Consider the following 230,686-nt stretch of genomic DNA (forward strand, 5'->3'; position numbering starts at 1 on the left):
GGCAGCGTCTGTCTGTATCAGGGCGAAGAACTGGGGTTGAGTGAGGCCCAGCTGCGTCATGACCAGCTGGTGGACCCCGCCGGCATCACCTTCTGGCCACGCTACAAGGGGCGCGATGGCTGTCGGACCCCCATGCCGTGGCAGGCCGGTGAGTCACATGCTGGCTTCTCTCGCGTATCCCCCTGGTTGCCGGTCCCCGACGCCCATCATGCCTTGGCCGTCGACCATCAGGACAACGATCCGGCATCGCTGTTGAATGCCAGCCGAGACCTGCTTGCCTTCCGCCGCCGACACCCCGCCCTGATCCGAGGGGATATCCACTACCACTCGCTGCATGAGGAAGTCATCTGCTTCACGCGTCACTCAGGCGGCAAGTCGTTGCTGATCGCGCTCAACTTCTCTGCACAGGCCCTGACTCTGGAGACCGCCTGGCGAGCGGAAGCCCTCGAGGATGCCCCCGGCATGATCAATGGTCACTGGCAGGCAGGTCGCCTGACGCTGCCGCCCCACGGCGTTGCCATCGCGCGCTGTGTTGGCGAGGCGCACTGAATCTCCCTCTTGCCGATCACGCGACTCACACGGAGGTCACGATGACCCTGTCTCAACTCGATCCTGGCGCACGTCTCGACTGGTGGCGTGGTGCCACGATCTATCAGATATATCCCCGCAGTTTCATGGATGCCAACGGCGACGGCATCGGCGATCTGGCCGGCATCATCGAGCGCCTGCCCCATGTGGCCAGTCTCGGCGTGGATGCCATCTGGCTGTCGCCCTTCTTTACCTCGCCGATGAAGGATTTCGGCTATGACGTCGCGGACTATCGGGATGTCGACCCGATGTTCGGCCACCTGGACGATTTCAAGCGGCTGGTCTCGCAAGCCCATCAGCTGGGAGTGCGCGTGATCATCGACCAGGTGCTGTCTCACAGCTCCGATCAACACGTCTGGTTCCAGCAAAGCCGCAAGGACCGTCACAACGCCAAGGCCGACTGGTATGTCTGGGCTGACCCGCTCCCCGATGGCAATCCCCCCAACAACTGGATGGCGGCCTTCAGCGGTCGCGCCTGGACCTTCGATGCCAAGCGCCGCCAGTACTATCTGCACAACTTCCTGGCCAGTCAGCCGGATCTGAATTTCCATCATCCCGAGGTGCGCCAGGCGCAGCTGGACAACCTGCGTTTCTGGCTGGATCTGGGGGTGGATGGCTTCCGGTTCGACGTCGTCAATTACTACTTCCATGACCGCGCCCTGACCGACAACCCCGCAATGCCGCGCGAAGGCGTCAACCCGGGCAACCCGCAGAGTTATCAGCGGATGCAGCACAATATCGAGCAACCGGAGAATCTGGCGTATCTGGAGCGCATCCGCGACCTGCTCGATGAGTACCCGGGCGCCACCAGCGTCGGCGAGATCGCCGGCAATGACCCTCTCCCGACCATGGCCGCCTATACCGCCGGCCAACACCGCCTGCACATGGCCTACACCTTTGACCTGCTCAACAGTGATGGCGATGCCCGCGCGCTGTACGACGTGCTGACGCGCTTTGCCGAGCAGGGGGAAGACACCTGGCCTTGCTGGGCGCTGTCCAATCATGACGTGGAACGCAGTGCGACCAGCTGGGGAGAGTCGCGTGCCCTGCTCGCCCTGACGGTGCTGTGTTCGCTGCGTGGCAGCCTGTGCCTCTATCAGGGGGAAGAACTGGGACTCACAGAAGCGGAGCTGGCCTTCGAGGATCTGCAGGACCCCTTCGGCATCAACCTGTGGCCCGAGATCAAGGGCCGCGATGGCTGCCGCACGCCGATGGTCTGGGATGACAGCCCGGACGGTGGGTTCAGTCGTCGCGCGACGAAGTCCGGAGTCGAGGCTGAGGCCACACCCTGGCTACCGGTCTCCCCACGACAGTTGCCATTGTCGGTGGCGCAGCAGGAAAGGCGTGATGACAGCTTCCTGTCACGAGCGCGTCGCCTGCTGCGCTATCGCGGTACAAGCCAGGTGCTGCGCGAGGGCGATCAGACCCTGATTGCGCCCGAGCGGCTGCCTGACGACGTCTTCGCCAGCGTGCGTCAGCAAGGCGCGCAACGCCTGCTGTGTCTGGCTCACCTCGGGGCAGGCGACACGTCGAGCGTGATCGACCCGAGCCAACTCGCGCCAGACATCACCACCTGGACCGCCATCGAGATCGCCGGTGTCACGGCGACACACACCTCTCACCACCCCCTGTCGCTGATGCCAGGCAGCGCCATGTGGCTCGCCCTCAACTGACGCCTGGCGGATTCGATGATTCACGGGATGCTCGATGGATGACGGTCATCCCGGACGCCGCAACAACAATCACAATGATGGAGTCGCACGCCATGCCTTCTGTTATCAGCACCCCACGCCACCGGATGCTCACGACCCTCAAGGGTAGCGCCGGTGCCCTGCTGTTGAGCGGGGCCTCATTGACGGCACCACTCGCACTGGCCACCGAGGTCACGATTGCCTGTGGCCCCGGTGGAGATTCCGACATGTGCCCGGAGCTCGCCCAGCAATGGGCCGAGCAGTCCGGCAATCGCGTCAATGTGATCTCCACTCCCAACGACACCACCGAGAAGCTCTCGCTGTATCAGCAGCTGCTCAGCAGCGGCTCCAGCGACATCGATGTGCTGATCGTCGACATGGCGTGGCCGGGGCTGCTGGACGATCACCTGGTCGATCTTTCCCGCTACCTGCCCGACGACGCCACCGAGGGCTTCTTCCCCGCGCTGATCGACAACGGCACCGTGGAGGGCCGTCTGGTAGCCATGCCCTGGTACACCGACGCAGGCGTGCTCTATTACCGCAAGGACCTGCTGGAGAAATACGACCAGCAAGTGCCGGAGACCTGGCAGCAACTCACCGAGACGGCGCGTACGATCCAGGCGGCCGAACGCGACGCCGGCAATGCCGATTTCTGGGGATACAGCTTCCAGGGACGCGCCTATGAGGGGCTGACCTGCAACGCACTCGAGTGGGTCGCGAGTCAGGGCGGCGGCACCCTGGTGGATGATGCCGGTGAGGTCACCATCGACAACTCGCACGCCGCGCAGGCACTCGACCTTGCCGCCTCCTGGATCGGCAGCATCGCCCCGGAAGGCGCGCTGAATCATACCGAGGAGGAGTCACGCGGGCTGTTCCAGTCGGGCAATGCGCTGTTCCTGCGCAACTGGCCCTATGTCTGGAAGCTCAGCCAGGCCGAGGGCAGTCCGGTGGCCGGCAAGGTCGGCATGGCGCCCCTCCCCCATGGCTCACAGGGCGAATCCCGCGCGACCCTGGGCGGCTGGAATCTTGCAGTATCACGCTACTCGGAGCACCCGCAGGCCGCAGCGGAGCTGGTCGCCTATATCACCGCTGCCCCGCAGCAGAAGGCCCATGCCATGAAGATGGGACGCAACCCCACCATCGAACACCTCTATCAGGATGACGAGGTGCTGGCGAGCAATCCCTCGATGGGTGAGCTCTATGAAGCGCTCCGGACCGGCGTCGCGCGTCCGGCCTCGGTGACGGGTGACGCCTACGCTCGCGTCTCCAATGCCTTCTTCAACCGCACCCACCGTGTGCTTTCCGGCGAGGAGACGGGCACCCAGGCGGTGGAAGCGCTAGGCAAGGAGCTTGAGCGCATCGGCCGCCGGGGCTGGTAACACCACCGTCCCCCGCTCCGCCCAGACAACCCACTCTGACCGCACGCGGGAAGGCCTCTCTCATCCAGGCGAGGCCTTTCACGCCTGCCGGCTTCCCTGTGACTAGCGCCGCATCGACGACAAGGAACGTGCAATGACGCCTACCCAACTTCATCGCCATGCCGCACACGACTGGTGGCGTGGTGCAACGCTCTATCAGATCTATCCGCGTAGCTTCATGGACGCCAATGGCGACGGTGTCGGCGATATCGCCGGCATCATCCAACGCCTGGACTACCTCGCGACCTTGGGGGTGGACGCGATCTGGATCTCCCCCATCTTCACCTCGCCCATGCAGGACTTCGGGTATGACGTCTCGGACTACCGTGACATCGATCCCCTGTTCGGCACTCTGGAGGATTTCACGCGCCTCATCGCCCGCGCACATGAGCTCGGACTGGCCGTCATCATTGATCAGGTGCTGTCACACAGCTCCGATCAGCATGTGTGGTTCCGGGAAAGTCGCCAGTCCCGGGACAATGCCAAGGCTGACTGGTACGTCTGGGCTGACCCACGTCCGGATGGCAGCGCGCCCAACAACTGGCTAGCCGCCTTTGGTGGGCCGGCCTGGACCTTCGATTCGCGGCGCTGCCAGTACTATCTGCACAACTTCCTCGCCAGCCAGCCGGACCTCAACTTCCATCATCCCGAGGTGCGTCAGGCACAGCTCGGCAATCTGCGCTTCTGGCTGGAACTGGGCGTCGACGGATTCCGCTTCGACACCGCCAACTTCTACTTTCATGATCGGGCGCTCACAGACAACCCCCCGTCATCGGACGACTATCGTAGCCGCGGGCATCCCCGCAGCTATCAGCTGCTGAAGCACAATGCGGATCAGCCGGAGAATCTCGACTATCTGGAAGAGATTCGTGCCCTGCTGGACGAATACCCGGGCGCCACCAGTGTCGGCGAGGTCGGGGGCAGCGACCCGCTCCCCGCCATGGCAGCCTACACCGCGGGTCAGCACCGCCTGCACATGGCCTACACCTTCGACCTGCTCAACAGCACGGGAGATGCTATGGCATTGCACGCCGTTCTGGCACGCTTTGCCGACCATGGCGATGACGCCTGGCCGTGCTGGGCGCTGTCCAATCATGATGTTCCTCGCAGCGCCAGTCGCTGGGGTAGTGACCGTGCCCTGCTGGCACTGACGGTCCTCTGCTCATTGCGTGGCAGCCTCTGTCTCTATCAGGGCGAAGAGCTTGGATTCGAGGAAGCGGAGTTGAGCTACGCCGAACTGCAGGACCCCTTCGGAATCGCGCTCTGGCCCGAGGTAAAGGGACGCGATGGATGTCGCACGCCCATGGTGTGGGAGCCCCATTGCAACGGTGGCTTCTGCGCCGACTCCCTGTCGCCCTGGCTCCCCGTCCATGTTCCACATCAGTCACAGGCGGTCTCGTTGCAACAAGAGGCGCCCGAGAGTCTGCTGAATCACGTTCGCCAACTGCTGAGACTGCGTGGCGAAAACACGCTGCTCAAGACGGGGCAACAGACGCTCATCTCCCCGTCCGTGTTGCCGAAGGGTGTCTTTGGTGTGATACGTCACGACCGTCATCAGCGGATGATGTGCCTGGCCAACCTGGGACGCCAATCAGGCCACAAATCAGGCCACGACAACTCTCCCGTCATGCTCGATCTGACAGCCCTGCTGGGCTCGCGAACGCTGCATGGCCAGTGTCATGACCCGATAGAGATCGTCTCATTGCCCGGTATGGCCACGCCTATCCGTGAGGCAGGCCAATTGAGACTGTCGCCGGGGATGGCAGCCTGGCTGGTCGTGCCAGCCGATGCGTCGAGAGACCAGGATGGGTAAAGAAAAGGGCCAGCAAGGGGCGCTTGCGACCGACCACCTGCCCGGGGCATTGTCCCGGGCAGGTGGCGTGGAAAGGCAGCTCAGTCTGGTCGCACCGCCTCCATCACTTTCTGGGCATTTCTGGTACGTGGCGATATGCTATCTCTGCACTTAATCGTTCAAGCTTTTCATCTTCAGGAACCCGACGCCTGTGTCATCGCCTCGCCGTATCACTCTCAAGGAGCTAGCCGCAGAACTGGGCGTCTCCACCGCCAGTGTCTCCAACGCCTTCAACCGCCCCGACCAGCTCTCGCCTGCATTGCGCGAACGGATTCTCGAGGAGGCCAGACGGCTGGGCTATCGTGGTCCGGACGCCAAGGCGCGAAGCCTGCGTACGGGGCGCTCACGGATCATCGCCGTGGTACTCGCAGAGACATTGACCTACAGCCTCAAGGATGCCGTCGCCAGCGAGCTGTTGTCGGGCATCGCCGAAGTGCTGGACGCCCACGGCCATACCCTGCTGCTGCTCTCGGGTCGCCAGGATGCCTCTCAGGTGCCGGGGTCTTCCAGCATTGCCGATGGCTTCATCGTCTACGGGCTGATGGCCAGCATGGCGCTGGTGGAAGAACTCCAGAGCGCGGGTCACAAGCCCATCGTGGCGGTCGACTTCGATCTGGGCGACCACCCCGCCATCCACGTGGATGATGAGCCCGCCTGCTACGCCATCGCGCAACATGCCCTGAAGACACCCGCCAGTCGCATCGGCATCGTCAACCTGCGCCTGACCGAAACAGCCTGCAACGGCCGCATCACCGAGGCCCACGCGCTGCTCCCGGCGGGTCGAACCATCACCCGCTCGCGACTGGCGGGTTTTCATCGTGCGCTGGCTGAGCGGGATATCTCCCCCGATTCTGTGACGATGTGGAACATCGAGGAAAACACCTACGAGATCTGCGCGCCGGTGCTGGCAGAGATTCTGGATCTTCCGCCCAGTGAACGGCCAGACCTCCTGCTATGCATGTCCGACCGTATCGCGTTGACCGCCGTGACCTTGGCGGAACAACGTGGCATCCGGATTCCCGAAGACCTGCGTATCACCGGCTTTGATGGTATCGAGGAAGGGCAATATCGCTCACCTCGCCTGACCACGGTCCAGCAGGACAGTACCGAGAAAGGCCGCCTTGCCGCGCGAATGATTCTGGGGCTGGAACCCGCCTCGCCTCGCCTGCTCACGACTCGACTGATCCAGGGTGAAACCTGTCCGTGAAGAGACCTCGCGGAGAGTGACGCTATGGGGCGTGGCAGGTATCATCCCCAGCCCGTTCATCGCAGCCGAGGGAGGTTCCCATGCCGATCCTGCACAGCATCATTCACCGTATCGACAAGGGCAACAGCGAGACGCCGGCCCAGCTGGTGCCTGCCGCCACGACCCTGGCGGCATCCGATGCACTGGAGGATCTGGTGTCCGGGCTCAATGATGCCTACCACGGCAAGGCCAAGAACTGGGGCCGTTTCAATGAAGACGCGCCTGCTGCCTTCCCCACGGAACTGGCGGCCTTCCTCGCAGGTGATAGCGATTTCGCGAGCCTGACCCAGACGCTTGCCAGTCGTCTCATGCCGTTGATCGATGACAACCTCCCGACAGGCGGCCATCTGCTGGTGGTGGATCACCAACAGGGCGAGACGCGTCATCTGTTCATGGCGTTGCTGCATCATCGTGATGGCTTCGCGATCGACGAGACCCTTGCGGTGACGCCTGCCCGCCAGCTCAATCTGACCCAGATGTCTTTGGCCGCGCGACTGGATATCAGTCAGTGGCAAGGCAGTTCGACCTCTCACCCCTATCTGTCCTGGGCGCGTGATCGCGGACGCACCAAGCTCGCCGAGGCCTTCGCCGAAACGCTGGGCGCACAGGAGCAGCGGGATGCCGGTCAGGAAACCCGCACCCTGCTCAAGGCGTTCAGCGACTATGTCGAGAAGGAAGACATGGCCGAGGAAGCCAGCCGGCAGAAGACCGACACCTTGGTCGATTACGCCACCGATCAGGCCAAGCTCGGCGAGCCGATCACGCTGGATCAGTTGTCTGAGCTGATCGATGAAGAGCACCCGCAGGCCTTCTACGACCACATTCGCAACAGCGACTATGGGCTGTCACCGGAAATCCCGCCGGACAAGAAGACGCTCAACCAGTTCAAGCGTTTCACCGGGCGCGCCGCGGGCGTCTCGATCAGCTTTGACTCGCACCTGCTGGGTGACTCAGTGGAATACGATGAGGCCAGCGATCGTCTGATCATCAAACAGGTCCCGACGGGCCTGCGTGATCAGCTCAAGCAGCGCTAAGCCTCTGATCAGACAACATCGCCTGATGCATATCCGTCAGACACACGAAGGCCAGGCATCTGCCTGGCCTTCGTGTGTCTGACAAGAAACCGTGTGCCCCGGCCTTTACAGCCCTTCGAGAATCTCATTCATCTGGGCACGCACACTCTGCAAGCCATTGCCGGAGAGATACCAAAGCCCCGGGGATAGCGCGATAACACCAATGTCCGCCCCGCCAGCATCGGCCAGCGCGGACTTAAGCGCGTCAGCATCCATCGGGGTCTGGCCAATGGCAGCACTGCGATCAACCACATACAGAGCATCCGGCGCCATCTCGGCAATATTCGCTGGCGTCAGCGGGTAGAAAGTACGCACACCACGGCTGACCGGCTCCACGGAGTCAGGCAGCGCCGGCTGATCGATCTGCAGCAGCTCAGTGACAATCGACTCCTGGCGCAGAACATAACGACCGTCGTTATGGGTCACGACCAACGCGTCAAGATCTTCCGCCAGCCCTTCACGCGCCGTCGCGATATCCGACTCGAGCGCTGCCAGCTTCTCACGTGCCTTTTCCTCGACATGATACGGGGACGCCAAGCTCAGTACCTTGCCGCTCAGTGCTTCGAAGTAGTTGCCTTCTTCGAGAGTGACATCTCGCGTCTCCGCTACAGCCTTGAGCGCCTCAAGTGATCCAGATTGACGACCGGTGACCAGAATCAGGTCCGGCTCCAATCCCGCGATCGCCTCGACATCAGGCTCCTTGAGCCCGCCGATATCTGCCCGACCTTTGACCAGGTGTGACACATAGGCGGGCGCAGACTGATGTGGTACTCCGACGAGGTGCTCGGCTAATCCCAGCTCATCCAGCGTATCGGCGGCGCCCCAGTCCAAACTCACGACGGAAGGGCCATGCTCTCCCCCGGCGACTTCGTGTGCCTGAGCACTAAAAGGTAAAGCAGCCAACAACAGAGTAGAGACAGACAGGGTGAGCCCAGCGACGTTCATCGACATTCTCTTTTATTGAATAATAATTAATATCATTTGTATTTGCGATACTAGCACGACTGCTTCCCCAAAATCATGCAACTGTGCGTTGCACAACCCGCAATTTACGAGCAACCCCATGCCACTACCGAGAGTTGCGAAAAACGCAACTCTGACAGCAGAGAAACACACCTGAGCTAAAAAATACGAATGTTTATCATTTGTTTTCGTAAATACGAAAAAAAGATCGACATTGAAGCGATAGCGCCTGTCGCATTCCCTACCCGAAGTCGACGTCAACAGAGCGCTCAGTGGCCCACAACCCTAAAAAACCTCGTGGCTCAATAACGACATAATCGCGACCTCAAGGATCCAGGAACATGACAGTCCCCGCACTCCCCTTTGCTCGATCGGCCTTGGCTATCGGTATCGCCGCCGCTTGCCTACCTGCTGGCGTACAGGCTGACGAATCCAGCCAGTTGGAACCTGTGGTGGTGACAGCTTCCGGCTACGAACAGGTGATCTCGGATGCCCCTGCCAGTATCTCGGTCATTACCGGCGAGCAGCTCAACAAGCAGTCGTACACGGATATCACTGATGCCATGGATAATGTGCCTGGCGTCTATGTTACGGGGGGCGGGAATTCTCAGGACATCAGTATTCGAGGGATGGACAATAGCTACACGCTTTACATGATCGATGGCCGCCCGCTCTCGGCTGGCCGCTCCGTCAATACCAATGGCAATGATGAAGGCAAGCAGATTGGCCTCCCCCCGATCTCGATGATCGAGCGAGTGGAAGTGATTCGCGGACCGATGTCATCGCTGTACGGCTCACAAGCCATGGGCGGCGTCATCAACATCATCACCAAGAAGGTGGCGGATGATTGGTCGGGGTCTGTCACGACGGAATATACCCACTCGCTCAACGACATCAGCAACGACGGGCAGCAGCTGAGTTTCTATACCAGCGGGCCGCTCATCGAAGGCCTGCTCGGGCTCAAGGTTCACGGCAACTGGACCGGTTATGAAGAAAGCGATTACCAGGGCAGTGATGACAATGCCGAAAGCACGCCTGACAGCGACATTCGTCAAGGGGGGGCCGAATTCACGCTGACGCCGGATGAGGACAATGCGTTCACGCTCGGCTATACCGCGTCCAAGCAGGAATATACCCACAATGCCGGCGTGAGCATTGCGGATGATTCCGAAACCAGTCGCTATCGCTATGACAAGGACGTCTACACCCTCGGCCACAAGGGGAGTTACGGCAGCTTCCTCACGGACACCTATCTACAGCACGACATCTCGGAGAACGTGCTGGATTCCGATGACGAAAAGCGTGAAGAAGTCACCACGTTCAACAACCAGACCACATACTTCTGGGGCGATCATATGCTGACCTTCGGCGGTCAGTACAAATTCGAGCAGCTGACGGATGAGACCAATGGCTTGCTGGCCTCAAATGTCCCGGGGGCTGTTGATAACGTCGATCGCTGGATTGCCGCACTATTCGTCGAGATGGAGTGGAGTCTGACCGAGGACCTCAACGTCACCACCGGCTTGCGCTACGACGATGACGAGCTGTTTGGCGGACATCTCTCGCCACGCGTCTATGCCAATTATCACCTTGATCCACAATGGACGCTCAAGGGCGGGGTCTCCACGGGCTACAGCCAACCGAGTCTATCCGCTGCAACAGAGGGCTTCGGTCGTCGAACTGGCCAGGGCAGTGCCATCATCATCGGCAACGAGGAGCTGGATCCGGAAACCAGCACCAACTACGAGCTGGGCACCGTCTTCCAGAACCAGTCTGGCACGCTCAGCGCCGGCGCCACCCTGTTCTACACCCAGTTCAAGGACAAGATCTCAGAAGACCGCCTCTGCCAGGGTCCGGATGAAGGTTTCTCCGATCCCGCCTTCCGCGAGTGCAGCTATGCCGGCACTGACTACTATTTCGTCAGCACCTACCGCAACATCGACGAAGCTGTCATGCAGGGCATCGAGCTGTCACTGGACTATGCCATCACGCCAAGCGTGAACCTTAGCTCCAGCTACACCTACACCGACTCCGAGCAGAAAAGTGGTGAATTCAAGGGCGAGCCCTTGAACAAGATCCCGGAACATATGCTCAACGTGGCGCTGGACTGGCAAGCCACTCACGACCTCAACCTGTGGGCACAGGGGAACTACCGTGGCGAAACCAGTGATTACCTGTCACGTACCAGCATGAGCGAAGGCACGCCGAGCTATACCTTCTTCGATGTGGGTGTCGTCTATGCCTTGAACGAGAGCGCTCGCGTCAAGGCTGGCCTCTACAACATCGCTGACAAGGAAGTCACCAATGACACCTACGGCGTGGTGCTGGATGGCCGCCGGTTGAACCTTGGGCTGACCATGGACTTCTGACCCTCGACCAGATCCACTCATGCTTGCGCATCAAGGGGAGCCGAGGCTCCCCTTGATGCATTGCAGCTCATGGTTTCAAAACAAGACGTCAGTCATGGAGGCCGGTGTCTTCATCAGCAGCTTCCATCAGATCCACGAGACTCGCTGCCACTTTCCTCCAGCAACCACTCGCGAAAGGCTTGCACCTTGGCAAGCGTTGCCCCCCAGGCCGATGAATCACGTAATAGGCCAAGGAAGACGCGCATATCACCTCATCGAAAAGTCTCACCAGACGCCTTCAAGCAATTACATCGTGAGCCATTAACACACGAGCCAGTGCAATACCCTGCTTATCAATTGCAACCTGCAGCTCCGAAGCGGAGTTATTCACCGATGAACCATGACGTATTGCGAGTGGGTTACCTGGCAGTCGTTCTCAAGGATTGCTCGAACCTGTCCAGGAAGAGGTCGGCTTCCGAGCGCTCGATGCACAGTGGCGGGCGAATCTTCAAGGTACTGCCGGACTTGCCGGCCCCGCCGATCAACACGCCATTGCGCTTGAGGTCGTTGATCAACGCCGTGGTGCGCTGGGCGTCCGGCGCTCCGTCACGCGTCGGGTCACAGAGATCCAATCCCAGGAACAGCCCGGCGCCTCGTACATCGCTCACCTCCTCGAAACGTGCCTGAATATCTTGGAGCTGTCGCTTGAAGTACTCGCCTTGACGTGTGGCATTGGCCATCAGGTCTTGCTCGTCGATCACGTCCAGCACCGCCGTGCCCGCCGCCACGGCCACCGGTGAGCCGCCGAAGGTATTGAAGTAGCCCACATCGGCGTTCAGCACCGCCAGCAACTCCTCACGTGCCGCCAGCCCCGACATCGGGAAGCCATTGCCCATCGGTTTGCCCATGGTCACCACATCCGGCGTCACGCCGTGGCGCGAGAAGCCCCACATCCCCTGCCCCGTGCGCCCGAAGCCGGGCTGGACCTCATCGGAGATGAACAGCCCGCCCCGGGCCTGCAGGAGTTCGACCGCGGGCTTCAGGAAACCGGCGGGGTCGGCATAGATGCCATCGCTCGAGAAGATGGAGTCGACCAGCAGCGCCGCGCATCCATGGCCACGGGCCTCCAGCTGCTCGATGCCGAACCGCACCTGCTCGGCGAACCAGGCGGCCGGGTCTGCCTGCTCACTCATCCGGGAGATCGGCAGGATATGTACGTGATCCGGCGGCGTTCCCTGCTTGTAGGAGGATGGTGAGACTTCCGTCACGGCGGCCGTGTTGCCGTGGTAGGCCGCCTCGGTGACGATGATCCCCTGCCGGCCCGTCCAGCCACGCGCCAGCCTCAGCGCCATGTCATTGCTTTCACTGCCGGTACACATCATCACCAGTCGATTGAGCGTGCGCGGCAGCGTGTCCAGCAGGCGCTCGGCATAGCGATGGATGCCTTCGTGCAGATAGCGGTTGTGCACGTTGAGGGTCCCCATCTGTTCGGCGACCGCCTGGACCACGCGAGGATGGCAGTGGCCGATGGACGGCACATTGTTGTAGACGTCCAGGTAGCGCTTGCCTTGATCATCGAACAACCAGACCCGCTCCCCTCGTACGATGTGCAGCGGCTCCTCATAGAAGAGCATGGACGTCGGCCCTACCGTTTCCAGCCGCTTGCGCACCAGTGCGCCGATTCGCGCATCTGCCTTGTCGATGTGCGCCATGCTGAAGGCGTTCTGATCCAGAATCCCGCGTACCTTTTCCATCACGCCATCCTCACCTTGTCATTGATTGTCCGATCTGTACCTGTCCGAACAGTACTCGTCCGATCAACATCCGCCTGATCGTCGTGTTCTTGCATGCCCGGTGTCTGCACGCCCGGTGTCTGCACGCCCAGCGTCTGCACGACACCTTGCTGGCCCTCTCGTGACTGGCCCCCTCGTTGCTGAACATAGCGCCGCGCCATGATGGCCGTATCCCGGCTGAAACCATCACTCAGTGTCTTGCCTTCCTTGCTTTCCTGATGCGTGGCCAGCCAGGCACACAGCAGAATGCGACGCAGCATGATGAAGGTATCCAGCATTGCCTCATCTGCCGCCGAGAATTCGGCCACCGAGCGGTACCCCTTGATCCAGGCGTCTCTCAGCTGCGGGACGCACGGATCCATCTCGTGGAAGCTGATCGCCGCAGCGAAGTCATAGGCATACCAGCAGAAGCCGCAGTCATCGAAGTCGATGATCGCCATGCTGTCCCGTGATACCAGCAGGTTGGTCAAGCGCAGGTCGGCATGGACCAGACCGAAATGCTCTGGTGCCGTGCCATAAAGCGCGATTTCCGACTTGAGATAGGGGATGGCAGCATTGATGGCCTGGGCCTCTTCCACCGTCATGCGCGGCGCATTTCGCCAATCGCCCCACAGCCCACGGGGCGAGATCATGCTCTCCAGGTCCCAACGCTTGCGCACGAAGCCCTCCGGGGGCTGCCAGCGACGGCTGTGTTCGTGCAGCGTGGCATTCATCGCGCCCAGGCGTTCAAACCACTGCGGCAAGTCATCGCCGATATCCGGCTCACTGCCGACCACATGCTCGAAGGCCACCACGTGCAGGGATTGCCCGCCGGCGGAGATGCTCAACACAGGGCTGCCTGTCGTGGTCATGACCGGGGCCGGCGTATTGATCCGTGCCGTCGTGCGCAGGTCATCGATCCAGGCCAGCTCGGACTCTATCTCCTCCCGGCAGTGATAGTCCGGGCGGTGGACCCGAATGATGATCCTGCGTCCCGCCTCGTCATCCTCGGCCAGAAAGGTCGCGTTCTCTGACATGGTCAGCAGCGAGATCCGCGAGGTTTCCGCCATGTGCCATTTTTCCAGGCAAGTGACCAACTCGTGTCTTGTTTGATTTATCAGAGTTTCCGTATACATCTCACCACCTCGCTGACATGGGAAGACCGGGGATCTTGCGGTCTCGGTGTCACACTTCGTCTGCGGTCAGAAGCCAGTGGCCAATCTCACGACCCACGATCTGGCTCACGGCATGACTCTGTGCGCGAAAGTTGCATGACTCAGACTAACGACAGCGTGAGGTGATGCGTTATCAGCATCCGGCAAAGCTGAAAACACCAACAAGAACAATGAGTTGATTGATCAATGCACGAAGATGTATCACGAACGGACGACAGTGATGCCACCTGGCAGCACGGGATTTTCGAGCATGCACCAGGCAAGTGCACACGGGAGGCATGGGACGTCAATGAACAGGCGCATAACCTGACCGACTGGTCGCAACACTACGATCAGTACGGTCAGGGCGCCTTCTACGGACGTATCGATGAACTCCATCTGCCGGGAATGCAGGTATTCAAGGAATACACCAGCCAGGCATTGGACCAGCAATGTCATGTCTGGCCGGATTCGCTGTGGATCGGTATTCCCGCCGAGCGACAGCCCTGCCGGATCAATGGCTACGCGCTTGAGGCAGGCGATATCATGTGTCAGCCGGGCGGGCATGATTTCGCGCTGACCACGCCGGACGCTTTCGCGATCCACTGTCTCGTGCTGCGGCGTGACTGGCTGCTCAGGGTGGTGGGGGAATCGGCGCTGACACTGCTGGAGAGTGACCCGCAACACACGATGCGCCTCGGGGTATCGCAGAAGACTCGCCGCGCGGTCACCTTCCTGATGGAAAGACTGCTCAAGCGGCAGCGTCAGGGGTTCGAAGTTCAGGTGCATCAGGGCATCCTGTCACTGGCCGTGACCGCCATCCTCGAGGAAAGGATACCCCTCACCGACCGCTATCCCAGCTACCACCACCGACGGCAGGTCGTAGAGCGGGTGCGAGAGCATATGAACGGCGCAGCGCCTGTCCCGATCAGCATCGACATGCTCTGCGGCATCGCTCACGTCAGCCAGCGAACGCTGCACAACAGTTTCACCAGCATTCTCGGTATCAGCCCGATGCAGTTCATCCGCCTGAATCGCCTCAACCAGGTGCGGCGACGGCTGTGTGAACCTCAGGCAACGAGTACGATAGGACAGATCGCCAGCGACTGGGGCTTCTATCATCTGGGCCAGTTCGCGCAGGACTATCGCCGCCTGTTTGGCGAGAGCCCCTCGCACACCCTGTCGCGCCATCGACGCAAGAGGTAGGCAGCAACGGGCGATCGCAGCAGAAGACAGCAGCACAAGGTAGCCGAAGAAGGAGGCTGCAAAAGGTGACAGACGCGGGTGGCACAGGGAGACGTGCCCTGCCCATCCCCCAACACCTGCCCATATCAGGGACAGGTTTCCTCGGGGAGGAAAATGCATGACGGATCAGTTGTCACATGAACAGAATCATTTGCTAGCGGGATTGTCCGCCGAGACGACCCAACGCCTGGCAGCGCATCTGGAGCCGATCCATCTGTCGCTTGGCCAGGTGCTGTATACCGCGGGGAGTGCCTTGAGCCACGTGTACTTCCCGATTGATGCCATCGTGTCACTGCTTTACGTGACCAAAAATGGCGCATCCGCCGAGATCGCGGTCGTCGGCAACGAAGGCCTGGTGGGAATTGCGGTGTTCATGGGCGGCGAAAGCACCACCAGCCGTGCCATCGTGCAAAGCGCTGGCAAGGCGCTAAGACTGCCGGTGCATCACCTGAAGGCGGAATTCAACCGACATGGAGAAATGCTCCACCTCCTGCTGCGCTACACGCAATCCCTCATCACCCAGATGTCCCAGACAGCCGTCTGCAACCGACACCATTCAATCGATCAACAGCTGTGTCGCTGGTTATTGCTGTCACTGGACCGCCTGCCAGGCGATCAGCTGGACATGACACAGGAATTGATCGCCAACATGCTCGGGGTGCGCCGTGAGGGGGTCACGGAAGCCGCAGGAAAACTGCACAGGCAAGGTGTCATCGAATACCACCGAGGGCATATCACGGTACTCGACCGCCCCAGGCTGGAGCAGCTCTGCTGCGAGTGCTACGCGGTGGTAAAGAAGGAAAGTGATCGTCTGATGCCCTATTCCATGACACTGCCGATGACAGACACTTCAGGAGACGACACCCCTTCCCTGTGAGCACTGCGCTCTCATGCGACGGCTGGCCGGGACCGGAATCGAGACCGGAACCGGGCCCGGGGTTGTGTGCGCTAGCGAACCGACGAAAGCACAAGGCTATCGCATACTGTCTGGTGATGGATTTCCGCGCGCCCTACCGGGACTCGCGCATCGACCAGGACAGCGCTCGTGACCCTTTTCTCAGGCAGGATATTCCGCGCTTATCCCCCGACATCCCCCTGGCATGACACTGCTCCGGTGCGAGGCGAGCTGTTCAGCATCGAGCGTCTTGAACAGCACGCCTCAAGCCTTGCGCTGGCACAGAACGTGACGGAAACCCCCTCTCGCGTCCTGCCACTGTCGAGACGCCTTGAAGACAACGCCAAGGTACTGTTGAAAGCGTATCGCGCCAGTGCAAAGGAAGTCGCGGAAGACCGCGATATCGTCCCTGCCGCCACCTGGCTACTCGACAATTATCATCTGATCGAGGCGCAGGTACGTGAGATCCGCGATGATCTGCCACCCGGCTATTATCGCCAGCTGCCCAAGCTGGCCGAGGGCCCTTTCACGGGATACCCCCGTGTCTTCGGGATTGCCTGGGCCTTTGTGGTCCACACTGACAGCCATCTCGATCTCGACACGCTTCATGGCTTCATCCAGGCCTACCAGCGTATTCAACCCCTGACGATCGGTGAGCTATGGGCGGTGGCCATCACGCTGCGCATCGTACTGATCGAGAACCTTCGCCGGCTTGCCGAGCAGATCGTCAATGAACAGACGGCACGCAATGACGCCGACACCCTGGCAAGTCAGTGGCTGATTCCCGAAAGCCAGCATCACACCCTGGACCCCACCACCCTGCCTCAGGGCAAGACACCGCTGACGGCACCTTTCGTCGCCCAGCTGGCCAAGCGCTTGCGCGGTATCGATACGCGCACTCATCCCATGATGAGCTGGCTGGAGCGTCGAGTCCGTCTGCAGGGCTCCTCCATCGATGAGCTGGTACAACGGGCTCAGCAGCGTCAGGGCGCCGCCAACGTCACCGTCCGCAATATCATTACCAGCATGCACTTCGTCTCGAGCATTGACTGGGCCGATGTCTTTGAAAGCCTCAGCCTGGTCAATGCTCGCCTCATGGACGCTCCGCGTTTCTCCACGCTCGATTTCCCGACCCGCAACAGCTATCGAAGTGCCATCGAGCAATTGGCACGTGGCTCTGAGCACAGTGAGCTTCACATCACCCAATGCGCGCTGGTGGCGGCTCGCGAGGCGGCAAGTGCCACCGAGGATGTCAATGAGTCAGCGCGACGAGGTGACCCGGGGTATGTGCTGATCGCGGCGGGACGCAAGGCATTTGAAGACACCCTCGGATATCAACGTACAGGGCGCCAACACCTTCGCCACTGGTGCATCGCAGGAGGCATCAGTGGCTATGTCGGCCTGATCATCCTGACCACCACGGCGCTGCTGTGGATGGCCTTGCAGGGCATCGCGTCACTGTCCTCGGAGGCATTCAGCGCTGGATGGATGTGGCTGCTCGGCCTGCTCGGGCTGCTGCCTGCCACTGAGCTTGCGACCTTGCTGGTCAGTCGTCTCATCATCTTCTGTGTCGGACCGCAGCCATTGCCAAGTCTCGACCTGTCCGAGGACGTACCACCTGACTTGCGCACCCTGATCGCCGTGCCGACCCTGCTGACCCGCGAGGCTGATCTTCAGGAGCAGATAGAGCGCCTGGAAGTGCACTATCTGGCCAGCGGTGGAGGCTCGATCTTCTATGCCCTGTTGACCGATGGCGTGGATGCGGCGCATGACGTCATGCCAGAAGACACTCGACTGCTATCGTTCGCCAACGCGGCCATTGCGGACCTGAATCTGCGCCATGGCGACAATGAGGGATTTCCCCGCTTCCTCGTCTTGCATCGTCGCCGGGTCTTCAATGACAGCGAACACTGCTGGATGGGGTGGGAGCGCAAGCGCGGCAAGCTACATGAGCTCAATCGCCTGCTGCGCGGTGCAGACGACACCACCTTCCTGCCCACTGAACGCATACCGGCCGGGGTACGCTATGTGATCACGCTGGATGCGGACACTCGCCTCCCTCGCGGGGCCGCAAGCAAGCTGATCGCCAAGATGGCGCATCCTCTGAATCATCCCCGGTTCGACAAGCACCGCCAATGCATCGTGGAGGGGTATGGCATCCTTCAGCCCCGTGTCACGCCGTCCCTGCCGATGGGCAGGCAGGGCTCCCTCTTCCAGCGCCTGTTCTCGGCACCCGGCGGGGTAGACCCCTATGCGGCCGCCACCTCGGATCTTTATCAGGATCTGTTGGGCGAGGGGTCCTTCGCCGGCAAGGGTATCTATCAGATCGATGCGTTCGAGGCAGCCCTCAAGGGGCGCGTCCCGGACAACCGCGTGCTCAGCCATGATCTGTTCGAAGGGGTCTTCGCGCGCGCCGGTCTTGCGTCAGACATCGAGGTCATCGAGGACTTCCCGTGCCGCTATGAGGTCTCGGCCAAGCGCACCCACCGCTGGACCCGTGGTGACTGGCAGCTGCTGCCATGGATCGTGTCACGCAAGATGCCATGGACCGGACGACTGAAGCTCATGGACAACCTGCGGCGCTCACTGCTGGCGCCGCTACTGCTGTCGTTTCTGGTCGTCAGTTGGGGATTGCCTCTCTCCGCCGCTCTGCTGGGCACGCTGTGTGTGATGATCGTGATTGCCGCCCCGCCGCTGATCCCTCTCGTGCTGTCGCTTGTGCCAATGCGCTCCGGCATCAATCTGCGGCACTATTTCCAGCAATGGGGCAATGACCTGACGCTTGCCGCCTCCCAGACACTGCTGTGGATTGCCTTCCTGCCAGACCAGGCCTGGCGAATGCTGGATGCCATCGGGCGTACCTTGCTGCGTCTGACGATCACTCGCCGCCACCTTCTCGAGTGGACCACCGCAGCTCAGACTTCCGGGCAGCCGCGACTGTCACTGGGTGGCGCTTATCGCAGCATGGCGCCGGGGACATTGCTTGCGCTGTGCGCCGCTGCCGGTGTGCTCAGCCAGTCCCCACAGACCTGGCCGGTGGTGGTGATGTTCGCCGCCTTGTGGCTCGCCGCCCCGGCGATAGCGCAATGGGTCAGCGGCTCAAGAAGTCTTGCCCCGCAGGCCGCCTTGTCCTTTGAGGAAAACCGCGAGCTACGCTTGATCGCTCGCCGGACCTGGCGCTTCTTTGAGACCTTCGTCACCGCGCGCGACAACTGGCTTCCGCCGGACAATTTCCAGGAAACGCCTCAGCCCGTCATCGCGCACCGCACCTCGCCTACCAACATGGGCCTGTACCTCATCTCCATTCTGGCCGCCCGGGATTTCGGCTGGCTGGGTGCCAACAAGAGTGCGGAACGCCTGGACACCTCGTTGAAGGTGATGCAGTCGCTGGCAAAGCATCGCGGACACCTCTTCAACTGGTATGACACTCGAGATCTCAGGCCGCTGGACCCGAAATATGTCTCATCGGTCGATAGCGGCAATCTGGCCGGACATCTGCTGGTCGTCGCCAATGCCTGCGACGTCTGGGCGAAGACCTTGCCATCGGAGAATCTTCACCAGGGCATCATGGACCACTTGAGTCTGGTACATGAATGCCTCGCGCAGGCCCCCTCGGCCCATGCTCAGCAGATGACGCGCCTGCGCCCCGGCATCGCCGCGATGGAAGCCCACTTGCAGGCGACCTCCTCCGAAGGATTCATGGAACAGCTGCCCGCCTTGCATCCTCTTGCGGATCACGCCACCCACCTGGCTCATGAGGTGCTGCGACACGTCCACGCCCCCTGGGCCGAGGACCTGCTGTACTGGATCGGTGCCATGCGCACCTCGATTGCCGAACATTGCCATGATGCAAGAATGATCCACCATCCCGACCCTCGTGAACGCCTGATGGCACGTTTCCACGAGATTGCCTCCACTGCCAGACACATGGCGCTGGAGATGGATTTCACGTTCCTGCTCGCACCGGAACGTCAGTTGCTGTCAATCGGATACTCGGTAGAGGGCAACATCCTCGACAGCAGCTGCTATGACCTGCTCGCGTCTGAAGCCCGCCTCGCCAGTCTGTTCGTGATCGCCAAGGGGGATGCCCCGACACGTCACTGGTTCCGCCTCGGGCGCACGGCCACTCCGCTGGAAAATGGCTCGGCGCTGATCTCCTGGTCGGGTTCGATGTTCGAATATCTGATGCCGTCGCTGGTGATGCGCGCGCCGGCAGGCAGCCTTCTGGAACAGAGCAACCGTCTGGCCGTCGCCAGACAGGTCGCCTATGCCAGCGCATTGAAGGTGCCATGGGGGATTTCCGAATCGGCGTACAACGTACGCGATGGCCACTTCACCTATCAGTACACCAACTTCGGCGTCCCGGGCCTGGGGCTGAAACGGGGGCTGTCCGCCAATCTGGTCATCGCGCCCTATGCCACTGCCCTCGCCGCGATGGTGGACCCTGTCGGGGCATACCGGAACTTCCTGTCGCTGCAGGAAATGGGCGCCCAGGGACGACACGGGTTCTATGAGGCGCTCGATTTCACTCTCACCCACGTCTCCGCAGGCGAGCGCTTCGCGATCATTCGCAGTTACATGGCCCACCATCAAGGCATGACGATCGTCGCCATTGCCAACGCGCTTCACGACGGGAACATGCGCGAACGCTTCCATCGAGAACCGATCATCCAGGCCTGCGAATTGCTGCTGCAGGAGCGTGTCCCGCGCGACATGTCGATCACCCACCCTCGCGCCGAGGAGGTCGCGTCGGCCCCGAACGAGACGCTGGGTGAAAGCCGTGCCATCCGCCATGTCACACAGCGTCTGGTGGGCGCGCATCTCACCCACCTCCTGTCCAATGGGCGCTATTGCATCATGCTGACGGCCAGCGGAGCGGGCTATAGCCGCTGGCAGCATATCGCCATCAGTCGCTGGCTGGAGGATGCCACCTGCGATCATCTGGGCAGTTTCGTCTTCCTGCGTGACCGCAAGACGAAAGCCCTCTGGACGGCCAGTGACTCCCTGCCGAGCGAGACAAATGAGGAGGCGCTCGCCCCGGCAGATCACGAAGCCACCTTTGCCGAGGATTACGTTCGCTATACCCATCGCCAGGACAACCTGACCACGCATCTGGATATCCTCGTCTCTGGCGAGGACGACAGCGAAGTCCGGCGCATCTCGCTCATCAACAGCGGGCGAACGGCCCGCGAGATTGACGTGACCTCCTATGCGGAGCTGGTCCTGACGGCGCCCGCGACCGAGAATGCCCATCCGGCGTTTGCCAAGTTGTTCGTGGTTACCGAGTACCTGGAAGAATACGCGGCGCTGGTCGCGACACGTCGCCGCCGCAGTCCGGATGATGATGAAATCTGGGCGGCGCACTTCGCGGTCGTGGAAGGCGAGACCCTCAGCGACCTCCAGTACGAGACGGACCGGGCGCATTTCATCGGCAGGGGTCGCACGGTACGCACAGCGACCGCTCTGCAGGCCGAGCACCCCCTGACCAACACCACGGGCACCGTGCTGGACCCGGTATTCTCCCTGCGACATTGTCTGAAGGTCCCGCCGGGCAAGATCACCCGGATCGCGTTCTGGACGGTGGTCGCGGACACCCGTGAGGCCTTGCTGGATCTCGTCGACAAGCACCATGACCGCAGTGCCTATGAACGAGCCAAGACACTGGCCTGGACCCAGGCTCAGGTTCAGCTCCATCACCTGGGCATCACGCCGGAAGAAGCGACGGACTTCCAGCGCCTGACCGCGCCGATCCTGTATGCCGACGCGCGCTTCAGGGCCTCACGAGACACCATGGCCCGCGGAGCAGGGCCACAATCCGCACTCTGGCCATTGGCCATTTCCGGAGACCTGCCAATCGTGCTGGTGCGCATCGATGCCATCGACGACATGGCACAGGTGCGTCAGCTGCTGCGCGCTCATGAGTACTGGCGAATGAAGCGTCTCGGGGTCGATCTGGTGATCGTCAATGAGCGTGCCTCTTCCTACGTCCAGGATCTCCAGCAAGCGATCGAGGCGGCCGTCAACAGTAGCCAGACACGCCCGCGCATCCATGAAGGGCACGATCAAGGCTCCGTCATCGTCCTGCGTGCGGACCTGATGAACCTTGCCTCCCGCCTGTTGCTGCAGTCCGTGGCCAGAGTGATGCTGCTGGCTCAGCGTGGGCCGCTCGCCGATCAACTGGCCTTGATACCGCCGTTACAGCTCCCCGCGCCCATCCCGGCATCCCCCGAGGTGGCCACGCCTCCCACCGCGCAGCACACCGCCACCCGACAGGACGAGTCCGCGGCGCTTGAGTACTTCAATGGCCTGGGCGGCTTCGACAAGCACGGCAAGGAATACGTGACGATTATGGAGCAGGGATGCACCACACCCGCTCCGTGGCTCAACGTCATCGCCAATGAAGGCTTCGGTTTTCAGGTATCGGCAGAAGGGGCGGGCTACACATGGGCGGACAACAGCCGCGAGAATCCCCTCACGCCCTGGTCCAATGACCCCGTGATGAATCCTTGCGGTGATGCCATCTATCTACGCGATGAAGACAGCCTGGCGGTGTGGACGGCAACGGCCTCGCCGATCAACGACAACGGACGTTACGTCGCTCGCCACGGGTTTGGTCATAGCCGCTTCGAACACGAAGCACAGGGTATTGCCGTGGACCTGATACATTTCGTCCCGCTGAACGACCCCCTCCGCATCTCGCGCATGACCCTGGAGAACCGCTCTGATCGGCCGCGCAGACTCTCTGTCACCGCCTATGCCGAATGGGCACTGGGACTCACCCGCGGCACATCCGCTCCCTTCGTCGTCTCGTGCAAGGATGATGACACTGGCGCACTGCTGACCAGCAATCCCTGGAGCATGAACTTTGCCGGGCGCATCGCCTTCGCTGATCTCTGTGGCCTGCAGACGTCATTCACGACAGACCGCTGCGAGTTCCTGGGGCATGGGGGGCACCACGCCGCTCCCGCCGCTCTCACCGGGAACACTCCCCTGTCCGGTGCCATCGGGGCTGGCTGGGATCCCTGTGCGGCACTCCAGTGCCTGATCGAACTGGCCCCCGGAGAAAGTGTCGAGATCGTCTCCTTGCTGGGGCAGTGTCATTCACGTGAAGACGCCAGGCACCTCATACATCAGTATCGACAGGCTGATCTCGATGCCGAGCTCGCCGCCGTCACCGCGTATTGGCAGGATCGACTGGAGGCCGTGCAGGTCTCCACCCCGGATCGCGCCATGGACATCATGCTCAACGGCTGGTTGCTCTATCAGACCCTGGCCTGCCGGATCATGGCTCGCTCTGCCTTCTATCAGGCCAGTGGCGCCTATGGGTTCCGTGATCAGCTGCAGGATGGCATGGCGCTGTCCTTCGCCAGTCCAGACACCACACGCCATCACCTGCTGCGGGCCGCATCACGCCAGTTCGTGCAGGGTGATGTGCAGCACTGGTGGTTGCCGCATTCAGGTCAGGGCGTCCGCACCCGCATATCCGACGACCGCGTCTGGCTGGCGCATGCCTGCGCCCAGTATGTCCTGACATCAGGGGATATCGAGGTGCTGGATGAGTCCGTCAATTTCCTGGAAGGCCCCCTGCTGGGCAGTGATGAACACGACGCCTTCTTCCAGCCCATGATCGCGGATACGGCGGCGACGCTGTATGAACACTGTGCGCGTGGCCTTGATCAATGCCTGACACTGACGGGGGAGCACGGCCTGCCATTGATCGGCGGCGGGGACTGGAACGATGGCATGAATCGAGTGGGAGAAGCCGGCAAGGGAGAAAGCGTCTGGCTGGGATGGTTACTGATTCGCACCCTGGACCTCTTCGCCCCTCATGCGGAACGCCGTGAGGGGGAAGCGAGTCGAGCGGCACGCTGGCGTGCCCATGCCGTCTCGGTGCGTGAGGCCATCGAACAGCATGCCTGGGACGGAGCATGGTACCGGCGCGCGACCTACGACGACGGAAGCTGGCTTGGCACTCGGGAGAGTGAGGAGTGTCGTATCGACTCGATAGCCCAGTCCTGGGCAGTCCTGTCCGGGGCCGCTGACCCACGCCATGCCCTGCAGGCCATGCAATCACTGGATGAAGAGCTGATTCGCCACGACCCCGGGTTGGCACTGCTGTTCTGGCCGCCCTTCGATCATCCCGAGCGAGATCCGGGATACATCAGCGGATACCCCCCTGGACTGCGGGAAAACGGCAGCCAGTACAGCCACGCCTCGATGTGGGCCATTCTGGCCTATGCACAGCTGGGACAGGGCGATAACGCCGTTCGGTTGTTCTCGCTGCTCAACCCCATCAATCATGCGCTGTCTCGACAGGACACGGCACGCTACAAGGTAGAACCCTACGTCGTGGCTGCCGATGTGTATTCCATCGCCCCCCATGAGGGTCGTGGCGGCTGGACCTGGTATACGGGTTCCGCTGGCTGGATGTATCGGGCGGGACTGGAAGGCATCCTGGGCATCCGTCGCGAAGGGGACGTACTGATCATTGCCCCGAACCTGCCTGCCAGCTGGCCGGGATTCACGGCCACCATCAGCATGCTATCGACTCATTACACCGTGGAAATCAAGCACTCCACTCTGGAAGACCTCACCCTGACAGAGGCACACCTCAATGGGGACACCACCCTGTGTGAAGCAGGCGAAGTCCACTTGCCGCTGGATGGCGGACATCACCACCTGAAGCTGATGATACCGGCCCGCCCTTCCCCCGACATGCTAAAGGAACCAGTGTCATGAGCCTTCATCACCTCGAATCGATGCACATCTCCCGGGAGGGACACCATGAAGTACTTTCTTGATTTCCTGTTATCGGGCGGCACTGTCTATCAGAACCTCATGAAGTATGTTCCCGAAGGCAGCCCCCCCTACTCACACTGGTTCCCCATCGCGAGCACGCAGGATATCCCTCACGATGGCGCGACCCTTCGACTGCCCATCTCGCTTCTGCTTGAGGGAGAACTCAAGCAAGTCATCATTGAAGGTGCCATGAAGAAAAGCATAAGGAGTTACGTCGATGCCGAAAGTGGGGTCTGCGAAGTGAGCTGCCACGTCAGCGTCGACCGATTGCTGCACAAGGATGGCCGTGAAATCGCCGCACTCTCGAAAGACTTCGGCACCATTCCCCTGTCGGCGACAAGCTGAGCCTCACCTTGTGTGCGGGTGCAATCCGGCCATCTCGAAATCTGCTTGAGCGGGATGACGCCCAGCATCCACTGGATCGCGCCGTGACATGGTATCCGTCACGGATCATGACAGGCGTCTTCCGCCTGGCGACTTCCCCCTGATGGGTGATGTACAGTTCACGGTGTGCTGACCGGCATGCTCCGGAAGGAGCGCGACAAGGAAGTGAAGGAGCTGTCAGCGGTCAAGCGAGAATCAGCGCTCGGTCTAGCATTGAGGTACGCCAGCAGCAGCAATCTATGGCGTGGCGGCCCCGAAGGCAGGTGACGGCATGCGGGGGCCACAATCGTGCTATCGCGAGATCACAACGCCTGAGTGACACGACATTGGGGGAAGGTCGAGCAACCCAGAAACTGCTGGCCCTGCTTCGGGCCTGACTTGACCACGCGAACCACCATCGCACTGCCGCATTTCGGGCACTGACGTGTCGCCGGGGACTCATTGCGCTGCTTGAGATGCTTCACATGAGCGCGATGCGTCGCCAAGGTCGGTGCCAGTCGCCCCGTCAACAATGCCTCGTGCATGGCCTCGACCTGTGCCTCGCTGAAGACGGGCGTCGCGAAAGAGCGGATATACGACACGAAGCCAGTGCCACGCGTCACATTGGGCGGCATCTCGGTCTTCAGGACCGCGCTACCCACGAAGATGATCACCGAATGCAGGTACTCGGAAGGCACGCTGAGCGTCGCCTCCAGCGCCTTGAGGTGCTTGTAGTTCTGGCGCAACGGGTTCTGGAAACTGAAGGAACGGCGATGGAGCTTCTGTGTCCAACGCGCCTGCTTCTCGCTGCCGAAGATCCAGCCCTTCATGTTCTTGGTTTCCAGCACGAAACACCCATACGGCGAGAGCAGGACATGGTCGATCTGAGTGGTGCCGTTCGCAGTCTTGAGGGTGACATTATGCAGCGTTCGGTAGCCTTGTTTGCCGAGGGGACGTGTCATCCAACGCACCCGCCACTCGCCGATGCGACCTTTCATGCGGGGAGACTTGAGGTAACGGCTGACACAGGACGCCAGCACGAGGCATAGCAGTACACTCATCACCGGCGCGATGTTCGAAGGGACAACCACTGTCATGACTCCTGGTGCAGCCTGTACGGAAAGGAATCAAGCGAGGTGATTCGTCCAACCGGAGTACTGAGTCTTGATAAGGGAAAGGCAAGGCTGCACCGCGCCCGATGGCTGAGCGCGGTGCAGCAAGCTGCAGGATTCTAACTATCTGGCGAACGCCAAGCTACTGTTCTCTATCGGTTTATCTCTGAAGAAGAGCACTGCGGGACCTTATGCGCCGACAAGAGAAGCAGGTTGGCCGCGAGTCATTCACCTGAATCACTCCATTTCCAATGTGACCTTGTCGGTATCGAACGCCAATCGCCCGGCGATCGCCAGCATCTCTTCGATGGGCTGGTCGTAACTCCAGGCGATATCCGGAAAATCGGGCAAGGAGTAATAGGTGCTGTCGCCCTTGAAGGGACAATGGGTGACGGTGTGAGAGACCGAGAGCTTCGCCATCGCCACATCAGCGCGCGGCAGGTAGAGCCTCGGTGGATAGCCCTTCTCGCGCAATTCCAGCGCGTTGCCAGTGTCAGCGATCACCGTCTCACCGACCAGGATTCGCACCCGCGAGGATAGCGGGTGCAGCGTGATACGCGGTTCGAGGTGATCGGCCATGAACACTCCTTTTCGGGTTGGAAGATGAAGGTGCTTGATGGCGCGTCATGATAAGTTGGCCCGTAGCTTTTATGCGATGGTATGCATAGCTTGCATACACCGATGTCTACGAGCCGACTTTTTGTACAGAACCTAGGTTCGAATGTACTTGCAAGTACATTGATGAACTGAGCACGAAATAAGACTAGCAAACTGCTGCTATTACATTTCCCCACGTCCAGAAATTGGTTATTTTAAGTACTATATTGCCTATCAACCCCCAAAAAATTATTTCAAGTTAATTCAAGCGAATAGTATAAACCTAGAGACATACTATCATCACCCACTACATGTCGAATAAAAGTATAATCCCTATTAGGTCCCACAAAAATAATATCAACCATCTAAAAAACAACGCACCCTATGGGCTTATCAATATATTGAAAGGCAACTTATAGGGATTGAACTCTTCCTCTTATCTTTTCATATTTCTCACTCCATCTCAGATGAAAGAGAAAGTATGGATCCAATATATTTAATTCAGAAGACGCATTCCAATCAATAATTGGCAAACTAGGCATTGATGTATTGGCTAGTACCTGCATATGCTCGAGCGTGCGAGTAATTTGTGCTTTTTGGGGTTTTTTATTACTCAAGCAAATCAGATCAATACGCTTTTGTAAATTATCAGTCCCACTACTCCAAGTTAGCGTACCTGCCGGAGGTGATAGAGATATTGCTGCCAAAACAATTTCATAATTATCAGCAAGCTTTAACTCATGTACAGAGTACTGTGTCCTAGATTTTCCTCGTTCATCTGGACCTTGATCAAGTATTTTAAGTATTTCGCTGCGATCTATTGACTCATGAGTATTCAAAAGGATCACGCGAATATCTTCTAACGAAAAAACTTTATTCGTATGAGTTTGTAAGGGTTCATTAATTTCAGCAAATTCAGCAGCATTAAGGCAAATCATTTGCATTAACTGCGGGGAACCTGCTGCTTCGATTGCAAATGCTCTTAAAGAAGCTTCATTAATAGATACATGAAGTTTATCAAAGCCTAGTCGACCAATTTTAACTAAGTCTTTTTCGCTCCAGTATTTAAACTTAACCGTGTGAATGCGACCTGTCAGATCTGGAAGAGCTGATATTGGCTTATTACTATGATGTGGAACTTCCGCCAAACATATTTTGACACCAGCTTCTGCTGCTGTCTTTAATTGCGCAGCAATACGTGGCTGAATCTCATATGGGATCACATGAAAATCATCCAAGAAAAGCACTTTATCGTCTGAGCTAAGGAGTTCTAAACATTTATTGAACGGACTAGTATTGAAAGATGATGTTTCTTCGAACTGTTGTGCGCGTTCTTTTTTAAAACCAGTAGTATACTCCGATGATACTACAGCGCCATTAAGCTTTCCTTTCAAGGTATCGCCTTCTTCATAATTTCTAGAATTACTATACGTAAAACTAGTAGTCACCGGTTGCCGCAACTTACTTGAAACTATCGACCACAAGTCAGTTTCTTTGCTTATCTGAGAGCCAGAAACCAACACTAAATTATTCTCACCGACACACTTTTCTATAGCACGAGTTTTACCGCTTTTAGATGGACCAACCACTTGGACTATGATACCAGACTGAGATAGCACACTATTAATTTTAACTTCTGGATCCACTTCAAATCCAGATCTTTCATTTACAAATTTCCGATGAACATAGCTATACAAAGGGAATGCACCAGGCACAAACACGGTAGATCTATTCAACACTTGACTATTGGAATTACTCACTTATCACCTCTCGGCTTTATATAAATAATGATCGACTTACACAACACCCACTTTGAAAGTCAAATGCAGAGGCAACTTAGAATGCATGCTTATCACCTTCGCTCTAGTACAATCGGCTTAAAAGCAACTGTAGCAACACTTCTCCCAAGACAACTTTTATCATATAAGCATTCTCGAGTCTATAGCATATTTAATTAGGCAACAATGCCTACATTGAATTTACACAGGAAAACTCTATTAATTCCCTAGTTCTAGATACCATTCTACTATAGGCTTCAAGATTTAGTAGCACTAAAGCGTTCAGGTTAAGTCGAATACCAGATCCTAGATACCGCACAAAACACTATAATCCAAGTCCTGTAGCCTTGGAGTAGTTGTATCACTCCACCTCCAACGTGACCTTCTCTCCATCAAACGCCAGCCGCCCGGCGATCGCCTGCATCTCCTCAATGGGCTGGTCGTAACTCCAGGCGATATCAGGAAGGTCTGGTAGCGAGTAATAGGTACTGTCGCCCTTGAAGGGGCAATGGGTGACGGTGTGAGAGACCGAGAGCTTCGCCATCGCCACATCGGCGCGCGGCAGGTAGAGCCTCGGCGGATAGCCCTTCTCGCGCAATTCCAGCGCGTTGCCGGTGTCGGCGATCACTGTTTCACCGACCAGGATTCGCACCCGCGAGGATAGCGGGTGCAGCGTGATACGCGGTTCGGGGTGATCGGCCATGAACACTCCTTTTCGGGTTGGCAGATGAAAGCAGCAGATAGAAGCGGCAGATGAAGGTGCTTGGAGGCGCGTCATGCAGGGGGCAGCCCATCATGCCCCTCCGTCCCTGGCGAGCCGGAAGCCAGAAAACGCCCAGCGCGCCTCGGGCGGGAAGAAGTTGCGATAGGTCGCGCGGATGTGGTCTGCCGGCGTGGCACAGCAGCCTCCGCGCAGCACCATCTGACCGGACATGAACTTGCCGTTGTACTCTCCCAGGCTGCCCGGCAGCTTGCGAAAGCCCGGATACGGACGATAGGCGCTCCCCGTCCACTCCCAGACATCGCCGAACATCTGACCTGGCGTACCGTCGGCTTTCGCGGCCGCGACTGGCTGCAGATGATCCTGATCGACGAAATTGCCCGAGAGAGGGACATCCTGAGCGACTGTCTCCCACTCGGCTTCAGTCGGCAGACGCGCGCCCGCCCATTGGGCGTAGGCGTCGGCCTCGAAAAAGCTGACATGGCAGACCGGCGCGCTCAGATCCACCGGTACCAGGCCGCCCAGGGTGTAGTGATGCCAGATGCCGTCGCGCTCGACCCAGTAAAGCGGTGCCCGCCAACCTTCCGCCTTGACCGTCGCCCAGCCATCCGCCAGCCAGTGCTCGGGAGTGGCGTAGCCGCCGTCCTGCATGAAGGCGAGAAACTCGCCATTCGTCACCGGGCGATCGGCCATCTGGAACGCCTCGACGAACTGACGGTGGCGGCCCATCTCGTTGTCGTAGGCGAAGCCGCCTCTAGAGGCATCATGGCCGATCTCGCGAATCCCGGCAGGATAGGCAATCCAGCCCAGCGGCGGCACCTCCTGCTCCGGTGTCGGTGCCAAGCCAGGCGCCAGATCATCCCGATAGGCCGGGCACAGCGGGTTCTGCGCCAGGATGTGCTTGATGTCCATCAACAGCAGCTCCTGATGCTGCTGCTCATGCGGTAGACCCAGCTCCAGACGGCGCAGAATCTCCGGCAGATGTTCCTCAGGCGGATTCTCCAGCAAGGCCTGCATGGCCTTATCGACGTGTGCGCGATAGCAATAGACATCGTCGACGGTCGGGCGCGAGATTGCGCCACGCTCGGCGCGCGGGAACGGCACGCCATGGGTCTCGTAGTAGGAGTTGAAGAGGTGATCGTAGGCGGGATCGAGCGTCTGATAGCCGGGCTGAAACGGCTTCAGGATGAAGGCCTCGAAAAACCAGCTGACATGGGCGATGTGCCACTTGGGCGGGCTGACATCCGCCATGCTCTGCACCATGTAGTCTTCCTTGTGCAGCGGCGCACAGATCGCCTCGGTGGCAGCTCGCACTCGCTGGTAAGTACGTAGCCACGTCTTCGCCTGCTCGAGGTCGTGAGTGTCGCTTGAGGGTTGCGGTGCATATGACATCGAGACGTCCTTTGGGGTGTTACAGATCCATTGCCGAGATACTGATGTCGGGAGGTCGTGACCGACTTTCAAGGGGCTGCCCCGTGCAGAGAGTTGCCCTGCACGCGGGCCAGGCGCGACATGCCCCTTCAGGCACACCTGCCTTCACTCGTATTTCTTCTGCCAGCTCTTCACGGCGATGCGCTCCTTGAGTAGCTCCAACATGTCGATCAGCACCTGTTCGGTGATCTGCTCCGTCCTCGGGTCAGTGCGCGCCCAGGCATCGAAACCACTTTCTGCCAGATGCCCCACCAGCGCCGAGAACTCCTTGGAACGCAGGTCGACCAGCGCCTCATCAACAAGGTGACAGGCCAGATCCGACAGCGAGCTTTCCAGCCCTTTCGTCAGCTGGGTGCCCATGGGCAGGCGCGAGACACGCCGGAGCTCCGGGCTCTCGGCAAGAGTGCGACTGACCAGCCCCCGTACATAGCGCAGGGTATCGTCGCGGTTCTGGGTATAGATATCCCCGGCCATGGTCTCGAGTCGCAGACTGATCTCTTGGATCAAGGCCTGCTTGCGCGGTTCCACGACACGCTCGATCACCGACGATGAGAGGTCATCGCTGTCGCGCAACTGCTGCTGCACGTTATCGAGCATGCGTAGGGAGATACGGTCCGTCAGCTCCTCCAGCAGGATGTCGAGATACTTGGCCGCCACTCCGTAGAGGTACCAGCGGCGAACATCGATCATGCCGAGGCGTTGCAGACGGAACAGCAGCGAGATCACACGCAACACACGCAACAGACGGAAGCCGCTCAGCGGGATACACCCCAGCACGTCATACCAGTGCATGAAGGGATAGAAGAACCAGCGGTGGTAGCGCCGCTCCGCGATAGCCACTGCCCACCCCGCCAGCACATCCAGCAGGAAGACGGCGACGAACGCCAGGTCGATGGAGAGGAAGTTGGCATGGATGTTCTGCTCGTAGGCCGCATGCAAGCCGGGCGCTACAGCCTCGAAGGCCGTGTTCAGCGGGGGAATCAGGAAGAGGCTATCGAACAGCAGCAATGCCAGATTGGCGATCACGAGCACGATGATGAAAAGATCCCACCACAGATGTATCCGCTCTCTCGCGGATGAGGTCGTGCGAGTGGCTGGCATGACAACTCCTGACGTATTTTCGTCCTGGGGTTTCGAGCACGACACCTTGAATGCGGTGCTCCTGGAGTACGGCGCGCCTGATAGCGGGTCCACTGAGAGCAGCGGCCTGGGCCGGGCCAGCAACCAGGGCCGGCGAGAGGCGACTCACGATGCAGCGCCTATGTGATCAGGATACTGATGGAGTCCCGTGGTGACCACGTGAGGCTTAAGGAAACAGGCGATCCACTCCTCTTGCCACTCTTCTTGCCACTTTTCGTCCCACTTTCTCCGAAAGATGGCGTCCTGCGCTGAGCAGAATGTGTGTCCAGGACTCGCGGTCAATGGCGAGAGATATGCGATGACAAGGCATGCTCCTCGCGTCGGAACGCTCTATCATCGCAAGCACACTTCGTTGCCAATGGCCTTGCGGAATGATCACCTTCAAACAACTCGATGCAATTTACTGGGTGAGCGAACTCGGGGGCTTTGAAGCGGCCGCCAACAAGCTCCATACGACGCAGTCTGCAATATCCAAGCGGATTCAAGAGCTGGAAGAAACCTTTGGTGTGCCGCTATTTGATCGCAGCCGACGCTCGGCCCGCCTGACGGACAAGGGACTCGAGGTGCTGGCACTGGGCAAGGACCTGCTGGAACGCCGCGATCATCTCGTCGAGCGCATCAGTGACGAGTCCGTCATCCAGAGTCAGTTTCGGATCGGCGTGACCGAATTGACCGGCATCACCTGGCTGCCACAGTTGATCGCGCGGATTCGAGAGCGCTTTCCCCGCCTCAAGATCGAGCCCTCGATCGAGCTCAGCAGTGAGCTTTACAGCAAGCTGGAACACGACCAACTGGACATGATCATCGTGCCCGATGTGTTTTCAGACGCGCGCTTCATCTCTCAGCCACTGAAAAGCGTGGAAAACGTCTGGATGGCAGCGCATGGCACTGTGCCGGAGGGCCGTACGCTGACGCTCCAGGAGCTGACCGAACTCACGGTGCTGTCTCAAGGAAGTCACTCGGGCACGGGGTTGATCTGCGAGCGGTGGTTGTTGCAACACGGGGCGCGAATGCGAAATACGCTGGTCAGCAATTACCTGCTGGCGCAGGTCGGCCTGACCCTGTCAGGAGCGGGTATCAGTTACCTCCCCCGTCACTGCATGCAATTTCTGGTCGACCGCAAGATGCTGCAGATCTTGCCCACCACCGAAAGCCTCCCGCTGGTGCAATACAGTGCATTCTATCGCGCCGACCGTCAGGCCGGATTGACGGCAACCATCGCGGAACTGGCTGAAAGTACCTGCAATTTCAATCAACTGTATTTCGATCGCCTGCCGACGACAGAATAACGAGGGGTCGGTGTCCATGTCTGCCTGAGCACAACCGCTGCGGCATTCCTTCCGATACAGAAAGCCCCCGACACGAGGTGTCGGGGGCCTGGATGACAGTGAAGCCAGCCGCGTGAGAGCCAAGGACACACGGATTGTCAGGAGACTGATGCTGTCAGGGCGATGAACTGGCCATCACATGCCTCAATCCACACTCACTGCCGGTGTGGATGATGTGGGCGGTGTGGCAGGCGTCGTGGTGGGAGAAGCGACCTTTTCCGTCGAGAGCAGGTTTTCACTCTTGGCCACCAGCAATGCACCCACCACATCACCGGAAACATTGAGTGTGGTGTGCCCCATATCCACGATGCGATAAATGCCGGCGATCAGCCCGACCAGCTCGAACGGCAGATTCATCAATTGCAGGATCAGGGTGCCCATGACGATCCCGCCGCCGGGAATGCCCGGAGCTGCCATCGACAGGATGGTGCCGATGAAGATCACGTTGACCATCTGCGAGAAACTCAGCGAAAGGTCATAGAAGTCTGCCGCGAACACGACCAGCACGGACAGATACGCAGCGGCCCCCATCAGGTTGATCGTCGCGCCCAGCGGCAGCATGAACGAGCACAGCCATTCCGGCACACCGAGATCACGATGGGTGACCTTCATCGTCACAGGCAATGTGGCATTGCTGCTGGTGGTCGACAGCGTCATGAGCCAGATAGGCACCATCTTGCGTATCAAGCGCGGATAGGAAATTCGCGTGAACAGGACCAGCAGAATGGAGACCACTGCCCATATCACCAGCAGAGCGGCATAGTCCGCGAGGATGAACTTGCCGATCTGTCCAAAGATATCAATGCCGTAGTTGGCGACGGCATACGCCATCAGGGCAAAGATACCGATAGGCGACGTCGCCATGACCATGTCCAGAATACGAAATGACACCGCAGCCCCCTCATCGAACAAGGCACGCAGTCGGGCGACACTCTCTCCCAGCATGACCATGGCCACCCCGACCAGAATGGTGAAGACGATCAATTGGATCACGTTGCCACTGGCCATCGCTGCCACGGGGTTGCTGGGAATCATCTGCAACAGGAATTGACCGATGTCCAGGCCGCTCGAGACCGCCTCCACCGGGGCACTCATCTGGACATCAAGCCCTTTGCCCGGCTGGATGATGGAGGCGACGACCAGTCCGATGATGCCCGCGATGAGGGTCATGCCGACATACACCAGCAATGTCTTGCCGCCTACACGCTTCAGCTGCTGCACGTCCCCCATGTTGGCGATACCACCCGCCACGGAGAAGAAGATGATCGGCACGATGAGCATCTTGATGGCATTGATGAACGCGTCGCCCAGTGGCTTGATCGCCATTGAGAAATCCTGAAACAGCAAGCCACAGCTGATACCCAGCATGAAGCCGATGAAAATACGCACGGGTAACCCCCGTGAACCTCGCAAGGTAAGTGTCATGGGAACCTCATTATTGTCATTGTGAATTACGGGAGGTGAGTCTTGTTCGTTGCGACAAGGTTCACGTCAATGCCAGGCAGGCCTCGCGTAGACGCCGACAGCCTTCCTGGATGGCCTCATCCCCGATGGCAAAGGACAGCCGGATGTAGGGTGACAGGCCATAGGCTTCACCGCTGACCGCCGCAACACCGGCATCGAGCCAGTACAGCACCACGTCACCATCACGCATGAGACGCTGGCCCCCTGGTGTCGTCTTCCCCAATAGCCCGCTGACATCGAGATAGACATAGAAGGCGCCATCGGGGGCAGTGCAATTGACGCCTGCTATCGATTGCAGGCCCTCGAGCATCAATTGACGACGCTGCGTGTAGCGTTCCGCCATGGCGCGCACAGGAGCCTGATCACCGATGAAAGCTGCAACTGCGCCGGCCTGACTGATCGAGCTGGGGCAAGTCGTGGTCTGGGAGATCAGTTTCACGATGGCCTGGATCAAGTCTCGAGGACCGGCACCGAAGCCGATCCGCCAGCCCGTCATGGCATACCCCTTGGAGGCGCCATTGACGATCAAGGTGCGCGACTTGAGGTCTGGCGCCACATTGATCAGCGATAGATGGCGCGCCGGGGCGTAGACGAAATGCTCGTATATCTCGTCGGAGATGATGCCGACATGAGGATAATCACGCAGCACCTGAGCGAGCGCGAGCAGCTCCGATTCAGAGTACACGGCACCGGTCGGGTTGGACGGCGTATTGAGCACCAACCAGCGTGTCTTGTCGGTGATCGCCTCGATCAGCGCCTGAGGTGTCAACTTGAAGCCACAGGAGGCGTCGCAAGTGACGACACGCGGCACTCCCTCATTGAGCAATGCGATATCGGGATAGGACACCCAATAGGGCGCTGGCACGATGACCTCATCGCCTGGATTCAGCGTCGCTGCCATCACGTGATAGAGGATGTGCTTGCCGCCGGCCCCCACGACAATCTCGTCGAAGTGATACTCCAATGCATTGTCCCGAGCGAGCTTCTCGACAATCGCCTGACGCAATGCAGGGGTTCCCTCTGACGGCGTGTAATGCGTATCGCCCTGCTTCATCGCGGTGACAGCGGCATCGATGATGTGGGCCGGCGTGTCGAAGTCAGGCTCACCGATGGTGAAGTTGATGATGTCCTTGCCCTCGGCACGCAGCGCTGCCACGCGATCATTGGCCTGGACACTGGGGGAAGGTTGAATGCGCTTGAGACGGTCGGCCAACAGGATCGGTGTCATGCGTGTGCCTCCCCGTACTCAAGGCCTTTGGAGATGAGTACCGCATCCAGCCAGTGCTGGTAATGCTGGCCGCTCGAGATTTCCTCCATGATGCCGGCCTCTTTCCGGAAACTGGCCTTGGCAGCCTCGATCAACGCGGGTGCCTCGGACTGAGCGAAGGTGACCAGCCCATCTTCATCTCCTACCACGATGTCGCCCGGATTCACGACCTGCCCGCCGACACAGACGGGAACATTGAGCGCACCCGGCCCATTCTTGTAAGGGCCACGATGAATGCTGCCGCGGCCATAGCAAGGGAAGCTATCTTCCGCGAATGCCTTGATGTCGCGAATGGCGCCGTCCACCACCAATCCCACGCAACCGCGCTGCTGGGCGTAACACTTGATGAGCTCACCCACCAATGCATTGTCCAGATGGCCACTGCCGTCGATCACCAGCACATGGCCCGGACGCAACATCGTCAGTGCCTGGTAGATATACAGGTTGTCACCAGCGCGGCATTTGACGGTGAATGCGGTGCCGACCAATTTGGTGCCGTCGTGATAAGGCGTCAGGCCGCGAATACCACTCAGGCGATCCAGGTTATCGCTCAGGTGCGGCGTCACGATGTTGCGCAGGGCCTCGATATGAGCGGGATCTGCCAGGGCGGGAATGCCGGAATCTACCGAAGACGCAATCATGATCTACTCCAATCTGTGGGCTCCATTCGAGTATGCATCGAGAAAAAATCCAAAAAAGCGATTAATATTTATCTTTATAAATCACTTTTAGGCATCAGTTGTCTGCCTGCTTTTTCAGGAACCCATGAACAGGGCTGTGCGCTCGCCCTCACTGACAGTCACCACCGATAGCGCCCAAGTCATCCCCGAGAGCCTCTACCTCACAACGATCAACGTGATAGCGTAATCTGCCCCATGACATTGGAGGGAGACACCCGGATGAAACCGACTCAAGCGATGACATACGCCGCCGTGATGAGCGCAGCACTCACCCTGGGCGGCTGCGCGGGCGCTCAATCCCCTGACGACAATCACGCGGTCGATGAGCCGCTGGAGAACACTTACTGGAAGCTGGTGACACTAGATGACCAGCCGACACCCGTGGTGGATGGCAAGCGTGAAGCCCATTTCGTCTTGCATGCCCCTGACGCTTCGACACAGAACTCGCGAGTGGCCGGTTCCACCGGCTGCAATCGCCTGATGGGGGAATACCACCATGACGAGCACGAACTCAGCTTCGATCGTCTGGCCACCACGCGCATGGCTTGCCCCGGTGAAGTAGCGACGCTAGAACGCGATTTTCTCGCGACACTCAATGACGTGTCGGGCTGGCAGATAGACGGCAGGACACTGACGCTGCTGGATGAACAAGGGGCATCGCGTGCCCGTTTGGAGGCTGTTCACCTTTACTGACTCCTATCGCCGGCCGCTTAGTGCAGGGTGAAGTTGGGCTGAATACTCTGCGCAACAGACACCACAACGCCGCCTCCCGTTGCCGGAAGGCGTCGTTGTGTCATGCGATCCCCCCTTGCCGTCAGCCACTGAGCTCAACCTTGCTCTCTGTACTGACTCAGCGCTAGCTCACAGCGTGAAGCCCCCATCGACGGCGATGGCCTGCCCTGTCACATGCTCGGCCTGGGCGAGGTAGACCACCAGCTGCCCCATGTCCTCAGGTGTCTGGGCGACTCCCTGGGGCAGCAGGCTCTTCTGCAGGCGCTCCCATGCAGCGGGCTCGCTTTCGCCTTCCTGACTCCAGCGTGCGGAGAGTCCGCTCTCGCCCCGCCACATGCCGGTACCCACCACGCCCGGACAGATCGCATTGACGGTGATGCCTTCCGCTGCCACTTCCTTGGCGACGGCATTGGTAAAGCCGATGACGGCAAACTTCGAGGCACAGTAGTGCGACAGATCAGGAAAGCCGACCTTGCCGGCCATCGAGGCCACATTGATGATCCGCCCGACGCGGCGTGAGCGCATCACGGCGACCTCGGCCTGAGTGCACAGGAAGGTGCCTCGCGCATTGACGTTCATGACGCGGTCCCACTCCTCCACTGTCAGTGCATCGATGGAGTGGATGCCGATGATGCCGGCATTGTTGATGGCGATATCGAGCGGGCCGATTCCGACTTCAGCCTCCTCGATCAAGCGTCGCACGGATGCCGCATCCGAGACATCGACCTGTAGCGCCAGGCACCGTCTACCCAGTGCCTCCACTTTTTCCGCCGTCTCGCGGGCGATGGCAAGATCCAGATCCGCCACCACGACATCCGCGCCCGCCTTGGCCAATGCCAGCGCGATCCCCTGACCAATACCGCGCCCACCCCCTGTCACCAGTGCAATCTTGTCGTTCAGTTGCATGAGTCGTCTCCTGAATCTCTCACTGAAATCTGTAAATGATGCGCTGCTGCCATGACGCTGGCACACGGTCCAGCGCCACTGGCATCAGCTCAGGTGGTGGACTTCCTGAAGGCCGTAGACCGGCGTCGGAATACCCTCGAGCCGCGCCTTGAGCTGCAGCGCCAGATACTGGGAGTAGTGACGGGACTGGTGCAGGTTACCGCCGTGGAACCACAACGCCTGTTGTTGGGTCGGCTTCCACATGTTGCGCAGCTCTCCCTCCCAGGGCCCGGGGTCCTTGAGCGTATCGGAGCCCATGCCCCAGCATTTGCCGACCTTGTCGGCGACGTCCTGCGAGATGATGCGTGCCGCCCAGCCGTTCATCGAGCCGTAGCCGGTGGCATAGACGATCAGATCGGCGGGCAATTCCGTGCCGTCGGTCAGGGTGACCGAGCGCGGATTGATGCACTCGATGCCGGCGCCACTGCGCAGCTTGATGTCACCATTGGCGACCAGATCACAGGCGCCCACATCGATGTAGTAGCCGGAGCCGCGCCGCAGGTATTTCAGGAACAGGCCCGAATCGTCATCGCCAAAATCGAGCAGGAAGCCTGCTGCCTCCAGTCGACGGTAGTAGTCGGCATCACGCTTGCGGATCGCCTCGAAGATCGGGCGCTGGAAGTCGGGCAGTATTCGGTAGGGAATCGAGGCAAAGATCAGGTCCGCCTTGTGATGATCGATGCCGTTTTGCACTGCCTGTTCGGAATAGAGCGGCCCCAGCGCCTCTTCCATCAGCGAGTTGGACTTCACCACATGCGTGGAGGAGCGCTGCAGCATGGTCACGTCTGCATCGTGCTCCCACAGCGCGGCGCAGATATCGTGAGCGGAATTGTTGGCCCCCACCACGACCACCTTCTTGCCACGATAGGCATCCGGCCCCGGGTGCTGGCTGGAGTGCTGCTGCTCACCTTCGAAGGTCTCGGCCCCCGGGAAGTGTGGCACGTTGGGCATGCCCGACATGCCCGTGGCCAGTACCAGTTGCCTGGGACGCAAGGTCACGGGCTTGCCGTCGCGCACCACCTCGATCACCCACTCGCCGCTTGCCTCCTCGAAGTGCGCCCTCTCACAGGTCGTGGAGTTCCAGTAATTGAGCTCCATGATCTTGGTGTACATCTCCAGCCAGTCCGCGACCTTGTCCTTGGGCGCGAAGACCGGCCAGTTTGCCGGGAAGGGGATGTAAGGCATGTGGTCGTACCATACCGGGTCATGCAGACACAGGGACTTGTAGCGATTGCGCCAGGCATCGCCCGCACGCGGATTCTTGTCGATCACGATGGTCGGCACATCCATCTGTCTGAGCCTTGCGGCCAACCCGATGCCGCCCTGACCGCCACCGATGATCACGCAATACGGCTGGCGCTCGTAGCCCAGCTCAGCCTCTTCGCGCTGACGCGACTCAAGCCAGGTCTCACGTTGCTTGTTGGCACCATGCTCGGCGCCCTTGGGACGCTGCATACCCAGCGGTTCGGGGAATTCCTTGAGTTCGCGCATGGCGGTCAACAGCGTCCAGCAGCGCCCTTCCTTCAGGCGCAACAAGCCCTTGCCGCGTGCATCGGCGGTCTCGAAAGTGAACCAGGCTTCGACGATGCCGCCTGCCTCACTGGCCTCATCATCCAGTTGCCAGTGAGAGGGAGCGACATGCTCGAGGGTTGCCGCGAGCATCGACTGGATCTCGTCCTTGCCCTCCGAGGTCTTGAGATTCCAGGTGAAGGCGATCAAATCGCGCCAGTAGCATTCCTCGCCAAACAACGAGAGAACCCGGGCGATATCGCGCTGAGTCAGGGAGGACTCGAAATCATCGAGCCATTGCTGAGCGATCTGAGTTGGCGTGCGTGCGGTCATGGCGTCTCTCCGCGTGTTGTTGGATGTTGTAGTCACGCCTTCCATCCAAGGCATCAAGCATGCCAGCTTCGTCATGCACGCCTGACAAAGCTCGTAACCACTTGTCATCAATGACAAAAGTTCGCCACTACCGCACCATCACCCTCCTCGTCTCGCGGGGCATTCCCCCTTCCTCGTGACAACTGTACGCCGTACGCCTGACACGTCGCGTTACACCTGTAACGCCCCGACCAAGGATGCAGGACAGGGTGATTGACGCTCCCGCCACACCGCATACGCTTGAAGGAGCACACGCCGCTTTTGCCATGGCCACTGTCGTGACAACCGCGATTGCCATCGCCACCGGCACAAGAGCCATAGCCAAAAATTAAAAGAGCCGTAGCCACTATCAAAAGAGCCGTCCCGAGACGGCCAGCGCCGAGGCAGCCATGATCCGCCAACTCGACACGATGCCGTCTGACAAGCGGCAGCATATCCAGACCCTGATGCAACTCGGCGAAGGCCGCGACGCCTTCCCCGAGACTCAGCGCGACGTCATCCGTCGCTCCTGGCAGCGCTGTCTGGAGAAATATCAGCTCGACCCCAGCCGCCCTCGCCCGGTCCGCGTTCTCACCCAGCAGGCGCTGCGCGATCATCAGGAATCGGCGGATGAGCTGTTGCATGTGGCGCGTGCCGGGGTGGAGCGGCTCTATAGTCAGATCGCACAACATGGCTATGCGCTGATCCTCACCGATCAACGCGGTATCGCGGTGGATTTTCGCGGTCAGCGTGATCAATTGAGTGAGCTGCGGCGCGCCGGCCTCTATCTCGGCTCGGACTGGAACGAGCGCTATGCCGGCACCTCGGCGGCGGGCACCTGTCTGCACGATAGCGCAGCCGTCACCTGCCATCAGCGTGAGCACTTCGATGCCACCCACATTGATCTGACCTGCACCGCGGCCCCCATCACCGATCCCCAGGGGCGTGTGATCGCTGCCCTCGACATCTCGGCACTGAAATCGCCACGCCCGCAGGAGAGCCAGACCTTTGCCCTCTCCCTGGTCACCCTGCATGCCCGCATGATCGAGGATGCCTACTTCCTGCATCGCTATCGGGATTGCCTGATCCTGCGCTTCGACACGGCGCGGGAATTCGTGCACCTGAATGGTCGTGGCCTGTTTGCCATTCAGGAAGATGGCAAGGTGATCGCCGCCAATCACGAAGGCCGACGCCTGATCGATGCGCATCTGGAGCGCTGGCCACCGTGGACGGTCTCTACCCTGCCCGCTGTCACGCAACTGTTCGATGGGGAGCTCAATGAGCTGCTGAGCATTCCGCACGCTAACCTGGATCAGATCCGCGCCTTCCGCCTGCGGGCAGATGACGCCATCGTCTTCGTGACGCTGATCGAACCGCGCGGCTATCCGGTGAAGGCCCTCCCCACCGTCAGTCAGCAGGATGACCCGGTGCCCGAGCTGGACCAGCTCGCGGGAGATGACCCTTCCATGCACCGGCTGCTCAAGCTGGCGCGCCGCATGCGCCATGAGAATGTGAGCATCCTGATTCGTGGCGAGACGGGGACCGGCAAGGAAGTGTTGGCGCGGGCGCTGCATGATAGCGGGCCACGCGCCAAGGCGCCCTTCGTGGCGGTTAACTGCGCGGCCATTCCGGAATCGCTGATTGAAAGTGAACTCTTCGGTTATCTGCCGGGCGCCTTCACGGGAGGGAGGCCCAAGGGCATGCGCGGCCTGATTCAACAGGCCGACGGTGGCACACTGTTCCTGGATGAGATCGGCGACATGCCGCTGCCGCTCCAGTCACGCCTGTTGCGCGTACTTGCCGAGCGGGAGGTGTCGCCACTGGGGGCCGAGACGCCCATCAAGGTGGATATTCGAGTCATCACTGCCACGCATCGTGATGTCACGGAGCTGATCGCCAGCGGGCAATTCCGCGAAGACCTCTACTACCGACTCAACGGCGCCGAACTCCTGCTACCCGCGCTGCGTGAGCGCGCCGACCGCCACTACCTCATTCGCAAACTGCATGCGGAACTGCAGGCCGAACGCGATCAGTCACTCCATCTGCGCGCCGACGCCATCAGTGCGCTGCTGAGTCATCACTGGCCGGGCAATATCCGCCAACTGCGCAATGCAATTGCCTTCGCGATGGCCACCGCGGAAGGCGATGAAATCACCCTGCATGATCTGCCGGAGGTCTGCCAGGCCAACACCGGCAGCGCCTGCGGAACTACCAGCCCATTTGCCGCTTCCTCCCTCGTTGCATCCAGCGGTTCCTCAAGCACTGGCTCTCCAACGTTCGCATCTGCGGAGGCTGGGACAGAGGCAGGCGAATTGCTCGAGCTGTTGCGCCACACGGACTGGAACATCAGCCAGGTTGCCCGCCAACTCGGCGTCTCGCGACCCACTATCTACCGCCGCATGCGCCGTCATGGCCTGGTCGCGCCTAATCATCAGCCGCTCGCCTCATGAACCAGCTGCATCTTCATAGCCGAGTGTGAAGAGCATGAAGAGTGCATGAGGATGTCGTGCTCTGAAGTTGTAGAGGGTTGCCACGCAAGCCGGCCCGAGCAAACGTTCGGGCCAGCCCGTATGTTGACCTCACCTTCCCCTTGCCCCCTCCTCGCGTCGACGTCTCTACGGCTCACATTGCGCGCTTGCTGAGCCCGCCTATCCCCCACTTGATTCGCCGGCTTTCACAGCGCCCTAAATGACGCCCGGCCTCATTATGAATTTCACTCAACTTGAACATTAAAAAATCCAGTTTGTCTCATGAGGCTCTGGAATGGATACTCACCTGCATCAGATCGTTGATGAAGACTTCCCATGACGCTGCACTTCACAGCCAGCACATGGAACGTGATGGCGAGCAGCGTGCCTCTCCCGGCATGGATGCATTCTCACAGAGAGCAACCCGCTCACGAGACGCCTGAAAGATCACGGGAAGATGTCGACGACACAGTGAATTATCTCTCTCAGGATCAAGGTGAACGACCATGAGCAACGAATTCGGTTTCAGCATCAAGAGTCTGCGCTTCGACGAGAACTACGTTCCGGCGGAAAACACCCGCCTGACCACCAACTTCGCCAACCTGGCGCGTGGTGAGAGCCGTCAGCAGAACCTGCGCAGCACGCTGAACATGATCAACAACCGATTCAATGCGCTGGCCAACTGGGACAACCCCAAGGGCGATCGTTACTCCGTCGAGCTGGACATCATCTCCGTCGAGCTGAATCTCGATGCCGCCCGTTCCGACAGTGCCCTGCCGATCATCGAGATCCTGCAGACCACCATCGTCGACCACCAGACGAATCAGCGCATTGACGGCGTGACCGGCAACAACTTCTCGTCCTACGTGCGCGATTATGACTTCAGCGTGCGCCTGCTGGAGCACAACAAGGGCAAGGAGTCCTTCAGTGTTCCGGAGCAGTTCGGCGTACTGCACGGCAACCTGTTCCAGGCCTTCGTGGGTTCCTCCGCCTACAAGGAATGCTTCAAGAAACCGCCGATCATCTGCATCAGCGTCTCGACCACCAAGACCTATCAGCAGACCGAGAACGTGCACCCGATCCTCGGGGTGGAATATCGCCAGGATGATGATTCTCTGACCGATGCGTACTTCAGCAAGATGGGCCTGAAGGTGCGTTACTTCATGCCGCCGGGCAGCGTTGCGCCGCTGGCCTTCTACCACACCGGCGACCTGCTCAACGATTACAGCAATCTGGAACTGATCAGCACCATCAGCACCATGGACACCTTCCAGAAGATCTATCGTCCTGAGGTCTACAACGCCAATTCCGTGGCCGGCAAATCCTATCAGGCGAGCCTGAAGCAGCAGGACCACTCACTGACGCGCATCGTGTACGACCGCGAAGAGCGCAGTCAGCTCGCCATCGAGCAGGGCAAGTTCGTTGAAGAAAGCTTCATCAAGCCTTACCAGAACCTGCTCGAGCAGTGGTCCACCAACTGGTCCGCCAACCAATAAATTCATCATCGGTCAGCTCACTGATCCGCAAACAGCGCGCTGATCGACGAACGACATTCGCTATCTGAACCATTCCAAGGACAAGGTTATTCATCATGACGAGATTACTCCCGACCTCCACCGCTGGCAGCCTGCCGAAACCCTCCTGGCTCGCCGAACCAGAGGTCCTGTGGTCCCCATGGAAGCTCGAGGGTGAGGCACTGATCGCGGGCAAGCAGGATGCCCTGCGCGTCTCCCTGCAGGAGCAGCAACACGCAGGGATCGACATCGTCAGCGATGGCGAGCAATCGCGTCAGCACTTCGTCACCACCTTCATCGAACACCTGAATGGTGTGGATTTCGAGAAGCGCGAAACCGTCAAGATCCGAGATCGCTACGAAGCCAGCGTGCCGTCCGTAGTCGGCCCGGTCTCTCGTCAGAAGCCGGTGTTCGTCGAAGATGCCAAGTTCCTGCGCTCGCAGACCGATCAGCCGATCAAGTGGGCACTGCCTGGCCCGATGACCATGGTCGACACCCTCTTCGATGGCCATTACAAGAGCCGCGAGAAGCTGGCCTGGGAATTCGCCAAGATCCTCAACGAGGAAGCCAGGGAGCTCGAAGCAGCAGGCGTCGACATCATCCAGTTCGATGAACCGGCCTTCAACGTGTTCTTCGATGAAGTAAATGAATGGGGTATCGCCACGCTGGAGCGTGCGATCGAAGGCCTCAAGTGCGAGACCGCCATCCATATCTGTTACGGCTACGGCATCAAGGCCAACACTGACTGGAAGAACACCCTGGGCTCCGAGTGGCGTCAGTACGAAGAGGCCTTCCCGAAGCTTCAGCAATCCAACATCGATATCGTCTCGCTGGAATGCCACAACTCCCACGTGCCGATGGAGCTGATCGAGCTGATCCGTGGCAAGAAGGTAATGGTTGGTGCCATCGATGTCGCCAACAACACCATCGAGACGCCGGAAGAGGTCGCCGAGACCCTGCGCAAGGCGCTGCAATTCGTGGATGCCGACAAGCTCTACCCCTGCACCAACTGCGGCATGGCCCCGCTCTCCCGTGAAGTCGCCCGCGGCAAGCTGCAGGCACTCACCGCCGGCGCCGCCATCGTGCGCAAGGAACTCGAAGCGCAGCGCTGATCGCTTGGCGAAACACTGAACAGGCCAAGGCACAGCACTGTCAGATAGCGCCAGGCTAGTCCCGAACCGAGTTGGCCCGACGATAGTGCTCGAGAGTGGAAGCAGCTGCGGCTGATACCGCCGCAAACAAAAATGGCCATCGTGAAGAATTCACGACGGCCATTTTTTCATCACTCACATCCTTGTCACTCAATCACCCAGTCCCGCGCTATCGCTGCAGCCCCTCCCCTACGGCTGACAATTACCACCTCCCCAATCTTGCAGGACCTGTCATGTCACTCTCCGATACCGACACCAAAGCTGACACCATTATCGACCCCACCAGTTTCCGTGAAGCCCTCGGCCACTTCGCCTCCGGCATCACCATCATCACCACCCAGGTCGACGACGAGCCCATCGGCTTCACCTGCCAGTCGTTCTACAGCGTCTCGATGAACCCGCCGCTGGTCTCGTTCAGCGTCAAGGCAAGCTCCTTCAGCTACCCAAAGATTCGCCAGGCAGAGCGCTTCGCCGTCAACATCCTCTCCAGCGAACAAAGCCATGTCTCCAACCAGTTCGCCATGCGTGGCGCAGACAAATGGCAAGGCATCGACTGGCAGCTTTCCCTTCTCGGCAACCCAGTCATCAATGACAGTCTGCACTGGCTCGACTGCAAGATTCACGCTGAGCACCCTGCAGGCGACCATCTGATCGTGATCGGGGAAGTGAAAGGACTGAATCTGGATGTTGCTGCGACCTCACGGCCGTTGCTGTATTTCAAGGGAAAGTACGGGGATTTGGCTGGGGCTGCAGAATTTTAGACATGAGTCTATGGGGCCCGGTAGTCATGAGGCTGAGAACAGCCGGGCTCTGCCTGTCTATAACAACATACTAGAACGGAAAACTATTTTCTGATAGAGATAAGCGCTCAAGTTTGGCCCCGCTATTTCAGAACGAATAACCATTGATTTCCAATCAAGCCCATAATAATCGAGCAAATTAGCATATAAGACTCCAACCAATTCAGACATGAATACTTCGTCAAATTCTGGCCTGACACTCATATAAATCAATCGAAGATCGTCTGCATGCGTTTCGTTACGATATATCATTTTTGATGTGTATACATTACCTTTTCCATCGTAGTTTTCTCCGAGTATGTATTCTAAGTAACAGGTCTCTAACTCTGAGAGACTACCAGGCAATTTACCATACGCACGATAGTAACATACTAGCATTTCGTGAATTCTAACCTCAAACTCATGCTCATCTAAAATATAAGAGAAATACCCCCTTATTGATTCGTCTATGGAAAAAACATAATCCATCGCAGTATCACTGAGCTGCTTGATTTTGATGGAGAATTTGTTTTTATAGGAGTGTTGGATAAAATGCATGTGCTCATGAGTTATTATGGATTTTTTATACTCTTCGGAATATCTGGATAACTTATTGGGATAAATCACTATTGCTCTTTCATTTACTGAAAAATTAAAAGACCCAATAATGGTCTTATTCGTACTCTTCTTCCACACACTGCAAATAAACATATACAAAATCTTTGTCGGAAGATATATCAATAAAAATAATAACATCACAATAGCTGGAATCACGGCTATTAAAAAAAAGAAAACCTTGTCAAATAAATTCATTTCCAAGAAAAGCAACCAAAATGCTCTTAATTTAGATGTAGCATATCTATAATCTGCTCTGACACCGTCGACGATATATCTTTCTTTTTTATCAATCAATACTTTTAGAAAAAATATCCAGCCTGCAAAGACGGATTTCATCTCATGAAGCAGCAAGAAAAACCCACTAATATTATGGATTTCAAACTCTCTGTTCTTAAAAACACAATTGTCATATATCCAATTTCCATTAGGAAAATCCGCACTTAACTGCTGTAGAGTATTTAGCTTTACAACTCTTTTTTCTTTTAGCGTAAACATATTCCCTCACGATTCATGGTGACTCGACCAAAAAATTTAAATTAGTATAGTATTGGCAGTGGATAAGACTTCTGAATAATATCGCAGAGATATTGTGTCCGACCCTTCAACTTATTGTCCGCCTTGCGTAGCTCAGTGCTAGCCTAGAGCAAATAGATGTTACCTTCGAAACGTGACTAATATATGATAATGTGCAAGGAAACGACACGTGCGTCTCACAAACGAGACGAATGGATTAGCGCCGTAAACCTCTTCTTTGCGTCATGCTGCGCAACCTGGCTACGGCCAAGAACGCCGTAACCACGCTTTGAAAGGCATTTGGCGATGGGCGGTGTGCTTCGCATTTTCAAGCATACTGAATGGATTTACAGCCTGACATCCTTTGTCAGCGCCCTGTTACCCTGCTCGGCATGTAATGCTCAGCAACACGTCACACAAGGAAGAAGGCATGAGTCAGCCACAGTACGCTCCAGGGATGCGCCTAGAGGTTCTTGATGCCGAGTGGCGGCTGACCCGAATGGATCACAGCATTGATGGCGAGTACTTCCTTCACTGCACTGGTCTTTCGGAGCTGGTGCGTGGAAGAGAGGCGAGTTTTCTCACCCGGCTCGAGCCCAACATTCGTGTACTCGCCCCGGAGAAAACAGCTCTGGTGGATGATCTATCTCCAGGCTTCCGTGCTGGCTTGTCGAACCTGGATACCCAACTGCGTGCTACGGCTTCAGCTGACGACGCCGTTCAGCTCGGTCACATGGATGCCATGAACACGCTGGACTTCCGGCTCGAGCCAACCCGCCAAGCACCAACCACCCCAGCACTTATCTCGATAGAGAAGCCAGTTCGCACGAGATTAACCTTCCTGGAGTCGGACACCAGTACCGCAAGCAAAGATTGGAAAATCAGCAGCAAGTGAGAATGAGGCTAGCGTGAAAGCATTATAATCATCGCCCACCGCTGACTCATCATCGTTGAATGAATATTACATACATATAGCCGTTGTCGGGCCACTCCGGCAGCGACTGGCATATTTTGAATTGAAGCCTAGATAAGACAGCAGGGAGCACTCGACATGATTGAACTGATATCCAGCAACATGGAAGGCCTATTGTATCGCTTCAGTGCCGACACCATTACCGGCATCTTCTGCTGGGCAATACTCGCAATCGGGATTGCCGCCCTGATTTGCTACAGAAAAGACAAGATGCGCAGCCTGACGCATTACACAACAAATCTGCTGACTTCCCTCGGCATGTTGGGAACATTCATCGGTATCGTCATTGGCCTGCTGCACTTTGATACCGCCGATATCGAGGGCAGCATCTCCTTGCTGCTCGACGGGCTGAAAACCGCCTTCATGACCAGCCTGTTCGGCATGGCGCTGGCCATGGTCTACAAGGTGCTTACCGGCTTGGAGTTTATGCAACCCAAGTCCGAAGTGGCGACAGGCCCAAAAGAAGTCGGCCCGGAGCACATTCACCAGGTAATGCTGCAGCAGAATGAGCAACTCGCTCAGCAAACTGCCAATCTGGAGAAGCTGCATCTGGCAATTGCCGGCGATGACAGCGACACCCTTACCGGGCAGATTCGTCTACTGCGTCAGAATCAGGATGACAATCACAAGGCCCTAGTGCGCGAGGTAGATCGTCAGTCCACCGCCGCTGAGGCCCTCGGCATCCACGCCGACGCCCAACGCCAGCGCTTTGACGCCTTTGCTCGTGAGCTTAGCGAGCAGATGCGCGAGTTCGCCGAAATGATGTCAAAATCCGCCACCGAGCAGGTCATAAATGCCCTCAAGGAAGTTATTCAGGACTTCAACAACCAGCTGACGGAACAGTTCGGCGATAACTTCAAGGCACTGGATGCCTCGGTCAAATCGCTGGTGGAATGGCAGGAAAACTACCGCCAGCAGCTAGGGGAAATGCGTGATCAGTACGCTCAAGGCGTGACGGCGATCACCGATACCGAAAAGAGCGTCGCCAACATCAGCACCAGTGCCAGCGCCATTCCGGAAACGATGTCAGGCCTGGGAACGCTTCTGACTGCGACTCAGCGCCAGCTGGCAGACCTTGAAGCCCATCTCGCCGTCTTCGCCGACATGCGCGACAAGGCCATCGAAGCAGTGCCGCAGATCAATGCGCAGGTCGAGAAGACAGTGGCCGATATTTCCCAGGCCGCCTTCAATGCCGCAACCCAGCTGGTCAGTGGGAGTGAGGAACTCAAGAAGGAGCTGGTCGATGGCACCGCCAAGATCAACGCTGAGATGATCGAAGGCGCCTCCGGCCTCAACGAACGCTACAACAGCGTTCACCAGTCACTGCAAGGCACCTCTGATCACCTTGCTGCTCAGGCCACTGAAATCGCAGGCCAGTTCCGTGACGCTCATGAAACCGTCAATACGCAAGTGCGCACGATGATCGAACACCTCCAGCAGCAACACGAAGTCATGGGCAAGAATATTACCGAAGGCAATGAGCGTATTGCTGAGCAGTTGTCTGATAGCTCCGCCCGTATGAACGAGACGCATCGCAAGGGAATCGAGATCGCGGAACAGCAAGTGACTTCCCTTAGCGACAAGCTGGGCGAGTACTCCACTCAGCTGACCCGCCAACTAGGCGAGGCCGGAGAAACCAATCAAAAGCAACTGCGCGAGACGCTGGAAAATGGCCTGAAGCAGTATCAAGGCCAACTGACGGCGGCTCAGGAGCAACTTCAAGGTGCACTCAAGAAAGTATCTGAAGATACTCAGACATCACTGAATGGCCAATTCGAGACACTCAATAAAGAAACACAGGAACAACTTCTGAAAGTAATGAATGAAATGGGAAGCGCACTGACAACTATTACTAAAGGCTTCACCAATGATTACGGGCGCTTGACCAACGAGATGCATCGCATCATTCAGCAGGCTGACAAGGCAGGAGCCTTTTGATGAGTCGTCTTGATGCCGTCTTCGGCCGTGGCAGCGCGGCCGGTAGTGAAGAGGAACACCATTGGCTCAGCGTCTCTGACTTGATGGCCGGGCTGATGATGGTGTTCTTGCTGATCGCCGTCGCCTTGATGATGCATGCCAATCAGGTACGCCAAGGCGTCACGGATGTCGCCAAGGCCTATCAGGATACCCAGGTTGCCATCCTCAGGGCCTTGCAGGATGAGTTCTCGGATGATCTCTCGGGGTGGGAAGCGGAGATAGATCCTGAAACACTGGCTTTCACATTCCAGTCACCGGAGGTGCTGTTTGCCACCGGCTCGGCCAGCCTTCGCCCTCGCTTCGAGCAGATTCTGAGAGATTTCTATCCGCGTTATCTCAAGGTGCTTGCGCCCTTCAAGGACAGAATTCAGGAAGTACGTATCGAGGGCCACACCTCCAGCCGCTGGAACCAACATGTCAGCGAAGACCAAGCTTACTTTCTGAACATGCAGCTCTCGCAGGACCGGACGCGCTCCGTGCTGGGATATCTTTATCAACTGCCGGAAACTCAGGCTGAAAAGTCATGGGTCAAGCAAACTACCGCTGCGGTCGGTTACTCCTCGGCTCATCCGGAACTGGATGAGAAACAACAGGAAAATGCTGAGCGCTCTCGGCGTGTCAGCTTCCGCATTCTGACCAATGCCGAAAGCCAGATTCGCGCGATTCTCGATGAGGTCGGCCAATGAAGCTGGAGATCGATCTTGGAGAGCTCTGGAGCAATGTCAACAAGGTGAGGCCGGATAGGGTCAAGATAACGCTTGAGCCAACTTCTGTCAGTGCTGGTGTCTCTGGTGTCTCTGGTGTCTCTGGTGTCTCTGGTGTCTCTGGTGGCCCTGGCGACTCTGGAGGTGATAGATCAGACCAACTACACGAGCCTGTGGTGCCTATTGAGGGCGGAGCATTATCTGAAGAATCTTTTCATGTTGTGGAAGGCCCTGGTGGCCTTCTCCAGAAAGATGGCCAGCAGATCATGATGTATATGCCGGGCCATTACCCGGAACGTTTCGAGAAAGCTCTACAGGATGGTAACGATGGCAACCGCATGCATGTTGCCTTCTGTATGCACCTGGAAAAGATGAAACAGAATGGGAAGTACGATACCAAGTACTTCGCGACCCAACGGATTGATGATCACTTCTCCATTCATGACAACAAAAGCGAACGCAAGGGCCATGCTGCTCTGAAAGTCTGCAAATATTGTTTGAACAAACTCAACTACGATGGCTACGCCGTTCCCGGACGAGGCAAGGGAGCCATCTTCAAGGACTTCTCCTTTGAGGCCTTCTTCGAACGCTATGCATCATTCTTCTCTTCTCATCCACAACGTAAAGCCCCCACAACCGCGCGAGAGAAGGGCTATACTGAAGATTGGAAAGAGGTGTCTCGTCGATATCGCACGTCACGGGACTACTGCTGTGAAGAGTGTTCGGTAGACCTCAATGACTATCCGTATTTGCTTCATTCTCATCACGTGAATGCCAACAAGCAGGATAATCGTGATGAGAATCTGCGTGCACTCTGTATTGATTGTCATAGCAAACAGCCCTATCACGATCATATGATCGTGAGTCTTGAAGACCGACACTTGATCGCGCGGCTTCGCCAACAGCAGAACATGCCAGTGCCGGCGGATTGGAGTCGCGTTTTCGATCTGGCGGACCCGGGCATGAATGGAGTGTTGCACTCCCTGCAACACAGCCGTGTACCGATACCGGTGGTTGGTCTGAATATTCTGGATGAGAATTCAGCTGTCATCGCCACTCTGGAATTGGCATGGCCTTCCGCTCAGCTCGCGATTGCCATCTCAATCGAAGATGCTGATACCGCCCGCCAGCAAGGTTGGAACACGTTATCAGTCGAGCAATCCCTCGCGTATCCGGATTATCTTGTAAAGCACTTGAGTTAGCGCTTCAGCAGGTATCGCATGTGGAGTCCCTCCCGTTGCTCCACATGCGATACCCATTGATAAATTGGCATGACTCGACTCTCCAAAACCTGGGGATCTGCTGGGCGTCCGCACGTATACGTCAATCTTCGTTGCTCTCAGATCAACAAACATGCCCTTTTCTGGTCTCCCTCTTCCGCCTTCTCTTGTTCTAGCGTAGTCAAGCAGCTCCTAAACTAGAATAAGGACAATCAATGTTTACTGACAGTCAGGTAGAGACGGCCAGATCGCTCAGGCACCACTTCCATCAGCATCCCGAGCTGAAGTTCGAGGAGACCCAGACAGCGAAGGTGGTCGCCGAGAGATTGCGCGAGCTGGGATACAAGGTCACAGAGGGCATTGCAGAGACAGGTGTCTTGGCGGAACTGGACACTGGTCGTCCTGGTCCCGTCATTGCCTTTCGCGCGGACATGGATGCGCTGCCGATTGATGAGGCCAACACCTTTTCGCACTGCTCCACCAAGCGTGGGCTGATGCATGCCTGCGGGCATGATGGCCATACCGCCACACTCCTTTTGGCGGCTGAAGCCATCATGGAGCAGCGCGGTACCTTGTCCGGCCATTTGAAGCTGATCTTCCAGCCAGCGGAGGAAGGCGGTAACGGCGCAGCACGGATGATCGAAGAAGGTGTGCTGGAGAATCCGAAAGTCTCCGCGATATTCGGCTACCACAATCGTCCGAACTTCCCGGCCGGCCAAGTATTCGTCAAACCCGGTCCAGCCATGGGGGGTAACGACACCTTCCGTGTCACTGTCGAAGGGAAAACCGGGCATGCCGCCATGCCGCACCTGGCAGTGGATGCGATCTATGTGGGTACCTCGATCATCCAGCAGCTTCAAGGACTGGTCGCGCGTCACAAATCGCCGCTGGAAGCAGGTGTCATCACGATTGCCGCCTTCCATGCCGGTGATGCGGCCAACATCATCCCCGGCGAAGCCGAGATCCTGATCAACATCCGCAGTGACCGTACTTCGTCACGAGATGCTCTGGCCGGCCAGCTTGAGCAGGTCATTTCGGGCGTGTGCAGCGCGCATGGCGCTAGCTACCGAATGACGCATGAGCTCGAGATCCCGCCTCTCCTCAATGACGCCGAATGGTCTGACAAGGTTCTCGAGATCGCTCGTCAGCACCAGGTCAGTGATGACATCAAGAAGCTGGATTACATGCCCACCATGGGCGCTGAGGACTTCGCCTTCTACCTCAGGGAAATCCCCGGGTGCTTCTTCTTCGTCGGCAACGGCGACAGTGCCTATCTGCACAATGAGCATTACGACTTCAACGACGACATCCTGCCGGTCGCGGGCGGAGTCTTCCTGTCGTTGGCCAAGGACTTGCTGGCGCGCGATTGAACAAGTCAGTCAGATCAACATAATAAGGACAACAACAATGCAAGCCGTTCTCGCATCCATCGAACGTACAGGGAACAAGCTCCCTCACCCCTTCATTCTGTTCACGATTCTGGCGGGACTGATCATCCTCGCCTCGGCGGTGCTGGACCTGCTCGGTGTGTCTGCCGTCAATCCGCAAAGCGATGCCGTGGTACATGTGCGTAGCCTGGTATCACCTGAGGGTCTGGAGTTCATGCTGACCAGCGTGGTCAGCAACTTCATCAACTTCCCGCCCCTGGGGCTCATCCTGGTCGTCATGTTCGGGATAGGCCTGGCTGACAAGGTCGGCCTCATGTCCACGCTCATGCAGGTCAGCGTCGCGAAAGCGCCTCCGGTCCTGCTGACGTTCTGCGTCTTCATGGCGGGTATCTGCGGCAGTATCGCCTCGGATGCCAACTATCTGATTCTGATTCCTCTGGCTGCGATGGTGTACCACTCCGTAGGCCGCCACCCCATCGCCGGGGCAGCGGCGGCTTATGCCGCCGCAGGCGCTGGCTACGATGCCAGTCTGTTCGTGACCGTAGGCGACGCACTGTTCTCCGGTATCACGACGGATGCGGCCAGGCTTGTGGACTCCAATGCCTATGTCTCACCGGTCGACAACTACTACTTCGTCGCCTGTTCGGTGTTCGTGCTGGCCATCGTCGGGACTCTTATCATCGACAAGGTAGTGGAGCCGCGTCTACAGCGCGTCCTGCCCATGGGCAAGGACTTCACGGCACAGGGCGAAAAGCCTGAACTGAAGGCAGAAGAATGGCTCGGTATCAAGCGTGTTGGTCTGGCCACTCTTGCCTATATCGCGCTTGTACTGATCGCGGTACTGCCTGAGGCTTCCCCGCTGCGCAATGCAGATGGCGGCTTGATCCCCTCTCCGTTCCTCAAGTCCCTCGTGCCGCTGATGTTCCTGTACTTCGTACTGATTGGCCTGGTTTATGGCGCGACTGTCGGCAAGATCACCAGCAGTCGCGATGTCCCACAGAAGATGGCGGAATCTGCCAGCGAGCTGGCCCCGACACTGGTGCTGTTCTTCGCGATCTCGCAGTTCATCGCTTACTTCAAATGGTCCGAGCTGGGTCAGTTCATTGCCATTGAAGGCTCCGATATCCTGCAGAGCACAGGCTTTACCGGCCTCCCACTGGTCGGTGCCTTCATCGTGATGACGGCAGTGCTCAACATCTTCATGACAAGCGGCTCCGCGCAATGGGCGCTGATGGCACCGGTCTTCGTACCCATGCTGATGATGATCGATTTCGACCCTGCCTTCGTGCAGGCGATGTTCCGTATCGGTGACTCCAGTACCAACATCATCTCGCCGATGAGCCCCTACTTCTCGGTGGCGCTGGTCTACATGCAGCGCTATCAACCGGAAATGGGCCTCGGTACTCTAGTGGCTACCATGCTGCCACTGGCGCTTGGCTTCCTGATCGCCTGGTCGGCCTTCCTGATGCTATGGCTCTCGCTGGGCTGGGCCATCGGGCCGGGGGTCTACATGATGGCGGGCTGAGTCAGTGCATCCCCATCATCACCTTCCATAGATAGTCGGCAGCCGGCGTCAGCCGTCTGCCGACTCTGCGTACCAGATTGCCTTGGGTGGCCTCTGCCAAAGGGTGCTCGATGGGGATGGCAGACAGGAGGCCCGCCGAGACCTCTTCATGTGCAGCGGCTGCCGTCATGAAGGCGACACCAACACCCGCACAGGCCATCCGACGCGAGATGGAATGCAGATTGCAGCGGTAGGAAGGCGTCGCGACCTGGCCTGCCGTACGGAAGATGTCATTGACCAGACGCTGCGACCCCGAGACCTCCGGCAGGAAGATCAACTTGTGACGTGCCAACTCCGCCACGGAGACGCTTTCATGATCTGCCAGGGGATGATCCCTCGCCACGAGAGCACATAGAGGCCCGCGGGCAAAGGAATGCACGACCAGACGAGGGTCTACCACCGGTCCGTAAGTCACCGCGATATCCACCTCATCATGCAAGACCATCTCATGAGGCTCGCGCGGCGCATAGATGCCGGTGCGCATATCGATCATCACATCTGGATAACGCTTTGCGACGGTGCTCAGCACCGACTTGATGAAGCTATCCACGAAACCATCACCGACAGAGACAGTGACCTGCCCTGTCTGCAGATTCTTCCAGCGTGACAGCGTATCGCGAAGCTCGGAGTTGAGTTGCCGCTGTGCCAGATAACTCTCCAGCACCAGTCTCCCCGCCTCCGTTGGCAGTACATGGCGGCCATTTCTCTCGAGCAACGCCACGCCCAGCTCATTCTCCAGACTCCGGATCTGACGCGTTACGACAGAAGGATTCACATCCAGATGCTCTGCAGCCGCCCGAACCCCACCACAACTACTGACTTCCTGCAGATAAAGCGCGCGCTTGTCCAGACACTCCATTTGTCACTACGCCTCTGATAATCAGTGCTACATGCTGGTAGTCATACAGATATCACAGATTCCATCTGCACATCGCATGTCGCTAACTGCCTGAATATGCGACGCACCTCGCCATACCCTGATTTAGTCATGGTGCATGACGCGCTATCATGCCCCTACAGCCTTATCTGCAATTCCTATAGCAGTTCCATACGCGGGAGCATCATCGTGAACACGGAAAGTCATTCCCAGCTGGCGAGTTACATCTGGTCCATCGCGGACCTGCTGCGCGGCGATTTCAAGCAGTCTCAATACGGGCGCATCATCCTGCCCTTCACCCTGCTGCGCCGCCTGGAGTGCGTACTGCAAGACACCAAGGCCAAGACATTGGCCGTGGCGGAAGAGAACGCCGACAAGCCGGATACCCTGCGCGAGAAACTGTTGATGCGTGCCACCGGGCGCGAGTTCTTCAATGCCTCACCACTGGCCCTGGGCACGCTCTCCGCGACCCAGACCTCAGAAGACTTGATGAGCTACGTGCAGGCTTTCAGCCCCAGTGCACGGGAGATCTTCGAGCACTTCGAGTTCGAGAACTTCGTCCTGCAGCTGAGTAACAACAACCTGCTCTACAAGGTGGTCGAGCGCGTCGCGGAGATCGACCTCAGCCCCGAGGCTGTCAGCAACTACGAGATGGGCATCATCTTCGAGGAGCTGATCCGCAAGTTTGCCGAGAGCTCCAACGAAACCGCCGGTGAGCACTTCACCCCACGCGATATCGTGCACCTCACCACTTCACTGCTGATGACCGGTGAAGAGGAACACATCGCGCCCGGTGGCATTGTCACCCTGTATGACCCCACGGCGGGTACCGGTGGCTTCCTCTCCGAGGGCGATGCCTACATTCAGGACATCAGCCACAACGTCAGCGTCTCGCTGCACGGGCAGGAGCTCAATCCCGAGTCCTACGCCATCTGCAAGGGCGACATGCTGATCAAGGGCCAGGGCATTGATCAGATCAAGCTCGGCAATACCCTCTCAGATGACCAGCTGGCCGGCGAGCGCTTCGCCTACATGCTCTCCAACCCGCCCTTCGGTGTGGATTGGAAGAAGGTGCAGAAGCAGATCACCGATGAGCACACTCTCAAGGGCCACGATGGCCGCTTTGGCCCCGGCCTGCCGCGTGTCTCCGATGGCTCGCTGCTGTTCCTCATGCATCTGGTATCCAAGATGCGTGCGCCCAGCGATGGCGGCTCGCGTATCGGCATCATCCTCAATGGCTCGCCGCTGTTCACTGGCGGTGCCGGCAGTGGTGAGTCCGAGATTCGCCGCTACCTGCTCACCCGCGACATGGTGGAAGCCATCATCGCGCTGCCGACGGACATGTTCTACAACACCGGCATCGCCACCTATGTGTGGATTCTCTCCAACCGCAAGCCACAGGCACGCAAGGGCAAGGTGCAGCTGATCAACGCCGGTGACATGGGCAGCAAGATGCGCAAGTCACTCGGCAGCAAGCGCAAGCACCTGGAAGACGGCCAGATCGAAGAGCTGGTGCGCCTCTACGGCAGCTTTGCCGGGGAAGACGAGAGCCTCACGGAAGATGGCGCGCCGCGCAGCAAGATCTTCGCCAATGAAGACTTCGGCTACCGCCGTATCACCGTCGAGCGTCCGCTGCGCCTCGACTTCCAGGCCAGTGAGGAACGTATCGCTCGCCTGAGTGACGAGAAGGCCATCCAGAAGCTCAAGGAAGAAGAACGCAGCGCCCTGCTCGCCGCCTGCGCCACCCTGCCGGATACGCTGTTCACCAACCGTGACGCCTTCACCAAGGTGCTCAAGGCCGCCCTAAAGGCCGAGCTGCCCGCCAGCATGAAAGTCGGTGCCCCGCTGCTCAAGGCCGTCATGAACGCCTTGAGTGAGCGCAGTGACACAGCCGATATCTGCTGTGACAAGCACGGCAACCCGGAAGCCGACAGCGGCCTGCGCGACTACGAGAACGTGCCGATGAACGAATCGGTGCTGGAGTACTTCGAGCGTGAAGTGAAGCCCCACGTGCCCGATGCCTGGATCGACGACACCAAGCGCGACCCGCTCTCTGGCCGTCTCGGCATCGAAGGCTATGAAATCCCCTTCAATCGCCACTTCTACCAGTTCGTGCCGCCGCGCCCGCTGGAAGCCATCGATGCCGACCTCAATGCCTGTACCGACCGCATCAAGCAGATGATCGAGGAGATGTCGGCATGAGCTTCAAAGCCTATGAAGAATACAAGGACTCAGGTGTCGAGTGGTTGGGGGAAGTGCCTAGCCACTGGGAAATAAGCCGTATTAAGTTTCTTGCTGAATTGGTTACTGGTATCACTCCACCCAGCGATGATATGTCAAACTACGCTGATTCTGGTTGGCCTTGGCTTAGACCTGATGACTTAGATGAATCAGGCACCCCATCGCATGGAACAAAATTTTTAACGGCTAAGGGCTGGAATTTCTGTAGGCCTATCCCACCACATTCTACTTTAGTGTGCTGCATTGGCAGTATTGGGAAAATAGGTTTCAATAAAAACTTATCGTGCACGAACCAACAAATCACTAGCTTAATCCCTAAACAAAGCCCCAAATTCTTGTTTTATCTTTTGAAAGCCTGTAAGCATGAGCTCGAATTATATGCCACAGGGAATGTACTTCGCATATTGAACGCTGAGCGTTTAGGGAACATCTCAACAATAATCCCGACATTACCTGAGAGTAGAAAAATAGCTACTTTCCTCGACCACGAAACCGCGAGTATCGACGCGCTGATCGAGGAGCAGCAACGCCTGATCGCTCTCCTCAAGGAGAAGCGTCAGGCGGTGATCTCGCACACCGTCACCAAGGGCCTGGACCCGAATGTGCCGATGAAGGATTCCGGTGTGGAGTGGCTGGGATACGTGCCGGCGCATTGGGAGGTATGCAAGCTATCCCATGTTACAGATAGCAGATGCGATGGACCATTTGGATCGGCCTTAAAATCAAGCCATTATACTGATGAAGGCGTTAGAGTTATTCGCCTACAGAATATAAAATTTGGGACATTCAACAATTCCGATGCTGCCTACATTGATGAAGATTATTACAAAAATAGCATTGATAAAAGCGATGTGATCGAGAATGACATATTGATTGCCGGACTTGGTGATGAAAAAAACTTAGTGGGTAGAGCATGTGTAGCGCCGGTAGATATATATCCTGCCATGGTAAAGGCTGATTGCTTTAGATTTAGATTAAAGTTGGAGAAAACAAATCCTTATTTTATGGCATTACAACTTTCATCAGGAGCTAAGGCTGACGCAGGTATCTTAGCAACTGGTTCTACTAGATCGAGAATACCTCTCTCCACAATGAGCTCAAGAAAAATAGCTGTGCCTGATCTGTCAGAGCAGAGGAAGATTTTTAGTTACATAGATGATAAAAATAAGAAATTTGATGCTCTTATAAATGACTCGTTATGGAATATAGAGTTACTCCTAGAACGTCGCTCCGCCCTGATCTCCGCCGCTGTCACCGGCAAGATCGACGTGCGTGACTGGCAGCCACCTAAGGCGAGCCAAGCAGCTACCGAGTCAGCGGAGATCAGCGCATGAGTCAGGGACGCAGCATCCGACTGTTTCTGGTCGATGGCACACCGAGTGGCCTGATGACTGCCGAGATCATGAACTGGACCGGCCATGTCATCACTGGCCCGCGCGGGAAGTTGAGCCAGTTGGTGCAGCGTCCCGAGTGCGGTCGAACCGGGATCTACTTCCTGATCGGTCCAGCCGCTGAGGATAGTTCGCTGCCGTCGGTGTACATCGGTGAGAGCGATGACGTGGCCACCCGCCTCAAACAGCACAACCGCCCGGAGGACAAGGGCGGCAAGGACTTCTGGGAGCGGGTGTGCCTGGTGACAAGCAAGGACCAGAACCTGACCAAGGCTCACGTCAAACATCTCGAAAGTCTGCTGATGCAGGCCGCACGCGAGGCCGGCCAATGCCGCCTGCTCAATGGCACCGCCCACGAGTACGGCTGCCTGCCGGAGTCGGACCGCGCCGACATGGCCTTCTTCCTGGAGCAGATTCGTACCGTGCGTCCGGTACTCAGCTTCGACTTCCTGCGTGAGCGCCCCAAGCCCTCAGCTTCCAACACGCTTGCCGAACCGGCTGACATCAGTACTCAAGCATCACCACTCTTTGTGGCAGAGGTGCCACGCCTCGGTATCAAGGCGCTGGGCAAGGAAATCGAAGGCGAGTTCTATGTCTTGAAGGGGTCATTGGCCAAGGGTAGTTGGACAGGCAAAGGCGGGGGCTATCAGAACCTTTACCAGCAACTCTGTGATAACGGGGTGCTGATCGAAGCGGAAAAGGGATTACGCTGCTTTTCTACCGATCAGGCCTTCTCGAGCCCCAGCGCCGCCGCCGCGGTGGTGTCCGGTCGTGCAGCCAATGGGCGCGAGCACTGGAAGACAGAAAGCACCGGCCAGACCTATGCGGACTGGCAAGACAGCGTGGTAATGACGACCCCCAGCGCCACCGATGAAGGCTACGCCCAATAACGTACCAGTGAGTCAGGCCAGCATGCCGACTCCTCACGAACAAGCAGGAATGCCTCATGGCTGATAGCAAGGAAGCGCAGTTTCAGCAGGACATCGTCGATAGCCTCGTCGCCAGTGGCTGGCGGCTGGGCAAGGCGAGTCAGTATGATCGCGCCACGGCGCTCTACCCCGAAGATGTGATTGCCTACCAGAAGGCCGCCTGGCCGGAGCGCTGGGATAAGTTCTGCAGCAGCAATCCGCAGAATCCGGAGCAAGCGCTGATTCGGCAGGTAGAGCGCCAGCTCAAGCAGCTGGGCACGCTTGCCGTGCTGCGCCACGGCTTCAGTGTGCCGGGAACTCCGCTTACTCTGTGCAGCTTCATGCCTGACCACGTCATGAACCCGGAGTCGGTGCAGCGCTATCAGGCCAACATCCTGCGCGTGGTTCCAGAGGTATCCTACTCTCCATATGCCAAGAACAGCGGCACTGGCAAGGCCGGATACAACCCACGACTGGACCTAGTGCTGTTCGTCAATGGCTTGCCGATAGCCACACTGGAACTGAAAAGCGCATTCAAGCAGTCGCTGGAGGCCGCCAAACGTCAGTACCGTAAGGACCGCCCGCTGAAAGCCCCTACCACCCGCAAGGAAGAGCCTCTGCTTGCCTTCAAGCGCGGCGCGCTGGTGCACTTCGTAGCGCGCCAAGATGAGGTGGCGATGACGACTCGCCTAGCCGGTGACAAGACCTTCTTCCTGCCCTTCAACCGTGGCAGCGTGGAAGGCGGTGCGGGCAACCCACTGGCAGAGGACGCCAACAGCTATGCCACCGACTACCTGTGGAAGCAGGTACTGCAGCCGGATGCCTGGCTGAAGATCATCGGCCGTTTCCTGCACTTGGAAAAGAAATCGGACGAAGACTTTGAGGGCAACCGACCCAAGAAGGAAACGATGATTTTTCCGCGTTTCCATCAGTGGCAGGTCGTCAATCAGCTGCTGGAAGCCACACGTCGTGACGGCGCCGGCAACCGCTACCTGGTTCAACACAGTGCGGGGTCTGGCAAGTCAAACTCGATTGCCTGGACGGCGCACCAGCTGGCCAACCTGTATGCCGAGGATGGCAGCCGCATGTTCAACTCCGTCATCGTGGTGACGGACCGCACCGTGCTGGACAGTCAGCTGCAGAACACCATCTATCAGTTTGAACATGCCCACGGCGTGGTGTGCCCCATCAGCCGTGAAGGCGCGAGTGCCAGCAAGTCAGCCCAGCTGGCGGATGCCCTGGCGGCCAACACCCGCATCATCATCGTGACCCTGCAGACCTTCCCCGCCCTCTTCGATGCACTGGAGAAACGCCCCAAGCTGGCAAAAGGCCACTACGCCGTCATCGCCGACGAGGCCCACTCCTCCCAGACGGGCTCGTCTGCGGGCAAGCTCAAAGCCCTGCTCAACAGCGCTGGGCAAACCAAGGATCCAGAAGCCGAGCTGAGCAGTGAAGAGGTGATGGAAGCCGCCGTGGCCGCGCGCAGTGCCAGTCAGCGCATCAGCTACTACGCCTTCACCGCCACGCCCAAGGGCCGCACCCTGGAATTATTCGGGGTACGCCCAGAGCCGGAGCTGCCAGCCAGTGACAGCAACAAGCCGCGCCCCTTCCATCTCTACTCCATGCGTCAGGCCATCGAGGAAGGCTTCATTCTCGATGTGCTACGTCGCTATACCACCTACAAGACGGCATGGAAGCTCTCGCATCCGGATGGCGACGAGATAGAGGTAGATTCCAAGAAGGCCAGCCGTACCTTGGCGCGCTGGGTACGCTTGCACCCGCATAACATCAATCAGCGGGTCGAAGTCATCGTCGAGCACTTCCGCCATAACGTGCGCCATCTGCTCAACGGGCAAGCCAAGGCGATGGTGGTCACCAGCAGTCGGCAAGAGGCTGTACGCTATCAGCTGGCGATGCTCGCCTATGTGAAAGACAAAGGCTACGACGACGTGCACCCGCTGGTGGCCTTCTCGGGAAGCGTACCGGCCGATGATGTCATCCCTGAAGAAGTCACCGAGGCCAGCGCCCTGCTCAATGCAGGAGTAAAAGGCCGCGACCTTGCCACGGCACTCGATAGCGACGACTTCAATGTGATGATCGCTGCCAACAAGTACCAGACCGGTTTCGACCAGCCCAAGTTGTGCGCCATGTACGTGGACAAGAAATTGCAGGGCGTGGAGTGCGTACAGACCCTCTCGCGCCTCAATCGTCTCTTCCCCGGCAAGGAAACCTTCATCCTCGACTTCTTCAATGACACTCAGGACATTCTGGATGCCTTCGCGCCCTACTACCGGGAAAGCGAGCTGGCCACGGTGTCAGACCCGCAAGTCATCTATGACATGCAGCAAAGTCTGGATGACACCGGCATCTACCACGGACAGGAAGTCACCCAGTTTGCCGAAGCCTTCTTTGACCCCAAGGCGCCGTCATCGAAGCTGTCGTTTTACTGTGACCCGGCGCGTGATCGCTTCAACAAGCGTTATGTCGCGCTGACCGAGCACATCCGTGCCTGGCGTGATGCACGCGACACTGCCGAGAAGAATGGCGATGAGATGGGCCTTAAGCGCGCCGAGCAAGAGCTCAAGGATGCAGGCACCTCTCGTGATGAGCTCGACCTGTTCCGCAAGAACCTCAAAAGCTTCGTGCGCGCCTACGAGTTTCTCTCACAGATCATCTCCTACGAGGATACAGAGCTGGAGCAGCTTTGCGTGTTCGCCAAGCACCTGAGTCCACTACTGCGGGAAGACCGTCTCAAGGACCCGGAGCTGGACGTCAGCGAGCTAGAGCTGACGCACTACCGCCAGACCAAGCATCAGGAGCAGGAGCTGCGTCTGGAAGAGCAGGAAGGTGAATTCGGGCTGGACTCCATCACCGAGGTCGGCTCCGGCACCCCGAAGGCCCCGGAGAAGAGGAAGCTGGATGAGATCATCGCCACCCTGAATGACCTCTACGGTGCCGAGATCCAGGACGACGACAAACTCCACTTCGCCAATGGTCTCGCTACACGCCTGGAGCGCGATGAAGACCTCATGGGGCAGGTCAACAGCTACAGCCTCGAAGACGCCATGAAGGGCCTGCTACCCAAACGCCTAAACGACGTACTGCTCGATGCACTGGCTGACCAAGAGAAGATGTCCATGCCGATACTGGAAGACGGCGGGATAGAGAAACGCTTCGCTCACCTGATGTATCAGCTGCTCAGGCAGCGTAGTGAAGGTGGCAAGGGGGTGCAGGGATAAGGGCTTGAAGCAGTCCTGGGAACCAGGGATCGACAGAACGAAAAAGTCCGTCGCCAAAAAGAGGTTGGTCCGAGTCAAGGTCAATTTTATAAGATTCACTCTCACCCACTGGAGAGAGACAACACATGAAACATTCCAAGCAATCTAACCAGCAACAACAAAATGACCGCTCTCGGGCGCTTAATCCTAATCGTGGTACTACTGGCACAAATCGCGAGAATTCCAAGGTTCATGGAAACCGCGGCAAGCAATTAAATCCAAACAACAAATAGACATGGAGTCAAGGCCTCGGCTAAAAACCGAGGCCTAACTATACACATGACAACTCAATATACTTACCCCTCCTTGGGAGAGGCTATCAAATATTTTGTGTCTACTATGGGTATTCTACCTCGTAAGAATGAAGTCAAAGAGAATACAAATACGAGTGAAGCAGAAAAAAAGAAAATTCAAAAGCAAATTGAAAGGCTTGCCCGAGAGGAAGGGCATTTACAGGCACAATTTGATGCCCTGATTCCCTCAATAAACAATTATCTCAAAGACTCTATTTCCTGTCCTATAGTAGCTGCCCAGATATGCTCAGTAGCCAACAAGTTACACGACAGCTATAAAGAGCTGCTAGTTAGTCAAGGTACCTTCATGAGTCAAAGGGATACCGTCCTATACTTTATAAAAAACTTTGCTATAGAAGCTTGTGTTACGGAATCAAGCTTGGCATATCTAATATACCAACACTTAAGACCAGACGCAGTATGGCCAGAAGAGGACTTCTGGTATCTTCCAGAAGAAAGGGATGGAAAAATAGTATGGCCGATAGCCAACGCAATGAAATGGGCATACTCAGTAACCGACCTCTCGCAAACTCAATTCCATAAACCAGCTGATAGCCAGGATGTTTTCAATAGATTAGAGAATAATCTCAAAAATGCCAGTAAATGGACGCGCGGAAAGTCTATACCCAGCATGCTCGGATTGACAAAAAATATTCGCGACTCGCTGGAAGCTCAGGAAAACAATGGAAAGAAGATACCGAGTGAAGTAAAGGACAGTATACTAGCCACTATATCTCTATCTCTAGTTCTGACTTCATTAGCGCAAGACGTGAAGAGAAACTATGGCACTGAGACATTATTCCAGCTAACAGACCAAATAAAACAATATGTATACTGGATCAGAGAAGACATCGATGAGTTCCAGAAAAATTACTCTGAAGAGATTCAGTTACGAGAAATAGATGACAATATTTCTGCACAAAAGCTAAAATATAAAATGCTATCTACGTACATACCGTTCTTTCATGAGAAATGTCAGCGAGCTAGACATCCTATATCTAAACATATATTGCACCAAAGATCTATCGATAGAGCGATGGTCAATTGGCTGGCAAAAAAATATGGTAACTATGCTGCCAAAGTGCCTGAGTATGCGTATGATATTAGCCCTGTCAACGTACCCGAAGGCTTTTCACTGTTGATGCCGATAGCATTGACCATGATAAACGATAATAACATTACATCAAAAGATATCGATAACTTTAGCAATTCACTACAAGTATATAATCTTGACAAACAACTTCCGTGGGTAGCGGACTGGTTATACGGCGGCTATTACTATAGAAAGGACGAGTTTGAAAAAGCACATCAGTATTTTCAGAAATCGTTTCAGTATGGAAAGTATAGAGCAGGAAACACTTTCTATCGAACCCTAAACCAGCACATAGAGGTTTGTGCAAAACTTGACAAATGGAAAGAATTCAAAAAAGCAGCTCTGTGGGCAAAGTATTTAGGGATACCTGTGAGGTGGCTGCGTGACGAAGAACCTACTGATGAAAATCTTAGAGTTGCTTACAACTTTTTAGGTTTAAAGAACTGTAAATATCCACGATTGTAATTGATACAGCCTTATCCATTAAGCTGATCTGAAGCGAAATCTACCAATATAGACAGCTTTCAAAGCACTGTAATATCGGCCTAACTTCCTCGTTGACGGCTTGCCCTTGGCTGAGGCTCAGGAGAGAAACCCGTAATTTATCGAAGGGTACAACTATGGACATAGTCACAGTACCCTTCGCTCCATAACTCCAGGCTAGGATTATGACGGCGAAGCGAGAGGTTCTGAAGTACTAGCTGACGGCCTCAAAAGCAGCATAGCAGCGTCTTCCCCAGCGGTAGTTAAATAGAATCCGAGCATTCAGCCTATCCACAAATTAACAACAATGGTGTAAAGCTAGTACTACTCAAGCCCTAGCGACTTCAACACTTCACTTTCGCTGACCACATCAGTGGTCACAACAGCATCCTTTAATAGAAGCTTCCCGCTGAGTAATCGATCGAGATGAACATCAAAGGAGTCGTGCACAGGATGTAAGGCCGTAGGAATATTAATATAGACATTTTTCCTCTGACCAATACGATAAATCCGATCGGTAGCCTGTGCCTCTTTAGCGGGGTTCCAGTGGCGTTCCAGATGAATGACATGGTTAGCACCCACAACCGTCAGACCAACACCTGCAGCAACCGGTGACATGATAATGGCATTGAAGCCCTGAACAGATTCAAACTGCTCAATTAAGCCCTTCCTAGTGAGGCTATCTCCTTTTTTTTCTACCGCAGATGTATCGCCATTTATAATATTGACATCAAGCCCATATATTTTATCCAACCATATCTTCACGAAACGTTGCACATTTTTTGAAAGAATAAATATAATAACCTTTTCACGAGCCTCCTTTATGTCATCAAGAATATTGAGGGCAACCCTCATCTTGGCAGATTGAGACATAATCTCTCGGTATGACTCAGGATTGGAAATCAAGGACTGCAATGGCGCACCAGCACGTGGGTGAAGCGATATTGTCCTCAATTTCTGCAGTGTCGAAAGCGCGATGCCTCTGACATCATCTGCTTCAGCCCTCAGTTTTCGATAGACTTCTATTGCTTCATCGTAGTGGGATAGTTGAGCACCGCTCATAACAGATGAAAGCTTTGGACTGTAGGAAACGTTATGCGATGATACAGGCACACCACTATAGATACTCTTAGTAGGAAGATCTAAGAGTTGATTTTCCTTGATGCGACGCAGCATAAAGCCACCGACTGCAGAACGTAGATCTTGACCAATCGATTGACGAATGGAATCCTTCTCGTCTTCAGAGGCACGTAGTATAGGGGACACCCATTTATCTCTGAAATAAACCCAATCTCCCAACAATCCAGGCTGCGCAGTATCCATCAGGCACCAGAAGTCACCGAGAGAGTTCTCAACAGGAGTACCAGTAGCCAATATCTTGATATCGCTATTAAGCCCCTTTGCTGCATGTGTCTGCAGCGTATTGGGATTCTTGAGATTTTGGGCCTCATCAAAGATGACCATTCCCCAGTCAACGAGACATAGTGAGAACTGGTAGTCACGGAGAGTTTGATACGTCGTAACAACGAGTCGTCTATTGATATCGAGCCTTTTTGAGCCTGCGTCTGGCCCAACATGGAGAGCAAATCGAACCTTATCTTGGTCCATCTGGCCCTCTTCGTTCAATAGCTCTGAAGCCTGTGCGGACTCCCGTTTCTCACCTTTCTTCTTGAACTCGGCAAGATCTCGGCCAGACTGAAGGATCTTGACATCTTTGAAAGGAATAGTCTTGTAAGTAAGTGAAACCTCCTGCTCCCAATTCTCCACAAGGCTAAGAGGGGCAACGATGAGAATGGGTTTCTCTTTCAACTCATTCCGTCTGCTGTGTAATAGATACTCATTGATGGCCACGAGTGACATGTATGTCTTACCTAACCCCATGTCATCAGCTAGAACCCCCCCTTGGATACGCTCAAAACTATCACCTTTATCCAGAGTACTCAGTTCAATCAGCTTCAGCATCCAGTTCACCCCCTCTTCCTGGTGGGGAAAAGGCTTCCTGGCATAAATCTCCCAGTCAGGTTGGTTCTTTACCGTGTGTGCATCGAGCCTGGCTCTTAGGGATTCACCGTTGTCTTCAGCATCTTTTACAATTATGCCAACTTGGGTATCAGTTCTATCGACAATTTGATCAATATCTTCTTCTGACTTCTCTTTATTATCAAGACGGTTCGCCACCTTACCTAGAATACTTTCTACATTCTCGATATTCGATATGTCAACACTCTCTCCTTGAAAGTCAACAGTCTGCGCTCCTTGAGAACAAGCTACATCGAGTTTCCTCTGAAAATCCTCAAACTCCTCATGGCTTTTGATGAGCTTATTGATAATCTCGGGAGGTGAGGCTGACTGTTCAACGCCAAACCAGTCGTTATTTCCTTGTTCCAAGCCTCCAAAATCCATATGCTTTATCTTGCCTACACCAAGCACGCGAACCGAAAAACCAAGGTCTAGATTAACTAAAGAAGCATCAAGAAAAGCAGAGGGAGAATTGATAAAGTCAGCCACGCTTTCTGAGGGAATTCGGCGATTATTCATTACCTCTCTAACACCGCTCATCCTTTCTTCGTCAAGTATTACCACCTTGTTTTTTATTCTAATCACACCGTCATCTGAATTAATATCCAACTGACCAAGCCTGTTTTCAATCTCATCCAAGCCATCGCCAACACTAGGAAAAAGCTCCAAGCTACCATCAGGCAACTGTTTTGCAATAACACCAATCTCTTCTGCCTTTTCAACATTGATTCTTTCGAAATGGCTCAAGTCAACGTTCATACCGCTTCGCTTGGCCATCTGCAGTGAAGCTAGAAGTCGTAGGTTGTCACTGCTCTCCTTAAGATTCTCAGGTAGCATTGAATGCTTTTCCAGCGCCTGAAATGCTATCAACTGCGAGTGAACGAGCAAGTAGCGATTATCAGGCCCGACTTCCATGAGAGCACCTTTGATACGACAGGGAACCTGATTTCCATTAAAAACAGGATAAACCTTTACAGAAAATCCCTTATTGTTAGAGTGACCTTTGATGGATGCCGTAAACTCTCCCTTAAACTGGGGTGGAAGCTCCAGAATTTCTATTTGCTCATTATCCAACGAAGCAGCGACGAGCGTGTCAAGGCTGAAACCGTTAGGAAACCGCGTGGCAAGCCCCTGCTCTTCGAGCATACGAAGAACAACCCCCTGCAGGTTAAGGTTGGGAGAGCCCTTACCCGAAAGAAATGTCTCAAACTCATGCTTATCAAGATATAGTTTGACACCGTCATCATCAAATGTTAACTCAAATCTCTCTGCACCACCTTGATGATCACCTTCATCAGGCAGAATACTTCTCAGGATTTTCCGAAGTTTATTCTTCATCATCGAGAACCCCACTGTTCCTCAATATGCTCTCACCATCTTCTGTAACGACCCATTTGAAATCAGACGTTTGCTGACAATAACCTTGCAGGTCCCAGTGCAAGGTATGGTTGATGTCTGTCAATGGCAGACCTAAATGTTTAGAAGCATCCCTTGCCTTGCTACCTGGATATATATATAAATAAAGCAAAATCTGAATTGCCAAAGGTGATGAGACGCCTTCGAAATGATTCCTTTTTACCAACTCATCAAAACCTATATTTTTATCAGCAGTAATAAATTTTTCAGCTGGCGATGACATTATGACCGGTGGTATGGGCTTCACAACTGGCATACCAAACCTGGAAATATATCGCTTGTAATCTTCCTTTCTCAGCAAGGCTTCAATATCCAACTCAATACCATTATTAGCCAAAAACTCAAATACTTTATTCTGCCAAGTAGAAGGAGCATGAACGATGGCAGCGTGATTCAAGCCAGGATACTCTTCCCGATATCCCTTGGGCAACAGGATTGTCAAGTCAGAATGAGATAATACTGACACCTCATATCCAACATACCGATTACTCGGTGGAGCCAGGTAAATCCAAAGTTTGAAACTATGTGAACCCTCTATTAAATGGAAGTCTCCACAATCCAAGTATATGATCGCCTTGTCGGAAAGCTGACCATTTAACTTTATATAGTTAACCTTCAGCTCATCCTTCAAGATTCTTTTTACTGAGTGCTCAGCCTTGCTGCCAAGCATCAGTCTAGTGCTCTTGATCATCTTAAGCCTGAAAAGCCCCTCTAGGAACGTTCTCCTAGCGGGAAACATCCTCACCAATTCTGCATTATTGGTGGTTTCCCCATACTGCTCCAGCGCTTGAAGAAAGAGGCGAAGATCCTGCTTGGAAAGCCACCCTCTAACCTTTTCAACACGCATTTCACCTAAAGGTGCCCACCACTCTCGGTAGCTCTTAACCTTACTTGATACACGCGGATCACCAGCCAAGCTCAACATGAAATCTTGCCAAGTTTCGCTCGCCTCCGCTACACGATCAATAAGGATCTCAAGGGCTGCATGACCAATCCTCTTACCCTCGCTCCGATAGGGTGCCCTCGACACATCCTGGTGCAAAAGTTCATCAAAAATCGGCGACCACTCATTTTCGTTAACGTACTTTAACTTTTCTAAATAATAATGCGCACGACAAATATCCGAATAACGGCCCCCATCAACACCTAATAATCCAAACCTAGAGAATGTTTCCTGCAACGAAATGCTATTATTGACAGCATACTTCACTAACTGGGACGGCCCATCAACTGTCAGGATCCAGTCGCTTTGACGGTTGACAACTTCTATAAGGTCATCAATAGCCAGTTCTTCTTCCACAATCTTGATTTTACTTGCCTGATCAATAAGAGTTTTCTCAATGGATTCTCTCAGCGAACCATCGCTTGATGAAGGCAGGCGATCCAAGTTATCGAATTCCTGGAAATAGAGCTGGAGAATATTGAGAAGAGGCACTCTGCCTAGGCGAGGCTGCTGAGCTTCAACGATAACCTCAAGAAGCCTAGGACTAATCAATTTCTTCAGAACTTCAGGATCATCGAGCCATAGCTGAGTGAGTGCGCGCACGGCCACTCTTTTCATGAGCAGGCTTGGTAGCACCTCAAATCTTTTATTATTGGCAACCTTTTTAATTTCCCCTTCAGCTTTTTGATAAACTTCACCTCGCCCAGCATCGTTCTCAACCTTTTTTGCGGACGAAGTGATCTCATCCCAAGGCTCTAGTGAAAGAGCCTTCCAAGTTATATTAACTACCTCGAGAGATGGCAGTATCACAACGACTCATCCACATATTTATCTTGGATTTCTTGATAATCTTCTACTGTAGGCCGACGTATCGTAAACCTTATATCTATCCTTCTATTGGCCCGAAGATCTTCCTCGGATACCTGAACATCTGTGACAGGACGTGTTTCGGCATATCCACTAACTGAAAATACCGGCAGCCCATCCAGGTTGGTCAAGCTTTCCAGACTTCGGTTATCTGGTAAAACGTTTAGCCAATGTTGCCACAGAGAAATCGCCCGAAATGCCGAAAGCCCCCAGTTTCCCTTTCCACTCATTCCTTGATACGGACGGTTGTCTGTATGCCCTTCGACAAAAATAGTGTCGAGATATTTAATTCTATTGTTCTTGAGAATCACCTCAGCTAGGACGTTACCAATCTGCGAGGCAGTCTCCCGATACTGCGGTCCAATGATAAATTCGGCAGTTTCAAACCCTAGAATCTCATTCGGTATGCTTAATACGGTATCATTTTCACTGACAGAAACCCGAATACCCCGACGGTGAAGCTCGTCAGCAGTCTCATGGAGAATAGTTCTTCTGACTTCGTCCGCCTGACCGAGCATATGAATTTCTTTAGTGAATTCCTGCTGCTGCTCTTCCAGCTGCTCACGAATCTCCATGATCTGAACTATTAACACTACCGACGCCAATATAAAAATGATCAACAAGGCTGACATGATGTCAGAAAATGACATCCAATATGGATTTTCCTCATCGACTGTGGCTTTTTCACGTCTATAAAGCTTCATTAACGACGCTCCAAATCATCCACAATACCATTGATAGCCATCACAGTTCTCTTCATTTGATCCGCAAAGGATAAGGTGTTTTTATTCCATTCTTCCATACGTTCGGAGACCTGCTCACGAACTTCTTTGCTGTACGCCCTCAGCCACTCTTCTGCTTGCTTTTCAATATTTCCCACCTGCTCACTAAGAGACTCGCCCAGCCGGTTAAACTCATCTCTCAGCTTACTTATAAATTCTTCATTCTGGTTACTTAGTTCACCGAACCCTTCATTGGCAAATCTAGCTGCGGATTCAAGTTGATGGGACGTATTACTGATAGTCTCCTGCAACCTGGATAAAGAATTTGCATGTTCTGTAATGTTATCAAGGACCTCGCTATTTTTTATCGAAACACTATCCAGGCTTTCCGTAACAGCCTTGACTCTCTCATCAAGCACCGTAGTAGTCTTGTGGAGATTAGCCGACAGTGTTCCTAGCTGGGTCGCGCTATTAGTCATATTTTGACTGCTACGCTCAGCCGACTTGGCGACTTCACCCAGCGCGCCAGACAGCTTGCCATACTGTGAAGAAATGCCATCAAGATGCTGATTAGCATTCCTCGAAGCCTCTCCTACCTGTCTCATCAACTCTTGCTGCTCACTGACAAGCTTCTCGATGAGAACACTAAATCTTTCTTCAACCGCTTTCTGTTGCTCACTAAACTTGGCGGCACGATCTTGGTCTCTTTTCGCTTCCAGCGCCATTTGACTCTCAATCGCCTCTGCCTGAGATTCAGATATTTGCTTTAGGCTTTCTTCATGCGCTCGCTGACGTTGCTCATCTCGCTCAGAGGTGTGACGGAACTGGTGTTCCATTGACTGCGTCATCTGCTCCATGAAATATTCGAACTTTTGAGTCAATGCAGACTGTTGCTCCAAAGCAGTCTCTCGCTGCTGTTCCAGCTGATGTGCAAATTCACGAGAGGTCTTCTCAGCCTGTGCTCCACTCCTGTTTTGCTTCTCCGTTAGTGTAGTAAAGAGCTCATCCATCTTCACAGTCATTGAGCTTACTGCTTGATTTACCTGTTCGGAGGCACTTTCAAGCGCTTGACTCTGCTCACTTCCCGCCGATTTTACGCCTTCGGTGAAGTTGCCCACGAGTTTTTCGAGCACTTCAGTAGACTGATTACTCGCGTTATCCACCAATGCCTGAATGGCTGGAGCCATGACATTGTTCAGGGAGTCTGATACTGCCTGCTGCATGGCCTCACTCATGCCACTAACGGTTTCCTGAAGCCTATCCCCGATACGTTCATGTAACTCCTGCAATGCTTCCTTGCTTGCCATGCTGGATTCAGCAATATGGATAAGTGAGTGCTCGGCAGGCATACGGGGGTAAAGAAAATCAATGTCATGCTGAAGCCTGTTGATACGCCTCAAAGCGCTTCGCTCAATCATCTTCTCTATCACATTGAGCAAGAGGCTGAGTCCAACCCCCCAAACAGATGTCAAAAAAGCAATTGCGGCACCATTGATCATGCTTGCAATGCCAGCTCGCAACGTATCAACATCGTCTGTATTGACCTGCAGGTTTCTTAAACCAATAGTTAGACCAATAAAAGTTCCTAATACCCCGATCGCGGTGAGAAAGGTTGGAGTAGCCGCTAGAAGACGACTTGATGTCAGACCGTATGCTAACGTTCTTCCGTTAAAGAAATGGTCGGCATCTAGTGTATTGAAAAGCTTATCTTTATCTGGAGAATATACTAGGCTTTCATCAAACTCTCCCCATAGTTTCCCTGCCTGGGTGTCTGAATCTTCTGCCTGTTTTAGTATTTGCTGTCGTTTCCAAGCCAGCTCTTCCCTTGACTGCCCCTTGATAAGGCTCTCAACAAACTTGATGCTCTTCCTGTATTTATTAAAATAATATCCTAAAGATACAATAGCGATCATGATTATCGCCATCATGGCTAACCAGAACCAGTCGCTCATCTGGAGTTCATTGCTCTGGAACGCTAAAGGATTCATAGCTTGAAAATTTGGTAAAAGATGCGAAATAGACTCAAGCATTATTAATACCACTCAATTCATTTAAATATATATATATCGACATTGACATATCGGATCGCTGTTCCCTTAGAAAAAAAACTGACACATCTCCTCCCTCCGCCAATGCAGACATCGTCGCACGCTTACCTAGGATGCTCGCCAATCTTCCAGCCCACGCACATCACCACATACAACTCCTCGTCGGAAATCCCGGCGTGCCGACTGCGAAAAGTAAGGAACAGCCCTGAGGGTTGAGTGATCTTCATTATGGCGAGCCCCTTGTCAGGCACTGACGCACTGTATCAGCTGTTGTGACAGCAGGTAGGGCGCTTGTCGAATTTCATCCAGTTGGTAGAGCTGCCAGCCGGCTAGCGTCTGCGGGATGGGTGAAGCCTTTCCATGGTCGTTCCAGATCCCCACCTGCTGCTCCGGCCAGGAAAGCTCGAAGTTGCCAACGATTTCGCCGCTGGCGCCCTCGATATCCTGCCCAATGACGGGGCGAGGCAGTTCCTGGTCGACAATCCACTCCACCACGGGGACTGCTGCCATATCTTCCAGGTGCTGCGCCCAAGAGGGGAGCACCGCTAGGGGATCATCAAGAATCTGTTCAGCCACATGGCGCTTGAGATGATCGACGTGTACGAAGACGTGATAGCCAGCTCGGTTAGCTACCTTGATCAGTTCACTTTCTTCATTCAATAGCAGGACTGCGGGTGCGCTCAACCCTGGCTGGATACCCTCGGGCCATGCCAGGTCGAGGATGGCAAGGAGTGCGCCACTCTGTGCGTCGTTTAGCTCGTACTCGAGCTCACCGGCGGGCAGCTTGTGAAGTTCCATCCACGCCTGGAGCGCGCAAAGCTCCTGCTCCTCTTCTTCGCTCTCGATTCCCCCCGGGACTACGCGAACAGGCCCCGAGTTAGTCTCAGTATCCTGGCTGTCATCGAAGTAATAGAGTTCGTCTAGGAGCCGGTTGGTCGCTTCAGCGAGCAACTCACGGCGTGCCTTGAGGAAGTCTGGATAGCGTTCGATCTGCCACAGCTCTGGCTGCATCGGCACCCATTGGCTCTGCAGGGCATTCGGGTAACGATTGAGCACTTCCTCAAAATACTTAACAGGCAAGCGATTGGAGATGCTGAGGTTCGAGCCCTTGGTCAGGAAGCAGAAATTCGCCAAGGAGTTGACCTGCTGATGATCGTAACCGAACTCACGAAGACGGTGCTTGGGGAAGATATGGTGTAATTCGAGAGATGAGTTGTTGCCGAGCATGTTCTTCTTGAGCACGAGCCCCAGGCCCCAATCTTGCGCTTCGCCGGTACGCGTCAGCATGTAGAGCAACGAATAGAAACGGTTGCCGCGCGTATGCCCGGAGAAGTGATCGGCGCGAACCTTGAGGTTGCCACGCCAGAGGTGCAGCTCCTTGATAAGCGCCTCAATGCCGCGAGGCTGGTTATCGAGGAGTATGCCGAGGTCCCTTGAGAGCACACTCTCGGTCGAACCGGAGTATCGCCCCCATATCGCCGCGTGGATAAACCAGAAAAGCATCGACTCGAGTGTGGCCTTATCGTTGATCTTGCCGCCCTTCTCTTCGATGAAGCGCACCAGTACCGGGAAACCATAGTGGCCGGTGAGTACCTGCTGGTGGTCCAACCCCAGACGATCACCGATCACATCTAGCAAATAGCTGATGTGTTTGATGGCCTTGTTCAGACCTGTAACAAACTGCTCGCCGTCAAGGTCGTGGATGAAGGAGAACTTGGCTTCGTTGGTGGTAAGGGTGGTAATACAGCGCAGCAGCCAGTCGAGAGAGAAATGGAAACCCTGGCCGCGCCAGTCATCTAGGGCCTTGCGCATCCTGGCTCGCGCATCCGGTTGCGTGGAGCAGATACGCGCCAGCGCAAGGTCACCTTTGGAGAGCTTGGTGCCACCACTGTTGACCTTGTTGAAAATTTCTACAACCACGTCAAGGGTCTTGTCCTCTCCGGAGATCTGCTCTACGTGCACTTCGATATCGCGAACATCACGCAGCCGATTGAGCCGGTTGTTGTATCGGCTCCCCTCCTTGAAGGTCAACTCAAGAGACTCGGCCAGACGCTCTGTCACCGACTCGGCCCCATCGATCATCAACTGCGTCACGCTGATCCATTTGGGATCATTGGCCATGCGGCTAGGCATATAGAAGGAGAACTCCTCGTTCTCCACGTTGAAATAAAGATCGGCGAAAGCGCGCTCATCGCCATCGAAAAAGGCCGGAGCCTTCCCTCTCACGATGCCATACAGTGAAGTAATTCGCTGTTGGCCATCCAACAGCAGGTTGACCGTACCGGCGTTGAGCTGTTGATCGCCCCGATGACCGACGGTGCAGGCGTCGGTCGCCCAAGAGAGCAGGCTGCCCACTGGATAGCGCTTGTAGAGCGAGGTCATCAGGCCGCGTACCTGATCGCGGTTCCACACATAGCCGCGCTGGAATTCGGGTAGTGCCGTCTGTCCATTATCGATCTGATCGAGTAGCGTCGAAATCTTCATGCTGGTTCAACTCCCTGCGCGTCACTGCTTTCCATAGTAATTCACCTGCATACCGCCCCTTCCAATGAAGGGTAACAGCGCCCTCGCGATTCGCGGCCGGCACGGTATCCACCTGATCATAACCGCGGCTGAAGAGGCTCTTCTCCCGCCAGCGGTTTCCGTTGATGCCGCAGGCGATATAGATCCCGAGCGAGACAAGGGAAGCCAGGGCTCCGATGCTGCTTTCGACGGGAAACATAATCTTGCCCAGTAACAGTGGACACCCTAACGAGGAGGTACACTGTTACTGGGCAAGATCAATGGCCTGATTCGCCATTACCTCCGCAAGGGAACGGACTTGCCACTGACCCGTTAAGAAGAGCTAGATGCCATTACCTTCGAGCTGAACATACACCTCCGGAAGCGCTTCGACTTCAAATGCCCTACCGAGGTGATGAACAAACTGATCGCAAAACACGGTAATGCACCGGCCCCAATCCAATAGGGGGGTTGCACTCAGTATCCTTGTAGACTTGGAAGTAACGGATGCAAGTCTTATTGATCGACGTTGCTTCCCTTGCCATGGAGCCACTTCGTTCAGTGTACTGCCTTAACGGGGTGTCCGCTGTTGGTGGGCAAAATCAGGGCTTTTGACACCACGGCTACCGCACGGCGCTTACCTCTGGGGCGAGCTCCGTCTCATGGTCTTCCACCATGGCGTCCTGCCTTGGCGAGAAATGCATATTTGAATATAGGAAATTTCAAGAAACCTAATAATAGCCGAGTCGAGACATGCGCGAGAAGCAATCGTTAGTTCAGTGCGACACTCTGCGTCGCATTAACGAGACACCAGACTCGATAATCAGCGCACCTCGCTGCACCCTCCCCTCTATCGCGCCCTGCTTCACGCCGGAATTTTCCGCGCCATTCGCCAACGCTTATGTCTACCGCCTGACTGAACTGATACCGAGCTTCAAGAAATTCATACGCCTACGTAAGACATTGCCGCCAAATCCCAAAATCCACTTTCCCCAACCCCATGAGAAATTTCCGCCCCAGCACGGAAAATTCCGGTTTTTCTGAGCCACATCAACGATAAATTACTGATTTGTAAAGAAAGTGTTGATAATCGAGGCTCTGCTTCGCGCTCACATTCAGGGATATAAAAAACTAATGTTGCACTGCAGCATCAACAGGCGTAAGACTGTCATGAGGTTCCTTTACGTGGAGAGCACAATGACTCAACAACCTGCCTGGTCTGAGTTGGTCCCGACGACACCTGCTGCGATGTTCGATGTCTGGAAGCTGGGGACGACATCGGTGGAGATGTGGTCGACGGCGATGTCGACCATCATGTCGCGCACGCAGTTGTGGGGGACGCAGTCACCGCTGGATCCGAAGATGATCGCGGAGAACCAGAAGATGGTGTCGGAGAAGATCGCCGCCAGCTGGGAGATGTGGTTCGTGATGCAGAAGGCGTGGATGAACGCGATGTCGGGTGGCAAGGTCGTGCCGTGGTGGACGACGGGCACGCAGTTCATCAAGCCGCTGCACAAGCGCACGACGGCCAATTCACGGCGTCTGTCGTGAGTCTGCGATACCCTTGCGCGAGCCTGGCGAGATGATGGATGAGAGCGAAGACCAGTGGCGGTGGGCGGATGACGCTCACCGCCACTGGCGTTATGGCCGAGAGGTCACCCTTGAGTGGCGGAGGTGACTGTGCGGCTGGCTTGCGTGTCCAGACAGGCTTGCCAGATGCGCTCCGCGACTTGTTGTTCGTGCTCGGCATGCCGAAACAGGCAGATATCCAGCGGAGCGGTGTGGCGGTCATCCCCGACGATGCGCAGGCGACCGACGTTGAGTTCATCCCGTACGGCGCGCTCCGGTACCCAGGCGATACCGCTGCCGGCCAGGGCTCCGCGCTTGAGCACGTCTGACATCGAGCATTCGTAGCAGAAGTTGAGGCGTGCCGAGAGGGATTCCCGATTGAGGATCAGCGCGGTGAGCCGCCCGAGATAGCTGTCACTGGAGTAGCAGAGGTACGGTTGCGGAGTGTCGCTTTCCAGCGAGAACAACGTCTGCCCTGCCTCATCTACCGCACTCACCGGCACCAGACGCTCGGACTCCAGCACGATGGAGGGATAGCGCACCATGTCGGTGAGCGTCGGCAGCAATGGGCTGTTGTAGGCGAGCATCAGATCACAGTTGCCGCTGATCAGCGCATCGACACAGCCGGCGACGTGGTCCGGCACGATACGCGCCTTGAGCTTGCCCAGCCGGGTCTGGAGCTGTTCATGCCAGTCGACGAAGAAGCTGACCGCCAGCGTGTGGGAGGCCGAGATCGACACCACCTCTTCGATCTTGGGCACGAAGCCCAGTGCTTCTTCCCGCCCGACCCGCAATACCGAGAGCACATCCTGCGCCGTCCGCTGGAAGGACTCGCCGGCCGGTGTCAGCCCAACCGGAAACAGGCTGCGATCAATCAGGGTCGCGCCCACCCAGTATTCCAGATTGCGTATCCGGCGGCTGAAGGCCGGCTGAGTCACGTTGCGCAACTCAGCCGCGCGCGAGAAATTGCGCGTGACGGCCAGCGTGAGGAAGTCTTCCAGCCAGTTCATTTCCACAGCGATTTCCTGGAGTGAGGCATATAGCGCCGCAGTATAGCGTGGCTGGTCTTCCTGTCCTCTTGCATGCCTTCCTTCCTTCCTTCCTTCCTTCCGCGTAGTCAGTGCTGTCTGTTTCCCTCGCTGTTTTTACAGCGCCACATTCTCCACCTCGACGTCTTTAGCACGAGGTCTTCGGCACGAGGTCTTCGGGCTATTGCGCCATGGCGATGCAGCGGCGAGCCAGTATCTCCGAGGGGTCCAGCAAGGCCACGCGCTCACGCAGCGCTTTCGGCAGTTCGATCAGCGGCAGCTCCGTACAGCCCAGAATGACCACCTCTGCCCCCTGGGCCAGCAGGTGCTCGATGGCGGCTTCCAACTTCAGACTGCATTCGCCTGAGGTGTGGCCCGCCTTGACGCCCTGCTGCCCGTAGATGGCGTCCATCACGCAAGCCTGATGGGAGGCGTCCGGCACCAGCGTCTCACGCCCCGAGGCTTCGAGGATGTCGTGGTAGACCCGACTGGCCACGGTGCCACTGGTCGCGAGCAGCCCGACCCGCGCCACCGGCGTCTCCCGCGCGGCGATATGATCAACCACCGCCGTCAGCATGTTGATGATCGGGATGCCGATATAGGGCTGGATACGCGCCACGAAGGCATGCGCGGTATTACAGGGAATCGCGATGGCATTGGCACCGTCCGCTTCCAGTCGCTGACAGGTGGCGAGCATCGGGATGCTCGGGTCTTCCCCGTTGCCGATCAGATTGGCGGTGCGATCGGGAATCTGCGGATTCTGCTCCACCACCATCTTGAGGTGATCCTGATCGCGCTCAGCACGTGTCAGTCCCACCACCTTGCGCATGAAGTCCACCGTCGCAGCGGGCCCGACGCCGCCCAGCACGCCCAGCTTGAACTGCCGCCCTTCCTGCTCGCGATCATGTCCCAGCGCGTACTCGGCGTAGATTCGATTGGAATCCAGCAACGGCACCGGAATCAGGGGCTGCAGCGAGGCCATCATCACCGGGATCTCGCTCAGGCCCGGCACGATGATCTCGGCTCCCTGACGAATGAGATCATCGCAGGCTTCCATCAGCTGCTGCAGACATTCACCGCCATGATGGCCGCTCTTGATGCCGGTCGGGCCATAGATGGCCTCCATCAATGCCTCACGCTGCACGCGCGCCTCCGGGTAGAGCACCTCGAGCTCCGCGCCGGGCTCGGCACCTTCCGGTCGGGTCATGGGCTCGGATACGGGCCCGGACAGACGACGCGTGAAGATGCCAGAGGCGCGCACGTAGCTTGAGGTCAGCACGCCGATCTTGCGAACGTCAGGGTACTCGCGGCGAATGCGGTCCTGCAGTGCCTCGAAGATATCCACCACGTTCACGCTGATTTCCGGGGTGATCTCGGCCAGGAAGGTATGCGAGAGAAAGCATGGCACCAGCGCATTCTCGACCTTGCCCTGCATGTCCTTGAGCACGTTGTAGACATAGAACTTGCGGCGCAGCGGGTCATAGCCCTCTTCCGCGATGCCGGGGCCATCCTCGAAGTGACGTTGTTCGAAGGCGATGTCCACTCGGCGCGGGGGCTTGCAGTACTGGGCCGCTCGCACGGTCTTGAGCAATACATCCGCGCTGCCCAGCGCTCCGAGCCCGCCGACCACACCGTAGCGGGTGACGGTGTCCGGCGCGTTGCGGGGCCCGCCAGCAGCGAGTCCAGCCGCAGAAAGCCGATTGACAGAAAGCCGTGTGGCAGACGCTTCCATGGCGCGATTCTCCTGACCATCTTTGACATGCCTGTCGGCCTGAGGGCGACAGATTCCTGGGGAAGGACGACCGGCAGCGCCTCCTGGCTGCCGGTCAGTGGGAAGTGAAGGCCACTTCCCTCCATCAGCGCGACGCTCAGCTCAAGGTCGAACGCATCACGTGTGGGGTGTTGAAGACCTCTTCGTCGAGTGCCTTCTCGCTCTTGGCGACCAGACAGCTGACGGCGCAGTCGCCGGCCACGTTCAGCCCGGTACGTGCCATGTCGAGCACACGGTCGATCCCGGCGATGATGGCGACCCCTTCCAGCGGCAGGCCGACGGAGGTCAGCACCAGCGAGAGCATGATCAGCCCCGCCCCCGGCACGCCCGCCGTGCCGATGGAGCCCAGGGTGGCGGTCATGATGATGGTGACGTACTCGGTCATGCCCAGATCGACACCGTAGGCCTGGGCGATGAACAGCGCGCAGACACCCTGATACAGCGCGGTGCCATCCATGTTGATGGTCGCGCCCAGCGGCAGCACGAAGCTCGAGACGCTGCGCTTGACGCCCAGATTCTGCTCGGCGGCCATCATGGTCACCGGCAGGGTGCCGGAGCTTGAGGTGCTGGTGAAGGCGAGCATGATCGGCTCGACACTGCCCTGGAAATACCGCACGGGATTGAGGTGCGCGACGAAGCGCAGCAGGCCGCCATACACCACCACGGCGTGCACGATGCAGCCCAGATAGACGATGGCGATCACCTTGGCCAGCGGCGCGAGCATCGCCAGCCCGTAGGTTCCGGCGACCCAGGCCATCAGCGCGAAGACACCGTAGGGCGTGAAGGCGATGACGATGCTGGTCATGCGGTAGATGATTTCCGCGGCGGACTCGAAGAACACGCGCACTGGATGCGCCTTCTCCCCGACCAGCGTGATGGAGAGGCCGAACAGGATCGCAAAGACGATGATCTGCAGCACATTGCCCTCGGCGAAGGCCTCGACGGCATTGGTCGGCACCAAGCCAAGCAATGTCTCGACGGCGGTCGGCGCTTCCCGCACCTCGACACCGGCGGCGCTGCCCAGGTCGATACCCACGCCCGGCTGGAAGAGAGCCGCCAGCCCCAGGCCGATGGTGATCGCCACCGCCGTCATGCCCAGATACAGCCCCAGTGTCTTGAGACTCAGTCGCCCCAGGCGGGAAAGGTTGTCAAGCGAGGCCACGCCGGTGACCAGCGAGACGAAGACCAGCGGCACGATCAGCATCTTGATCGCGCGGATGAACAGATCGCCCAGCGGCTTGATGTCGGCGGCGATATCGGCGCGGCCGGTCTGGTTGAGCAGGATGCCCAACCCAAGGCCCAGCACCAGTGCAATGAAGATCTGTTTCCAGAGCGGCAAGCCTGTCCACGGGGACAGCAAGCGCGCGACAGGACCAGAGGTGCGCGAATCGCGCTCGGCGAACGAATCAGTATCAGCCATGAGGTAAACCCTGCTTGTCATTGTTGTTTGCTGCGCGTTGAGGCGACGCAGAATGCGGGGTCATGGTGATACAGCGCGAACAGGTCCGACCAATTCTTTATTTTGATTTTCCATGCAAGATTTGCATGACGATGCTGCGATGGGGCTCGACGGGCAGTGAGAAGGTGCCAGAAACGCAAGAACCCCGCTCCAGGAGCGGGGTTCTGATCAGACATTGCCGGCGGCAACAGGCACGCAGACTGTGTCATCCAGTGTCGCCGAGTTTCAAGACCGAGTGTTCAGCCGTGCAGACGGAAGCGACAGGTTCGGGATCGACACGTCAGGCGTCCGGCAGGCCAAGCGCCTTCTGCACAGCAGGCCAGGCGGGTTCGCCATCTCGAGTGGTCACGCCTTCCAGCCAGCCCTTGACCTTGGCGGGATTGGCCTTCATCCAGGTGCCAGCCACCTCTTCCTGCGGGCGCTCTTCCTTGCCAAAGCCATAGATCAGCTCGCTCTGCTCCTCGGAGGTGAAGGCGATCTGATCCAGAAAGACGGTGGCGTTGGGATGCGCTTCGGACCATTTCTTGTTGGCCAGGGTCTTCACGTCACTGGCGCCGCCACCCGGGCCCCACAGGTCCTTGGGGTCCTCCAGGAAGACCATGTCGTATTCGACCCCCATCCAGTGGGGGGTCCAGCCGACGAACATGACCCACTCATCGCGCTTGATGGCATTGGCCACCGTCCCCAGCATGCCGGCGGTGGAGGATTCCTTGAGGTCCCAGTCACCCAGGCCGTAGATGTCTTCGTCGACGGCACGGTTGGCGATCTCGCTGGAGCCCGAGCCGATCTCGATGGAGTAGATGGTCTTGTCGAACTTGTCGGCGAATTCCGGCTTGTCGACATCGTTCAGTGAGGTGACGCCGGCTTCGGCCACATAACGCGGTACGGCGAAATTGGCTCGCGCGCCGTTCACGTTGTTGCCCAGATCGACCATGGCGCCTTTTTCCATCGCCGCGTTGTACATGGTGCTCTGCCCCGGCAGCCAGGCGGCCAGATAGACATCCACTTCCCCGAGCGAGATGCCTTCATAGGTGATCTGCGCGCCCAGCTGACGCGTGGTGGGGGAATAGCCCAGCGCCTCGAAGATCTCGGAGGCGATTTCGGTCTTCATGGTCACGCCTGGCCACGGCGGCGCCGCGAATACCACACTGGCCTCTTCCGCGGCGCTTGCCGGTGCCGAGAGGGTCGCCAGCAGCAGGCCACTGCCCGCCAGCGCCATGCGCAGCGGCAGGGGTTTCATCAGGTGGGACTTGGTGAAGGGGGACGACATAGTGGATTTTCCTCGTTGTTGTTATGGAGAAGCCATTGCCATGAAAATACTGGAAACAAGCGTTTGATTGAAGACGATCTCAGTATAAATTTCACTTCTGCAAAACGCACTTCCCACAAAGAAATCACAATACGAGCAGACAACGCTTACCTTAAGCGCGATCGTTGGATCGATACAAGGCTCAGCGGCCAACGACGCGCATGAAAAAGCCCCCGCCATTGAGGAAAAATGACGGGGGCTTTTCATGACGATATGGCGCTGATGATCAGACGCTGACAATCAGACGCTGACAATCAGAAGCTGGCGACCTCTTCCGGACGCAGGAAGCGACATTCGCCGGGTTCCAGCTCCGGGTCCAGCTCCACGTCGCCGATGGCTTCACGGTGCAGGGCTTCGACATGATTGCCGATGGCCGCGAACATGCGCTTGACCTGGTGATAGCGGCCTTCGGTGATCCACAGCAGACCCACGGTGGCCGTTTCCATCTCCAGGCGTGCCGGACGCGTTGGCTTCTCTTCGCCGTCCAGCATCAGGCCGTGTTCGAAATCTTCCACGGCACGCGCCAGCTCATCCCCTTCCAGCGGGCGCGCCAGGGTCACGCGATAACGCTTGGCACAGGCTTTCTTGGGTGAGGTGACGCGGTGGTTCCACTGGCCGTCATCCGTCATCAACACCAGACCGGTGGTGTCGACATCGAGACGCCCGACGATGCTCAGGCGCTCGACATTGGGCAGCTCGATCAGGTCGTGCGCGCGCTCGTACAGGCCCGGCTTGGTGGTGCATTCGACATTGGCCGGCTTGTGGAGCATCAGATAGCGCAGGCCCATCAGTTCCAGGTGCTCGCCGTTCCATTCGACGCGCATGCCATCCTTGACGGCACGCGCGGTGTTCTTGACTACCTCACCATCCACGGTGACATCGCCGCGATGCACGACCTTCTTGGCATCGCTGCGGCTGAGATCCGTGGTTTCGGTAAGGAATTTGTCCAGGCGCATCAGGCCTCCAGAGTGAAATGATCGGCGTCCATCCACGCCGGAAACTTGGTTCGAAACTCGTCGAGGGCGCCGCGTTCAAGCGTCACCGTCTCGATGAAGGGTTGGTCTGGCGCGGGGTCGAGGATGGGCTCGCCCTTGAAATCGCAGACCATGGAATCGCCGGTATAGTGCAGCCCGTTGGCATCGTCACCCACTCGGTTGACGCCCACCACATAGGCCAGATTCTCGATGGCGCGCGCCTGAAGCAGGGTGCGCCACGGATGCCGCCGTACGCCCGGCCAATTGGCCACGCACAGCAGCAGGTCATATTCGAAGGCGCTGCCGGTGGCACACTCCGCCGCGCTCATGCCGCCAATCACGGGGCGTTGACGCAGCCAGGTCGGGAAGCGCAGGTCATAGCAGACGGACAGCTGGATCCGGAAGCCGTTGAGCTCGACGATCACCCGCTCATTGCCCATGCCATAACGCTCATGCTCGCCTGCCATGCGAAACAGATGGCGCTTGTCGTAATGCCTCAGCTCACCACTCGGCGTGGCCCACAGCATGCGGTTGTAGCACTCGTCTCCCTCGAGTACCGCAATGCTGCCCGTCATCACGCAACCGCGCGCGACAGCCTGCGCCTTGAGCCAGGCGACACTCTCGCTGGTCTCCATCGGCTCGGCCATCTCACGGGAATTCATGGTGAAGCCGGTGGCGAACATCTCGGGCAGCACGATGAGGTCGGTCAGGGCATTGTGGCCGTCAGGGCCGGCCGTCAGGCCAGCGGCGTCCAGCTGCTCGCCCAGCAGGCGACAGTTCTCTGCCGGGTCTTCCCAGCGCAGATCGGCCTGCACCAGGCTGACACGCAACTTGCCTGCGTCTTCCCACGTTGCTGATGGATTCGTCACTGTCATGCCGTCTCCCTGATCCTCGGTCATCTTGCCCTCATGCCGCCCTCCCGGGACACGCCTTGCGGGTGATGGAGGGCGTGAGGCCTGCATGCCATCGCGAGCATGAATGCGCCCATTCTACCGTCTGTGGCGCTCAGATGTGAGAGGCAATGCGGGTACTGGCCGACAACTCCGCGCGGCTCAGCCAGCGGATGTGTGCATGAGTCGCCGATGATATATTGACCATCGACATGCTGCCGCGGCCTGAAGGCGCGACGCAGGCCATCGCTTCCCCTTATGCTGATGTTGCGCGGGGCTTGATGCCGGCTCCGTCAGCGCCGGCTGATGAAGCCCGGCGCATGGACCTCGGTCCGCCTGTCGCCCACGCGCGCTGTCACCCCCACTCATTCGTGCTCCAGGAGCCCTGCATGCCTCAGCTTCGCTTCCATGGCGTTACCCCCGCCCGTCTCGCCCCCGTCTCGCGCACGCTTGTCGACCAGCTCAGTGAGGCCACGGCGACGCCGCGCGATGAGTTCACGCTGGAGTGCATCAGCACGCAATATGTCTTCGACGGCCAGACGGTGGATGCCTTTCCCTTCGTCGAGGTGCTGTGGTTCGAACGCGGCCAGCAGGTCCGTGACGTCTGTGGCGAGGCCATCCACCAGGCAATGCGCGAAGCCGGCTACCCCGAGGCCGAGACCTTCTTCCTCGCGCTGAGCCCCTCGGGCTACTACATCGCGGGCAAGCCACTGGCTCAGGATGGCGAGAGTGACTCGCGATGAGCCAGGCGCAGAGCACGCCCGAGAGCGATGAAGCGGCAGCCCTGGCCCGTCGCGAAGGCCTCAAGGGGGTCGGCTACGGCCTGACGGCCTATGCCATGTGGGGCTGCTTTCCGCTGTACTTCGCGCTGTTTTCCGGCATCCCCGCCTGGGAGGTGTTGCTGCACCGCATCCTGTGGAGCTGCGTGTTTCTCATCCTCCTGATCAGCCTGCTGAAGCGCTGGTCACCGATTCGCAGCGCATTGTCCAGGCCACGGCAACTATGGCCGGGGCTGGCGTGCGCCTTGTTGATCGCGGCCAACTGGGGGATCTACATCTTCGCGGTGGAGCAGCATGAAGTGCTGCAGGCAAGCCTCGGCTACTTCCTGACGCCATTGGTCAACGTGGCACTGGGCATGCTGGTGCTCAAGGAGCGCCTGACTCGCCTGCAGGGCGTGGCGCTGGGGCTGGCGGCGCTGGGCCTGAGCCTGCAGTTTCTCAATCTCTCCGAGCTGCCCTGGATCACCCTTTCGCTGGCGCTGTCCTTCGGCACCTACGGGCTGCTGCGCAAGCGTGTCGCGCTGGATGGCCTGTCGGGGCTGTTCGTCGAGACGCTGATGCTGGCGCCCCTCGCCCTGCTGTTGATCGCGGGTCTGTGGCAGACAGGCGAGTCACGCTTTCTGGCCACGGGCATCGGCCCGCTGGAGCTGCCCGCCAGCGTGCTGCTGATGTCCAGCGGTATCCTGACGGCGCTTCCGCTGCTGGCCTTTGCCGGCGCGGCACGCCGCCTGCGCCTCGCCACCGTCGGCTTTCTGATGTACATCAATCCGAGCATGCAGTTCGCCATCGCGTTGCTGGTATTCCACGAGACCTTGCAGCCCTCGATGCTGCTCACCTTCGTGTTGATCTGGTCAGGGCTGGCGCTCTATTCGACCTCGACCCTGCTGGCACATCGCGCCGAAAGCCGCAGCCGACGGGCACTCAAGGGCGGCACCTCGTGACGCCTTGCCAGTCCACCGACTCTCCAGGAGGCCATTGATGCCGGACACGGCTGACGATACCTGGCGCGCGCGACTGCTGCGCTTTCTCCCCCGCCTGATCGCTTTCGCCTGGCGGGTGCTGGGCCAGTTCATCGCCAATCGTGGCGTACTGCTGGCGGGGGGAGTGGGCTACAACATCCTGCTCTCCAGCGTGCCGTTGTTCGCCCTGAGCTGCGTATTGCTGACGCATCTGGTCGATGAGTCACGTCTGATGAGCATCATCGCCATCCAGGTCCAGCATCTGGGACCCGGGCAGGAAGACGTGCTGCTGGATGCCGTGCGCAAGCTGCTGGACAACCGTGACGTGATCAGCTGGATCGGGATGGGGGGCTTGCTGTTCTTCGCCGGGCTGGCCTTTCGCATGCTGGAGGATGCCATCGCGCTGATCTTTCATCAGCACCCGGTGATTCGCAAACGCAGTGCCTGGATCTCGGCCCTGCTGCCCTATGCCTTCGTGATGGTGCTGGGGGCCGGCCTGCTGGCACTGACCCTGCTGGTGGCACTGGCCTCGGCGATGAATGATGCCCTGACCCTGCTGACGGGTATCGAGGTCACGCTCGGCGAGGCGGGCAGTGAAGTGATCTACCTGATCAGCATCGTCGGCATGTTCGGGCTGTTCAGCGCCATCTACAAGATCCTGCCCCAGACACGCGTCTCCACTCGCCGTGCACTGGTCGGCGGGCTGGTCGCGGCGACCCTGTGGGAGCTGACACGTCTGGCGCTGAGCTGGTACTTCACTCACCTGTCCTTCGTGGGCGCCATCTATGGCTCGCTGGCCACCTTGATCGTGTTGCTGCTGGGCCTGGAGGTTGGCGCCATCATCCTGCTGCTTGGCGCTCAGGTGATCGCGGAACTCGAGCAATGCTCACGCGAGAACATCCGCTGGTACCGCACGCCCAGCCGTACCCCTCTGACGCGTCTGCAATCCCGTCGCAACGCCATGCAACATGCCGGGGCGATCAGCGAAGAGGAACTGCCACCCGATGAGCCAGATGATGCGAAAAGGCCCGACGAACGCTGACCGGAATGGAAGCGGATGGAGATAAGGCTAGAGAGAAATGGATAGAGAGATAGAGAGATAGAAAAAAGAGAGAGAAAAAAGAGAGATACCACGCAAAAAACCGCCCCTCAGGGCGGTTTTTTCATTGGCGCACCCCCCTGCTGAGGGGATGCGCCTTCACGCCATAGCTGCCTCACCTAAAAGAGCCGAGGGCAGCTGGCGAGCGTCTCAGCTGTCGAGAGACGCCTCAAGGGTGATCTCGGCTGTGAACAGCTTGGAGATCGGGCAGCCGGCCTTGGCCTTCTCGGCGGTCGCCTGGAAGTCCGCGTCACTGATGCCCGGCACCTTGGCCTTGGTCACCAGCGCGATCCTGGTGACGCTGAAACCGCTGTCATCCTTGTCCAGATGCACGGTCGCGCGGGTATCGATGGCGCTCGGCTCATAGCCTGCCTCTCCCAGCATCATCGACAGCGCCATGGAGAAGCAGCTGGCGTGCGCTGCGCCGATCAACTCTTCAGGATTGGTACCCGCGCCGTCTTCGAAACGCGTATTGAAACCATAGGGCTGATCCTTGAGGGCACCGCTTTCACTGCTGACGGTACCTTTACCCTGCTTGACGCTACCTTCCCAATGCGCGGAACCGGTTTTCTTGATCGTCATGCGTGTCTCCTTGACTGGGTGAACTCTCAGGGGGCCGTTGCCCTCTCCCCATCACATTGTCATGCCAGGCGACGACTTCAAGGGTCCGACACCAGATAACCGCCCTGACCACCGGATACGCAAGCCACCTCACCCGCCAGCGATGCAGGAACGTCAGCGAGAGTTGATTTCTCGTCATCTGCCCCGATCTCTCTTCCATCAGCGTCCAGTACAGCGCAACGTCTGGATGTCTCTTGCACAACGAGCAAGCACTCATTGACTTGCTCACGGAATGGCCTGGCCCATGCTCCACGCCGTTTCCCTAAAGGAGCACTCGACATGTCATTCACGACCCCTTCGCCCTTCCGAGCAGGCACTTCACGCAAGACGCGCTACGGTGTCGGCATCGCCGCCGTGATGCTGGGCTGCCTGAGCCTGTCCCCGGCCTATGCCTTTGACGAAATGAATACCGAGACGGGAGTCAGTGGTGCCGCTGCCTCCCAGCACTCCTCGAACGGCGAGCCGACCACCAGCCACTCCACGCGTACCGCTGATGATTCCCGCGACAATGGGGCGAACTACCAGCAGCACCAGCAGCCCGAGGCCAGCCAGCAATCCAAGGATGAGGCCAAGCGTCAGGTACAGAAAAGCCTCGACGGCGGAGATATCGGAAGCCAGGGGGGACGACATGCCAATACTGGCCAGGCCAAGCCGACCGAGAACTGGTTCGGCTGCCCACCTTCCGGCGGCAAGCAGACTGCCCAATGTGACGGCAAGTGATCGCCCGGGCTGAGCCCTCGCCCTAGACACGATTCCCGCGGATGAAACAGGCCCCGCAACCCTAGGTTGCGGGGCCTGTTTCGTTGCATGCACATGCGTGGGTGCAGGGCATGTGCATGGAAAGCAGTACACCGTTGCCACAATATGCAGCAACCGTGAAGTGATTACGAAAACCCCTTGATATTCAGGCAATTACGCAATCAAGTTGTCGAAACGACAACACTCTCCTTCCAGTGATCCCGCTTGTGACACCCCACCTCGGCAGGCACGATATATCGCATACAGATGATCCGTCGATCATCCCTCAAGGCCACTGCACGGCGTCTGCATGACGCCAGCACTGCATCGATTTCCGTCTTGTTCAGTACGCAGTCAGTGCAGGTCCCACGACCGGATACGACAGCGGAGTCATCTCCGCAGGAGAGTTACGCATGACAGACACCAAGACACTGTTCACCGCCCATACGCTTGGCGAGCTTGAGCTTCGCAATCGCCTGGTGCTCGCGCCGATGACCCGTACCAGTGCCCAGGAGGATGGCCTGGTCCACTTCGACATGGTCGATTACTACCGCGATTTCGCGCGCGGCGATTTCTCGTTGTTGGTCACCGAGGGCCTGTACACCGATGAGGCCTTCAGCCAGGGCTACGCCAATCAGCCGGGACTGGCCACTCAGGCCCAGCAGGACAGCTGGCGCCCGGTGGTCGAGGCCGTGCATCAACAAGGCGGCCGACTCATCGCCCAGTTGATGCATGCCGGCGCCCAGACTCAGCACAACCGCTTCAAGGATGAGGTGGTCGCGCCCTCAGAGAGCCGGGCCAGTGGCGAGATGCTCAGCTTCTACGGCGGCTCCGGCCCCTTCCCGCTGGCTCGCGAGATCACCGAATCGGAGATTCACGAGGCCATCGCCGGCTTTGCCACCAGTGCTCGCCTGGCCAGGGAAGCTGGCTTTGACGGGGTCGAGCTGCACGGTGCCAACGGCTACCTGATCCACCAGTTCATCAGTGAGCGCTTCAACCAGCGCGACGATGCCTGGGGCGGCGATGCCACTGCCCGGCTGGCCTTCCCGCTCGCGGTGATCCGCAGTGTGCGTGAGGCCGTCGGCGACGACTTCCCACTCGGCATGCGGCTGTCGCAGGGCACCGTGACCGAGCCGGACCTCAGCTGGGCCGGTGGGCCTGACGCGGCTCGTGCGCGCTTCTCGCACCTGATCGAGGCTGGCCTGGACTTCCTGCACCTGACGGGTGGCGATGTCGCCGCGCCCGCCTTCCCCGAGGCAGCGAATGCTGACGAGCGCTCGCTGAGCCTGACGGCGCTTGCCGACCAATCGCGCAAGGCACTGGAGTCAGACATCACGCTGATCACCAATGGCGGCGTGGACAGCTCCGAGAAGGCAGTGGCGGCGCTTGAGCACGCCGACCTGGTCGCGATCGGGCGTTCGGCACTGGCCAACCACGACTGGCCCAAGCGCGTGAAACGCGACACCTGCCTGACGCCCTTCGACTTCGCGATGCTGTCTCCATTGGCCACCCTGGCCAACGAGGAAGACTGGCGCATCGCCAACGACAAGCCGGCCAACTGCGAAGGCCGCTGCTGATGTCGGCAGACTGAAGCAGGACGCAGCGGGCCCCGCCACTCAGTGGCGGGGCCCGCTGCGTTGGAAACCCGTCAAGCCTTGAAGGGCGCTTCTGCACTGAAGGCCAGCCCCGCCGATGCCGGCGGTCTGATGCTCGTCATGCCGCGCAAGGTGCTCAAGTGCTGCGCCGTCAGGCCTCTCGCGGCTTCCGACGCCTCGTGCTCTCGCTCATCCTGCGTCTCGCTCAGCAGCGACGGATAGTGCCGCGCCCACTCGGCCAGCTCCTCAAGCCCCGTGGCAAGACTGACCACTGGCCGAAATCCGGTCAGCGCCTGGAGTGCCGAGGTGTCAGCCCAGGTGCGCTCGACATCGCCCGGCTGCATCGGCAGCAGACGTCTGCGGGCCGTGATGCACAGCGCCGCTTCCAGTCCGTTGATGAAGTCTCCCAGCGCGATGGGCTCGCCACGGCCGAGATTGAGCACCCGTGACGGTGCCGCGCTGGACACCTGAGCGGGTGGCAGCGGCATGAGACGGAAGATGCCCTCCACGATGTCACTGACATGGGTGAAGTCACGTGCCATCTGCCCCCGGTTGTAGACATCGATCACCTCACCGGCCAGCAGCTTGCGCGCGAATCGCAGCGGCGCCATGTCCGGTCGGCCGCGCGCGCCATAGACGGTGAAGAAACGCAGCCCCGTCACCGGCATGCCATAGAGGTGCGAGTAACTGTAGGCCATCAGCTCATTGGCTCGCTTGGTGGCGGCATACAGCGACAGCGGCCGCTCCCCCACCTGGGCTTCCTGCAGAGGCTGAGCGGCGTCATCCCCGTAGACGGAGCTGCTGGAGGCGTAGAGCAGATGACTCGGACGCGCGGCACGGCACGCCTCGAGAAGGTTGACGAAGCCGACCAGATTGCTGTCGACGTAATCGAAGGGCTGGCTGATGGAATGCCGCACCCCGGCCTGGGCGGCCAGGTTGACGACCACCTCGAAGCCCTCGTCCTTCATCAAGGCGAGCAACGCCTCGCGCTCGACCAGATCCAGCGGCACGAAGCGGAAACTGCCCGGCCGGCGGCCATCGCCGCACTCTCCCGCACACTGGCTGGCCAACGTCTCGAGGCGCGCCAGACGATGCCTCTTCAGCGCCAGCGGATAATAGGGATTGAGGTTGTCGAGTCCGACGACCTGCATGCCTTCCTGCAAAAGGCGCTCGCACAGCGCGGCGCCGATGAAGCCTGCGGCTCCCGTGACCAGAATCTTCATGCTCATTGTCTCTCCTGCGCGGACATGTCCCGCTTTGATGACGCGGACAGCAAGCCGCCCAACGCCGCTGCGGGAATCGTCATCACTCGATGGCGTCCCTGATGGAAGATCCGTGAGGTATCCGCCTTGCCATCCGCTGCCGCCTGACACCAGTCGCGCATGCCGGCCAGCGGGCCTTGCGTGCCTGGCAGACGCAGACACTTCTCCGCCTCGATCACCAGCCAGCCATCCGGATGCGCCGCCTGCCAGGCGCTAAGCGACCCCGCATCCCGCGTGAGCGTCTCCAGTGGCCGGGTCAGACGGCCGGTGAATTGCCAGGTCGCTTGATAGTCCCAGCCGACGACAGCCACCTGCTGGCCAGCCTGCTGTCGGCCATTGATCCATTGCGCGATGGCGGTCTGATCCAGATGCGGCCACAGCGGGCGCAATGTCAGGCTCAACAGACAGGTCACCAGCAATACGCTGCCCAGCACCAGACGGCGCTGCGCATTCAGGACGCCGTCGTGGCGGGTCTGCACACCCGACACCTGACGCGCACTGATTGCCCCAGACGTCGCGCTGGACGGCCACAGGCCTGACATCAATGCCAGCAAGCCCGCGCCAGCCAGGAAACTCGACAGGCTGGCACTGCTTGAGGCCACCAGTGCAGAGTCCGCCGACCATCGTGCAAGATCTGTCGGCGCCAGTGACGGCATCACGATGACCGCCAGTGCCAGACTGGCAACGCCCAGTCCACCGCTTGTCATCGCCAGCAGCCGCAGCGCCCCATGAGCCGGTGGCTGACGAAGCGCCGCCCAGGCCAGCAACAGGCTCAGCGGCACCAGCAGCGGCATCAGGTAATGCACCTGCTTGCCGGAGATGAGCGAGAAGATCAGCAGGCCACTCAGCGCCCAGACGCGTCCCAGCCTCAGCAATGGCCGCTCGGCCGTCGGCCGCTGGGCAATCGAGGCCAGAAACCCTTCCAGCAGCAGACGCGGGCGCAGGCTGAACGGGAAGATCAACACCACAAGCCATGGCAGATACCACCACAGCGGCCGCGCATGATCCTGCGCGGCGACGACCCGATGCGCCGTCTGCCCCCACAGCAGGTCCTCCACGTAGCTGGCCGGCCCGGTGATGACGGCGGGCAGCAACCACACGCACAGCACCACGAGCCCCAGCAGCAGACTCATTCCCCAGCCGCGCCACTCGCCGGCCCAGACCTGGCGGGCCTTCGCCTGAGTCCACCAGGGGCGCGAGCCGACCACCACAGCAAACCACAACAGCGCCACCGGCCCCTTGGCCAGCAGGGCAAGTCCCAGCCACAGCCCACTCTCCGCCACCGCCTTCCCGGGCAAGGGCTGAGCCCCCTGTGGCGAACACCAGGGCCGCAGCGCCCCCAGCAGACAGGTGGTCAGCAGTACATCGAACATCAAGGCCTGGCTGTAGAGCATCCACATCAGGCAACCGGCGAGCGTCCAGCGGGTCAGAGAGACCCACTGCTCACGCATCTGCCATTCATCGCCCTCCCCCGCGGCCACCGGCCACAGGTTGCGAGCGACGCGTCCCAGCTGCCAGATCCCCAGCAGACTGACCAGCGGCATCAGCACTTTCGGCCAGACTTCATTGACCCCGAAGACCGCCCAGCCGGCGTGGATCAACCAGAACAACAGCACCGGTTTGTCCGCGTAGGGAGCGCCATTCATGCTCGAGACGAACCAGTGACCGGAATGCCACATCTCCCACGCCACCGAGACATAGCGGGTTTCATCGATGGGCAGATAGGGTCGCGCCAGCGCTCCTGCCATCAGCAGGGTCAGCCACAGTGCCCAGCACAGCCGCTCGCTGGCAAACAGGTTGGCCCCTGAGCTGACGGCGCTTTCGGCCAGCGCCATCGCCTTGCGCCAGCGGCCAGCCCGGGTGGCGGGCTCCGTCTCGCTGCGCTTGATCACACGTGAGCGGGGTGTCTGACGTTTCATGGGCGGGCCTCCGTCATCACGTCATGGCGCCCGGGGAGACCGATCAACCGCGCCGCCTCATCGGAGACCGAAGTCGGCGCCAGATACATCGGCGCGGCATCGGCATCGCCACGACACGCCAGCGCCGCTCCTCCGGGCAGCAGGGCCCAATGTTCATCCGGTTCACTCAGCGTGATGGCCTGCGTTGCCTCCAGGCAGGCATGCCGCTTGAGCATCCTGGGAGTCATCAGGGCCCAGCGGTGCTGCGGTGCCGCTTGCAGCCAGGCATACAGCCGCGAGAACTGGTCCGCCTCCGACGTCTTGTAGCCGAAGTGCCATAGCGGCTGGCGCGCCTGCAGGAGGTACTGCTCCCGGAAGTCAGGGATCGCCAGCGCCTGGTGATCACTTTGCTCGGCGACCTGAGCCATCAGTGCCGCCGGATTGCGCACCGGGTCCATCAGTCGCGCGCCCCAGGTCCCCCACAGGACCCAGAAGACCACCAGCCAGCTGCCCAGCGCGAGCAGGCCACCGCGCGGTTTCCACCATGCGCACAGCGCCACGCCAGCCCCTCCCAGAAGCCCCCACCATCCCCAGGGCACCAGGCCTTCCTGCTCGGCAAGCCTCGTCAATGCCGGAAGGCCAGCGGCCCCCAGCAGTGCCGCGCCCAGAAAGATGCCGGCAAGTCCAGCGCACAGCACGAAGGCCAGCCAGGCGACATGCCGCTTTCTGGACAGGCCGGGCAACAAGGGCGCCAGACCGACCACCAGCAGCGGCAGCGCCGGCAGGAGGTAGACGCCCCGCTTGCCGGGAGACAGCGAGAAGAACACCACGATCAAGACCGCACCGCTCAACGGCAGCCAGACGCGCAGATCACGACGCCACAAGCGGGTGGCGAGTGCCTTCGGCCACCAGGGCAGCGTCAACAGCAGCGGCATCCACGCCCAGGGAATCACCTGGGTCAGGAAGTAGTGCCAGGGCTTGAGGTGGTGCCAGCTGTCGGCGTAGCGCTCGGCGGTCTGCTTGAGCAGGATATTGTCGCGATAGGCTGCCAGCTCCGGGTCGGCAGAGAGCAGCGACATCACCAGCATCGGCCCGACCCAGGCCAGTGGTGCTGCCAGCAACCAGCAGAGCCCGATCCACAGCTCACGCCAGGACAGCTGACCGGCACGCTGGCCACCGCTGCGCCAGCGCGACGCTCGGCGCATGGCCAGCAGCCAGAACGGCAACATCAGGAGCGGCAGGAAGCCGACTCCCTTGGTGATGATGCCCAGTCCCATCGCGAAACAGCCAAGATGGAAGTAGCGCACACCATCATCGAGCAGTGCATGGCGCAGCAGCCCCCAGCAGCCGAGCATGATGAAGGCGGTGACCAGCATGTCGATCTGCGCGGTACGTGCCTGCAGCACGAACTGCAGCGTGGCGATCAGCCACAGGCCGGCGATGAAGGCGACGCGCTTCCCGTGCAGGCGACGGATCAGATCCACGCTCAGCGCCAGCGTCACCACCCCGGCGACCAGCGACGGCAAGGCGAAGCCGATGCGGATGTCGCCACTCACGCCGGTGGCCAGGCCACTGAGCCACATGAAGATCGGCGGCTTGTCGGGATACAGCTCTCCCCCGCGATGCGGCAGCCACCAGTGGCCAGTGACCCACATCTCGAGACCGTTGAGCGCGAAGCGTGGCTCATCCGCCGGCCAGGGCATGCGCATGCCGAGCCCGATGGCCGACACCAGCAGATACAGCAGCGCAAGGCTCCACCAGGGGTGGCGGGCGAGGCGTTGATAGAGACGGGCTTGAAGCATCGTGGTCATGCGCACGATGCCTTGTGCCGAGCACTTAGTGCCTCGAGTCGCGCCACCTCATGGGTGAGTCGGGCATTCTCCTCCGCGAGTCGAGCGTGCTCGGCCCGCAGCCGACTATCGCCGGCCGCGAGGAGTGAGCCCTCCGGCTCGCAGGCCTTTGAGGAAGCGGTGGGCTTCTCGACGCTCGATGCATCGTCACTGGCCGCCTGCTGGCGTGAGGCGCGGTCCCGCTTGATCAGGCTCAGGTTACGCAGATAGATGAGGAGCCCGGCCCCCTGGCCGGCGATGAACACCGGGTCCTGGCGGTGGATGGCATACGCCAGCAAGGTCATGCCGCCTGCCAGCGAGAACCACCAGAAGGCGCGCGGCACGATGGAACGACGCGCCTTCTCGCTGGCCAGCCACTGGATGATGAAGCGCGCCGAGAACAGCGCCTGACCACCGAAGCCGATGGCCACCCACCACGGATTGACATCCATCAGTGTGCTCCCCGCGCCACGCCGGCGTGAGGTGTGGCGATGCCAGAGAGATCGACCGCCCCAGCCGCCCTGCCGGTATCGATCCCCGACATGTCTCTGGCGGCATGCTCACCGACTTCCGATACATCACGGTTTCTGCATGCGGGATGGAGCGCGACCTCCAGCGGCGACAGCGTCTCACTGACGGCATTGCCGGAGAGATTCTGCAGCGGCGAGGGCAGGCGCGAGCGACGCACCAACCACATCACGCCGATGATGTCGCTGATGCCGACCCACAATCGATCGAAGAAGCCGTACTTGGAAACCCCGGCGACACGCTCACGATGGCGCACCGGCAAGGACTGCACCTTGCCGCCCTGGGCCCGCACCAACGCAGGCAGGAAACGGTGCATGTGATCGAAATACGGCAGACGCAGGAAGACGTCACGACGTGTGACCTTGATGCCGCAGCCGGTATCCGGCGTATCGTCATGCAGCAGCGCCTGGCGGATGGCATTGGCCAGTCGGGAGGACACGCGCTTGACGGCGTCATCGCGGCGTTCGGTGCGATGCCCCGCCACCATGTCCAGTCCCTCGAGACTGGCCAGTGACAGCATGTCCGGCAGGTCTGCCGGGTCGTTCTGGCCATCGCCATCCAGGGTCGCCAGCCATTCGCCACGCGCCAGGCGTGCGGCCTGCCACAAAGAGGTGCTCTGCCCGAAACTGGTGTCATGGTGATAGGGACGCAGCCGCGAATCTTCCAGGGCTGCCTGCGTGAGCCAGCGCCAGCTGTCATCGCTGGAGCCGTCATCGACCACGATGATCTCGTAACGCCGACCGGCGAGTGCCGCATGCACCTCGGCGATCAGCTTCGGCAGGTTGTCTCGCTCATCACGCCCGGGTATCAGCACCGAAATTCCCTCGCTCGAGGAATCCTCCTGCGCTGACACATGCGGTGAGCTGGGGGTGGGCATTGCGGTTGAGGACGGCATGGAACGGCTCCTGGCGAGGATGGGGCGGAGGACATGACGGCCAGTTGCCGGTGCCCCTGTTGATCTGGGCAGGCAGGCCGCGCGTTCCAGCAGAGACTGCGCGCGAACCATTAAGACAGCATTAAGTGAGGCTCAGATGACACCCGCCAATGCAGAAAGCCCCCGTCGCGCGGGGCGACGAGGGCTTCCTCAAGGGTCCATGATGCTGCCGGAGACGGTGCTGCAAAGGCCTCGGCGAGAGCCGGCGTCAAGGTCAGTCGTGATTCTGCCAGTGGTCCCGCCCCCACTGCCGGCGCTCGGCGGGCGTCAAGAATGACCAGACCACACAGCGACTGATCTTCTGTCCCTGGGACATCTCGATCACCCGCACCTCGCTGGCACCGCTTGCCGCCAATGCCTGCTTGATCCCCGGCAGACTGCTGGCATGCGCCACCAGCGAGCTGAACCACAGGCAGCGCGACGCCACGTCACGACTCTCGCTGACCATGCGCGTCACGAAGGCTTCCTCTCCTCCCGGACACCAGAGTTCGGCCGCCTGACCTGCGAAATTCAGCGCGGGTGCCGACTGGGCGCTGTGTCGGCGAGACCTGTCGACCCTGGATTTGTCGTCACCAGCCCGCTCCTGGCGAGTCCTGCCCTTGCGCGAGGCATTGCTGCGCTGCTGGCGCGACTTGTCCAGCCCCCGCCATTTGCGCTGCGCTTCACGCGCCATGTCAGCTTCGCTGGCATGGAATGGTGGATTGCACAGCACCAGATCGAAGCGTTCCGCCTGCCCCCAGAGCCCGGCGAAGAGCGCACGCCGATCCCGTTGCAGACGCAGCTCGATCTGACCACGCAGCACCACATTGGCCATCACGTTGCGGTGGGCCGATTCCAGCGCCGTGGCACTGATGTCACTGCCGACCATCTGCCAGCCGAAGCTGCGATTGGCCAGCAACGGATAGATGACATTCGCACCGACACCGACATCCAGCGCTCTGACTCGCTCCCCCGGGGGCAACTGCCCCCGCCCGTTGGCCTCGACCAGCAGGTCCGCCAGATAGTGCAGATAGTCGGCCCGGCCGGGAATCGGCGGACATAGATAGCCCGCGGGAATGTCCCAGTCGCTCACCCCGTAGTGATGACGGAGCAAGGCGCGATTGAGGGCCTTGACGGCCATCGGGTCCGAGAAATCGATCGAGGCGTTGCCGCCCGGTGTCGTGATGAGAAAGGCCGCCAGTTCCGGGCTGACCCGAGTCAGCGCCGACATGTCATAACGCCCCCGATGGGGATTGCGCGGGTGCAGCTCTCCCTTGCGGGCCGGCATCACCTTGACGGGCGCCGCGTTGGAGGTGGCGGGCTTCCCTCGGGAGGCCGGCTGCCGCCTGGCGGGCGAATCGTGTCGGGAAGAGGCATCGGACTTGGACGGGGAAGCACCGCGTGGGCGGCGCGAAGAGGAGGACATGACGACATACCAGGCAATGACGGGGCCCGCCATCTTACCAGAGGGCGCAGTGACAGGCGGCTACCCTCGGGCAACTTTGCCCACCGCAGACGTACTGTGCTTGGAAAACGCCCATGGGAGGACGTTCACGGTGAGAATTCACCACCATCCGGCGGGAGCCGCGAGAGCTGCGAGAGCCACAAGTGCGATAAGCGAAGGCCCGCCAGACGAGGCGCGGCTCAGCCATGGCTTTGCTCAACCAGGGTCACTGCTCAACCAAGGTCACTGCCGATCAGTGCCCCACGCGCGTTGGCACGCTGGTCGACTCGGCGCGCCTGGGCACTGCGTGCCGTGGGACGCTCGATGGCCAGCGGGCAATTGCTGCAATAGCCAAGGCATTCGATACGGTAACGCACGCAGCATACCTTGCGGGGCACATGCCGTTCGCCATGGCGGTCCATCACCTCGCTGACCGGCTGATACAGCGGATTGCGCCGCCCGTCCGCCAGCACCCTGGTCGCCATCAGCTGGCGTGCCGGCGCGGCCTGCGCGACCCACCCCTGCTCCTCCAGCATGCCGACGATGTACACGAAGTAATGTGCCGCGTTGCTCCAGAAGACCTTGGGACCCAGCGGGGTATGCGGCACGAGGCGCTCAATGACGGCCTCGAGATGTGCCAGATAGCCCTGGAAGCGCACCTGCAGCCGCGCCTCCTCCTCTGCCGCCGCGATATCCGCCGTGAGGCTGACGCCCTGACCTGCCGCGTCATCGAGTATCAGCTGGGTGACCACACCATGCTCGCCAAGGCGCAGCGAGAGATGGCGCAGCTCCAGCGGCAGTTGATGATCGAGCAGCAGATTGGCCGCCAGTGGCAGCGATACCATCGAGGACAACAAGTACTTGGACCACTGGGAAAGCAGTGCCCGCTCATCCGGTGCCTCCGCGCCCGGCTGCCCCTCGTACTGCATGCCATGTGCGGCGATGCAGGCCGAAAGCCAGCCGGGGCTGAGCACATCACGTGCCGGCACGACACGGTCCAGCGATGACTCGCCACCTGCCTGCGCCTGAGCGCTGGTAGTGATCAGGTCCCGATAGGCAACCATCGGACCGGCAAAGAGCGGGGAAAGCGCGTCGATCATCGGTAGGCTCGCAGACATGAGGAGACGGACGGTGCCTCACATACTAACGAAAACTATTAGCATTTGCATATCAAAAAAGCGTGATGGACCACAGGCGTGTCTTCCCTCTCTCGCCAAGCCTGCCGCCCGTCAGAGCCTGCCATCCCGGCATAGCCGACGCCTGACCCAGGCGTCATAGAGACGGGTCAAGGTCGGCTCGATCAGCGGACGAGTGATCAACCACCCCAGCCAGGCAAGGCCGGGGAGGCGGGCCAGCAGCAGACGGTACGCCGGCATGCCATCGCAGATCCGCTCATCGGCCGTCTCGACATGCAATGACAGCAGCGCGCGCTGCAGGGAAATGCCCCGCGCGGCGAGACGCTCGGCATGCTCCGTCGCATCCCACCACTCGACGCCAGCATCGTGGCGCGACAGTCGCTCATAGCGTGCACGCTCACGCCGACATACGGGACAGCGTGCATCGTAGTAGACCTTGAGGGCCGCCCGAGATGGCGGCCGGGCGGAATCAGACATGCTCTGACTCTCCGGGGGATGAATGTCAGCGTCTGGCCATCAGGGCTGCTGATCAGAGCTGGCGATCAGGGCTGGTGATCGGGGCCGGTGATCGGGGCTGGCGCAGGGCCACGGCTCAGGAAGCCGCGCCGATCCGCTCGGAATACTGCTTGTCTTCATAGCGATGCAGCGGCGCATCCTTGCCACAGTCCGGCGTGGTCTGGAAGGTCTTGCGCACGTCGAGCACGCCCAGGCTCTGGATGGTGCGACGCCCCAGCAGTACCGGGTAATTCATGCCATCACGATCCCGCAGACTGAACTGCTCCTCGTAACGTTCGCCCCCCATGCACAGGGTCATCAGGACCACCGGGCGCGTATCACGTCCGCCGGCACCGGAGACGGTCAGGTCACGATAGAGCGGGCGCTCGAAGGAATTCTCGACCATGTCGCCGCTGGCCTCATCCTCGACCTCCACGTCAAAGCGCACCCATTCCTCGTCGTCACGCGTGAACGTCTCGATGTTCTCGGCGTGCATCGAGGACGTCAGCGCGCCGCTGTCCAGCTTGGCCTTGACCAGCACGCCCCAGGGCTCGATGGTCGCCTTCTCCACCCAGCCGAAGACCTTGTCCTCCTCGGCCTGAGCCGCCGTTGGCAATGCCAGCGAGGCGATCAGCCCAAGCCCGGCAGCCCCGGCAAATTGACGGGTGACGCGTGAAAGAGAGCGTGAAAGAAAGGTAGCAGCGTGTCTCGACATCGTGACTCCTGATAAAGGTGGCGACATTGCCAGCGCAACGTCCAACATCATTCACCATGGAGGTTTGCACCAAGGTTAACAAGCCATGAGAGCACCACATGACATGTCATCGCGCCGCTATGTTGCGTTTGTGCTCCCTTGATCTCGCGCGCCTTGTCCATCAGGTATCACTGAGTGCCCGGACATTGCCCCGCTGAGATCGCCTCGCTAAGATCGCCTCGCTGAGATCGCCCCGCTGACATCAGCGCCATGCCATCACTGCAGGAACACCGGCGCCGGGCCATCCGTGCCATCCAATCAGAATGCCCGATACGACAGGAGGTCCCATGCAATCCGCGCTACGTGATCTACTTTCCGACTGGAGCCTGTTTCTCGGCTGGTTACTGCTCATGCTGCCGTCACTGGTCTGGGTCCTGCGTGACCTGACGACCAGCAATGCCCATCTGGCGCCGATGATGAAGTGGGTCTGGGGGCTGACCACGCTGTACTCCGGAATAGTGGGCCTTCTCGTCTATCGCTTTGCCGGGCGCCGCCAGATCGCGGACAACCGTGATGCACGCAAGGGACTGAGAAGCGTCGCGCACTGCTATTCGGGCTGTGGACTCGGGGAGTTCGTGGGGGTTGTGCTGGCGGTGGGTCTGCTGGCACTGGGCAACTTCGCGACGGCGATCATCACCTTCCTCTTCGCCTACCTGTTCGGCTTCCTGCTGACCGTCGGCCCGATGCTTCAGGCCGGCAGCGATGACAAGCGCAAGGTCATCCAGGATGCGTTCAGAAGCGAGACCGCCTCGATCTTCGTCATGGAGCTGGTGGCCATCTCGGTCGACCTGTGGCTGGGAGGCAGATCAGGCATGCATGACGCCCTGTTCTGGAATTCGATGGTCATCTCGCTGAGCCTTGGCCTGCTCGCCGCCTGGCCCGTCAATGTCTGGCTGGTGAAGCATGGCATCAAGGGAGGCATGGCCGACCCACGCGAGACGGACCCGCATGCCCAGCATCACGCGCACTGCTGAGCCAGTCGCCGTGATGGTGGCTTGGTCTGCACTGCCCTCACGCTTTCCTCGTGCTGCTCTTGCGACGATCTCGCCTCGCTTTCTTGAACGTACCGCTTCCTTGAACGTACCGCCTTCTTGAAAGAGCAGACAGGAAAAGGCCCCGCCGGGGAAACCGGCGGGGCCTTGCGGGCTATCGTCTCAATGGCTCATGCCACGGGACCTGCCTTGATGCACAGCTCGATCAGACGAACTCGCCATTGTGATGGACCTGCTGCACGTCTTCGCAATCGTCCAGCATCTCGAGCATCTTGTTGAGCAGCTCGGCGTCGTCACCGCTGACCTCGGTGTGGATCTGCGGGATGAAGCTGATCTCGTCGACTTCGAAATCAAGGTCTTCCCCGAAGAGATCGGTCAGTGCGCCCTTGGCCTTGAAGTGCTCGGTGGTCGGCGTCAACACGGTGATGATGCCGTCATCCAGCTCGATGTCGCTGACATCGACGTCAGCTTCCATCAGTGCCTCGAGCACCTTCTCCTCGTCGTCTTCCGCGCCCTTGAAGGACAGGATGGCGCGGTGATCGAACATGTGCGAGACCGAACCCTGGGCGCCCAGCTTGCCCTTGCCCTTGTTGAAGCAGGTACGCACTTCACCGAAGGTACGGTTGTTGTTGTCGGTCAGGCAATCGACGATGACCATGACATTGCCCGGACCGAAACCTTCATAGCGGGCCAGCGCGAAATCTTCACCGCCGGCGCCCTTGGCCTTGTCGATGGCCTTGTCGATGACGTGAGTCGGCACCTGATCCTTCTTGGCCTTCTCGATCAGACGACGCAGGCTCAGGTTACCGTTGGGGTCGACACCACCGCTCTTGGCCGAGACGTAGATCTCGCGTCCGTAGCGTGAATATACGCGCGCCTTGTTGAGTGAAGTACGCGCCATTGACTCTTTACGGTTCTGGAATGCTCTTCCCATGCAAGTCGACTCTTGTCCGCCTGAATTCAAATGCCCTTGCGATCGTGTCGCGGGACCTGATGCACCGCCGCCACCTGGCCGCGATGCATTGCTGCAGGGAATAGTAACGCAGACCGCGCTCTGCGTCGCCATCGCGCCGCCCTGCTCGGCGCGGACTTGAGGGTTGTGTGCATGTGCCCAGCGCGATTGTCGGCGCGGCAAGGCACTGCCTCACAGGCAGTTGGTCGGCTTGGGCAGTCCTGCCAGGCGCGCGCCCACCTTGGGAGGACTGTCTGGAAACAGGCGCATCAGATGCAGCGAGCGCCCCTTTTCCGGCCCGAAGCGCTGGGTCATCGCCTTGGTCAGCGGCCGCATGGCCGGGGAAAGCGAGAAACGCTGATAGAAATCCCGCAATACCTCGATGACCTCCCAGTGTTCGGGGGTCAACTCACGGCCTTCTTCCGCCGCCAGCCGCTCGGCCAGCGCAGGGCTCCAGTCCTCGAGATCCACCAGATACCCCTCGGCATCCAGACCGATCTCACGTCCGTCGAGAGAAAGCGTACGTACCGTTTCACTGCTGGCCATTGCTCATCCTGATGTTTCGTTCCACTCAAGAAATGACATGCGACATGCCTGTCCGGCTGGTGTGACACCTCGCGCCGCGCCGCTCAGAACCAGGAGATCGTCTTGTCCGCGGCCTCGGTCAGCGCGACGAAGCCATCCACGTCCACCACGATCACGCTCGCGCTACAACGGCCCGACAGGCCACGTGACTCGAGATCCTCACGCAAGGCGAACAGACGCCCTTCCAGGCCGACGAAATAGTGCTCCGCGCCAGCCAATGCGCCGTTGACACCATCCTCGATCAGCAGCAGCTGGTCCTCGGGCCCCATGGCATTGAGCGCATCATCCAGAATGCGACTGGAAAATGGCGAGCGATTGAGAAGATGAAGATTCATGCAATTATCCAGTCAAGGGAGGCAGGAGTGCGCGGGACAGAGACGCGCCTGCGAAAGGCGTGAGCCGCACGCCCGCCAGTGCGATCTTGCGCCCGAAGCGCGAGCGCGAGGGTGATGATGGCGGAGCATACCAGCCGCACGCCCGGGCGTCAGGCAGGCCTCAGAAGCTCAAAACCCGCGAGAAGGCGCCGGTCAGCACCACGATATCGTCGTGCTCCATCAGGGTCACCGGCAACAAGGCGATATCCTCGACGCTCAGGCCCCGTGCGCGCAGGGCGGCGGCATCCACATAACAGCGCTGGACATCGTACATGTCCAGCGCTGCCAGGAGATTGTCACTGCCCTTCTGCCCCAGCGCGCCCGGTTGCTGGCCTTCCAGCAGGGCCAATACGCCATCCCCACTGAACAGCAACCCGACCTCGCGCCCGAAGGCCGCCGCGACCATCGCCGCCTCCAGCCCCTCGCGCAGCCAGCTGCTGCCATGCGGCGCGTGACGCAACAGGATCAACAGATCGCCCGGCGCGAGGTCATCGCTCACCTGCCCAAGGTCGGCAGCGTGCGTCGCTGTCTGTGACATCGCATCACTCATGGTGCTCTCCTCAGGCGAAGGTGATCAGGTGGTCATTCTCGAGCGTGGCTTCCACCAGCTGCCCGAGTCCGGTCAACTCGAAGGGCGCCTCGAGGGTCGCCCCCTGCTTGCCGTGTCGCGCGGCTTCACGCTCATCGAGCATGCCACGCCTGAGCCCTGCTGCCACGCACACCTGCAGACGGGTCTCGCCCTGCTCCGCCAGCGCGATCCAGCGGTCCCGCAGATGTGGCTCATCCTGAGGAGGTGCCATCATCGTCGCCGCGTTGTAGACGCCGTCGTGATAGAAGAACACCGTGCTCAGACGATGCCCGCGGGCCAGCAACGCCTCGGCGAAGCGCAGGGCCGAATGACTGGCCTGCTGACTGTAGGGACCGCCGTAGACGGCCAGAGCGTAACGCATGTGAACCTCGAGTCGGCTGCGCATTGAGGGCGACATTCTAGCGCGAGTGGTGGCATCTGTCAGAGCCCCGCATCGCCACCACCGCCGCCGCGACGTACCGCCGTTCCCTGTCACCGCGCCGTGTCCATGCCCCACAACGCAACGACCCCGCCGAGGCGGGGTCGTTGATGCAAGGCTTGCGGGGTAGCGTCTGACGATCAATCGTCGGATGCAAAGCCCAGCAGCGCCAGCAGGCTGACGAACATGTTGTAGATGGAGACGTACAGGCTGACCGTCGCCAGCAGATAGTTGGTCTGCCCGCCATGGATGATCTGGCTGGTCTCGAACAGGATCGCCGCGGAGGCGAACAGCACGAAGCCGGCCGATACTGCCAGCGCCAGACCACTGATGTTGAAGATCATCGCCGCCAGCATCGCCAGAATCAGCACGATGGCACCCGCGAACAGGAAGTTGCCAAGGAACGAGAAGTCCTTGCGCGTCACCAGTGCGACCGCGGACAGACCGGCGAAGGTGATGCCTGTCATGCCGAGTGCCGTCATCACCAGCTGAGCGCCGTTGGGCATGCTCAGGTAGGCATTGAGCACCGGGCCGAGCGTGAAGCCCATGAAGCCGGTGAAGGCGAAGGTCGCGAAGATGCCGGCGGTGGAATTCGCGGTCTTGTGGACCAGGAACATCAGACCGTAGGCACCGATCAGCAGCACGAAGATGTTCATGCGGCCCACGCCCATGCTCATCGCCACGCCAGCGGTGAGCGCAGAGAACAGCAGCGTCATCGCCAGCATCATGTAAGTGTTGCGCAGTACCCGGTGGGTACTGAGTGAGCGGCTCGCGGTATCCTGCGAGACCTGCCAGGAGCTGTTAGCCATGGTGTCTATCCTCAGGTTGCTACGATGGATGCATCGAATTGACCCCAGCATGCCCGTCGGGGTTTCCCTAATCAAGAGACAGGACGATGAAAAGCCCGTTTCATGCAACTATCCAGCGCGCAAAAGGCAACCTCATCCTCGCTCTCCCCGCACAGTGTGGCACTCGCTACCTTTCAAGCATCTGAACGGAAAGGAAATTTACCCCAAGTCCTTGACGCGGCCAGAGAAATCCGTAGTATTTCATCCCGTGAGTCGGAGGGATGGCAGAGCGGTTGAATGCACCGGTCTTGAAAACCGGCGTAGGTTAATAGCCTACCCAGGGTTCGAATCCCTGTCCCTCCACCACCTTGATTCCAAAAGCCCCGTCTACTTCAGGTAGGCGGGGCTTTTTCGTGCTCGCCCTGTCGCCTGACAGCCGGCAGCGCTCATGAGGCGTTTGATGATCACCGCAAGTGATTGTCCGCGATGGCTTTTCCGAAGATTTTTCTTCGCCCACCTCTTGCTATTCTCATCAGTTTCGGTAGTATTTCGCTCCGTGAGTCGGAGGGATGGCAGAGCGGTTGAATGCACCGGTCTTGAAAACCGGCGTAGGTTAATAGCCTACCCAGGGTTCGAATCCCTGTCCCTCCACCACCTTGAATTCCGAAAGCCCCGTCTACTTCAGGTAGACGGGGCTTTTTCATTGCACACCTGCCTGCAGTGGCCATTCCTCATGGCATCCTCCCGGGGAGGTACAATGGATCACTCAACGCCTTGCGACACCCCGTGGTCGTACAATCCCTCCTCCCCTTGAAAAATCGAGACACCATGCCATTTTCCGCCCTTGGATTGAGCGACCCCATCGTCAAGGCCGTTACCGAGCAGGGTTATCAGACCCCGACCCCGATTCAGGCGCAGGCGATTCCCGTCGTGCTGGCCGGCGACAACCTGATTGCCGCCGCGCAGACAGGCACCGGCAAGACGGCAAGCTTCGTGCTGCCCCTGCTGCAACAACTGATGGACGCCCCCGAGGTTCGCGCCAAGCGAGTGCATGCCGTCATCCTGACGCCGACGCGTGAGCTGGCCATCCAGGTGGAAGACAACATCCGCCAATATGCCGCACATCTCACGCTCAGCTCCATGGCGATGTATGGCGGCGTGGACATCGCCCCGCAGCAACAGCGTCTGATCGAAGGCGTGGACATTCTGGTCGCGACGCCAGGGCGTCTTCTCGACATGTTGACCCGACGCGCGATCCATCTCGACGAGACACGCACCCTCGTCATCGATGAAGCTGACCGCATGCTCGACATGGGCTTCATCGCCGACATCAACAAGATCGTCGAGAAACTGCCCAGCCAACGTCAGAATCTGCTGTTCTCCGCCACCCTGTCGACCCAGGTACGCATGCTGGCCAGAACCGCGGTGACGGACGCCGTGGAGATTTCCATCGCGCCGGAAAACACCAGCGCTCCCGAGATCACCCAGAGCCTGATCACGGTCGACAAGGAATTCAAATCCGCGCTGCTCAGCCACCTGATCCAGAGTGGCGAGTGGCAGCAGGCGCTGATCTTCATCGAGACCAAGCGCGGTGCGGCCAAGCTGGTCAGCCAGCTGGAGAAGCGCGGCATAGCCGCCGAATCCTTCCACAGCGGACGCAGCCAGGCGGTCCGCGAGCAGCTGCTGGCAGACTTCAAGGCAGGCAAGGTGCCATTTCTGGTGGCGACGGGCGTCGCGGCGCGCGGCATCGACATCGATGACCTGCAGCGGGTGGTCAACTATGACCTGCCGGATGAGGCAGAGAACTATGTGCACCGTATCGGACGCACCGGACGCGCCGGGGCAAGCGGTGAAGCCATCTCACTGGTATCGCGTGATGATTTCCACAACCTGTGCGCCATCGAGCAGCATCTGGGCAACTTCATCGAGCGTGTGGTGATCGAAGGGTTCGAGCCCGGACTCGCCGTGCCCGCCTCGACGATGGACCCGCTGCCACGCAAGCCGGCCCGCGCTCGCCGCCGACCTGCCGGCAAGCGCTGAGCCATTCGCGCACCGTACGCGACACCGCGACAGTGGAACCTCCTCCACTGTCGCTCTCACTGCTGATCACCGCCTCACGACCTGCTGCCGTGAGATTCGCTGCTGCGCGATACAGGCCCCAGCTGGTTGTCGCTGACGAAACGATTGCAGCCTTCGCGCTTGGCGCGGAACAGGTTGACGTCCGCCTTGGCGATCAGGCTTTCCAGATCCTTGTCCCCGGACTGGCGTTGGGCGACGCCGATCGAGAGACTGACATCGAGACTGTTGATGCCGTCATTGATGACGAAGGGCAATGCCGAGGCCCCCTTGCACAGACGCTCCGCCACCTGGTCGGCGCGCTCACCATGCAGCCGCGGACTCAGCAGCACGAACTCCTCCCCGCCATAGCGACCGATCAGATCCTCTCCGCGCAGGATACTGCGCATGCGCTTCACCAGCTCCTTGAGCACCTGGTCGCCCGCCGCGCGTCCCCAGGTCTCGTTGATCAGCCCCAGATGGTCGACATCCACCATCATCACGCTGATGGGCTGTGTCCCCATCAACATCTCACGCCCCTTGTCGATCAGTTCCGCGCGACTCAGCGCCCCGGTCAACTCATCGAACCGCTCGCGTGACTCGAAACGCTGGCGCAAGCGATCCGCCGACCACCCCATCTGTACCAGCACGAGGGTGAAGAACACGGTCAGAACGCAGAGATTGATCAGTCGGAACGCGAATGCCCACCCGGGCGGCAGCGGATTGGCCACCCCCTGGAACATCAGCACGACATAGGCCAGCAGCGGCATGCTCAGGCAGATGAGACACAGCAGCAGGCGTCGCGTGAAGGGCATGCGAATGCAGTAGATGTACAGCAGCGCACCGAAATAGAAATAATCGAAACCGGGGGCTGGACCGAAATAGCCCAGGGACAGACTTATCTGGGCACAGGTACCCAATGCCAGCAGGTTGGCGGCCAGTACCTCTCGGCGCGCGCGATGCAGCTGCAGACAGACAAGGTCCACCACCAGCATGCCCAGATCCAGCGCCAGAATGCCCATCTCTCCCAGCCAGAGCATCAGACCGGCATACAGCAGGTGACTCGCTATCGCGAGCACATACACCACATTGAAGGTGGCGTGGAAGGTCTTCTCGTCCTCGGTGAGGCCTGGTGGGAAATCCTCGAATCGCAACAGCCAGCGCGCAAGGTGTGGATGTGGACTGCCCATGAGACTATCTCCTTGGCTGCTGACCACCATTCGTGGCCAGCCAGACCAGGCGGGTAAAGGCCTGACGAGCCAAGGGTACGTCATCCCTCAGTCGAAAGGAGATCAGCACATTACACGCAATGCATAAACCCGCCACCAAGCGCCGAGCCAGCCTGGCGTCACGACAGGCAGAACCGGGTCACGACGCAAAGAACCGCGTCAATGCAGGCGCAGCCCCACCTTGGTGATGCGATTGCCCTCGACCTCATTCACCACCCAGTGAATGCCATGCCAGTCGACATCATCCCCGACCACCGGCACCCCGCCGACTCTGCGGGTGATGAACTCGGCAATGGTCAGGTGCTGCTCGCCCTGAGAGAGCGTCAGTCCGTAGACATCGGCGATATCCTGCATGTTGGCATCCCCTTCCAGGGTGAAGGTGCCGAAGAAGGCGCGCTGTTCATGCTGCAGACTCTCGCCATTGAACATGCGATTGAGGCTTGGCACATCGCAGGAGCGCCCGACGACGCACAGCACGTCCTTCTGATGCAGACAGGTGCTGCCCTTGGGATGGATCAGCACCTTGTTGCGGAACAGCGCCCCGACCTTGGCCCCGGAGGGGAAGCGCAGCATGCGCAATGCCACGCCTTCCAGCGCCGTGTTGTCGACCCGGTAGACCAGCATCTCGTAATCGTTGACGGGCATGATGCCCAGCAGATTGCGGCGGCTGGGCTGTGCACCCGGCGGCACCACCACCCTGAGCTTGCGCGCCATGGGAGCCAGCGACGAGCCCTGCACCAGCAGCGAGATGATCACCACGAAGAAGGCGACATTGAAGTAGACACCGGCATTCTCGACCCCGGTGATCACCGGGAAGATCGCCAGCACGATCGGCACCGCCCCCCTCAACCCGACCCAGCTGATGAACCACAGCTCTCGCCAGCGGAAGCGGAAGAAAGGCTTGAGACACAGGATCACGGCCAGGGGGCGCACGAACAGGATCAGCGCCACGCTCAGAATGGCGGCCGGCAGCGCGAACTGCAGCATCGTGGAGGGTGAGACCAGCAGACCCAGCATCAGGAACAGCACGATCTGGGACAGGTGGGCCAGTCCATCATGCACCGGCAGGATGTGTTCGAGGTGGCGCCCCGGATGATTGCCGATCATCAGGCCACACAGATAGATGGCCAGGAAGCCACTGCCACCGAGCTCATTGGTCGTCGCGAACAGGCTCAGGCCCAGCGCCAGCGCCAGCAGGGAATAGAGGCCGGGCGCCAGATCCAGATAGCGCATCAGACGGGCGATCAACCAGCCACCGGCGATCCCCATGCCCGCGCCGACCCCGAACTGCAGCGCGAAGCTCATGAGTCCGGCGGCGACCCCCGACAGCTGTCCGGTCAGTATCTCGGCCAGAGTGATGGTGAGGAAGATGGCCATCGGGTCGTTGGTACCGGACTCGATCTCCAGCGTCGCCCCGACCCGCTCATTGAGGTGCACCCCCTGCCCGCCCAGTAGCGAGAAGACCGCCGCGGCGTCGGTAGAGCCGACGATGGCCCCGACCAGCAGGCCTTCGATCAGGGTGAGGTCAAACAGCCACATGGCCAGCAGCCCCACCAGCCCGCTGGTCATGAAGACCCCGACGGTCGCCAGCACCAATGCCGGCTTGAGACCCGCGCGGAAGGTCGAGAGACGGGTGCGCAGACCGCCATCGAGCAGAATGAGTGCCAACGCCAGATTGCCGATCAGGTACGCGGTAGAGGCATCATCGAACTGGATGCCGAGCACGCCATCCTCCCCCGCCAGCATGCCGAGTCCCAGGAACAGCAACAGCAGGGGCATGCCGAGACGAGCCGAGACCCGACTTGCCAGCACGCTCAAGGCGATGAGCATGCCCGCCAGCAAGAAGTAATAGTTCAGATTCTCTACCACGTGTGCTCCCCCGCCATTCCCGGCACCAAGTCTCGAATCACGTCTGCGACGGCCCAGAGACAGTATTCCATGTCAGCGACGAGGCTGCAGAGAAATTTCTCAAATATTCATGGACTTGCGATCAACATGTCAGGCTTCTCGGCGACACCCAGGCCGGGGCTGCCGCCAGCTCGGCGTAGCGGGTCGGACCGAAGGCTTCCATCGCCCACAACAGGGCTCGGCACAGCTCACGCTGACCGCCGATATCGACCATGCGCCCATGACGCGAATAACCGGCGAGGAAGGCCTCACGCTGACTCGGCGTCTCCAGCAACAACTCGATCAGTGCCCAGTCGAACTCGATCGGGGCCCACACCAGTGCCTCCCAGTCGCTCCATACCCAGCCGGTGGCGGCGCACAGATATTGGTCCGCGCGCAGGTCCGGCAGACTCCAGACGGCGCGAGCGGGATGCGAGAAGGTGCGTGATGGCAGGTCCCCCAGCTCGTGGGACAGGGGATGGCGCGCGAGAAAACGCGTCACGCGGGCATTCCAATGCAGCAACGGCATGGGCTGGGCAAGGGGCTGACCAAAGCCGGACACGGTGTCCTGATGCAGCCGCCCGACCTGATCTCCCAGCAACTCACAGAAGGTGTCACTGAGATCACTGGGCTGACCGCTGGACCACGGCAGATGCCAGACGGGCGCGCCATCGAGACGCCCCAGATAGGTCAGCGGCAGCGGAGGGATGGGCAAACGCGCCGGCAACGCGCCCGCCAGCCGTGTCAGGGCCTCAGGTTGCGCCCAGCGATCGGCGCCGAAGACACCGCGCATCGCTCGCCAGAAGGGGTCGTGATCCGGGCCGGTCCGCGCCAGCTTGATCAGGCCGGGGGTGCCGCCACGCTGTCGCCACAACCAGTTGGCACTATCCGGCCAGGCAAGTGCCAGCGGCTCCAGCGCATGCCCCAGATAGGTGGAAAGACGGCGAGTCAGCGCATCCTCCGGCCAGCCATTGGGCACGGATGTCGCGTCTGGCATCACGGGTCGCCGCGGTGGCACGGGATAACCGCTGGAGCAGGTCGAGAGATCCGGGGTATCAGGCATGTTGATCTCCTTGAGGCTGCGATACCTCGATAGCATACCCAACACCGGGCCATGCAGCATAGCCACACGACAGCCACCCCGACGATGGCAGGGATGCAACCGGCGGGCAGGTGACGGTACACTGTCGGCCTGGATGGGGGTGCCCGAAAGTGGGCTGAGAGCCGATGCGTCACGTCGCATGGCAACCCCTGGAACCTGATCCGGTTGATACCGGCGGAGGGAATTCCGGTCACCTGCCCAAGCGTCAGGCGCCCTGCGTGCTTCCTCCCCTCGGCATGCCGCCTGACCACGGATGACACTGTGTCGCTGGGACTCTCCCTCAACAACGCTCGCATCGATTACGCCAGCCATACGCTGTTTCGTGATCTGTCGGCGCGTCTGGATGCCGGAAGCTGGACGGCCTTGCTGGGCCGCTCAGGCTGCGGCAAGAGCTCACTGCTGCGCCTGCTGGCCGGCCTCGAGATGCCCGACCATCACACGCTGGAACTCACCACCGATGATGGCAAGCCACTGGCGGGTCGCGTCGCCTGGATGGCGCAGCAGGACCTGCTGCTGCCCTGGCGCCGGGTGCTGGACAACCTGTGTCTGGGAGATGATCTCCATCGTCGCCCTCGCGATACCGAGCGGGCCCGCGAACTGCTGGCAGCGGTGGGTCTGGAGGGGCGCGAGCAGGCCTGGCCAGACGCCCTCTCCGGCGGGCAACGCCAACGCGTCGCATTGGCGCGAACGCTCTACCAACAGGCTCCGGTGGTGATGATGGATGAGCCCTTCTCCGCAGTGGACGCCATCACGCGACTCGAACTGCATGATCTCGCCAGCCGGCTGCTGGACGGACGCACCGTGCTGATGGTCACGCATGACCCGCTCGAGGCGCTGCGCCTGGCCGACCAACTGCTGGTACTGCGCCCGGGCCACGACAGCCAGCAGGGGGCAGTGCTCGACCGCTTGCCGGGGCTCTCGCCGCCTCGCCCGGTGCCGCTGGACCTGCCCGCCTTGCAGCAGGCCCAGTCCGAATTGATCACACGCCTGCGCGACGGCGAGGAGACGCCATGAAACGCCTGCATGCTCTGCGTCATCTCGCCATCAGCGCCGCCGTCCTGCTGGGACTCTGGCAACTGGTGATCATCACCACGGCCGTACCGCCCTACATCCTGCCAGCGCCACTGGCAGTCGCGGAGGTGCTGGTCCGTCAGGCCCCGATGCTGGCACACCACGCCGGCATCACCTTCGCCGAGATTCTTGGCGGGCTGGTACTGGGGGTCCTTCTCGGACTGAGCACCGCGCTGGCACTGGCGTTCATCCCTCGTCTGCGGCGCACCCTGCTGCCATTGCTGCTGATCAGCCAGGTGATTCCGCTGTTCGCCATCGCTCCACTGCTGGTGCTGTGGCTGGGCTATGACATGCTCTCCAAGGTCGTGATGGCCACGCTGATCATCTATTTCCCCGTGGCCTCCACCGGCTACGACGGCCTGCGCCAGACCCCTCAGGGCTGGCTGGATCTCGCCCACACCCTGGGTGCCAGCCCGTGGCGACTGCTGCTGCATGTCCAACTGCCCGCCGCGCTGCCGGCATTGGCCTCCGGCGTGCGCATGGCAGCGACAGCCGCCCCCATCGGGGCCGTCATCGGTGAGTGGGCCGGCGCAAGCCAGGGCCTCGGCTATCTGATGCTCAATGCCAATGCCCGGATGGAAATCGACCTGATGTTCGCCGCTCTGCTGGTGCTGGTCGCCTTTTCGCTGCTGCTGTATTTCACGCTGGATGCCCTGCTGCGTCGCCTGATGCCCTGGCATCGGGATCGCCTGACCCGTTTGAACTGAGCGCTTCCGGCTGCCAGGCGATGCCCTGACGGCCTCACATTCTCGACACCACAAGGAATACCGCCATGCCATTCTCGCCATCGGCGATCCGCCGTTCCGGCAAGCTGTCCTGCCTCTTCGCGACGCTGCTGACAACCCTCAGCCTGAGCACCTTCGCCCTGTCAGCCGAGACTGGCGCCAGCGCCGAGCCCCAGGCCCCGACCGCCAGTGACAGTGCAGCGGCAGCGGTCACCAAGACCGGGCAGGACGGTGCCACCCTCGAGCCAGACGCTTCTGCCAAGCAGGCTGCCGAGACCGAGCAACAGACCCGCCCCGCCGCTGGCGATGTGCAGGACCCGCAAGCGGCCGCCACCGATGCCAAGCCCCTCACGCACCTCAAGGTCATGCTCGACTGGTACACCAATCCTGGCCACGGGCCGCTGGTGCTGGCTCAGGAACTGGGCCTGTTCAAGCAACATGGTCTGGACGTCGAGCTGATCGCCCCGGCAGACCCCAGCGTCCCCCCCAAGCTTGCCGCAGCGGAGCGCGTCGACATCGCCATCAGCTATCAGCCCCAGCTGCACCTGCAGGTGGATCAAGGGCTGCCGCTGGTGCGCATCGGCACGCTGGTGGCCACCCCGCTCAACGTGGTGGTCGTGCGCGCGGACAGTGACATCCAGTCGATGGCCGACCTCAAGGGCAAGCGTGTCGGCTATTCCGTCGGTGGCGTGGAGGAAGTCCTGCTGTCCACCATGCTCCAGAACAGCGGCCTGACACTGGATGACATCACCCTGACCAACGTCAACTTCTCGCTGACGCCGTCACTGCTGACCCGCAAGGTCGACGCCGTCACCGGGGCATTCCGCAACTTCGAACTCGCCCAGATGGCACAGGAAGGCGTCAAGGGCCGCGCCTTCTACATCGAGGAAGAAGGCGTGCCGACGTATGACGAACTGATCTTCGTCGCCAACAGCGACAGCTATTCTCGCAAGCACGAGCAGTACGCCGCCTTCCTGTCCGCCGTCGGTGAAGCCACCGCCTGGATGATCAACCACCCTGACAAGGGCTGGAAGCTGTTCCGCGAGTCCGACCCGGCACTCGATACCGCGCTCAACAAGAAAGCCTGGTATGCCACCTTGCCGCGCTTCGCCCTGCGTCCGGCCGCACTGGATGCCGGCCGCTACCGTGACTTCGAGAACTTCCTGTACGAGCGCGGCATGATCAAGCAGCGCCAGTCACTCGACCACCTGGCCATCGACGTCAACGCGCCCTGAATAGACGGCCGATGACAGACACGACGACGCCCTGCCGGTTTCCCGACAGGGCGTCGTTTGCTTTCCGCCAGATGACGCGAGGATGTCCCCGCCCTTGCCTCCCGAGACCTTCCTGTCAGCGCCTGCCATCCACCGGACTGCCGGCAGACGCCCGCCTGGCCAGACGCCGCGCCAGCCACGCCATCAGCACAGGCTGGATCACCAGCGCGACCACCAGCACCGCCACGAGCAGTGGCATGCCCTCAAGGGCGCCACCCGGCGAGCTGACCAGCAGCGCCGCCCCGAGATAACTGCCCGCGGCAGAACTCAGGTGCTGAACGGCGCTCTGGGTGCTGGTGAAGGCGGCCCGCTCGTGCTCGGCAGGAATGAAGCTGTTGAGCGTGTTCTGTGCCACCCGCCGCGCCGAGGAGAACAGCATGTAGGCACCGAACCCCACCCACACCAGCGACGGCCCGGGCGAATGAAGCAGGAAGGCCCAGCCCACCAGCGCCGTCAGCAGACAGGTGATGGTGCCGGGCCAGACACTGCCGAAGCGATCACACAGCCGCCCGGTCAGCTGCATGCCCACCAGCGACAGTCCGCCTCCGATCATGTAGAGCCCGCCGAGATCCTCGCGAGGCAGATCGAGATTGAACAGCAGATAGCTGGAGAGATTGGGAATCACCAGGAAGTTGCTGAACATCGCGGTGGCGATCAGCGCCAGCCCGAGCCGGTGATTCGGCTGCGCGAGAATGGTGGCGATGGAGGTACCGGCGCGACTGCGAGGATTGTCCAGATGCCCCCGGATCGGCGGCAGCACCCAGGCCAGCAACCCGCAGACCAGCAACGCCAGCAGCGCGACGGCCCGGAATGGCGCCTGCCAGCCAAAGCCTTCGGACAACCACAGCGCGAAGGGCAGCCCCAGCACCGAGGCCACCGAGAAGGCCCCCATCACCATCCCCATGGCGCGCCCACGCCGGATTCCCGGCACGACATCGATCACGATGGCCAGTGCCGTGGCCGCCGCCGGCCCACCGAACAGCCCGCCCAGCATGCGCGCGGCCAGCAGCGTCTCGAATCCGGTGGCGAAGCTCGCGATCAGATGACACAGCGCGGCACCGAACAGAAAGCCCAGCACGGCCCAGCGACGATCGAAACGATCCGCATGCCGCGTCCACAGCAAGGTACCCACCGCCGCTGCCAGCGGGTAGCTGCCGACGATGTAGCCTAGGTGGTCCAGCGGAATGTCCAGCGACTGCGCGAAATCCGGCCCCAATGCCATCACCATGGTGAAGCCCATGATGACGGCGAACTGCAGCAGCGTGACCAGCGCGATCACCAGACGCTCGTGGCGCGTCACCGGTATCGTGCCGTCTTCGTCAGGCACGCGAGGCGCCGCCAACGGCGCAGGCGTATGACGTGAGCCGCTCAAGCGCGTGCGACGCGTTCAAGAAACGTCTCGACGGCCTGCTGGAACTCGCTCGCTCGCTCGGCATGCAGCCAGTGGCCGGCATCCAGCGAGGCATCTTCCAGGCGCGGGAAGCGCTCACGCATTGCCTGGAGCCCGTCGGCCTGCACGTAATTGGAACGTTCGCCCCACAGCAGTAGGGCCGGCAGTTCCACCTCGTCGTGTGCCTGAGGCGCCTCGACGATCTGGGGGTAACCCGCCGCGATGTGATCGAGCCCGACTCGCCAGCCCATGCTGCCGTCCTCATCGCGCACCAGGTTGGTGGCGAGGAACTGACGGATAGCCGGCGTTTCCACATGGCGTGCCATCACGTTGTCAGCGTCCTTTCGCGAGGCAGGACGCGCCTCACGCACGGCCTCGAAGGCAGCAAATATCTCATCGTGCCCGTGTCCGTAAGCGATGGGCGCGATATCGGCCACCACGAGACTGCGCAGTCGTTCAGGTGCCTGCAGTGCGACCTGCATGGCCACCTTGCCCCCCATGGAGTGCCCCATGAGATCACAGGTGGGGATATCGAGCTGATCGAGCAGAGCGATCACGTCAGCGGCCTGCTCCGGGTAGCTCATGCCCGCCACATGCGGGCTGCGACCATGATTGCGCAGATCCACCGCGATGACGCGACGCGACTGCGACCAGAACTTGATATGCGAGCGCCAGTTGTCCGCGCTCCCGAACAGACCATGCAGAATCACCAGCGGCGTCGCATCCTGCTCACCCGCCTCATTGCCCTGTGCGGCTTCACGGGCATCACTCTCGTTGTAGAAAAGCTCGACCGTCGTGCTTGTCGCAGTGCTCATCATCATCTCCATGGACGCTAGACAGACCCTCAGACGCTCCCGACCCTCACGCATCGCCCGCGATGGCACGCGCCAGTGCGAAGCGGCAACCACGTGGCCGAGTGTCAGAAAACGCTCATGTTAGCAGACTATCAAGCCGCCGCGCGGCTCACCGCGGACTGGCTTCCAGATAGACCTTGACCGCTTGCCACAGGGGGCTTCGATAGCGCTCCGGATGCCAGAGCATGGAAAAATGCCGCTTGAGGTTGAGCTGGGGCGTCTCCAGCACGACCAGCTCCCCGCGCGACAGCTCCGCATCCACAGACAGGCGCGAAAGGCAGCCCAACCCGAGGCCGGCAAACACAGCCTGCTTGATGGCCTCATGCTGCCCCAGCTCCATGCGCACCTTGAGACGCTCGATTCGCCCGTGCAGTGCACGTTCGAAGACCGCCCGCGTGCCCGACCCTCCCTCGCGCAGAATCCAGTCGGCATTGGCCAGATCCTCGTCATCGAGTGCCGTTGCACGTATCGCCAGCGGGTGGGACGGCGGCGCCACCACCACCAGTTCATCCTCGCGCCAGGTCTGGCTCATCAGGCGTGGCGCGTGACAATCCCCTTCGATCAGCCCCAGCTCGGCATCGTAGTTGAGCACCGCCTCCACCACCTGATGGGTATTGCGCAGGCGCAGGTTGAGCTCGGTCCCGGGGTTTTCACGCATGAAGGCCCCTGCCAGGCCGGGCAACAGCCAGGTCCCGATGGTCGCGCTGGCAGCGATTTCCAGCTCGCCTCGCAGGAACCCCTCCTCCAGCCCGGGCTCACGGGCCTCCAGCTCCAGTGCATGGGTCTGTTCCAGCAGCTGTTCGGCACGCGCCAGCAGACGACGCCCATTGGCATTGAGGGCCAACCGGCGCCCGAGTCGCTCGAACAGCGCGACGTCAAGATGGCGTTCCAGCTCTGAGAGCGCCTGGCTCGCCGCCGATTGCGAAAGCCCTATCTCTCGGGCGGCACCACTGACCGAGCCCTGGCGAGTCACGGCGACGAAGACCTGTAATTGGCGCAGGGTGATATGGATCTGCATATCGGTTTTTCCGGTAAGTGGTAAAGGAATAATCGACTAACTTCCCAATGATATTCCTGCATAAACTAATCATCAAACCAGAAGCACTAAGCATGCAACGTCCTCACAAGCACTCAAGATCTTCACACGACAAGACCTGACCCGACACGCCCACCAAGGAGAAAGCCAATGGACGCACAGACGCTGACTGCCCCCCCTGTCACGGAACGGCTGCGCCGAATGGTGCCGGGACTCGCGCTGTGCGGCGGGCTGACACTGGCGGGGCTGGGGCTGCACGCCATTCCGACCCTCGCCGCGACCGGCGTCAGTCCACTGGTCTTCGCGCTGCTGTGCGGCATCGTGGTCGGCAACCTGCCCGTCACCAGCCGCCATGCCCGGGCACTGGCACCAGGGCTGCATGTCGCGACCAAGAAGCTGCTGCGACTCGGCATCATCCTGTTCGGACTGTCGATCACCTTGCAGCAGATTCTCGGCCTGGGGTGGAGCGTGGTCGTGCTGGATGTCATCGTCATCGCCGCCGTGTTGAGCTGCGGCTATTTCCTGGGCACGCGCTGGCTGGGTCTGGATCGCGATACCGCCTTGCTGACCAGTGCCGGCTCTGCCATCTGCGGCGCCGCGGCCGTGCTGGCGACGGAATCCATGATCAAGGCACGCCCGGCAGCCACCGCCATGGCCGTGGCCACGGTGGTACTGTTCGGCTCGCTGGCCATGCTGGCCTACCCCTTGCTCTACCCGCTGACCGGCATGCATGAGGGGCTGTTCGGCATCTACATCGGCTCGACCATTCACGAGGTCGCTCAGGTCGTGGCGGCAGGTGAGGCGGTAGGCCCGGATGCCCTGGCCAATGCCCTGATCGTCAAGCTGATGCGCGTGATGATGCTGGTCCCCTTCCTGCTCCTGTTGCCCAAGCTGTGGGCCATGCGCAGCCGCAGCGAGGAGGATGACCGCGATGCCGGCGGCAGCATGACCATTCCCTGGTTCGCCCTCGGTTTCATCGCCATGGCCGGGATCAACAGCACCGGCGAGATTCCTGCCGCCCTGCACGCCAACCTGTCCGTGCTGGGGAGCGTCGCCCTGACCATGGCGATGGCGGGACTCGGGGTCGAGACACGCATGGATCGCCTGCGCTCACTGGGCATGAAGCCCTTCCTGCTGGCACTGATCCTGTTCGTGCTGCTCATGGTCGGCGGCTTCGGGGCCAACCTGCTGTTGATGGGGTGATACACGCCGGCAATGATTGAGTGTCGCAATCACCCAATTAGTGCCGCTCAATTGGCAAACTCGGTGAGGCTCAAGCACAATGGCATCCATCCATTGACTCACCGGTTCTGCCGGAAGCCCACGAACATCACGTCACGGTGGGCTTGACGAGTATCACGTACCCTCCAAGGAGAATCTCATGCTGGCAGTCATCTTCGGTCGTCCGGGTTGCCCGTTCTGCGTCCGCGCCAAGGAACTCGCGGAAGAACTTACCGCCAAGCGCGATGATTTCGATTTCCGTTACATCGACATCCACGCCGAGGGCATCACCAAGGCCGACATGGAAAAGACCATCGGCAAGCCGGTGGAAACCGTGCCGCAGATCTTCGTCGATCAGACCCACATCGGTGGCTTCACCGAGTTCAACCAGTACGTTCAGGACGAGGCACTGATGCCGCAGGCCTGATCATCGCCTCGACTTCTGTCTGATCCTGAAAAGCCCTCGCCCATGGCGGGGGCTTTTTTTTGCAGCCTGCATGCCAGTTGCGCTGCTGATGCCCCTACCACTCGCGCCGTCAATCAAGGGCCAACTTCCTACCTCTCGTCAGTGCCTTGACTCGTGCCTCCCTCAGGGCAGCCACTCACGGCAACGGGAAAGTGCGCAGCGGAGCGCTTGCGGCGCTTGCAAGCTGCGGCGACAATTCGCCTTTCTCCGCACGTAGCTGGACAAGGAAGCAAACATGAACATGTTGATGGAAGGCGCCGTGCTGCTGGGCTGCGCCGTGGTTGCCGTGCCGCTCTTTCAGCGCCTGGGGCTGGGGTCCATCCTGGGGTATCTGGCGATCGGGGTGCTGCTGGGGCCGTCATTGATCGGCTTCATCTCGGAACCGACCGAGGTGCTGCACTTCGCGGAGTTCGGCGTGGTCATGCTGCTGTTCATGATCGGACTGGAACTCGAACCCAAGCGCCTGTGGGACATGCGCCTCAAGCTTGCCGGGCTTGGCAGCGCACAGATGCTGCTATGCGGAGCGCTGCTGACGCCCGTCGGGTTATGGCTGGGCCTTGAACTGCCGGCCGCCGCCTTGCTGGGCCTGATTCTGGCGCTGTCCTCTACCGCCTTTGCGCTTCAGGTGCTCAGCGAGAATCAACAACTGGCGACACCCCATGGCCAGTCAACCTTCGCCATCCTGCTGTTCCAGGACCTGGCCGTGATTCCGCTGCTGGCGCTGCTGCCGCTGTTCGCCGACAACTTCGACGCTTCCACCGGCTCCGGCTGGGCCGGTGTCGCCAAGGGCATCGGCATGGTGGCGGCGGTCATCATCGTTGGCCGCTTCGTCGTTCCGCGCCTGTTGAAGATGGTGGCACGCAGCGAGATCCACGAGATCTTCACTGCCGCGGCACTGTTCGTGGTGATCAGTACCGCCCTGCTGATGGAATGGGTCGGGCTTTCCATGGCACTGGGGGCCTTCCTCGCCGGGGTGCTGCTGGCGGATACCGTCTATCGCCACGAACTCGAAGCCAACATCGACCCCTTCAAGGGCCTGCTGCTGGGGCTGTTCTTCATGGCGGTCGGGATGTCGGTGGACGTCTCGCTGGTCATGGAGCGCCCGCTGACGGTGCTGGGCCTGACATTGGCGCTGATGGTCGGCAAGGTGCTGGTCATCACGCTGGTGGGCCGCGTCGCACGCCTGAAGCTTGCCGAGGCACTGCCACTGGCCGCCGTACTGGCTCAGGGCGGAGAATTCGACTTCGTGTTGCTGACCGCCGGCATGGCCGCCGGCATCTTCGATCAGACGCTTACCAGTCTGGTCATCAGCGCCGTGACGCTGTCCATGGCCGCCACGCCCTTCCTGTATCGCTATGCGCGCAAGTTCGGTGCCGCGCGCGAAGCCAAGCGTCCCTACGATGAAGACTTCGGCCAGGAAGCGCCGCCGGTACTGATTGCCGGTTTCGGACGTTTCGGTCAGATGAGCGCGCGCATTCTCAAGACCCAGGGCATCAACTTCACCGCCCTCGATCCCAACATCACCCAGGTCGAGTTCGTGCGTCAGTTCGGCTCGCGCATCTTCTACGCCGACGCCAGCCGATCGGAGCTGCTGCGAGCGGCTGGCGCCGAACACGCACAGATCATGCTGGTGGCGGTCGATGACGCCAGGATGACCACCCAGATCGTGCGTACCGTTCGACAACAGTTCCCGCATCTCAAGCTGTTCGTGCGGGCCCGCAATCGCCACCATGCCTGGGAGCTGATGGAGCTGGGCGTGGAACACGTGATCCGCGAGACCTACGCCAGCAGCCTGGAAATGGGCAACGAACTGCTGGTTGCCATGGGCTATCCGAGCGCACGTGCCGCCGAAGTGGTCCGCGCCTTCCGCGAGATGGATGACACCATGCTCAAGAGCGATTTCGAGAACCGCCATGACCCCGAGGCGCTGGTCACCAGCGCCAAGAGCGCCATGGAAGAGCTCAAGCGCCTGTTCCAGACCAAGGGCTGATGTCCACTCTCGCCAGCTGCTGTCGCTCCAAAACCGAAAACGCCGCCCTCTAGGGGCGGCGTTTTCGGTTCTGGCATCCACTGGCGTGCCATTCAGCTGCGAGTCACGGCTCCCCCGCGCAGGCGAGCGCGCCACTGCGGCCCGAAGAGATAGGCACACAGGCCCACGACGATGAAGAGCGCCCCCGCCAGCACGCGGCTGGAGACTATCTCGCCATTCAGGGCAGCGCCGAGACTCATGGCGAATATCGGCGTGATCAGGGTGGCCAATGCCACGGTACTGGCGGACAGGCGTGCCAGCACGAAGTAATAGCACAGATACCCGATCAACGAGCCGAAGATACCCAGGTAGACGATCGCCCCCAGCGGGCGCTGTGTCGGCCATGCCTGCGGCACACCATCGACCAGCAGGGCCGCGAGAAGATAGAGCGGAAGCGAGACGAGCAGCGCGCCCTCGGTCTGCACCAGCGGATGAAGCCCTGCTCGCTCTCGCTGGACCAGCACGCCGGAAGCGGCAAAGCAGTTGACCGCCAGCAACATGGTCACCACCCCCTTCCAGCTGCCCGGTGGTAGCGCCAGCGAGTCCGAGACGGCGATGGCCAGTCCGCCCAATGCCAATGCGAAACCTAACCATTGCAGCTTGTCAAGAGGCGCACTTTTCAACCACCAGCGCGCGTAAAGTCCTGATAGCAGAGGAGCTAAGCCGAAAAGTAACGACATGATACCGCTTGGTAACCAACCGGCAGCAATATAGGCGAAGTACATCCCACCCCATATCCCCAGTGCAGCCGCCACGTAGCTGCGAATTGCCACGCGACCGAAATCCATTTTCAGCCCGAGCATGCGTAACAATGGGTAACCGATACATGCGGCAATTAACATTCTCCCCATGGCAGACCAGGCCGGCAGCCACCCGGAAGCACTCCATGAAATCGCCAGCGGTGTGGTTGACCACACCATGAGAACCACGCAATACGCCACCAGCACTGGCATTTTCACACTCCGAACAGTCGGTCAGAAAAAAAGGACAATGTCGTTGAATGGCCTTATCTGGCAGGTACCTATAATCGCTCCAGCACAGGGTGCCGATATCCCGTCAAGGAGGCTTCATGCAACGCGAGGAATTTCTACAACAGCTATGGCTGGACTTCGTTCACCGCCATCCGGATATCGGAGCGCTGGACATCTGGCCGGATGGCATCAGGCCCGAATATCTGATGTTCGTGACACTGGATCAGGGGCCATTTCGCAGCGAGAAACTGCGTCCCAGCCTCTATCATCAGGGCTATCGACGCGTGAAGCAGTACGCCATGGCCGACCGTGGCCTACTGGTGGATCTGCTGCTGCCGCCGGATGGCGGCTCGGCTGTCATGCTGGCCGAACTTCAGGCCAATAGCCTGCCTCCCCTTCACCGAGACCTGCTGAAGACGCTCATCAGCCAGAGTCACCGTGACGACTGCAAGGGACAGAACCTGCTGGCGCCGTGCCGCCCATGGGACATGCCGGACTGGCCCACCTTCGAGCGTCTGCTGGAAGCCAACCCGCTGGCGGCATGGCTATCGGTGATGGGCCCGCGCCTGCATCACGTGGGCTTCAACGCCGACGAGCTGGGAGAAACGCTTGAAGCTGTCTGCGAAGGCATGCTGATGCACGGCATGTCGCCGCAGAGCGGGCGCCACCATGCCGTACTCCCCATCAACCCCAAGCTGCAATACCACTACTATCCCGCGCACGCACAACGCATGGTATTCGCCGAAGGTGATGAGCACATGGTGGTGCTGGGAGGGCTGGCCCTGCTGGCAACGGCCGACAGTGGCCAGCATCAGCGCGCCGCCGAGCAACTGCTGCCAGAGCACACGCTCTGCCAGCTGAGTGCCTGACGGACAAGATTCACGAGCCAGATTCGCAAGCAGTAGTGCCGCAACGCCCCTGACGCCTCTGGCGTCAGGGGCGTTTTCATTGGCAAGCCATGTCATGACTCACCGCCATGGGCTCCCCTCGCGAGCCACTGGCTGTCGTGCGCCATGCTCGGGTGCCCCATGAGGTCTGCTGGTGGCTCAGAGCCGTAATACGTTGGTCGCAAGCAGGTTATCAACAGAAGCTGTGGAAAAAGCTGTGAAGAATCTCTGTACATCCACTCATCGGCTTCGCGATCTGGCGACCGATGTCAGATTGATCAAAAATTCACCACTTCACCGCTGAGCGCCTGACTGTCACGAAAAAAGCCTCCGAAACCACCTCGCCTAGCGCAGCAATGAGCCCAGTGACGTGAGCGCCACTCCCAGGTCCATCGGCGTGTCGGTGACCTGGCCCCCCAGCCAGTAGGCGCCGACGTATCCGACGCTGTACGCCAGCAGCAGCGCCGGGAAGAAGCGCAGGTAGCTCATGAAGGTCACCTCGCGCACCTTGGAAAGCGCAATCACTCCAGCGGCCGACCCGATGATCAGCAGTGATCCGCCCACGCCAGCGGCGTAGGTCAGCGCCAACCACTCGGCATCGTTCATGCCGACATCCGCCTTGAGCACCGCAGCCGTCAACGGCACGTTGTCGACCAATGCCGACAACAGGCCGATCAGATAATTGGCCTGCATGGCAGGCATCACGTCATAGAGCTGTGCCAGCCCTTCCAGCAGGCGGGCTTCCTTGAGCGCTCCCACCATCAGCAGGATACCGAGGAAGAATAGCAGAGTGTCGAATTCAATTATCCTGATGTAATCAAGAATTCTGCGCTCTTCGCTGTCACTGCGTCGCTCGGCCACATGCCCGAGCAGGAACATGATCGACATCCCGAACAGGAAGGTCAGCAAGGGCGGGATACCGAACAGCACGTTCAGGCCCAGCGTGGAGAGGATGGTGGCGAGAAACAGCCAGGCCACGAAGCGGTCCAGACGCCGGGTGGGACGGCGTTCACGCGACAGATGGACTTCTCCCCCAAGCCCGGGCAGCAGCAGCGTCGCCAGCAGCATCACGCTGACGAAGGCCGGGATGGCCAGCAGCATCAGCTCACTGATACGCACCTTGTCGGCGAGGAAGATCATCAGTGTGGTCACATCACCGGTGATCAACGCCACCCCGCCGGAATTGACGGCAAACACCGCCAGCACCGCGAAACGCAGCGTCTTCTTCGGCGGCAATCCCAGAGACAGCACCAGCGTCAACGACACCAGCGTAGCGGTGATGTTGTCGGCCAGAGAGGAGAAGGCAAAGGCGAAGGTGCCGGTCAGATACAGCAGGCCTCGCTCACCGATGCGGCCCGGCAGCAATCGATAGATGAGATTGGCGATCAGTCCCTTGGCATTGAGAAACGCCACGAAGGTCATCGCCGCCATCAGAAACAGCCACAAGGTGGCGATTTCCAGCAGATTCTCGTTGAGCGACTCACCGACGTCATCGACTCCCAACGCACCGGGGCCGAAAATGAACAGCAGCAACCAGCTGAACGTCCCCAGCAACAAGGTCGTCTTGGCCTTGTTGAGATGAATCACGTCCTCGATGGCGATCAACACGAAGGCCCCGATCGCCAGCCCCACCAACACTCCCTGCAACCACATGTCGCTCTGCTCCCTGAAAGGGCGTCCATCTCGTGAGAGGACGTCGAGTGGCGGTGCATGCTCACGACGATGGCCGAGTGCCATGTCAGGCCTTCCCTTGCACCGGCCGACAGGAAAGTCGGCGCGCGAATGACACCACAGCTCACGAACCGCCACCATTCGACATCAGATGCGTGCGGTTTGCGCAACGTCGAGTTGCTGTCCTCCACGCAAGCGGGGTGGGTTTCCTGTCACGGGTGAATTAGGATGGCGCGATCTGCTGAAGGAGTCGTTCATGTCGAGTATCAGAGGCGTCATCAGCCTGTTGTTTCTGATCATCAATACCCTGTTCTGGTCGGTACCGCTGTACCTGCTGGCATTGCTCAAGCTGCTCAGCCCGTCCCGTCGTCTGCAGCTTCATCTTCTCGAAGGGCTGAACCGTCTCGCCATGGGGTGGATCGGCACCAACAATCTGTGGATTCGCGCCTGGATACGCCCCCATTGGCAGGTCAACGTGCCGGACGCCCTGAAGGATGGCTCCGCCAGGCGACGCTGGTGGCTGGTGATCTCCAACCACCGCAGCTGGACGGATATCTTCGTGCTGCAGTATGCATTGCATCATCGCACGCCCATGCCCAAGTTCTTTCTCAAGCGCGAGTTGATCTGGGTCCCCGTCATCGGCCTGGCCTGGTGGGCGCTGGAATTCCCCTTCATGCGCCGCTACAGCCGTGAACGACTGGCCAATGACCCGCGCCTGGCGGAACGCGACCGTGCCGCAACACGCCGCATCTGTGAGCGAGCGGGCCAGTCGCCCATGTCGATCTTCAACTTCGTGGAAGGCACGCGCTTCACGTCAGGCAAGCATGATCAACAGCAAAGCCCGTACACTCATCTGCTCAGGCCGCGCGCCGGCGGCAGCGCTCAGGTGATCAGCATTCTCGGCGACCGCCTGTCAGGCATACTCGACGCCACGCTGGACTATCGTCACGCCAGCGCGAGCTTCTGGGAGTTTCTGTGTGGCAAGGGGGGAGATATCCATCTGGATATCGTGCAACGCCCGGTGGAACCCTGGATGCTGAACGGGGATTATCACGCGGACGCTGCCTACCGCGAACGGTTTCAGCAATGGCTCAATCAGGTCTGGAAGGACAAGGATGCCCGACTGTCACGTGCAGGACACGACATTGAACAACTCTGACATGCCCCACGAGCCGCTGGGCGCTGTGCGCCTGACCGTGGGCGCCATCTCGACATTTCTCCACAGGACATCTCGCGCGCCGCTGCGGCTACTGGCGTGGCTGAGCCTGGCACTGTGGCTGACAGGCTGCGCCACCGGCAGCTACTCCGGCTCACCGGCAGGCCAATGGATCACGATCCAGAAGGGCGACACCCTGGGGCAGATCGCACGCGACGCTGACATTCCCCTGTTGCGCCTCACCCGCTTCAACCCCGGCGTCAAGATCCGTGACCTCAAGGTCGGGCAGCGCATCCTGGTGCCCACCGCGCGTGAGCGTGCCCCCTCCGGTGGCCCCTATCGCTATCAGCTGCGCCCCGGGGACACCTACTCGAAGATAGGCCGTTACTTCGGAGCCAATCCTCAGCGCATCCAGACCGCCAACCCGGGGCTTCCCCCCAATGACCTGAAAGTCGGCACCCTGATCTCGGTTCCCCTCAATGGTGGCCCCAGCCGAAGCGCTTCCAATGCGCGTGCCAGCGGCGGCAGTCTCGTGGCACGCCCGGATCCGGGTCCGCTGAAGAAGCCGCGTCAATCGTGGCGCTGGCCTGCCGCCGGCGAAGTCATCAGCGAATTCGGCACCAACCGCAATGGCCAACTGGCCCCGATGCGGATTCGCACGGCCGGCAATGGGGTCGCCAGCGCGCCGGCCAGCGGTGAAGTCCGCTTTGCCGACAACATGCGGCAATTGGGCAATGTGGTCATCCTCCACCATTCAGGCAATCTGCAGAGCGTATTGGCGCAGTGCGGAGAGATACTGGTCAAGGTCGGTCAGCAGGTCACGCCGGGCACCCCGCTGTGTCGCATGGCACGTCGCAATGACGGTCAGCCTGAACTGCTCTTCGACGTGCGCCATGGCGGCAAGCCGATCAATCCACGCGAGCTGCTCGAGAAACGCTGAAACTGGGGCTGCCGGCCTCACTGGCGAGCCCTTCAGGGGCTCGCCTTGCCAAACGAGCGTCGGGCATGCCTCGCCCACGGCGTCCTTCATGCCGCGCCTGTCGCCCCCGTGTCAGTTTCGGCCAGCGTGATTGGTCTTTGAGCTGTGAACTGTGAACTGTGACCTGTGACCGCCTTGAATCCGCTGCCTCCTGGCAGCATTGCCTGCTGGAGATTGCCCGCGGGAGATTGCCCGCTGGAGTGACCGCGGCTGCAACGACACCTGCGTGGGGTGTCATCACTTCGTCACCTCGCTGTTATGCAGGCGTCACTCCCATGGCCAATACTTCGTTCAAAGGTCATCAGGAGCCGTCATGGAGCGTATCGCCTTTGTCAGTGAAACCTGGCACCCGGAAATCAATGGCGTGGCTCACACGCTGAGCCATCTGTGCGATCAACTCATCACGCGGGGCTGCGAGCTGCAGCTCGTGCGGCCCGCACCCCGCGACGGCAACCATGAACCACGAGTCGCGCAGGAGCTACAGGTACGCGGCTTCCGTCTTCCGGGCTATGACACCGTCCAGATCGGCGCCCCTGCCCTGAGACGGCTGACGGCCCTGTGGCGCCAGCATCCGCCCTCCGTCATCTACATCGCCACCGAGGGACCGCTGGGGATCAGTGCCCTGATGGTCGCGCGTCGCCTCGGCGTGCCCGTGGTGGCAGGCTTTCATACCAATTTCGACCAGTACAGCACCCACTATCATCTCAGGGCATTACGCCCCCTGGTACGTCAGGGGCTGAAGCACTTCCACAATGCCGCCAACCTGACACTGGTCCCGACACGCACCCAGGCCACCACTCTCGCGCAACAGGGTTTCAACCATGTCCGGGTCGTGGGACGCGGGCTGGATTGTCAGCGCTTCTCGCCCGTTCATCGCAGTGAAGCGCTGCGTCGCCAGTGGGGCGTCGGCCCTCAGCAGCCCGTCGCGCTGCATGTCGGCCGCCTGGCGGCGGAAAAGAACATCGAGCTGTTGATTCGCAGCTACGAGGCCATGCAGGCCGTGCAGCCGGATATCGCGCTGGTACTGGTGGGCGATGGCCCGCTGCGCGAACGCCTTGAGCAACGCCTGCCGGAGGCGATCTTCGCCGGCTTCCAGACCGGCGAGGCGCTGGCTGCCCATTACGCCAGTGCCGACCTGTTCCTGTTCCCCTCGCTGTCGGAGACCTTCGGCAACGTGGTGCTGGAAGCCATGGCCAGTGGATTGGCCGTAGTGGCCTTCGACTACGCGGCCGCTGCGGAAGTGATCCGCGATGACCACCAGGGGTTGCTGGCCCCCTGCACCCAGCCGGACAGATTCATCGAACAGGCAGTGGAAGTCTGCCAGCGACCAGCGCGTATCGCACGTCTCGGAAGAGCGGCCCGTGTACGCGTCGAGCCCATGGCCTGGAGCCAGGTCGCCGAGCATTTTCTTGCCTGTCTACGCCTCGCCGAGGAGAAGCCCGATGCACGATCGCAGCCTTCCCGTCTTTGAGCGACTCGACCTGCTGGAGTGGCGGCTGTGTCGCCAGGTGGCACGTCTGGCGCTGTATCGGCCGATCCTGACCCTCTTTCGCGTGGTCTCGCGCCTCGGTGACTGGCCCGTCTGGTTGCTGCTGACACTCAGCCTGCCCTTCCATCACGTGCAAGGTGGCTGGTTGATGCTGGAATTCGGACTGGCGGCGGGGGCCGGCGCCCTTTTGTATCGCGCCCTCAAGACCCGGCTGTGCCGTGAGCGCCCCTTCATCACCTTCACGACCATCCAATGCACCATGCCACCGCTGGATCGCTACAGCTTTCCAAGTGGCCATACACTGCATGCGGTGCTGTTTGCCAGCCTGACGGCTCAGCAGCTACCGGAACTGGCCATTCTCGTCACGCCGCTTGCCATGTTGATCGCGCTTTCCCGCGTGATCCTGGGACTGCACTACGTCAGTGACGTGCTGGCGGGGGCGCTGCTGGGACTCGGGCTGGCTGAAGTGGCCATCCTGAGCCTTGAGTCCCTGACAGGACTCTGAGCCCAGTGCACGCTCTGTCGGCGGCAGGCCACCTTCGACTTGCCGACAGTCAATTCGCTCTGGCAAGCTCACCTCATGACGATATCCTCCGAGGCCGGCGACCTGTTCGCCACGCATCCTCAACACGCCCCTTCCCGCACTCCGCCAAGCGGACAGCGACCGGCCGGCCTGCCGGACGACTGGCAGACACTGGCCCATGGCTGGTATCGCCATCCGCTGCACCCGCTCTATCTCAAGCCAACCGCTCTGACTCCCCTGCAGGCCGACCAGGCACTGGTCACGCTGGATACCACGCTCGACTGGCAGCGGCCGAGCTTGAGCGTGCATGGCAAGACGCATCCCATCCCTCGCCGTCAGGTATGGATGGGGGACGCCGGGGCTCGCTATCGCTATTCCGGCAGCCTGTTCGAGCCAGCGCCATGGCGTCCGATGGCCTGGCATCTGGGGGAGCTTGCCCGTCACGCCATCAACCGCGAGCTGAGCGCGCAGCCGGGGCAGGAACGCCACATCGATCAGCACTTCAACAGCCTGCTGGCCAATCGCTACGCCGATGGCAATGACCGCATGGGCTGGCATAGTGACAATGAACCGGAGCTTGGCGACCGCCCCATCGTGCTGGCCCTGTCACTGGGACGAGAGCGGCCACTGCGCTTCAAGGGACACCCCCGCAGCCCCTACGCACAGGACCCTGCCTTCAACCTGTGGCTGCCCCATGGCTCATTGCTGGTGATGGGGCGCGGCTGTCAGGACCGACTGCATCACGCCCTGCCGCCACGCAAGCTCGAGGGCGTGCGCATCAGCCTGACCTACCGACAGCTATTGACGGCGTCACGCTAGATCCTCATCAGGCACGGGCGGCGGCGAGACGGGATAGCGGGCCCGCAGGGTGTCCAACATCGCCTGGACCGCGACCGACAGCTCATGACGGCCGCGGCGAATCACGCCGACCCGTTGCTCGATGACCGGCCCTTCCAGCTCCAGGCACCGACATCCCAGCGCTGACATCTGATCGGCGCTCATCGCCGGCACCGCGCTGACGCCAAGTCCCTCTGCCACCATGCGTCCGCAGGTCACCAGCTGGTGAGTCTCGAAGGCGACGGTGAGCTTGAGCCCCGCCTCTGCCAGGCGCCGCTCCAGCATGTGTCGCACGCCCGAGGGACGTTGCAGGGTGATGAAATCCTCTTCCAGCAGCTGATCCCAATGGATGGTCTCGGGAGCGCCCTGCAACAGGGCGTGCCCCTCGGGAATGATCGCGATGTAGCGATCCTCGAAGAGTGATTCGAAGACAAGGTCCTCGCGTACCCCGGGATCAAAACAGATCCCCAGTTCCACGCGCCCATCGGTGACACGCTCCACGACTTCCTCGGCGATCACGTCATTGACCTCGATGGTGATCTCCGGGAACTGCCGTCGAAAATCCGCCAGTACTCCAGGCAGCAGATTCCCGGCGAAGGTCGGCATGGCAGCCAATGCCACACGCCCGCGTCCGAGACTGAATCGCTGGCGCATCTCGTCCTCAGCATGCTCCCAATCCGACAGTATCCTGCGAGCCAGCGGGAAGAAGGCCCGTCCTTCCGGCGTCAGGCTGACCTGTCGAGTGGAACGCTGGAACAGACGCCCACCCAACGACTCCTCCAGATTCTTGACGGCCAGCGACAATGCCGGCTGGGAAAGATGCACCAACGTGCCCGCTTCCACGAAGGACAGGGTTCTGGCCACTGCGACAAAGGCTTTCAACTGTTTCAAGGTCATGCGGCTTCCTTCCTGTGGGGTCCCTGGGGGACGCGCCTTGAGATGACATTCGGGGAAACAGGCTCAACCCGTCGCCGGGAGACCCGTCGGCCTCTACACCATTGGTCCAAGGTGGCCAGAGCCGCTTGCGCAGCCTTGCACCGCGAGTCGTCCAGCCCTGTCGTGCATATCCGCCGCTGGCCCGCACCACAGGCGGATCTGTGCAGGAAACGAGCGGGCAAGGCGATATCGTACTGCCCCGAGACTCTTCATGAAAACTTATCAATAGATAGAAAAAACAAACTTATCAAATATATACAGCCACCAGATTGTCGGCAATGATGAACTCAAGCCTTTGCCAGACGCCTGCCCCAGGCGCCGGCCACGGAAGATGAGCAGCGACTCATCACCGTCAAAACGACTACACAAGATGCTCAAGGAGAACTTCATGGCAGGATTCAACAAGGTAGTGACCCGCTACGCCGATGCCATGGCGGGCCTGGAAGACGGCATGACGGTGATCGCCGGCGGATTCGGACTCTGCGGTATTCCCGAGAACCTGATCCAGGAGATCAAGCGTCGTGGCGTGAAGGACCTGACCGTCGTCTCCAACAACTGCGGCGTGGACGGCTTCGGGTTGGGCATCTTGCTGGAAGATCGCCAGATCAAGACCATGATCGCCTCCTACGTCGGCGAGAACGCCCTGTTCGAACGCCAGCTGCTGGACGGAGAGCTCGAGGTCATCCTGACCCCCCAGGGCACGCTGGCCGAGAAGATGCGCGCCGCCGGGGCCGGCATCCCCGCCTTCTTCACCGCGACCGGCTACGGAACGCCCATCGGAGAAGGCAAGGAAGTCCGCGAATTCGACGGTCGCCCTTATATTCTCGAGGAAGCCATCAAGGGTGACTTCGCCATCGTCAAGGCGTGGAAGGCCGACCGCTACGGCAATGTCGTCTACCGTCACACGGCACGCAACTTCAACCCGCTGGCCGCAACCGCAGGCAAGATCACCGTGGTCGAAGTCGAAGAGCTGGTGGAACCCGGCGAGCTGGACCCGGCCGAGATCCACACTCCGGGCATCTATGTCGACCGCGTCATCAAGGGCAGCTTCGAGAAGCGCATCGAGAAACGGACCGTTCGCTCGCGTTGAGCCAAGGCTCCGCCTGCATCCGTTTTCTCGCGACGACACTCCCCGACACGGCAAGGCGTCACCTCGATGGCGCTTCAGACAAGGAATACATCATGGCTTTGACACGCGAACAGATGGCCCAGCGAGTGGCACAGGAAATCCAGGACGGCTCATACGTCAATCTGGGCATCGGCATTCCGACCCTGGTCGCCAACTACATCCCGGATGGCATCGACGTGATGCTGCAGTCCGAGAACGGCCTGCTTGGCATGGGACGCTATCCCTATGACGACGAGGTCGACGCCGACATGATCAATGCCGGCAAGGAAACCGTGACCGCCATCGATGGCGCCGCCATCTTCGACTCCGCCGAATCCTTCGCGATGATTCGCGGCGGGCACGTCGATCTGACGGTACTCGGCGCCTTCGAGGTGGACGTGAACGGCAACATCGCCAGCTGGATGATCCCCGGCAAGCTGGTGAAAGGCATGGGCGGCGCCATGGATCTGGTAGCGGGTGCCGAGAACATCATCTGCACCATGACCCACGCCTCCAAGCATGGTGAGTCCAAGCTGCTCAGCCAGTGTGAGCTGCCACTGACCGGTGCCGGCTGCATTCGCCGTGTCCTGACCGACCTGGCCTTCCTCGAGATCAAGGACGGTGCCTTCCACCTGCTGGAACGCGCGCCAGGCGTCAGTGTCGAGGAGATACAGCGCCTGACCGCAGGCAAGCTCATCGTGCCCGACAATGTCCCCGAGATGCAGCTGGACGCCTGAGACGACCCAGATGCATCGCTTGACACTCCATCTCTCCGGCGATGATGGGCGCATCATCGCCGCTCTCCGAGAGTCTTGATGGTTGCAAGACCATCCACCGGCAGCGCTGCCATCGCTGCCGGTTTTTTTATCTCTTTCCCTCACCAAGCATGACGACCTGGCGGATCCTTCGCGAGGAGCTGCCCACTGCCTTGAAAGCCCGTACGCACGCCCCATCCCCACGACGATGCCTCACCTTCACAACCTCTCGAGCGGGGCGATATACGGCGAGGTTCCATACCGACCAGAAACCAGGGTAACGGGATAAAAGCAAGTCACTGTCAATCCTTGCGAAATCTGGAAAACTGACTGGCGCAATGCCGCCCATTCGAGAAGAACCTGCTCACGAGACACCCGACCAAAGGCGAAGTTTTTGATATTTCATTTGACCTTGGAGGCGCGGCAGCGCAGTATTGATCTCGTTGGTTAGCAAGTCGTATATCGTCAGTCGTGATCGAAACACTTCGGTACCTGGTGCATATCCTCCTTGTTTTACCCACGTATATCGGGTAACTCCCGGCAATATCATCAGTAAGGAATTACGATCATGGCAACTGGTACAGTCAAGTGGTTCAACGACACCAAAGGTTTCGGCTTCATTTCTCCGGACGACAACGGTGACGACCTGTTCGCACACTTCTCCGAAATCCAGGCTGAAGGCTTCAAGTCTCTGCAAGACGGTCAGAAGGTTTCCTTCGACGTCACCCAGGGCAAGAAAGGCCTCCAGGCCGCTAACATCAAGATCATCGACTGATCATGAGTTAGCTGAAAGAGACTAACCTCTCTTTCCACGGAAAAGCCCGCTTCGGCGGGCTTTTCTGCGTCTGGAGATTGCCTCGAAAGCCGTGACGGCCCCTCCCCTGCCAGCCAGTTCCGTCGTGCCTCAGCGCCACTTGCCTGCAACCCACGACACGATCCAGATCTCCCGGACCAGAGCCGAGCCTGACGCCTGACGCCTGACGCCTGACGCCTGACGCCTGTCACAGGCAACGAAAAAGGGACCGCCGAAGCAGCCCCTTTCCCGTCCAGCCTTGCCTGTCTTCAGCCCATCATCAGCCGCGGTAATAGCGCTGCTCGACGAAGGGCATCTTCGTCACGGTCATCGGCAGTCGCTTGCCGCGTACATCCGCGAAGACCTGAGTGTCCAGCACGCTGTGCGCGATCGCCACATAGCCCATGGCGACCGGCTTGCCGTAGCTCGGGCCGAAGCTGCCCGAAGTCACGACACCGATGCGGTTGCCCTCGCCGTCGAAGAGCTCGGCACCTTCGCGAATCGGAGCACGCCCTTCAGCCACCAGACCGACTCGCTTGCGGGTGTGATCCTTGTTGGCGATCTGGGTCAGGATGACGTCCGCCCCCGGGAAGCCGCCTTCACGTGCACCGCCCTGACGACGCACCTTGCCCAGCGCCCAGATCAGGCTGGCTTCCACTGGCGTGGTCGTGGTGTCCAGATCATGACCATACAGGCACAGCCCAGCCTCGAGACGCAGTGAATCCCGCGCCCCGAGACCGATGAACTCCACCTCTTCCGCCGCCAGCAGCAGACGCGCGAAGCGCTCCGCCTCAGCATCGGGGACGGAGATCTCGAAACCATCTTCACCGGTATACCCGCTGCGACTGACCCAACACTCGATGCCATCGATGATGACATGGGCATGATGCATGAAGGTCAGCTCGCAGGCCTCGGGCGACAGACGCTGCATGACCGCGTGAGCCAGCGGCCCCTGCAGGGCGAGCAGTGCCCGATCCTCCAGCACCTCAAGCTCGATCTCCATCGGCAGCCCCACACGCAGATGCGCGACGTCCTGATCCTTGCAGGCAGCATTCACCACCACATAGAGGTGATCGCCACCATTGACGATCATCAGGTCATCGAGGATACCGCCGGTATCACTGGTAAAGAGTCCGTAACGCTGCATGCCCACCGGAAGATCGACGATGTCCGTCGGTACCAGCGTCTCCAGCGCCGCCTGCACGTTCTCTCCGCGCAGGATCAGCTGCCCCATGTGCGAGACATCGAACAGCCCCGCCTTGGCACGCGTATGCTCGTGCTCCTTCTTGACGCCCAGCGGATACTGGACGGGCATGGAATAGCCTGCAAACTCGACCATCTTCGCTCCCTGCTCGACGTGCAGGTCATGAAGCGCGGTCTGCTTGAGACCGGTGACAGCGGCGGAATCGGACATCATCATTCTCCAGAGTGGCATGCAACATCTCTCCGACAGCCAGGTGAATCTGGCCCTGTGCTGCCGGAGGCTAGTGATCGAGATAGGACAATCTGAGGGGGCTCACCCCGCCGCGCCTGCCAGCGACGGGGGGCTCCTGATGCGATCAGCGGTCTTCGCCCGCCAGCACTTCCTTGCCGTCAAAGTAGTCGCGGGTCAGCTTGAAGACCACGGGCGACAGCAGCGCCAGACCAATCAGGTTCGGAATCGCCATCAAGGCATTGAAGGTATCCGCCATCAGCCAGATGAGATCCAGCTTGGCCATCGCGCCCACCGGAATCGCGATCACGAACACGATGCGATACAGCATGATGGCGCGCGTACCGAACAGGTACTGGAAGCACTTCTCGCCATAGAAGGACCAGCCAAGGATGGTGGTGAAGGCAAACACGGCCAGCGCGATCGCGACCAGATGGTTGCCGACACCCGGCAAGGCCTGATCAAAGGACATGGAGGTCAGCGCCGCCCCCGTCTCACCAGAAGACCACAGGCCGGAGGTGATGATGGCCAGCGCGGTGATGGTGCAGATGACGATGGTATCGATGAAGGTGCCCAGCATGGCGACCAGCCCCTGACGTACCGGGTTCTTGGTCTGCGCGGCAGCGTGGGCGATGGGCGCACTGCCCAGGCCGGCTTCATTGGAGAAGATACCGCGCGCCACACCGAAACGGATGGCCGCCATCACCGCCGCACCGGCAAAGCCGCCAGTCGCCGCGACTGGATTGAAGGCGTAGGTGAAGATGAGGCCGAAGGCGTGACCGATCTGGTCAGCATTGATCACCAGAATGACGATGCCCGACAGGAAGTAGGCAATCGCCATGAACGGCACCAGCTTGCCCGCCACGCTGGAGATGCGCTTGATGCCACCCAGAATGACCGCACCTGCCAGCACCATCATCACGACACCGGAGGCCCAGTGCGGAATGGCAAACGAGGTTTCCAGGGCATCCGCCACGGAGTTGGACTGCACGGTATTGCCGATGCCAAAGGCCGCGAAGCAGCCGAAGAAGGCAAAGGCGCCCCCCAGCCAACCCCACTTGGCCCCCAGTCCGTTGCGGATGTAGTACATCGGACCACCGACGTGGTTGCCGTTGTCATCCACTTCGCGATAACGCACCGCACAGACGGCCTCGGCGTACTTGGTCGCCATGCCGACCAGCGCCGTGATCCACATCCAGAAGATTGCCCCCGGTCCACCCAGCGCGATCGCCGTCGCCACACCCGCGATGTTGCCGGTACCGATGGTAGCGGAGAGTGATGTCATGAGGGCATTGAACGGCGACATTTCACCATCGCCATCCTTGCCGGGCGCGCGCCCGCTCCAGAGCAGCTTGAAGCCGGTACCCAACTTGCGGATCGGCATGCCCTTGAGGCCCGCCTGAAGATAGAAGCCGACCCCGAGCAGCAGGATCAACATCACCGGGCCCCACACCACGCCATTGATGGCGGTAAAGAGAGAACTGATCATTTCCACGCAGATTTCCTCCGCTGAATTGTTGTTATGACTCGATGCGAGGAGAGACACATCGGAAATCCCGTCTGGCCAGCCGGTCAACCGGCCAGCACGCCAAACGGACAGCTCACATTAGCGGAAGCTTCCAGTCTTCACTACCCCAACAGGGCTTTACGCTGGAATGTGAGCAAAACGTCACGCAAAAATCATGAAAATGTGTCAATCGCCTGAGGGATTCAGCCCGTTGATGGGCGTCACTCAGTGGATATCTCTTTCCCTTGTGCCGGCAACGTGAGCCTCTCCCGGGTCTTCCCCCACACCTCTCGCGGGCAGTCCCGTGACGACAGGCACGCTCCGGCGGGCTCTCGTCGGGGATGCCTGCCATCAGGACACGCCTGATGATCAGAGCGTGAAGGAGCTTCTCTCAGCGAATGTGGGTGTCCCTGCCTGCGACACCATTGACAGCACGTGAATCTGGACACAATATGGGAAACAAGTTTCCAATACGAAACAGGCGACACTCTACCTCGACTCAACAGGGCTCGCAAGCGCAGGCAAGTGGCATCGGATTCTCGCTGGAAACCCACCTCCCGTCAGAGAATGAGGACCTGGAGAACTGACTTCCAGCGGAGAAAAAACGGTCTGCACCCTGCACTCATGGGCCTTGTGCGCTGATACCTTCGCGCCATGGCGCAGATAGACCGGGCGTGGCAAGGCGAGACACTGGACGCCCGGAGCACGACGGACCACGATGAAGAGGGCAACTCGCTTGCCACTCGCCAAAAGTCGTAGAGGCACGCCGCGCTCAGCTACTGCCACGTGTCGAGACCTTCGTGCATAATGGCGCAACGATTCCCTGAATCAGAAAATCTTTTCACATAGGAAAACACTCATGAGCAACATTCCTGCCACGCTTAAGTACACCGAGAGTCACGAGTGGGTTCAGGACAACGGTGACGGTACCGTGACCATCGGCATCACCGACCACGCTCAGGAAGCGCTGGGCGACGTCGTCTTCGTCGAATTGCCGGAAATCGGTCGCGAACTGGCGCTGGAAGAAGAGTTCGGTGTCATCGAGTCCGTCAAGGCGGCCTCTGATCTGTACGCGCCGCTGGCCGGCGAAGTCATCGCCGTCAACGAGAGCCTCGAAGACGCGCCGGAATCCGTCAACGAAAGCCCCTATGACGATGCCTGGATTCTGAAGATGAAGGTCGCTGACAGCGCCGAGCTGGAAAAACTCCTCGACGCGGACGCCTACACCCAGCTGGTGGAAAGCGAAGCCTGATCACGGTTGGCCTCCAGCCGCTGTCCGAGACAGCGCTGTCACATGGCTGGAGGCCGCTTGCCCGTCTCACCCGGTAGTACGCTGGCTCGGCGCCCCCAGCCGAGGCTTCACGATTCCCGACGCCCTGCCCGCCCTCCTGCGCCGGCAAGGCGATGTTCCTCCCGCGGACTGTCACTTGCAGTTCCCGTTGCAGCACAGGATTCCTTGCATGGCTCACGAGACGCTTACCCTGGCCCAGCTGGCCGGGCACGATGATTTCATTTCCCGTCACAATGGCCCGACTGCCGCCAATGTCACGCGCATGCTGGCGACACTGGGTGAAGACAGCATCGAGACGCTGATTGACCGCACCGTGCCGGCGGCCATTCGTCTGGGACGCGAGCTGGACCTCGAAGGGCCGCGCACGGAATCCGAGGCACTGGACTATCTCAAGCGCCTGGCGCGTCAGAACAAGGTATTCAAGACCTATATCGGCCAGGGATATCACAACACCCACCTGCCGGCGGTCATCCAGCGCAACGTGCTGGAGAATCCGGGCTGGTATACCGCGTATACGCCGTACCAGCCGGAAATCGCCCAGGGCCGTCTCGAAGGGCTGCTCAACTTCCAGCAGGCGGTGATGGACCTGACCGGCATGGAACTGGCCAATGCCAGCCTGCTGGATGAGGCCACCGCCGCGGCCGAAGCCATGGCGCTGTGTCAGCGTGGCAACAAGAAGAACAAGAGCAATCGCTTCTTCATCGCCGACGATGTCCTGCCCCAGACGCTGGACGTCATGCGCACGCGTGCCGATTACTTCGGCTTCGAGCTGGTCATCGATGCTGCCGAGAAGGTCGGTGAGCACGACATCTTCGGCGCCCTGTTCCAGTATCCGGGCAATACCGGTCAGGTACGCGATCTCGCACCGCTGCTGGACGCGGCACGCGCCAATGGCGCGATGACCGTGGTGGCCGCCGACCTGCTGAGCCTCGTGCTGCTCAAGTCGCCGGGCAGCCTCGGCGCCGACATCGTCGTCGGCACCTCCCAGCGCTTCGGCGTGCCGATGGGCTTCGGCGGCCCGCACGCCGCCTTCTTCGCCACCACCGACAAGCTCAAGCGCTCGATTCCGGGCCGCATCATCGGGGTCTCCAAGGACTCGCGCGGCAATCCGGCGCTGCGCATGGCGATGCAGACCCGCGAGCAGCACATCCGCCGCGAGAAGGCGACCTCCAACATCTGTACCGCTCAGGCACTGCTGGCCAACATCGCCGGCTTCTACGCCGTCTATCACGGCGCCGAAGGCCTCAAGCGCATCGCCACCCGGGTGCATCGCCTGACCAGCATTCTCGCCGAGGGCGTCACGCGCTGCGGCATGACACTGGCCCACGACAGCTGGTTCGATGCCATCACCGTCACCGGCGTGGATGCCGGCAAGATCCATGGTCGCGAGCTGACCCACGAGATCAACCTGCGCCACCACGGCGACGGCCGCATCACCATCAATCTCGATGAAACCACTACCGCCGCCGATGTCGGCGTGCTGTTCGACGTGCTGCTCGGCGAGGAGCACGGCCTGTCCGTCGCCGCGCTGGATCAGGACCTGCTGGCCAAGGGCGCAAGCGCGATCCCGGCGGCCTGTCAGCGTGACAGCGACTTCCTGACTCACCCGACCTTCAGCCGCTATCACTCGGAAACCGAGATGCTGCGCTACCTGAAGCGCCTGGAGAACAAGGACCTGTCGCTGACCCACGCGATGATTCCGCTGGGCAGCTGCACCATGAAGCTGAACGCCACCACCGAGATGATTCCGGTCACCTGGCCCGAATTCGCCAACGTCCACCCGTTTGCGCCCTCGGATCAGGTGGTCGGCTACAAGCAGATGATCGATGAGCTGTCGGCCTTCCTGGTCGAGATCACCGGCTACGACGCCATCTCCATGCAGCCGAACTCCGGCGCTCAGGGGGAATATGCGGGACTGGTCGCGATCCGTCGCTACCAGGCCTCCATCGGTGAAGGTGCGCGCGACATCTGCCTGATCCCCAGCTCCGCCCACGGCACCAATCCGGCCTCCGCCGCGATGGCCGCCATGAAGGTGGTGGTGGTCGAGTGTGATGCCAGCGGCAACATCGACATCAATGATCTGCGCGCCAAGGCTGAGCAACACAGCGACAAGCTGTCCGCGATCATGATCACCTATCCGTCCACCCATGGGGTGTTCGAGGAAACCGTGCGCGAGGCCTGTCAGGTCGTTCACGATCACGGCGGTCAGGTCTACATCGATGGTGCCAACATGAACGCCCAGGTCGGTATCTGCCGTCCGGGTGACTTCGGCGGCGACGTTTCTCACCTCAATCTGCACAAGACCTTCTGCATTCCCCACGGTGGCGGCGGACCGGGCATGGGCCCCATCGGCGTCAAGTCACACCTGGCACCCTTCGTCTCCAACCACGTGGTCACGCCGCTGGAAGGCGTGAAGCCGGAATGCACCGCCGTCTCCGCCGCCGCCTTCGGTTCCGCGGCGATCCTGCCGATCTCCTGGGCCTACATCAAGATGATGGGCGCGCAGGGGCTGCGTGAGGCCACCGAGCTTGCGATCCTCAACGCCAACTACATCGCCACGCGTCTCGATGGGCACTATCCGGTGCTCTATCGCGGCAAGAACGGCACCGTGGCGCATGAGTGCATCATCGATATCCGCCCGCTGAAGGCCGCTTCCGGCATCAGCGAGGAAGACATCGCCAAGCGCCTGATCGACTACGGCTTCCACGCCCCGACCATGTCGTTCCCGGTGGCGGGCACGCTGATGGTCGAGCCCACCGAGTCCGAGTCGCTCTACGAGATCGACCGTTTCTGTGAGGCGATGATCGCGATTCGCGCCGAGATCGCCCGTGTCGAGCAAGGCGAGTGGACCCTGCAAGACAACCCGCTGGTGCACGCGCCGCACACCCAGGCGGACCTGATGGACGCCGAATGGAATCGTGGGTATTCCCGCGAGATCGGTGCCTTCCCGAGTGAACACGTCAAGGCGGCCAAGCAGTGGCCGGCCGTCAACCGGGTCGACAACGTGCATGGCGATCGTCAGTTGATCTGCTCCTGCCCGAGCATCGACCTCTACCGTGATTGAGAGTCTCGATTGAGAGCCAGCAATGAGGCAGTGTTGAAACGCTGTCGCTGATCGCTCTGGCAAAAAAACGCCCCTGCCGGGTAACCGGCAGGGGCGTTGTCGTTGCAGCTGTCCGTCAAGCGCTTGCTCAGTGACGCAATGACGCGCCAGCCGAGATCACTCCTTCCAGCTCTTGAGCAGCTCGTCGTAGGCGATGGTCTCGCCCTTGGGCTTCTCGTTGTCCAGCTTGGCCTTCGGCGCACCCGGCTGGGCGAACCAGTACTCCGCATCACGTTCCTCGTTGAGCTTCGGCCCACAGTTGTCCATCACCTTGGCGCGCTCGAGACGCTCGAGAATGCGGTCCTGCGCCTTGGCCAGGCCATCAAGCGCTTCCTGCGGCGTGGCTTCACCACTGGCGGCCTGGGAGATGTACTGCCACCACAGCTGGGCCAGTTTCGGATAATCCGGCACGTTGGTGCCGGTCGGCGACCACTGCACCCGCGCCGGGCTGCGATAGAACTCGACCAGACCGCCCAGCTTCGGCGCGGCATCGGTCATCGCCTGGGACTGGATATCCGACTCGCGGATCGGCGTCAGACCTTCCAGGGTCTTCTTGAGCGAGACGGTCTTGGCGGTCACGAACTGCGCATACAGCCAGGCGGCGTGACGATTCTTCTCCGGCGTGGAGTCGAAGAAGGTCCAGGCACCCACGTCCTGATAGCCAAGCTTCATGCCCTCTTCCCAGTACGGGCCATGCGGTGACGGCGCCATGCGCCACTTGGGCGTGCCGTCGTCGTTGACCACCGGCAGGCCATCCCGCGTCATGTCAGCCGTGAAGGCGGTGTACCAGAAGATCTGCTGGGCGATGTTGCCCTGGGACGGCACCGGGCCGGACTCGGAGAAGGTCATGCCCTGAGCTTCCGGCGGTGCGTACTTGCCCAGCCAGTCGACGTACTTGGTGGTGGCATAGACGGCCGCCGGGCCATTGGCCGCGCCGCCACGCGTCACCGAGGAACCCACCGGCTGACATTCCTCGACACGAATGCCCCACTCATCTACCGGCAGGCCGTTGGGCAGGCCCTTGTCGCCGGCACCCGCCATGGAGAACCAGGCATCGGTGAAGCGCCAGCCGAGTGACGGGTCCTTCTTGCCGTAATCCATGTGGCCATAGACCCGCTTGCCGTCGATTTCCTTGACGTCATTGGTGAAGAAATCGGCGATGTCTTCATAGGCTGACCAGTTGACCGGTACGCCCAGCTCGTAGCCGTACTTGTCCTTGAACTGCTTCTTCAAGTCTTCACGCTCGAACCAGTCGGCGCGGAACCAGTACAGGTTGGCAAACTGCTGGTCCGGCAGCTGATAGAGCTTGTCATCCGGGCCGGTGGTGAAATCCAGCCCGATGAAGTCATCCAGATCCAGGGTCGGCGAGGTGAAGGCCTTGCCGTCGCCTTCCATCATGTCGCTGATCGGCACGACCTTGCCATAGCGGAAGTGCGTGCCGATCAGGTCAGAGTCATTGACGTAGCCATCGTAGATGTTGCGCCCGGACTGCATCTGGGTCTGCAGTTTCTCGATGACGTCGCCTTCCTGAATCAAGTCGTGGGTCAGCTTGATGCCGGTGATCTCGCTGAAGGCCTTGGCCAGCACCTTGGACTCGTATTCATGGGTGGTCAGGGTTTCCGAGGCCACCTTGATTTCCATGCCGCGCAGCGGCTCGGCGGCCTTGATGAACCACTCGAGCTCGGACATCTGCTCGTCCTTGCTCAGCGTGGAGGGTGAGAATTCCTGGTCGATCCACTTCCTTGCCGCATCCTGATACTGATCGGCCATGGCCTGACTGGAAAGACCCGCGAGCCCCGCCGCCGTGGCGAAGGCGATGGCGTAACGCAGGCGTGCGGGTCGAATGATGTGCTGACTCATGGGATGTCCCTTCATTGGCGTTATTGTTGTGTCGCGTCGTCCAACAACCACTTCCGTCAATCACGTGTCGCGCGGCGCGATATGCCGCGCGTGTCTCCTGCCGGTACTGCTTGTCCTCCTGTCGTTCCGGGTACGCTGTCTTGCCTTTGCTGCGTTGCTGCTCGGCTGGCCGGGCATCTGACTGTCAGTCCGTCTGCCAGATGCCCGACGGATTCAAGCTTTCCGGGTCACGGGTGCGTCTCGCGAAGCAGCGCGCGTTGAGCACGATAGAGCGAAGCTGGCTCAACGGCCTCGCCGGGGGATTCCACTCGCGCCTGCAGCTTGTCCAGCGCCTCAAGCTGCGGGTAGTCCGTCACGCCCTTGGCGTTCATCACCCGCTCGTAATCATGGCGACTGGCGATGCCCAGCGCGCGGCCGGTGGCGCCCACTACCGTCGGCATGATCACCTTGCCGAAGTGTGAGTCGGCGCGCATGAAGGGCCAGGCATCGTGCGGCTTGCCGGTATTGACCGGATTCCACAGCACCAGCCCGCGAAGATGATTGGGCTGATGGCCGACACTGGCGCCCCAGCGGTCGCGTACATGGCCGCCTCGCTTGCGGTCGAAGAGATTGTCCCGCGGCTGCTGACCATGCAGTTCGATCCCACTGTCACCGCCATGCTCCAGTTCAAGGTAGACGTTATGGGTCGCGTAGCGGGCCACGCCGGGCGCATGCCAGGCATGACTTTGGTCGACCACCTGCCTTGCCAGCACCTGATTGCTGTCACTGATCGTCATCGCGATATGCCCCGGCTTGCCGGTCATCCTCACGTCCTCGAGCGTCACCTGGGAGCTGTGGCGCACCTTCACTCCCTGATTGAAACTGTCGAGCCGGACATCACGCACCCAGCCATCGGTGATGCCATCGAGATCCAGCAGGCCGAAGCCGCTGTCGTCCTCGGCGCTGCGATGATGCTTGAAGTGCCCTCGCCAGTTGCCCTTGAGCGTGATGCCTTCGACCCCGACCTCATGCGCCGGGTGGATGCGCGCGATACGCCACTGCTCACCGGGGAAGCGCTCGTGCACCACGGGCAACGACAGCGTCAGCCGATTGCCTTCTCGTGCCAGCACACGGTAGCGAGCGCGCTTGATGACCCCATCCCGCTCGATCAGCCAGCGCGACTTGCCGGTCCTGGCCTCCTTTTCCATCTGATAGGGTGCCAGAGCACGTGCTACCGCTTGCGGGCGCTTGTCGATGCTCTCCAGCAATACCTCATCCCCCGCCTTGAGCGATGACGCCTGTGCCACGCCCGCCAGTGTCACCGTGTCCTGCGTATCGGCAGGCTGCACGCGAGCCGTCGCGGCGATCGGCTGCCAGGCTTCCTGACTCCCGCCCTCGGCCAGCGTCCTGCCTTCCTCCAGATTGCCAAGATGCAGCAACCAGGGCGTGCTCCAGTACCAGCTGGCATGCAACGGCAGCATCGGTCGTGTCTGCTTGAGACGGGTCCTGTCGCTTCCGTCTCCCGCCAGTGTCCAATGACTGCCAGCCAGGCTCAGCCCCTGCATCTTGAGCAATGCCTCGCGCAGCGTCTGCTGGCGCGCCTCATCCGGGACTGCCGCCTTGAGCGCGATCATCCGTGCATAGAACCAGTCGCGCTCCGCGGGGCCGAACAACACATAGTCACCGGCAGGAAAATAGAGCACCCCGTGCCGCTGAGGGCTGTCCGCATCATGCTCCCCCTGCTGCTGCCAACGACGCATCGCGGCATGGGCGCGCAGTACCGCCTCTCGGTCACTCACGTCGTCCGTGCCATCAGCGCCATAATCCGTGACATCGAAGCGCCTGACGCTGCGAGACTCTGATTCCCGCTTCCGCGCCTCTTGTGCATTGGCTCCCGTCGCCAACGCCGCCGGGAGAGCCTCTCTCTGGTGATAGCCAGCTTGCGAGAAGTCCGGCAAGGGCAGTGGCTCACGCTTGTCTGCCGGCAGCGCCTGATTGGCCTGCCACACCCGCTGATACGCCTGCCACAGAGGGGATCGCGTCTCGTCCTGCGCTTGCCCCGCTGCAGGATGCTTCCCGCCAGCTCCGCCCTGCTGATCCTCCACCGACACGGGAGTCGTGACCCACCAGCCGATGGCGACGACACAGACAAGGCTCAACCCTGTCAGCCCGGCACGAATGACACGACGGCTTTTCCTGCCGGAAGAAACAGAGGCAGTGGTGGACGAATGACGCGAGGATTCGGTAGACGACATGCAGCAGGGTTCCAGAGCGATGACAGATGACACTGGCTTGGCCAGTCAGAACCGCTTGGGACTCCTGTCAGCACCTCGGGTTCCCTGTTGCCACAAGGCGACGCTGCCCGTCGTCAACGCTCACACCCCATTCCCACATCTCACTTCACCTCTCGTTTCTTCACTTCTCGTTTCTTCTCATCCCCACATCCCCCTCACCTCATCCCCACTTCATCAACACCAGCATCCAGACGACACAGACGATGCTGATCATCCACAGCACCTGATCAGTGAAGCCCAGCCACAGCAGATGCAGCCAGCCGCTGGAGAGCAGGCCGATGAACAGTCTGTCGCCACGCGTGGTCGCGATGGGCAGAAAGCCCTGACGACTCAGCGTCGGGGTCACGAACTGCCAGGCGGTCATGCCCAGCAGCAGGGTGCCGATACCGGCAAAGAAGAGTGACGTGGGCAGTGTCCAGGCCATCCATTCCATCATCATGTCCTCTTGTAGGCCGTCAGCAGCGACTCGCTGGCGGCAATGACAGCGGCGCTCGTCTGGCCGCCGCTCACACCCGACCCAGGGCGAAGCCCTTGGCGACGTGATTGCGCACGAAGTAGATCACCAGGATGCCGGGAATCAGCGTCAGGGCGCCGGCGGCGGCCAGCACGCCCCAGTCGATGCCCGAGGCCGAGACCGTTCGCGTCATTACCGCCGCGATCGGCTTCGCCTCCGTCGAGGTCAGGGTTCGCGCCAGCAACAGCTCCACCCACGAGAACATGAAGCAGAAGAAGGCGGTCACCCCGATGCCCGGGCGAATCATCGGAATGAACAGCGTCAGGAAGAAGCGCGGAAAACTGTAGCCATCGATATAGGCCGTCTCATCGATCTCCTTGGGCACGCCGGACATGAAGCCTTCCAGAATCCACACTGCCAGCGGCACGTTGAACAGACAGTGCGCGAGTGCCACCGCCAGCGGAGTATCGAACAGTCCCACCGAGGAGTAGAGCTGGAAGAACGGCAGCAGGAAGACCGCCGGCGGTGCCATTCGATTGGTCAAGAGCCAGAAGAACAGATGCTTGTCACCCAGGAAGCGATAGCGCGAGAAGGCATAGGCCGCCGGCAGTGCCACCGTCAGCGAGATGGCCATGTTGAGCACCACATAGCTCATCGAGTTCACATAGCCCATGTACCAGCTGGGGTCAGTGAAGATCACCCGGTAGTTGTCGAAGGTGAAGTTCTGTGGCCACAGGGTCAGGCCGCCGAGAATCTCCTGATTCGACTTGAACGACATGATCAGCAGCCAGTAGATCGGCACCAGCAGGAACAGCAGGTAGATCGTCATTACCAGACGCTTGCGTGTTTTCATCACTCGTCTCCTCAGGCGTCGTCACTGTCTTGGTGGGTCATGGCGGTATAGAACAGCCACGAGACCAGCAGGATGATGAGGAAGTAGATCAGCGAGAAGGCAGCGGCGCGTCCGAGATCGAACTGGCCGATCGCCATCTGGGTCAAGGTCTGGGACAGGAAGGTCGTGGTGGTACCCGGCCCGCCACCGGTGAGGACGAAGGGCTCGGTGTAGATCATGAAGCTGTCCATGAAGCGCAGCATGATGCCGATCAGCAGCACGCTCTTGAGCTTGGGCAGCTGGATGTAGCGGAACACGGCCCAGGGTGAGGCACGGTCGATGCGCGCGGCCTGATAGTAGACATCGGGAATGGCCCGCAGCCCCGAGTAGCACAGCAATGCCACCAGCGACGTCCAGTGCCAGACATCCATCACCAGCACCGTCACCCAGGCGTCGGCCGGATTGGAGGCGTAGTTGTAGTCGATGCCCAGTTGTCCCAGCGCCCAGCCATAGAGTCCGATGTCCTCACGCCCGATGATCTGCCAGATGGTACCGACCACGTTCCAGGGAATCAGCAGCGGCAGGGCCAGCAGGATCATGCACAGCGAGACCATGAAGCCCTTGCGCGGCATCGAGAGCGCCACGGCGATCCCCAGCGGAATCTCGATGGCGAGAACCGCGAAGGAATAGACGAACTGGCGAACCAGCGAGTCGTGCAGGCGCTCGTCGCGCAGGATCTCGCGATACCATTCGGTTCCCACGAAGAAGCGTGTGGAGGGATCGAAGATGTCCTGCACCGAGTAGTTGACCACCGTCATCATCGGGATGATGGCCGAGAACGCCACCACGATGACCACCGGCAGCACCAGCCACCAGGCGCGATTGTTGTGTGTGCGTTGCATCAGGCGTTTCCTCCCGGCTGCTCTCCACTTTCCCCTCTGGCAAAGCTGTCCGCCTCGCCGCTGTCGGGCGCGCCGGCCTGTGACAGATCCAGCAGATGCTCATCGAGATAGAAGCGCTGCCAGCGGGCCGGTAGCCGCAGCCGCACACCCCCGACAGGGATAGGCGCATCTTCCTCGATACGTGCCTTGAAGATGCAGCCACCGCCGATGTCGAGATCCACTACCTTGTAGGTGCCAAGATCCTGCACCAGCGTGACCTGACCACTGAGCCAATGCTCGCGGGTGTCGGAAACCGCCGCAGCGGGTGAGCTGTCGCTGGCCTCGAGCTCGACGAATTCCGGACGGATGCCCAGTTTCAGTTCGCCCTTGCGCTCCTCAAGCGTCGCCAGCAGCGCCCGTGGAAGGTACAGCAAGGGCGCGTCCTCCCCCGTCCCGAGTCGCACGCCCTCTGATTCCAGCGTGATGCTGGCCAGATTCATGCCCGGCGAGCCGATGAAGTAGCCCACGAAGGTGTGAGCGGGGTCCTCGAACAACTCGCGCGGGGTACCGAACTGCACGATGCGGCCTTCATACATCACCGCGATCTTGTCGGCGAAGGTCGAGGCCTCCAGCTGATCATGGGTGACGTAGACCATGGTGATATTGAACTGCTCATGGATCTGCTTGAGCTTGCGCCGCAGCTTCCACTTGAGGTGGGGGTCGATGACGGTCAGCGGTTCATCGAACAGGATGGCGGCCACGTCATCACGCACCAGCCCGCGGCCCATCGAGACCTTCTGCTTCTCGTCGGCCGTCAGGTTGCTGGCACGCCGCGTCAGCAGGTCTTCCAGCTCCAGCACCTGGGCGATCTCACGTACCCGAGACTGCACCTTGTGCTCCGGCTGGCGCTGATTGCGCAGCGGGAAGGCCAGATTGTCGAAGACCGTCATGGTGTCGTAGACCACCGGGAACTGGAACACCTGAGCGATGTTGCGCTCTTCCGGCGGCAGCCGATTGACCACGCGATCATCGAAGCGCACCTCGCCCTCGGAGGGGGCCAGCAGCCCGGAGATGATGTTGAGCAGCGTGCTCTTGCCACAGCCCGACGGGCCGAGCAGCGCATAGGCACCGCCCTGCTGCCAGACATGGTTCATGCGCCGGATGGCGTAGTCACTGTCAGCCGCAGGCGCCGCCAGGTAGCTGTGCGCCAGATCATTGAGGTGTATTTCCGCCATCAGGCCAGCCCTCCGCCAGTCGTGGTGGGTCGCTCGGGCGAGCGGATCAGTGCCCCGTCGCCGCCCGGGCCTGCCACTTCACCGCCAGCGCGGCCCTTGTCATCCGCGAAGACGAACAACTTGTGCGCAGGGGCATAGACCCGGATGGCATCATCCACGGCGAAGTCGTGGATACCGGACAGGTGCAGCACCAGGGAGTGATCGTCATTGCTGACATGCAGGAAGGTTTCGGAGCCGGAGATCTCGGCGATATCCACCGTGACGGCGAACTCGAGATCATCGTCGGCCAGCGGCGCCAACCCCAGATGACTGGGACGGATACCGAAGCGATAGGCCCCGCTCTCGAGCCCCACCAGTGGTGTGGGCAGCACGAACCGGCTGCCCTGCTCGCCGGCACTGGCGGCACCGGAGAACGCCAGTTCACGCCCACGCACCTCGGCCTCGAACAGATTGATCTGCGGCTCAGAGTAGAGCTTCGCCGCCTCGACACTCACCGGATGATGGTAGACGGCCTCGGTAGGCCCGGACTGCAACACCCGCCCTTCATGCATCAGGGTGGTGGTGCCACCGAGCGCCAGCGCCTCACCGGGTTCGGTGGTGGCGTAGACGGCGATGGTGTTGCGGGTCGCGAACAGGCTGCGCATCTCGTGGCGCAGCTCTTCGCGCAGCTTGTAATCAAGATTGACCAGCGGCTCATCGAACAGCACCAGGTCAGCATCCTTGACCAGCGCCCGCGCCATGGCCGTACGCTGCTGCTGACCGCCGGAGAGCTCCGCCGGCTGACGCGCGAGGAACTGCTCGATATGCAGCATCTCGGCGATCTCGTGCACGCGGCGACGGATTTCCTCCGGCGCCATGCGCGCCAGCTTCAGCGGCGAGGCGATGTTGTCGTAGACGCTCAGACTCGGGTAGTTGATGAACTGCTGATAGACCATCGAGATATTGCGCTCGCGCACCGGGCGGCCGGTCACGTCCTCGCCGTTCATCACGATTCGCCCATCACTGGGCACATCGAGGCCTGCCATCAGGCGCATCAGTGAGGTCTTGCCGGACAAGGTGCGTCCCAGCAGCACATTGAAGGAGCCGGGCTCGAAGGTCAGGTCCACCCTGTCGATATGGGTCTCGCGGCCAACCCGGCGGGTGACCGCCTCAAGGCTCAAGGACATGGCACTGTCTCGTCTGGTGAAAGTCATCGGGGCAAGGACACGGCCAACCGCTGCCGAGTGTTCATACCCACCTGGTGACTCTCATCTAGCGAACCCTGTGCCAGCCGCGCGCAATCCCGTGCCCACCGACACCCTCTGCCAGCCCTCGGATACCGCCAGATCGCCCTCTTTCGTTGATCATTCAGTCACTTGCCAGATGCGACCAAGGCAGGGGCAGACCATGGTCTAGCCCGTCAACCACCCCGTCTCCCGCTACTCTGATGAACAGTGTCTGAACACTGGAGTCCTCGGAACTGAACACTCGCCACGCACAAGTGAACATTGCCGTGAACACTCCCCTAGACCGAAAACAGCATCGATAACAGCATCAATAACAACAGAGGCCTGAAAGGCCCGCCGCACAAGGGATGTCTCATGACAGCACGCCATCATTCCGCCAGCCACGTCGACAACCATGTCGATAACCACGTCGATAACCACACCGCCGCCACCCCAGCTCACTCCACGCCCCATCCCGCCGCTGCTCCCGTGGCACTTCAGCATTCCTCACTGGTGTGTCCGCCGGAAGAGCTCGTCTGGCGTCAGCGTCAGGCCGCCAGCCTGATGGCGACGGTGGCGTCAGCGGTGGCCGGTCATACCCTTAACCTGCTCGATCACTGGCAGGCGTGTCTGGTACTGACCGACCGCGACGGCGTGGTACTGGCAAGCTACGGCCATCAACAGCTGCTGGGCAATGACGCCACCCTGCTGCGCCCCGGCGCGCGCTGGCGCGAGGAATCGCTGGGGCATAACGCCATCGCCGAGACGCTGAATGCGCCGCGCGCCAATCGCCTGGCACGCATCGCGCTCGACGCGCATGACGCCGAATGCCTCAAGGGGCTGGCCAGTGCCAGTGCCGCCCTGCTGGCGCCCGCCAGCTGGAGCAGCCGCCGCGGGCTGACCCCCGGTGCCTGCGAGGGCTGCCTGGGACTGATCTGTGATCCCTATCGCGTCCGCCAGTACAGTCTCGGCATGCTCGGCGTACTGGCGGATGACATCGAACAACGCCGTCTGGGCGAGGCGCTCGGGCATGATCATCATCTATTGCGCCTGCATCTCAACCGTTCTCAGCTAGACTCGCCCAGCGCCGCCCTGCTGGCCGTCACGCCGCAGGGCCAGGTTGCGGCCGCCAGTCGCAGAGGGCTGCAACTTCTGGCAGCGCACCTTGAGCTCTCGCCATCGCCAGATTGCGCGGAACACCCGGCGGACAACGACAGCTGCGCCACGCGCGATGACCTCCATCTGTTGCTGGGCCAGCCCCTGGCTCGCTGGCAGCTGGACTGGGCACCGCTGGCCCAGCTTGACGACGCGGAGTGCCTGACGCTCACGCAACACCCGCATTTCACGGGCTACGCCTTGTGCGGTGTCCTGCCCAGGCCACGCATTCAGGCACGCGCTCCAGCCACTCACCCCACCGATGAGCGAACTGGCCCGCTGGCCACTCAGGCCGCTGCCTGCCATCCGAGCCTTGCGCGCCTGCATCATGGCGATGCCGGCTGGGCCCGAGTCTGCGAACTACTGGCGCGGCTGGTGAACGCTCGCCTGCCACTGCTGCTGCAGGGCGAGACAGGTGTCGGCAAGGAAGAGGTGGTCAAGGCGCTGCATCAGGCCAGTCATCGCGCCCATCAGCCACTGGTCGCCATCAATTGCGCGGCTTTGCCCGATGAGCTGGTCGAGGCTGAGCTGTTCGGGTATCGGCGCGGCGCCTTTACCGGTGCCGACCCTGCGGGGCGCGAGGGCCGACTGATCGAGGCCAATGGCGGACGCCTGTTTCTGGATGAGATCGGCGACATGCCACTGCATGTCCAGGCGCGTCTGCTGCGCGTGCTGCAGGAGCGTGAAGTCACCCCACTGGGCGGCGGCAAGCCGCAGCGGGTCGATTTCGAACTGGTGGCCGCCACCCATCAGCCTCTCAGCGAGCTGGTCAAGGCGGGGCGCTTCCGGGCGGACCTCTACTACCGACTGTGTGGCGCCAGCATCGCCCTGCCGCCACTGCGCGAACGCCAGGACCTGGCTGGATTGAGCCATGCCCTGCTGACACGGCTGTGCCGGGAGCAGCAACGCGAGCTGCCACGCATCACCCCTGATTTCCTGAACCGTCTCATGCAGCATGACTGGCCGGGCAACGTGCGTGAGCTGGACAATGTGTTGCGTCTGGCACTGGCGCTGTGCGATGGGCCGTCTCTTGAAGCGTGCCACGTGATGCTGTCGGGCGAATTCAGCAGCGCATCGCATGCACAACATTGCGCCATGCTGCCGCCCGAGAAGCCTCCCCTGCCCCCGCTGCATGACCTCTCCAGTGCCGAGGAGCTGCAGAGCGCGCTGGACGCGCTGGGCGGCAACGTCTCGCGTCTCGCACGGGAGCTGGGCATCAGTCGCACCACGCTCTACAAGCGACTCGGCGCGGCCTGACGCAGCAGGCTTCTCCTCAAGCCCCGGCCCTGAAACGCCCGTGCCCCCGCAGACAGACTCTGCGGGGGCACGGGCGTTTCACACGACTCACATTTCTTGCCGCTACCAAGCACCTAACACTCAGCACTCAGTACTCAGTACTCAGCACTCAAGGACAGGGAGTCAGCTCGGCGTCAGGCCGCGCAGGCGCTCATTGCGACGGCGAATCAGCTCCAGTGTCGTCAGCAGCAGGATCGAGACCAGCACCAGCAGCGTGGCCACCGCCAGAATCGTCGGACTGATCTCCTCGCGGATACCGGACCACATCTGGATCGGGATGGTGGTCTGCGCCGGCCCGGCGATGAACAGCACCACCACGACTTCATCGAACGAGGTGATGAAGGCGAACAGCGCACCGGACACCACGCCCGGCGTCACCAGCGGCAGGATGATGCGGAAGAAGGTGCGACTCGGACTTGCCCCCAGCGAGTGCGCCGCACGCGTCAGAGAGTGATCGAATCCGGAGAGCGTCGCCGTCACCGTGATCACCACGAAGGGAATGCCTAGCGCGGTGTGCGCCAGAATCACGCCCAGATAGGTCTGCGTCAGCCCCAGCTTCGAGAAGAAGAAGAACATCGCCGCGGCACTGATGATCAATGGCACGATCATCGGCGAGATCAGGATCGCCATGATGGTGTTGCGAAACGGCATGAAGCGACTCGAAAGCCCAAGCGCGGCAAGCGTGCCCAGTACCGTGGCCAGCACCGTCGCACATACCGCGACGAAGATGCTGTTCTTGATCGAGCGCATCCACTCATCCGACGTGAAGAACTCCTGATACCAGCGCAGCGAGTAACCCTCCGGGTCCAGCGACAGCATCTTCTCCGAGAAGGTGAAGTAGGGTTCGGCATTGAACGAGAGCGGAATGATCACCAGGATCGGCCCGATCAGGAACAGGAAGATCAGCGCACAGAGTGCGCAGAACACCCAATGCCAGATCCGCTCACCACGTGTTGCATAGGAAGGTATGGCCATCTGTCACCCCAGTTTGACCTTGTCGACACCGATCAGGCGGTTGTAGACGAGATAGAAGAGAATCACCACGACCAGCAGGATCGAGCCAATGGCCGCTGCCAGTCCCCAGTTGAGCGAGGTCTGCATGTGATAGGCGATGAAGTTGGTGATGAAGCGGCCCGACTGCCCGCCCACCAGTGCCGGCGTGATGTAGTAGCCGATGGAGAGGATGAAGACCAGAATCGAGCCTGCTCCGATACCCGGCAGGGTCTGCGGGAAGTAGACGCGTCGGAAGGCCGTGATCGGCCCGGCACCCAGCGAGCGCGCCGCGTGCATGTAGCTGGGCGGAATGGTCTTCATCACCGAGTACAGCGGCAGGATCATGAAGGGCAGCAGGATGTGGGTCATCGCGATGATGGTGCCGGTCTTGTTGTAGATCATCTGGATGCGCGCCTCCTCGGCGAGTATCCCGACGCCCACCAGCATGTCGTTGAGCACCCCCTGCTGCTGCAGGATCGCGATCCATGTCGTGGTGCGTACCAGAAGCGAAGTCCAGAACGGCAGCAACACCAGAATCATCAGCAGATTGCCGCGCCCGGCAGGCAGGGTCGCCAGCAGCCAGGCCACCGGATAGGCCAGCAACAGACATAGCCCGGTGATCGCGGCGCTCATCCAGAAGGTGCGGATGAACAGCGAGACATGGATCTGCAGATATTCCGGCTTCTCGACGATCTCGCCATTGGGAGAGAACTGACGATCCACCGCCGCCAGATAGTAGGAAGCCGTGTAAGGCGTGGACTCGCGCTTGATCAAGCGCCAGATGTCCGGGTCCTGCCAGTCCTCATCGGCCTCGATCAATGCCGCCTTGTAAGGGGCCTCCATGCGAGCGGCCTTGCGTGCACTCTTCATGAACAGTGAGCGCATGCCCGACATTTCATAGTTGAGACGTGAAGCGACACGCCCGAGATTGCGCGCCTTGAGGCCCGCGGCAAGGTCATCTGCCAGCGCGGCGTAGGTAGCCTCATCCGGCAATCCCTCGCCGTCCCAGTCAACCAGCGCCTCACTGGTGCGCGGCAGATAGGTGGAGACTTCCGGGTTGTCGACACTGCGCGACAGCATGTCGAAGATGGGCATGACGAAGGCCAGCCCGATGAAGATCAACAGCGGTGCCACCAGCAGCAACGCCTTGAGACGGCTGCGGCGGATGGCACGATTGAGACTCTGTTTCAGTGGCACGCCGTCGGCGGTGGTCAGTGCCGCGCCGGGTGCTCCATTGGGGTCATGTTCTGCGCTTCCGGACGTGGCCGGGGCGGAGGAATCGCTCATCCTGCACTCCTTGATCGGCTATCCGAGGATGCCTGAGCCGTCAGCCGATTCCCGCACGTGAAGGCGGGGACGAGCACGAACTGCCGGGCGATCAGGCATGATCAAAAAGGCCCCGGCGCGCGGTCGTGCGCCACCGGGGCCATCGGGTCAGTGCGGAATCAGCGTGCCAGCCAGGCGTTGAAGCGCTGGCTCAGCTCATCGAGGTTGTCGGCCCAGAACTCGTCATCCTTGGGAATGGCGGTCTCGAAGTTGGGGCCGTAGGTCGGCATGTGCGGCTTCATGTCGATGCCCGTATCGGCGTGGGTCGAGACCAGCGCCGCAGACGAGGTACGTGCCGGGCCGTAGGAGATGTACTTGGCCTGATCCGCCAGACGCTGGGTGTCGGTGGCAAACATCAGGTAATCCTTGACCTTGTCGAGCTTGCCGGTCGGGACGACCCAGCCGTCCAGCTCGAACACCTGAGCATCCCAGACGATGGCGAAGGGCTGCTTCTCGTTGACCTCGGCATTGAAGATACGGCCGTTGTAGGCAGAGGCGAAGGCCACTTCCTTGTCCGCCAGCAGCTGCGGCGGCTGGGCACCCTCCTCCCACCAGATGACGCTGTCCTTGATGGTATCGAGCTTGGCGAAGGCACGCTCGATGCCTTCATCGGTCTCCAGCATGTCGTAGACCTCTTCCGGTGCCACACCATCAGCGACCAGTGCCCATTCCATGTTGTTGATCGGCTTCTTCTGCAACGCACGCTTGCCGGGGAACTCCTCGAGATTGAAGACATCATCGATGGAATCCGGCTGCTTGTCCTCGGGGAACATCTCGGTATTGAAGGCCACGATGTTGGAATAGACGATCTGCGGCACGAAGCACTCACTGAGCGAGCCTTCGATGAAATCCTCACTGGCCGGTGTTCCATCCGGCGCTGCCGCGAACAGGGTGTCCGGGTCCAGCGGCTCGATCAGCCCTTCGGAGCAGGCGATCAGCGCGTCGCTGGGCAACATGTCGACCAGATCCCAGGTGACGTTGCCTGCCTGTACCTGGGCACGCAGCCCCGAGAGCGCATTGGACGACTTGTCGATATTGACGACGGTATCGCCGCTCTTCTCTTCCCATGGCTCGTGATAGGCCTTGAGCTGGCTTTCACTGTACGCCCCGCCCCACGACACGATATTGAGTGTCTCGGCCTGAGCTGCGGTGGCGCCAAGGCTTGCCGTGGCGACCGCCACGACCAGAGCGGCACGCAGGGGCATGCTGGCCCCTGCGCAGGAACGCGACACCTGGGCGATGCGACGTGAAGAGATGAATCGATTGATCACTGACATGGGTGAATCTCCCTGAATTCTTGTTGTTGTACTGCACTCTTGTCGCGAATCGTGCTGTTGCTCTCTCGGGTAAAGCCTGCGTTCGTCTCCTGTGCTGTCGTCAGGCATCCAGTGCTCGGCAATCGCAGGCATCCCACCCGACCTGCAATGTCTGTCCGGGCCGCAAGGGTGGATAGCCTTCGGCATTGGGTGTCTTGATGATGAATTCGTCACTGCCACATACCGCCACTCGCGTGCGCAGATGATCTCCCAGATAGATCACCTCAAGCACCTCGGCGGTAAAGACATTGTCGGGAGGGGATGAAACACCTGCCTCTTCGCTGGACAGCAGACGCACCCGCTCCGGGCGGAGCGACAGCTGGGTACGCTCGCCAATCTCATTGACGGCGACCTTGAGTGCCCGCACCTGCTCGCCACTGTCGAGGGTCACGGTGCAATGCGCGTCTTGTGCTTCCAGCTGTGTGACCTGCCCGTTGAGGCGGTTGTTCTCGCCGATGAAATAGGCGACGAAGGCATTCTCCGGCGCTTCATACAGCGCCTCGGGGGTCGCCAGCTGCTGGACGATGCCATCATTGAAGACCGCGATGCGGTCCGACATGGTCAGCGCTTCCGTCTGGTCGTGAGTCACGTAGAGCATGGTGACGCCGAGACGCTGGTGGATGCGCTTGATCTCGAACTGCATCTCTTCACGCAGATTCTTGTCAAGCGCCCCCAGCGGCTCATCCATCAGCACCAGTTCCGGCTCGAAGACCAGCGCGCGCGCCAGGGCGACCCGCTGTTGCTGTCCGCCGGAGAGTTGCCCCGGACGGCGATCTCCGAATTCGCCAAGCCGCACCATGTCCAGGGCATTGGCCACCTTGGTGGAAATCTCTTCCTTGCTCATGCCGCGCACTTCCAGCGGAAATGCCAGGTTCTCGGCCACGCTCATGTGCGGAAACAGGGCGTAATTCTGGAAGACCATGCCGATGCCGCGCTTGTGCGGTGGCAAGTCGTTGATGGGGGTACCGTCGAGAAGGATGTCGCCATGAGTCGGCGTTTCGAAGCCCGCCATCATCATCAGGCAGGTGGTCTTGCCGGAACCGGACGGCCCCAGCAGGGTGACGAACTCGCCGCGCCGAACTTCAAGATTGAAGCCCTTGACCACCAGCGTTTCGCCGTCATAGCTCTTTTGCACATCATTGAAGATCGCGAAGCAGGAGCTGGTCTCCTGCGGCGCGTCGGGCTCTGCAGTCATGACCATGCGTGGTATCCATCATGTTGTTGTTATCGCGAAGCCCGCGATCGACCGGGCTTCACCCGCCCCGTGATCACTGCTCTCACTCCCATTTGACCCTACGGTGGCAGACCAAAGGCGACAAGCGGCACTCCCGCTGAATAGCGTTGAAAGCAGGCTATGCGAAAGTCTGAACATTGGACTATGAGCACGTTGCTTCCCGCCGCGAACCTCTCTCGCGGGACTCACGGGGCAAGGGCCTTGCCCGGCGAGCGCCCACTAGAAAGCCCCGCCTGCACGAATGTCAGACGGGGCTTCAGGTCTTTCAACTTTCCAGGCCAGGTGGCGGCACTGATCGAATCAGCCGGTCGAATCAGCCGGTCAAGTTCGCAATGCCTCACGGGATGCTAACCCGCCACACGGGGCCCGGACCGGGTCGCCCAGATCGGGTCGCCCGGACCGGGTCGCCCAGACCGAGTCAGAACTTGGTGATGACCCATACGGCGTGGATGATCCCCGGCAGGAAGCCGAAACAGGTCAGGATGATGTTGATCCAGAAATGCTTGTTGGCGACCCCCACCTGCATCAGTACGCCCAGCGGCGGAAGGATGATGGCCAGAATGATGCGAATGATATCCATAGTTTGCTCCTTGCGGGTGGAATTGGGTGACCTGATCCTCTCGTCCAACGTCTACCTGCAGCGTGACACACGAATGACGCACTCATGGCTTCCGTGGCGGTTCATCCTCATCTGTCGAGTCCTGCGACTTGACCCGGGAGTCACGATTGACCTTCTGTGCAAGCGACTCGGACTCCGCTGCCAGTTGCTCGTGATAGCGCTCCCAGTCCTCCCAGTCATGTGGCGTGCCACTGCGGGGACGGTGACTGCCCGACTCACGTGCACGTGCCCAGGCGTGTTCTTCCAGACTCTGAGGCTTGTCCTCTTCCTTGTCCTTGTCGCCATCCAAGCCGTGCTTTGCCATGTACTCTCTTGCGTTCATCTGCTGCCTCGCTTGTCAGGCGCGAAACCTGACGATGCTGTGACTTACCCACTACCTGCGGCTGACACCGAGCAATATCAAGCCTGCACACCGCTTTCGAACAAAAAACTCCGCAAACGTTCAGTCGCCCAGGCTCACGTCATCAAGAAAAGCTATCGCATCGCTTGATGCAATCAAATTCACCCGCCCCCGGCATCTGCATAGACTGGCTCCAGTTTCGCAAGGCACTGATTCTTCGAGGTCCTGCTTTCCTTTTCGAAGTCTTCATCGCCTGCCAACCCATTCAGTATTCTCTTGTCGAGATCGGAGCCAATTTCATGCAACTCGAGTCACACGAAGGCCAGCAAGTCCCCAACGTCAGCTTCAAGATTCGCCGCGACGGCCGTCTAGTCGAACGCACCAGCGAGGAGATCTTCTCAGGCCGCAACGTGGTGGTCTTCGCCCTGCCGGGTGCCTTCACCCCGACCTGCTCTTCCACCCACCTGCCGCGTTACAACGAACTGGCCGATCGTTTCTATGCGGTCGGGATCGACGAGATCGTCTGCCTGTCGGTCAACGACGCCTTCGTCATGGAATCCTGGGGCGAGCATCAGGAAGCCGAGAACCTGAGCCTGATCGCCGATGGCAACGGTGACTTCGCACAGGGCATGGGCATGCTGGTCGACAAGAGCGATATCGGCTTCGGCAAGCGCAGCTGGCGCTACTCCATGCTGGTGCGCAACGGCGTGGTCGAGAAGCAGTTCATCGAGCCGCAGAAACCGGGCGACCCCTTTGAAGTCTCCGACGCCGACACCATGCTGGATTATCTGGACCCGGAAGCCGGCCGTCCCAGCTTCGCCACCCTGTTCAGCAAGCCGGGCTGCCCGTACTGCGCACGTGCCAAGCAGATGCTTGATGAAGCCCGCATCAGCTACGAAGTCATCGAAGTCGGCACCCGTGGCGTGACCTCTCGCACCCTGCGCGCCATGACCGGCCAGGCCACCGTGCCTCAGGTCTGGATCGACGGTGAGCACGTCGGCGGCAGCGATGAAGTCGCCCGCTACTTCGGCAGCCTGACCAGCGCCTGAGCGCTTCACGCTGACGTAACCCCATCGCCATCTCGTTTCATCATGCGCGGGCCACCCCGCGCCTGAGACCCCATTCAGTCAGGTGCGCCGCTGGCGCACCTTGAGGAGTACGACGTGAACGAACGCCAGGTTGAAGTCGCCATCATCGGCGCAGGCAGTGCAGGACTCGGCGCCTATCGCGCCGCCAAGGCCCACACCGATTCCGTGGTCATGATCGAGGGCGGCCCCTACGGCACCACCTGTGCCCGTGTCGGCTGCATGCCCTCCAAGCTCTTGATCAGTGCGGCAGAAGCCGCGCATCACGCCCGTGATACCGCACCGTTCGGCATCAATATCGAAGGCGAGGTCAAGGTGGACGGCCGCGCCGTGATGGACCGCGTCAAGCGGGAGCGCGACCGCTTCGTCGGTTTCGTGGTCGAGTCCGTGGAAGGCATCCCGCCGCAGGACAAGCTGCGCGGCAATGCACGTTTCGAGACCGCCAACAGCCTGATCATCGGCGACAACGAGACCCGCGTGACCTTCGAGCGTGTCGTGATCGCCACCGGCTCACGCCCCAGCTACCCGGGCTTCTTCGAGAATGCCGGTGACCGCCTGATCATCAACGATAACGTCTTCGAGTGGGACGACCTGCCGGAATCCGTCGCCGTCTTCGGCCCGGGCGTCATCGGGCTGGAGCTGGGCCAGGCGCTCACGCGTCTCGGCGTGCGCATCCGCATGTTCGGCGTCGGCGGTGCCATCGGCCCGCTGCGTGACGAGAAGCTGCGCGCCAATGCCGATCGCGTCTTCAACGAGGAGTTCTATCTGGACCCGGACGCCAAGGTCGAGAAGATCGAACGTGTCGAGGACGAGAACGGTGCCGGCGTCGAGATCACCTTCATCGAGCGTGGCAGCGAAGCTCGCCTGACCGAGCGTTTCGACTATCTGCTCGCGGCGACCGGTCGTCGCCCGAATGTCGATCGTCTCAATATCGACGCCCTCGGGCTGAAGCTGGACGAGCGCGGCGTGCCGATCTTCAATCGCCACACCCTGCAGACCCGTCTGAGCGACGACACGCCGAGCCATGTCTTCATCGCCGGTGACGCCAACAACGACCTGCCGCTGCTCCACGAGGCCTCCGACGAGGGCCGTATCGCCGGTGACAATGCCGGTCGCTTCCCCGAGGTGCGTGCCGGTCACCGCAAGAGCACCATCGCGGTGGTCTTCAGCGATCCGCAGATGGCGACCATCGGCCTCTCCACCGCCGAGATCGAACAGCGCTACGGTGCCTGCGACTGCTATGCGGTCGGCGAAGTCGACTTCACCGGCCAGGGCCGCTCCCGCGTGATGCGCATGAACAAGGGCATGCTGCGCGTCTATGGCGAGCAAGGCACTGGCCTGCTGCTGGGTGCCGAGATCTTCGGTCCCCGTGCCGAACACCTCGCCCACCTGCTGGCCTGGTCCCATCAGCAGCGCATGACCATCGAGCAGATGCTGGAAATGCCCTTCTATCACCCGGTGATCGAGGAAGGTCTGCGCACCGCGCTGCGGGATCTCAATGCCAACCTGCAGCTGGGGCCGGCTGTGGTCGAACGCTGCATGGAGTGCGGCCCGGGCGACTGATCTCGCCGCACGACGCTCGGGGAGTCTGATGGCCACTGGCGATCGGACTCCCCGAGACAAGGCGACAAGCGGCGTCGGGCAGCTCACGATGGGATGCTCTATGCTCTGAACGAGACGTCGACATGCCGTCGGCTACCGCCTGGCGGGTAGCCGACATCCATCGAACGATTCCCTGCCCGGGCGTCGTCAGCGGCGAAGCAGGAGACCTGCCCATGAAAGCCACACAACTGAAGGTCCCTTCGACCCTTCGCGACATCATGTCCCGCGACTGTTATCGGGTGAAGGCACGCACCAGCATCCTGGAATTCGCCCATGGCCTGACCCATCACCGCCTGCCGGGTGCGCCTGTGGTCGATGACCTGGATCGTCTGGTCGGTTTCATCTCGGAGCAGGACATCCTCGGCAAGCTGCTCGACAGCGCCTATCACTGCGGCCAGCACGCACAGGTCGGTGACCTCATGCGTCACGAGGTCCTGAGTGTCGGCCCCAATGACAGCATCACCGACCTTGCACAGCGCATGAATGGTCATCAGCCCAAGGTCTATCCCGTGGTGGAACAGGGACGCCTGATCGGTGTGGTGACACGTCGTGATGTCCTGAGTGCCCTGCTCACCATGCAGGCGGGTTGCTGAACTGACATCCGGCGCGTGATTGCCTGACGACGCTGGCCAGACATGGCGCCGCATGAAGAAGCATGCAGCGCCCATGAAAAAGCCCGCGCAGACATCCTGTCTGCGCGGGCTTTTTCTTGTCTCTTTGACCATCCGATGTGCGAGGCCTTGCCTCACATGATTACCTGCCAGCTAACCCATTCATGTCCGGGTCATGATCTCTGGAGCGTCACGCCAGGACGGAAAAGCGCTTGCGAACGCAAGTCATGACGTTCTCTCGGGCAATGACGCCGTAGTATTGACTCGATGACCACGCCCTCGTGACCAAAAAAAACCGCCAGGCAGTGCATGGCGGTGGATAAGAACAGTTAAAGCCAGACATAACATCGCGATAACATCATGTCCTTGCCAACTATGACTGCAGCTTTGGCATTTCTATCCCGAGGGTGCCCAAAAAAATCGGCCTTTTTTGTCACAGACCTTTACCAGATGTGAAAGCTGGGCTACGTGCGTTGCCTGATGAAGACGCATGAGTCGGCTAGCATCATGTGCAGGGCCGAATGTGCAGGCCCAAGTGATCACGAGACATGTCGGGCAAGGACGCGCTAGCCTGAGGCCTGTTCCCCATTGCTGCGCAATCGAGCCCCCCATCACAAGGACATCGCATGTCTGCCACGCCCCATGATCTGAGTGCCCTCACCCTGCATCATCCGGAAATTGCCACCTTGAGGGCTCGCCGGGAAATCAGCTGGCTGAATCCCGGACGACTCGACATCACGCAAGCGCAGGCCTCGCCGGCATTGCAGGCAAGTGGCGTGGGCGAACAGGATATCGAGGCTGCCGAGGCGCGCCTGGCACGTTTCGCGCCCTGGATTGCCGAGGCCTTTCCTGAGACGGCCGCCGCGTCAGGGCGCATCGAATCACCGCTGGTGGCAGCGCCCAGCTTGCAGCAGGCGCTGGGCGAGTCCCTTGCCACGTCTGATACCTCCCATGCCTCCGGGCAGACACTCCCCGGCCGCCTGATGATCAAATGTGACCATCAACTGCCGATCTCAGGGTCCATCAAGGCACGTGGTGGCATCCACGAGGTGCTCAAGCATGCCGAGCGTCTCGCCGTTGACGCAGGGCTTGTGCGTCTTGATGACGACTATCGCGCCTTCGAACACCCCGCGATTCAGGCACTGCTGGCCAACCAGCGGATACTGGTGGGCTCCACCGGCAACCTTGGACTCAGCATCGGGATCATGAGTGCCCGACTCGGCTTTCGCGTCACCGTCCACATGTCGGCGGATGCCAAGCAGTGGAAGAAGGATCTGCTGCGCTCGCGTGGCGCAGAGGTCGTGGAGCACAGCGGCGATTACAGCAAGGCGGTCGAGGCTGGACGCCGGGAGGCGCAGCAGCCAGACGCCCACTTCATCGATGATGAAAGCTCGCGGGATCTGTTCATGGGCTACGCCACGGCAGCCAGACGCCTCGCGCGGCAGCTCGAGGATCAGGGGATTGCCGTGGATGCCCGCCATCCGCTGTGCGTCTACCTGCCCTGTGGCGTCGGCGGCGGCCCGGGCGGCGTGGCCTACGGCCTCAAGCAGGTCTTCGGTGACGCCGTGCACTGCTTCTTCGCCGAGCCGGTCAATTCCCCCTGCATGCTGCTGGGCATGTTGACCGGGAAGCATGACGGCATCGCGGTGGAGGATATCGGACTGGACAATCGCACCTGTGCCGATGGCCTGGCGGTGGGGCGCGCCTCGGCCTTCGTCGGACAGGTGATGGCACCGCTGCTCAGTGGCATCTACACCCTGTCGGATGACAGCATGCTCGAATGGCTGGCGCTAGCGCATGACAGCGAAGGGCTCAAGCTTGAGCCGTCGGCGCTGGCCGGGGTGCCCGGCATCATCCGCGTGCTGCGCAATGACGCCCCCGAGTGGCACGCCTGGCGAGCGGCTGTCGGGCTGGATGACGGCGAAGTGCAGGCCAGCACCACCCATGTCATATGGGCCACCGGCGGCAGCATGGTGCCCGATGAGATCTGGCAGGCCGACTATCAGCGTGGCAAGGCGTTGCTGGCGACTGCCGGCAGATCAGGCGATGAACGCCTGCCATAACCACACGCCCGTCAGGGTCAGCCCGATCACGCCCAGTGGGCGTGAATAGCGTTGCCAGAGGGCCATCGCCTGATCCTCGACCAGTGCCACCAGGGCCGCCAGTCCGAAATAGCGCACTCCGCGCCCGACCAGTGCCGCCAGCAGGAACAGCCCGACCGGATACCCGCTGGCACCGGCGACCAGCATGGCGCTCTGAAAGGGAATCGGCACGATGCCGATCAGCATGATGGCGAGGAAGCCCTGCTCGCTGAAGCGCTGCTGGAAGGCTTCGAAGGCCTGCTGGCCGCCGAAGAAGCTGATCAACCCATCGCCCCACGCCGCCAGTGCATAGGCCCCGAGATAGAACCCCAGCAGCGCCGCGGTGAGGTTGCCGGCCAATGCCACCGCGGCCACTCGCCAGCGGCGCTCGGGATGGCGCAGCATCCACGGGATCAGGATGACCTCGATGGGAATCGGGATCAAAAGGGTTTCCAGCATCGAGGCGATGAACAGCCACAGCATGGCGTGGCGGGATTGATTGAGGCGGTCGAGCCAATCACTCGCGGAAGAGAGTTTCCACATGAAGGCAGCACGTTGTCCTGGATGATGAGCTGACCACTTTGCCTTGAGTCCGCCCCGCTTGCCAGCCTGGCCACACGCCTGACCTCGAAGCCTGTTCTCAAGGCCAGCTCTCAAGATCAGCTCTCAAGGCCAGCTCTCAAACCCTGCGCGCTACTCGAAGCCTTCCAGGCGCATGGCAGAGCGGATGAGCCGCTCATCTTCCGCTTCCAGCTCACGCAGACTGTCGCGAATGCCGTGCAGGTGGTCCAGCGCCGCGCTTTCGGCAGCGTCCGGCTGCTGGTCCATCACCGCACGATAGATGGCCGTGTGCTGAGCATTGATCTGGCCGCGGGGAATCGGCCGATGGTAGAGATTGCGCAGCGAGGCGAACACCGAGCTGAGCAGCAGGTCATTGATGCCCTTGAGCGTATGCACCAGCACCGGATTGTGGGATGCCTCACAGATGGCGTGGTGAAAGGCGTGGTCGTGACGCGCCAGCTGCTGGGCATCCGGCAGCGCCTCATCGCCCTGCGCTGAGGACGGAAAGTCCGGCGGATACTCGCGCACGCAGGCCGCCATTGCCTCGTAATGACGCCGGATCAGTACTCTATCCGCCGGCGTACCCCGCTGGGCGGCCAGTCGCGCCGACTGCCCCTCCAGCAGCGCGCGCACCTCGAGCAGGTCATACAAGGTGCGCGGCTGGTCCCGAAAGAGATGCATCAACGGACTGATATCGCCACTCGGCAACAGCTGAGCGACGCTTGAGCCCTTGCCGTGGCGAGTCTCGATGATGCCCTTGCCACGCAACAGCCTCAGCCCCTCGCGCAGCGAGGCGCGTGAGATACCCAGTCGCTCACAGAGCCTGCGTTCCGAAGGAATCATCTGCCCCGGCTTGAGCACACCATCCAGTATCAACTGCTCGAGGCGCGCCGCCGCATGCTCCGGCGCACGCTGCTCACCGCACGCCATTCTCTCTGACACCTGCATCCCTGCCCCTCCCCTGATGAACCGGCCGAGCCAGCCCGGCTGGCCTCTCCCGGGGTGCTCGTCTCTCGTCTGCCGCTCGCCTGCCCACATGCGGCAAGGAGACTGCCGCCTTTCTCACTGGTCAGACCACGCTCTCTACCCTAGCGAGCTCTCCTGTCGCCAGCGACACCCGATGACATGAACTAGACGAATGTCTGGTCAGACCACTGTGGCTTCGCATGGACAAGGCGCAGCCCTCACTGCCAGATTGGAGACACACCCGCGCGTCGTGACCTGCACACCCGACACGCCGCATGCATCACCGGCGCAATGGACACCCGACACGGCATCGCGAGTACCGGACTCTCCTGGAGGCATGGCATGAATATCCTGTATGACCCGACGCTGGATGGCCCTCTCCCCCAGCACGACAAGTCCCGGGTACTGGCGCACCTCACCACGCTGCTGCCCGACCTCACCCTGCTGCATCGCGAAGAGGACCTGCATCCCTTCGAATGTGATGGACTGGCGGCCTATCGCGTCATGCCGATGCTGGTCGCGCTGCCCGAGCGTGTCGAACAGGTCGCCGCCCTGCTGCGCGAATGCCACTCGCTGGGGGTTCCGGTGGTCACGCGCGGTGCTGGCACTGGCCTTTCCGGCGGCGCCTTGCCGCTGGAACAAGGCGTGCTGCTGGTGATGTCGCGCATGGCGCGCATTCTCGAGATCGACCCCGATGCGCGTACCGCGCGCCTGCAACCCGGGGTGCGCAACCTGGCCATTTCAGAAGCTGCCGCCCCATACGGGCTCTACTACGCGCCGGACCCCTCCTCGCAGATCGCCTGCTCCATCGGCGGCAACGTGGCCGAGAATGCCGGCGGCGTGCACTGTCTCAAGTACGGCCTCACCGTGCACAACCTGCTCAAGCTCGAGGTGCTGACCATCGAGGGCGAGGCGATGACGATCGGCGCCGACAGCCTCGACTCCCCCGGACTGGACCTGCTGGCGCTGATGACAGGCTCCGAAGGCATGCTGGGCGTGGTCACGGAAGTCACGGTGCGTCTGCTGCCCCGCCCCGAGACGGCCAAGGTGCTGATGGCAAGCTTCGCCGATATCGACAAGGCCGGCCGTGCGGTGGGCGACATCATCGCCTGCGGCATCATCCCCGGCGGGCTCGAGATGATGGACAACCTCGCCATCCGCGCCGCTGAAGATTTCATCCACGCGGGCTATCCGGTGGAGGCCGCGGCCATCCTGCTCTGCGAGCTGGATGGTGCCGAGGCCGATGTCGTTGATGATTGCGCACGGGTTCGCGAGGTGCTGGAACGCGCCGGTGCCACCGAGATCCGGCTCGCCCGTGATGAGGCCGAGCGCGCGCGCTTCTGGGCCGGACGCAAGAATGCCTTCCCTGCCGTGGGCCGCATGTCGCCCGATTATTACTGCATGGATGGCACCATTCCGCGCCGCGAACTGCCCGCCGTGCTCAACGGTATCGCCGAACTCTCGCGCCAATCGGGGCTCGCGGTGGCCAACGTCTTCCATGCCGGTGACGGCAACATGCACCCGCTGATCCTGTTCGATGCCAACAAGCCCGGGGAGCTTGAGCTGGCCGAGGAGGTCGGCGGCAGGATTCTGGAACTGTGCGTGGCCGCCGGCGGCAGCATCACCGGCGAACATGGCGTGGGCCGCGAGAAGATCAACCAGATGTGCGCGCAGTTCAATCACGAGGAGATCAGCGTCTTCCATGCCGTGAAGGCTGCCTTCGACCCCACCGGGCTGCTCAATCCCGGCAAGAACATCCCGACGCTGGCGCGCTGTGCCGAATTCGGTGCCATGCATGTGCATGACAACCAGCTGCCACATCCGGAGCTTCCGCGTTTCTAGACAGCTCTTGAATTCGCCGCCACCAGACCTTCTGCCACCTGATTTTCGCCACTTCATCGCCACTTCATAGCCACTTCATAGCCACTTCATCGCCACTTCATAGAGATATGCCATGCCAGAGCCAGATGATTCGCTCCAGGATCAGGTGCCAAGCCATGCCGAGTGCGCCACACCTGCCGCCAGCCAGCACACGCAGGAACACGATGCCAGTGAGGCACTTTGCGAGCAGGTACGCGCCGCCCATGAGGCGAGACGCCCGCTGCGCATCGCCGGCAGTGGCAGCAAGGCCTTTCTCGGCCGTGAAGTGGCTGCCGAGGAAGTACTCGACCTGCGCACGCACCACGGCATCACCCACTATGACCCCGTGGAGCTGATGGTCTCGGTACGTGCCGGCACACCACTGGCGACGCTGGAGGCCGTGCTCGCCGAACAAGGCCAGCATCTGAGCTGCGAGCCGCCCCACTTCGGCCCCGAAGCGACCGTCGGCGGCACTCTCGCCTCTGGACTCAGCGGCCCACGCCGCCCCTGGAGCGGCAGCCTGCGCGACCTGGTGCTGGGCACGCGCATCATCAGCGCCGACGGCAAGGCGCTGCGCTTCGGCGGCGAAGTGATGAAGAACGTGGCGGGCTACGACCTCTCGCGCCTGATGTGCGGTGCCCAGGGCACGCTGGGCGTGATCAGCGAAGTCTCGCTCAAGGTGATGCCGCGACCGGTGGCGAGCGAATCGCTGTGCCTGGAGCTAAGTCTCGCCGAGGCGCTGACTCGCCTGGATGCCTGGGGGCGCACGCCGCTGCCGGTCACGGCGACCAGCTGGCATGACGGTCGCCTCACCCTGCGCCTGGAAGGGGGCGAGCGTTCGGTCCAGGCCGGGCGCGAGCAATTGGGCGGCGAGGTGTTGATGCCTGACCAGGCATCGGCGCACTGGACTGAGTTGCGTGAGCACCGCCTGCCCTTCTTCACCGCGCGTGCGCCACATCAGGCCCTGTGGCGACTGTCCTTGCCGCTGGCACTGGATCACGTCGAATGGCAAGCCGCCGTCAGCGAGCTGCTGGGTCATCTTGAGGACGCCGACCTGCTGTGTGACTGGGCGGGCGCCCAGCGCTGGCTTTACAGCGACGCCCCCGCTGACAGGGTTCGCTCGCTGGCCAGCCGGCTGGGTGGCCATGCCATCTGCTACACCCCGGGAGCCGTCGCTGCCGAGGACAGTCCATTGATGCCACTGGCCGCCATCAATGCCCGTTATCACCTCCAGCTCAAGCAGCAGCTGGATCCTCACGGCATCCTCAATCCCGGTCGTCTATATGCCGAGATGTGATTCACTTCATGACGGGAGACGCACCTGAATGCAGACCCACTTCAGTGACGCCGCACTTGCCAGGCCGCACATCCAGCGAGCCGACAAGGTTCTGCGCAGCTGTGTACATTGCGGCTTCTGCAATGCCACCTGCCCGACCTATCAGCTGCTGGGCGATGAGCGCGATGGCCCGCGTGGACGCATCTATCTGATCAAGCAGCTGCTGGAAAGCGATCCCGAAAGTCCCGACGAGGCAGTTCGCGAGCAGGCAACGCAGATCACCCGCGAGACCCAGCAGCATCTGGATCGCTGCCTGAGCTGTCGCAGCTGCGAAACCACCTGCCCGTCAGGCGTGCAATATCACACCTTGCTGGATATCGGCCGTCAGGAACTGGAACGGCGCGTCGGACGCCCCTGGCGTGAGCGCCTGCTGCGCACCGGGCTACGCCATGCGCTGGTCGAACCTGCTCGCTTCAAGGCCTTGCTGGCACTCGGGGTGCGCTTCCGCCCGCTTGCGCCGGGCGCGCTGGCCGACAAGATCCCGCTGGCCCGCGAGCACGACCGTCACGCTGAGCACCCGGCCGGCCCCGTCACCGCGACACCTTCTGATCAGGCGCTTTCGCGCCAGGTGCTGATGCTGGAGGGCTGCGTGCAACCGGGTCTGGCTCCCAACATCAACGCCGCCACCGCCCGCGTGCTGGCGCGCTTCGACATCGGCGTCACGCCGATCCGCGAGGCCGGCTGCTGCGGCGCCATCGACTATCATCTCAACGCCCAGCAGGCCGGTCGCACGCGCATGCGTGCCAACATCGATGCCTGGTGGCCGGCCATCGAGGCGGGCGCGGAGGCGATCGTGCAGACCGCCAGTGGCTGCGGCGCCTTCGTCAAGGAATATGGCGAGATGCTGGCCGATGACCCGGACTATGCTGAGCGCGCCGCGCGCGTCAGTGCCCTGGCGCGTGACATCGTCGAGGTGCTCGGTGAGGAGATCGCCCGCGATGACCGACCGACACTTTCCGCCGCCTCCCCCGACCCGCAGCCGCTGGCCTTCCACTGCCCGTGCACCCTGCAACATGCCCAGGGTCTGGGCGGTGAAGTGGAGAAGATATTGCGCGCGCTGGGCTTCACCCTGACCCCGGTCGCCGAGGGGCATCTGTGCTGCGGTTCCGCCGGCACCTACTCGATCACGCAACCGGAGTTGTCACGCCAGCTGCGAGACCGCAAGCTTGAGGCGCTGGAGGCCAACGGGCCTGCGCGCATCGCCACTGCCAACATCGGCTGTCAGACGCATCTCTCGAGCGCCGGACGCACGCCGGTAAGTCACTGGATCGAACTGGTGGATGACGCCCTGCCCGAGACGCTGCCGCAGGCATGACGATTCACCGTTACTGTTACTGGTACTCTCACTCACTCGCACCACTTGCCAAGGAAGCCCGATGATCACTCGCCACGTACTGACCCTCGCCGACGTCAATCAGATGCTGGACGCCGCCCAGAAGGAAGCCGAGACCAACGGCTGGGCCGTTTCCATCGCCGTTGCCGACGATGGCGGCCACCCGCTGGGCCTGCGTCGCCTGGACGACACCCCGGCGATGACCGGCTACTTCGCCCAGCAAAAGGCCAAGAGCGCTGCCCTGGGGCGCCGCGAGACCCAGCTGTTCGAGGACTCCATCAACGGCGGACGCACCGCCTTCCTGTCAGCGCCGGAGCTGGAAGGCATGCTGGGCGGCGGCGTGCCGGTGATGGTCGAGGGCCAGATCGCCGGCAGCATCGGCGTGTCCGGCGTCAAGCCGGAGCAGGATGCCCAGATCGCCAAGGCCGGGGTCGCCGCACTGGGTCTCTGAGAGACCGCCAGCCTGGTCAAGAGGCCTCACCGGTCTGAATAAAAGGCGATTAAAAAGACCGCCGCGCCCATCAGGGCACGGCGGTCTTTTTGCATACGCCACTCTTGCGTCTGTGCCTTTCGGTCACGCACTGCGAGGTGGCATGGCGGCTTCCACCGCCGCCATGAAGGCGCGCAGCTTGCCCGACTGCGGCAGGCGCTGGGGATAGAGCATGTAGATGCTGTTGGGCTCGCCCTCCTCGTGCGCCAGCAGACGCACCAGACGCCCCTCGGCCAGCTCACGATCCACCAGGTAATGAGCGACCCGGATGATGCCGGCGTGATCCAGCGCCTGCTGCTTGAGCAGACGATGATCATTGATCGCCAGTCCGCCAGCGGGGCTTATCTCACCACTGGCCAGCGGCCAGCCGGATTGCCCGGCCCAGCGGTGGCAACGGTGGTCGGCAAGTGCTGCGGCCGTGTGAGGGGTGCCCTGCGCCGCAAGGTACTCGGGCGAGGCACAGCAACAGTGGACGTAATCCAGCAGGCGCCGCGCGATCAGGTTGTCCGGTGGCGTGCGCGTGGCGCGAAACGCCACGTCAAACGGTTCGCGCGTCAGATCATGACTCTCGTAACTGACGTCCAGACGCAGCTCGACCGCCGGGTGGCGGGCCTGGAAGGCATTGCAGACCCCGATCAGATAGCGCTCGGCAAACAGCACCGGCGCCGTGATGCGCAACACGCCGCTGAACCCCTGTCGCGGGTGCTCCCTCCCATGCTCGAGGTCGTGCTCGAGGTCACGCTCCAGTGCCAGCAACTCGCTGCGCACGCCTTGCATGCGCTGGCGGATACGCTCGCCCTCCTCGGTCAGGCGCACCGCCCGCGTGGTGCGAATCAGCAAGGGCGCCCCGATATCGTGCTCAAGCCGCCGCACCTGCTCGGAGAGATGGGCGCGCGAGATGCCCAGCACCCTGGCCGCCTGCGTGAAGCTGAGCGATTCCGCCACCTGAGCGAACAACATCAGGCGCTCTACCTGCTTGTGATGCTGCATCCAGCCTGCTCCTCATGCCAGCTACCCGGGATTGGAGGGATCGAGACTGCCACAGCATTGTGCGCTATGGCGAACAATCTATTCGTTCGCATGTACTTATCAGACCGACAGACGCGACCTAGACTGAAGGCGTCATCCGAGGTCATTTCCTCCCTGAGACATCCCCGCCTTCACTCGCGAAAGGACTCCGCCATGCGCTATACCCCGGCTGAAGATCGCTACGAACGCATGCAATACCAGCGCTGCGGCAAGAGCGGCCTCAAACTGCCCCGCCTGTCACTGGGGCTTTGGCACAACTTCGGCAACAACGCCCATGAAGACAATGCGCGCGCCATCTGCCACACCGCCTTCGATCTGGGCATCACCCACTTTGATCTGGCCAACAACTACGGGCCGCCCCCGGGCAGCGCCGAGGAAATGTTCGGCCGCATGCTCAAGCGCGACTTCGCCGGCTATCGCGATGAGATGGTGATCTCCACCAAGGCGGGCTATCACATGTGGCCTGGCCCCTACGGCGAATGGGGCAGCCGCAAGTACCTGCTCTCGAGTCTGGATCAGAGCCTCAAGCGCATGGATCTCGATTACGTCGACATCTTCTACTCGCACCGCTTCGACCCCGACACGCCGCTGGAAGAGACGATGGGGGCGCTGGACAGCGCCGTGCGTTCCGGCAAGGCGCTCTATGCGGGCATCTCCTCCTACAATGCCCAGCGCACCCGCGAAGCGGCCGCCATCCTGCGCGAGCTGGGCACGCCCTGCATCATCCATCAGCCCAGCTACTCGATGATCAATCGCTGGATCGAGGAAGACGGCCTGCTCGACACCCTCGATGACGAGGGCATCGGCTCCATCGTGTTCTCGCCGCTGGCCCAGGGCGTGCTGACCGACAAGTATCTGGGCGGCGTGCCACAGGACAGCCGCCTGGCACGTGGCGGGGCGATCAAGGAAGACCACCTCACCGAGGACAACCTGGAGCGGGTGCGCGCCCTCAATGCCATCGCCGAGCGGCGTGGCCAGTCGCTGGCGCAGATGGCGCTCGCCTGGGCACTGCGCGGCAACCGCGTCACCACCGCACTGATCGGCGCCAGCCGTCCGCAGCAGGTCAGTGATTGCGTCAAGGCGCTGGATCACCTCGACTTCACCCAGGCGGAGCTTGATGAGATCGACCGCTACGCCGTCGATGGCGGCGTCAATCTATGGGCGCGCTCGTCCAATGCCTAAGCTCGTGCATAAGCTCGCACCCAAGTTCTCGCTCAAGCACGCAATCTAGAGCCTGATAGCGTACGAGAGCCTGATAGCGTACGTATGAGCTGCGACTGATGCAGTGAAGTGCCTGAAACACATCGCCCCCGCCGAGTGAGTCTCGACGGGGGCGATGTTGTCTGGCTTGAAGCGCTGATCGCAGGAATTCAGCCGTCGGTGGGAATGCCGTGCTCGCTGGCCAGCAGCGCGCGGTAATCGGCATAGCCCTTGCGGTAGGCGGCCACTCCCTCGGGCTGGGGCTGGGTGTGGGTCGTCAGGTCCAGCGCCACCAGCCGATCACACAGCGCCTTCAGCGTCTCGCTGCGTTGTCCCTCTCCCTGCGCGTCCCGCTGGCGCAGACACCAGCCGGCCTGAATGGCGGCGCCCAATGCGGCGGCCTCGGTCACCTGCGGGCAGACCACCTCGAGGTCGAGAATGTCCGCCAGCATCTGACGCCACAGCGGGCTCTTGGCACCTCCCCCCACCAGCCGAATCTGGCGCGCCGCACTGCCCAGCGGCCCCATGCACTCAAGCGCGTAGCGCAGGCCGTAGCTTGCGCCTTCCATGGTCGCGCGGCACAGGTTGGCCGGGGTGGTGTTGCGGCTGTCCAGCCCATGGAAACTGGCCTGGGCACGCGGCAGCATCGGCACGCGCTCGCCATTGAAGAACGGCAGGATCTGCACGCCCTCGGCCCCGGGAGGCGCACTTGCCACCTGCGCGGAGAAGGTATCGATGTCGAAGCCGAACATCTCGCGCACCCGTGTGGTGGCAGAGGTGACATTCATGGTGCACACCAGCGGCAACCAGCCGCCATCGCTGGCGCTGAAGGCAGCCACCTGAGGGTCACAGCCCTCGGGATACTGAGCTGACCACGCGCATACCGTGCCGGAGGTGCCCATGCTCAGCGTGACGCGCCCCGGCGCGATGTTGCCGGTGCCGATGGCACTCATCATGTTGTCCCCACCACCACTGGAGACGGCGACATCCGGGCGCAGTCCGAAGCGCGCGGCGATCTCGGGCCGGATATGCCCGGCGGGCTCATGGGATTCGATGAGTCTGGGCAACACGCGCCGGGCATCAAGCTCCGGGGCGATCTGCGCGAAGACATCCTGATGCCAGCAGCGGCGCCGGGTATCGAAATAGCCGGTGCCCGAGGCGTCGCCGTATTCGGCGACATGCTCCCCGGTCAGCCAGAAATTGAGATAGTCATGCGGCAGCAGGATGCTGGCGATGCGCTGATAGCGCTCAGGATGCTGCTCACGCAGCCAGGCGAGCTTGGAGGCGGTGTAACCGGTCTGCAGCACCAGTCCCAATGCCTCCAGACAGCCCGCCTCTCCTCCCAGCGCCTCGACCAACGCGGCGTTATGCTCGCGGGTCTCGGTATCACACCACAGCTTGGCCGGATAAAGGGGCACGCCCGCCTCATCCAGCACCACCATGCCATGCTGCTGACCGGACACCCCGATCGCCTCGATGCGCCGCGGGTCCAGCCGCGAGGTGGTCAGTGCCTCATCGAAGGCACCTTCCAGCGCGGCGACCCAGTCGAGCGGGTCCTGCTCACGGCGCCCGTTGGCCCCTTCCTGCAGCGCATGACTGCGCTGGCCCTGAGCCACGATCCGCCCGGAGTCCGGGTCGAGAATCATCACCTTGGTGCTCTGGGTTCCACAGTCAACGCCGACCCACATGCGGCTCTCCTTGCCATCCATCATTCATCTGTCATCCGCATCGGGGCCGATGGGGTCGTTCGCCAGACGCCAGCGCCAGTCGGCGTTGAGCGAGTCCTGCTTGATCAGATGCGCATTGAGCATGTCCTTGTGATGGGTACGCTCATGGGCACCCCGCGCATCCTGGCCCATCTCGCGCCAGCGATGCAGCAGGCGCGGCACCAGGACCTCATCCTCGATGTCCAGGAAGATGCGGATGTCGAACAATTCCAGCAACGCATCCCAGGGCGCGTGGCGCAGCAGCAGATAGTTGCCCTCAACCAGCACGATGCGATGACGGGGCTCGACCACGCGGCCTCCGGCACGCGCCAGATCCAGCGGGCGGTCGAACACCGGCACGGCCACCGGGCCATCATCGGCGCGCACCCTGACGAGGTCGTGATAGAGCCCGCGCGCATCGAAGGTCTCCGGAGCGCCCTTGACGTAGAGCAGCCCCAGAGGGGCCAGCACGGCGTTGTCGTAGTGATAGCCATCCATCGGCACCACCACGGCGATGCCGGGTTCCAGCGCGTTGAGGGTCTCGCACAGGGATTCCGACAGCGTCGACTTGCCCGCCGCCGGCGGACCGGCGAGGGCCACGATGGTACGTGTGCGCTGACTGGAGGCATGTTCCGCCAGCACACGGCTGGCCATGTCGTCCAGTGAGGGCGACATGTGGGCCAGGCGAGAATCGGGTAAAGATGTCACGTGACTACCTCATTCATGGATGCACACCGCTTGCAGCAGGACGGAAGGTGTCTTTCATCCTTAGCTCATCCAGTTGCCACCGTCGACATTGAGTGTCTGGGCGACGACGAAATCGCTGTCTTCACAGGCCAGGAATACCGCAGCGCCGGCGTGGTCATCCGGCAGCCCCATGCGCCCATAGGGCACGGCCTCCCCGACCAACCGCTTCTTCTCTCCCAGCGGGCGCTGTTCGTGATGGGCAAACAGCGCATCGACCTGATCCCACATCGGCGTATCCACCACGCCCGGCGCGATGCCATTGACATTGATGCCATGGCGGATGAGATCAAGTCCGCAGGACTGGGTGAGACTGATCACGGCCGCCTTGGAGGCGCAATAGGCGCTGACCAGCGCCTCACCCCGCCGCCCTGCCTGCGAGGCCATGTTGATGATCTTGCCGCCCTGCCCGCGCTCGACCATCGTCCTGGCCACCGCCTGCAGGGTGAAGAACAGCCCTTCGACATTGACCGCCAGCTGGTGGCGCAACATGCCTTCGCTGACCTCAAGCACCGGCGCCATGGCGAAGACGGCCGCATTGTTGACCAGAATGTCGATCGGGCCCAGCTGGGCCTGCACGCACTCCAGCATGCTCTGACGCGAGACGCTGGAGGTCACGTCCAGCGTCACCGCCAGCACCCGCGCCTGCGGCCCGGCCTGTGCACGCAGTCGCTTCGCGGCACGCTCGGCCGCCTCGCCATTGATGTCTGCCAATGCCACATAGGCACCTTCCGCGACATACCGGGTGGCGATGGCCAGACCGATGCCTCCCGCACCGCCCGTGACCACCGCCACCTTGCCCTTGAGCCTTGCACTGCGGGACACCGGCGACGTCACGGAGTCACTGTCAGTGCGTCCAGAAGCCATGTGCATGTGTCACCCCCTGACGGTGCTCATGTGGCGCTCAGGTCGCTGGCCTGTCCAGCATGCAGCTGGCGAATCAGACCGTTGACCTCCTCCATGGTCGCACAGCTCTGCCAGGCACCCGCCTCCTGCTGACGCTGCGCATGCCCCGGCGGAATATGTCCGGCACCGGTAAAGCCGATCACGCGCAGACCGGCCGCGACCGCCGCGCTGACACCGGCCAGGCTGTCCTCGACCACCACGCATTCCTCGACATCACGCCCCAGCTGACGCAGTGCCAACTGATAGACATCCGGCGCAGGTTTTGGCCGTGCGACCTGCTCGGCCGTGAACAGCGGCACCTTTCCCAACCAGCGATCCAGACCCGTGGCGGCCAGCGAGGCACGCACTCGTCGCTCGGCGCTGTTGGAGACGATCGCCACCGCCAGACCCCGGGTCATCAGCTCGCCCAGCAGTTCCGCCATGCCCTGGATGGGCGCAAGCTCACTGGCCAGACGCGACTCGATGGCGTGATCGATGCGCTCCATCGCCTGCGGCGGCAGCGTGTGAGCGCTCATGGCCTCCAGATGCCCCAGAATGGCATCAGTGGTCATGCCCAGCGCCGCACGCAGCTCCGCCTCGGTATCCAGGTCCGGCAGCCATTCCCCCAGCTGACGTGACAGCACCTCCTCCGCCAGTATCTCGCTGTCCACCAGCACGCCATCACAATCGAAGATCACCTGCTGCAAGGGTGTACTCATGTCGGCCTCCTCCTCGGGCTTCCCGTTCATGCGCGGGCTGCCTGTGCGGCACCGGCACTGGACAGTGAATTGTCCTGGCGCGTCAGGCTGGTCAGCGGGTGACGGTTGAGATTCTGCAATGCCAGGCCCGCGGCGGTGAACAGGTGCGCACGCTCGGTCTCGAAGCCGTAGCGGATGCGGTCTCCCACACGGCTGTCGACGTCGCCATCCGCCATCAGGATCCAGCCGCTGTCGGACTGCTCGTCAGACTTGAGGCCGCCGATCGGCGCATCACCGGAGCCGTCCGGGGTCGCCAGATAGAGCGACGTCACCCCACCCAGACGCTCGATGACCTGAATCTGACCCGTGAACGGACCATTCTCGTCGAGCACCAGATGCTCCGGCCGCACGCCCAGCGTCAGGGTATCGCCGACACACACCGAGGCACCGTCTTCCGTCTGACTCACGACCGGAATCAGGTGCTCACTGCCATCCGGCAGACGCACCGTGACCCCTTCGACCGCCACGGAGGTGACGGTGAGGTCGAGGAAGTTCATCTTCGGTGAGCCGATGAAACCGGCCACGAAGCGATTGCGCGGGTGATGGTAAAGCTCCATCGGCGAGCCGACCTGCTCGACCACACCGCCCTGCAGCACGACGATCTTGTCAGCCATGGTCATGGCCTCGACCTGATCGTGGGTCACGTAGATCATGGTCGCCTTGAGCTCGGCATGCAGGCGCGCCAGCTCGATGCGCATCTGCACGCGCAGCGCGGCGTCCAGGTTGGAGAGCGGCTCATCGAACAGGAAGATGCTCGGGTTGCGCACGATGGCACGCCCGATGGCGACACGCTGACGCTGACCACCGGACAGTGCCTTGGGCTTGCGATCCAGCAGCGGACCCAGTTGCAGCACCTCGGCGGCCGCATTGACCTTCTCGGCACGCTCTTCCTTGGAGACGCCGGCGAGCTTGAGGCTGAAGCCCATGTTCTCGCCCACCGTCATGTGCGGGTAGAGCGCATAGCTCTGGAAGACCATCGCCAGGCCGCGCTCGGCCGGGCCGACATCGTTCATGCGATTGCCATCGATCAGGATGTCACCGGACGTCGCGTTCTCGAGACCGGCGATCATGCGCATCAGCGTGGACTTGCCGCAGCCGGACGGGCCGACGAAGACCACGAATTCCTGGTCCTTCACTTCCAGATCGACCCCCTTGATGACCTGGGTCGTCGTGGCGCTGGCGCCACTGCCGGAGGTGAATTCCTTGACGATGTTCTTGAGCGTGAGTGTGGACATGGGAGGTTTCCTTATCCGCACCTGCCCTCAGGCAGGTGATGGCAAATTTGGGTGGCATGGCATCGAGGCGACATGCGTATGGCGCGCCGTTACTTGACGGCACCGAAGGTCAGGCCGCGAACCATCTGCTTCTGGGTCATCCAGCCGAAGATCAGGATCGGCGCGATGGCGAGCGTGGAAGCCGCGGAGAGCTTGGCCCAGAACAACCCTTCAGGACTGGAGAAGGAGGCGATGTAGGCAGTCAGCGGTGCGGCGTTGGAGGTGGTCAGATTCAGGCTCCAGAACGCCTCGTTCCAGCTCAGGATCACGCACAGCAGGCCGGTGGAGGCGATGCCCGGCAGGGTCAGCGGCAGCAGCAGATGGAAGATCTCCTGCAGCGTGCTGGCGCCGTCCATGCGTCCGGCCTCCAGGATGTCCTTGGGAATGTCCTTGAAGAAGGTGTAGAGCATCCAGACCACGATCGGCAGGTTCATCAGCATGTAGATGATGATCAGGCCGGTGCGGCTATCCAGCAGCCCCAGATCGCGGAAGATCAGGTAGACCGGCAGCAGCACGCCCACGGACGGCAGCATCTTGGTGGAGAGCATCCACAGCAGCGTGCCCTGGGTGCGCTTGGTGGGCAGGAAGGCCATCGAGTAGGCGGACGGAATCGCGATCAGCAGCGCCAGCAGCGTGGCACCCAGCGAGATCACCACGCTGTTGAGGGCATACTTGAAGTAGTCCGCACGCGCCTGGATCTCGATATAGCCCTCGATGCTGGGCGTGAAGAACAGGCTCGGCGGTGTGGCGATCGCCTCGGCCTCGGTCTTGAAGCTGGTGAGGATCATCCAGAAGATCGGGAAGAACATCACCAGCGCGATGGTCCAGGCCACCAGGGTCAGGACAAGTTTCTTGTTGATCACGCTGCGGCGCGCACGACTGGCGCTCACTGCTGCGCTGGCGGCGGCCACGGAATTGGAAGTTGAAGTCGACATCATTGAGTCTCCCTGTGCTGAGCGCTTGTCATCAGTTCTCGAGATTCTTGGCGACGGTACGCACCAGGAAGAAGGCCACGATATTGGCCAGGATGATGGCGATCACGCCACCGGCGGAGGCACCCCCTACATCGAAGTCCAGCAGGGCGCGGATGTAGATCAGGTACGCCAGGTTGGTCGAGGCCAGCCCCGGACCACCGGAGGTGGTGACGAAGATCTCGGCGAAGATGGTCAGCAGGAAGATCATCTCGATCATCACCACCACGCTGATGGCACGCTTCAAGTGCGGCAAGGTGATGTAGAAGAAGATCGCCACCGGCCCTGCCCCGTCCATGCGTGCCGCCTCGACCTGGTCGTCATCCAGTGACTGGATGGCGGTCAGCAGGATCAACACCGCGAACGGCAGCCACTGCCAGGTGACGATGATCACGATGGAGGTCAGCGGCAGGCTGGCGAACCAGTCGATGGCCGGCAGACCGAACAGCCCGGCGACCCAGGCCAGAATGCCGTTGACCGGGTGCATCATCATGTTCTTCCACACCAGCGCACTCACGGTGGGCATGATGAAGAACGGCGCGATCACGAACAGACGCGCGACGCCACGCCCGAAGAATTCCTGCTGCAGCAATACCGCCAGCAGCGTACCGCCGACCACGGTGGCCACCAGCACCCAGCCCACCAGCAGCAGGGTATTGCCCATGGCCGTCCACAGGGACGGGTCGGTCAGCAGATAGTAATAGTTGTCGACGCCGGCAAAACCGGACACCGACGGCATCATCAGGTTGTAACGCTGGAAGGAGAACCACAGGGTCATGACCAGTGGTACCAGCATCCACATCAACAACAGGCTTACGGCTGGGGCTTGCAGCGACAGGGTTCGCAATCCCCCGACGGTGCGTCCGGATGCTCTCGTGCGCATGGTGAGTCCTTCGATACGGTGAGGAAGTCCGGCAATGCGGTGGGCTTCAGGCCGAGGCTCCCCGTGCCACGCCGCGAGGGCGTTGCAGAAGTCTCGAGAGGAAGAGGTTGCCGCGGGTGCCGGACGGGCTCCCGCCGTGCTTCGAGTCAATTCGTGTTGAGGCTCAAGGCAAGGCGGGAGGCCGTTGGAACATTCAGGTCAGATCAGACCAGATCCTTTGAGATCACAGCCGTTGAGATCAGATCAATAGCCCGACTGGCGCATGGTACGCTCGGTGGAACGCTGGGCGGAGGACAGCGCCTGCTCGACCGACATCTGGCCCGCCAGCGCCGCGGCGATCATCTGACCCACCTGGGTACCGATGGACTGGAATTCCGGAATGGTCACCATCTGCACGCCGACATACGGCACCGGCTCAAGCGTCGGATCGGTCGGGTCGGCACTGGTGATGGCGTCCATCACGAAGCCGGCGAAGGGGGCGGCGTCCTTGTAGGACTGATTCTCGTAGGTGGAGACACGGGTGCCCGGCGGGATGCTGGCCCAGCCTTCACGCTCGCCGACCAGATTCACGTATTCCTGGGATGTGGCCCAGGTGATGAAGGTCTGGGCGGCATCCTTGGACTTGGAAGACTCAGGAATGGCCAGTGCCCAGGACCACAGCCAATGCGAGCCCTTCTCCGTCTTGGCGATCGGCGCCGGCGCGAAGCCCAGCTTGTCAGCCACGGAAGATTCCTTCGGGTTGTAGAGCTTGCCGGCTGCGGACGTGGCATCGACCCACATGCCGCACTTGCCGCTGGAGAACAGCGCCAGGTTCTCGTTGAAGCCGTTGGAGGTCGCCCCCGGCGGGCCGTACTTGCCCATCATGTCGACGTAGAAGTTGATGGCCTCGCTCCAGGCCGGCGAGTCCAGCTGCGGCTCCCACTCCTCATTGAACCAGCGGCCACCGAAGCTGTTGACCATCGTGCCCAGCACCGCCATGTTCTCGCCCCAGCCCGGCTTGCCACGCAGGCAGATACCGTAGACGCCTTCATCCGCGGAGTTGAGCTTGGCGGCCCAGTCGTTGATCTGTGTCCAGGTCGGCTGCTCCGGCATCTCGATACCGGCCTTCTCGAAGAGGTCCTTGCGGTAGTAGAGCATGGAGCTCTCGCCATAGAACGGCAGCGCGTAGAGGCCCTGGTTCTCGCCTTCGGTCAGGCTCAGACCATCACGCACCGGCTTGATCAGGTCATCGACCTGATAGTCGTCCGGCAGATTGTCGAGCTTGGTCAGCCAGCCGTGCTTGGCCCAGATAGGCACTTCATAGGTACCGATGGTCATGACATCGAACTGGCCACCCTGGGTCGCGACATCGGTGGTCAGGCGCTGACGCAACACGTTCTCTTCCAGCACCACCCAGTCGAGAGTGATATCCGGATGCGCCTTCTCGAATTCGCTGGTCAGGCTCTGCATGACCACCATGTCGGCGTTGTTGACGGTCGCCACGGTGATGGTCTCGGCACTCACCTGTGCGCTGAGCGGCGCAATGGCGGCGACGCTGGCGAGCGTGAGCAGATGACGGCGGGGCTTGGTGATGTGAGGTAGGCGCATGAGGGCACTCCATCGGGCGTTATTGGCATTGTTCTTTTCGAGGGTAGCGGCACCTGAGGCACCGATACCTTCCCATCTACCGGTCTGGTGCTCGAATGTCCTGGCGAGACATCTCGGCACAAATACGTTCGATCAAAACGTCATTCAGTGAACAAATGATCGGATCAGACCTTTGAAAAAGCAAACTCTGAAGCGCTATACCTTGGGCTATACCACCTTGGGATCTGATCCTTTGGGTGTAGACCGATAGCCGGCATGACCTCTGAGCTTGCGACCCGATCAGCCTATACAGATATTAGCGTTAAACGAAACAACGCAGCTCTTGATCGAGGCGGAAATCCGCCGTCATTGAGTCGAACAATCCTGCCGGAATGTCTGACAAGAGATGACAGGTTTCGCAGCAAAAGCCGTGGGCCCGACGAAGAAAGGAGAGAAAGAAAGAGAAAGAGAAAAGAAGGTGAGAAATAAGAGGGAGAAAAAGAACAGAAATGGCGGCGTGAGGGTTGTGTGCATCCCCCAGGCATCGCGCCAGCAAGACAACGCCAGACACTGCCCCCGCCCTGCTCCCGATGACTCGCCCGGCGCCTTGTACGGCGTCTATTCCGAGAGCCTGTCATCGGGAGCCTGTCGTCGAGCGCAAGCCGTCAGCAGAACGCCATCAGAATGCCCCCATCACTCTGAAGCCATTCGAAGGCAGCCGTCTCCTGCTCAGTCCTTGAGTGCCGCGCAGACCCGCTGGGCGGCCACTTCATCGATGATCAGCCCCTGCAGCCAGCCACCGCGCAATGCACTCAGAATGGCCGGCACCTTGTCGTGCCCGCCCGCCAGCCCGATCAGCGGCTGTGCCTTGAGCGAGGTCAGCGGCACGCTGGTGATGCGCTGCGCCAGCGGGCAATCGATCAGCTGTCCATTCATGTCCAGCGGCCAGCCCATCAACTCGCCCACGGCACCGACTTCCATCAACTCATCGCGCTCGGCGGCGCTGATGAACTGATCCTGGAACAAGGTCGCCTGGGCATCGAGTCGCCCGATGCCGATCATGCCCACATCGGCCTCGCAGGCGACGCTGAACACCGCCTTGACCAGACTCTGACTGAGCAGTGACTCCTTCTCCTCGACACTGGCCGCCACCACCGGTGCAGGCAGCAGAAAGCGGTCCGCGCCGATCTTGTCCGCCAGCAGCATCACGCCGTCATAGCGGTTCGAGGAGCCATTCAGAGCGACATTGCCGACCAGCGACACGATACGATGCTGGGGCCGCTCACTGCGGCTCAGGGCTTCCACCGCCGCACGCACCGCGCGTCCGGTACTCAACGAAATGGTCTGGGGCTGCTGTCGACCGAGATAGAACGACAGGCGCTCGGCACCGGCCACCGCGAGATACTCCGCAATGCTTTCCGGCGACTGGGTGTCCGAGGGCACCACATCGCAGAAGCTCAGACCGAATCGCTCCACCAGCGCATCCGACAGCGCCATGCTACTGGCCACGGGGTGATCGATGGAGATCTTGACCAGGCGTTCCTGACGCGCCAGCGACAGCAGGCGCTGTATTCCCGGGCGAGAGACCCCAAGCTGGGTGGCAATCTCATCCTGGGTTCGCCCTCCCACATAGGACAACCATGCGGCACGCGCAGCCTGCTCCAGTCTCAGCTCAAACTTGTCCATGCGCTTTCTTCCACACTGTCTATTGAGTCCAACACTTTCCACGCCGCTGCCGCCGAGCACAAGGGCCACGGACCAACACGGTCACGAAACGGCGACGCCCCGCCGGTTAAGGCGAGGCGTCGAAGGTGTGTTTTCTCAAGCAGTTGGCATCACGTCACTGACATCGGGGTCGTTGCCTCACGGGGCTACATGAACCAGCGTGCGCCGTACCCCCACAGCAGCACGGTCACCGCCAGCAGTCCTTCCAGCACCAGCACCCCGATCCCGAGCGTGGAGCCGGTGACCAGAAAGCCTTCCTTGTTGGAGATGTCCAGCAGTGGCGGGATGCCCAGATACAGCAGATAGGCGCTGTAACACAGGCCGATGGTACCGGCGAGAATGCACAGCCAGATGATGGGATACAACGCCACCAGGCCTGCCAGGAACATCGGCGTGGCCACATAGCCTGCGAAGATGATGCAGCGACGACGACTGGGATGACCCGAGAAGCGCTGCGACAGCAGGTGTATGACGGTGCCCATGAAGGCGATCGCCGTCAGGATGGCGATGTAGAAGGCGATACCGGCATAGAAGGCATCGAGGGGTTCCAGCAGGATGGCGTGGCCTTCCGTCAGGCTCCAGCCGACCTGGGTGGTACCGATGTAAGCGCAGATGACAGGCACCAGCGCCATGAGCAGCACATGATGTGCGTAGAGGTGGGTGATGGATTCGTGTTCCTTGCGGATGGTCTGCCATTCCCGTTGCGGATGTGCCATCAAGCCCCATACGTGGGTCAGCATGTGGTCTACCTCCCGTTGACAGTCGTCGACAATCCGGTCATGCGGTCCCGGCGCGGAATTCGTGTCAGGGCAGTTGCACGGCCTTGTTCTGAGCGTAGACCACATTGCGTCAACTGGCAGTTCAACGCCCGTTGCGCCGCCCTGAACCCTGCGTTGGTGCAGGGGAAAGGAGAGCGGCGGCTTGCGTTGACCGAAACACCAACGGCAAGGGAGGCGCGAATGAGAGATACTGGATGTATCAGACACAACGGATGGATGACGACACATGCCAACTGGACAGCGCTCAAGCATGAAGAGAGTGCTCGGAGTGATCCTTGCCCTGGGTCTGGCGCCAATGGGCGCGGACGCCCGGGCAGACTCGGTCGAGCTGACCATGAGCCGGGAGTATGGCCCCCAGACCATGATGGGTCAGCGTGCCCAGGCATTCGTCGAGAAGGTGGCCTCGCTCAGCGAGGGAGAACTGGTGATCCATTTCGGTGAAGGCCCACTGACTCGCCTGCGGTCAGTGAATCATCTTGAAGCCATCAACGCCGATATCATTCAACTGGCGGACTCCCACAGCGGCGCCCTCGCCACCAGCATGCCGCTGTTCAGCATCAGCTCACTGCCCGCGCTGGTCGACAATCCGCGCCAGGCCCGAGAGCTCTATCGACTGGCTCGCCCGAGTTACGAGGCACTGCTGGCGCGCCATGATCAGATTCTGCTCTACGCCCTGCCCTGGCCTCCCAGCGGACTTTGGTCACGCAAGCCGATCGCCGAGCGCCAGGACCTCCAGGGGCTGACCGTGCGTGCCTATGACCGCAATACCCAGCGCGTGCTGCTGAACCTCGGCGCCATCGCCAGCGTGCTGAGCTGGGAGCCGATGCAACAGCAACTGGCCGAAGGCCGCATCGAGGCCGTGATGACCTCGGCATTGGGCGGTCTGACAGCCGAGCTCAACCGCACGCTGGATCACTACACCGCCCTGCAATACGCCATGCCGCTCAATATCGTGCACATGAGCCAGGCGAGATTCGAGGCCCTCGACGCCCCCCAGCGCGAGGCGCTGCTCACCGCCGCGGCAGAGATTGAAGATACCAGCTGGGACGCCATCGCCGGCATCCTGGAAGAGACGCACGCCCAGCTTGAACACGCGGGCGTGACTGTCCGCAATCCCCTCACGCCTGATCTCAAGCAGTCACTTTCCCGCGCCAGCATCAGCGTGATCGAAAGCTGGCGCAGCAAGGTAGGCCCGAAGGAAAACGAATTGCTGGATCACTATCTTGACGTGCGCTCCACGCTCTAGCGCCGCCCACGCTCTCCAGTCCGCCCAGGTGTCTCGCGACACCCGGGCATGAAGCGCGAGCCATTCGGTCTGGCGGATCAGCCCCGAGCCGAGGGCCGTGGGAGCGCCCTCGAGTGTCCCGATGCCGGACACCCGGAATGACAACAACGAGAAAGGCCCCCTCCATGACGCCATCCTCTCCTCTGCGCCGATTCCGTTCGCTCATGGCGCTCACCGCGCTGTTGACGACCCCCCTTGCCCAGGCCCAGACGACGCTCAGCATGAGCAGCGACTACGAGCCCGATACCCTGATGGGCCAACGCGCGGCAGAATTCAGCCAGGAAGTCACCAGGCAGTCCGATGGTGATCTGGCCCTGACGCTGCGCTCGGACATTCGCTCGACCAGTCACCTGCAGGCCACTTCCGCCGGCGTCATCGACATTGCCGCGACGCTGAGCGGTGCCCTCGCCGAGGAGATTTCCTTCTTCGGCATCTCGTCGTTGCCGGCCATCGCCTACAACCTCAAGGAAGCGAACCGTCTCTATCAGCTCGCCAAGCCCCGCTATCGCGAGCTGCTCGAGGACCACCACCAGATACTGCTGTTCGCGCTGCCATGGCCCCCAAGCGGCCTGTGGAGCACTCGGCCCATCGCCGATGGTGATGACCTCAAGGACATGCCGATTCGCACCTATGACCGCAACACACAGCGTATCCTGCTCAATCTGGGGGCCGACCCGCGTGTCATGAGCTGGGGGGAACTCAAGCCCCTGCTCGAAGCCGGCAGCATCCACGGCGCCCTCACCTCCGCCATGGGGGGTGTCAGCGCGGAGCTCTACCGGTACATGCCCAATTTCACGACGCTCAACTACGCCATGCCGCTCAATATCGTTCACATGAATCGTGACAGCTTCGATCGTCTCGACAAGCGCCAGCAGACGGCACTGCTCGCTGCCGCGAAGGCAACGGAAGAAAACGCCTGGGCATCTGCTGAAGCCGTGCTCGCCGAGGCCTATACCACCTTGCAAGCCAATGGTGCACGCCTGATCACCCCTGCACCGCCGGCACTCCGCCGTGACCTGGAAGCCGCCAGCCAGCATGTCTTCGATAGCTGGAAGCAGAAGGTGTCACGCCAGGACGGCAACCTGCTCGAAGAGTATCTGGAATCACGACCTGAACGCTGAGCCTTAAAGCACTGATGATCGACAGGCTCCAGACACGACAACGGCACCCTCGGGTGCCGTTGTCGTCTTCGTGCGCTTCATGTCTTGTGCGATGGCAGCCAAGGCTCGGCTCACCGATGCGACGCCGCCAGCCCCGCGCCGGCCACGACGAACAGACTGCCCGTGGTGCGATTGAACAGCCGCACGCGCCGGTGGCTATCAAACCAGCGACTGATGCTGGAACCCGCATGGGCGTAGGTGCTCATCGTCAGCAGGTCCACCACCAGCCAGGTCAGCGCCAGCACCACGAACTGGGGCAGCTGCGGCTGGGCCATGTCGATGAAGTTGGGGAACAGCGCGCCGAAGAACAGCAGGTCCTTCGGGTTGCTGATCCCGATACCGAAGCCCTTGCGGCACAGTTGCCAACGCGTGGCTCTGGCGCGGGTCTGGCCCTCCTCCCCCACGGCATCGAACACCACCGGCTGGGATGGCGCCCGCCAGGCCTGAATGCCCAGATAGATGAGATAGAGCGCCCCGACGATCTTCAGCACCAGAAACCCCGTCTCCGACGCCGCCAAGGCCGCGCCGAGGCCCAGCGACGACAAGGCCATCAACACCAGTGACGCCGCCGCTCCGCCCGCCACCGTCGCGAACGAGCGGCGTCGGCCGTGGCGCAGGCCATGATCCATGCACAGCAACGCAAACGGTCCGGGAAAGGTGATCAAGGCGGTGATGACGCTGACATATGCCAACCAGACGGTGAGTTCCACTGGATTTCCTTGTCGTTCAACGAATGACGAACTGCTGAAAGGTGACCTGCCAATATCGCGGCTCTCCGCCGCGTCAGCAACAATTTTCGCTTCGATCGGCTCGGCAAGACAGTCACGTGGCACTTCATCGAGCAGGCAGCTGCCGTAACCCCTTCTGCGGGAACTGCCAAGCATTGACAACCAGACTCCATCAAACTTCACTCATACAAGGAGACTCCCAAGCTCTCTTTACAAGGGCTCTGTTCACAAGAGCTCTGATCACTGTGACCCAGAATCAGGACGAATCTGGCGACACTTAACTACCAGGGAAGGATCATGAGTGACTGCGTATTTTGTCAGATCGTTACCGGCCAGAGTCAAAGCCATATTGTGGCCGAAGATGAGCACTTCCTGGCCTTCCTCTCTATCTTCCCCTCTACCGTGGGCAACACGGTCGTCATTCCCAAACGCCATCTGGGCAGCTGCGTGTATGAACAGGATGACGAGGTGATTCTCGGCCTGATGCGTTTCACGCGTGGCGTGGCGCGCAAGCTCGATGCCTACTTCGGGACAGCACGTACCGCCATCATCTTCGAAGGTTATGGCGTCAACCACCTGCACGCCAAACTCATCCCATTACATGGCACCCAGCCAGGCGAATGGCAGGCCAGACACTCGAAGATGAAGTACTACATGACCGAATACGACGGCTATGTCGTCAGCGCGGATGGACCTCGCGGGGACGAAGCGCAGCTCGCGACACTGGCGGAAGAGATACGAAAAGGAAAATACCCTGATAATCAAGACCGCTTATCCAATAATGCTCAACATCAATAACCTGCTGAAAACATCAAAGCACATTCTTTATGAATGGATATAAAACAAAAAACAAACATTATACCTGGTCATACATACTAATGTATGCATAGTCATTAAAAAAATTAGTGAATGACTCTAAATTTAAACAATTTTTCCGAACTGCCAAAGCTTCATCCAGACGGATAGGGTCATATATAAAACCAATTTGAGCCTGATCCAAATAAAATCCAACGATACCTTCACCACGACAATCTAGACTAACTACATTATAACTATAATGATACATGCCAGATTTATGCTCTTCTTGAAGAGAAGAATAATCAACCGACCCAAGATCTATAACATCCCAAGAAAAAGAACTAGAATAAGTTTGGTAACAATGCCCGTATGGAGAACTTAAACAGTCCATAACTACGCCGCCGACTCCTTCACAGCCACTCTCTCTCATATACTTAGAGAAAGCACTCCTAAACTTAGACTCCACTATAAAATTCTGATCAGGGAAGTTTATAAAATTTAGATCTTTCTCCAGATTATCTTTAAACAATGTCAATATTGCATTTGCAGCTTCTATATTACCAATCCAATAATGATCACTGCCTTCATAGATTCCACTACTTAAGATTTTAACGAGACGAACATCATGCTCATGAGAGCAAAGTATAAAATCTAGTTGAGATTCATATTGACACGCAACATCAAATAAGTAGTTTACAACGCCCTGAGTTGTAATATCGTGCATCGAATGAATAGCGCGAATCGCATCTATAGCTTGATCAGATAAGCCAGCATAAGAAATTGTGAGCCATTTATTTACCACTACACTTTTCAATCTTCCAGGAATAACTTTATCCTTGATACCATTTTCATCTGAGATATAAGTATCTGACATCACGCTTATTCTTTCGCCGATTCTTTTAGCTATAACGATAGTCATCTAGCCCACCAATGCAGAAACAATAGTGAAACACCTGATAATTTACCTAGCCATAATAAAATCAATATAGACAAAAAAGCCTCCCTTTCGGGAGGCTTTTTTGAAGAATCTGGAGCGGGTGAAGGGAATCGAACCCTCGTCTTAAGCTTGGGAAGCTTCTGCTCTACCATTGAGCTACACCCGCAAGGCGGTGCATTGCGCACGCCAGAACTGCATTGTACTCAACGACTTAGCACGGTCAAGCAACATCTGATGGAGCGCTTGCCGCAGGCGGCGTCATGCTGGCGATGTTGATGGCCAAGCCGTTGATTACATTCAGTATTCAAGCGTCAATGTTAATTGCGTCACGCCACGCAGCTGTCGAGTTGCGCGAGCAGCACATCACGGCGGGTGTCACTCATGCCGAGGCCTTCGGCGCGCTGCGGGAAGGCGGCGTCGATGGCATTGCGGCACAGGGTAAGCCACTGCGTCTCGCTGAGATCCAGCGCCTGCTGCACGGCGATGAAGTTGTCGAGCATGCCACCGCCGAAATAGGCCGGGTCATCCGAGTTGAGGGTAATATTGAGGCCCGCATCGATCAGCTTGGGCAGCGGGTGGTCGTCCATGCGCTCCACCACCTTGAGCGCGACATTGGAGAGCGGACACACCGTCAGCGGGATACGCCGCTCGGCGAGTTCCGCGACCAGCGCCGGGTCTTCCAGGCAGCGCACGCCGTGGTCGATACGCTCCACCCCCAGCACCTCAAGCGCGGTGCGAATGTACGCAGCCGGCCCCTCTTCGCCGGCGTGCGCGACACGGTGCCAGCCGCGCTCCCCCGCCAGCTGGAAGACCTCGGTGAACTTCTCCGGCGGGTTGCCGATCTCGGCGCTGTCCAGCCCGACCCCCACGAAGCGTGACTCGAAGGGAATCAGTGCCTCGAACAGTTCGCGTGCAGATTCCGCGGAGTGGCAACGCAGGAAACTCGGCACCAGTGCCGAGGTGATATCGAATTCCTTCACTGCCTCACGACAGGCGCGCTCCAACCCCGCGAACTGGGTGGCCAGGCTCACGCCACGTGACAGATGCGCCTGGGGGTCGAAGAACAGCTCCAGATGCTTGACGCCATCGGCACTCGCGCGGCGGAAATAGTCCTGCGCCAGTCGGTAGAAATGCGACTCGTCATTCAGCACGCCCATGCCCTGATAGTAGAGCGCGAGGAAGGCGGGAAGATCCGCGAAGTCATAGGCCGTCTCGACTTCCTCCAGAGTGGCATAGGGCAAGGCGATGCCCTGCTCCGCCGCCAGCTCGAACATCAGCGCAGGGGTCAGCGAGCCCTCGATATGCAGGTGCAACTCCACCTTGGGCAGGCGGGCGAGAAAGTCATGCATGCGCGGGGTAAGGGTCATGGCCCGTCTCCTCAATGAAAGGCGGCGGCTGGGAGATCGCGAAACGTTCATCACAGCCTGATGGCGCAATTCTAGCAATCCCGGGACCACATTGAGGAGAGAGGCTTGGGGAAATGCCGATTCCTGCCAGGACGCCTCAGCCCTGCGCCTTTCCGCTGCGCGCCGAAATAGGCTATTTTCGTTCATTCGTACTCTCGCAATGACTCACCATGCCAGAACCCGCGAGTACGCAAGCCAGCCGCAGAAGACACGCCGCCCTGGCTTACATAACCATAACGATCGACGCTGAACACCCAAGGACACCCTGCCATGTACGCCACCTTGCCTGCCCGCCGCACCTTGCTGCGCCGCCTGCATTCTCGCCTTGCTGCGCCTCATCGTGCCGGCGCCCTGCCCGCTGCCCTGCTGCTGAGTCTTGGCCTGATGACACCATTGAGCGCCTCCGCCGAGGAAAGCGCGGCCGATGACGTTGCCCCCAGGGGCAAGACTGAATGTATCGCCCCCGCCAAGCCCGGTGGCGGCTGGGACTTCACCTGTCGCAGCGTGGCACGCCTTCTCGATGAGCAGAATCTGATTCCCGCCGGCATGCAGACACTGAATGTGCCCGGTGCCAGCGGGGGTGTTGCCTTCGCGCACGTGAAGTCAAAACGCCATGACGATGAGCAGGTCATCGTGGCGGCCTCCAGCGCCACCACCACTCGCCTGGGGCAGCACGCCTATCAGGACGGCAAGGTGGACGACGTGCGCTGGCTGGTGACGCTGGGCGCGGATTACGGCGTGATCGCGGTGGCCGCGGATTCCCCCTACCAGTCCCTGGGCGACCTGATGAGCGCCATGCAGGCAGACCCCAAGTCGGTGCGCTTTGCCGGGGGAGATGTCGCGGGCGGCTTTGATCACCTCAAGGTGCTGATGGCCGCACGCGAGGCGGGAATCGAGAATCTGCGCGCCCTACCCTATCTGGCCTATGACTCCGGCTCCGTGGCCATCACCCAGGTCATGGGCGGCCACCTGGAGGCCTTCACCGGCGACATGACCGAGGCCCGCGGCTTCGTCGAGTCAGGCCATCTGCGCCTGCTGGCCGTGTTCAGCGAAGAGCGCCTGCCCGGCCAGTACGGCGACATTCCCACCGCACGCGAACAGGGCATCGACGTGGTAGCCCCCAACTGGCGGGGCTTCTATCTGCCGGGTGGCGTCTCCGATGCCGCCTTTGCCTGGTGGGAGCAGACCCTCAACCGCATGGCGGATACGCCCGAGTGGCAACAGGTGATGCAGGACAACGGCCTGATGCCCTTCCACAAGTCCGGCAAGGCGCTGGAGACCTTCATCACCCGCCAGGTGAGCGATGTGGAGCAACTGTCGCGTGAGCTGGGCCTGCTGTGACGGCCTGTCGTCGCAGATAAGCGTGAGACGCGCCCCTCACTGAGCGGATCTCAAGGCGTGGAGGGCGGCCACTGGGCCTTGAGCGCGTCGTGAGACGTAGATGTCTGCCACGCCGGCTCGTCTGATCCCACCGCCGCGGCGGAGTCTGTCCTATCTGACTTCGCGGCGGCGGGGGGGTTTCTGCCGTCTCTCTGATCAATAGTGCTCTGCTCAATAGTGCTTTGATCAATACCGCTCTGATCAATGGCGCTCTGATCAGCAGCGCCCTGAACGTCCACTGGCGTCTCATTGGCCGCAAAGGCCTCATCGAGAGCCTCTTCCAGCGCCTCCTCGAAGGTTTCCTCCAGTTCATGTTCGAAGGCCTCTTCCTGTGCGGCCGCTTCAGCTGCCGCCAGCGCTTCCTGCTCGTCCTCGGCATGTTCATGCGCCCACTCCACCGCCACTTCCACCGCCATCGGTGACGCCGTCGGCAGGATATTCAGATAGCTGTCGGTGTCCTCCAGCGGCACCCTCGCCTTCTGGGTGACCTGATAGAGCGCATACAGCGAGATGGCCACGAAGGTGACGGCCAGCACCAGCCAGAAGGCATGGGGGTCGAGCATCTCCATCGCGCCCCCTGCCGCCAGCGGCCCGAGGATGGCGCCGAGTCCGAAGGAAAAGACAAGCCCGCCCGAGGCGCCCGGCATCTCCTCGGCAGACAGCGAGTCATTGGTGAATGCCAGCAGCAGGGCATACAGCGGCGTGGTCACCCCACCGGCGAGGAACGCGGCGGCGATCAACGGCCACAGGGCATCTCCCGCCATCCAGCCCAGTGCGCAGGACGCTGCACCGGCGGCGGCCAGAATCCCGATCAGCACTCGGCGATCCATGCGGTCCGACAACCAGCCGATGGGGGTCTGCAGAACCAGCGCGCCGGCGAACAGCGTGGCGATGAACAGCGCGATCTGAGCCCCCGAGAGGCCAATCTGGGTGCCGAATACCGCGCCCATCCCCGACTGGGTGGCGTAGACGCTACCGAGCAGAAAGATGCCGATGGCCCCCAGCGGCGAGGCCCGGAACAGCTGACCGAATGACATGGCCCGCGAGACTTCCACCACGGGCGCCACGACCGCCGACAACAGGATGGGGCCGAAGGAGACCGACACGAGAATGGAGGCGCAGATGAACAGCACGGAAGTCGCGGCATCCCCCAGCGTCAGCAGGCCCTGGGCCCCGATGATGCCCAGGGTCTGCGCCATCATGTAGGCCGAGAGCACCTTGCCACGGGTCTCGTTGCTGGCCGCCGCGTTCAGCCAGCTTTCCGCCGTCACATAGATGCCGGACATGCAGAAGCCGATCAACATGCGCAGCAGGGTCCAGGCCCAGGGCTCGGTGAGCAGTGGCAAGGCGATCAGTGCCGCCGAGATGAAACTGCCCAGCGCGGCGAACACCCGCACATGTCCGACCCGCTGGATCAGCACCGGGGTATAACGTGCCCCGGAGAGAAACCCCACGAAGTAGCCCGAGGTGACGATCGCCAGCTCCGCCGAGGAGAAGCCCTCGATGGCGCCACGCAGGCCGATCAGCGTGAAGTGCATGCCGTTGCCGAGCATGATCAGCACGATCCCCAGCAACAACGCCCACACTCCCCCCAGTACCTTGACCATGACGCCTCCTGTTCCTTGCCCCTCGCTCGTCGTCAGGCGATGGCGGGCTTCGGCTACACGCTAGCCCTCGCCAGCCGGCGCTGCAGTTGCTGCAACGCCGCATGAGGTCTCATTCACGACATGCCATGCCGTCATGACCGATAACAGGACAACGTCGAAGTCCCTTCGATGCACCGCTCTGGTGCAGGGAGGCGTCTTTCGACCAAGGTCGGTGCGACGAATGGTGATCTTGCGAGGCAGGGCCGAGGGGACTAATTTCACCATACAGAATAAAGTTCTGCCTTACAGAACTGTAAGGTTGCTGACAGGAAACCGGGAGACGAAGCCCGCCACTGTCCTGCCAGCGCAAAGAGTGCATACCAATAACAAGCTCAACGACATCAGAGGTCGCCATGACACGCCATCTGTCTCTCAAACTCCTGACCGCCGCGGTGGTCACCGCCATGTCCGCCCAGGCCCTCGCCTTCGAGCCCAAGGGCAAGGTCGACTGCATCGCACCGGCAGACCCGGGCGGCGGCTGGGATTTCACCTGCCGCAGCGTCGGCAAGCTGCTGTCTGATCTCGAATACGTGCCAGGCAACGTCCAGACCATCAACATGGCCGGTGCCGGTGGTGGCGTCGCCTTCGCCCATACCGTCTCCAAGCGCGCCGGTGATGAGCAGCTGCTGGTGGCCGCGTCCACCGCGACCACCACGCGTCTGGCTCAGGGTCAGTTCCCGGGCATGAATCAGGATCAGGTCAACTGGATCGGCGCACTGGGCGCGGATTACGGCGCCATCGCCGTCGCCAAGGACTCGCCCTACAACACCTTGAGCGAGGTGATGGAGGCGCTGAAGAAAGACCCGAAATCCGTCAAGTTCGCCGGCGGCAGTGCGGCAGGCGGCTGGGATCACCTCAAGGTACTGATCGCCGCCCAGGCAGCCGGTGTCGAGAACCTGCCCAAGGTCTCCTACCTGTCCTACAACAACGGCGGTGAGGCGATTACCCAGGTCGTCGGCGGCCACGTGCAGGCCTTCACCGGTGACATCTCCGAGATCCAGGGCTTCATGGAGTCCGGTGATCTGAAGGTACTGGCCGTGCTCTCCGAAGAGCGCCTGCCGGGCAAGCTGGCTGACGTCCCCACCGCACGCGAGCAGGGGATCGATGCCGTCGCGCCCAACTGGCGTGGCTTCTACATGCCGGCCGACATCAGCGATGACGCCGAGCAGTACTGGACCACGACATTGGACAACGTCTACACCAGCGATGAATGGAAGGACGTGATGACCAAGAGCGGCCTGATACCGTTCCACAAATCGGGTGCCGAGTTTGATGCCTTCGTGAAGGCACAGATCAAGGACATCCAGACGCTCTCCAAGGACATTGGGCTGATTCGCTGATGAATGACCGCATCTTTGGTCTGCTGATGCTCACCCTGGCCGTCGCGTACGGCTGGGGTGCCCAGCAGTTCCCCGAACCCTTCGGTGGGGCCGAGTCCATCGGTCCTGAAACCTTCCCTACCGTGCTGTCCATCGTGCTGGGCCTGAGCAGTCTGTACCTGATCCTGCGGCCTGACCCTGACCAGCACTGGCCGTGGAGCCGCACCGGCGCCGAGATGGTGCTGGCGATCGTGATCCTGTGCCTCTACACCGCGCTGCTGGAGCCGCTGGGCTTCATCGTCACGACCACCGCTGCGGTCGGCACCCTGTGCTGGCGCATGGGGGCCACGCCGCTCAAGGCCTATGCCACGGGGCTGGTCGGCGGCATCGTCGTCTTCGCCCTGTTCAACTTCGTGCTTGAGCTACCACTGCCGCTGGGCATTCTGGAGGTGGCGTAATGGAAAGTCTTGGCTTCTTGATGCAGGGCTTCGGCATCGCCCTGCAGCCAGAAAATCTGATGTTTGCCGTGCTGGGTGCCTTCCTCGGTACCTTGATCGGCGCCCTGCCGGGTCTGGGCCCGGCCAATGGCGTGGCCATCCTGATTCCGCTGGCCTTCACCCTGGGCCTGAGCCCGGAGACGTCGCTGATCCTGCTGACCTCGGTCTACGCCGGTGCCATGTACGGCGGGCGCATCTCCTCGATCCTGCTCAACATCCCGGGCGATGAGCCGGCGATGATGACCTGTCTCGATGGCTATCCGATGGCCCAGAAGGGCAAGGCCGCCGAAGCGATGGCCATCTCGGCGATCGCCTCCTTCATCGGCAGCCTGATCGCCACCATCGGCCTGATCGTGATGGCACCGTGGCTGGCCAGCTTCGCGCTGACCTTCGGCCCGGCGGAGTACTTCGCGCTGTTCGTGCTGGCCTTCGCCACCCTGGGTGGCATCACCGGCAAGAACCCGGTCAAGACCCTGATGGCGGCGGCCATCGGCCTGATGATCGCCACCGTCGGCATCGATGCCTCCACCGGCACCCAGCGCTACACCTACGACATTCTCGAGCTGTATGAAGGCATCGACTTCATCATCGCCATCGTCGGTCTGTTCGCCATCTCGGAACTGCTGTTCTTCATCGAGCAGCACGCCGGGGAAGGCAAGGCGATGATCGCGATGAACAAGATGACCCTGAAGCTCAAGGACATCGTGGCCATCCTGCCGACCGCCTTCCGTGGCGGGGTGCTGGGCTTCATTTCCGGCGTGTTGCCGGGCGCCGGGGCCTCGCTGGGCAGCTTCATCAGCTACACCCTGGAAAAGAAGATCATCGGCAAGAAAGGTCACTTCGGTGAAGGGGACCCGCGTGGGGTCGCCGCACCGGAAGCCGGCAACAACGGGGCGGCCTCCGGTGCCCTGGTGCCGATGCTGACACTGGGCGTGCCCGGTTCCGGTACCACTGCGGTACTGCTGGCGATGCTGATCTCGCTCAACATCACCCCGGGACCGCTGATGTTCTCCCAGCACGGTGACATCGTGTGGGGCGTGATCGCGGCACTGCTGATCGGCAACGTCATCCTGCTGCTGATGAACATTCCGATGGTCGGCATCTTCGTCAAGCTGCTGTCCGTGCCGCCCAAGTACCTGCTGCCGGTGGTGACGATGGTCGCCTTCGTCGGCATCTACTCCATCAGCCACTCCGCCTTCGACCTGTACTTCATGGTCGCCTTCGGGGTCGCCGGCTACTTCCTGCGCAAGCTGGACATCCCGCTGGTACCGGTCATCCTGGGCATGCTGCTGGGCCCGGAAATGGAGAAGAACCTGCGCCACGCCATGCAGCTGTCCGACGGCGACTGGACCATCCTGATCGGCAGCCCCCTGGCCGTGACCCTGTGGTGCATCGCCATCGCCGGCCTGCTTCTGCCGGTGATCGTCGGCCCCATCCTGCGTCGCCGCATGGGGGCCGCCAAGGCCGCCACCGACGCCTGAGGCAAGCGCTTCCTGCAAAGGGAAGACGGCCAACCACACGACGCCCCCGCCGGTTACCCGGCGGGGGCGTCGTGTCATTCAGCCCTCCTCTTCACCTGGCGCTCTGCTGCCACTCCTGCATCAGCTGCCGTGCCTGGCCGGGCGTCAGGCGAGCCGATGGGCCGCTGAGCATGATGACTTCCGCCGGGCCCAAGCCTTCATCGTGATGCGGGGCGACGCTCACGGCCAGGGCTGCCACCGTCAGCCCCGCAGCCTCACCGACCTCGATCTCGCCACTGTCGATGCAGTGATGCAGCAAGGCGGATAGCGCCTCCTCGATCCATTCCCCCTCCTCCAGCTGATGGCGCAGCGGCGCCTCACTGACGCGAACATAGCGACAGATCGCCTGCCGGGGGCGGGTCAGCCCCTCGACGGGACGCGCCTGCGCAGCCGGGCCATGCTCGACCAGCAGCAGGCTGGCCGTCTCACCACTGGCCGCATGCAGGCGTGCCAGCCAGCCACGCTGCAGGGTCTCGCGGGCATCGAGTCCGGGCGCCAGCTCGGCGAAGCGCCCAAGCGCCGCGCCGATGGCATAGATTCCATGGCTGTCACGCGTCACGTAGCCGAAATGCTCGAGCGAGCCCATCAGACGCAGAATCGTGCTCTTGTAGAAACCGCTGGCCTGGGCCAGCTCGTTGAGCGTCAGACGAGGCGTCTCGGGGGTGAAGGCTTCCAGCAGGGTCAAGGCACGCTCGACCGATTCCACGCGTTGATTGGCCATGATTCGGCATTCCCCTTGGATGGACGGGTCACTCATGACCCTGCGGATGTCGCGAGAATCATGCCATATCGTTCTGCCAGACAGAACATCACCCGACACGCCGGACTGACGATGGCGCCGGACAGGCGTGGTAGAATGCCCCATCATTCCCTCGGCTCTGCCCGCACAAGGTTCGCTCATGACCATCTTCATCATTACCTTCGTGGTCTGCCTGATCGTCAGCGTCGGCACTGTCGCTCTGCTCATGATGTCGCGCACACCGCGATTTCGTACCGATTTCAGTGATATCGCCCGCGTGCTGGATCAGGCGGTCAGCGGCGAGATCAACGAGAACGAGTGGCATAGCGTGATCGGCTACCCGATTCGTCATGATGAATATCTGGAAAGCCTGCGCCGCCGCTGTCAGGGCATCTTCGACAAGCACGCCAGACCCTGGCAACTGGCGCAGGGCGGCGCGCTGTTCTCCCGCGAAGGCCGTGAGGAACTCAACGTCCTGCTGGGACACCTGCGCGCCCGCACGGGCGTGGCGGAGACCCGCGCCTGATGGTCAACAGCGAGATGCGCCTGATCCCGCTTTCCAACCTGCGGGAACACCATGATCACAGCTACCACCAGCTGGTGATCGGGCTGGATGGGCTGGCCGAATTCGAGATCGAAGGCCAGGGCGGCGAGATTCGCCCCCTGACCGGCTGTATCGTGCCGGCAGACCACGTGCACTATTACGCGGGCATCGGCGAGAATCGCCAGTTGATTCTGGACCTGCCTGATGACGCGCCCTATCTGACCGGTCAGCATCGTGACCTGAAGCGTCTGTTCGAGCGCCCGCGCTTCTTCACGCTGGATACCCGGCTGCGCGGCTATCTGGAATTCATGCTCGCCGAGGTCAATGACTACCAGCAGGCCCCCGGCGACCTGCTGGCTGCCACCTTCCTCGCCTGTCTCAACTCGCGTATCGCCGAGCCGATGAGCGCCCTGAACGGCACCGGCCGCCAGCTGGATCTGGTCGCTCTGAACCGCTTCATCGATGCCAACCTGCATCGCCGACTGAGCGTGGCGGATCTGGCACGTCAGTCCCACCTGTCCGAACAGCATTTCAGTGAGCGCTTTCGCGTGTTGACGGGGCTTTCGCCCTATCAGTACCTGCTGCGCCGCCGCTTGGACGAAGCGCGCCATCTGCTGGACAGCAGCGACCTCTCCCTGTCGCAGATTGCCGAGCGCTGCGGGTTCGCGAATCAGAGCGCACTCTCGCACGCCTTCCGCAAGCACCTCGGTTTCCCGCCTTCCGCACTGCGCAAGTCCTGAACGCCCCCACCCAGCGTCTCCCGATCGCAAGCTCTGACCACAAGCGCTGAGCGCCACCTCTGATCACAAGCCCTGAACGCCAGCGCTGAACAAAAGCCCTGGACGCAAGCCCTGGCCAGGGGCGCTGTCCTTCGAGCGTGACCGTCAGGGATCTGACACAGGACACTCCGACCTTGGTCTAACAAGTTCGCGTCAATTGACGTCATGCTTTTCGACGAAGGTCGCAGATAGCGGCAGGTTTCACGCTACGCCCGTGGATTTGACACGCGAAGCCGAGAAATTGGAAAGACCCGCCCCCCTGCACCACCCTACATTCACCGGTATCCAACAAGACGTGCCGATGTCCCGCCCGGATGCGCCTCGCATCACCTTCGCGCATCGTGCCCGGCAATCCTATCTGGCGTAATGCCACCCAGCAGCAGGGGGTTTGCTCAATGACCACCGTCACTCCGGCCGTTCCGGCCACTACCCAGCCGTCCGATTCCCTCAAGGAAACGCCGCGTACCGCTTGCCCGCTGGGCGAGACGGTGCTGCGTGCCGACGAGATTCTGGCGCCGAATACCTGGCAGCGCGATCCGAGCAAGCTGTTCTCACGGGTCAGCGACCACTATCTGGTCGACGAAGATGGTTTCGTGGCTGAGCTGGTCAAGCTGCTGGACGTCAACGATGCCGACATCAAGCGTGTCGGTGACAAGGCCGCGGAGCTTGTCCGCGAGATTCGCACCATGGACACCGCCGTCGATTCCATCGACGAGCTGCTGCAGCAATACAGCCTCGACACCCAGGAAGGCGTGCTGCTGATGTGCCTGGCCGAGGCGCTGCTGCGCATTCCGGACAAGGACACCGCCGATGCGCTGATCGAGGACAAGCTGGGCGTGGCCGACTGGAAATCCCACCTCGGCCAGAGCGAGTCCTGGTTCGTCAATGCCTCCACCTGGGGCCTTCTGATGACCGGCAACGTCATCAAGATGGATCTGCCCAAGAATGACGGCAAGCCGGCGACCTTCATCAATCGCATGGTCAACCGCATGGGCGAGCCGGTCATCCGTCGCGCCATGTATCAGGCCATGAAGATCATGGGCAAGCAGTTCGTGCTGGGCCGTGACATCAAGGAAGCGCTCAAGCGCTCCCAGCCGCAGTTCGAGAAGGGCTACACCTACTCCTACGACATGCTCGGCGAAGCCGCCTGCACGCGTGCCGATGCCAAGGGCTACTTCGATGACTACGCGCGCGCCATTCGCACCGTGGGCGAGACCTCTCGCAAGCTGAAGGCCGCGACGCCGTCACCGTCGGTCTCCATCAAGCTGTCCGCCCTGCACCCGCGCTATGAATTCGGCCGTCGCGAGCAGATTCTGGAAGAGCTGGTCGCCAGCGTGCGCGAACTGGTCAGCATCGCGCGCGAACTGGAAGTCGCCATCACCATCGATGCCGAAGAGGTCGATCGCCTCGAGCTGTCGCTGGAAGTCTTCCGCGCCGTCTACGAGAGCGACACCTGCCGCGGCTGGGGCAAGTTCGGTCTGGTGGTGCAGGCCTACTCCACCCGCGCTCTGCCGACGCTTCAGTATCTGAACCGCATCGCCGACCTGCAGGGTGACGAGATCCCGCTGCGCCTGGTCAAGGGCGCCTACTGGGACAGCGAGATCAAGGAATCCCAAGAGCTGGGGGTCGACGGTTATCCGGTCTTCACTCGCAAGGCCTCCACCGATGTCAGCTATCTGGCCTGCGTGCGCTTCCTGCTGTCCGAGAACACCCGTGGCCGCATCTATCCGCAGTTCGCGACCCACAACGCTCACACCATCAGCACCATTCTGGACGTGGCCAACTCAGGCGAGACGCGCCAGTTCGAATTCCAGCGTCTGCACGGCATGGGCGAGGCGCTGTACGACGCCGCCCTCAAGCGCGCTCCCGAAGGGACCTGGTGCCGTATCTATGCGCCGGTCGGTGCCCACAAGGACCTGCTCCCCTACCTGGTGCGTCGCCTGCTGGAGAACGGCGCCAACTCCTCGTTCGTCCACCAGCTGGTCGACCCGCGCGTGCCGGTCGAGAGCCTGTGCGTTCACCCGGTCACCACGCTGTCCCAGTTCAAGACCTACCACAATCCGCGTATCGCCCTGCCGCCGCATATCTATGGCGAGGGCCGTCGCAACTCACGCGGCATCAATCTGAACATCAACAGCCAGTACCAGCCGCTGATGGACGAGATGGCCAGGTTCATGGACAGCACCTACGACGTGCGTCCGCAGCTGGCCTTCGATGTCGACGCCAATGCCGAACGACGTCAGGCCGTGACCTGCCCGTTCGATCGCCGCGTCACCGTGGGCCACGTGCAGTGGACCAGCGCCGATGAAGCCTCCCGCGCCATCGACGCCGCCTGGGCCGCCTTCCCGCGCTGGGAGATGACCCCGGTCGAGGAGCGTGCCGCCATCCTCGAGCGCTTTGGCGATCTGATGGAAGCCCATACCGCGGAGCTGATGACCCTGTGCTCCCGCGAGGGCGGCAAGCTTCTGACCGATGGCATCGCCGAGATTCGCGAAGCCGTCGACTTCTGCCGCTACTACGCCAACCGCGCGCGTGCCGACTTCGGTGCCCCCACCGTCCTGCGTGGCCCGACCGGCGAGCACAACGAGATCCTGCTGGGCGGCAAGGGCGTGTTCGCCTGCATCAGCCCCTGGAACTTCCCGGTCGCGATCTTCTGCGGTCAGATGGTCGCCGCGGCCGTCACCGGCAACACCGTGGTCGCCAAACCGGCCGAGCAGACCTCGCTGGTCGCGCACCGTGTCGTCGAGCTGCTGCGTGAAGCCGGCATGCCGCGAGATGTCGTGCAGCTGCTGCCGGGCGATGGCCCGACCGTGGGCAGCGTGCTCTCCAGCGACCCGCGCATCACCGGTGTCTGCTTCACCGGCTCCACCCAGACAGCCCAGATCATCAACCGCTCTCTGGCGGCACGAGAGAATGCCCCGCTGCCGAGTCTGATCGCCGAGACCGGTGGCCTCAACGCCATGATCGTCGACTCCACCGCCCTGCCGGAGCAGGTCGTCAATGACGTGGTGCAGTCCGCCTTCCAGAGCGCCGGGCAGCGCTGTTCCGCCCTGCGTGTGCTCTACGTCCAGGAAGATGTCGCCGAGCGCGTCATCGGCCTGCTCAAGGGCGCGATGGATGAGCTGAAGATCGGCGATCCGCGCGACCTGGGCACTGATGTCGGCCCGGTCATCGATGAAGAGGCACGCGCCGGTCTGCTCAAGCACATCGAGGAATATCGTGCCCAGGGCCGCGTGGTGGCGGAAGCCAGCATGGACCCGGCGCACACCGCCGAAGGCACCTTCGTCGCGCCGATCGCGCTGCGCATCGACGGCATCGACAGCCTGGAAAGCGAGCAGTTCGGGCCGATCCTGCACATCGCCACCTGGAAAGGCGGCGATATCGACAAGGTCATCGATACCATCAATGGCCTGGGCTATGGCCTGACCTTCGGTGTGCATTCCCGAAACGAAAGTTTTGCTAATGGAGTTGCACAGAAAATTCGTGTTGGTAATGTCTACGTCAACAGGAATATCATCGGCGCAGTGGTGGGTGTACAGCCGTTTGGTGGTCAGGGCTTCTCCGGTACCGGTCCGAAAGCCGGCGGCCCCCACTACCTGCACCGTTTCGCCACCGAGAAGACCCGTACCATCAACACCACGGCACTCGGCGGCAACGCGTCTCTTCTGGCCATGGGCGACGAATGATCGGCGCTATCGCCGGTGACGGGCTCGGCATGACGGGCCTGCACGACGAGTAGCATCGGTCCCGCCTGACAGAGGACTGCATGCCGGACGTGCATGAAGTAGTCAGGCAATGGGCATCAGGACGATGCCTGGCACACCCTCTCTGCAGCACGAGGGGTGTGCTTCGGACACCGACAGGGATGCCACTTGGCAGACAGGCCGATTGACTGGCCTGCCCGCCAGGTGCCCTGCGGTGTCCGTTGCCGTTCTCCTGCTTGATTCGACGGCGACATGCGGGGACGGAGAGGCTTCAGATGATTCGTTTATGCGCTAGTCTGAACATATACAGAATGGCACCAGCCCTTGCAGGACGGTGACATTCGGTAGGTGCTCAGGGCCATGGCGGTGATGCACCAGGCGGTGCCATCTCCTCCGGGATTATCGGAACGCTCGACGTCCGACAACAATAAATGCAAAGGATTTACTCCACGATGGTCGAAAATAGCCCCACAATTCTCATCACGTTTGCCGTCTATCTGGCGGTGATGCTTGGCATCGGCCTGCTGGCCTACAAGCGCACCTCCAACATGTCGGACTACATCCTGGGCGGCCGCTCACTGGGCCCCTGGACCTCCGCGATTTCCGCCGGCGCCTCTGACATGTCCGGCTGGCTGCTGCTGGGCCTGCCGGGTGCGGCCTACCTCAGTGGTCTGTCCGCTGCGTGGATCGGCATCGGCCTGCTGGCCGGTACCTGGCTCAACTGGCTGATCGTCGCCAAGCGCCTGCGTATCTACAGCTTCGTCGCCAGCGACTCCCTGACGCTGCCGGATTACTTCGAGAAGCGCTTCCGCGACAACTCCAAGATGCTGCGTGTCATCTCGGCCGTCTTCATCCTGCTGTTCTTCCTCTTCTACACCAGCTCCGGTCTGGTGGCGGGCGGCAAGCTGTTCGAGACCGTCTTCGGCCTCGACTACACCATCGCCGTGACCGTCGGCACCATCGCCATCGTGTCCTACACCTTCTTCGGCGGCTTCCTCGCCGTGTCGTGGACCGACCTCATCCAGGGTCTGATGATGGCCGCCGCGCTGATCGTGGTGCCCATCGTCGCGCTCACCGACATGGGTGGCGTGGCAGAAGCGAGCTCGCGCATCACCGCCGAGAACCCGCTGCTGCTGGAATGGTTCCGTGACGCCTCCACCGGTGAAGCCCTGACGCTGGTCGGCATCATCTCGTCACTGGCCTGGGGTCTGGGCTACTTCGGTCAGCCGCACATCCTGGCGCGCTTCGCGGCCATCCGCAGCGAGAAGGATGTCGGCACCGCACGCACCATCGCCGTCATCTGGTCAGCCCTGGGGCTGTTCGCCGCCATCTGCATCGGCCTGCTGGGTCTCGTCTATGTGCCGAAGGATCTGGCCGACAGCGAGAAGATCTTCATGGTCATGGTGAACTTCATCTTCCACCCGGCGGTCGCCGGCGTGCTGCTGGCCGCCATCCTGGCTGCCGTGATGTCCACCGCCGACTCCCAGCTGCTGGTGTCTTCCTCTGCGCTGGCCGATGACTTCTACAAGGCGCTGTTCAAGAAGGACGCGACCCAGTCCGAGCTGGTGTGGGTCGGTCGCTTCGCCGTGATCGGCATCGCCATCATCGCGTGGGTGCTGGCACTGGACCCGAACTCCAGCGTACTGGGCCTGGTGTCCTACGCCTGGGCCGGCTTCGGCGCGGCCTTCGGTCCGGCGCTGATCATGTCGCTGTACTGGCGTCGCATGAACCGCTTCGGCGCTCTGGCCGGCATCATCGTCGGTGGCGTGACCGTGGTGGTCTGGAAGCAGCTGTCCGGTGGCATCTTCGACCTCTACGAGATCGTGCCGGGCGTCATCTTCGCCTACATCGCCATCTACGTGGTCAGCATCATGACCGCAGCGCCGAGCGATGAGATCACCGACGAATTCGAACAGGTCGAGAACCACGCCTGATCGAACTCGGCAGCATGATCTGCCGTGAGACACGACAACGCCGCCCCTCGGGGCGGCGTTGTCGTGTCTGGATAAGCGTCTGGGCAAGCGCCTGGGCAAGCGTCTGGACGCACGTCAGGGTCTCACGTCTGCTCGGCGACAGTTCTCGGCGGTGCGAAAGTCGATCACCCAGACACCCTCCCGCAAGGTCTGGGTGAAGATTCTCGGCGATCCCCCCTCATCTCCCGGGGCATCCACTGACGCGCGCTCGTCACAGACAGGCGGCTCCTTGATACTGGCCTTGCGCTCATCATCGCGCAGCAGGGTCGCCGCACTGGCACCGGCCATGCGCAATCTCACCACAGCCCAATAGTTGTCAGGCGTGAAGGCGGCGATCAGGTTCTGGCGCACGGCGGGCACCTGACGCTCAGCGACCCGCGCCAGCGGTGCCAGCGGCGCCTTCCCCAGCACCTGCACCGCCAGCTCGTCATGGGGCCGATAGGTGTCGCGGTCACGTGGTGAGGTGATCGGCAGTCCCAGCTCACGTGCCTGGGTGACGATCTCACGCGCCAGCTGGGTCTCATGGGTCTGCTGGGCGGCCAGCGCATTGCTCCAGGCCGCGAAGATCAACCAGTGACGCAGCAACAGCAGTGCCGCCAGCGCCAGCAGACAGCGCCGCAGCGTGAAGCGCTCGGAGCCTCTCGCCTGCCGGCCCGCCAGGCTCAGCATCAGGGCACCGCCCAGCAGTGCCCCCCAGCCCACCAGGGTGCGCGAGTGAAAGACCGGCTCCGCCAGCATCAGCATCGGCCCCCACAGTGCAGGTATCAGCAGCAGCGCCCATAGCAGACGACTCAGACGCTCCAGCGTCAGCTGGCGCGAGGACACCTGGCGTGCGCCATGCCGCCGGCCTGCTGTCATCAGCGCCGCCCCCAGCGCTACCACCAGCAGGCTGCCACTCAGTGCCCCGCTGACGAGATCCAGTCCGCCACGCAGTGCGGCAAGTGCCTGTACGAGATGCTGCTCCAAGGCGGCCAGCAGCGCCGGCAGATCCCCCAGCGACAGCATCTCGCCGTGCTGCTGGCTGTAGTCGCCCGCCACCAGCAGTCGTGACAGCGGCAGGTAGAGCAGCAAGGCAGCCAGCACCAGTCCGCCGCGCTGCAGCAGCGCAAGCCAGGCGCGCCATACCGATTCACTCTGTTCGGTCTTTCCCTCTTCGAACTTCCTCTCTTCGGTATTTCTCTCTTCAGCCTCTCTCCTTTCGACCCCGCGCGGGCGCGACCCCATCAGGGCGTCCAGCAGGCTCAGTACCAGAAAGACGTTCAGCGCCGGCTGGTAGCAGCACAGGGCCAGCAGCAGCAATCCCAGCGCCATCAATGAAGGTTGCCAGCGGCGCTGCGAACGTTGCCCCGGCCCGTGGACACCCGGGCGCAGGATCAGGCTGGCCAGCATCGCGCTGGCAAGCCCGAGACTCATCGGCAGGCTGTCGTAGGCATAGCTGAAGTTCTGCAGCGTGAAGGGTGTCAGCCAGATGAGCGCATTGCCCAGCACGCAGACGCCCGGCGAGAGCCCCGGCACCCGGCGCCACCAGACCAGCGCCATACCGGCCGCGATGCCCCAGGCCGCCAGCTGCGGCAAGGGCGCGACATTGACAAGCTCTCCCCCGAAGCCCAGCAGGCGCATCACGCCTTCCGCGGCCGGCCGGGCATTCAGCCCCCATCCGAAGTAGCCATCCAGGGTACGACTCATGTCATCCAGATAGAGGGCCTGCTGGCTTAACAGCGGCACGAGCCCGATGCCGAGCACGGCCAGGCTGGCAAGCAGAAGGCGCCACGCCTGGCGACGTTGGCGACGAGTCAGATCCATGATCATGTACAAGAGACGACACTCCCGGTCCTGGAGGATGAACCACTGCCACACTCGAGAGTAGCTGACTCGCGCCACAAAAAAACGCCACCCGAAGGTGGCGTTCTTTCATGTCATGGCAAGTCATGTCATGGCAAGTCATGCCATCACGCGAGGACAGGTGGCTTACTCGGCCGCCCTGCCCGGCTGATGGATATGCACATCGCGCTGCGGATAGGGGATGCTGATGCCGCGCTCATCGAAGGTCAGCTTGATGCGCTCGGTCATGTCCCACTTCAGTGCCCAGTAGTCGGAGGCCTGGCACCACATGCGGAAGTTGAAGTTGACCGAGCTGTCGGCCAGTTCCGCCACGGCGATCAGGTAGGACGGCTCCTTCATGATGCGCTCGTCGCTGTTGACCAGCTCCTCGAGCACCGCCTTGACCTGACGGATGTCGTCGTCATAGCTGACCCCGACCACCAGATCCAGACGACGTGTCGGCAGTGCCGAATAATTGGTGATGGTCTGGGACATCACGCTGGAGTTGGGCACGGTGACCTTGCGATTGTCCGGCGTCACCAGACGAGTCTGCAGCATGGTGATCTGGTCGACGCTGCCGGACGTCCCGGCGGCCTCGATGTAATCGCCCTTCTTGAACGGACGCAGCGTCACCAGCAGGAAGCCCGAGGCCAGATTGGACAGTGAGCTCTGCAGTGCCAGACCGATGGCCAGACCCGCCGCACCCAGCGCCGCGATCATCGACGTGGTATCGACCCCCACCTGATCCAGCGCGGTCAGCAGCACCATGACCACCAGAATCGCGTAGGCGATCTGACCGACGAAGCCTGCCGCCGCCTCGTCCATGCTCTTGCGTTGCAACAGCGAGGTGACCCAGCGGGTCAGACGCTTGGCCACCCACATCCCGAACACCAGCACGGCCAGTGCTGACAACAGGGTCCCGCCCCACCACAACGCCAGCTCGAACAACTGGTCGGTTTCCATGGGAATGGCATTCAGAAAATCCACACTAACTCCTTGTAAGCCCCTTGCGATGACAGTCACTGACTACCGGGCGCTTTCTCTTGATAGGACACGAGCCGTTCACCATCAGGCGAACTGCCGCTCGGTCGGACGGATCATTCACGTTGCCGCGCGCACAATTTACCTGACTATCGTCGCCGCGTCAGTGCCATCGCGCGCCGCCGGTCAGGGTCATGGAGCACTGTCGGGCGGCGTCAGCCCCAGGGTCGAGCGCAACATCACGCTATCCAGGCGCAGGCCGACGGGAAACTTGTTGCCATCGATCCCGACATCCCGCGGGGCAATGGGCGGCGGCCCCTTGAGCGTCAGATGCAGGCTGCCGTCCGGCTGGATCAACCGCTCCGGCACCTCCACCTCGTGGCTGGCCTGACGACCGCCCACCGGCCAGCGGGCCAACAGCTCGCCTTCCCCCCACACCTCCACCGGGCGGGGTTCGGCGTCATCGGGATAGCGTGACAGCGCGAGTGCCACCACGACCGGCTGCCTGAGGCCCGGCGTGACCTTCAGACGCAGACCCACCTGCGCCTGGCGTGCACTGACCGGCCGATCCTCCTTGGGCGAATAGAACCCTTCCCACAGCACGCCGCAGTTGCCAAGCGGCTCCCCCTTGCGCACGGGATAGCGCTCGCCCAAGGCGAGAACCGGCACCTCACCCATCGGGCGATAGCAGGTGGTGGCGTGTTCGATGAAGTAGCGTCGGTAGTGGTCATCCACCTGAGGGGTGCGTGCCAGCCACAGCATGCAGAGTTCGAAGGCCAGCACGGCGGCCGTCGCCAGCAATAGCCAGAGACGCCGCCGGCTCAAGCGGGTCGGCACGCCGTAACGCGCGTCGGCGCGCCCTCCCGAAGTGGCGGAGAGGTCCGCACTCACATCAGACGAGCCAGAATGCGGCGTCATACCAGTTCTCCACCAGCCAGAGGTTGAAAAGCGCGCCCAGGGCGACCAGCCCCCAGGCAAGTCGGCTCGGGAGGCGCGTGAGCAGATCCAGCAGCGCCAGCACGAACACCGGCATGCCGATCAGGTAGCGCGGGATGGCATCCAGCCCCGTGGCCAGCGGAATGAACAGGGTGAACGCCGCCAGGCCCATCTCCAGCCAGCGCCGCTGCAGGCCCAGCCAGCCGATCAACGCGATGCCGATCAGCGCCATGCTGGCCTGCCAGGCGGGCCGGAGCGTTTCCGGCGCCGTGAACCAGTACCCCAGCCCCTGCACCAGATTGACGATGGGATTTCCCATCTCGCGGCCCCAGGAGATCTGCACGTGACTGAAGGCCAGCGCATCGCCCGTCTGGTGGTAGAGCACCGCCATGAACAGAAACAGCCCCAGCGGCCCCATCACGCCGATCAACAGCCAGTCGGGGCGGCGCCACAGCTCGGCGAAGGCCGCCAGACGCAGACGCGCCAGCAGCTCAATGCCCATGGCGATGACCCAGAACACCCCGGTGGCCCGTGTCATCGACAGCAGCAACGTCCACAGCATCACCCGTCCGGTGCGCTGACAGCGCCAGTCGATCAGGGATGCGAGACACAACAGCCAGAACAGCGATTCCGAGTACAGCGCACTGAAATAGAAGCTGTACGGCATGCTGGCGACCAGCCACACGAACAGCAGCGGCGAGGCATCAGGGCGCGTGATGGCAAGATAGCGACACCCCAGCCCCAGGGCCGCCGCCAGCAGCACATTGCTCAGCAGTACGCCCATCAGCTCCGGGTCGAGCTGGCCGCCCAGCGTCACCAGCCACAACAGGGCAGGATAGAGCGGAAAGAAGGCCCAGTTGGCGGCATCACCGTCGCTCATGCCCCGGGCTTCGACATCGTAGCCACGGGTCATGATGCCCTTGAACCAGCTGCCATCGAACTGGGCCATGGCATGCAGGTAGCTTTGATCGCCATGGGCGGCGATGGCCAGCCACGCAAGCCGCGTGATCACCAGTGCCAGCAGGATATGTGCCCAGGGAATGCTGGCGGTGCGTGCGCGCGCTAGCGCCTCGCTCGGCGATGGTGTCTCGGCGACCAGCGCGGCCCCCAGGGCCGCCAGCCGTCCCTTGCCCATCCGCTCGGCCTTCACGGCAGTGCTGTCGTTCATGAGGCTCATTCCTTGAAGGCCCAGAGTCGTGATGCCAGATAGGTCACGACGGGTACCGAGAGCGTCGCGATCGCGATGGCCACGAAGCCGCTCATGCCGAGCCCCTGGATCAGCACGGCCAGCAGCCCGTTGTTGAGCGCGAAGCCGCTGGCCGCCACCAGCGCGAACCGCCAGGCGCTGCCCTGTCGCTTGAAGGTCAGTCGTCGATGCCCCACCAGCGAGACCTGGAAGGCCACACAGAAGGCCACGATATTGGCGATGAATTCATTGAGCGGTGGCCAGAGAAACAGCATCAACGCGGCGACCGCGAGGTGCACCCCCGTGGCGGCCAGCCCCACCAGACCGAAACGGGTGGCGGTGCCGGCTTCCTGTCGTGCCCGCTCTGCGGTGCTGGACGTCCGGCGTGACGTGGCATCATCCCTCACGCGAGTCTCCTCGCGTCATGTCAGGCTCGGCACTCTGACAGGATTCACGGCGGCGACTGGCCTCACGGTCACGCTGTCCGCGCAAGACCCGCGCCGTGCTGAGGCCACTGTCCAGCCCGCTGTCCGGCGAGGTAGCGCCACCGGGGCCATCCTGCAGGCTGTCGTGATCGATCAGATACAGCGGCCGCTGCTTGGTCTCCATGAACAGGCGCCCGAGATATTCGCCCAGCACGCCGATGGAAATCAGCTGCATGCCGCCGAAGAACAGCACCGCGATCATCAGGGACGCATACCCCGGGGCATCAATGCCGAACAGCACCGTCTTGCTGATGATGACGAGAATGTAGAGGAAGGACAGCCCCGCGATGCACGCGCCGAGGTAGGTCCAGACCCGCAGCGGCCAGGTCGAGAAGCTCACCACGCCGTCCAGGGCGAAGTTCCACAGCTTCCAGTAGTTGAACTTGGTCGTGCCGGCGGTCCGCGCCGGGCGCTGATAGGTGACGCCAACCGAGCGATAACCGGGCCAGGAGAACAGTCCCTTCATGAAACGGTTGCGCTCCGGCATGCGGCGCAACGCCTCGACGACCCGACGATCCAGCAGTCGGAAATCCCCGGCGTCCCGTGGAATCTCGGTAAAGGTCAGGCGATTGAAGATGCGATAGAACCATCCTGCCGTCTTGCGCTTGGTGGCGGTGTCTTCATCACGCGCGGCGCGAACGCCATAGACCATGTCGTAGCCGGCCTGCCACTGGGTGATGAATTCGAGTATCACCTCGGGCGGGTCCTGCAGGTCGACATCCATCGGCACGATGGCATCGCCTCGCGCCTGCTCGATGCCGGCGCTCATGGCCGCTTCCTTGCCGAAGTTGCGTGTCAGGCTCAGATAACGAATACGTGAATCATCGGCCGCGGCAGCTTCCAGGCGCGCCAGGGTGGCATCGCTGGAGCCATCGTCGACGAACAGGATTTCCAGGTGCGGTACCTGCGCTGCCAGGGTGGCATCGATGGCGGCAAGAAACGGCGCGATCGTCTCCTCTTCATTCATCACCGGCACCACCAGCGACAGCACCCAGTCGCCTGATTGGCGCCGTGTCATGTCGCGCGGGATATAACCTGCAGACGCCGTGGACGGCCTGCTTCCCTCGGGTCCGCGGGCCGAACCGCGGGCAGAGTCAACGGATGATCGCATGCCTTCCTCCTCGAAGAGCGGTCTGGATATCGCTCGTGAACCATTGTTGTTGATATCGGTCGCCCAGCCATACCCCCACGACAGCACGCTCGGGCGCACAGGGGGTCTCTTGTGTTAGGTGGGGCTCGCAGGAGGGATTGCAATGACGCCTGGCCCACCACGCCCGGATGCACAAGCCCAGGGCATGGGCCAAGGGCATGAGCGAATCGCGGTGACCTCCAGGCCCCCTCTCACGCGGTTGCACTGGCGTTATAGGGCGCGGACTGGCGGGATGTAAAGCGATATCGCATGTCGCTGCCGCTCAAGAAGGGCTCGCTTGCCTCCCCGGTGACACTTCTCGCGCCGGCCCCCCCCCCCAACGCAAGAGGGGCCACTCATGGAGTGACCCCTCTCGGGACTTTCAAGGCATCGCGGTGGCTAGCTCATGCTCAGGGCGATCAGGGTGATCAGCAGCAGACACCAGCTCAGCGGTGCGCCCAGCAGCCAGGCGCGCGTGGCATGACGCGGCACCAGACCGACCCCATGCGTGAAGCCGGCCCCCAGCCCCCACAGCGCGATCAGCAGCATCAGATAGCGCGGCCCGGTGGCCATCGAGGCGATGGCATCCGGCCCCAGCAGCATCCAGATGGCCACCATGGCAGACAGCAGCAGCGAGGCCAGATGGGCAGGGCGAGTTCGGCACCAAGCCGGTGGTCGTGAGGCGTACCAGGGTCGTGACATCGAGCTCTCCTTGATCAGAACGGTCGGCGGCGCAGAAGCATCGTTGAGGCCGCCTGCCTCAATCATCGTCAAAGGTGTGAGTCTGCTCAAGCCACAATGCATTGATGATGCCCGCGAAGCAGGCCAGCAGTACACCGAGAATCCAGGCGAAATACCACATGAAGTCGTCTCCCGGCGAGGGCGGCGCCCTCGCCCAATGATGCAGTTATGAAGCGTACGGGAAAAGCGGTTGCAGTGTCGGCTGCCTGCCTCAGTACAGACTGTGTCCGTCCTGCTCGACGTGACTCACCGTGACGCGCCGCCACATCTTCACGTAGCACCAGGTGGTGTAGAGGATGATGGTCGGCACCATCACCAACCCCGCCACGGTGACGATGGACAGTGTCAGCTCGCTGGAAACCGAATCCCACAGCGTCAGGCTGGCCTCGCCCATGCGCGAGGACGGCACGATGAACGGGAACATGCTGATGCCTGCGGTGGCGACCACACCGCCGACCCCGACGGAACTGGCCGTGAAGGCTGCCCCGCCCTGACGTCTGGCCGAGAGCCACATCGCGGTGACGATACCCGCCACGGCGCCCAAGGGCGCGAGCAACGTCAGCGGCTCACGCGCGTAGACATCCATCCAGCTGCCGGGGCCGACCTGCTTGTCCAGCAGCTTTAGCGCCGTGCCGGTATCGCCCATCTGGTCGATGCTGTAGCCCATGCCGGACAACCACACCCACAGTCCGCCCAGGCCAAACAGCCCGAGCGAAAGCAGTCCCAGCGGCTGCACCAGACGCGCACTGCGCGCCGCCACGGCGTCATCGGCACGCGCCACCAGCCAGGTACCGCCATGCAGCATCACCATCACGACGGACAGCGCCGCACACAGCAACGCGAAGGGATTGAACAGCCCGAGATAGCTGCCGTCGTAGCTGGCACGCATGTACTGATCGACTTCCAGTGGCACGCCCTGCAGCAGATTGCCGAAGATGAGGCCGAAGAAGGCAGTGGGAATCAGGCTGCCGGCGACGATGCCGCGGTCCCACCAGCCCCGCCATTGGGGGCTCTCGAGCTTGGAGCGATAGTCAAAGCCCAGCGGACGGAAGAACAGCGAGAACAGGATGGTCAGCATCGCGAAATAGAAGCTGGAGAACGCCGCGCCATAGACCACCGGCCACACCGCGAAGACGGCACCGATGGCGGTGACCAGCCATACCTGATTGCCATCCCAGTGCGGCGCCAGCGTGTTGATCACCACGCGCCGTTCGCTGTCACTGCGACTGACCAGCGGCATCAGCATCGCCGCGCCCATGTCCATGCCATCGGTGATGACGAAGCCGATCAGCAGCAGACCCACCGCCACCCACCAGAACAGCTTGAGGATCTCGTAATCCCACATGATCCATTACTCCTTGAATGACAGCGAAGGATTGAGCGACATGCCCTCGTCGTCTCGCAGGGCGCCGCGCTCGAAGTGATAGCGGCCGGTATGCAGGGAAGAGGGTCCCTTGCGCGCGAAGTGGAACATCAGCCACATCTCGATCACGAAGAACAGGCTGTAGAAGGCCAGGAAACCGCCGATGGACCACCACAGATCCGACTCATCCAGGCTCGAGGCCGCCATGAAGGTCGGCAGGATCTCTCCGACCGCCCAGGGCTGACGCCCGAATTCGGCCACGAACCAGCCGGTCTCCACCGCGATGAACGGCAGCGGGATCGACAGCAGGCAGATCCACAGGAAGGGGCGCACATCGAAGCGATGCTTGGCACTCATCCATACCGCGACGATGAAGATCGCGAGCATCGCCATGCCACAGGCGACCATGATGCGGAACGAGAAGAACATCGGCGCCACCGGGGGGATCGAGTCGGCCGCGGCCTTGTCGATCATCTCCGGCGTGGCATCGGAGGGCGTCTCGACATAGCGCTTGAGCAGCATGCCGTAACCGAGATCTTGCTTGACGGCATCGAAGGCCTTACGGGTCGCGATATCGTCCTGACCCTCACGCAGCTGCTGGAGCAGATCATAGGCCTGCATGCCATTGACGATGCGTCCGCGGTGCTCCTCGGTCAGCTCCTTGATGCCCGGAATCTCGGTATCCAGCGAGCGCGTACCGATCAGCCCCATCACATAGGGAATGTGGATGCCGTAATCGGTGTGCTGGGTCTCCTCGTTGGGCAGACCGATCAGCGTGAAGGACGCCGGCGCCGGCTCGGTCTCCCACATCGCCTCGATGGCGGCCATCTTGGCCTTCTGCACGTCGCCCACCTCATAACCGGACTCATCGCCCAGCACGATGACCGAGGCCACCGAGAACAGTCCGAAGGCCGCGGCGATGGCGAAGCTGCGCTTGGCAAAGCCCAGATCCCGCCCCTTGAGAAGATAGAAGGCACTGATGCCGAGCACGAACATGGCGCCGGTCACGTAACCTGCCGACACGGTATGCACGAACTTGGCCTGGGCGACCGGATTGAAGATGACATCCGCGAAGCTGGTCAGCTCCATGCGCATGGTCTCGAAATTGAAGGCCGCCCCGACCGGATTCTGCATCCAGCCATTGGCGATCAGGATCCACAGCGCAGAGAAGTTGGAGCCGAAGGCGACAAGCCAGGTCACCATCAGGTGCTGACGCTTGCTCAGGCGGTCCCAGCCGAAGAAGAACAGCCCGACGAAGGTGGATTCGAGGAAGAAGGCCACCAGGCCCTCGATGGCCAGCGGCGCACCGAAGATGTCGCCGACGTAATGCGAGTAATAGGCCCAGTTGGTGCCGAACTGGAACTCCATCGTCAGGCCGGTGGCGACACCGAGCGCGAAGTTGATGCCGAACAGCTTGCCCCAGAACTTGGTCATGTCCTGGTAGACCTGCTTGCCGGTCATCACATACAGGGATTCCATGATGGCCAGCAGGAAGGCCATGCCGATGGTCAACGGGACGAACAGGAAGTGATAGAGCGCGGTCATGCCAAACTGGAACCGCGACAGCTCCACTACGGTATCGGAGATCATGTCTAACCCCTTTGCGATAAGACGAACGGCCAGACTGCCGTCTCTGCATGCGCTTGCCACCGACGTCGGGGGCAGTCTCCCCCCGACTCCCGCCGGCAAGCGCACAGGCAATGGCACCGTGGTACCAAGACCTTGGTCGGACATTCTCTGCCCTCTCGCGACAGGCTCCAGATGACAGGTTGTCGCAGCCGCACTCCGGCAAGCGCCGCCTGCGGGGATCGCAAGCCCATGAGCTGACAGCGGAAACGTCCATGGCCCGCATCATTGCTGGGCTGGCGCGCAGTGGACCGCCAGCGGCCTCTCAACGCTCTCCTCGCGCACCTGCACGACACCTGCGACCTTCCACCACACGCCACAGAGCACGGGCCTGCACGACAGCAGCCATGCACGGCTCGGACAATCCTGCGACGCGTGTTGAATGCGCAGACACAGGAGTTGCCGATCAGCGACTATCACTTCACCAGCAGGCTAACTATCATAGGGCGATCCATCGCTGGGTCCTGCGGCAGGGATTGCCCGTGACCCACCTCCCCTCTTTCGCTCGTGAACTTGCCATGACCTCCTTTTCCCGCCACTCCCTGTCCAGCGCCTCTCGGGGCCCACGTGCCACGGCGCCCCGTGGCCATGCCGACTACTGTGACCCCGCCCTGGGGAATCTGCTGGATTACCACGGCCTGAACCGATTCGAGGCCCTGTGGCACGTGGCCGCCCAGGACGTCGATGCCCCTAACCGTGAGCGCGGAGGCATATCGACGGTCTCGCTGCTCACTCTCGAGGACGAGCAGGGCCAGACACATCGCCTCTACCTCAAGCGCCAGACCAACCATCTGGGCCGCAGCCTGTCACGCCCACTGGGCGAGCCGACCTTCTCGCGCGAGTGGCGTGCCATCCGCCACTATCACGCGCTGGGCATTCCTTCGGTGGATGCCGGCTGGTATGGCGAGCGCCGCACCGGCAAGGAGTGGCGCGCCATCCTGATCACCTTCGATCTCGACGGCCGCGATGATCTGGACCACTGGCATGCACGCTGGACGGCGCTGGACGATACCCGACGCACGCAAGTCATCACTGCCAGCGCGCGTCTCGTGCGACAGATTCATCAAGCCGGCATGATGCACGGCTGCCTGTTCCCCAAGCATCTGTTCCTCAGCCGCCCACAGCCCGCCGCCGACGGTGCCAGCGCCATGCAGGAACAGATGGATGCCGTCATCATCGACCTGGAGAAGACCCGACGCTTCGTGCTGCGCCGTCACGAGTGCCAGCGCGACCTCTACGTGTTGTGGCGCCGCCTCAAGGCCTGGCAGGCAGCGGAGTGGCGAGAGTTTCTGGCCGTCTACCTCGACTGTCCCGCGCAGAGTGACGAGGTCAGTCGATGGCTCAACGAGCTTGAAGCACGTGCCCAGCGCAAGCGTCGCTGAAATCCCACACTGGTGGGCGCATCACGCATTGCGTAGCATGCGCTCACCTCACGAGCCGCCTACGACCAACGTCTCATGAATCTGTCGTGAAAATGAACGGCCCTGTCGCTGTCCTGCGCCACCTCCAGTCTCATCCTCGAGACATGCACCTTTTCTGAAATAATCGGTAACATCCGCTAACAAGACGTCAAATATGTTTTCAAACATTGTTCTAAAAAAATGCTTGCCAAAAAGAACAGTGTTTTTTATAGTTCATCTCGTCCCCTGAACAAGGCAGCCTTGCCACACTCGGTACATTCCCCGAGTTCGCCAGGCACCGCCGACAGGAAGCCCCCGAGGCCACAAGCTTCAAGGAGAACATCACATGAAAACCATCAAGATCCTGACTGCTACCGTCATCGCCGGCACCATGGCAATGGGTGCACAATCTGCACTGGCCTACGGCAAGGGCGACATCTTCCTGCGCGGCGGCGTTGCCAAGGTCGACGGCAAGAGCAACAACGGCAATGGCCTGATCGCCAAGGATGAATCCGGTTTCGCCGGCTCCGTGGGCTACATGTTCCACGACAACCTGGCAGTTGCCCTGCAGTCCACTGAAGCATTCAGCACCGACTGGAAAAACAGCGACGGTGGCTTCGATCAGATGCCGATCAACCTGATGCTGCAGTACTACCCGCTGGGCGGTACCGAAGCTCGCGTTCAGCCTTACGCTGGCGTCGGCCTGAACTACACCCACTTCTCCGGTGAGTCTGCCGGTGGCCAGAGCATGGACATCGACGACAGCTACGGCGCTGCTGCCGAGCTGGGTGTTGACCTCAACATCAACGAATCCTGGGCCGTCAATGGCTTCGCTCGTTACGCTGACGTCAAGGCCGACACCAAGATCAACGGCCAGGACGTGAACGACACCGAGCTGGACCCGGTCACCGTCGGTGCCGGTGTCACCTACCGCTTCTAAGTGCTGAAACACGCACTGACGAGCCGCGCCGAGCCATGACGCATCAGGGGTGATCCCCTTGCCTCATTGACGACGCACAAGAACGCCGCAGGCCTCAGGGCCTGCGGCGTTCTTGCATGCGCGGACAGTCGGCGAGACAGACGGAACTTGATTTGAATCAAGTGTGACGGACCCTTGTCGTACATGACGGCAAACCCTTGTCATGGATCAATTTTTCGTCGACATGAGCTCCTAGACTGACATCTCCTTTCTCACCCCCTGTCACTTCGGGAGCGAACATGTCAGCCGCACAGTCCTTCTTGCCCTTCTCCTTCTGCCGGTCCTCTTCGCGCCCGCTGCGCATGGCGGCGATCACGGCCGCACTCACGCTGACTGCCACGTCGGCTGTCGCTGCGCCGTTCTCGTCGACTGACTCAGGCCTCGAGAACCTCGATTATGGTGCCGGCCAGTTCTGGACGCGTGCGGGTGTCGCCAAGGTCTCGCCTAAGAGCGACAACGGTCGCATCGATGCCATCGGTGCCGACGTGGACGTCGATGATGACAGCGCCTTCGCCTTCACTCTGGGGTATCGCTTCACCGATACCCTGGGGATCGAGCTGCTGGCCGCGCAGAATTTCGAGCATGACATCTCGCTGAATGGCCAGAAGGCCGGCTCCGTCGATCATCTGCCACCGACCCTGACACTGCAGTACTACCCCCTCGGTGGACGCGACTCCCGCATCCAGCCGTACATCGGTGCAGGCGTCAATTACACCCACTTCTCCGATGAAACCCTCGATGACGGCACCAAGCTCGAGATGGATGACAGCTGGGGCGCGGCCGCACAGATCGGTGTCGACCTGGTCATCAATGAGCATTGGGCGGCCAACGTCGCTGCCTGGTATCTGGATATCGATTCCGATGTCACCGTGGCGGGCAGCGTCAACGACAAGGTCGAGATCGACCCGATCGTGACCATGGCCGGTATCAGCTATCGCTTCTGAGTCGCGCATCTGACTGGCCACAGACGACAACGCCCCGCCAGCCCATCACGGGCCGGCGGGGCGTTGTGCTTTCAGGGCGAATCAGCGCGAGGCGGCCTGCCCGCTGCTCGGTGCCGACGTCTCGGGCGCTGACGGCGACGTGTCGTCAGCCGGCGCCCTGGCTACCTTGCCCGGACGGGGGCGATCCAGCACCAGTCCCAGCACGACCAGCGCCGCTCCCACCACCATCAAGGCGGTCCACTGCTCATCGAACAGCCACCAGGCCATCAGCGCGGCACACGGTGGCACCAGGAAGAAGGTACGTGCGACCTGGTGGGCCTCGCCACGTTCGAGCATCAGCATCAGCAACCAGATGGCACCCACCGAGATGGCGATCACCAGCCAGGCGAGGGTCAGCAGCAGACGAGGCGTCGGGTCGAAGGCGAAGCTACCTACGCTGCTGGCTGCGATGAGGAAGACACAGCCCGCTCCCAGATACTGGAATACCAGCCCCTCCACCAGCCCCATCCGACCACCGACACGCTTCTGCCACAGCGTCGAGCTGGACACGCCGATGAGCGCCACCAGACACCACAGCAGGCCGATCATCGGCCACTCGAGCGTGGCGCTTGCGGCGCCTGCCCCATGAAGCACGCCCGCCCCCAGCACCAGACTGACGCCAATCGCGCCACACCCCAGTCCCAGCCACTGCCTGGCACCCAGACGGATACCGAACAGCGGCAGTGACAGCGCCGCCGTCACCAGAGGGTGCAGGCTGACCAGCAAGGCCGTCAGCCCCGCAGGCAGCCCGGCCTTGACCGCCGCGAACACGCCACCCAGATAGGCGCCGTGCAACAGCATGCCGATGCCCATCTGAGCCAGCTTGTCATGGCGCTGCCCCCATTGGCGCGGCTTGCGGCGTATCCACAGGATCAGCCCCAGCACCGGCAGTACCAGCAGGCTACGCACCAGCAGCAGCGTGAAAGGCTCAGCATCCAGGGTTCCGAAACGTGCGGCGATGAACCCGGTGGCGAACAGGAAGACGAAGGTCAGCGGCATCCACATCAGATTGACTCCAGAGCACGAGAGACGGGACCTCACTGTCCCGAGGAGCGCTCACACCGAGCGCGTCAGGCATCGCCGGCGTGATGTGACATGAGCTTGCCGCGAAGGTACCAGGGGATACAAGATACAGAGAATGGCTTTTTCAGGGGATACAGTCCGCATGAGTGGCACTCAAGACCTCCCATCAGCGCCGCGCTACCAACAACTGGCGACGCGCTTGAAAGCCGAGATGGCGACGGGGCAACTCGTCCCCGGACAACGGCTGCCCTCATTGCGCCGCCAGGCGGCCCTGTCAGGGCTGGGACTCAACAGCGTGATCCGCGCCTATGGCGAGCTGGAATCCGCCGGCTTCCTCGTGGCTGTCCCGCGCCGGGGATTTCAGGTCGCGGCCGCAGCGGCGCCTCCCTCTTCTGCCAGCCGCGATCACGACGCCGCCCCGTCACGCTGCACCCCTCTTGCCACTCCGTCACTGGCCATCGATGACCCGGCCTGGCAGGCCATGGCTCATGCCAGCGACCCGGCGCTGGCCCCGCTGGGCGCGGCGCATCCCGAGCTGGATGCGCCCGCCGTGCGGCGCCTCTATCGGCTGGTGCGCCAGAAGCTCAAGCATCACGCCGAATCCCCCAGCGCCTACGCGCTGCCCCCGGGCTCCCCCGCCCTGCGCGAGGCCATTGCCTCTCACCTCAGCCACCATGGCCATCACTGTCACGGTGACACCCTGTTGCTGTGTCAGGGGGCTCAGCAAGGCATGTCGCTGATTCTCCGACAATGGCGCGCAAGCCGGGGACGCTGTCGCATCGGCATCGAGGCCCCCGGCTATTTCGGTGTGCTTGCGGCGGTGGAAGCCACTGGTCACGAAGCCATTGCCCTGCCGACACATGCTGGAAGCGGACTGGATATCGAGGCATTGGCCAGACTGCTGGAGGAAGGAGAGGCAAGGCAGATGGACAGGCGGCAGACGTGTGCAGGCAAGACGCGGCCAGAGATGCCGCCCACGGCCGGGCACCGACACGGCAAGGCCGCCCTCGACGCGCTGATCGTCTCACCGGATTGCCACAACCCGCTGGGTGGCCAGCTGAGCCTGACGGATCGAGATCGCCTGCTCAAGCTGGCCCAACGCCACGGGGTACAGATCATCGAGAATGCCACCTTCGCGGAACTGAGCTTCGACACCCGTCTGCCCTGGCTGATGGACCTCCATCAGCGCCAGGCACCGTCACCGGCGCAGACAACGCTACTGGGACAGACAATATCACCGGAACAGGCACCCGGCGTGATCACGGTGGGCTCGCTGTCCAAGACGCTCGACCCGCGAGCACGCTGTGGCTGGGTGTGGCTCCCACGGCCCGAAAGCGTGACGCCTGACGCCGAGCTGGGCATGCAGGGGCTGATTCGCGCACGCTGGGCCGATGGCATGGGCGACATGCCATGGATGCACGCCGCCCTCGCGGAACTGATCGCCAGCGGCGATTACGGGCGCCATGTCCACCGCATGCGCCGCTGCTACGCGAAGCGCCTGCAACTGCTGCGCGAGACGCTTGCCTCTGCTCTCGGCGATGGCGTCTGGCTGCCCGGTGTCAATGGTGGCTATCTGCAGTGGTGCGGCCTGCCGGGACTGGATGGCGCGGCCCTTTCCCGCCTGCACCGCGAGCTGCTCGAGGCTGGCATCGCCACTCTGCCCGGCTACCTGTTCAAGGCGGTCAGTCCCGGCCTGCGCCTCAATGCGGCCCAACTGCAGAACGATGAGACCCTCGCACGATTGACCACGACCCTGCGCAACGCGCTGCACGGAGCCGATGCCTAGCGAACGCTCTGCGCCTCACGCGCGCGCTGCTCACGCTGGCGCGCCCAGAACTGATTGATCAACAGCGCCAGCACGATGACCGCCCCGCCCAGCGCGAGACGCGGCAGGTCCGCGTCGCGATTCCAGATCAGCAGATTGACCAGCAGTCCCGCCGGTACCAGCGCATTGTTCATGATCGCCAGGGTACCGGCATCGACGCGCGTCGCTCCCTTGTTCCACAGGAAGTAGCCCATCCCGGACGCCACGATGCCCAACCAGCCCAGCACCACGAAGTGCACCGGCTGCGAGGGCAGCTTGTCGGTATTGCCGAACAGCAGGAACATCACGACCACCAGCGCCAGGGCGCCAAGATAGAACCAGCCGAACACATGACGGTGCGCGACACCTTCAGGCAGCTGGGGCGAGAGATGACGATAGGCGACCTGGCCGATGGCAAAGCACAGATTGGCCCCCTGAACGACGGCAAAGCCGAGCCAGAAGCCCTCGGTGACCCCGTCGTAGCGAATGATCGCCGCACCGATGACCGCCACCATCGCCGTGAGCAGGTAGAATGGCGACAGCCGACGTTTCATCATGTCATCCAGGAGGGTGATGTAGATGGGCGTGAAGATCGTGAACAGCAGCACTTCCGGGACGGGCAACAGCAGGAAGGAGCGGTAGAAGAAGATGTACATCAGCCCCAGCTGCACCGCACCGATGGCCATCAGCTGCCAGCGGATGCGGCCACTGATCGCCCGTGGGCGCAGAAAGGGAGCAAAGATCAGGCTGGCCAGCACGATGCGTGTCAGCACGGCCAGATAGCTATCGACCTGACCGGACAGGTAGACGCCGATCAGGGAAAACGAGAAGGCCCACAGGGCCGTGACACCGATCAGGTAGGACATGACGAGTAAACCCGTTAGGCAGAGAAAGTTGACAGGCATTGTAACCCTCCACGCGCTGCTTGAGCAGATACGCCACCTGGAATTTTCGTCACGCTCAGGGCCTGCCTCACGCAACGCCTGGTCCGGCCATGGCAGCGGTGAAGTGCGCCTCGAGAAGGAGATGCCTGATGGGGCCGGCAGGACTGGGGCGGAAGACTCGTGGGACATCCTCTTCAATGAACAGGGGCAGTTCCGACTGAAGGGCCAGGCCAGCAGTGTCACGTTCCGCAATCGCTATCGCTGGCGACTGAGCCCCGATGGCACGGCCCTGTCACTGAGCCATGAGCGCCGCGGCCGCGATGCGGCGGTCTTCCTGTTCGATCTGATCGAGGCTCCCGCAGGCGATGGTGACCACTTCATCAGCCGCGAGGCACATCTGTGCATCGATGACCTCTATTCCGCCACCCTCGTCATCGTGCGCGATGCGGATGACAAGCCCTGCGGCTTCGACCTCGACTGGCGCATCACCGGCCCGCGCAAGGATGAACATCTCGCCTATCGCTATCGCTGCTGAACGTGACCCGCGCTGCCGGCACATGAAAACGCCGCTGACGAATCACTCCGTCAGCGGCGTTGTGGGACTGGCAGCCGATCAGGCCAGCAGGCGTGCCGTGAACCATTCGCCGATCGCCTCGATCTCCTCGAGACACACGGCGTGCGCCATCGGCCAGGTCTGCCATTCAAGCGGATGCCCGAGGGCGCGAGCACTCTCGGCGCCAGCCTCCCCCAGTGCCAGCGGCACGATGTCATCCTGGGTGCCGTGATGGACACTGATGGCCAGCCCCTGATTGGCGGCTGATGGCGTGATGGTCGCGCTGGTGGCGAAATAGGTGGAGAGCGCCAGCAACCCACCCAACGGCCGCTCACAGCTCAACGCCGCCTCGTAGACCACGGCACCGCCCTGAGAAAAGCCTGCCAGCAGGATGCGCTCACTGGCGATCCCCTGCGCGACCTGCTCCTCGATCAAGGCATGCACGTAAGCCGCGGACTCGCGCAGCTGCACTTCATCGACACGCCGCCCAAGATTCATCTCGAGAATGTCGTACCAGGCCGGCATGCGCATGCCGCCATTGACGGTCACGGCCAGCTCACGCGCGTGCGGGAAGACGAAACGCACGCCGTGATCCGCCGGCAATCCCAGCGCCGGCACCACGGGCACGAAATCACTGCCGTCCGCCCCCAGCCCATGCAACCAGATGACACAGGCATCCGCCTGGCCCTGAGGCTCGATGATCTGCGGACTACGGTGGCCATGCTGGGGTGATGCGTCGTTCATCTCTGCGCTCCTGTCTGGAAAAGGGGAATTCCGCCCAGCCTACCATTGACATTGCCTTCTGCCACCTGCGCTCCCCTCATTCAGAGCCCGACCGCGCGATGCAGCACGCCTGCTCGACCTGTGCTCCCCCTCTTCTGGCGCGCCCTCACCATGACACTGCCTCTGGACGCGAGACATAAAAAAACCCGCCAATCGGGCGGGCAATGAATGTCGGGACAGCGACACCCAGGACAGGAAAGCGCTTGAGAAACCGTGCCTGCGGGGGGACTTTCTCAAGCACTCTGGGTCTTTCTGAGAAGCATCCTTCTCGAGATCGCCTGAGGACTGTCACGCCATCTCGATGCGACCTGCCAGCGCGCCATTCCATCATCATGCACCATCGATCTACATCAACGAAATACAGCGCATGACAGCGCATGACAGCGAACCACCATCACGAAATCTCGACAATATCGCCAGAATACTTGCGGAGTATTCACGATGAATCTGCCAGGCGATGGGACCGGCAGCCTCCCGATTGACAGGATATGATTTCTGTCAAAGGAGATTCGCCAGCCCCACCGATACCGCGGACTTCAGGGTGACAGGATCTCGACAGCCCCCGCCAATCAAGGAAATTACTCCAGGATGTCGGCCAGTTCGTTCACATCCTTCACGACATGATCCGGCGCCTTTGACAGCGGGAAGAGTGCCTTGCCCGGGCGGGCGATGAAGGTGGTCTGCAAGCCCGCTTCCTTGGCACCCGCGACATCCCAACCATGTGCAGCGACCATCATGGCTTCTTCAGGTTCGACATCGAGCTTGTCCAGCACCCACTCATAGGAACGCAGGTCCGGCTTGTAGATCTGGATATCTTCAATGCTGTAGCGAGCATCAAAATACGGCAGCAGTCCCGCGTTCTCGAACTGGGCCTTGACGCCCTTGTTGGACGAGTTGGTCAGACTGACGATCTTGTAGCCTTCGGCCTTGAGCCTGGCCAGACCTTCCTTGACATCAGGGTGAGGCGGGAGTGTCAGCAACGGTGTGATGATGGCCTTCTTCGCCTGCTCATCCGTCAGTTCGACACCGTTGTTCTGCGCGACCACCAGCAACGAGGCGACACCGATCTGCCCGAAGTCGTGATAGTCCCGGGTCACGGTAGACACCAGGGAGTAATGCAGCATGGTCGAGAACCACAGGGGCAGCAGGTCTTCTCTTCCCCCCAGTGCCTCACCGACCGAACTGCGCATCGAGGTCAGGTCCAACAGCGTTTCATTGACATCGAAGATGAGCACCTTGGGCTTATCGACGACATCATCCGCCATCGCATTCCCCGACATCAGGCCGATACCCAACAACACTGAACCTGCCACCTTCTTGAGTTTTCCGCGCACCATCATGCGTCTCCACTTGATCGATATCATGGCATCCGGCCTCGACATTTCCGGCATGCCGCTCGGCAGTCAACAACGTTTAATCACCGTGACTCATCATGACACTCTCACCATGAACTGGCGATGAATCTTCACGAAAAACGCGGGAAATATCTGCAATTATCCAGATGAATCATCCTTCCTTGCGAGGGCTGACTGGCTTGTCATTCTTGAGCGCCTATCACGCCTTGCGCCCCAGAAATCGTCTCAAATCTGTCCAATGATACATCGCAGATATCAGCATCCAACCGGCGTAAATTTTGGCAAGAATGCCTCACGAAGACTCAAGAAAATCCTCCAGTACCTTGTCGACATCCAGCACATACCATGCGCAGAGACGACCCACCCGGTGGCGGTAGCCAAGACCATCCACCAATGCGATCCCCTGTCCTCAGACGCTTTCGCTCAGGGCATGCTGGACGCGGGTAGCGGAAACGCTCTTGCCGGCATCATTGACGTACTCGCGGGAATCACGAGTGATCTGCGCCTGCTGACCATTGACGCTCTGGTTGTTCAGCGCCTGCTCGACACGACTGGCCGCAACACTCTTGCCGGCGTCGTTGAGGTGCAGCGGCTGAGTCGCTGCCTGCTGGGCCTGACCGTGGATCACGGATTCGCTGATGGTGGCGCGGACCTGCTGGTCGGCAACGCTATCAGCGTTGGCAACGCCTGCGGTGGTGACGGAGAGAACGGCGGCGGCGATGAGGGCATTGAAGGTCTTCATGATGTGACTCCTGGAAATGACACTGACGAAAGAGGTAGGGAAAGACAGAGTGCTTGAGAGCGACGCGCCGAGAGGCCGTGTCTTGCGACCCGTTGACGACTCAGCGTTGCGTCGGCTCAGGCGTTGTCGCTGATGCTCTGCTGGACTCGGCTGGCTGCGACACTCTTGCCCTGCTCGGAAACGGTGTCATTGGCCCGGGATACGGCAGCGGTCTGCTGGCCACGAATGTGCTCGGCATTGAGTGATTGCTCGACACGTCCGGCGGCAACGCTCATTCCAGTCTCCGCGAAGCTCTGCTGGCTGGTGGCTGCCGGCTGGGACTGGCCGATGATCTGCTGGCTGTTCAGCGCATTCTGGACGCGCAGAGCGGCAGGGCTGTCATCAGCGGCAAGGGCGGACGTGCTGGCAGTGGCGATGACGGCGGCGGCGATCAATGTCTTCAGTGTGGTGTTCTTCATGGTCTATCTCCTGGTCCTGGGTAGCGGATGATTCCGCGTGAAGTCGTTGTCAGCGAGTGAAGGATCTGGCGAGTAGCCCCTGTCCGGGCTCCGTCCTCCGTTGACTGTGGGTCGTGCTTCGCTTCGATAATTAACAGACTAATCTTTATTCCGCTTTCTAACTAGCCGTGCCATTGGAAGCTCACTGTTTCGCCTTGAGCAACAAACTCGCGGTGGGCTGTCGATTCCGGGGCCAGCCTCTTCCGCGCGCCCCTCGAGATCGAAAATTCTTGTCAGAGTCGCGGACAACTCTTGTACAACCATAATGGCGCAGAAACTTCCTGATTCCGTGCCGAGCCAGCCATCTGACTGATGCCTTGCCCTGGCAGAATCCTTCGGTGCTCGAGAGAAGCCCCCGTCTCGAGACTCCCCTCGGGAGAACATGTTGCCAGCGGTGAAGTGTGTCGTCATGTTCTGATGAGACATACGCCAAGGCCTTGAGACTGGATGCAGCAGAAAGAGAAATAATGCGTTTATTTTTCTGTCGACCAGCGACAGGAAGCCGGATAACTCCCTTGCAGAGCAGAGGATTGCTCACCCCGGTCGCCCGAATTGTTCCTCACCCACCGGGTACGCCGAAGGTCGCTTCCACCATCGCCGGGGGCCCTGGCTCAAGCACGCTGCCTAGGCGTGCTCGTCAGATGACGGCTCCGTCCTGGTCAGGTGACAAGGGGGCATTCAGACCTCAAGAGACACGCGCACATTGCCTGCATCTTGTCTGCATGTTGCGTACATTCTTTGTTGAACACGCCGAGAGACGTGCAGCGCGTGGAGTACCGGCCTGACCATCACGGGTTGGTTCTCATGAGGAATCAATCCTCAAAGACGATGCCCTCGCCAACGCAGTCAGCAGAGGTCGCGGGTCCCTCTGGCACGAATGGCCGCGTGGGTGAGTGAGCGTTACACTGGCGACATGCCCAACCCGCCACCCATTCCTGACAATGACGCGCCTTTGCAGGCCCCTCCCACCCGCTGGCCAAAGACTGCCGGGCAGACCCTGCGTGGCGAATGCGAGCGCTATACGCATCCGCGCGTCAGGGATATCGCCTGGCTGTTGAGTGCCCCGGACCTGCTGACACTGCTCCCTTATCAGCGCCCGACTCTCGAGGCGTTGGGACTGGGCGACGACATCACTCGCCATCGCTGGCTGAGCGAGCTTGAGCAGGCCCCCGAGGCACTGGAATCCGCGGTGGATGAGCGTCGCCACCATCGGCTCGGTCTCTATCACGAGCTGCTGTGGCGGTTCGTACTGGCCCACGCCCCGGGCAGCCGACTGTTGGCCCACAATCTCAGGATCATGGAAGGCAAGATCACGCTGGGCGAGCTCGACATGCTGTATCTGGCGGCAGGCGATACGACCCCCACCCACCTGGAAGTCGCGATCAAGTTCTATCTGGGATTGCCACAAGGTCCGGGGCCGGCGGATGGCCTGGAGCGCTGGATCGGCCCGGGCGGCGCCGACAGTCTCGCCATCAAGACGCGACGCAGTCTTGCGCACCAGCTGCCACTGGCGCTCAGCGAGCGGGGGCAACAGACGATTCGTCAGGCGCTTGGCCTACCCGTGAGCGACGCCGCCGAGGCGACGGGAGACTCGGCCCCCGGGTGGCTCGCGGGCCAATGCCTGGCCATGCCCGGCGGTCTGTTTCGCCCCTGGCAGCCGGAGACACCTGCCGATGAGCAGCTGCCGCCACCGCGTCACTGCCATCCTTCAAGCGCGGCGCAGGCGGGCTGGTGGGTCCCCGTGAGCCAGTTTGCCGCCTTCTGCCAGAGCCTCGACAGTACCGCGATGGATACCGCGCCGCTGCTGGGCTGTCTCAGGGAAAAGCCCGCCTGGCTGGCCCCTCCCCCTGCGCAATCACTGACCGGGTGGCGCGAGCTGCAACTCTGGCTCGAGGACTATTTCGCGCCCTCTGACGGGGAAGCGAACCCGCCAACGGGCACTCCCCGGCAGGCGCCGCCTCAGCATCCGCGTCAGCTATGGCTGGAACGCGCGCCGCGCCGGCCCTTGGACTCGCGACACGACACCCCCTCTCAATGGCGGGTATTCGTGGTGCCGGATGGATGGCCTCACTTCATCCCGCTGCCCCCGACTTCCCCCACCTGACGGTTCACGTCGCGATCAGACCGGCAAGCGGACTGCTCGGGAGGGAGTACTCACTTTGTCTTGATGCGTGAAATCAACGATAATGCGCCGCGTCAGATTCAGGCGACTCACAGGTTGGCCTGTTTCTCGCCATGAGACGCGGGCTTCGCACTACCCCGCGAGCCCGAGTCTGCTGGTGACCTCACCCCTGTCGCTGGCCAACGGCTTCCCGGCAGCGTGTCGACTCCGACATCCTGCTGCCGCAACGCATCCGCTGAATCCGTAGGACGTCATCTTGAAAACACGACTTTCCAGCCTCGATATCGTGGCGCTGGGCTTCATGACATTTGCGCTCTTCCTTGGCGCTGGCAACATCATCTTCCCGCCTCAGGTAGGTCAGGGCGCAGGAGCCGAGTTCTGGCCAGCCGCACTCGGCTTTCTGGCCACCGGTGTCGGCATGCCGCTGGCCGGAATCGTCGCGGTCGCCGTGATCGGCGGCGGGCTCGACAAGATCACCTCCCCGCTGCCCAAGTGGGCGGCAGCGGCCTTCGGCGTCGCCATCTATCTGTCCATCGGGCCGATGTTCGCCATCCCGCGTACCGGCACCGTCGCCTTCGAGATGGGCATGCGTCCGTTCATCGACATGACGCCCGAGTCAGGCCTGGCATTGCACTCGGTGGTGTTCTTCGGCATTGCCACCCTGATCGCCCTGAGCCCCGGCAAGCTGATGGACGTGGTCGGCAAGTGGCTGACTCCGCTGTTGATCGCGCTGCTGGCACTGATCGCGCTGTTCACCATCATCGACCCGCAGGGACCGCTGGGCCCGGTGAGCCCCGAGTGGGCCGAAGCGCCCTTCATGACCGGCTTCCAGCAGGGCTACCTGACCATGGATGCGCTGGCCTCGATGGTGTTCGGCATCCTGATCGTCTCGGCGATCAAGGCGCGTGGCATCACCGCCACCGCTGACGTGACGCGCTACACCCTGTGGGCCGGCGCGATCGCCGCGATCTGTCTGGCCGCCGTCTATCTGCCGCTGACCTACATGGGCGCCACCAGCCATGCTCTGGTGACGGAAGCCGCCAAGGGCGAACTGATTCCGGTCTACGTCGAGGCCTTGTTCGGCGATGCCGGCAAGCTGATTCTGGCGCTGGTCATCACTCTGGCGTGTCTGACCACCGCGGTGGGCCTGCTGACCTCCTGCGGCGAGTTCTTCCATCGCTTGCTGCCGAGCGTGCCCTACCGTCTGCTGGTGATCGTGATGGCCGTGGCCTCGGCGTTGATCGCCAACCTGGGCCTCTCGACCCTGATCAGCGTCTCGATTCCGGTGCTGGTCACGCTCTATCCGCTGGTACTCGTGCTGACGCTGCTCTCCTACCTGCGCCCGCGCCTGCATGATGCGCCACGCGTGTTCGCCTGGAGCCTGGGCCTGACCCTGCTGGTCAGCCTGCTCGATGGCTTCGAAGCCAGTGGCATCGATTCCCTGATGGCCATCTCGCACCGCATCGAGCCGCTGCTGCCGCTGGCCTCCATGAATCTGGGCTGGCTGGCACCTGCACTGGCGGGCCTGATCATCGGCATGCTGACCAGCCGTCGTGACCAGACGAATCTGGACCCGGTACTGACCGAGCAACGCTGAGCGCCCCTCGGCCCTCCCTTGGTGGCATGATGTTGCCAGGGCGTTGCCATGAAAAAGCCCGCCCCTCGTGATGAGGGGCGGGCTTTTTTCGTCACGGCTGTCGTCTCTGGCGTCTCAGCGCGGCGTGCTGCGTGACAGCCCCAGCCGTGCGAGCGTGTCATCATCCAGCGAATGCACCGCTTCCACGTCTGCCAATGCCGTGAAATAGTCCGGGGTCAGGAAGTCACGCCCGCCCAGCAGGTGCTCGAGATACTCACGGGCCGGCTTGAGTCCCTGACTAGTGCGCTCCGGCAAGGCGATGTACACCCAGGCCTCGATGACACCGTCACGTGTCACGATGGCATGACGAAAGCGCTCATATTCATGTGGGCGCCCCTCGTAGGGGTCCATCAGGGTGATCTGCTCAGGGTCGCGCAGCTCGTAGAGCACCCCTTCGACACGCTCGCCCCGCGCCGGTTGCACATTGGCATGTGCGATCCCCGGAACACGCGACGCCTTGTCGAAACTCAGCCGATGCTCCTCCAGCCAGCCATGCAGGGCACGACGCGTATCACCGATGCGTGCCGCGACACGCGCCGGATTCATGTTGCTTCCGTAGGCGAAGTAGTACGGCATACCCGTCTCCCGTGTGAACCGCGACGACTCAGTTGTCGGTGATCAGCGTATCGATCTCGCGCACGACTTCCGTCATCGCCACGCGGCGCTCCGGACGCGCATCCTTCAACCAGGCCTCGATGGCAGGCGCCACGTCACACTTCACCGGGAAGCTGCCACGTGAGTCACACAGTGCCTCGAGACGCGCGATGAACACGAAACGCAGCCACTGGCCCATGTCCATGCGGTCCACGCAGAAGGGCTCCACGCTCATGAAGGCCTCTGG

At 60.9% G+C, this 230,686-nt stretch carries 185 protein-coding genes, 3 tRNA genes, 1 pseudogene and 1 riboswitch (2 of these 190 cut by a window edge); of the genes and pseudogenes, 85 read left to right on the forward strand and 104 right to left on the reverse strand.

What is annotated here, in order from left to right; all coding sequences use genetic code 11:
• From HXS66_RS00425 to HXS66_RS00450, 6 genes are all read left to right on the forward strand, one after another.
• Positions 1–549: the 3' end of an alpha-amylase family glycosyl hydrolase gene (locus tag HXS66_RS00425; protein ID WP_176502617.1), read on the forward strand. Its footprint begins 1,101 nt before the window's first position; 549 of the gene's 1,650 nt are visible here — the last part of the coding sequence; its start codon lies beyond the left edge, outside the window; its stop codon occupies positions 547–549.
• A gap of 41 nt (positions 550–590) precedes the next feature.
• Positions 591–2,261, forward strand: a complete 1,671-nt coding sequence (locus HXS66_RS00430; protein WP_176502618.1) for an alpha-amylase family glycosyl hydrolase — start codon at positions 591–593, stop codon at positions 2,259–2,261.
• 125 nt (positions 2,262–2,386) lie between these two features.
• Complete coding sequence (locus tag HXS66_RS00435) at positions 2,387–3,658, forward strand: ABC transporter substrate-binding protein (RefSeq protein WP_084208938.1); 1,272 nt, start codon at positions 2,387–2,389, stop codon at positions 3,656–3,658.
• A gap of 133 nt (positions 3,659–3,791) precedes the next feature.
• A complete protein-coding gene (locus tag HXS66_RS00440) occupies positions 3,792–5,510 on the forward strand; it encodes an alpha-amylase family glycosyl hydrolase (protein ID WP_176502619.1) in 1,719 nt (572 codons plus the stop codon).
• A 190-nt stretch (positions 5,511–5,700) separates the two neighbouring features.
• A complete protein-coding gene (locus tag HXS66_RS00445; protein ID WP_176502620.1) occupies positions 5,701–6,756 on the forward strand; it encodes a LacI family DNA-binding transcriptional regulator in 1,056 nt (351 codons plus the stop codon).
• An 80-nt stretch (positions 6,757–6,836) separates the two neighbouring features.
• Positions 6,837–7,829, forward strand: coding sequence for a nucleoid-associated protein (locus HXS66_RS00450; RefSeq protein ID WP_084208943.1), 993 nt, complete (start codon positions 6,837–6,839; stop codon positions 7,827–7,829).
• A 105-nt stretch (positions 7,830–7,934) separates the two neighbouring features.
• Here HXS66_RS00450 and HXS66_RS00455 read toward each other — a convergent pair whose 3' ends face one another.
• Positions 7,935–8,705 (reverse strand): ABC transporter substrate-binding protein, encoded by a 771-nt coding sequence (locus tag HXS66_RS00455; protein ID WP_176502621.1) that lies wholly within the window; start codon positions 8,703–8,705, stop codon positions 7,935–7,937.
• Positions 8,706–9,172: 467 nt separating this feature from the next.
• Between HXS66_RS00455 and HXS66_RS00460 the strand changes: the two genes are divergently transcribed.
• Complete coding sequence (locus tag HXS66_RS00460) at positions 9,173–11,200, forward strand: TonB-dependent receptor domain-containing protein (RefSeq protein ID WP_176493087.1); 2,028 nt, start codon at positions 9,173–9,175, stop codon at positions 11,198–11,200.
• Positions 11,201–11,598: 398 nt separating this feature from the next.
• Here the strand turns inward: HXS66_RS00460 and HXS66_RS00465 are convergent, their stop codons facing one another.
• Complete coding sequence (locus HXS66_RS00465; protein WP_176502622.1) at positions 11,599–12,933, reverse strand: aspartate aminotransferase family protein; 1,335 nt, start codon at positions 12,931–12,933, stop codon at positions 11,599–11,601.
• Positions 12,933–14,021, reverse strand: a complete 1,089-nt coding sequence (locus HXS66_RS00470) for a phosphotransferase enzyme family protein (protein ID WP_255303014.1) — start codon at positions 14,019–14,021, stop codon at positions 12,933–12,935. Before HXS66_RS00470 ends, HXS66_RS00465 begins: the two co-directional genes overlap by 1 nt.
• A gap of 291 nt (positions 14,022–14,312) precedes the next feature.
• On the opposite strand from HXS66_RS00470, the gene HXS66_RS00475 reads away from it, so the two are divergent.
• The 4 genes from HXS66_RS00475 (at position 14,313) to HXS66_RS00490 (ending at position 25,389) form a co-directional block, all read left to right on the forward strand.
• Positions 14,313–15,311, forward strand: a complete 999-nt coding sequence (locus HXS66_RS00475) for a helix-turn-helix domain-containing protein (protein WP_176502624.1) — start codon at positions 14,313–14,315, stop codon at positions 15,309–15,311.
• 157 nt (positions 15,312–15,468) lie between these two features.
• Positions 15,469–16,227, forward strand: a complete 759-nt coding sequence (locus tag HXS66_RS00480) for a Crp/Fnr family transcriptional regulator (RefSeq protein WP_176502625.1) — start codon at positions 15,469–15,471, stop codon at positions 16,225–16,227.
• Positions 16,228–16,395: 168 nt separating this feature from the next.
• On the forward strand, positions 16,396–24,984 hold the full coding sequence (locus tag HXS66_RS00485; protein ID WP_176502626.1) for a GH36-type glycosyl hydrolase domain-containing protein: 8,589 nt from the start codon (positions 16,396–16,398) through the stop codon (positions 24,982–24,984).
• A gap of 45 nt (positions 24,985–25,029) precedes the next feature.
• Positions 25,030–25,389 (forward strand): hypothetical protein, encoded by a 360-nt coding sequence (locus HXS66_RS00490; protein ID WP_084208949.1) that lies wholly within the window; start codon positions 25,030–25,032, stop codon positions 25,387–25,389.
• Positions 25,390–25,730: 341 nt separating this feature from the next.
• Here the strand turns inward: HXS66_RS00490 and HXS66_RS00495 are convergent, their stop codons facing one another.
• The 6 genes from HXS66_RS00495 to HXS66_RS00525 all read right to left on the reverse strand — a co-directional run bounded on the left by HXS66_RS00495 (position 25,731) and on the right by HXS66_RS00525 (position 32,147).
• Positions 25,731–26,498 (reverse strand): NERD domain-containing protein, encoded by a 768-nt coding sequence (locus HXS66_RS00495; protein WP_255303015.1) that lies wholly within the window; start codon positions 26,496–26,498, stop codon positions 25,731–25,733.
• A 258-nt stretch (positions 26,499–26,756) separates the two neighbouring features.
• Positions 26,757–27,098 (reverse strand): DUF427 domain-containing protein, encoded by a 342-nt coding sequence (locus HXS66_RS00500; RefSeq protein WP_153635473.1) that lies wholly within the window; start codon positions 27,096–27,098, stop codon positions 26,757–26,759.
• Between the two features lie 431 nt (positions 27,099–27,529).
• Positions 27,530–28,876, reverse strand: a complete 1,347-nt coding sequence (locus tag HXS66_RS00510; RefSeq protein ID WP_176502627.1) for a hypothetical protein — start codon at positions 28,874–28,876, stop codon at positions 27,530–27,532.
• 379 nt (positions 28,877–29,255) lie between these two features.
• Positions 29,256–29,597: a DUF427 domain-containing protein gene (locus tag HXS66_RS00515; RefSeq protein WP_176502628.1), complete on the reverse strand. Its 342-nt coding sequence runs from the start codon at positions 29,595–29,597 to the stop codon at positions 29,256–29,258.
• A gap of 90 nt (positions 29,598–29,687) precedes the next feature.
• Positions 29,688–31,007 (reverse strand): ergothioneine biosynthesis protein EgtB, encoded by a 1,320-nt coding sequence (gene egtB / locus HXS66_RS00520; RefSeq protein ID WP_176502629.1) that lies wholly within the window; start codon positions 31,005–31,007, stop codon positions 29,688–29,690.
• A gap of 144 nt (positions 31,008–31,151) precedes the next feature.
• A complete protein-coding gene (locus tag HXS66_RS00525; protein WP_176502630.1) occupies positions 31,152–32,147 on the reverse strand; it encodes an ion transporter in 996 nt (331 codons plus the stop codon).
• A gap of 410 nt (positions 32,148–32,557) precedes the next feature.
• On the opposite strand from HXS66_RS00525, the gene HXS66_RS00530 reads away from it, so the two are divergent.
• Positions 32,558–33,475: a LysR family transcriptional regulator gene (locus tag HXS66_RS00530; protein WP_084208955.1), complete on the forward strand. Its 918-nt coding sequence runs from the start codon at positions 32,558–32,560 to the stop codon at positions 33,473–33,475.
• 183 nt (positions 33,476–33,658) lie between these two features.
• Here HXS66_RS00530 and HXS66_RS00535 read toward each other — a convergent pair whose 3' ends face one another.
• The 3 genes from HXS66_RS00535 to HXS66_RS00545 all read right to left on the reverse strand — a co-directional run bounded on the left by HXS66_RS00535 (position 33,659) and on the right by HXS66_RS00545 (position 36,886).
• Positions 33,659–34,939, reverse strand: a complete 1,281-nt coding sequence (locus HXS66_RS00535) for a dicarboxylate/amino acid:cation symporter (RefSeq protein ID WP_176502631.1) — start codon at positions 34,937–34,939, stop codon at positions 33,659–33,661.
• A gap of 61 nt (positions 34,940–35,000) precedes the next feature.
• Positions 35,001–36,206 carry a pyridoxal phosphate-dependent aminotransferase gene (locus HXS66_RS00540; RefSeq protein WP_176502632.1) on the reverse strand — a complete coding sequence of 402 codons (1,206 nt, stop codon included), beginning with the start codon at positions 36,204–36,206 and terminating at the stop codon, positions 35,001–35,003.
• Positions 36,203–36,886 carry an RraA family protein gene (locus HXS66_RS00545; RefSeq protein WP_176493069.1) on the reverse strand — a complete coding sequence of 228 codons (684 nt, stop codon included), beginning with the start codon at positions 36,884–36,886 and terminating at the stop codon, positions 36,203–36,205. Before HXS66_RS00545 ends, HXS66_RS00540 begins: the two co-directional genes overlap by 4 nt.
• Positions 36,887–37,144: 258 nt before the next feature.
• Between HXS66_RS00545 and HXS66_RS00550 the strand changes: the two genes are divergently transcribed.
• Entirely contained in the window at positions 37,145–37,618 is a 474-nt protein-coding gene (locus HXS66_RS00550) for an META domain-containing protein (RefSeq protein WP_255303016.1), read from the forward strand.
• Positions 37,619–37,786: 168 nt separating this feature from the next.
• On the opposite strand, the gene HXS66_RS00555 is transcribed toward HXS66_RS00550, so the two are convergent.
• Together HXS66_RS00555 and HXS66_RS00560 are read right to left on the reverse strand one after the other, a co-directional pair.
• Positions 37,787–38,563 (reverse strand): SDR family NAD(P)-dependent oxidoreductase, encoded by a 777-nt coding sequence (locus HXS66_RS00555; RefSeq protein WP_176502633.1) that lies wholly within the window; start codon positions 38,561–38,563, stop codon positions 37,787–37,789.
• Positions 38,564–38,647: 84 nt separating this feature from the next.
• Entirely contained in the window at positions 38,648–40,444 is a 1,797-nt protein-coding gene (locus tag HXS66_RS00560; protein ID WP_176502634.1) for an NAD(P)/FAD-dependent oxidoreductase, read from the reverse strand.
• Positions 40,445–40,872: 428 nt separating this feature from the next.
• Here HXS66_RS00560 and HXS66_RS00565 point away from each other — a divergent pair, with 428 nt between their 5' ends.
• The 4 genes from HXS66_RS00565 to HXS66_RS00580 all read left to right on the forward strand — a co-directional run bounded on the left by HXS66_RS00565 (position 40,873) and on the right by HXS66_RS00580 (position 46,356).
• The gene (locus HXS66_RS00565) at positions 40,873–42,912 is read left to right on the forward strand and encodes a sigma-54-dependent Fis family transcriptional regulator (RefSeq protein WP_255303017.1); all 2,040 of its coding nucleotides are present in this window, start codon (positions 40,873–40,875) and stop codon (positions 42,910–42,912) included.
• A 524-nt stretch (positions 42,913–43,436) separates the two neighbouring features.
• Positions 43,437–44,426: a DUF1852 domain-containing protein gene (locus HXS66_RS00570; protein WP_176502635.1), complete on the forward strand. Its 990-nt coding sequence runs from the start codon at positions 43,437–43,439 to the stop codon at positions 44,424–44,426.
• A gap of 95 nt (positions 44,427–44,521) precedes the next feature.
• Positions 44,522–45,556 carry a methionine synthase gene (locus tag HXS66_RS00575; RefSeq protein WP_176502636.1) on the forward strand — a complete coding sequence of 345 codons (1,035 nt, stop codon included), beginning with the start codon at positions 44,522–44,524 and terminating at the stop codon, positions 45,554–45,556.
• A 272-nt stretch (positions 45,557–45,828) separates the two neighbouring features.
• Positions 45,829–46,356 carry a flavin reductase family protein gene (locus tag HXS66_RS00580; RefSeq protein WP_176502637.1) on the forward strand — a complete coding sequence of 176 codons (528 nt, stop codon included), beginning with the start codon at positions 45,829–45,831 and terminating at the stop codon, positions 46,354–46,356.
• A gap of 57 nt (positions 46,357–46,413) precedes the next feature.
• On the opposite strand, the gene HXS66_RS00585 is transcribed toward HXS66_RS00580, so the two are convergent.
• Positions 46,414–47,487 carry a hypothetical protein gene (locus HXS66_RS00585; protein ID WP_176502638.1) on the reverse strand — a complete coding sequence of 358 codons (1,074 nt, stop codon included), beginning with the start codon at positions 47,485–47,487 and terminating at the stop codon, positions 46,414–46,416.
• Between the two features lie 448 nt (positions 47,488–47,935).
• On the opposite strand from HXS66_RS00585, the gene HXS66_RS00590 reads away from it, so the two are divergent.
• The 6 genes from HXS66_RS00590 (at position 47,936) to HXS66_RS00615 (ending at position 55,292) form a co-directional block, all read left to right on the forward strand.
• A complete protein-coding gene (locus tag HXS66_RS00590) occupies positions 47,936–48,400 on the forward strand; it encodes a hypothetical protein (RefSeq protein ID WP_176502639.1) in 465 nt (154 codons plus the stop codon).
• Between the two features lie 156 nt (positions 48,401–48,556).
• A complete protein-coding gene (locus HXS66_RS00595; RefSeq protein ID WP_176502640.1) occupies positions 48,557–50,416 on the forward strand; it encodes a hypothetical protein in 1,860 nt (619 codons plus the stop codon).
• Entirely contained in the window at positions 50,416–51,141 is a 726-nt protein-coding gene (locus HXS66_RS00600; RefSeq protein WP_176502641.1) for an OmpA family protein, read from the forward strand. Before HXS66_RS00595 ends, HXS66_RS00600 begins: the two co-directional genes overlap by 1 nt.
• The gene (locus tag HXS66_RS00605) at positions 51,138–52,361 is read left to right on the forward strand and encodes an HNH endonuclease (protein WP_176502642.1); all 1,224 of its coding nucleotides are present in this window, start codon (positions 51,138–51,140) and stop codon (positions 52,359–52,361) included. Before HXS66_RS00600 ends, HXS66_RS00605 begins: the two co-directional genes overlap by 4 nt.
• A gap of 233 nt (positions 52,362–52,594) precedes the next feature.
• Positions 52,595–53,749 (forward strand): M20 family metallopeptidase, encoded by a 1,155-nt coding sequence (locus HXS66_RS00610; RefSeq protein ID WP_176502643.1) that lies wholly within the window; start codon positions 52,595–52,597, stop codon positions 53,747–53,749.
• 37 nt (positions 53,750–53,786) lie between these two features.
• The gene (locus HXS66_RS00615) at positions 53,787–55,292 is read left to right on the forward strand and encodes an AbgT family transporter (RefSeq protein ID WP_176502644.1); all 1,506 of its coding nucleotides are present in this window, start codon (positions 53,787–53,789) and stop codon (positions 55,290–55,292) included.
• 1 nt (position 55,293) lies between these two features.
• Here the strand turns inward: HXS66_RS00615 and HXS66_RS00620 are convergent, their stop codons facing one another.
• A complete protein-coding gene (locus HXS66_RS00620) occupies positions 55,294–56,190 on the reverse strand; it encodes a LysR family transcriptional regulator (RefSeq protein WP_176502645.1) in 897 nt (298 codons plus the stop codon).
• A 207-nt stretch (positions 56,191–56,397) separates the two neighbouring features.
• Here HXS66_RS00620 and HXS66_RS00625 point away from each other — a divergent pair, with 207 nt between their 5' ends.
• The 6 genes from HXS66_RS00625 to HXS66_RS00650 all read left to right on the forward strand — a co-directional run bounded on the left by HXS66_RS00625 (position 56,398) and on the right by HXS66_RS00650 (position 65,877).
• Positions 56,398–58,410 (forward strand): class I SAM-dependent DNA methyltransferase, encoded by a 2,013-nt coding sequence (locus HXS66_RS00625; RefSeq protein ID WP_176502646.1) that lies wholly within the window; start codon positions 56,398–56,400, stop codon positions 58,408–58,410.
• Positions 58,407–59,783, forward strand: a complete 1,377-nt coding sequence (locus HXS66_RS00630) for a restriction endonuclease subunit S (RefSeq protein ID WP_176502647.1) — start codon at positions 58,407–58,409, stop codon at positions 59,781–59,783. Before HXS66_RS00625 ends, HXS66_RS00630 begins: the two co-directional genes overlap by 4 nt.
• Positions 59,780–60,730, forward strand: a complete 951-nt coding sequence (locus tag HXS66_RS00635; protein ID WP_176502648.1) for a GIY-YIG nuclease family protein — start codon at positions 59,780–59,782, stop codon at positions 60,728–60,730. Before HXS66_RS00630 ends, HXS66_RS00635 begins: the two co-directional genes overlap by 4 nt.
• 56 nt (positions 60,731–60,786) lie before the next feature.
• Positions 60,787–63,987: a type I restriction endonuclease subunit R gene (locus HXS66_RS00640; protein WP_176502649.1), complete on the forward strand. Its 3,201-nt coding sequence runs from the start codon at positions 60,787–60,789 to the stop codon at positions 63,985–63,987.
• Between the two features lie 125 nt (positions 63,988–64,112).
• Complete coding sequence (locus HXS66_RS00645) at positions 64,113–64,259, forward strand: hypothetical protein (RefSeq protein ID WP_176502650.1); 147 nt, start codon at positions 64,113–64,115, stop codon at positions 64,257–64,259.
• A gap of 46 nt (positions 64,260–64,305) precedes the next feature.
• On the forward strand, positions 64,306–65,877 hold the full coding sequence (locus HXS66_RS00650) for a hypothetical protein (RefSeq protein WP_176502651.1): 1,572 nt from the start codon (positions 64,306–64,308) through the stop codon (positions 65,875–65,877).
• Between the two features lie 342 nt (positions 65,878–66,219).
• Here the strand turns inward: HXS66_RS00650 and HXS66_RS00655 are convergent, their stop codons facing one another.
• The 5 genes from HXS66_RS00655 to HXS66_RS00675 all read right to left on the reverse strand — a co-directional run bounded on the left by HXS66_RS00655 (position 66,220) and on the right by HXS66_RS00675 (position 76,394).
• Entirely contained in the window at positions 66,220–69,255 is a 3,036-nt protein-coding gene (locus HXS66_RS00655; RefSeq protein WP_176502652.1) for a DEAD/DEAH box helicase, read from the reverse strand.
• The gene (locus tag HXS66_RS00660; RefSeq protein ID WP_176502653.1) at positions 69,242–71,083 is read right to left on the reverse strand and encodes an EH signature domain-containing protein; all 1,842 of its coding nucleotides are present in this window, start codon (positions 71,081–71,083) and stop codon (positions 69,242–69,244) included. The genes HXS66_RS00655 and HXS66_RS00660 overlap by 14 nt, the downstream gene beginning before the upstream one ends.
• On the reverse strand, positions 71,080–71,844 hold the full coding sequence (locus HXS66_RS00665) for an OmpA family protein (protein ID WP_176502654.1): 765 nt from the start codon (positions 71,842–71,844) through the stop codon (positions 71,080–71,082). Before HXS66_RS00665 ends, HXS66_RS00660 begins: the two co-directional genes overlap by 4 nt.
• Positions 71,844–73,814, reverse strand: coding sequence for an anti-phage ZorAB system protein ZorA (gene zorA, locus HXS66_RS00670; protein WP_176502655.1), 1,971 nt, complete (start codon positions 73,812–73,814; stop codon positions 71,844–71,846). The genes HXS66_RS00665 and zorA overlap by 1 nt, the downstream gene beginning before the upstream one ends.
• A 339-nt stretch (positions 73,815–74,153) precedes the next feature.
• Positions 74,154–76,394 (reverse strand): DUF262 domain-containing protein, encoded by a 2,241-nt coding sequence (locus HXS66_RS00675; RefSeq protein WP_176502656.1) that lies wholly within the window; start codon positions 76,392–76,394, stop codon positions 74,154–74,156.
• Between the two features lie 295 nt (positions 76,395–76,689).
• Between HXS66_RS00675 and HXS66_RS17405 the strand changes: the two are divergent.
• Positions 76,690–76,878, forward strand: a pseudogene (locus HXS66_RS17405) (IS30 family transposase); the annotation flags it as partial.
• Positions 76,879–77,609: 731 nt separating this feature from the next.
• A complete protein-coding gene (locus HXS66_RS00680) occupies positions 77,610–77,963 on the forward strand; it encodes a hypothetical protein (protein WP_240499551.1) in 354 nt (117 codons plus the stop codon).
• 104 nt (positions 77,964–78,067) lie between these two features.
• On the opposite strand, the gene HXS66_RS00685 is transcribed toward HXS66_RS00680, so the two are convergent.
• The 6 genes from HXS66_RS00685 to HXS66_RS00710 all read right to left on the reverse strand — a co-directional run bounded on the left by HXS66_RS00685 (position 78,068) and on the right by HXS66_RS00710 (position 85,397).
• Positions 78,068–78,991: a LysR substrate-binding domain-containing protein gene (locus HXS66_RS00685; RefSeq protein WP_255303083.1), complete on the reverse strand. Its 924-nt coding sequence runs from the start codon at positions 78,989–78,991 to the stop codon at positions 78,068–78,070.
• Between the two features lie 199 nt (positions 78,992–79,190).
• Positions 79,191–80,741, reverse strand: coding sequence for an amino acid racemase (locus HXS66_RS00690; protein ID WP_176502658.1), 1,551 nt, complete (start codon positions 80,739–80,741; stop codon positions 79,191–79,193).
• A 136-nt stretch (positions 80,742–80,877) separates the two neighbouring features.
• Positions 80,878–82,200, reverse strand: a complete 1,323-nt coding sequence (locus tag HXS66_RS00695; protein WP_176502659.1) for a dicarboxylate/amino acid:cation symporter — start codon at positions 82,198–82,200, stop codon at positions 80,878–80,880.
• A gap of 319 nt (positions 82,201–82,519) precedes the next feature.
• On the reverse strand, positions 82,520–83,509 hold the full coding sequence (locus tag HXS66_RS00700) for an ABC transporter substrate-binding protein (RefSeq protein ID WP_240704157.1): 990 nt from the start codon (positions 83,507–83,509) through the stop codon (positions 82,520–82,522).
• 293 nt (positions 83,510–83,802) lie between these two features.
• Positions 83,803–84,504 (reverse strand): pseudouridine synthase, encoded by a 702-nt coding sequence (locus tag HXS66_RS00705; protein ID WP_176502660.1) that lies wholly within the window; start codon positions 84,502–84,504, stop codon positions 83,803–83,805.
• Complete coding sequence (locus HXS66_RS00710; RefSeq protein WP_077373264.1) at positions 84,504–85,397, reverse strand: nitrilase family protein; 894 nt, start codon at positions 85,395–85,397, stop codon at positions 84,504–84,506. The genes HXS66_RS00705 and HXS66_RS00710 overlap by 1 nt, the downstream gene beginning before the upstream one ends.
• 404 nt (positions 85,398–85,801) lie before the next feature.
• Here HXS66_RS00710 and HXS66_RS00715 point away from each other — a divergent pair, with 404 nt between their 5' ends.
• From HXS66_RS00715 to HXS66_RS00725, 3 genes are read left to right on the forward strand one after another with little or no spacing between them, the layout of a single operon-like run.
• Positions 85,802–86,155 (forward strand): DUF1904 family protein, encoded by a 354-nt coding sequence (locus HXS66_RS00715; RefSeq protein ID WP_169477152.1) that lies wholly within the window; start codon positions 85,802–85,804, stop codon positions 86,153–86,155.
• The gene (rarD, locus tag HXS66_RS00720; RefSeq protein ID WP_176502661.1) at positions 86,152–87,132 is read left to right on the forward strand and encodes an EamA family transporter RarD; all 981 of its coding nucleotides are present in this window, start codon (positions 86,152–86,154) and stop codon (positions 87,130–87,132) included. The genes HXS66_RS00715 and rarD overlap by 4 nt, the downstream gene beginning before the upstream one ends.
• Positions 87,133–87,169: 37 nt before the next feature.
• On the forward strand, positions 87,170–88,192 hold the full coding sequence (locus HXS66_RS00725) for a YihY/virulence factor BrkB family protein (RefSeq protein WP_077372841.1): 1,023 nt from the start codon (positions 87,170–87,172) through the stop codon (positions 88,190–88,192).
• A gap of 207 nt (positions 88,193–88,399) precedes the next feature.
• Here the strand turns inward: HXS66_RS00725 and HXS66_RS00730 are convergent, their stop codons facing one another.
• Complete coding sequence (locus tag HXS66_RS00730) at positions 88,400–88,831, reverse strand: OsmC family protein (RefSeq protein WP_136938110.1); 432 nt, start codon at positions 88,829–88,831, stop codon at positions 88,400–88,402.
• A gap of 318 nt (positions 88,832–89,149) precedes the next feature.
• Here HXS66_RS00730 and HXS66_RS00735 point away from each other — a divergent pair, with 318 nt between their 5' ends.
• Complete coding sequence (locus HXS66_RS00735) at positions 89,150–89,590, forward strand: hypothetical protein (RefSeq protein ID WP_141391863.1); 441 nt, start codon at positions 89,150–89,152, stop codon at positions 89,588–89,590.
• 431 nt (positions 89,591–90,021) lie between these two features.
• Positions 90,022–91,185, forward strand: coding sequence for an NADH:flavin oxidoreductase (locus HXS66_RS00740; protein WP_176502662.1), 1,164 nt, complete (start codon positions 90,022–90,024; stop codon positions 91,183–91,185).
• A gap of 71 nt (positions 91,186–91,256) precedes the next feature.
• Here HXS66_RS00740 and HXS66_RS00745 read toward each other — a convergent pair whose 3' ends face one another.
• The 9 genes from HXS66_RS00745 to HXS66_RS00785 form a co-directional block, all read right to left on the reverse strand.
• Positions 91,257–92,432: an NAD-dependent epimerase/dehydratase family protein gene (locus tag HXS66_RS00745; RefSeq protein ID WP_308457321.1), complete on the reverse strand. Its 1,176-nt coding sequence runs from the start codon at positions 92,430–92,432 to the stop codon at positions 91,257–91,259.
• Positions 92,429–94,384, reverse strand: coding sequence for a glycosyltransferase family 39 protein (locus tag HXS66_RS00750; RefSeq protein ID WP_176502663.1), 1,956 nt, complete (start codon positions 94,382–94,384; stop codon positions 92,429–92,431). Before HXS66_RS00750 ends, HXS66_RS00745 begins: the two co-directional genes overlap by 4 nt.
• Positions 94,381–96,174: a glycosyltransferase family 39 protein gene (locus HXS66_RS00755; protein ID WP_176502664.1), complete on the reverse strand. Its 1,794-nt coding sequence runs from the start codon at positions 96,172–96,174 to the stop codon at positions 94,381–94,383. The genes HXS66_RS00750 and HXS66_RS00755 overlap by 4 nt, the downstream gene beginning before the upstream one ends.
• Positions 96,171–96,644 (reverse strand): lipid-A-disaccharide synthase N-terminal domain-containing protein, encoded by a 474-nt coding sequence (locus HXS66_RS00760; protein WP_176502665.1) that lies wholly within the window; start codon positions 96,642–96,644, stop codon positions 96,171–96,173. Before HXS66_RS00760 ends, HXS66_RS00755 begins: the two co-directional genes overlap by 4 nt.
• The gene (locus HXS66_RS00765; protein ID WP_255303021.1) at positions 96,644–97,615 is read right to left on the reverse strand and encodes a glycosyltransferase family 2 protein; all 972 of its coding nucleotides are present in this window, start codon (positions 97,613–97,615) and stop codon (positions 96,644–96,646) included. Before HXS66_RS00765 ends, HXS66_RS00760 begins: the two co-directional genes overlap by 1 nt.
• Before the next feature lie 253 nt (positions 97,616–97,868).
• Complete coding sequence (rlmF, locus tag HXS66_RS00770) at positions 97,869–99,059, reverse strand: 23S rRNA (adenine(1618)-N(6))-methyltransferase RlmF (RefSeq protein ID WP_176502666.1); 1,191 nt, start codon at positions 99,057–99,059, stop codon at positions 97,869–97,871.
• 251 nt (positions 99,060–99,310) lie between these two features.
• On the reverse strand, positions 99,311–100,177 hold the full coding sequence (gene fhuF, locus HXS66_RS00775; protein WP_176502667.1) for a siderophore-iron reductase FhuF: 867 nt from the start codon (positions 100,175–100,177) through the stop codon (positions 99,311–99,313).
• 129 nt (positions 100,178–100,306) lie between these two features.
• The gene (locus HXS66_RS00780; protein ID WP_176502668.1) at positions 100,307–100,690 is read right to left on the reverse strand and encodes a thiol-disulfide oxidoreductase DCC family protein; all 384 of its coding nucleotides are present in this window, start codon (positions 100,688–100,690) and stop codon (positions 100,307–100,309) included.
• A 115-nt stretch (positions 100,691–100,805) separates the two neighbouring features.
• Positions 100,806–101,423, reverse strand: a complete 618-nt coding sequence (locus tag HXS66_RS00785; protein ID WP_176502669.1) for a RimK/LysX family protein — start codon at positions 101,421–101,423, stop codon at positions 100,806–100,808.
• Between the two features lie 326 nt (positions 101,424–101,749).
• On the opposite strand from HXS66_RS00785, the gene HXS66_RS00790 reads away from it, so the two are divergent.
• On the forward strand, positions 101,750–102,436 hold the full coding sequence (locus HXS66_RS00790; RefSeq protein WP_176502670.1) for a DUF4396 domain-containing protein: 687 nt from the start codon (positions 101,750–101,752) through the stop codon (positions 102,434–102,436).
• 223 nt (positions 102,437–102,659) lie between these two features.
• Here the strand turns inward: HXS66_RS00790 and HXS66_RS00795 are convergent, their stop codons facing one another.
• The 6 genes from HXS66_RS00795 to HXS66_RS00820 form a co-directional block, all read right to left on the reverse strand.
• The gene (locus HXS66_RS00795; RefSeq protein ID WP_077372806.1) at positions 102,660–103,388 is read right to left on the reverse strand and encodes a YebC/PmpR family DNA-binding transcriptional regulator; all 729 of its coding nucleotides are present in this window, start codon (positions 103,386–103,388) and stop codon (positions 102,660–102,662) included.
• A 210-nt stretch (positions 103,389–103,598) separates the two neighbouring features.
• The gene (locus HXS66_RS00800) at positions 103,599–103,952 is read right to left on the reverse strand and encodes a TusE/DsrC/DsvC family sulfur relay protein (protein ID WP_077372803.1); all 354 of its coding nucleotides are present in this window, start codon (positions 103,950–103,952) and stop codon (positions 103,599–103,601) included.
• An 83-nt stretch (positions 103,953–104,035) separates the two neighbouring features.
• Positions 104,036–104,326: a sulfurtransferase complex subunit TusB gene (gene tusB, locus HXS66_RS00805; RefSeq protein ID WP_084208989.1), complete on the reverse strand. Its 291-nt coding sequence runs from the start codon at positions 104,324–104,326 to the stop codon at positions 104,036–104,038.
• A 160-nt stretch (positions 104,327–104,486) separates the two neighbouring features.
• Complete coding sequence (gene tusC / locus HXS66_RS00810) at positions 104,487–104,915, reverse strand: sulfurtransferase complex subunit TusC (protein WP_255303022.1); 429 nt, start codon at positions 104,913–104,915, stop codon at positions 104,487–104,489.
• Between the two features lie 10 nt (positions 104,916–104,925).
• A complete protein-coding gene (gene tusD / locus HXS66_RS00815; protein ID WP_077372797.1) occupies positions 104,926–105,315 on the reverse strand; it encodes a sulfurtransferase complex subunit TusD in 390 nt (129 codons plus the stop codon).
• A 197-nt stretch (positions 105,316–105,512) separates the two neighbouring features.
• Entirely contained in the window at positions 105,513–106,181 is a 669-nt protein-coding gene (locus tag HXS66_RS00820; RefSeq protein ID WP_065392578.1) for a Bax inhibitor-1/YccA family protein, read from the reverse strand.
• 254 nt (positions 106,182–106,435) lie between these two features.
• Here HXS66_RS00820 and HXS66_RS00825 point away from each other — a divergent pair.
• The 3 genes from HXS66_RS00825 (at position 106,436) to HXS66_RS00835 (ending at position 108,200) form a co-directional block, all read left to right on the forward strand.
• Positions 106,436–106,526, forward strand: a tRNA-Ser gene (locus HXS66_RS00825).
• A gap of 197 nt (positions 106,527–106,723) precedes the next feature.
• A tRNA-Ser gene (locus tag HXS66_RS00830) sits at positions 106,724–106,814 on the forward strand.
• A gap of 174 nt (positions 106,815–106,988) precedes the next feature.
• Positions 106,989–108,200, forward strand: a complete 1,212-nt coding sequence (locus HXS66_RS00835; RefSeq protein WP_176502671.1) for a DEAD/DEAH box helicase — start codon at positions 106,989–106,991, stop codon at positions 108,198–108,200.
• Between the two features lie 74 nt (positions 108,201–108,274).
• Here the strand turns inward: HXS66_RS00835 and HXS66_RS00840 are convergent, their stop codons facing one another.
• From HXS66_RS00840 to HXS66_RS00850, 3 genes are all read right to left on the reverse strand, one after another.
• Positions 108,275–109,405 carry a GGDEF domain-containing protein gene (locus tag HXS66_RS00840; RefSeq protein WP_176502672.1) on the reverse strand — a complete coding sequence of 377 codons (1,131 nt, stop codon included), beginning with the start codon at positions 109,403–109,405 and terminating at the stop codon, positions 108,275–108,277.
• Positions 109,406–109,603: 198 nt separating this feature from the next.
• Complete coding sequence (locus HXS66_RS00845) at positions 109,604–111,313, reverse strand: potassium/proton antiporter (RefSeq protein ID WP_255303023.1); 1,710 nt, start codon at positions 111,311–111,313, stop codon at positions 109,604–109,606.
• Positions 111,314–111,434: 121 nt separating this feature from the next.
• Positions 111,435–112,394: a hypothetical protein gene (locus tag HXS66_RS00850; protein ID WP_176502673.1), complete on the reverse strand. Its 960-nt coding sequence runs from the start codon at positions 112,392–112,394 to the stop codon at positions 111,435–111,437.
• Between the two features lie 125 nt (positions 112,395–112,519).
• A riboswitch (TPP riboswitch) is annotated at positions 112,520–112,633 on the forward strand.
• Positions 112,634–112,694: 61 nt separating this feature from the next.
• Between HXS66_RS00850 and HXS66_RS00855 the strand changes: the two genes are divergently transcribed.
• The 3 genes from HXS66_RS00855 (at position 112,695) to HXS66_RS00865 (ending at position 115,464) form a co-directional block, all read left to right on the forward strand.
• A complete protein-coding gene (locus tag HXS66_RS00855) occupies positions 112,695–113,447 on the forward strand; it encodes an ABC transporter ATP-binding protein (RefSeq protein WP_218015130.1) in 753 nt (250 codons plus the stop codon).
• Positions 113,444–114,211: an ABC transporter permease gene (locus HXS66_RS00860; RefSeq protein ID WP_077372781.1), complete on the forward strand. Its 768-nt coding sequence runs from the start codon at positions 113,444–113,446 to the stop codon at positions 114,209–114,211. The genes HXS66_RS00855 and HXS66_RS00860 overlap by 4 nt, the downstream gene beginning before the upstream one ends.
• A 65-nt stretch (positions 114,212–114,276) precedes the next feature.
• Positions 114,277–115,464 carry an ABC transporter substrate-binding protein gene (locus tag HXS66_RS00865; protein ID WP_255303024.1) on the forward strand — a complete coding sequence of 396 codons (1,188 nt, stop codon included), beginning with the start codon at positions 114,277–114,279 and terminating at the stop codon, positions 115,462–115,464.
• 115 nt (positions 115,465–115,579) lie between these two features.
• On the opposite strand, the gene HXS66_RS00870 is transcribed toward HXS66_RS00865, so the two are convergent.
• The 3 genes from HXS66_RS00870 to HXS66_RS00880 form a co-directional block, all read right to left on the reverse strand.
• Complete coding sequence (locus tag HXS66_RS00870) at positions 115,580–116,830, reverse strand: MFS transporter (RefSeq protein ID WP_176502674.1); 1,251 nt, start codon at positions 116,828–116,830, stop codon at positions 115,580–115,582.
• A gap of 41 nt (positions 116,831–116,871) precedes the next feature.
• Positions 116,872–117,708 carry an alpha/beta fold hydrolase gene (locus tag HXS66_RS00875; RefSeq protein ID WP_176502675.1) on the reverse strand — a complete coding sequence of 279 codons (837 nt, stop codon included), beginning with the start codon at positions 117,706–117,708 and terminating at the stop codon, positions 116,872–116,874.
• Positions 117,709–117,856: 148 nt separating this feature from the next.
• On the reverse strand, positions 117,857–118,765 hold the full coding sequence (locus HXS66_RS00880) for a LysR substrate-binding domain-containing protein (RefSeq protein ID WP_077372772.1): 909 nt from the start codon (positions 118,763–118,765) through the stop codon (positions 117,857–117,859).
• A gap of 168 nt (positions 118,766–118,933) precedes the next feature.
• On the opposite strand from HXS66_RS00880, the gene HXS66_RS00885 reads away from it, so the two are divergent.
• The 3 genes from HXS66_RS00885 to HXS66_RS00895 all read left to right on the forward strand — a co-directional run bounded on the left by HXS66_RS00885 (position 118,934) and on the right by HXS66_RS00895 (position 122,460).
• Entirely contained in the window at positions 118,934–119,986 is a 1,053-nt protein-coding gene (locus HXS66_RS00885; protein WP_255303025.1) for a YeiH family protein, read from the forward strand.
• A 178-nt stretch (positions 119,987–120,164) separates the two neighbouring features.
• Positions 120,165–120,431 carry a GrxA family glutaredoxin gene (locus HXS66_RS00890; protein ID WP_077372769.1) on the forward strand — a complete coding sequence of 89 codons (267 nt, stop codon included), beginning with the start codon at positions 120,165–120,167 and terminating at the stop codon, positions 120,429–120,431.
• Positions 120,432–120,705: 274 nt separating this feature from the next.
• Positions 120,706–122,460, forward strand: coding sequence for a monovalent cation:proton antiporter-2 (CPA2) family protein (locus HXS66_RS00895; protein ID WP_077372766.1), 1,755 nt, complete (start codon positions 120,706–120,708; stop codon positions 122,458–122,460).
• Between the two features lie 92 nt (positions 122,461–122,552).
• On the opposite strand, the gene HXS66_RS00900 is transcribed toward HXS66_RS00895, so the two are convergent.
• On the reverse strand, positions 122,553–123,452 hold the full coding sequence (locus HXS66_RS00900) for a DMT family transporter (RefSeq protein ID WP_077372763.1): 900 nt from the start codon (positions 123,450–123,452) through the stop codon (positions 122,553–122,555).
• A 116-nt stretch (positions 123,453–123,568) separates the two neighbouring features.
• On the opposite strand from HXS66_RS00900, the gene HXS66_RS00905 reads away from it, so the two are divergent.
• Positions 123,569–124,339 (forward strand): DUF1338 family protein, encoded by a 771-nt coding sequence (locus HXS66_RS00905; RefSeq protein ID WP_077372760.1) that lies wholly within the window; start codon positions 123,569–123,571, stop codon positions 124,337–124,339.
• A gap of 363 nt (positions 124,340–124,702) precedes the next feature.
• On the opposite strand, the gene nhaD is transcribed toward HXS66_RS00905, so the two are convergent.
• The gene (nhaD, locus tag HXS66_RS00910) at positions 124,703–126,010 is read right to left on the reverse strand and encodes a sodium:proton antiporter NhaD (RefSeq protein ID WP_077373243.1); all 1,308 of its coding nucleotides are present in this window, start codon (positions 126,008–126,010) and stop codon (positions 124,703–124,705) included.
• Positions 126,011–126,284: 274 nt separating this feature from the next.
• Here nhaD and HXS66_RS00915 point away from each other — a divergent pair, with 274 nt between their 5' ends.
• The 5 genes from HXS66_RS00915 (at position 126,285) to HXS66_RS00935 (ending at position 130,994) form a co-directional block, all read left to right on the forward strand.
• Positions 126,285–127,187, forward strand: coding sequence for an acyltransferase (locus HXS66_RS00915; protein ID WP_176493044.1), 903 nt, complete (start codon positions 126,285–126,287; stop codon positions 127,185–127,187).
• Positions 127,174–128,124: a LysM peptidoglycan-binding domain-containing protein gene (locus tag HXS66_RS00920; RefSeq protein WP_255303028.1), complete on the forward strand. Its 951-nt coding sequence runs from the start codon at positions 127,174–127,176 to the stop codon at positions 128,122–128,124. The genes HXS66_RS00915 and HXS66_RS00920 overlap by 14 nt, the downstream gene beginning before the upstream one ends.
• A gap of 352 nt (positions 128,125–128,476) precedes the next feature.
• Complete coding sequence (locus HXS66_RS00925; protein ID WP_176502676.1) at positions 128,477–129,634, forward strand: glycosyltransferase family 1 protein; 1,158 nt, start codon at positions 128,477–128,479, stop codon at positions 129,632–129,634.
• Positions 129,606–130,157: a phosphatase PAP2 family protein gene (locus tag HXS66_RS00930; protein WP_077372749.1), complete on the forward strand. Its 552-nt coding sequence runs from the start codon at positions 129,606–129,608 to the stop codon at positions 130,155–130,157. Before HXS66_RS00925 ends, HXS66_RS00930 begins: the two co-directional genes overlap by 29 nt.
• 75 nt (positions 130,158–130,232) lie before the next feature.
• Positions 130,233–130,994 (forward strand): alpha-ketoglutarate-dependent dioxygenase AlkB, encoded by a 762-nt coding sequence (locus HXS66_RS00935; protein WP_084208999.1) that lies wholly within the window; start codon positions 130,233–130,235, stop codon positions 130,992–130,994.
• Here HXS66_RS00935 and HXS66_RS00940 read toward each other — a convergent pair.
• A complete protein-coding gene (locus HXS66_RS00940; protein WP_084209000.1) occupies positions 130,986–131,909 on the reverse strand; it encodes a LysR family transcriptional regulator in 924 nt (307 codons plus the stop codon). The genes HXS66_RS00935 and HXS66_RS00940 overlap by 9 nt on opposite strands.
• A gap of 427 nt (positions 131,910–132,336) precedes the next feature.
• Between HXS66_RS00940 and HXS66_RS00945 the strand changes: the two genes are divergently transcribed.
• The 3 genes from HXS66_RS00945 (at position 132,337) to HXS66_RS00955 (ending at position 134,586) form a co-directional block, all read left to right on the forward strand.
• Positions 132,337–133,038, forward strand: a complete 702-nt coding sequence (locus tag HXS66_RS00945) for a CoA transferase subunit A (RefSeq protein WP_077373240.1) — start codon at positions 132,337–132,339, stop codon at positions 133,036–133,038.
• A gap of 92 nt (positions 133,039–133,130) precedes the next feature.
• Positions 133,131–133,793, forward strand: coding sequence for a 3-oxoacid CoA-transferase subunit B (locus HXS66_RS00950; protein WP_084209001.1), 663 nt, complete (start codon positions 133,131–133,133; stop codon positions 133,791–133,793).
• 586 nt (positions 133,794–134,379) lie between these two features.
• Positions 134,380–134,586: a cold-shock protein gene (locus HXS66_RS00955; RefSeq protein WP_077372737.1), complete on the forward strand. Its 207-nt coding sequence runs from the start codon at positions 134,380–134,382 to the stop codon at positions 134,584–134,586.
• 298 nt (positions 134,587–134,884) lie between these two features.
• Here HXS66_RS00955 and gcvT read toward each other — a convergent pair whose 3' ends face one another.
• Both gcvT and HXS66_RS00965 read right to left on the reverse strand, forming a co-directional pair.
• On the reverse strand, positions 134,885–136,018 hold the full coding sequence (gene gcvT, locus HXS66_RS00960; protein WP_176502677.1) for a glycine cleavage system aminomethyltransferase GcvT: 1,134 nt from the start codon (positions 136,016–136,018) through the stop codon (positions 134,885–134,887).
• 145 nt (positions 136,019–136,163) lie between these two features.
• A complete protein-coding gene (locus tag HXS66_RS00965; protein WP_373996116.1) occupies positions 136,164–137,525 on the reverse strand; it encodes an alanine/glycine:cation symporter family protein in 1,362 nt (453 codons plus the stop codon).
• An 877-nt stretch (positions 137,526–138,402) separates the two neighbouring features.
• Between HXS66_RS00965 and gcvH the strand changes: the two genes are divergently transcribed.
• Together gcvH and gcvP are read left to right on the forward strand one after the other, a co-directional pair.
• The gene (gene gcvH / locus HXS66_RS00970; RefSeq protein ID WP_077372729.1) at positions 138,403–138,795 is read left to right on the forward strand and encodes a glycine cleavage system protein GcvH; all 393 of its coding nucleotides are present in this window, start codon (positions 138,403–138,405) and stop codon (positions 138,793–138,795) included.
• A 208-nt stretch (positions 138,796–139,003) separates the two neighbouring features.
• Positions 139,004–141,898 (forward strand): aminomethyl-transferring glycine dehydrogenase, encoded by a 2,895-nt coding sequence (gene gcvP / locus HXS66_RS00975; protein WP_176502678.1) that lies wholly within the window; start codon positions 139,004–139,006, stop codon positions 141,896–141,898.
• 156 nt (positions 141,899–142,054) lie between these two features.
• Here the strand turns inward: gcvP and HXS66_RS00980 are convergent, their stop codons facing one another.
• The 7 genes from HXS66_RS00980 to HXS66_RS01010 all read right to left on the reverse strand — a co-directional run bounded on the left by HXS66_RS00980 (position 142,055) and on the right by HXS66_RS01010 (position 150,638).
• Positions 142,055–143,707, reverse strand: a complete 1,653-nt coding sequence (locus HXS66_RS00980; RefSeq protein ID WP_240499748.1) for an ABC transporter substrate-binding protein — start codon at positions 143,705–143,707, stop codon at positions 142,055–142,057.
• 317 nt (positions 143,708–144,024) lie between these two features.
• Entirely contained in the window at positions 144,025–146,031 is a 2,007-nt protein-coding gene (locus tag HXS66_RS00985) for a DUF4955 domain-containing protein (protein WP_176502679.1), read from the reverse strand.
• A gap of 199 nt (positions 146,032–146,230) precedes the next feature.
• Positions 146,231–146,503 (reverse strand): DUF2160 domain-containing protein, encoded by a 273-nt coding sequence (locus HXS66_RS00990; RefSeq protein ID WP_043334560.1) that lies wholly within the window; start codon positions 146,501–146,503, stop codon positions 146,231–146,233.
• A 73-nt stretch (positions 146,504–146,576) separates the two neighbouring features.
• Complete coding sequence (locus tag HXS66_RS00995; RefSeq protein ID WP_084209005.1) at positions 146,577–147,377, reverse strand: carbohydrate ABC transporter permease; 801 nt, start codon at positions 147,375–147,377, stop codon at positions 146,577–146,579.
• 11 nt (positions 147,378–147,388) lie between these two features.
• Positions 147,389–148,258, reverse strand: a complete 870-nt coding sequence (locus tag HXS66_RS01000; protein WP_077372715.1) for a carbohydrate ABC transporter permease — start codon at positions 148,256–148,258, stop codon at positions 147,389–147,391.
• Positions 148,258–149,472: an ABC transporter ATP-binding protein gene (locus HXS66_RS01005; protein WP_176502680.1), complete on the reverse strand. Its 1,215-nt coding sequence runs from the start codon at positions 149,470–149,472 to the stop codon at positions 148,258–148,260. The genes HXS66_RS01000 and HXS66_RS01005 overlap by 1 nt, the downstream gene beginning before the upstream one ends.
• On the reverse strand, positions 149,472–150,638 hold the full coding sequence (locus tag HXS66_RS01010; protein WP_084209007.1) for an ABC transporter ATP-binding protein: 1,167 nt from the start codon (positions 150,636–150,638) through the stop codon (positions 149,472–149,474). The genes HXS66_RS01005 and HXS66_RS01010 overlap by 1 nt, the downstream gene beginning before the upstream one ends.
• 414 nt (positions 150,639–151,052) lie before the next feature.
• On the opposite strand from HXS66_RS01010, the gene HXS66_RS01015 reads away from it, so the two are divergent.
• Positions 151,053–153,089, forward strand: coding sequence for a sigma-54-dependent Fis family transcriptional regulator (locus HXS66_RS01015; protein ID WP_176502881.1), 2,037 nt, complete (start codon positions 151,053–151,055; stop codon positions 153,087–153,089).
• Between the two features lie 162 nt (positions 153,090–153,251).
• Here HXS66_RS01015 and HXS66_RS01020 read toward each other — a convergent pair whose 3' ends face one another.
• The 6 genes from HXS66_RS01020 to HXS66_RS01045 form a co-directional block, all read right to left on the reverse strand.
• Entirely contained in the window at positions 153,252–154,103 is an 852-nt protein-coding gene (locus tag HXS66_RS01020; protein ID WP_077372706.1) for an ABC transporter permease, read from the reverse strand.
• Between the two features lie 3 nt (positions 154,104–154,106).
• Positions 154,107–155,408, reverse strand: coding sequence for an ABC transporter permease (locus HXS66_RS01025; protein WP_176502681.1), 1,302 nt, complete (start codon positions 155,406–155,408; stop codon positions 154,107–154,109).
• A 158-nt stretch (positions 155,409–155,566) separates the two neighbouring features.
• Positions 155,567–156,724 (reverse strand): extracellular solute-binding protein, encoded by a 1,158-nt coding sequence (locus tag HXS66_RS01030; RefSeq protein WP_240499558.1) that lies wholly within the window; start codon positions 156,722–156,724, stop codon positions 155,567–155,569.
• 100 nt (positions 156,725–156,824) lie between these two features.
• Positions 156,825–157,964, reverse strand: coding sequence for an ABC transporter ATP-binding protein (locus tag HXS66_RS01035; RefSeq protein WP_373996111.1), 1,140 nt, complete (start codon positions 157,962–157,964; stop codon positions 156,825–156,827).
• Between the two features lie 451 nt (positions 157,965–158,415).
• Positions 158,416–158,577 (reverse strand): YqaE/Pmp3 family membrane protein, encoded by a 162-nt coding sequence (locus HXS66_RS01040; protein ID WP_043334518.1) that lies wholly within the window; start codon positions 158,575–158,577, stop codon positions 158,416–158,418.
• Positions 158,578–158,659: 82 nt separating this feature from the next.
• On the reverse strand, positions 158,660–158,920 hold the full coding sequence (locus tag HXS66_RS01045; protein WP_240499559.1) for a hypothetical protein: 261 nt from the start codon (positions 158,918–158,920) through the stop codon (positions 158,660–158,662).
• Positions 158,921–159,255: 335 nt separating this feature from the next.
• Between HXS66_RS01045 and HXS66_RS01050 the strand changes: the two genes are divergently transcribed.
• The 4 genes from HXS66_RS01050 (at position 159,256) to HXS66_RS01065 (ending at position 164,317) form a co-directional block, all read left to right on the forward strand.
• Positions 159,256–160,005, forward strand: coding sequence for a glutathione peroxidase (locus HXS66_RS01050; RefSeq protein ID WP_077372697.1), 750 nt, complete (start codon positions 159,256–159,258; stop codon positions 160,003–160,005).
• Positions 160,006–160,119: 114 nt separating this feature from the next.
• Positions 160,120–161,604, forward strand: a complete 1,485-nt coding sequence (locus HXS66_RS01055) for a dihydrolipoyl dehydrogenase (protein ID WP_077372695.1) — start codon at positions 160,120–160,122, stop codon at positions 161,602–161,604.
• Between the two features lie 212 nt (positions 161,605–161,816).
• Entirely contained in the window at positions 161,817–162,236 is a 420-nt protein-coding gene (locus HXS66_RS01060; protein ID WP_084209010.1) for a CBS domain-containing protein, read from the forward strand.
• A gap of 644 nt (positions 162,237–162,880) precedes the next feature.
• Positions 162,881–164,317, forward strand: a complete 1,437-nt coding sequence (locus HXS66_RS01065; protein WP_176502682.1) for a D-serine ammonia-lyase — start codon at positions 162,881–162,883, stop codon at positions 164,315–164,317.
• Here HXS66_RS01065 and HXS66_RS01070 read toward each other — a convergent pair.
• Both HXS66_RS01070 and glcC read right to left on the reverse strand, forming a co-directional pair.
• Entirely contained in the window at positions 164,294–164,878 is a 585-nt protein-coding gene (locus HXS66_RS01070) for a YqaA family protein (protein WP_084209012.1), read from the reverse strand. The genes HXS66_RS01065 and HXS66_RS01070 overlap by 24 nt on opposite strands.
• Positions 164,879–165,028: 150 nt before the next feature.
• Positions 165,029–165,844: a transcriptional regulator GlcC gene (gene glcC, locus HXS66_RS01075; RefSeq protein WP_077372683.1), complete on the reverse strand. Its 816-nt coding sequence runs from the start codon at positions 165,842–165,844 to the stop codon at positions 165,029–165,031.
• Positions 165,845–166,204: 360 nt separating this feature from the next.
• Between glcC and glcD the strand changes: the two genes are divergently transcribed.
• The 4 genes from glcD to HXS66_RS01095 all read left to right on the forward strand — a co-directional run bounded on the left by glcD (position 166,205) and on the right by HXS66_RS01095 (position 170,842).
• Positions 166,205–167,704 carry a glycolate oxidase subunit GlcD gene (gene glcD, locus HXS66_RS01080; protein WP_077372680.1) on the forward strand — a complete coding sequence of 500 codons (1,500 nt, stop codon included), beginning with the start codon at positions 166,205–166,207 and terminating at the stop codon, positions 167,702–167,704.
• 112 nt (positions 167,705–167,816) lie between these two features.
• Positions 167,817–169,019, forward strand: coding sequence for a glycolate oxidase subunit GlcE (gene glcE / locus HXS66_RS01085; RefSeq protein ID WP_176502683.1), 1,203 nt, complete (start codon positions 167,817–167,819; stop codon positions 169,017–169,019).
• Positions 169,020–169,047: 28 nt separating this feature from the next.
• Positions 169,048–170,373, forward strand: coding sequence for a glycolate oxidase subunit GlcF (gene glcF, locus HXS66_RS01090; RefSeq protein WP_176502684.1), 1,326 nt, complete (start codon positions 169,048–169,050; stop codon positions 170,371–170,373).
• Between the two features lie 61 nt (positions 170,374–170,434).
• On the forward strand, positions 170,435–170,842 hold the full coding sequence (locus HXS66_RS01095; RefSeq protein ID WP_077372671.1) for a heme-binding protein: 408 nt from the start codon (positions 170,435–170,437) through the stop codon (positions 170,840–170,842).
• A gap of 123 nt (positions 170,843–170,965) precedes the next feature.
• Here HXS66_RS01095 and HXS66_RS01100 read toward each other — a convergent pair whose 3' ends face one another.
• Positions 170,966–171,871: a LysR family transcriptional regulator gene (locus HXS66_RS01100; protein ID WP_176502685.1), complete on the reverse strand. Its 906-nt coding sequence runs from the start codon at positions 171,869–171,871 to the stop codon at positions 170,966–170,968.
• Between the two features lie 192 nt (positions 171,872–172,063).
• Between HXS66_RS01100 and mgrA the strand changes: the two genes are divergently transcribed.
• Complete coding sequence (gene mgrA, locus HXS66_RS01105) at positions 172,064–173,092, forward strand: L-glyceraldehyde 3-phosphate reductase (protein WP_054556771.1); 1,029 nt, start codon at positions 172,064–172,066, stop codon at positions 173,090–173,092.
• 188 nt (positions 173,093–173,280) lie between these two features.
• Here the strand turns inward: mgrA and xylB are convergent, their stop codons facing one another.
• The 10 genes from xylB to HXS66_RS01155 form a co-directional block, all read right to left on the reverse strand.
• On the reverse strand, positions 173,281–174,798 hold the full coding sequence (xylB, locus tag HXS66_RS01110) for a xylulokinase (protein WP_176502686.1): 1,518 nt from the start codon (positions 174,796–174,798) through the stop codon (positions 173,281–173,283).
• Positions 174,799–174,822: 24 nt separating this feature from the next.
• Positions 174,823–175,524 carry a nucleoside/nucleotide kinase family protein gene (locus HXS66_RS01115; protein ID WP_308477988.1) on the reverse strand — a complete coding sequence of 234 codons (702 nt, stop codon included), beginning with the start codon at positions 175,522–175,524 and terminating at the stop codon, positions 174,823–174,825.
• Positions 175,525–175,584: 60 nt separating this feature from the next.
• Positions 175,585–176,427: an L-iditol 2-dehydrogenase gene (locus tag HXS66_RS01120; protein WP_176502882.1), complete on the reverse strand. Its 843-nt coding sequence runs from the start codon at positions 176,425–176,427 to the stop codon at positions 175,585–175,587.
• Positions 176,428–176,453: 26 nt separating this feature from the next.
• Complete coding sequence (locus HXS66_RS01125) at positions 176,454–177,164, reverse strand: HAD family phosphatase (RefSeq protein WP_240499560.1); 711 nt, start codon at positions 177,162–177,164, stop codon at positions 176,454–176,456.
• Between the two features lie 26 nt (positions 177,165–177,190).
• The gene (locus HXS66_RS01130) at positions 177,191–178,438 is read right to left on the reverse strand and encodes an ABC transporter ATP-binding protein (RefSeq protein WP_077372662.1); all 1,248 of its coding nucleotides are present in this window, start codon (positions 178,436–178,438) and stop codon (positions 177,191–177,193) included.
• Between the two features lie 89 nt (positions 178,439–178,527).
• Positions 178,528–179,412, reverse strand: coding sequence for a carbohydrate ABC transporter permease (locus tag HXS66_RS01135; protein WP_077373218.1), 885 nt, complete (start codon positions 179,410–179,412; stop codon positions 178,528–178,530).
• A 31-nt stretch (positions 179,413–179,443) separates the two neighbouring features.
• The gene (locus HXS66_RS01140) at positions 179,444–180,331 is read right to left on the reverse strand and encodes a carbohydrate ABC transporter permease (RefSeq protein WP_043334545.1); all 888 of its coding nucleotides are present in this window, start codon (positions 180,329–180,331) and stop codon (positions 179,444–179,446) included.
• 243 nt (positions 180,332–180,574) lie between these two features.
• The gene (locus HXS66_RS01145; protein WP_176502687.1) at positions 180,575–181,918 is read right to left on the reverse strand and encodes a sugar ABC transporter substrate-binding protein; all 1,344 of its coding nucleotides are present in this window, start codon (positions 181,916–181,918) and stop codon (positions 180,575–180,577) included.
• Positions 181,919–182,626: 708 nt separating this feature from the next.
• Positions 182,627–183,583: a sugar-binding transcriptional regulator gene (locus tag HXS66_RS01150; RefSeq protein WP_077372656.1), complete on the reverse strand. Its 957-nt coding sequence runs from the start codon at positions 183,581–183,583 to the stop codon at positions 182,627–182,629.
• A 185-nt stretch (positions 183,584–183,768) separates the two neighbouring features.
• The gene (locus HXS66_RS01155; RefSeq protein ID WP_077372653.1) at positions 183,769–184,362 is read right to left on the reverse strand and encodes a Yip1 family protein; all 594 of its coding nucleotides are present in this window, start codon (positions 184,360–184,362) and stop codon (positions 183,769–183,771) included.
• A 289-nt stretch (positions 184,363–184,651) separates the two neighbouring features.
• Between HXS66_RS01155 and dctP the strand changes: the two genes are divergently transcribed.
• Both dctP and HXS66_RS01165 read left to right on the forward strand, forming a co-directional pair.
• Positions 184,652–185,647, forward strand: a complete 996-nt coding sequence (dctP, locus tag HXS66_RS01160; protein WP_176493029.1) for a TRAP transporter substrate-binding protein DctP — start codon at positions 184,652–184,654, stop codon at positions 185,645–185,647.
• A gap of 164 nt (positions 185,648–185,811) precedes the next feature.
• Positions 185,812–186,807 (forward strand): TRAP transporter substrate-binding protein, encoded by a 996-nt coding sequence (locus HXS66_RS01165; protein ID WP_176502688.1) that lies wholly within the window; start codon positions 185,812–185,814, stop codon positions 186,805–186,807.
• A 110-nt stretch (positions 186,808–186,917) separates the two neighbouring features.
• On the opposite strand, the gene HXS66_RS01170 is transcribed toward HXS66_RS01165, so the two are convergent.
• Entirely contained in the window at positions 186,918–187,556 is a 639-nt protein-coding gene (locus HXS66_RS01170) for a LysE family translocator (protein ID WP_176502689.1), read from the reverse strand.
• Between the two features lie 315 nt (positions 187,557–187,871).
• Between HXS66_RS01170 and HXS66_RS01175 the strand changes: the two genes are divergently transcribed.
• Positions 187,872–188,372, forward strand: a complete 501-nt coding sequence (locus tag HXS66_RS01175) for an HIT family protein (protein ID WP_176502690.1) — start codon at positions 187,872–187,874, stop codon at positions 188,370–188,372.
• A gap of 58 nt (positions 188,373–188,430) precedes the next feature.
• Here the strand turns inward: HXS66_RS01175 and HXS66_RS01180 are convergent, their stop codons facing one another.
• From HXS66_RS01180 to HXS66_RS01190, 3 genes are all read right to left on the reverse strand, one after another.
• Positions 188,431–189,246: a hypothetical protein gene (locus HXS66_RS01180; RefSeq protein ID WP_176502691.1), complete on the reverse strand. Its 816-nt coding sequence runs from the start codon at positions 189,244–189,246 to the stop codon at positions 188,431–188,433.
• Positions 189,247–189,401: 155 nt separating this feature from the next.
• Positions 189,402–189,475 (reverse strand) — tRNA-Gly (locus HXS66_RS01185).
• A gap of 160 nt (positions 189,476–189,635) precedes the next feature.
• On the reverse strand, positions 189,636–190,676 hold the full coding sequence (locus tag HXS66_RS01190; protein WP_308477989.1) for an adenosine deaminase: 1,041 nt from the start codon (positions 190,674–190,676) through the stop codon (positions 189,636–189,638).
• Positions 190,677–190,985: 309 nt separating this feature from the next.
• On the opposite strand from HXS66_RS01190, the gene HXS66_RS01195 reads away from it, so the two are divergent.
• Positions 190,986–192,056, forward strand: coding sequence for a tripartite tricarboxylate transporter substrate binding protein (locus HXS66_RS01195; protein ID WP_176502692.1), 1,071 nt, complete (start codon positions 190,986–190,988; stop codon positions 192,054–192,056).
• A gap of 50 nt (positions 192,057–192,106) precedes the next feature.
• On the opposite strand, the gene HXS66_RS01200 is transcribed toward HXS66_RS01195, so the two are convergent.
• Positions 192,107–193,702 (reverse strand): MFS transporter, encoded by a 1,596-nt coding sequence (locus HXS66_RS01200; protein WP_176502693.1) that lies wholly within the window; start codon positions 193,700–193,702, stop codon positions 192,107–192,109.
• A gap of 392 nt (positions 193,703–194,094) precedes the next feature.
• Here HXS66_RS01200 and HXS66_RS01205 point away from each other — a divergent pair, with 392 nt between their 5' ends.
• The 3 genes from HXS66_RS01205 to HXS66_RS01215 are packed head-to-tail and all read left to right on the forward strand — an operon-like array spanning position 194,095 to position 197,038.
• On the forward strand, positions 194,095–195,081 hold the full coding sequence (locus HXS66_RS01205) for a tripartite tricarboxylate transporter substrate binding protein (protein ID WP_176502694.1): 987 nt from the start codon (positions 194,095–194,097) through the stop codon (positions 195,079–195,081).
• The gene (locus tag HXS66_RS01210; RefSeq protein WP_077372626.1) at positions 195,081–195,518 is read left to right on the forward strand and encodes a tripartite tricarboxylate transporter TctB family protein; all 438 of its coding nucleotides are present in this window, start codon (positions 195,081–195,083) and stop codon (positions 195,516–195,518) included. The genes HXS66_RS01205 and HXS66_RS01210 overlap by 1 nt, the downstream gene beginning before the upstream one ends.
• Complete coding sequence (locus tag HXS66_RS01215) at positions 195,518–197,038, forward strand: tripartite tricarboxylate transporter permease (RefSeq protein ID WP_077372623.1); 1,521 nt, start codon at positions 195,518–195,520, stop codon at positions 197,036–197,038. Before HXS66_RS01210 ends, HXS66_RS01215 begins: the two co-directional genes overlap by 1 nt.
• 91 nt (positions 197,039–197,129) lie before the next feature.
• On the opposite strand, the gene HXS66_RS01220 is transcribed toward HXS66_RS01215, so the two are convergent.
• On the reverse strand, positions 197,130–197,798 hold the full coding sequence (locus tag HXS66_RS01220; RefSeq protein ID WP_176502695.1) for a helix-turn-helix domain-containing protein: 669 nt from the start codon (positions 197,796–197,798) through the stop codon (positions 197,130–197,132).
• 178 nt (positions 197,799–197,976) lie between these two features.
• On the opposite strand from HXS66_RS01220, the gene HXS66_RS01225 reads away from it, so the two are divergent.
• From HXS66_RS01225 to putP, 4 genes are all read left to right on the forward strand, one after another.
• Complete coding sequence (locus HXS66_RS01225; protein ID WP_077372617.1) at positions 197,977–198,342, forward strand: hypothetical protein; 366 nt, start codon at positions 197,977–197,979, stop codon at positions 198,340–198,342.
• Positions 198,342–199,100 carry an AraC family transcriptional regulator gene (locus tag HXS66_RS01230; RefSeq protein ID WP_077372614.1) on the forward strand — a complete coding sequence of 253 codons (759 nt, stop codon included), beginning with the start codon at positions 198,342–198,344 and terminating at the stop codon, positions 199,098–199,100. The genes HXS66_RS01225 and HXS66_RS01230 overlap by 1 nt, the downstream gene beginning before the upstream one ends.
• A gap of 434 nt (positions 199,101–199,534) precedes the next feature.
• Positions 199,535–202,825 carry a bifunctional proline dehydrogenase/L-glutamate gamma-semialdehyde dehydrogenase PutA gene (gene putA / locus HXS66_RS01235; protein ID WP_176502696.1) on the forward strand — a complete coding sequence of 1,097 codons (3,291 nt, stop codon included), beginning with the start codon at positions 199,535–199,537 and terminating at the stop codon, positions 202,823–202,825.
• A 470-nt stretch (positions 202,826–203,295) separates the two neighbouring features.
• Positions 203,296–204,777, forward strand: coding sequence for a sodium/proline symporter PutP (putP, locus tag HXS66_RS01240; RefSeq protein ID WP_077372611.1), 1,482 nt, complete (start codon positions 203,296–203,298; stop codon positions 204,775–204,777).
• A gap of 114 nt (positions 204,778–204,891) precedes the next feature.
• On the opposite strand, the gene HXS66_RS01245 is transcribed toward putP, so the two are convergent.
• The 10 genes from HXS66_RS01245 to HXS66_RS01290 all read right to left on the reverse strand — a co-directional run bounded on the left by HXS66_RS01245 (position 204,892) and on the right by HXS66_RS01290 (position 215,048).
• Positions 204,892–206,619: a glucosyltransferase domain-containing protein gene (locus tag HXS66_RS01245; RefSeq protein WP_176502697.1), complete on the reverse strand. Its 1,728-nt coding sequence runs from the start codon at positions 206,617–206,619 to the stop codon at positions 204,892–204,894.
• A gap of 165 nt (positions 206,620–206,784) precedes the next feature.
• Entirely contained in the window at positions 206,785–207,624 is an 840-nt protein-coding gene (locus tag HXS66_RS01250) for a mechanosensitive ion channel family protein (protein WP_240499561.1), read from the reverse strand.
• Between the two features lie 186 nt (positions 207,625–207,810).
• A complete protein-coding gene (locus HXS66_RS01255; RefSeq protein WP_084209027.1) occupies positions 207,811–208,536 on the reverse strand; it encodes a hypothetical protein in 726 nt (241 codons plus the stop codon).
• The gene (locus HXS66_RS01260; protein WP_176502698.1) at positions 208,511–209,722 is read right to left on the reverse strand and encodes a hypothetical protein; all 1,212 of its coding nucleotides are present in this window, start codon (positions 209,720–209,722) and stop codon (positions 208,511–208,513) included. Before HXS66_RS01260 ends, HXS66_RS01255 begins: the two co-directional genes overlap by 26 nt.
• A gap of 5 nt (positions 209,723–209,727) precedes the next feature.
• Complete coding sequence (locus HXS66_RS01265; protein WP_176502699.1) at positions 209,728–210,147, reverse strand: GtrA family protein; 420 nt, start codon at positions 210,145–210,147, stop codon at positions 209,728–209,730.
• Positions 210,137–211,243 (reverse strand): glycosyltransferase family 2 protein, encoded by a 1,107-nt coding sequence (locus HXS66_RS01270; protein WP_084209030.1) that lies wholly within the window; start codon positions 211,241–211,243, stop codon positions 210,137–210,139. The genes HXS66_RS01265 and HXS66_RS01270 overlap by 11 nt, the downstream gene beginning before the upstream one ends.
• 510 nt (positions 211,244–211,753) lie before the next feature.
• Entirely contained in the window at positions 211,754–212,056 is a 303-nt protein-coding gene (locus HXS66_RS01275) for a cyd operon YbgE family protein (protein WP_167593034.1), read from the reverse strand.
• A 58-nt stretch (positions 212,057–212,114) separates the two neighbouring features.
• Entirely contained in the window at positions 212,115–212,216 is a 102-nt protein-coding gene (gene cydX / locus HXS66_RS01280) for a cytochrome bd-I oxidase subunit CydX (RefSeq protein ID WP_024951692.1), read from the reverse strand.
• A 90-nt stretch (positions 212,217–212,306) separates the two neighbouring features.
• Entirely contained in the window at positions 212,307–213,440 is a 1,134-nt protein-coding gene (cydB, locus tag HXS66_RS01285; protein ID WP_077372590.1) for a cytochrome d ubiquinol oxidase subunit II, read from the reverse strand.
• A gap of 6 nt (positions 213,441–213,446) precedes the next feature.
• A complete protein-coding gene (locus HXS66_RS01290) occupies positions 213,447–215,048 on the reverse strand; it encodes a cytochrome ubiquinol oxidase subunit I (RefSeq protein ID WP_084209032.1) in 1,602 nt (533 codons plus the stop codon).
• A 554-nt stretch (positions 215,049–215,602) separates the two neighbouring features.
• Between HXS66_RS01290 and HXS66_RS01295 the strand changes: the two genes are divergently transcribed.
• From HXS66_RS01295 to HXS66_RS01305, 3 genes are all read left to right on the forward strand, one after another.
• Positions 215,603–216,466: a lipopolysaccharide kinase InaA family protein gene (locus tag HXS66_RS01295; RefSeq protein ID WP_176502700.1), complete on the forward strand. Its 864-nt coding sequence runs from the start codon at positions 215,603–215,605 to the stop codon at positions 216,464–216,466.
• Positions 216,467–216,830: 364 nt separating this feature from the next.
• Entirely contained in the window at positions 216,831–217,424 is a 594-nt protein-coding gene (locus tag HXS66_RS01300; protein WP_065392614.1) for an OmpW family protein, read from the forward strand.
• Positions 217,425–217,702: 278 nt separating this feature from the next.
• Positions 217,703–218,407: an OmpW family protein gene (locus tag HXS66_RS01305; protein ID WP_240499562.1), complete on the forward strand. Its 705-nt coding sequence runs from the start codon at positions 217,703–217,705 to the stop codon at positions 218,405–218,407.
• Between the two features lie 81 nt (positions 218,408–218,488).
• Here the strand turns inward: HXS66_RS01305 and HXS66_RS01310 are convergent, their stop codons facing one another.
• Positions 218,489–219,451, reverse strand: coding sequence for a DMT family transporter (locus tag HXS66_RS01310; protein ID WP_176502701.1), 963 nt, complete (start codon positions 219,449–219,451; stop codon positions 218,489–218,491).
• A 160-nt stretch (positions 219,452–219,611) separates the two neighbouring features.
• Here HXS66_RS01310 and HXS66_RS01315 point away from each other — a divergent pair, with 160 nt between their 5' ends.
• Positions 219,612–221,255: a PLP-dependent aminotransferase family protein gene (locus HXS66_RS01315; RefSeq protein WP_176502702.1), complete on the forward strand. Its 1,644-nt coding sequence runs from the start codon at positions 219,612–219,614 to the stop codon at positions 221,253–221,255.
• Here HXS66_RS01315 and HXS66_RS01320 read toward each other — a convergent pair.
• A complete protein-coding gene (locus HXS66_RS01320; protein ID WP_084209035.1) occupies positions 221,252–222,139 on the reverse strand; it encodes a carboxylate/amino acid/amine transporter in 888 nt (295 codons plus the stop codon). The genes HXS66_RS01315 and HXS66_RS01320 overlap by 4 nt on opposite strands.
• A gap of 28 nt (positions 222,140–222,167) precedes the next feature.
• On the opposite strand from HXS66_RS01320, the gene HXS66_RS01325 reads away from it, so the two are divergent.
• The gene (locus HXS66_RS01325) at positions 222,168–222,692 is read left to right on the forward strand and encodes a DUF6314 family protein (protein WP_176502703.1); all 525 of its coding nucleotides are present in this window, start codon (positions 222,168–222,170) and stop codon (positions 222,690–222,692) included.
• 78 nt (positions 222,693–222,770) lie between these two features.
• Here the strand turns inward: HXS66_RS01325 and HXS66_RS01330 are convergent, their stop codons facing one another.
• From HXS66_RS01330 to HXS66_RS01345, 4 genes are all read right to left on the reverse strand, one after another.
• Positions 222,771–223,454, reverse strand: a complete 684-nt coding sequence (locus HXS66_RS01330) for an alpha/beta hydrolase (RefSeq protein ID WP_077372570.1) — start codon at positions 223,452–223,454, stop codon at positions 222,771–222,773.
• Positions 223,455–224,071: 617 nt separating this feature from the next.
• Positions 224,072–224,857: a haloacid dehalogenase type II gene (locus HXS66_RS01335; protein ID WP_255303034.1), complete on the reverse strand. Its 786-nt coding sequence runs from the start codon at positions 224,855–224,857 to the stop codon at positions 224,072–224,074.
• Between the two features lie 400 nt (positions 224,858–225,257).
• Complete coding sequence (locus tag HXS66_RS01340; RefSeq protein ID WP_176502704.1) at positions 225,258–225,590, reverse strand: hypothetical protein; 333 nt, start codon at positions 225,588–225,590, stop codon at positions 225,258–225,260.
• Positions 225,591–225,706: 116 nt separating this feature from the next.
• Positions 225,707–226,048, reverse strand: coding sequence for a hypothetical protein (locus tag HXS66_RS01345; RefSeq protein ID WP_084209039.1), 342 nt, complete (start codon positions 226,046–226,048; stop codon positions 225,707–225,709).
• 991 nt (positions 226,049–227,039) lie between these two features.
• Between HXS66_RS01345 and HXS66_RS01350 the strand changes: the two genes are divergently transcribed.
• Complete coding sequence (locus HXS66_RS01350; RefSeq protein ID WP_255303035.1) at positions 227,040–228,191, forward strand: DUF1853 family protein; 1,152 nt, start codon at positions 227,040–227,042, stop codon at positions 228,189–228,191.
• 274 nt (positions 228,192–228,465) lie between these two features.
• Positions 228,466–229,806, forward strand: a complete 1,341-nt coding sequence (gene brnQ / locus HXS66_RS01355) for a branched-chain amino acid transport system II carrier protein (RefSeq protein ID WP_218015131.1) — start codon at positions 228,466–228,468, stop codon at positions 229,804–229,806.
• A gap of 114 nt (positions 229,807–229,920) precedes the next feature.
• Here brnQ and HXS66_RS01360 read toward each other — a convergent pair whose 3' ends face one another.
• Positions 229,921–230,421, reverse strand: coding sequence for a gamma-glutamylcyclotransferase family protein (locus tag HXS66_RS01360; protein WP_084209040.1), 501 nt, complete (start codon positions 230,419–230,421; stop codon positions 229,921–229,923).
• Between the two features lie 28 nt (positions 230,422–230,449).
• A protein-coding gene (locus HXS66_RS01365; protein WP_176502705.1) for a YqcC family protein crosses the window boundary here: on the reverse strand, positions 230,450–230,686 show its 3' portion. The gene runs 129 nt beyond the window's last position; the window shows 237 of its 366 coding nt (coding positions 130–366); the start codon falls outside the window, past its right edge; the stop codon is at positions 230,450–230,452.

It is taken from the genome of Cobetia sp. 5-11-6-3 (assembly GCF_013374055.1).
Lineage (GTDB): Bacteria > Pseudomonadota > Gammaproteobacteria > Pseudomonadales > Halomonadaceae > Cobetia > Cobetia marina.

What these genes read in the sequence shown, in the direction of transcription:
- HXS66_RS00430 (WP_176502618.1), top strand. Translation starts at nt 591, where the DNA reads ATGACCCTGTCTCAACTCGATCCTGGCGCACGTCTCGACTGGTGGCGT.
- HXS66_RS00435 (WP_084208938.1), top strand. Translation starts at nt 2,387, where the DNA reads ATGCTCACGACCCTCAAGGGTAGCGCCGGTGCCCTGCTGTTGAGCGGG.
- HXS66_RS00440 (WP_176502619.1), top strand. Translation starts at nt 3,792, where the DNA reads ATGACGCCTACCCAACTTCATCGCCATGCCGCACACGACTGGTGGCGT.
- HXS66_RS00450 (WP_084208943.1), top strand. Translation starts at nt 6,837, where the DNA reads ATGCCGATCCTGCACAGCATCATTCACCGTATCGACAAGGGCAACAGC.
- HXS66_RS00460 (WP_176493087.1), top strand. Translation starts at nt 9,173, where the DNA reads ATGACAGTCCCCGCACTCCCCTTTGCTCGATCGGCCTTGGCTATCGGT.
- HXS66_RS00465 (WP_176502622.1), bottom strand. Translation starts at nt 12,933, where the DNA reads ATGGAAAAGGTACGCGGGATTCTGGATCAGAACGCCTTCAGCATGGCG.
- HXS66_RS00470 (WP_255303014.1), bottom strand. Translation starts at nt 14,021, where the DNA reads ATGGCGGAAACCTCGCGGATCTCGCTGCTGACCATGTCAGAGAACGCG.
- HXS66_RS00475 (WP_176502624.1), top strand. Translation starts at nt 14,313, where the DNA reads ATGCACGAAGATGTATCACGAACGGACGACAGTGATGCCACCTGGCAG.
- HXS66_RS00480 (WP_176502625.1), top strand. Translation starts at nt 15,469, where the DNA reads ATGACGGATCAGTTGTCACATGAACAGAATCATTTGCTAGCGGGATTG.
- HXS66_RS00490 (WP_084208949.1), top strand. Translation starts at nt 25,030, where the DNA reads ATGAAGTACTTTCTTGATTTCCTGTTATCGGGCGGCACTGTCTATCAG.
- HXS66_RS00500 (WP_153635473.1), bottom strand. Translation starts at nt 27,098, where the DNA reads ATGGCCGATCACCTCGAACCGCGTATCACGCTGCACCCGCTATCCTCG.
- HXS66_RS00515 (WP_176502628.1), bottom strand. Translation starts at nt 29,597, where the DNA reads ATGGCCGATCACCCCGAACCGCGTATCACGCTGCACCCGCTATCCTCG.
- egtB (WP_176502629.1), bottom strand. Translation starts at nt 31,007, where the DNA reads ATGTCATATGCACCGCAACCCTCAAGCGACACTCACGACCTCGAGCAG.
- HXS66_RS00525 (WP_176502630.1), bottom strand. Translation starts at nt 32,147, where the DNA reads ATGCCAGCCACTCGCACGACCTCATCCGCGAGAGAGCGGATACATCTG.
- HXS66_RS00530 (WP_084208955.1), top strand. Translation starts at nt 32,558, where the DNA reads ATGATCACCTTCAAACAACTCGATGCAATTTACTGGGTGAGCGAACTC.
- HXS66_RS00535 (WP_176502631.1), bottom strand. Translation starts at nt 34,939, where the DNA reads ATGACACTTACCTTGCGAGGTTCACGGGGGTTACCCGTGCGTATTTTC.
- HXS66_RS00540 (WP_176502632.1), bottom strand. Translation starts at nt 36,206, where the DNA reads ATGACACCGATCCTGTTGGCCGACCGTCTCAAGCGCATTCAACCTTCC.
- HXS66_RS00545 (WP_176493069.1), bottom strand. Translation starts at nt 36,886, where the DNA reads ATGATTGCGTCTTCGGTAGATTCCGGCATTCCCGCCCTGGCAGATCCC.
- HXS66_RS00550 (WP_255303016.1), top strand. Translation starts at nt 37,145, where the DNA reads ATGAAACCGACTCAAGCGATGACATACGCCGCCGTGATGAGCGCAGCA.
- HXS66_RS00555 (WP_176502633.1), bottom strand. Translation starts at nt 38,563, where the DNA reads ATGCAACTGAACGACAAGATTGCACTGGTGACAGGGGGTGGGCGCGGT.
- HXS66_RS00560 (WP_176502634.1), bottom strand. Translation starts at nt 40,444, where the DNA reads ATGACCGCACGCACGCCAACTCAGATCGCTCAGCAATGGCTCGATGAT.
- HXS66_RS00565 (WP_255303017.1), top strand. Translation starts at nt 40,873, where the DNA reads ATGATCCGCCAACTCGACACGATGCCGTCTGACAAGCGGCAGCATATC.
- HXS66_RS00570 (WP_176502635.1), top strand. Translation starts at nt 43,437, where the DNA reads ATGAGCAACGAATTCGGTTTCAGCATCAAGAGTCTGCGCTTCGACGAG.
- HXS66_RS00575 (WP_176502636.1), top strand. Translation starts at nt 44,522, where the DNA reads ATGACGAGATTACTCCCGACCTCCACCGCTGGCAGCCTGCCGAAACCC.
- HXS66_RS00580 (WP_176502637.1), top strand. Translation starts at nt 45,829, where the DNA reads ATGTCACTCTCCGATACCGACACCAAAGCTGACACCATTATCGACCCC.
- HXS66_RS00585 (WP_176502638.1), bottom strand. Translation starts at nt 47,487, where the DNA reads ATGTTTACGCTAAAAGAAAAAAGAGTTGTAAAGCTAAATACTCTACAG.
- HXS66_RS00590 (WP_176502639.1), top strand. Translation starts at nt 47,936, where the DNA reads ATGAGTCAGCCACAGTACGCTCCAGGGATGCGCCTAGAGGTTCTTGAT.
- HXS66_RS00595 (WP_176502640.1), top strand. Translation starts at nt 48,557, where the DNA reads ATGATTGAACTGATATCCAGCAACATGGAAGGCCTATTGTATCGCTTC.
- HXS66_RS00600 (WP_176502641.1), top strand. Translation starts at nt 50,416, where the DNA reads ATGAGTCGTCTTGATGCCGTCTTCGGCCGTGGCAGCGCGGCCGGTAGT.
- HXS66_RS00605 (WP_176502642.1), top strand. Translation starts at nt 51,138, where the DNA reads ATGAAGCTGGAGATCGATCTTGGAGAGCTCTGGAGCAATGTCAACAAG.
- HXS66_RS00610 (WP_176502643.1), top strand. Translation starts at nt 52,595, where the DNA reads ATGTTTACTGACAGTCAGGTAGAGACGGCCAGATCGCTCAGGCACCAC.
- HXS66_RS00615 (WP_176502644.1), top strand. Translation starts at nt 53,787, where the DNA reads ATGCAAGCCGTTCTCGCATCCATCGAACGTACAGGGAACAAGCTCCCT.
- HXS66_RS00620 (WP_176502645.1), bottom strand. Translation starts at nt 56,190, where the DNA reads ATGGAGTGTCTGGACAAGCGCGCGCTTTATCTGCAGGAAGTCAGTAGT.
- HXS66_RS00630 (WP_176502647.1), top strand. Translation starts at nt 58,407, where the DNA reads ATGAGCTTCAAAGCCTATGAAGAATACAAGGACTCAGGTGTCGAGTGG.
- HXS66_RS00635 (WP_176502648.1), top strand. Translation starts at nt 59,780, where the DNA reads ATGAGTCAGGGACGCAGCATCCGACTGTTTCTGGTCGATGGCACACCG.
- HXS66_RS00640 (WP_176502649.1), top strand. Translation starts at nt 60,787, where the DNA reads ATGGCTGATAGCAAGGAAGCGCAGTTTCAGCAGGACATCGTCGATAGC.
- HXS66_RS00645 (WP_176502650.1), top strand. Translation starts at nt 64,113, where the DNA reads ATGAAACATTCCAAGCAATCTAACCAGCAACAACAAAATGACCGCTCT.
- HXS66_RS00650 (WP_176502651.1), top strand. Translation starts at nt 64,306, where the DNA reads ATGACAACTCAATATACTTACCCCTCCTTGGGAGAGGCTATCAAATAT.
- HXS66_RS00655 (WP_176502652.1), bottom strand. Translation starts at nt 69,255, where the DNA reads ATGATGAAGAATAAACTTCGGAAAATCCTGAGAAGTATTCTGCCTGAT.
- HXS66_RS00665 (WP_176502654.1), bottom strand. Translation starts at nt 71,844, where the DNA reads ATGAAGCTTTATAGACGTGAAAAAGCCACAGTCGATGAGGAAAATCCA.
- zorA (WP_176502655.1), bottom strand. Translation starts at nt 73,814, where the DNA reads ATGAGCGACTGGTTCTGGTTAGCCATGATGGCGATAATCATGATCGCT.
- HXS66_RS00675 (WP_176502656.1), bottom strand. Translation starts at nt 76,394, where the DNA reads ATGAAGATTTCGACGCTACTCGATCAGATCGATAATGGACAGACGGCA.
- HXS66_RS00680 (WP_240499551.1), top strand. Translation starts at nt 77,610, where the DNA reads ATGACTCAACAACCTGCCTGGTCTGAGTTGGTCCCGACGACACCTGCT.
- HXS66_RS00685 (WP_255303083.1), bottom strand. Translation starts at nt 78,991, where the DNA reads ATGAACTGGCTGGAAGACTTCCTCACGCTGGCCGTCACGCGCAATTTC.
- HXS66_RS00690 (WP_176502658.1), bottom strand. Translation starts at nt 80,741, where the DNA reads ATGGAAGCGTCTGCCACACGGCTTTCTGTCAATCGGCTTTCTGCGGCT.
- HXS66_RS00695 (WP_176502659.1), bottom strand. Translation starts at nt 82,200, where the DNA reads ATGGCTGATACTGATTCGTTCGCCGAGCGCGATTCGCGCACCTCTGGT.
- HXS66_RS00700 (WP_240704157.1), bottom strand. Translation starts at nt 83,509, where the DNA reads ATGTCGTCCCCCTTCACCAAGTCCCACCTGATGAAACCCCTGCCGCTG.
- HXS66_RS00705 (WP_176502660.1), bottom strand. Translation starts at nt 84,504, where the DNA reads ATGCGCCTGGACAAATTCCTTACCGAAACCACGGATCTCAGCCGCAGC.
- HXS66_RS00710 (WP_077373264.1), bottom strand. Translation starts at nt 85,397, where the DNA reads ATGACAGTGACGAATCCATCAGCAACGTGGGAAGACGCAGGCAAGTTG.
- HXS66_RS00715 (WP_169477152.1), top strand. Translation starts at nt 85,802, where the DNA reads ATGCCTCAGCTTCGCTTCCATGGCGTTACCCCCGCCCGTCTCGCCCCC.
- rarD (WP_176502661.1), top strand. Translation starts at nt 86,152, where the DNA reads ATGAGCCAGGCGCAGAGCACGCCCGAGAGCGATGAAGCGGCAGCCCTG.
- HXS66_RS00725 (WP_077372841.1), top strand. Translation starts at nt 87,170, where the DNA reads ATGCCGGACACGGCTGACGATACCTGGCGCGCGCGACTGCTGCGCTTT.
- HXS66_RS00730 (WP_136938110.1), bottom strand. Translation starts at nt 88,831, where the DNA reads ATGACGATCAAGAAAACCGGTTCCGCGCATTGGGAAGGTAGCGTCAAG.
- HXS66_RS00735 (WP_141391863.1), top strand. Translation starts at nt 89,150, where the DNA reads ATGTCATTCACGACCCCTTCGCCCTTCCGAGCAGGCACTTCACGCAAG.
- HXS66_RS00740 (WP_176502662.1), top strand. Translation starts at nt 90,022, where the DNA reads ATGACAGACACCAAGACACTGTTCACCGCCCATACGCTTGGCGAGCTT.
- HXS66_RS00745 (WP_308457321.1), bottom strand. Translation starts at nt 92,432, where the DNA reads ATGAGCATGAAGATTCTGGTCACGGGAGCCGCAGGCTTCATCGGCGCC.
- HXS66_RS00750 (WP_176502663.1), bottom strand. Translation starts at nt 94,384, where the DNA reads ATGAAACGTCAGACACCCCGCTCACGTGTGATCAAGCGCAGCGAGACG.
- HXS66_RS00755 (WP_176502664.1), bottom strand. Translation starts at nt 96,174, where the DNA reads ATGACCACGATGCTTCAAGCCCGTCTCTATCAACGCCTCGCCCGCCAC.
- HXS66_RS00760 (WP_176502665.1), bottom strand. Translation starts at nt 96,644, where the DNA reads ATGGATGTCAATCCGTGGTGGGTGGCCATCGGCTTCGGTGGTCAGGCG.
- HXS66_RS00765 (WP_255303021.1), bottom strand. Translation starts at nt 97,615, where the DNA reads ATGCCGTCCTCAACCGCAATGCCCACCCCCAGCTCACCGCATGTGTCA.
- rlmF (WP_176502666.1), bottom strand. Translation starts at nt 99,059, where the DNA reads ATGTCCTCCTCTTCGCGCCGCCCACGCGGTGCTTCCCCGTCCAAGTCC.
- fhuF (WP_176502667.1), bottom strand. Translation starts at nt 100,177, where the DNA reads ATGATCGACGCGCTTTCCCCGCTCTTTGCCGGTCCGATGGTTGCCTAT.
- HXS66_RS00780 (WP_176502668.1), bottom strand. Translation starts at nt 100,690, where the DNA reads ATGTCTGATTCCGCCCGGCCGCCATCTCGGGCGGCCCTCAAGGTCTAC.
- HXS66_RS00785 (WP_176502669.1), bottom strand. Translation starts at nt 101,423, where the DNA reads ATGTCGAGACACGCTGCTACCTTTCTTTCACGCTCTCTTTCACGCGTC.
- HXS66_RS00790 (WP_176502670.1), top strand. Translation starts at nt 101,750, where the DNA reads ATGCAATCCGCGCTACGTGATCTACTTTCCGACTGGAGCCTGTTTCTC.
- HXS66_RS00795 (WP_077372806.1), bottom strand. Translation starts at nt 103,388, where the DNA reads ATGGGAAGAGCATTCCAGAACCGTAAAGAGTCAATGGCGCGTACTTCA.
- HXS66_RS00800 (WP_077372803.1), bottom strand. Translation starts at nt 103,952, where the DNA reads ATGGCCAGCAGTGAAACGGTACGTACGCTTTCTCTCGACGGACGTGAG.
- tusB (WP_084208989.1), bottom strand. Translation starts at nt 104,326, where the DNA reads ATGAATCTTCATCTTCTCAATCGCTCGCCATTTTCCAGTCGCATTCTG.
- tusC (WP_255303022.1), bottom strand. Translation starts at nt 104,915, where the DNA reads ATGAGTGATGCGATGTCACAGACAGCGACGCACGCTGCCGACCTTGGG.
- tusD (WP_077372797.1), bottom strand. Translation starts at nt 105,315, where the DNA reads ATGCGTTACGCTCTGGCCGTCTACGGCGGTCCCTACAGTCAGCAGGCC.
- HXS66_RS00820 (WP_065392578.1), bottom strand. Translation starts at nt 106,181, where the DNA reads ATGGCTAACAGCTCCTGGCAGGTCTCGCAGGATACCGCGAGCCGCTCA.
- HXS66_RS00835 (WP_176502671.1), top strand. Translation starts at nt 106,989, where the DNA reads ATGCCATTTTCCGCCCTTGGATTGAGCGACCCCATCGTCAAGGCCGTT.
- HXS66_RS00840 (WP_176502672.1), bottom strand. Translation starts at nt 109,405, where the DNA reads ATGGGCAGTCCACATCCACACCTTGCGCGCTGGCTGTTGCGATTCGAG.
- HXS66_RS00850 (WP_176502673.1), bottom strand. Translation starts at nt 112,394, where the DNA reads ATGCCTGATACCCCGGATCTCTCGACCTGCTCCAGCGGTTATCCCGTG.
- HXS66_RS00860 (WP_077372781.1), top strand. Translation starts at nt 113,444, where the DNA reads ATGAAACGCCTGCATGCTCTGCGTCATCTCGCCATCAGCGCCGCCGTC.
- HXS66_RS00865 (WP_255303024.1), top strand. Translation starts at nt 114,277, where the DNA reads ATGCCATTCTCGCCATCGGCGATCCGCCGTTCCGGCAAGCTGTCCTGC.
- HXS66_RS00875 (WP_176502675.1), bottom strand. Translation starts at nt 117,708, where the DNA reads ATGAGCACTGCGACAAGCACGACGGTCGAGCTTTTCTACAACGAGAGT.
- HXS66_RS00880 (WP_077372772.1), bottom strand. Translation starts at nt 118,765, where the DNA reads ATGCAGATCCATATCACCCTGCGCCAATTACAGGTCTTCGTCGCCGTG.
- HXS66_RS00885 (WP_255303025.1), top strand. Translation starts at nt 118,934, where the DNA reads ATGGACGCACAGACGCTGACTGCCCCCCCTGTCACGGAACGGCTGCGC.
- HXS66_RS00890 (WP_077372769.1), top strand. Translation starts at nt 120,165, where the DNA reads ATGCTGGCAGTCATCTTCGGTCGTCCGGGTTGCCCGTTCTGCGTCCGC.
- HXS66_RS00895 (WP_077372766.1), top strand. Translation starts at nt 120,706, where the DNA reads ATGAACATGTTGATGGAAGGCGCCGTGCTGCTGGGCTGCGCCGTGGTT.
- HXS66_RS00900 (WP_077372763.1), bottom strand. Translation starts at nt 123,452, where the DNA reads ATGCCAGTGCTGGTGGCGTATTGCGTGGTTCTCATGGTGTGGTCAACC.
- HXS66_RS00905 (WP_077372760.1), top strand. Translation starts at nt 123,569, where the DNA reads ATGCAACGCGAGGAATTTCTACAACAGCTATGGCTGGACTTCGTTCAC.
- nhaD (WP_077373243.1), bottom strand. Translation starts at nt 126,010, where the DNA reads ATGTGGTTGCAGGGAGTGTTGGTGGGGCTGGCGATCGGGGCCTTCGTG.
- HXS66_RS00915 (WP_176493044.1), top strand. Translation starts at nt 126,285, where the DNA reads ATGTCGAGTATCAGAGGCGTCATCAGCCTGTTGTTTCTGATCATCAAT.
- HXS66_RS00925 (WP_176502676.1), top strand. Translation starts at nt 128,477, where the DNA reads ATGGAGCGTATCGCCTTTGTCAGTGAAACCTGGCACCCGGAAATCAAT.
- HXS66_RS00930 (WP_077372749.1), top strand. Translation starts at nt 129,606, where the DNA reads ATGCACGATCGCAGCCTTCCCGTCTTTGAGCGACTCGACCTGCTGGAG.
- HXS66_RS00935 (WP_084208999.1), top strand. Translation starts at nt 130,233, where the DNA reads ATGACGATATCCTCCGAGGCCGGCGACCTGTTCGCCACGCATCCTCAA.
- HXS66_RS00940 (WP_084209000.1), bottom strand. Translation starts at nt 131,909, where the DNA reads ATGACCTTGAAACAGTTGAAAGCCTTTGTCGCAGTGGCCAGAACCCTG.
- HXS66_RS00945 (WP_077373240.1), top strand. Translation starts at nt 132,337, where the DNA reads ATGGCAGGATTCAACAAGGTAGTGACCCGCTACGCCGATGCCATGGCG.
- HXS66_RS00950 (WP_084209001.1), top strand. Translation starts at nt 133,131, where the DNA reads ATGGCTTTGACACGCGAACAGATGGCCCAGCGAGTGGCACAGGAAATC.
- HXS66_RS00955 (WP_077372737.1), top strand. Translation starts at nt 134,380, where the DNA reads ATGGCAACTGGTACAGTCAAGTGGTTCAACGACACCAAAGGTTTCGGC.
- gcvT (WP_176502677.1), bottom strand. Translation starts at nt 136,018, where the DNA reads ATGTCCGATTCCGCCGCTGTCACCGGTCTCAAGCAGACCGCGCTTCAT.
- HXS66_RS00965 (WP_373996116.1), bottom strand. Translation starts at nt 137,525, where the DNA reads ATGATCAGTTCTCTCTTTACCGCCATCAATGGCGTGGTGTGGGGCCCG.
- gcvH (WP_077372729.1), top strand. Translation starts at nt 138,403, where the DNA reads ATGAGCAACATTCCTGCCACGCTTAAGTACACCGAGAGTCACGAGTGG.
- gcvP (WP_176502678.1), top strand. Translation starts at nt 139,004, where the DNA reads ATGGCTCACGAGACGCTTACCCTGGCCCAGCTGGCCGGGCACGATGAT.
- HXS66_RS00980 (WP_240499748.1), bottom strand. Translation starts at nt 143,707, where the DNA reads ATGGCCGATCAGTATCAGGATGCGGCAAGGAAGTGGATCGACCAGGAA.
- HXS66_RS00985 (WP_176502679.1), bottom strand. Translation starts at nt 146,031, where the DNA reads ATGTCGTCTACCGAATCCTCGCGTCATTCGTCCACCACTGCCTCTGTT.
- HXS66_RS00990 (WP_043334560.1), bottom strand. Translation starts at nt 146,503, where the DNA reads ATGGAATGGATGGCCTGGACACTGCCCACGTCACTCTTCTTTGCCGGT.
- HXS66_RS00995 (WP_084209005.1), bottom strand. Translation starts at nt 147,377, where the DNA reads ATGAAAACACGCAAGCGTCTGGTAATGACGATCTACCTGCTGTTCCTG.
- HXS66_RS01000 (WP_077372715.1), bottom strand. Translation starts at nt 148,258, where the DNA reads ATGCAACGCACACACAACAATCGCGCCTGGTGGCTGGTGCTGCCGGTG.
- HXS66_RS01005 (WP_176502680.1), bottom strand. Translation starts at nt 149,472, where the DNA reads ATGGCGGAAATACACCTCAATGATCTGGCGCACAGCTACCTGGCGGCG.
- HXS66_RS01010 (WP_084209007.1), bottom strand. Translation starts at nt 150,638, where the DNA reads ATGTCCTTGAGCCTTGAGGCGGTCACCCGCCGGGTTGGCCGCGAGACC.
- HXS66_RS01015 (WP_176502881.1), top strand. Translation starts at nt 151,053, where the DNA reads ATGACAGCACGCCATCATTCCGCCAGCCACGTCGACAACCATGTCGAT.
- HXS66_RS01020 (WP_077372706.1), bottom strand. Translation starts at nt 154,103, where the DNA reads ATGGCCATACCTTCCTATGCAACACGTGGTGAGCGGATCTGGCATTGG.
- HXS66_RS01025 (WP_176502681.1), bottom strand. Translation starts at nt 155,408, where the DNA reads ATGAGCGATTCCTCCGCCCCGGCCACGTCCGGAAGCGCAGAACATGAC.
- HXS66_RS01030 (WP_240499558.1), bottom strand. Translation starts at nt 156,724, where the DNA reads ATGTCAGTGATCAATCGATTCATCTCTTCACGTCGCATCGCCCAGGTG.
- HXS66_RS01035 (WP_373996111.1), bottom strand. Translation starts at nt 157,964, where the DNA reads ATGGTCATGACTGCAGAGCCCGACGCGCCGCAGGAGACCAGCTCCTGC.
- HXS66_RS01040 (WP_043334518.1), bottom strand. Translation starts at nt 158,577, where the DNA reads ATGGATATCATTCGCATCATTCTGGCCATCATCCTTCCGCCGCTGGGC.
- HXS66_RS01045 (WP_240499559.1), bottom strand. Translation starts at nt 158,920, where the DNA reads ATGGCAAAGCACGGCTTGGATGGCGACAAGGACAAGGAAGAGGACAAG.
- HXS66_RS01050 (WP_077372697.1), top strand. Translation starts at nt 159,256, where the DNA reads ATGCAACTCGAGTCACACGAAGGCCAGCAAGTCCCCAACGTCAGCTTC.
- HXS66_RS01060 (WP_084209010.1), top strand. Translation starts at nt 161,817, where the DNA reads ATGAAAGCCACACAACTGAAGGTCCCTTCGACCCTTCGCGACATCATG.
- HXS66_RS01065 (WP_176502682.1), top strand. Translation starts at nt 162,881, where the DNA reads ATGTCTGCCACGCCCCATGATCTGAGTGCCCTCACCCTGCATCATCCG.
- HXS66_RS01070 (WP_084209012.1), bottom strand. Translation starts at nt 164,878, where the DNA reads ATGTGGAAACTCTCTTCCGCGAGTGATTGGCTCGACCGCCTCAATCAA.
- glcC (WP_077372683.1), bottom strand. Translation starts at nt 165,844, where the DNA reads ATGCAGGTGTCAGAGAGAATGGCGTGCGGTGAGCAGCGTGCGCCGGAG.
- glcD (WP_077372680.1), top strand. Translation starts at nt 166,205, where the DNA reads ATGAATATCCTGTATGACCCGACGCTGGATGGCCCTCTCCCCCAGCAC.
- glcE (WP_176502683.1), top strand. Translation starts at nt 167,817, where the DNA reads ATGCCAGAGCCAGATGATTCGCTCCAGGATCAGGTGCCAAGCCATGCC.
- glcF (WP_176502684.1), top strand. Translation starts at nt 169,048, where the DNA reads ATGCAGACCCACTTCAGTGACGCCGCACTTGCCAGGCCGCACATCCAG.
- HXS66_RS01095 (WP_077372671.1), top strand. Translation starts at nt 170,435, where the DNA reads ATGATCACTCGCCACGTACTGACCCTCGCCGACGTCAATCAGATGCTG.
- HXS66_RS01100 (WP_176502685.1), bottom strand. Translation starts at nt 171,871, where the DNA reads ATGCAGCATCACAAGCAGGTAGAGCGCCTGATGTTGTTCGCTCAGGTG.
- mgrA (WP_054556771.1), top strand. Translation starts at nt 172,064, where the DNA reads ATGCGCTATACCCCGGCTGAAGATCGCTACGAACGCATGCAATACCAG.
- xylB (WP_176502686.1), bottom strand. Translation starts at nt 174,798, where the DNA reads ATGTGGGTCGGCGTTGACTGTGGAACCCAGAGCACCAAGGTGATGATT.
- HXS66_RS01120 (WP_176502882.1), bottom strand. Translation starts at nt 176,427, where the DNA reads ATGGCTTCTGGACGCACTGACAGTGACTCCGTGACGTCGCCGGTGTCC.
- HXS66_RS01125 (WP_240499560.1), bottom strand. Translation starts at nt 177,164, where the DNA reads ATGAGTACACCCTTGCAGCAGGTGATCTTCGATTGTGATGGCGTGCTG.
- HXS66_RS01130 (WP_077372662.1), bottom strand. Translation starts at nt 178,438, where the DNA reads ATGTCCACACTCACGCTCAAGAACATCGTCAAGGAATTCACCTCCGGC.
- HXS66_RS01135 (WP_077373218.1), bottom strand. Translation starts at nt 179,412, where the DNA reads ATGTCGACTTCAACTTCCAATTCCGTGGCCGCCGCCAGCGCAGCAGTG.
- HXS66_RS01140 (WP_043334545.1), bottom strand. Translation starts at nt 180,331, where the DNA reads ATGCGCACGAGAGCATCCGGACGCACCGTCGGGGGATTGCGAACCCTG.
- HXS66_RS01145 (WP_176502687.1), bottom strand. Translation starts at nt 181,918, where the DNA reads ATGCGCCTACCTCACATCACCAAGCCCCGCCGTCATCTGCTCACGCTC.
- HXS66_RS01150 (WP_077372656.1), bottom strand. Translation starts at nt 183,583, where the DNA reads ATGGACAAGTTTGAGCTGAGACTGGAGCAGGCTGCGCGTGCCGCATGG.
- HXS66_RS01155 (WP_077372653.1), bottom strand. Translation starts at nt 184,362, where the DNA reads ATGCTGACCCACGTATGGGGCTTGATGGCACATCCGCAACGGGAATGG.
- dctP (WP_176493029.1), top strand. Translation starts at nt 184,652, where the DNA reads ATGAAGAGAGTGCTCGGAGTGATCCTTGCCCTGGGTCTGGCGCCAATG.
- HXS66_RS01165 (WP_176502688.1), top strand. Translation starts at nt 185,812, where the DNA reads ATGACGCCATCCTCTCCTCTGCGCCGATTCCGTTCGCTCATGGCGCTC.
- HXS66_RS01175 (WP_176502690.1), top strand. Translation starts at nt 187,872, where the DNA reads ATGAGTGACTGCGTATTTTGTCAGATCGTTACCGGCCAGAGTCAAAGC.
- HXS66_RS01180 (WP_176502691.1), bottom strand. Translation starts at nt 189,246, where the DNA reads ATGTCAGATACTTATATCTCAGATGAAAATGGTATCAAGGATAAAGTT.
- HXS66_RS01190 (WP_308477989.1), bottom strand. Translation starts at nt 190,676, where the DNA reads ATGACCCTTACCCCGCGCATGCATGACTTTCTCGCCCGCCTGCCCAAG.
- HXS66_RS01195 (WP_176502692.1), top strand. Translation starts at nt 190,986, where the DNA reads ATGTACGCCACCTTGCCTGCCCGCCGCACCTTGCTGCGCCGCCTGCAT.
- HXS66_RS01200 (WP_176502693.1), bottom strand. Translation starts at nt 193,702, where the DNA reads ATGGTCAAGGTACTGGGGGGAGTGTGGGCGTTGTTGCTGGGGATCGTG.
- HXS66_RS01205 (WP_176502694.1), top strand. Translation starts at nt 194,095, where the DNA reads ATGACACGCCATCTGTCTCTCAAACTCCTGACCGCCGCGGTGGTCACC.
- HXS66_RS01210 (WP_077372626.1), top strand. Translation starts at nt 195,081, where the DNA reads ATGAATGACCGCATCTTTGGTCTGCTGATGCTCACCCTGGCCGTCGCG.
- HXS66_RS01215 (WP_077372623.1), top strand. Translation starts at nt 195,518, where the DNA reads ATGGAAAGTCTTGGCTTCTTGATGCAGGGCTTCGGCATCGCCCTGCAG.
- HXS66_RS01220 (WP_176502695.1), bottom strand. Translation starts at nt 197,798, where the DNA reads ATGGCCAATCAACGCGTGGAATCGGTCGAGCGTGCCTTGACCCTGCTG.
- HXS66_RS01225 (WP_077372617.1), top strand. Translation starts at nt 197,977, where the DNA reads ATGACCATCTTCATCATTACCTTCGTGGTCTGCCTGATCGTCAGCGTC.
- HXS66_RS01230 (WP_077372614.1), top strand. Translation starts at nt 198,342, where the DNA reads ATGGTCAACAGCGAGATGCGCCTGATCCCGCTTTCCAACCTGCGGGAA.
- putA (WP_176502696.1), top strand. Translation starts at nt 199,535, where the DNA reads ATGACCACCGTCACTCCGGCCGTTCCGGCCACTACCCAGCCGTCCGAT.
- putP (WP_077372611.1), top strand. Translation starts at nt 203,296, where the DNA reads ATGGTCGAAAATAGCCCCACAATTCTCATCACGTTTGCCGTCTATCTG.
- HXS66_RS01245 (WP_176502697.1), bottom strand. Translation starts at nt 206,619, where the DNA reads ATGGATCTGACTCGTCGCCAACGTCGCCAGGCGTGGCGCCTTCTGCTT.
- HXS66_RS01255 (WP_084209027.1), bottom strand. Translation starts at nt 208,536, where the DNA reads ATGACGCCGCATTCTGGCTCGTCTGATGTGAGTGCGGACCTCTCCGCC.
- HXS66_RS01260 (WP_176502698.1), bottom strand. Translation starts at nt 209,722, where the DNA reads ATGAACGACAGCACTGCCGTGAAGGCCGAGCGGATGGGCAAGGGACGG.
- HXS66_RS01270 (WP_084209030.1), bottom strand. Translation starts at nt 211,243, where the DNA reads ATGACACGGCGCCAATCAGGCGACTGGGTGCTGTCGCTGGTGGTGCCG.
- HXS66_RS01275 (WP_167593034.1), bottom strand. Translation starts at nt 212,056, where the DNA reads ATGTCACGACCCTGGTACGCCTCACGACCACCGGCTTGGTGCCGAACT.
- cydX (WP_024951692.1), bottom strand. Translation starts at nt 212,216, where the DNA reads ATGTGGTATTTCGCCTGGATTCTCGGTGTACTGCTGGCCTGCTTCGCG.
- cydB (WP_077372590.1), bottom strand. Translation starts at nt 213,440, where the DNA reads ATGTGGGATTACGAGATCCTCAAGCTGTTCTGGTGGGTGGCGGTGGGT.
- HXS66_RS01290 (WP_084209032.1), bottom strand. Translation starts at nt 215,048, where the DNA reads ATGATCTCCGATACCGTAGTGGAGCTGTCGCGGTTCCAGTTTGGCATG.
- HXS66_RS01295 (WP_176502700.1), top strand. Translation starts at nt 215,603, where the DNA reads ATGACCTCCTTTTCCCGCCACTCCCTGTCCAGCGCCTCTCGGGGCCCA.
- HXS66_RS01300 (WP_065392614.1), top strand. Translation starts at nt 216,831, where the DNA reads ATGAAAACCATCAAGATCCTGACTGCTACCGTCATCGCCGGCACCATG.
- HXS66_RS01305 (WP_240499562.1), top strand. Translation starts at nt 217,703, where the DNA reads ATGTCAGCCGCACAGTCCTTCTTGCCCTTCTCCTTCTGCCGGTCCTCT.
- HXS66_RS01310 (WP_176502701.1), bottom strand. Translation starts at nt 219,451, where the DNA reads ATGTGGATGCCGCTGACCTTCGTCTTCCTGTTCGCCACCGGGTTCATC.
- HXS66_RS01315 (WP_176502702.1), top strand. Translation starts at nt 219,612, where the DNA reads ATGAGTGGCACTCAAGACCTCCCATCAGCGCCGCGCTACCAACAACTG.
- HXS66_RS01320 (WP_084209035.1), bottom strand. Translation starts at nt 222,139, where the DNA reads ATGTCCTACCTGATCGGTGTCACGGCCCTGTGGGCCTTCTCGTTTTCC.
- HXS66_RS01330 (WP_077372570.1), bottom strand. Translation starts at nt 223,454, where the DNA reads ATGAACGACGCATCACCCCAGCATGGCCACCGTAGTCCGCAGATCATC.
- HXS66_RS01335 (WP_255303034.1), bottom strand. Translation starts at nt 224,857, where the DNA reads ATGATATCGATCAAGTGGAGACGCATGATGGTGCGCGGAAAACTCAAG.
- HXS66_RS01340 (WP_176502704.1), bottom strand. Translation starts at nt 225,590, where the DNA reads ATGAAGACCTTCAATGCCCTCATCGCCGCCGCCGTTCTCTCCGTCACC.
- HXS66_RS01345 (WP_084209039.1), bottom strand. Translation starts at nt 226,048, where the DNA reads ATGAAGAACACCACACTGAAGACATTGATCGCCGCCGCCGTCATCGCC.
- HXS66_RS01360 (WP_084209040.1), bottom strand. Translation starts at nt 230,421, where the DNA reads ATGCCGTACTACTTCGCCTACGGAAGCAACATGAATCCGGCGCGTGTC.